The following is a 230,686-nucleotide window of genomic DNA, read 5'->3' on the forward strand; positions in this document are numbered from 1 at the left end:
TGCGTCACGCCGTGACGCACCCTGTGACGCACCGATGACGCACACCCACACCCCCGCGTCACACAAAACCGCAGGTCAACAGCCCGCGTGACGCTCGTGACGCTGTGACGCAGAAATCCCCACCTAGGACAGGCACAGCCGCCCCTCCCCCCAAGGAGTCGCACCGTGGCCCCGAAACGTGCCCCCGAGACCGACCCGCAGACCACGCTCCGCGCCGGCCTCCCCGACCGCTACCTGACCCCCGACGACTTGGTCACGATGTTCGGCCTGCCGAGCGTCGAGACCGTCTACGCATGGCGCCGCAAGAAGCTTGGACCGCCCGCCATCCGCATCGGCAAGTACCTGCGCTATGACCCCGCCGCCGTACAGGCATGGGTGCGCGAGCAGACCGCCTACGACGCCGCCTGACCCGCTCGCCCCCTCAGACACCGAGTCCGGCAGGGATGCGCATCGCCCCCTGAAGCGCCGCTTCTGGCCGCATTCGAAGGGAGACAGGAGCCCCTTTCGGATGCGGCCCACCATCTACGAGAGGTCACAGCCCGCATGGCTGGCTACGTTCAGGACCGTTGGTTCAAGGAAGAGACAACCCCGGACGGCAAGGTCGTTCGCGTCAAGACTGATCGCCACGGCATCGGGATGCGCTATCGCGCGCGCTACTTCGGCCCGGACGGCACCGAGAAGTCGGAGAGCTTCCCGGACCGGCAGAAGGGCCGGGCCGACAAGTGGCTGACGCGCATCGAAGCCGACATGGACGCGGGGAACTACGTCGACCCGAAAGCGGGTCGAGTCACCTTCGGCGAGTACGCCGAGAAGTACCTCGGCGGGTTGACTGCCGACCAGGTCAGTCAGGAGGTCGTGCGCAGGCGTATCCGGCTCCACGCGGTGCCCTACATGCGGACGCGTCCGATGGGATCGTTCAAGCCCGAGCACGTTCGGACGTGGCTAAACAGTCTCCAGTTGGCAGTACCGAACGGCACCTACCGCCGCGCCATCTACGACTCGGTGTCGGCGCTGTTCAACGCTGCGGTGGACGACAAGGTTCTCAAGTCGAACCCGTGTCATGCCCAGTCGGTTAAGGCCCCGGTGCCGGAGGACCGGCTGATCGTGCCTTGGTCCGAGGAGCGCGTGCTGGCAGTTCGCGGGGGGCTGCCCGCGCGTTACGCGGCCACCGTGGACGCGGGCGGGGGCTGTGGGTTGCGTCAGGGGGAGGTCTTCGGGCTCGCCAAGCCCAACATCGACTTCGCGGCGGGGTGGGTGCACGTCCGACAGCAGATCAAGCGTGTCGGCGGAACCCTCGTCTTCGCCCCGCCCAAGCGCGGCAAGCTCCGGGACGCGCCCCTGAGCCCCGTGGTGGGGGCAGGCTTGCGGGACCATATGGACCTGTTCCCGCCCGTGCCCGTCACGCTGCCCTGGAAGACCCCGGACGGGCCGCCGACGACGCTGGAGCTGGTGTTCACCAGCGGTGTGGGCCACGCCATCTGGCGCAGCTACTTTGACGACTTCGTATGGAAGCCAGCCCTTGCCCACGCGGGTGTCATTCCGCCGCGTGAGAGGGGCGAGCGGCGCTACGCCGCCGCACCGGACGACGGCATGCACGCTCTCCGGCACTTCTACGCTTCGGTGGTGCTGGAGGCCGGAGGCAGCATCAAGGCTCTGAGCGTCTACCTGGGGCACTCTGACCCGGGGTTTACGCTGAAGATCTACACCCACCTCCTGCCGAGCAGCGAGGAGAAGGCGCGGGCGGCGGTGTCGTCGGTCTTCCAGCGCATCCGCCCGCTGGGGCTCTCGGAAGCGGCCTGACGAGCAGCTACCGGCCCCCTACCGGCCCACGGCCCCGGACCGGCCCCTGTCTCGCGGCTCCGCCGCTGGTCAGGAGCCCTTCTGCACCTAGGTACCGCAAGACACACCCCATCTTGCCTGACGTCCATCCCCGGACGGAAACCAGTACCGCACGGGCCGCCTCCGCCCCCTCCCCCTCACGCGACGGCCCCGGTAGGGCCCCGCCGTGGCGGGGCCCTACCGGGGCCGTGACCGGTGCGTCACCGGCGGTGCGTTACCGGCGGTGCGTCGGCGCGCGGCCGGGTCGGGCGGGCTCAGTCGCCGGAGGGGCGGTCCTTGCGGCGGCGGAGGACGAAGACCGCGCCGCCGCCGATGACGACCAGGGCGATCGCGATGCCGGCGATGAGCGGGGTGGCGTTGGAGCTGCCGGTCTCGGCGAGGTTGCCCTCGGGGCCGGAGGCGGTGCCGGTGCCGCCGGCGGTGGCGGTCGTGGTGGTGGGCTGCTCGGCGGTCTGGGTGGTGAGGCCGTCGGTGCCGGTCCCGGCGGTCAGGCAGTCCAGGACGCCTTTGAAGGTGCGGGTGAAGCCGTCGGACCCGGTGACCGTGACGTCGTACGCCTGGTCCTCGGCGACCGGGACCGTGACGGTCTCGGTCCGGCCGGGGGCGACGGTGTGCTCGGCGCCGGCCAGCTCGTAGGTGAACGGCTCGTCGCCCGTGTTGCGGGTGGTGACGTCGACGCCGCCCTTGGCGCAGTTCTTCTTCGCCGTGACCGCGGGGACGGCACCCTTTCCGGCCCAGGTGGCGGTGGCGGTCGCGGAGACGGTGGACTCGCTGGAGCCGGCCAGGATCTGTGTCTGGCTCCGGGTGGCCCCGGCGAAGGCGCGGCCGACCGGGACGGAGGTGGTGGCCTGGACGGTCAGCGCGGCGGAGCCGTCGGCGGCCCCGGCCGGCACGTCGAACCAGAGCTGGGTGCCGTCGACCGCCGTGGTGACGGGCTTGCCCTTCTTGTCGGTGATCCGGACGCCGCTGGCGGCGTCCGCCGGCGGGGTCACGCCGACCTGACCGGCGTTGGTGCGCACGGTGACCGGGCCGACGCGCTTCCCGGAGCGGCCGGAGACGGCGACCGGGTCCAGGGCGAGGGAGGCCTTGGGCTCGACGGTGTTGTTCGCCGACTTCTCCAGCCAGTCCGCGAGCTTCTCCGCCTGCTTGTCGGAGGCCCGGACGTCGGCGTCGTCCGAGTAGCGCCAGATGGCGACCTGGGTGCCGGCCGCCGCGGTCCGCTCGGTGAGCGGGCCGGTGCCGGCCTGCTTCGCGAGCGCCTGGAGGTCGTCGATCTGCGGGTAGGAGTGCTCCAGGATCCAGCGGATCTTCCCGGCGTTCCTGTTGGTGCCGAGCGAGGTCTGGTTCCAGGGGGTCTCCAGGTACTTCGCCTGGTCCTGGGTGGGGTTGTGGATGTCGATGCAGTACGTCTTGAGCGTGCCCCCACCGTCGACGGTCATCTCGAAGAGCCCGGCGGGCAGCTTCTGGTTCTTGCCGTTCGTCCGCAGGATCGCGCTGTCGAAGGTCTTCAGTCCGTCGAGGGTGGCCGTCGCGCCGCCCTGGTGCGCGGGCGCCTCGTCGGCGACGGCGCCGCCCGCCCCGGTGAGCGCGCCGGCCACGACCAGACCGGTCGCCACCAGCGTGGCGGCCAGCCGGGTCATGCCCCGTCTCCGCCCGGTGTCGGACGCCGCCGTCGATGACGGACCGGTCGCTGAAGAAGCAGAAAACACAGAATTCCCCTCCGGGCGAGACCCTCACGTCCGGTACGTGTGTGGGGAATGTCCCGCCAGCCGACTCAAGTGCCCTGTGAGTACCGAGGAATCCTAAGGACCGGGCGTAGAACAGTCCCCCGTCATACCGTCCGACAAGCATTCCGAATCGGAATCGTTATCCCGCGCAATGATCCCGACGACCGGCTCCGGACACCGGATCCGGGTCTGCTCGACAGGAATCTTGGCCGGAAATCGCCATTCCTCCGAGGGCCTTCCGTCGGCCCGTCAGGGCGCGGCGGCCAGTTCCCGATCCTTCTTCTGACGTCCCGTCCGCCGCCGGGTGACGGGCCGTTCGCCGCGCGCCCCCGCCCCCTCGTCCCGTTCCGGGCCGTCGGGCGGCACCTGGTCCGCCGACCGATCGTTTTCCGCCGCCCGGACCTGTTCACCGTCCGGCCGCCGCTCGCCGTCCCCCGGTTCCACGCCCGGCCGTTCCCGCACCGCCCATGGGTCCGGTTCCGCTCCACCGCCGCCCCGGGTCACCGCCGTCCGCTCCGAATCGGCCCTCACCGCGCGCCGGAAGGCGGACGTCCCCCGGGTCAGATCGTGGCCGACCGCCGTCGCCTCGATGTCCACGAACGTGCGCCGCTGCCCCTCCCGTTCCTCCTCGCGCACCTTCAGCCTCCCGTGCACCACCAGGGGTTCACCGACGGCGACCGAACCGGAGAGATTCGCGGCCAGGGTGCGCCAGGCCCAGACCGTGTAGAAGCTCGTGTGCCCGTCCGTCCAGAGCTGTTTCTCGCGGTCCCAGCGGCGCGGTGTCACGGCGAACCGGAATCGCGCCATTCCCCCGCTCGCCGTCTCCCGGAACTCCACACCCGTGGCCGCGTTTCCCACCAGCGTCACCAAGGTCTCGTTCATGACTCCGCCTCCCCTTCGGTCCGGATTCCGTGACCGCGCTCATACGCGCCGTCACCGGTTCCATCGTGAAGGGGAGGCGGAATTCCCGCTGAACCCTGTGGACTAACGCCCCGTTGTGGAAAACTCCGTCACCGCCACGAAGCGCTCGCGCACTTCCCGGTACCGCACCAGCTCGGCCGAGACCGGATCGAGCACCTTGGCCCGCCCCAGCGCCGCGGCCGCCTCGCGCAACCGCCGCTCGGCCTCCTGCCCGTACCGCCGGGCCGGTCCCCGGGCCGCCGCCGCACACGACCACTCCACCAATGGACCGCCCACGATCCCGGCCAGCATCAGCAGAGCGGGGGTCAGCAGCCCCGGTTCCAGCACGCCGATGATCTGGCCGGCCAGCCACAGACCGCCGAAGACCTGGAGCAGCGTCATCGCCACCTGGGCGAGCACGGCGGCGGGCCACCATGCGGGCCGGGGCGGCTTCTCGCCCCCACGCCCGGCCTCCCCACGCCCGGCCTCGCCACGTCCGGCCTCGCCCCGGGCCCCGAACCCGGCGGAGACACCGGCACCGGCACCGCCGCGCTCCCCGGCCCCGGAATCCCCGTCGCTCCCCGCCCCAAAGCCCGTCCCCGTCCCGGATCCCGTCCCCGCCCCGGATCCCGCCCCCATGCCCGTGCTCGTGCTCGTCGCCTCGACCCCGGCGGCCCGCCCGGCGAGTGCGTCGAGGGCTTCGGGGAGGTCGCGCGCGCCGTGGACAGCGGCCTCACGGACGGCCTGGGCCCAGGGGCCTGGCAGTCCGGCGGCGGCGTCGTCGGCGACCGTGCGGACGGCCTGTTCGACGCGCTGACGGGCCGTGAGGTGCTCCTCGGGCGGAGCGGTGACGGGGGTGGGGTCGGGGCCGCCGGGGCGGCGGGTCGCCTCGTACCAGCGCCAGAGCCGCAGCCACGGCGTGCCGCAGGCGCGTCCGGCGTTGCGGCGCCAGGCGCGCTCGGCGGCCTGTCCGGCGGCGGCGGCCCCGACCGCGTCGGCGAGCCGGTCGGCGAACTCCTCCCGGGCCCGCTCCCCCAGCCCCGGCCGCCCCTCGGCGACGTACACGGGGCGGAGCCTGGCCGCGGCGGCGTCCACATCGGCGGAGAGCCGGCGGGTCGCCGCCGTACGCTCCTGGACGAACCGGCCCAGCAGGTCGCGCAGTTCGCCCACGCCGTCACCGGTCAGGGCGGACAGGGACAGGACGGTCGCGCCGGGGTCGCCGTGCTCGCCGACGGCCATGCCGTCCTCGTCGAGGAGGCGGCGCAGATCGTCGAGCACCTGGTCGGCGGCGTCACCGGGCAGCCGGTCGATCTGGTTGAGGACCACGAAGGTGACCTCGGCGTGCCCGGCGAGCGGGCGCAGATAGCGCTCGTGCAGGGCGGCGTCCGCGTACTTCTCCGGGTCCACCACCCAGATCACCGCGTCCACCAGCGCCAGCACCCGGTCCACCTGGTCGCGGTGGCCCCGGGCCGCCGAGTCGTGGTCGGGGAGGTCGACCAGGACGAGGCCCTGGAGCGCCTCGTCGGCGGCGGAGCCGGTGGTCTGCGGCCTGCGCCTGAGGCGTCCGGGGACGGCGAGGCGGTCCAGCAGCCCCGCCGCGCCGTCCGTCCAGGAGCAGGCCAGGGGCTGGGAGGTGGTGGGCCTGCGCAGCCCGGTCTCCGAGATCTGGGTGCCGGCGAGGGCGTTGAAGAGGGTCGACTTGCCGCTGCCGCTCGCTCCGGCGATGGCGACGACGGTGTGGCGCGAGGAGAGCCGCTGCCGGGCGGCGGCCTCGTCGAGCACCCGTCCGGCCTCGGCGAGATCGGACCGGTCCAGCCGGGCCCGGGACAGGCCGACGAGTTCGCGCAGGGCGTCCAGCCGGGGGCCTAGCGGGCTGCCGGAGGGTACGTACGCCTCGACCTGGGGCCGCAGCTCGTCCTCCGGCGGGATCGCCGGGTCCTCGGACGGGTCCGTCCCCGCGGCGGCCGAGGCGCGGCGGGCGATGAGCCCGTCGTCCCAGCCCTCGCCGGTGCGCCCGGGGGCCCGCTCGGCATCCGCGCCCGGACCGGGCACGGACGAGGGCGCGGGTTCCCGGGAACCGGCGTCCCCGCCTCGTCCGGGGCCTTCGTCAGTGACGGCAGTCATCGCTGCCACCTCTCCTTCTGCAGTACGGACAGGGCGGCGATCAGTTCGGCCTGCGGCTCCGGGGCCACGTCCATGCGGTCCAGCGGAGCGAGCCGGCGGTCGCGTTCGCCGTCGAGCACCTGGTCGAGGTAGCTGGTGAGCAGTGCCCCGCCCTTGTCGCGCAGGCGCAGGGCGCCCTGGGCTCCGATGCGTTCGGCCAGTTGCTCACCGGCGGTACGGGCCCGGCGTCCGCCGAGCAGGGCGGCGGCGAGCAGGGCGGCGACGGTCTCGGGGGCCGGGGCGGTATGGCGTTCCATCAGCCGCACCTCCTCCTCGGCCAGTTCCTCCAGGACGCGGCGCCAGCGGCGTACGGTCATGGCGATCCGGCCCCGGATGTCCTCGGCCGGTCCCCAGCCGCCGTCCTCACGGCCCGCGGACTCGAAGGCGAAGCCGCCGGAGGCGGGTTCACGGCGCCAGGTGGTGCGGATCTGCTCGTCGGCGGCGGCCACCGCGCACTCCAGGAGCGCGGCCAGGGATTCCACGAGGGCGTCCAGGACCTCGTCGGCGGTGCTGTACAGCGGATAGCCGCGCCAGCGGGTCCGGGCGTCCCCGGCCAGCGCGCCGCCGTTGCGCAGCCGCCGGCGGACGCGGGCGCCCTCGGTGCGGTAGGCGTCCTCGACCAGACCGGTCAGCCGCACGGCCGCCGCGTACTGTGCGGCCACCGCCCCGGCGAGCGCGGGCATCCGGACGTCCAGGGAGTCGATCATCCCGGCCGCCGTGCGGCCGACGGCCTGCTGACGGGCCGCCGGGTCCTGGGCGCGGTGGGCGAGCCAGGCGCGCAGCGGGGCGACGGCGGTGGTGGGCAGCAGTCCGCTACCTCCGCCCGCGGACTCGGGGAGTTCGGGGATGGTGAAGCGGGGCACCTCCCCGAGCCCCGCCTTGGTGAGCAGGGCCCCGTACTGGCGGGACACCTCGGCGATCACCTGGTGCGGGACCCGGTCCAGGACGGTGACGAGCGAGGCGTCGTACTCCTTCGCGGTGCGCAGCAGATGCCAGGGCACGGCGTCGGCGTACCGGGACGCCGTCGTCACCATGACCCAGACGTCGGCGGCGCAGATGAGTTCGGCGGCCAGCACCCGGTTGCGCACGACGAGCGAGTCGATGTCGGGGGCGTCCAGCAGGGCGAGGCCGCGCGGGAGTCCGGTGGCGGTCTCCAGGCGCAGCGCGGTGCCCTCCTCGGCCGCGTTGCCGTCGAGTCCGTCCAGGTCGTCGCACTGCCCCGGGTCGGCGGACTCCTCCGGCGGCAGCCAGACCCGGGTGAGCTGCGGCAGGACCCGGATGCCGGTGAACCAGTGCTGGTCGTCCGGGTGGCAGACGAGGACGGGCGTACGGGTGGTGGGGCGCAGCACCCCTGCCTCGCTGACCCGGCGTCCGACCAGTGAGTTGACGAGCGTCGACTTGCCGGCCCCGGTGGATCCCCCGATGACGGCGAGGAGCGGTGCCTCGGGGTCCTTGAGCCGGGGCAGCAGATAGTCGTCGAGCTGGGCCAGCAGCTCGGTCCTGGTCTGCCGGGCACGTGGTGCGCCCGGGAGCGGGAGGGGCAGACGCACGGCGGCGACACAGTCGCGCAGGGCGGAGAGTGCGTCGATGAGCTGAGGCCGTACGTCCAAGGTCACCACATGCGAAGAATGCCCAATTTTGGAGCCTTTTTGAAGCGTATAACCACCTCTGCGCGCCGGTTCCCCCGTCCGGACAGAGGGGACGAGTGGGGCGCAGGCATAACGAGTGCACAACACCCGGGGCGCGGGGCGTCAAAAGCGATGCATGAATCGCACCTACCTGCGATTATCGTCTCGCTTCACCGAACCTACACATCGTGCCACGCAGGTGAAGCAACCGGGCCGAGCCCAATGGAGCCCTATCCTTGTCCCGGCAAGGTCACGGACCGCCCGGTCCCAGGGCTCCAGGCCGCCGAGGCCCACACCCGGCCCCCGTAGCTCAGTGGATAGAGCAGGTGCCTTCTAAGCACTTGGCCGCAGGTTCGAGTCCTGCCGGGGGCGCACAGAACAGACGACCGCAGGGCCCTCCAGCCGGAGGGCCTTTTCGCTGGTCGGGGGCACGCTACTGGGCCGGGTGTAGCGGGAACGTAAGCACCGGGCCACCTCTCGGCCGCGCACGATCCGCCCCAGCGCCCGGCCACCCGCTCTTCACCGGAACGCGGCCACGCACTTGACTCCATGACACGATTATCGTGTCATGGATGGGTGCTGTACGCGACCCCCTCCCTCGACGCCGACGATCGGCGGGCCCTCGACGAGATCGAGAGCATGCGCCGCGCCCTGCGCCACATGCTCCGGGCCACCCCGCGCTGGACCCGCCAGCTGCGGCGCAATCTCACCGCCCGCGCGATCGCCGGATCGAACACCATCGAGGGGTACGCGGCGACGGTCGACGACGTGGAAGCCCTCATGTCCGGCGAGGAACCGCTGGAGACCGGGGAGAAGACGCGTGCCGAACTGGAGGGCTACCAGCGCGGCATGACCTACATCCAGGCCCTCGCCGACGCCGGGGACGACTTCCGTTACGACGCCGGCCTGTTCAACGGCCTGCACTTCATGCTGCAGGGCCACCACCTCGACAAACGCCCCGGCCGCTGGCGCGACGGGCCCGTCTACGTCACGAGCCCCGACGACCCCCTCGTCCCCGCCTACACCGCACCGGACCAGGCTGATGTCCCCGCCCTCATGGCGGAGTTCATCGACTGGCTCAACGAGGGCGACCTCGACGCGCCCGTCCACGTCCGCGCCTCCATGGCCCACCTCAACCTCGTCAAGATCCACCCGTGGAAGGACGGCAACGGGCGCATGTCCCGCGCTCTGTCCACGCTCGTTTTCTCCCGCGAGGCTCTGATGCCGCCCGAGTTCTCCTCCATCGAGGAATGGCTCGGCCGGGGACAGAACACCTACGCCTACTACCAGATCCTGGAGGACGTGGGCGGCCCCCACTGGAGCCCGAAGCGGGACACCCGGCCCTGGGTCCGGTTCTGCCTGACCGCCCACCACCGCCAGGCCCAGCAGGCGCGGCGCCGCTTCGATGTGATGTCACAGGCCTGGACCCGCCTGGTAGACAGTGTCGAGGCCGCCGGTTTGGACGAGCGAGTCGTCTACGCCCTGCTGCCCGCGTTCTCGGACGCGAAGGTGCGGCGCACCGTCTACCAGCAGGACGCCGATCTCAGCGACCAGCAGGCCATCCGCGACATCCGCGAGCTCGTGGCCCGCGGCTGGCTCGTCCCCCACGGCAAGGCCCGCGCCCGCTACTACGCCCCGGGCCCGCTCATGGATCCGGTCCGGGACGAGGTCCGCCAGTCCACGGAGCCGTACAAGGATCCCTACCGGCGAGAACGATGACCCCCTGCCGGCGACGATGCGGCAAAGGTCCTCATTGACGCCGCCCCCACCCCGCGTCTAGCTTTCCAGCGGCGATTGAATCCTTTCATTCGAGGGGTCGGGAGCACCGCACATGCAGCGTGTCTGTTTTCTGCTGAACGTACGCAAGGACCGGATCGAGGAGTACCGCGCGCGGCACGCCGCCGTGTGGCCGGAGATGCTGGAGGCGTTGTCGGCGGCGGGGTGGGGGAACTACTCGCTCTTCCTGCGGGAGGACGGGCTGCTGGTGGGTTATCTGGAGACGGAGGACTTCGACGCGGCGCGGGAGGCCATGGCGGGGACCGAGGTGAACGGGCGGTGGCAGCGGGAGATGGCGGAGTTCTTCGAGCAGACGGAGGCGGCGGACGAGGCGATGGTGCCGCTCTCCGAGGTGTTCCACCTGGCGTGACCGGGCTCCGTGCTCAGACCGCCAGGGCGGCCAGGACGAACGCGGCCAGGGAGAGCACCGTGCGGATGCGGTGGAGGGCGTTCCAGCGGGGCTCGAAGGCGGTGCGGGCGGCCGTGTCGTCGCCGCCCTCGGAGGCGGCGAGCGCGTTGTTCAGGGGGATGTTGCCGGCGACGGTGACGAGGTGGGAGGCGACCGCGCAGGCCAGGGCCGCGAGGACGAGCGGCCAGCCGTCCTCGCCGTGTTCGGTGAAGGCTGCGACGGCGGGGAAGGCGATCACGCCGAGGAAGAGGAGCAGGAAGACGGGCCCCGGGACCTTCTCGTTGAAACGGCGCATCGCCGCCGTGAAGCCCGGGTCGGGCAGGGCGGCGATGCCGGGCATGATCGCGACGAGGAACGTCAGCAGGAAGCCCGCGTAGAGGCCGGTCGTGATGACGGAGAGGCTGAGGAACAGGGAGTCCATGGGCCCATCATGGCCGGTCGGGTCCGGTCGCACGGGGTGAATTCGCATGCCCGTGCGACCGGTTGGGGACCGTCGGTCCGTCGCGGCCGTGACCACGCGCCGCCCGTGCGACCGGTTGGGGCGCCGGTCCGTCTCGCCTCCGTCCTGCTCCGTCCCGCGCCCTGCCTCTCGACCTCTCACCCCCTCCCCCGGGCTCAGTCCATCTCGCCCTCGTCCGTCCTCGGTTCCGGGCCGCCCCGGCCGCCCTTGAGGCGGTCCGCCTGGCCGATCATCGTGGCGAGGCGGGCCACCGCGTCGTCCTCGGTGCGGGTGGCCAGGTCCTCGGCGTGGGCGGCGAGGGTGGCCAGGGAGGGGGAGCCGGGGAGGGACTCGCCGCGCAGGGCCTCGGCGAAGTAGGCGGCGGTGGCGGTCACCTGGAGGCGGTCGCTGCCGCCGTTCCACAGGGCGCCGCGGACACGGGAGACCTCCACGGAGCCGGTCCGCTCGTGCGGGGCGCGGGTGCGGGGGTCCAGCCAGCGCACGGTCGCGGTGGCGACGTGGCCGGAGGCGCCGTCGCGCAGGAGCACGGCGTAGAGGGCGGTCACGGTGTGGCCGGGGCCGACCTCGCCGCCGTCCACGGCGTCGTTGCGGAAGTCGTCGTCGGCCACCCTGCGGTTCTCGTAGCCGATCAGCTTGAACTTCCGCACGGTCTCCGGGTCGAAGGCGACCTGCGCCTTGGCGTCGCGGGCGGTCAGTTCGACATGGGCGGGGAGCTGGTCGACGAAGACCTTGCGGGCCTGCTCCTCGTCGGAGATGTACGTGGTGTGGCCGTCGCCCTTGTCGGTGAGCCGTTCCATCAGCGCGTCGCCGTAGTCGCTGCCGACACCGACGCCGAAGAGGGTGATGCCGTAGTCGCGGCGGGCCTTGCCGATGCGTTCCAGGATGGCGTCGGCGTCGGTCTCACCGGTGTTGGCCAGGGCGTCGGAGAGCAGGACGACGCGGTTGTTGGCGCCCTCGCGGTGGCCTTCGACGGCTTCCTCGTAACCGCGCCGGACGCCCGCCTCCACGTTGGTGGAATCGGTGGCTTCCATGGAGTCGACGGCGTCGTGGATCCGTTGCCGGTGGTCCCGGATCCGGGTCATCGGCAGGACGGTGCGCGCCTCGTCGCTGAAGGTGACCAGCGCCACCGAGTCGTCGTCGCGCAGTTCGTCGGTGAGGATGCCCAGGGAGGTCTTGACCAGGCCGAGGCGGTCGGACGAGGCCATGGAGCCGGAGATGTCCACGACGAAGGTGAGGGCGGCGGGCGGGCGCTCCGCCGTGCTGGGCGCGGCCTTGGTGGCCAGGCCGACCCGGACCAGGGACCAGTCGCCGCCCTCGCCGCCCGCGCGGGCCCCGTCGACGGAGACGGTGAAGCCGTTGCCCGCCGGGCGCCGGTAGCCCTGGCGGAAGCTGTTCACGAACTCCTCGGGCCGGACGGTCTCCGGTGCGGGCAGCCGGCCGTCCGCCAGGGTGCGGCGGGCGTAGCCGTACGAGGCGGTGTCGACGTCCAGCGCGAAGGTGGAGAGGTAGTCGGGGCGGGCGGTCGCCGTCAGCCCGTCCGGCTTCTTCCGGCCGTCCGCCTCCGCCGCCCGCTGCTGGTCCCCGGCCGTCCCGCCGCCCGGGACCGCCCCGCCGGTCGCGGCCGGGGCGGGCGCCGGTCCGCGCTTGTCGCTCGTCGCGGAGCCGCGGTCGGAGTCCGTCCCCGAGCACCCCGTGAGCAGCACCCCGCCCGCCAGGAGCAGCCCCACCGCTCCCCGGTACATCCGCGTCCTGCGGTCCATCCCCTACCCCCAGTGTCGTCGTGTCACCACTCGTGAATGTGACGCGCGAACCGGTGCGGCGGACCCGCGAGTTGATTGCGGAAGGGTTGCGATGCGGCAACGGCGGGGCGCTCCGCGGCGGAAGGTCGAGATCAGGAAACGATGTCCTTACGACTGAACCCCCGGAAGGCCAGCGCGACCAGGATCAGGGCATAGGTCACTGATACGGCCGCGCCCTTCGCCATGCCGGCCCACTCCGGATCGGGCTGGAGGGCGTCGGCCCAGGCGAACTGCCAGTGGGCGGGCAGGAACTCGCGCCAGGAGCCGAGCGCGGTGACCGCGTCCAGCACATTGCCGACGATGGTCAGCCCGACCGCGCCGCCCACCGCGCCGAGCGGGGCGTCGGTCTTCGTGGAGAGCCAGAACGCCAGTCCGGCGGTGACCAGTTGGGAGACGAAGACGAAGGCGACGACGAGCGCGAGGCGGGGCACGGTGTCGCCGGCGGCGAGTTCGCCGCCGGTGGGCAGTTCCAGCGGGCCCCAGCCGTAGGCGGCCGCACCGGCCGCCAGGGCGACCACCGGCAGCAGCACCATCGCGGCGAGGCTGAAGCCGAGCGCCACCACGAGCTTGCTCCACAGCAGCCGGGCCCGGGGCACGGGCGCGGCCAGCAGATAGCGCAGCGAGGACCAGCTCGCCTCGGAGGCCACGGTGTCGCCGCAGAACAGCGCCACCGGCACCACCAGCAGGAATCCCGCCGAGACGAACAGACAGGTCGCCGCGAAGTTCGCCGCGGACGCGGTCGCGGTGTCCATCAGGGTGATCCGGTCACCGCCCCGGCCGCCGCCGTCGGGGGTGCCCCCGATGGCGAAGGCCGCGATCAGGACGAACGGCAGTGCGGCGAGCACCCCGCCCATGATCAGGGTGCGGCGCCGGCGCAGCTGGCGGACGGCCTCGACGCGCAGCGGCAGGGTCCGCCGGGCCCGGTAGCCGGGGGCCTCCGGGGCCTCGGCAGGGTCGGGGAGAGCGGCTGCGGTACTCATGCGGAGCCTCCGGAGATCAGGGTGAGGAACGCGTCCTCCAGGCGGCGGTGCGGGCCGACACCGGTCAACGGGACGTCGAGGCGCACCAGTTCGCCGACGAGCTGGGGCGTGGTGGCGCCGTCGAGGCGGACGAGCAGCCCGTGGGCGTCGTCGGTGCGCACGGCGGAGCCGATCCCCGGGAGTGCGGCGATCTTCCCGGCGAGCGGTTCGCCGATCTCCTGGGCGGAGGTGACCAGCACCATGTCACCGGAGCCGGTGATCTCGGCGACGGGACCGGCCTGGACGAGCCGTCCGCGGTCCATGACCACGAGGTGGGTGCAGGACTGTTCCACCTCGGACAGCAGATGGCTGGAGACGATGACGGTGCGGCCGCCGGCCGCGTACCGGATCATCACGTCCCGCATCTCGCGGATCTGGGGCGGGTCGAGTCCGTTGGTCGGTTCGTCGAGGATCAGCAGATCGGGCAGGCCGAGCATGGCCTGGGCGATGGCCAGCCGCTGCCGCATGCCCTGGGAGTAGGTGCGCACGGCGCGGGCCAGGGCGTCGCCGAGTCCGGCGATCTCCAGGGCCTCCTCCATGTGCGCGTCCCCGGCGGGCCGTCCGGTGGCCTTCCAGTACAGCTCCAGATTGGCGCGGCCGGACAGGTGCGGCAGGAATCCGGCGCCCTCGACGAAGGAGCCCACGCGGGACAGCACGGGTGCGCCGGGGCGGACGGCCCGTCCGAAGACGCGGATCTCGCCCTCGTCGGGGGTGATGAGCCCCATGAGCATGCGCAGGGTGGTCGTCTTGCCCGCGCCGTTGGGTCCGAGGAGGCCGAGGACCTGCCCCTTCTCGACGCGGAAGGAGAGGTCGCGGACGGCGTACCGGTCGGTGGCCCCGGCGTACTTCTTCGACAGGCCGGTGATCCGCAGCGGCACCTCGGCGAGCGCGGGGTCCGGGGCGGGGGCGGTGGTCCGGCGGCGTGCGGTCAGGAGGAGGACGGCTGCGACGACGATCGCGATGGCCGGCAGGCCCCAGGTCCACCAGGGCAGGGCGGCGGGGGCGGTGGTCAGTCCGGGGGCGGTGGGCAGGGTCAGCGGTCCGTCGAGGGAGGCGGTGTACGCGACCGGCGCGGCCGGGGAGGCGTAGCCGAGGTCGGTGGCGGAGAGCACGAGGCGCAGCCGGTGCCCGGCGTCGAAGGCGTGGTCCACGGCGGGCAGGGTCAGCTCGACCGGCTTGCCCTGCTGTGCGGGGGTGATCCGGTACGGGGCGACGAGCTGGGCGGGCAGTTGCTGCTGCTTGCCGTCCGGGGAGACGTCGTACACCTTGCCGAACAGGACCGCGTCGCCCTTCTCGGCCGTCACGGTGACGCGCACGGCCGGTGCGCCGGTGACGCGGAGCGAGGCGGTGAGCGGGGCGGAGTCGAAGCGGGCGTACTGGCCGGGGAAGTCGAGGGAGAGGCCGACACCGAGGGTGGAGAGCTGGGCGATCCCCCCGCCGAGCCCCGGCACGGCGGAGATGGCGGGCGGGCTCGCCCCGGCCGGGTTGTCGAACCGCTGGGTCCTTCCGCGCAGTTCGACGGCGTGCGGGCCGCTGCCCAGTCCGGGGTACGTGTCCCCGCTCGCGCCCCGGGTCCGGACGGCGCCGTCGGTGGAGTCGATGCCTCCGGTGCGGGTGACGCGGAAGGCGGGCCCGGTGGAGGCGGAGCCGTCCTTCTTGAGGTAGCGGTCGAACCAGGCGCCGACGCGCCGCTGGACCCGGTCGGTCTCGGGGTCTCCGCCGTCGTGGCCGCCGGCGATCCAGTCGACGGCGACGGGGGCGCCGTTGGCCCGGACGGCGCGGGCCATGGCGTCGGCCTGGCCGAGCGGGAAGAGGGAGTCGGTCTGGCCCTGCACGATCAGCGTGGGGACCTTGATCCGGTCGGCGACCGCGCTCGGGGAGCGTGCGGTGAGCAGGTCGCGGGCGGCGGCGTCCGGCTTCCCGGTGACGGCGACCCGCTGGTACATCGCGCAGAGTTGCTTCTCGAACTTCTCGCAGCCGCCGCCGGTGGTGACGAAGATGCCGGCCCAGAGCTTCTTGAACACCCCGTCGGGGAACAGGGCGTCGGCGAGGTTCCAGTACGTGATCGCCGGGGCGATGGCGTCGACGCGCCGGTCGTACCCGGCGGCCAGCAGGGAGACGGCGCCGCCGTAGGAGGCCCCGGTGACGCCGACGCGCGGGTCGCCCGCGCCGTCGAGCAGCACCTCGGGGCGTCCGGCCAGCCAGTCGATCAGCCGGGAGACGTCCCTGACCTCGCGGTCGGGCGCGTTGAGCCCGATCTCCCCTCCCGACTTGCCGAACCCGCGCGCGGACCAGGTCAGCACGGCGTACCCGTCGGCGGCCAGCCGTTCGGCCTGGGCCCGGGTCTCCTCCTTGCTGCCGCCGAAGCCGTGGCCGATGAGGACGGCGGGCCGGCGTCCGCTGCCGCCGGTGGTGAAGTACGAGGTGTCCAGGGACACCCCGTCCACACGCATCATCCGGTCCTGGCGGTGCACAGCCGGCGCGCTGTCGTCGGCCACGGCGGTCCAGGTGCCGGCTCCGGCCAGCACGGCGAGCGCGGCGATGCCCGCGGCCCACCGGCCGCGGGACCGGGGCAGCAGGCGCCGCCACCGGGAGGGTCGCGCAGTAGGGGTCTCCATGCGTCGAGCCTATGCGGCCCGCCGCCCCGCCCACGCGGTCCGCCGGGCGGAACTCCCGGGCCTCCTCAGGGCGTACGGCACCGCCCCGGAGTACTGCGCACGCGGTACGTCGGGAGCACCCGCCGGACGCAGGGGCCGGGCGGAGCCGCCCCGGGAACGGCTCGGCGCAAGAGGCTCGTCCGGCCGGGCGCCGGGCGGGCCGTCCGGGCACGGCTCAGCGCTTGAGGCTCGCCATGAGGTCGCGCATGTCGCTGATCATGGCGGACTGGTAGGCACTCGTCGAGGGTTCGTCGTCGTCGTCGGCGGTGACCCGGGTCTCACCGGGGCCGAGGGACGAGACGAAGTAGGAGGTGAGCCGCAGGGAGAAGACCGCGCCGCCGTCCAGGACCCGCAGCTCCGTCTCCCCTCCCGGCGCGCTCAGCAGATACGCCTTCTCGCCGAGATCCGGAACGATCTCCACCTCGGCCTCGGACTGGAAGCCCAGCACCGAATCGTTGCGCCGGGCCTCGAACTCCTCGCGCGGGTCGGTCCTCTTGTGCAGATCGATCTCGATGCTGACGCTGTAGTGGTCGATGCCGCCCCGGTTCGCCGGGGCGTCCTTCTCACGGAGGCCGATGGAGCAGGAGGCACGGTCGAGCGCGGGATGCCGCAGCACATCGGCGGGCAGGTAGCTCCCCGCCCTCCTCGGCGCGATCGCGGACCCGAGCGCCTTCAGCCCGATCCCGGGGCAGGGGTCCTTGACCAGCCGGTACCCGTGCATGTCCGGTGCCCGGTCCCCCGGCTGGTACACGATCAGCGCGGCGCCCCAGACGGCGGAGGCGGCCACGGCCCCGCCGAGCGCCCAGGCCCACCGCTGCCACGGTCCGCGCGGGCGCCGTTCGCGCACCGGTGGCGGCGGCTCGCCCGGGTCCAGGACCTCGGGCGGGGCCGGAACCCCGAACGTCCCGTCCTCCCCGGCCATTTCCGGTTCGGAGATCATTCCGTCGCCCCCTCGGCCCGTCCGGTGTACGCGCTCCTCCGAGGCATGATCCCACCGGGCGGGCCCGCGTACGCGTGCGCGGCGATATCCGAGGGCTCCGCACCCTTGTGGGAAGCGCACGCCCTGCCCGCCCGAAGACTGTCCGAGCACACCAACTCCCTCTCATGGCAAGCGTGTTGGAATGTTTTATGGTCAATTCCACCGAGGGAACGACGCCCCCGGGTCCCGAGCGTCCCGCGCAGCGCCTCCGTGCCGAGGTCGAGCGGCTGAGGGCCGAGGCGACGCGTCAGCGGAGACTCGCGCACCGCCGGGCGGAGTTCTGGGCCAGAACGGACATCGCCCTCGGATTCCCCGCCGCCCTGCTCGCGGGCACGGCTGGAGTGGCGGGACTGGCCTCGGCGGACGCCCGCGTCGCCGCCGCGCTCGCCGCCCTCGCCTCCGCCGGGTTCGCGGCGGGAGCGGGCTTCCTCCACAGCGACACCAGGCGCCGCGCCAACAAGCGTGCCCGGCTCGCCTGGGCCTCGGCCGAGGCGAGGGCCCTGGTGGCCCTGGCCCACGAGCCCGTGTCCCGCGAGGACCTCGACGAGCTGCTGGAACGCCGGCAGGCCGCACTGGCCGCCTACGACGGCGAGGATCCGCCGCCCGGACCGTCGTGACACATGACGCGTTCGGCCGCCGCCGGCGCCAGTGCCTCGGTCGGCACCGTCTTCCCGACCGGCACCGGCGTCTCGGCCGGCGCCGGGTAGGCCCGCTCCTCCGGGAGCAGCCGGGCCGCCTCGTCGTCCCGGCCCGCCCGCACCAGTCCGTGGATCTCCCGGGCCAGCGGGGTGACATCGCGGATGGAGACCGTCCACTCGTCCGCGTACCGCCGTGACGCCTCCCCCGCCAGCCCGAGCTGGAGCGAGCGGTACGGAAGGCGGTTGAGGCGCAGATCGCGTTCGGGGTCCCACTGGACGCGGGCCGGGGCCGCGCGCAGGTCGCGCTGCCAGCTCGCGCGGTCGGGGTGCACGCCGCGGACGTAGTGGGAGAGTGCGGCGTTCTCCAGGGCCCAGTCGAAGCCCTCGCGGGTGATCTCGACGGCCAGGACGGTCTCCTGGCCCTCCTTCTCCGCCCAGCCGCAGCGGTACATCATCCACAGGAAGCTGGGCTTGATCCAGGTCATGCGGTCCCGCTTCCACGCGGCCGGGAACCGGCCGTCCCGGGCGGCGGGGAGGCCGAGGGCGGGGCGGTAGGCCTGGTAGACGGTGAGGGTGGTGGCGGTGTGCAGGGCCCGGATCCCGTGCTGCGGCGGCTGAACTTCGGTCATGCGCACCATCCCAACACCGGGGGCGGGGCGGAGGCGAACGGGTTTCCGTACGGCCGCGCCGCCCGGCCGGTGTCATCCCCGGCCCCTGACATTCGTCATACGGAGTCCGGTACACGCTTCTCTGCCGGGCGGGCGGGGCCCGCGGACAGGATGGACCCATCGCAGCGGGCGCCGTGAGGGCCCCGCACCACGGGGAGGACACCGAGATGAGCAGCCCGGCCGCCGCAGTCGCCGCACCCGCCGCCCTTCCGTCCGCCGTTCCGGCCGGGGAGGCCCCGCTCTCGCCGCGCGGGGCGCTGCTGGACAGCCTGAAGCCGCTGCTGCTCGATGTGGCGGTGCCGCTCGTCTCGTACTACGCGCTGAAGTCGGCCGGGCTGAGCACCTTCGCGGCGCTGGCCTGGAGCAGTGCGGTGCCGGCGGTGCGCACGGTGTGGGGCGTGGTCCGCGAGCGTCGGCTGAACGCGCTGGCCGCGCTGATGGTGACGGTGAACGTGGTGAGCCTGCTGCTCGGCCTGGTGTCGGGGGACGCGCGGCTGATGCTCCTCAAGGACAGCGGGGTGAGCAGCACCATCGGTCTGGTCGTCCTGCTGAGCGTGGTGCGCGGGCGGCCGATGATGACGGAGGTGATCCGGCCGTGGATCACCCGGGGCGAGGCGGCCAAGTCCGCGGCCTGGGAACGGCTGTCGGCCGGTTCGGCCGCGTTCCGGCGGGCCGAGCGGCGGTTCTCCCTGGTGTGGGGCGCGGCGCTGCTGGCCGAGTGCGCGGTGCGGGCCGCCGGGGCGTACGCCCTGCCCGTCGAGACGATGGTCTGGGCGGGCACCGTGGTCCTCGTCGTGGCGATGCTGCTCGCCTTCGTGGTCTCGGGGCGCCTCGGGGTCGGCCCGATGGAGCGGATGATCGCCGAGGAGACGGCCGCCGGTTCCGGCCGCTGACCGTACGGCACGGCACACCCGACGGGTCCCGGCCGGGGCCCGTCCACGGACCACCGCAGGGCCGCCCCGGGGGAGCGGCCCTGCGGTGTGTCGCGGTGGAGGTGTCAGTGGTTGCGGGGGAAGCCCAGGTCGACGCCGGCCGGGGCGTCGGCCGGGTCGGGCCAGCGGGTGGTGGTGACCTTGCCGCGGGTGTAGAAGTGCACGCCGTCGTTGCCGTAGATGTGGTGGTCGCCGAAGAGGGAGTCCTTCCAGCCGCCGAAGGAGTGGTAGCCGACCGGCACCGGGATCGGGACGTTGACGCCGACCATGCCGGCCTCGATCTCCAGCTGGAAGCGGCGGGCGGCGCCGCCGTCGCGGGTGAAGATCGCGGTGCCGTTGCCGAACGGCGAGGCGTTCATGAGGGCGACGCCCTCCTCGTACGTGTCGACGCGCAGCACGCACAGGACGGGGCCGAAGATCTCGTCCTTGTAGGCGTCGGAGTCGGTGGAGACGTGGTCGAGGAGCGAGAGGCCGATCCAGTGGCCGTTCTCGAAGCCCTCCACGGTGTGGCCGGTGCCGTCGAGGACGACCTCGGCGCCCTGGGCGGCGGCGCCGGTGACGTAGGAGGCGACCTTGTCGCGGTGGGCGGCGGTGATCAGCGGGCCCATCTCGGACGTGGGGTCGTTGCCCGGACCGATCTTGATCTTCTCGGCGCGCTCCTTGATGCGGGCGACCAGGTCGTCGCCGACGGCGCCGACCGCGACGACGGCGGAGATCGCCATGCAGCGCTCGCCGGCCGAGCCGTACGCGGCGGAGACGGCGGCGTCGGCGGCGGCGTCGAGGTCGGCGTCGGGCAGGACCAGCATGTGGTTCTTGGCGCCGCCGAGCGCCTGGACGCGCTTGCCGTTCGCGGAGGCGGTGGTGTGGATGTAGCGGGCGATCGGGGTGGAGCCGACGAAGGAGACGACGGAGACGTCCGGGTGGTTCAGCAGGCCGTCGACGGCGACCTTGTCACCGTGCAGAACGTTCAGCACACCGTCCGGGAGCCCGGCCTCGGAGGCCAGTTCGGCGAGCAGGTTGGCGGCCGAGGGGTCCTTCTCGCTGGGCTTGAGGACGAAGGTGTTGCCGCAGGCGATGGCGAGCGGGAACATCCACATCGGCACCATGGCCGGGAAGTTGAACGGGGTGATGCCCGCGACGACGCCGATCGGCTGGCGGATCGTGGAGACGTCGACCCGGCTGGAGACCTGGGTGGACAGCTCGCCCTTGAGCTGGGTGGTGATGCCGCAGGCCAGCTCGACGATCTCCAGACCGCGGGCGACCTCGCCCAGCGCGTCCGAGTGCACCTTGCCGTGCTCGGCGGTGATCAGGGCGGCGATCTCGTCGCGGTGCGCGTCCAGCAGGGCGCGGTAGCGGAACAGGACCGCGGTGCGGGCGGAGAGCGAGGACGTGCTCCACGTCGCGTACGCCGCCTTCGCGGCCGCCACCGCGGCGTCGACCTCCTCCGGGGAGGCGAGCGCGACCTGCGTGGTGACGGCTCCGGTCGCCGGGTCGGTGACCGGGCCGTAGGTGCCCGACGCGCCCTCGACGGTCTTTCCACCGATCCAGTGGTTGACGGTCTTCATGCTGTGACTCCTTCAGAGGTGGCGGCGTCGGTCGGTGACATGGCGTAGGTACTCTTCCCGGGCTTCTACCGCCGACGGGCGAGTGGCCGTTTCGGCTACGGGCCCATCCCACCACGCCCGTGCGGGAGGGGGGCCCGACACTGTGTCTGCCGTTTCGGTCCCGACGTAGACACAAGAGCGGCGGGTGCGCGGGCCGGTCATGCGGGGTCCTCCGGTGCGGGGAGCGGCAGCCGGGGGTCGGCCGGGGCGTCCGGCCAGGTGTCGCGGATCCAGCGGTGGTCGGGGTGGTCGCGGATCAGCCACTCCCGCTGCTCCCCCGGGCCCGCCATGACGTTGAGGTAGTACAGGGTGCGGCCGGGCGGGGCGATGGAGGGGCCGTGCCAGCCGTCGGGGATCAGCACGGCGTCGCCGGTGCGCACCTCGGCGAGGACGTCCGTGCCGCCGGGGCGGGAGGGCGCGACCCGGTGGTAGCCGAGGCCGTCGCCGGCCACCTCGAAGTAGTAGATCTCCTCCAGGACGGACTCCTCGCCGGGGTGGTGCTCGTCGTGCTTGTGCGGCGGGTAGGAGGACCAGTTGCCGCCCGGGGTGAGGACCTCCACGGCGATCAGCCGGTCGCAGTCGAAGGTGTCGGCGGCGGCGAAGTTGTGGACCTGCCGGGCGCAGGTGCCCGCGCCCCGCAGTTCGACGGGTACCTCCGGCGCGGGGCCGTAGCGAGCGGGGAGTCGTCGCTCGCACTTCGCTCCTGCCAGGGCGAAGCGGCCCCCTGCGCCGGAGGCGATCTGTGCCTGGGCGTCGCGCGGTACGTACGCGAAGTCGGATACCCCGCTGAACACGCTCTTCCGGCCCAGCAGTTCAAAGATCTCATCTGCGGTGTGCACCGTACAGCCACCGGTCAACGGCAGTACGATCCACTCGCTCTCCCCGGTGACGAGTGTGTGAACTCCTCCCGGTTCCAGCTCCAGCACCCGCAGGCTCGACCGCTCCCAGCCGGCCTGCTCCGGGGCGATGTCCAGGGCGTACGGGCCGTGCGCGGCGCTGCCGGCCGGCAGATGGCGGCGCGGGGTGTCCGCGGTGTTCTCGCGCATCGTCAGTTTCCTTCCCCGCCGCTCGGGTCCGGCTGGAGCACCGCCGGAACGGACGCGGTGACGGCTCCGGCGGCGAGGGCGGCGTCGACCTCGTCCGGGAACGGCATGGCGGAGGAGCACGCGAGCCGGGAGGCGACGATCGCACCGGCCGCGTTGGCGTACCGCACGGTGCGGGCGAGGTCCCAGCCGGCGAGGAGGCCGTGGCAGAGCGCTCCGCCGAAGGCGTCGCCCGCACCGAGCCCGTTGACCACGTCGACGGGGAGCGGGGGGACGTCGACGGCGGTGCCGTCGCGGTGGACGGCGAGGACGCCGGCGGGGCCCTGTTTGACGACGGCCAGCTCCACCCCGGCGGCGAGCAGGGCGCGGGCGGCGGCGTACGGTTCGCGCTCCCCGGTCGCGACCGCGCATTCGTCGAGGTTGCCGACGGCGACCGTGGCATGGGCCAGCGCCTCCCGGTAGCGGGCGGAGGCGTCGGGGTGCGGGCCGTCGTCCTCGGGGCCTCCCCAGAACATCGGCCGCCAGTCGAGGTCGAAGACGGTGAGCCCGGCCCGGCCCCGGGCGCGCAGGGCGGCGAGCGTGGCGGAGCGGCTGGGTTCGGCGCACAGTCCGGTGCCGGTCATCCAGAACACCCGGGCGGCGCGGATCGCGTCCAGGTCGAGTTCGCCGGGGCGCAGTTCCAGGTCGGGGGCCTTGGGCAGGCGGTAGAAGTAGAGGGGGAAGTCGTCGGGCGGGAAGATCTCGCAGAAGGTGACGGGGGTGGGGTAGGTGTCGTCGGCCCCCACCCAGCGGCCGTCGACGCCGAACGCGCGCAGCCGGTCGCGCAGATAGGTGCCGAAGGGGTCCCGTCCGGTGCGGGTCACGACGGCGGTGCGCCGCCCGAGCCGGGCCGCGGCGACGGCCACGTTGGCGGGCGAGCCGCCGAGGAACTTCCCGAAGGTCTCGACCCGGGCGAGCGGCACCCCGGTCCGCAGGGGGTAGAGGTCCACCCCGATCCGCCCCATGGTGATCACGTCGTACGGCTCAGACATCCAGGTCCCTTCGACGGCCGGTGCGGCGGCCGGCACCGGGCCCGGCCTCCGTCCGGACTCCTCCCCCGCAACCGTACGAATGATGTGTCCGGACATCCGGACCACTGCTTGACACCCCTCGTCCGGCGCACCGTGAACGCTGGTCCGCGTGTCGACCTCCGCGTCCGCCCGGCCCTGCATCCGCATCCGCATCCGCTCAGCGCCCGGTTCCTGGGGGTGGTTCCCGGAGGTGCCCGCCGGCGTCGTGGCCGAGGGCCTGGCGTTCGGGCCCGCCGCGGCGCGGCAGGGGGCCTGTGCGACCCGGACCCGGGGAGCGACACCGTGACGTGACGGCGGTGCGCGGTGTTGTGCCGGGTGGAGGACGGGGCTCACGCAGCCGCCGTCACCGCACCGCACGCATCCCCCCACAAGGAGCGATCACCGTGATCCGCACGTTTCCCCCCGTCCGCCGCGCGGCCGGCGCCCCGGTCCTGGCCGGGCTCGTCCTGGCCGCCGCCGCCCTGCTCACCGCCCCCGCGACCGCCTCGGCCCCGGCCGCTGACGGCACCAACGTGCCGCCGCCCGGCTCCAGCCCCGTCTGCGCCTTCTACGACGGGGACGCGCCGACCGCCTTCGGCGACCGGGGCGACCGCGTCTCCCAGGTCCAGTGCATCCTCGCCAACCGCCGCTACCTCCCCTGGGACGCCGTCGACGGCGACTTCGGCCCCCGCACCCTCGCCGCCGTCCAGCGCTTCCAGGCCGACCACCCGCCGCTCCTCCCGGACGGCTTGGTGGGCCCGCGCACGTGGTGGGCGCTCTGGCACGCGTGAGTCGGTAACGGGCGCACGGCGCGTCCGCCGCGGCGGGCGGGGGCCGGTCACGTCTCGGCCGTCTCCGCCCGCGGTGCGGTCGTCCGGGTGGGGCGTTCCGCGCGGGGGAGGTTGCGGACGGCGGGGACGAGGAGAAGGGCGACGAAGCTGAGGGTGGCGATGACGACGGAGGTGGTCTGGGCGTTGCGGGCGCCGAGGAGTTCGCTGATCGGGCCGGCGAGGGCCTGGCCGGCGGGGAAGGCGATGAGGGAGCCGGCGACGTCGTAGGCGTAGACGCGGTTGAGGACCTCGCCGGGGACGTGGGACTGGACGCTGGTGGCCCACATGACGCTCCAGAAGGCCCAGGCGGCGCCGCCGGTGACGAAGCAGACGGCGCGGCTCCACAGGGGGAGGTCGAGGGCGTTCGAGAGGGGCATCAGGGCCCAGACGAGCATGGCCGTGGCGCCGGCGGCGAGGGGGCGGGAGGGGCGGAGTTTGACGCCGATGAGGCCGCCGAGGACGTTGCCCGCGCCGAAGGCGGTCCAGACGACACCGAGACCGGTCGCGCCGAAGGAGTCGGTCACCAGGAGGGTGGTGAGGGGGCGGATCGGGCCGAAGGTGGTGAGGCCGTTGATGATCCAGACGCCGATGACCACGCAGAGCCAGGTCCGGGAGCGGAACTCGTGCCAGCCCTCGACGAGGTTGCGCCAGGTCGACTCCTTGCGGGCGGGGCGCGGTACGGGCGCCAGGCGCAGCATCAGCAGGCACAGTCCGCTGATCGCGAAGGTACCGGCGTCCAGGGCGAGCACGGTGGCCACGTCGCCGACGGCCAGCAGCAGCGCGGCCAGGGTCGGGCCGGCCATGGTGGCGATGGCCTCGGCGACGCGGAGGGCGGCGTTGGCCCGCTGGATGTCCGAGGCCACCTGCGGGACGACGCTGGCGACGCCGGGCTGGAAGGCCGCGGTGGCGGTGCCGCTCAGCGCGGCCAGGGCCATCAGCAGGAGGAGCGGCGGATGGCCGAGGGCGAAGGCGGCGGCGGCGCAGCCCTGGACGACCAGCCGGACCGCGTCGGCGCCCATCATCATCCGGCGGGGGGTGAAGCGGTCGGCGAGCACGCCCCCGAAGAGCACGAACACGGCCAGCGGGAGCATCTGCGAGGCGAGCACGTAGCCGACCCCGGAGGCGCCGTAGCCGAGTTGGATCACGCCGTACATCAGGGCGACCGGCAGCATCGCGTCGCCGAACAGGGAGACGAGCCGGGCGGTGAAGTAGTAGCGGAAGTCCCGGGTCCAGAGGGGCACGGCGGTGCTGTCGGTGGTTTTGGGCACGCTGGCGGCCATGCGGGGTCCGTTTCTCGTTCGGCGCGTCGGAGGACGGCGTGCTGCCGGCACCGCCGTGGGGGCGGTGGCCCGGGTGGACGGAGGCCTGGGTGGACGGAGGCCTGGGTGGGCGGGGGTGGGCACCTCGGGGTGGGCGGGCGGCGGTGTGCGCGGGCACCGCAGTCGGCGGGCGGTGGCTGCGCGGCCGGAACGCGCCTCGGCGGGGAGGCCTCGGTGGGAAAGGCGTCTACGGGGAGGCCTCGGCGGGGAGGGGCCGGCCCGGCGTCGTGGGTGACGCGGGATCAGGAGGCCGCCACCAGGCCGAGGCGTACGGCTTCGGCGCCCGCCTGGAACCGGGTGCGGGAGTTGAGCGTGGTGAGCAGCTCGGAGACGTGCCGGCGGCAGGTGCGCAGGGAGATGGAGAGCATCCGGGCGATCGCGTCGTCGGAGTGGCCGGCCGAGAGCAGTTCGAGGATGGTCGCGCGCAGGTCGCCCGCGTCGAGCCGGGGCGCCGCTTCGTCGGCGCGCTGGACGAGGGCGGCCGCGGTGTCCCACATCCGGTCGTGCAGGGTGCCGAGGAAGGAGGTGACCCGGGCGTCGGTGACGACGGTGGCGGGTGCGGGGTGCGCGTGCTCGGCGGGCAGGACGGCGAGTTCGCGGTCGAAGAGGAGCAGGCGGACCGGTACGTCGGCGGTGGTGCGGATCACCGCGCCGGCCTGGTGCAGCCGGTGCAGACCGGAGCGGGCGGCGGGGCTGGACTTGGCGGCGTGCTGGGTGAGGACCCGCAGTTCCACCCCGGCGTCGAGGTCGGCGAGCGCGGTGTCCTCGGCGTCCGTGAGCGCCTCGCCCGGTCCGGCCGTCGCGTCCGCGGGGCGCAGGACCAGCAGTTCCTTGCGGCAGGAGCGGGCGGCCTCACGCATCCGCTGGGCGAGCGAGCCGAGGTCGTCGACCAGGAAGCTGGACCCGGCGGGGGTGTGTCCGTGCAGGAAGTCGACGTAGGTGCCGACGTAGCCGCGGATCCGGTCGCCCACCTCGGCCATCCGCTGCTGGCGTTCCTGGACCTCCAGCTGCCACGGCTCGATGAGGTCGGCGGCGGCGGACTGCGGTGAGGCGGGGGCCAGGACGCCGTTCGCGTCGGCCGGGCGCAGCAGCCTCAGCTCCAGCAGGGCGGCCACCGCCGATTCGGCCTCGGCCTCGGAGAGACCCAACGCCCGGCGTACGGCGTGGACGTCGCAGCCCTCGTTCACCAGGCAGTGCAGGTAGACCGCGCGCGAAAGCTCGTCGGGTCCACCCGCTGTTGGCCTCGGGCCGGGTAACGCTGCCATCCAAGATCCCCCTTATCCAGTGACTGTCCACTTTCGTCCCTGCACTTCCTTGCCATGTGTGCAGCATTGTGGCGAGAAGATCCGCCACTCAAGAATGGCTCGCAGAGCGGTTGGGAGTATAGGTGAGCCACGGATAGCCGGACAAGGGCGTCCCGTTGGCATGCCTGATCCGCACCCTCTTGTCCAAGTGTGCTTTCCCGTGTTCTCGACATGAGAAGAAGGTGCTCGGATGGATGCATTCCCGTTGACCGCCGAACAGCGCAGCATGCTGTTTCTCGACGGGATCTTCGGTCCCGGCATCTTTCACAATGTGAGTTTCGGCGCGGCGGTCCCCGAGGGTGTCGACCGCGAGGCCGTACAGGCCGCTATCGCCGCCCTGACCAGCAGACACGAGGGGCTTCTCAGTCGCTCTGTCGGCCCGTCGCCCTTCCTCCAGACGATTTCCGGCGAGCCGGTTGAGGCAATACCGAGAAAACTGGACGGACATGACGTCGAGGACGAATTCGACCGTCTTCGCAGCGAACTCCACAATGTCCACCTGACTCCCGCGAGGGTCCGATTCGACGTCATCGAGGAGGAGTCAGGCAATCCCCTCCAGGTGCTCGGGACCGTGGCCCACCTCGTCTCCGACGGGTATTCCGGCAGCTTACTCGGGAACGATCTTTCCGCCCTTATCGAGGGCCGGCCACTGGAATCGGCGGGGAGTTTTCCCGATATCGCCCGGAGCCGGGCGGTGAGCGACCGGGAAGCGGCCGCGGAAATAGCACACTGGCAGCGCGCGGCGGACGGGACGAGTCCGCTCACCGGAATCCTGCGGCGTACCGCACCGCGGAGCGCGTGGGTCCGCAATCAGGTGGACCGCGAGGTGCCGGGCGGCGACGACCACCGGCGTCTGCGCGCTCTGGTGCAGGCCTGCGGGGCCACCCCGTTCGCGGTCCTCGCCGCGGTGACCGCGGTCGCGGTGTGGCGGCGTTCCGGGCGCTCGGATTTCCTGCTGCACACGCCCGTGTCCACCCGGCGCGACGCGGTGCAGCGGGCGACGGCCGGCAACTTCGTGATGGACCGTCCGCTCACCTGCCGGGTCGATCCGCCCGAGCCGCTGTCCGCACTGGTCGGGCGGGTGCAGAGCCAGGTGTGGCGGGCGGCCCGGTACGCCAGGCTCGGCGTCCCGGAGCTGCTGTGCGCGGTGCCCGAGTACGGGGCGGCGCTGCTGGAGGACGGCGCGGACTACCTCCAGGTGCACGTGGACGTGCAGAGCGCCGACGCCACCGGGGTGCTCAGCAGCCCCGGGGGTTCGACCGGCGTCCGCACGCTCGGCCCGTTCGCACCGGCGCACGATCTGACGGTGACCACGCTGCGGTTCCGCTTCAGCGAGACCCGGCTGTTCACCCGAACATTCTCCGGAGGTTCACCCGACGCTATCCGGGATGCCGAGGAACTGTGCTCCGAGGCAATGGCGATCTTCCGTGCGATCGGTCAGCACACCGACACGGCAAAGGAACTGGCGGGCCGCGTGGATCGGTCCGGGACTCCGAATCACAGGTGAATTGTCTAGACCACGGAGGATTTTCTTGTAATGAACATCACTCTTGCCGAGGAGTTCGCGCGTTTCCTGCGGCCGTACTGCCGGGAGCTGCCCGCCGACCGCGAACTGACCGACAACACCTCGCTGATGGAGGTCGGCGTCGACTCGCTGCTCGTGGTGGAACTGGTCACCGCGATCGAGGACCACTACGGGATCGAGTTCCCCGAGGAGCTGCTGGAGCCCGGCACCTTCGCCACCCCCGGCACCCTGCGCCGCGCCCTGGAGCCGCTGCTGTGAGCACCACGCTCAGGCTGCGCGGCCCCGACCGGGCGCTGCGCCGCCCGCACCCGCTCGACCTGGGCGAGACCGTCGCCGGACGGGTCCACCGGCAGGCCCTCTCGACCCCGGGGCGCACCGCCGTCCTGGACGGCGGGTCCGCGGTGGGCTACGCCGCGCTCGACGCGGCGGTCCGCCGCCACGGTGCCGCGCTGCGCGCGGCGGGCTGTGCCCCGGGCGAACCCGTGCTGGTCCGGGGCCCGCGCTCGGCCACCGCGATCGCGGTGTTCCTGGCGATGGAGGACCTCGGCTGTGTGCACGTCCCGCTCGACCCCGGCTGGTCCGGGGAGCGCGTCGCGGAGGTGGCCCGCCACAGCGGCGCCACCCGGCTCGTCCGGTACGGCCCGCCGGGTCCGCCGCCGCCCGCTCCGCTGCGGCTCGTCGCGCTCGACGAGGAACCCGGCACCAGCTCCGACGCGCCGGCCCCCCGCGCGCGGGCCGGTGCCGCCGAGCCCCGGTACGCCCTCTACACGGCCGAGTTCACGGGCGGCGCCGAGGGCGCGGTGACCGCCCACGCCGGGATGGTGAACCATCTGTGGGCGAAGGTCACCGACCTCGGTCTCACCGGGGAGGACCGGGTCGCCTACAGCGCCCCGCAGGTGTTCGACACCGCGGTGTGGCAGATGCTCGCACCGCTGCTGACCGGCGGCACGGTGGCGGTGGTCGGCGAGGCCGACACGGCCTTCCCCCGGCGGCTGGCCGGAGCCCTGGACCGTACCGGCACCACCGTGGTCGAGCTGGTGCCCACCGCCATCGGCTGGCTGCTCGACCGCGTCGAGAAGACCTCGGGGCGAGAACCGGGGAGACAAGCCGGGACGGAATCCGCGCCGGGACCCGCGCCGGAGTCCCCGCCGGAATCCGCGCCGGAACCCGTGGGCGCGCTGCGGCTGCTGGTCGCCACCGGCGGCGAGCTGAGCCCCGCGCTGGCCTCCCGGATCGCCGCCGTCCTGCCGGGCGTCACCACGGTGTTCGCCAACGGCCCCGTCGAGTGCTCCGACGACGTGCTGCACCACCGGGTGGGCCCCGGCGACCTGTCGGCGCCACGCGTCCCCCGGGGCCGGCCCATCCCCAACGCGGTGCTCTCCGCCGTACTGCCGGAGCCGGACGGCGCCTGGCGCCACGCCGGACCCGGCGAGATCGGCGAACTCCTCGTCCAGGGCGCGCCGGTGGGCCTCGGGCACCTCCGTGACGGCACCGTCCGCACCGGGGCGTACCTGCGCGACACCACCCCGGACGCGGGCCCCTCCGGGCTGGCCTTCCGCACCGGCGACCTGGTGTCGTTCCACCCCGGGGAGGTCCGCTACCACGGCCGGACCGACCGCCAGCTCCTGTACGGGGGACGGCGGCTGGCCCTGGAGGAGCTGGAGGGCGAGCTGCGCCGCCACCCCGGTGTGCGGCAGTGCGCGGTGCTCGCCGGTGAACGCGACGGCGTCCCCGAACTCACGGTGTTCTACACCGCAGCCGATCCCGGCGCCCCGCCCGACGGACTGGGCCGCGCACCCGGCCACCCGGACCTGCGGCTGCGCTGGACCCGCCGCACCGTACTGCCGCTCACCCGCAAGGGAGAGATCGACCACCGGGCGCTGTCCTGCGCCCCGGACCCCTCATGAGCCCCGTAGCCACGGCAAGGAGACCCATCGTGTTGCGCGTCAACCACCCGTCCTTCCGCTCCGTCCTCGCCGGCTCGGACATCGTCCGCGTCGCCGGGGCGCACCACGCGCTCAGCGGCTACCTGGCCCAGGAGGCCGGTTTCCAGGCGGTCTGGTCGTCCAGCTTCGAGGTGTCGGCGTCCCGCTGCCTGCCCGACGCCAGCATCCTGAGCATGACCGAGTACCTGGAGGCCGCGGCCCACATCCAGAAGGCGCTGAGCATCCCGGTGGTCGCCGACTGCGACACGGGGTACGGCGACAACCTCAACGTGGCGCACATGGTCCACGAGTTCGAGGGCGCCGGGATCACGGCGGTCTGCATCGAGGACAAGCTCTTCCCGAAGATGAACAGCTTCGTCGGCAACGGCCAGGCCCTGCTGGACACGGCCGCCTTCGCCGCCAAGATCCGTACCGCCAAGAACGCCCAGGACAGCTCCGACTTCTTCGTCATCGCCCGCACCGAGGCGCTGATCAGCGGCCTCGACGTGGACCGGGCCCTGGAGCGCTGCCGCGCGTACGCCGACTCCGGCGCGGACGCCGTCCTGGTCCACTCCAAGCAGCGCACCAAGGACCAGGTGACGGCCTTCCTCGACGGCTGGGACGGACGCGTGCCGGTGGTCGTGGTGCCCACCACGTACCCCGACTGGCACATCGACGAGGCACGGGCGGCCGGCGTCTCCGTGGTGATCTACGCCAACCAGGGCCTGCGCGCCTCGGTCTCCTCGCTGCGCGACGCCTACCAGGCGATCTACCGGGACGGCGACACCACCGGCATCGAGGGGTCGATCGCCTCGGTCGGCGACCTGTTCGAGATCCAGCGGCTCACCGAGTGGCAGAAGCTCGGTGTCTGAGCCCCGCTGCCGGCCGGTCGGAACGCCTCCGAGGAAAGGCGGTTGACGTGCCCGTCGTCACCGGTGCCCACGAGCTGCTCGACACCGAGGTCTTCGTGGACCTCTCGGGGCCGCTCGGCGTCAACCTCCATCTGAAGTGCGAGGGGCTCAACTTCGCCGGCTCGGTCAAGATCAGGTCCGCGACCTGGATGGTCGCCGCGGCCGAGCGCTCCGGGCTGATCGGACCGGACACCACCCTGGTCGAGTCCTCGTCCGGAAACCTCGGGGTGGCCATGGCGGTGGTCGCCGCCGCCCGCAACCTCCGCTTCCACTGCGTCACCGACGCCAAGTGCAACCCGTCCACGATCCGGCTGATGCGCGCCCTCGGTGCGACCGTGGAGGTGGTGGAGGAACCCGCCGCGCACGGCGGTCTGCTGGCCGCCCGCAAGGCCAGGGTGCGGGCGCTGTGCGCGCGCAACAGCGGCTATCTGTGGCTCAACCAGTACGAGAACGAGGCGAGCTGGCTCGCCCACTACCACCACACGGGGCCCGGTCTCGCGAAGGAGTTCGGCGCGCTGGACGTGCTGTTCGTCGGCGTCGGCACCGGTGGCACGCTCACCGGCTGCGCCCGCTACTTCCGCGACCACCACCCGGGGGTGCGGCTGATCGCGGTGGACGCCGAGGGTTCGGTGAACTTCGGCGGCCGGCCCGGCCCCCGGCGCATCCCGGGGCTCGGCGCCGCCGAGCCGATGCCGCTGGTCGATGCCGGTCTGGTCGACGAGGTGCTGCGGGTCCCGGAGGCCGACACGGTCCGGATGTGCCGCAGGCTCGCCGCGCGCGGGCTGCTGCTGGGCGGTTCCTCGGGGACCGTCGTCAGCGCCGCCCGTACCTGGCTCGCGGCCGAGGACCCGGACCGGGCCCTCACCGCCGTGGCCATCGCCCCCGACCTCGGCGAGCGCTATCTCGACACCGTCTACGACGACGACTGGGTCACCCGCCACTTCGGCGCGGCCGCCGCCGCGCCCCTCACCAGGGAGCTGCGCGCATGACCACGACGACGCACCGGCCGCCCCCGGCGGCCGCCCTCCCCGAGCTGCCGCTGCTCCCCGGCGCCGCGGCGACGGCCGCCGCGCGGGCGCTGCGCCGGCCCCGGGAGGTCCGGCTCGACCGGCCGGTCCACCGCTATGTGCTGGACACCGCCTCGCGCGACCCCGGGCGGACCGCCGTGACCGACTCGGGCCGGTCCACCGACTACCGCACCCTGGCCCGCCGGGCCGCCGCCCTCGCCACCCGGCTCCGGGCTGACGGTCTGCGGCCCGGCCAGGTGCTCGCCGCCGCCGGGCCGCGCAGCGCCGACACCGTCACGGTCTTCCTGGCCGCCGATCTGCTCGGCGCGGTCTATCTGCCGGTCGATCCCGCCTGGCCGGCCGCCCGCACCGCCGAGGTGCTGCGCCGCTCGGGCGCGGCCCGGCTGCTGGACTACACCGGGGCGCCGGACGGCCCGGCCGCGGCGGCCGCCGCCGGGGCGGACGTGCCGGTGGCCCGCCACCGCGACGCCGAGGAGGACCCGGGGGACCCCGCCGATCCGTGCGGCCCCGCCGATCCGGCGTATCTGATCTTCACCTCGGGCACCACGGGGACGCCGAAGGGCGCGGTGGTGGAACGGCGCGGCATGCTGAACCACCTCTGGGCCAAGCTGGACGACCTCGGCATCACCGAACGGGACACGCTGGCGTTCACCTCTCCCCTGGTGTTCGACATCTCGGTGTGGCAGATGCTCGCACCGCTGCTGGCCGGGGGGACCGTCGCCGTCGTCCGGGACGCCCAGCTCGGCCACCCCAGGCGGCTGGCCGCGGCGCTGCGGCGCGACGGGGCGACGGTCGTGGAGCTGGTGCCGACGATGGCCGGCTGGCTGGCCGACGAGGCCGCCCGGCCCGGCGGCACCCGGCCCGAGCCGCGGATGCTGGTCTCCACCGGCGAGGAGCTGCGTCCCGCCCTGGCCCGGCGGATCGCCGACGCCTTTCCCGGGACCGCGCTGTTCAACGCGTACGGCCCCACCGAGTGCTCGGACGACGTGACGCACCACCGGGTCACGGCCGAGGACCTCGCGCTTCCCCGGCTGCCGGTCGGCCGGCCGATCGCCAACGCCGTGCTGTACGTCCTGGTCGACGGTCCGGACGGGTGGCGGGCCGCCGGGCCCGGGGAGAGCGGGGACCTGTTCGTGGGCGGTCTGCCGGTCGGGCGCGGTTACGTCAACGACCCGGCCACCACCGCCCGGGCCTTCTTCGCGGACCCCTTCGACGCCGGCTCCCCCACCGGGCGGCTGTACCGCACCGGGGACCTGGCCCGGATCGAGGACGGCGTCGTCCACTACCTGGGCCGCGACGACCGGCAGGTCAAGGTGGCCGGGGTGCGGATGGAACTCGACGAGGTCGAACTGATGTTGGGCCGCCATCCCGCGCTCGCCGCCTGCGCGGTCACCGCCGTGGGCGACGACCTCGCCGCGCACTACGTCCCCCTGGTCCCGGTCACGCAGTCCGAACTGCGCGCCTTCCTGAAGGACCTGCTGCCCGCCGGACAGATTCCGCGCAGCTGGCACGAGCACACAAAGCTGCCGCTCACCGCCAACGGAAAGACCGACCACCGCCGCCTCGCCGAGGCCCACAGCCCCAAGGGTGACCGATGACCACTGACGCCCCGCTCCCCGGGACCGACGAACTTCCGTCGCACGCGCGCCTCCTGCTCGCCCTGGCCCGGCTCCATCTGGACGACGGCCACCTCGCCCTGGTCCGCTCCCTGGCCGACCGGCCCGACCTCGACTGGGGCGCGTTCACCGACGCGGCGGCCCGGCACAAGCTGCTGCCGCTGGTCGGCCGCCATGTGCACCGTTACCGGCTGGACCGCAAGGGCCCCGGCACCTTCCCGTACCCGTGGGTGTTCTCCGGGGCGTATCTCGCCAACCGGGAGCGCAACCACGCCCTGTCCGACGAGTTCGGGCGGATCTTCCGGGAGTTCGGCGCGGCCGGGATCCGCTACGCCGTCCGCAAGGGCTTCACGCTCGCCGAGGGCGAGTACGGCGATCCCGCGCTGCGCCGGATGACGGACCTCGATCTGCTGCTGGACCGGGCCGACGCCGCCCGCGCCCGCGAGGTGCTGGAACGGCTCGGCTACCTCCAGGGCAATCTGGCCGCCGACGGCGAGCGGGTCGAACCCTTCAGCCGCGAGACCCAGGTGTTCTGGCGGCTGAACCTGAGCCAGCAGCTGCCGTACCGCAAGAGCGGCCACCGGGCCGCGGTGCCGGAGTTCGACGTCGATCTGACGCACGACATCTTCCAGAAGAAGTCCGGCCGCACCGCGCCCGCCGCCGAACTCCTCGACCGGGCCGTGCCGCGCACCGTGTGCGGGACGGACTCCTGGGTCCCCGACCCGGAGGACCGGCTGCTCGACCTCTGCGCGCATCTGCACAAGGAGGCGACGAGCCTCTTCTTCATCGGCGAGAACATCGATCTGCAGATCGCCAAGTTCCTGGACGTCTCCCTCGTCGTCGCCCGGCTCGACGAGGAGGGCTGGAAGTCCTTCCTCACCCGGGTCGAGCAGTACGACGCGGGCGCCATCGTCTACTACACGCTGCACTTCGTCGACCGGCTCTACCCCGACGCCGTCCCCGCCGCCGTCCTGGACCGGCTGCGCCCGGACGACCTCGGCTACCTCGACGAGTTCGGCGACCTGGACGGACAGCGCGCCCGCTGGTCGCTGCCGTTCCTGCCCCGGCTGTTCCAGTCGTCCCGGGACGGCGAGGCCGGGGAGTCCGCCGTGCCGCTGACCACCGGGGCCGACGCGTGAGCAGTGCGGCGGCACCCGGCCGCACCCCCGAGCTGCTCGTCCTGAAGATCGGCGGCAGCCTGTTCTCCGACAAGCGGGCCGGCGGCGGCACCGACCCGGAGGCGGTCGCGGACTACGCCCGCCAGGTCCGCGATCTGGCCGCCGCGCACCCGGGCCGGGTGGTCCTGGTCACCGGTGGCGGGGCCGCCTGCCACGAGGTCGGCCGGACCGTCGATCCGGCCCGCGACCCCTGGTCCGCGCTCGCCCTGACCGCGCCCGCCTTCGCCGTCCGCTGGGAGTGGACCACGCGACTGCGCCGGCTCGGCGTCCGCGCGGTGCCGCTCCAGCTCACCGGTCTGTACGGGGAGCGGCCCGACGGCGCCGAGGACGCGCACCCGGACGCGGTGCGCCGGCTGCTGGAGGGGCGGGCCCTGCCGGTGCTCTCCAGCGACTGCGTGCTCACCGCCGACGGCACGCTGCGCATCGTCAGCAGCGACGAGGCCCCGGCCCTGCTGCTCGACCGGGACCCGGGCACGGTCCGGATCGTCGCCCTGACCGATGTCCCGGGCGTCCTCACCGGGGCCGACGACAGCAGCCCCGTACTCCCCCGCCTCGACGCCGCCGATCCGTCCGCCGCCGACGAACTGCTGTGGCCCACCGGCTCCTGGGACGCGACCGACGCGATGCGCGGCAAGATCCGGCATCTGGCCGCGCACGCCCGCCGCGGCGCCCAGTGCGTGATCACCCGGGGCGAACGCACCGGCCGCCTCACCCATCTCTTCGCCCCGCTGGAGAGCTGGCCGGCAGGCGAACGCCACACCGAGATCGCCACCGACCGGATCCCGCCCTCGCGCACCGTGCTCCTCAACCCGGGACCGGTCAACGTGCATCCGCTGGTGCGCGCCGCGATCGGCTCACCCGACGAGTGCCACCGGGAGCCGGAGGCCGCGGCCCTGCTGGCCTCGGTCGCCCGCAAGGCCACCGAGGTGGCCGGCGGCGGCGCGGACACCCATGCCACGGTGCTGCTCACCGGGTCCGGGACCGCCGCGCTGGAGGCCGCGGTCGGCTCCGCCGTGCCGCCGGACGGCCGGCTCCTGGTCCTGGACAACGGCCATTACGGCGAGCGGCTGCACGCGATCGCCGCGACCCACCGGATCCCGGCCAAGCGGCTGGAGTTCGGCTGGGCGCGGCCGGTGGACCCGGCGGCGGTCGAGCGCGCCCTGGCCGCCGACCCCGGCCTCACCCATGTCGCGATGGTCCACCACGAGACCAGCACGGGCATGCTCAATCCGGTCGCCGCGATCGGGCGGATCACCACCCGACTCGGCCGCTCCCTGCTGGTCGACGCGATCAGCAGCCTGGGCGTGGAGGCCCTGGACGTGACGGCCGACGGGGTCGACTGGTGCGTGGGGACCGCCAACAAGTGCCTGGAGGGTCTGCCCGGGATCAGCTTCGTCACCGCGCCCCGGGCCCGCTTCGAGGCGCTGGCGGGGCACCCGGCCCGCACCTTCTATCTCGACCTGGACGCGCACTACCGGGCCCAGACCGGCTCCGGGAGCACACAGTTCACCCCGGCCCTCCAGGTGCTGCGCGCCCTGGACGCGGCACTCGACCTCACGCTCGACGAGGGGGTCGAGGCCCGGTACGCCCGGTACGCGGCCCGCGCCGCCGCCGTCCGCACCGGCCTCGCCGAACGCGGCATCCGGCTGCTGCTGCCTCCCGAGCAGCGCGCGGTCTCGCTCACCCATGCCTTCCTCGACGACGGCCTCGGCTACCGGGAGCTGCACGACGGCCTCAAGGAGCGCGGCTACGTCATCTACGCCACCCAGGGCGCCGACGCGCGCGGCTTCCGGATCGCCACCATGGGCCGGATCACCGACCACGACGTCCGCGGCCTGCTCACCGCGCTGGACGAGGTCCGCAAGGAGCACGCCGCCCCGCACCCCGCCCCGTCCCCCCGTCCCCGCCCAGGGAAGGAGAACCGGTGACCGCGCCCCGTTCCACCGGACCCACCCGTCTCGCCGTGGTCGGCGGCGGGCCGACCTGCACCTATGTGCTGGAACGCCTCGCCGCCCTGACCAGCCGCCCGGACGGCCGCACCGAGCTGGAGGTCGTGGTGTACGACCTGTCCGGCGAATTCGGCTCCGGCCAGGTGCACAGTCCCCGGCAGAGCCGCACCAGCTATCTCAACCGGATCGTCGGGCAGGTCGCCTTCGGCGCCGACGAGAGCGTGGTCGACGCGGGTCCGCTGCTGCCCACCGAGGACCGTCCGACGCTGCTCGAATGGTGCCGCGAGCGCTTCGCCGCGACCGGCGACGGGACCTACGACCTGGTCGCCGAGGACTGGCCCAAGCGCTATCTGCACGGCGAGGCGCTCCAGGACAGCTTCCGGCGCTATGTGGACCTGCTGCGCGCCGCCCCCGGTGTCACCCTCGATCTGCGGGCGGCCGAGGTGGTCGACCTGGAGGAGCGCGGCGAGCGTCTGGCGGTGCTCACCGCGGACGGCGCCGAACCGTACACGGCCGATCTGGTGCTGCTGCTGACCGGGCACTCGTCCAACGATCCGGCGCTGTCCCCCCGCACCGCCGAGTGGTCCGCCTTCGCGGCCGGGCACGGCAGCACCCTGATCCCGTCGGCGTATCCGCTGGAGCGCTCGCTGGACGTGCCCGGCACCGGCCCCGGCCACACCGTGGGCTGTCTCGGCATGGGGCTGACCGGCATCGACGTGATCCTCTATCTGACCGAGGGGCGCGGCGGCACCTTCGAGCGGGGCGAGGACGACCGGCTGGTGTACCGGCCGAGCGGGCGGGAGCCGGACGCGGTGGTCCCGTTCAGCCGCAACGGCCTGTTCACCTTCGCCCGGCCGTACAACCAGAAGGAGCGCGACATCGCGTCGCTGGAGTACCGGGGCGCGTTCCTCACGGTCCCGGCGGTGGGCGAGCTGCGCCGCACGGTCGGCCGGCCCAATGTGGTCGGCGGGCGGGAGCAGCTCCAACTCGACTTCGAGGCCCATCTGTTCCCGCTGATCGTGCTGGAGATGGCGCTGATCCAGTACAGCACGCTGTACGGCGCGGAGTTCCGGGCCGCGGCCGTCGAGGCCGCCCGGCCCGGCTACGAGAAGTTCCTCGCCGACGCCGGTGTCTTCGCCGGCCCCCGTGCGGCGGCCGGCGCGCTGACCGCGCCGCTGGACGAGCTGGCCGCCGCCACCGCCGCCGCCGTGGACCGGGTGCTGACCGGGGCGGACGCACTCGACGACGCCCCGGCCGGGCCGGGCGGAGTGCCGGTGGCGCCCGCGGTGCGGAGCTTCCTGGCGGTGGTGTTCGGTGCGGAGACCGCCGGGCGGATGCTGTGCTCGGCCGGTGACCCGGCCGGTTTCGCCGCCGCCGTGGCCGCCGGGACGTCCCCGTACCGGCACTCCGTCCGGGCCGCCGAGCACGTCTTCTCCTGGGAGGCGACCATCGATCCGGTGCCGCGCGGGGGTTACCGCACGGCGGCGGAGTACCGGGAGGCGCTGCTGGACTTCCTGGACCGGGACATCCGCTGGGCCGCGCAGGGCAATCTGGACAATCCGGCGAAGGCGGCGGCGGACGCGGCCTGGCGCGATCTGCGCGGGGTGGTGATCGAGGCGGTCGACTTCGGCGGGCTGCGGGCCGGGTCGCACCGCACCTTCCTTGAGGTGTGGACCGGTCACCACAACCGGCTCTGCCAGGGCGCCTCGCGGGAGGCGATGGAGAAGGTCCGGGCGCTGGTGGAGGCCGGGTTCGTCGATGTCTCGCTCGGCCCGGACACCTCGGTGGAGTGCGACGCCGGCAGCGGCAGGTTCCGGCTGAGCGGCGCGGTGACCGGTGCGGACCGGCTGGTCGACGCCCTGGTCGACGCCCGGGTGCACGGGTTCGACGCGGCCCGCGACGTCCTGCCGATCTACCCCAATCTGCTGCGCCGCGGGCTGGTCCGCAAATGGGCCAATCCGGGCCTGGACGAGCCGGACTTCGTGCCCGGCGGGCTCGACCTGACCCCGGAGTTCCACCCGTACCGCGCCGACGGCCGGGTGGAGCGACGGATCACCGTGCTGGGTCCGCCCAGCGAGGGTGTGATGTACCACCAGATCGGTGCGCTGCGGCCGCACAAGGACCACCATGTCCTGCGGGACATCCTGTGCTGGACCAATGCCTTCCTGCCCCGTCCGGCCGAACCGGGCGGGCGTACCGAGAGGACCGACGCATGACCGAGTTCGACCCCGCCGTGCAGTTCGCCGACATCACCGCCGCCCACCGGGCGCTGCTGGCCGCTGAATTGACGGAGGATCAGGCGCGCGAGGCGATCGCGCTGCCCGGCTGGACCCGCGGGCACGTACTGATCCATCTGGCCGACCTCTCGCAGGCCTTCGCCCGGCAGGCGCGGTACGCCGTCAAGGGCGAGCGGGTCGAGGTGTACGACGGCGGCCGGCCGACCCGTGACCGCCGGATCGAGGAGCTGCACGGGCAGCCCGTCGGCCGGCTGACGGAGCAGATGACCGAGGGGCTGACCGCCCTGGAGGAGTCCTGGGCCGCCCTGTCCGAGGGCGACTGGGAACTTCCCTGCTCCTACCGGAACTCGCCGCTGTGGGCGACCCGGCTGGCCTGGTGGCGGGAGAGCTCGCTGCACCTGGTGGACCTGGACGTGGGCCGCCGCAGCGAGGAATGGAGCGCGGAACTCTCCTCGCACGTGGTCGAGTTCCTCGGGTCGCGGCTGCCGGAGGGGACCCGGCTGGAGGCCACCGACACCGGGCAGGTCTGGGGCGAGGGGCGGACGGTGCGCGGGGAACTGCGCGCGCTGGCGGCCTGGATCTCCGGCCGTCCCGCGGCGGAGCTGCCGCGGGCCGTGGACGGCGGTGAGCTGCCCGAGCTCACCGCCTGGCCGTGAGCCGTCCGATGCCCCTCGATCTCTCCGCCCTTCCGGTCCGCTCCGCCCGGACCGCGGATCTGGGGCTGCTGAGCCTGCGGGTCACCAGCAACCTCGAACACTTCGACGGGCACGCCTACTTCGCCCGCGACGCCGCCGAGGGGACCGAGCCGGACTACCGGGTGGACTGCCTCGACCTCGACCGGGACGCCTTCGACCCGGCCGAGGTGGCGGCGGCGGCCGACGACTCGCTGCGGGCCCGCAGATTCCGCGGCGGGTACTACCTCAGCCACATCCACGGCGAGCCCGCCTATCTGCGCACCGACGGCCGCCGGTCCTACGTCTTCGGCCGGCGGCTGGAGCGGACGGTGTGGCCGTACTTCGTGAAGCGGGTCCTCACCGAGTTCGCGGTGGACCGGGGCTATCTGCATCTGAAGGCGGCCGGGTTCACGCTGGACCAGGGCGGGGGGACCCTGCTGGTCGGGCCGAACGGGGGCGGGAAGACGGTGTTCCTGTCCCAGGCCTGCCTGGCCGGGGCGCGCTTCCTCACCAACACGCACGTGCTGGTGAGGGAGGGCGCCGCCCACGGGGTGCCGACCTCGGTGCGGATCCGCCGGGACGCCCAGTTCGGTCCGCTGATCGACCGCCACGGGCTGACCCCGCATCTGGAGGGCGGGGACTATCTGGCCCCGGCCGAGCTGGTCTTCGGCGGCCGGCCGGTGGACCGGGCGGTGGTGCGCAACGTGGTGGTCGTCGACTACAACCCGGGCGGCCGGACCGGGATGGAGGAGCTGGACCCCGCCGCCGCCGAGGCCTTCCTCTCGCAGTACGCGCACGCCGTGACGACCTACGGGCTGAAGGACGACGTGCTGGCCCATCAGGGCCGTGACGTCGCGGAGTTCAGCCGGGTGCTGATGCGGATGAACCGGCAGCTCACCGGCCTGGTGTGCAGCGCGCGCTGCTTCCGGGTCAACGCCGATCTGCGCGATCCGAAGGTCCGGGACGCGGTGCTGGAGCGCCTGTCCGGCTGACCGCCCGCCCGTTCCCGTATCACCCCATCCGCCCCGGGCACCGCCCGCGGCCCCCTCCGTCGAAGTATTGGACATGCGCATGCCAACTACGTCTCCGGACGCCCGCACGCTCGCCGTCCCCGCCGAGGCGATCCACACCTTCGGTCCCGCCGCCCAGCGCGAGATCGCCGCACGCACCGCCGAACTGGCCGCCGCCTCGGCCGGCCGGCGGATCGACGAACTCGGCACCGGCCTCGGGCCGATGCCCGCCTTCCGCGCGGAGATCGAGGCCACCCGCGACATCATCGACTCCCGGGTCCACTTCATCGTCTACGACCGCGTCGAGGGCGTGGACACCCTGCGCGGCCAGGCCGTCTACGCCTGGCTGCTGGGCAGCGCGCTGGGCCGCCCGATGGTCCAGAACCACCAGGGCTGGCGGTTCATCGAGGTCTACGACCGGGGCAACCAGGGCACCGTCGAGGAGGGGGCCCGCTACCACCAGACCAAACAGGGCTCGCACATGCACAACGACGCGGTCAACGACCCCGAGCCCATCGACTACCTGCTGCTGTCCTGCGGGCAGAGCGCCTATCTGGGCGGCGAGTCGATCCTGGTGGACGCCCGCTCGGTGCACGAGACGCTCCGCTCGTACCCCGAGGTCCTCTCCGTCCTCACCCGTGACTTCTGGTTCGAGAAGCGCGGCATGACCGCCGCCGAGGACGGCTTCTTCCGCTCCCCGGTGATCAGCTACAGCCCGGAGGGCGAGGCCCTGGTCCGCTACTTCCGCACCTATATGGAGGGCGCCCACACCAAGCTCGGCACCCCCATGGACGAGGAGCAGCGCGCCGCCCTCGACTTCTTCGACGCGGTGCTCGACCAGTCCGGCGTGCAGTACCGGATCCGGCTGGAGCGCGGTCAGACCCTGGTCTCCGCCGACGACCGCTTCCTGCACTCCAGGACCGCGTTCGTCGACCGGTTCGAACCCCGGGAGATCGACCTCGACGCCGACCGGCCCGACCGGGTCAACCGGTACATGTTCCGGATGTGGTCCCGGAAGTGACCACCGGCCCGTACCGGGAGATCACCACCGAACGGGAGCTGCGCGAGCTGATCGCCCCGCCGAACCCGGTGGTCCACACCAAGAGCACCGACCGCTTCGGCCCGCTGGAACGCGCCTGGATCGGCCGCTCCCCGTTCTGTGTGCTGGCCACCTCCGGCGCCGACGGCAGCTGCGACGTCTCCCCGCGCGGCGACCCGCCCGGATTCGCGCACGTCCTCGGCGACCGGCTGCTCGCCCTCCCCGACCGGCCCGGCAACCGGCGCGCCGACAGCTGGCGCAACCTGCTCGGCAATCCGCGGGTGGCGCTGATGTTCGTGGTGCCGGGCCGAGGGGACACCCTGCGGGTCAACGGCCGCGGCCGGTTGGTCACCGGTTCCCCGTTCCTCGCCGGCATGGCCCACCGCGGCCATGTCCCGGCGCTGGCGCTGCTGGTCGAGCCCGAGGAGATCTACTTCCACTGCGCCAAGTCCTTCCTGCGCGCCGCCCTGTGGGACCCGGACAGCTGGGACCCGGAGGCGGTCCCCTCCCGGGCCCGGATCGCCCGCGCCACCGAGTGGACCGACGTCCCCCTCGCCGCACTGGAGGAGCGCTACGGCCCGCGCTACGCGCGGCAGCTCTACGGCACCCCGTCCGCCGACCGCACCACCGAACGCGCCACCGACCCGACCAGTGAAGGAAGTTGAGGACCATGTCCGCCACCGCCACCGACACCGACACGGGCGCGGCCCGCGCCCTGCTCGAAGAGCTCGCCGGCCACGGCTTCACGATCGCCACCGGAGTCCCCTGCAGCCTGCTGGCCGGCGCGTTCCACCTGCTGGAGAACGCCGCCTCCGATCCCGCGCTGTCCGGACTGCGGTACGTCCCCGCCCCGCGCGAGGACAGCGCGGTCGGTATCGCCTCCGGGGCGGTGGTGGCCGGCGAGCGCGCCGTGGCCCTGATGCAGAACTCCGGTCTCGGCTACTGCCTGAACGTGCTCACCTCGTTCAACCTGATCTACGACGTCCCGGTGCTGCTGGTGGTCAGCTGGCGCGGGCACGACGGCAACGACGCCGTCGAGCACGACGTGATCGGTGCCGAACTGCTCCGCCTGCTCGACCTGTTCGACCTTCCGCACACCGTGCTCGACCACACCGACGTGGCCGGTTCGGTGGCCGCGGTCCTCGCCCAGATGGAACAGCGCGCCCGCTGCGCCGTCCTCGTCGTCCGGGAAGGCATCTGATGTCCCCGCTCACGCTCTCCGAGATCGCCCTGGAACTGCTGCGCCGTCACCCCGACGCGGTGATCGTCTCCACCTGCGGCTACACCAGCCGCGAACTCTTCAACGCCGCCGACCGGCCGGAGAACTTCTATCTGGTCGGCTCCATGGGCATGGCCGCGCCGATCGCCCTCGGTATCGCCCTGGCCCGCCCCGGCCGCACCGTCGTCGCCCTGGACGGCGACGGCTCGCTGCTGATGAACCTCGGGGTGCTCCCGCTGCTCGCCGCCACCGGCGCGAACCTGCTGCACGTGGTCGCCGACAACGGCATGCACGAGAGCACCGGCGGTCAGCGCACCGTCCAGCGCTCCGACTTCACCGCGCTGGCACGGGCCGCCGGGTATCCGCACACCGTCCTGGTCCGCGACGCCGCCGAACTGCGCGCCGCCGCGCTCGGCCCCGGGCTCACCCTGCTCCACGCCCTGACCGGACCGCGCGGCGACGGGGCGGGCCGCCGGGTCACCCACACCCCGCAGGAACTGGTCCACCGGGTCCGCGGCGCCCTCGCCGGCCCCGCCCGCACCCTCCAGGGAGCCACCGCATGAACACCGCACCCGCCTTCTCGGTCATCCCCGGCAGCCAGGTCCACGACGTCCTCGCCGGCCGGGAGAAGGAGGTCGTCGACGTGGTCGAACGCGCCTACCGGCTGCACGGCGAGGGGAGCACCGTCAACCCCGACTCCTATTTCCTGCGCTTCCCCGACCGGCCGTCCTCGCGCATCATCGCCCTGCCGGCCTCGGTCGGCGGCGAGGTCGGTGTGCACGGCATGAAGTGGATCTCCAGCTTTCCGGAGAACGTCGCCGCCGGGCTGCCCCGGGCCTCCGCGGTGCTGATCCTCAACGACACGGCGACCGGCTATCCGTTCGCCTGCCTGGAGAGCTCCATCATCAGCGCGGCCCGCACGGCCGCCTCCGCCGCGCTCGCCGCCGACCGGCTCGCCCGCGCCCGCGGGGTCCGGCCGGCCCGGATCGGCTTCCTGGGCACCGGGCTGATCGCCCGCTACCTCCACGACCACCTGCGCGCCATCGGCTTCGACCTCTCCCGGGCCGGCGTCCACGACAGCGACCCCGCGCACGCCGAGGGCTTCGCCGCCTATCTGGCCGGCCACGGGGCCACCGCGGAGCTCCACGCCACCTCGGAGGACCTGGTCCGCGCCAGCGATCTCCTGGTGATCGCCACGGTCGCCCCCGCCCCGCACCTCACCGATCCCGCCTGGTTCGGCCACCACCCCCTGGTGCTGAACATCTCGCTGCGCGATCTCGGCCCGGAGGTGATCCTCGGCGCCTACAACGTGCTCGACGACGTCGACCACTGCCTGAAGGCCGACACCTCCCCGCACCTCGCCGAGCAGCTCGTCGGCCACCGCGGCTTCGTGGACGGGACGCTGTACGACCACCTCGCCCGGGAGCGCGAGGTCCCGGCCGACCGCACCGTGGTCTTCTCGCCGTTCGGCCTGGGGGTGCTCGATCTGGCGCTGGCCCGGCACGTCCACGACCGGCTCGCCGCCACCGGCCGGCTCACGTCCGTCCCGGGGTTCTTCCACGACCTGCGCCGGCACGAGGCCCCGCCGGCCGCGGGGTGACGCTCGCACAGGCGCTCCCGACCGCCGTCGTCCTGGCCGCGGGGCTGCTGCACGCGGCCTGGAACACCCTGGCCAAGGCGGCCCGCGACCGGGACGCCGGGCTCACCCTGATCAGCGTCACGAAGACCGTGCTGTGTCTTCCCCTGCTGCCGCTGTTCGCCCTGCCCGCCCCGGCGAGCCTGCCCTATCTGCTCGCCTCCTCGGCGGTGCACGCCGTCTACATGGCCCAGCTGTCCCGGGCCTACCGCCTCGGCGACTTCGGCCAGGTCTACCCGGTCGCCCGCGGCGTCGCCCCCATCGGCGTCGCCGCGGTCGCGGTCGCCCTCCTCGGTGAACGCCTCGGCCCGGTCCAGCTGGCCGGGCTCCTCGCGGTCTGCGGCGGCCTGGCCGTGCTCTCCCTGGGCGGGCTGCCGGGCCGCGGGGTCGGCGGCCCGGCGGTCCGCGCCGCCCTCGCCACCGGCGCGACCATCGCCGCGTACACCCTGATCGACGCGGTCGGCGTACGGCGCTCCGGCTCCGCCTTCGGCTACACGGCATGGATGGCCGCCCTGGAGGGCGTCCTGGTCGCCCTGCTGATGCCCCGGCTGCGCAAGCGCCCGCTGACCGATCTGCTGCGCCCCGACCGCACCCGCTCCGCCGTCGGCGGCCTGGTCGCCGCCCTCTCGTACGGGGCCGTCCTCTGGGCCCAGACCCGCTCCCCGACGTCCGAGGTCGCCGCCCTGCGCGAGACCGGGATCATCTGGGCCGCCGTGATCGGCGCGGTGTTCTTCCACGAACCCCTCGGGCGCCGCCGGATCTGCGCCGGGGCGGTGGTGGTCTTCGGCGTCGTCCTGCTGGGAGCGGCCCATTAGGGCGTGCGCCGGGAGCCCGACGCGCGCGAACGGGCGCACCCTCTCGCATTCATACCCCCTAGGGGTATATAGTCGTGGGTGTGAGGGCGCACCAGCCTTCACCGGAGTCCTCAGGGGCCCCTGCCGTCCCACCCATACTGTGCTCGTCGAAGAGGAGAACACGATGACCGCCGAGACCCAGCTCCCCCAGGCGACCGGCTCCTGCTGCTCGCCCAGCGGTTCCTGCCACGGCGAGGCGAGCACCGAGGCCGCGCCGGGCGGGGTGACCACGGTCTACCAGGTGACCGGCATGACCTGCGGGCACTGCGAGGGCGCGGTCTCCGAGGAGATCTCCGCCATCAAGGGTGTCACCTCCGTGAAGGCCGTGGCGTCCACCGGGCAGGTGACGGTGGTCTCCGAGGCCGCGCTGGACGACGAGGCCGTGCGCGCCGCCGTGGACGAGGCGGGCTACGAGCTCACCGGCCGGGCCTGAACACGCCGCCGGTCCCGTACGACCGCACCACCGCACCACCCCTTGCCGCCGGGCCGGGCCGACCAGCAGATACTGGGAGGGCACGGCCCGGTCGGCGTTTCAGGAGTTCGGACATGCACAGCGCACCAGACGTCCAGGTTCCGGCGGCGGACGGCCCGGAGAGGCCGGAGAGCCCACAGGACCCTCGGCTCTCCCAGTCCTCCGAGGCCGAGCTGACGATCGGCGGGATGACCTGTGCGTCCTGCGCCGCCCGGGTCGAGAAGAAACTGAACCGGATGGACGGGGTCACCGCCACCGTCAATTACGCGACCGAGAAGGCCAAGGTCGCCTACGGCCCCGGGACGGCGCTCGACGATCTGATCGCGACGGTCGAGCGGACGGGGTACACGGCGCGGCCCGTGCCGCCGCCCGCTCCGGAGCCCGTGGCGGACGAGACCCCGGAGACCTCCGGGGAGGCCGGCGGGCCGGAGCCGCCCGAGGAGCCCGACACCGAGACGGCCTCCCTGCGGCAGCGGCTGACCGTGTCGGCGGTGCTCGCGGCGCCCGTCGTGGCGCCGGCGATGATCCCGGTGCTCCAGTTCGACAACTGGCAGTGGCTCTCGCTCACGCTCGCCGCCCCCGTCGTGGTCTGGGGCGGACTGCCCTTCCACCGGGCGACCTGGACCAATCTGCGGCACGGCGCGGCCACGATGGACACCCTGGTGTCGGTCGGGACGCTCGCCGCGTTCGGCTGGTCGCTGTGGGCGCTGTTCCTGGGCGACGCCGGGATGCCGGGGATGCGGCACGGCTTCGACTTCACGGTCTCCCGCGCGGACGCCTCCTCGACCATCTATCTGGAGGTCGCGGCGGGCGTCGTCACCTTCCTCCTGCTGGGCCGCTATCTGGAGGCCCGGTCCAAGCGGAAGGCCGGTTCCGCGCTGCGGGCGCTGATGCATCTGGGCGCCCGGGACGTGGCGGTCCTGCGGAACGGGGCGGAGGTCCGCGTCCCGGTCGGCCGGCTCGCCGTGGGCGACCGCTTCGTCGTCCGCCCCGGCGAGAAGGTCGCCACGGACGGCACGGTGGTGGAGGGCAGCTCGGCGGTCGACGCGTCGATGCTGACCGGTGAGTCCGTGCCGGTCGACGTGCGGGCCGGGGACGCGGTCACCGGCGCCACGGTGAACGTCTCGGGCCGGCTCGTCGTGGAGGCGACCCGGGTCGGCGCCGACACCCAGCTCGCCCGGATGGCCAGGCTCGTCGAGGACGCGCAGAACGGCAAGGCGGACGTCCAGCGGCTGGCCGACCGGATCTCGGCCGTCTTCGTGCCCGTGGTGCTGCTGATCGCCCTGGTGACGCTGGTCGTGTGGCTGCTGGTCACGGACGACGCGACGGCCGCGTTCACGGCGGCGGTCGCCGTCCTGATCATCGCCTGCCCCTGCGCCCTGGGCCTCGCCACCCCGACCGCGCTCATGGTCGGCACCGGACGCGGCGCCCAGCTCGGCATCCTCATCAAGGGCCCCGAAGTCCTGGAGACCACCCGCCGCGTCGACACCATCGTCCTCGACAAGACCGGCACCGTCACCACCGGCCGCATGACCCTCCAGACCGTCCACACCGCCCCCGGCACCACCGAAACCGACGTCCTGCGCCTCGCCGGAGCCCTGGAACACGCCTCCGAACACCCCATCGCCCAGGCCGTCGCCACCGGAGCCACCGAACGCACCGGAGCCCCGCTCCCCACCCCCGAGGACTTCACCAACGTCCCCGGACTCGGCGTGCGGGGCGTCGTCGAGGGACATACGGTCCTCGTCGGCCGGGAACAGCTCCTGGCCGAAGGGGAGATCCGACTGCCGGAGGAACTCGCGCTCCGCAAGGCGGAAGCGGAGAAGGCGGGCCGGACCGCCATCGCGGTCGCCTGGGACGGCGAGGCACGCGCGGTCGTCGAGGTCGCCGACGCCGTCAAGGAGACCAGCGCCGAGGCGGTCGCCGAACTGCGCGCGCTGGGGCTCACACCGATCCTGCTGACCGGGGACAACCGGGCGGTCGCGGAGTCCGTCGCCGCCGAGGTCGGCATCGACGAGGTGTACGCCGAGGTGCTGCCCGAGGAGAAGGCGCACGTCGTCCGGCGCCTCCAGGAGCAGGGCCGCTCCGTGGCGATGGTCGGGGACGGGGTGAACGACGCGGCGGCGCTCGCCACCGCCGACCTGGGGCTGGCCATGGGCACCGGCACGGACGCCGCGATCGAGGCGGGCGATCTGACCCTGGTTCGTGGAGATCTCAAGGTGACGGGTGAGGCGATCCGGCTCTCCCGGCGCACCCTGAGCACCATCAGGGGCAACCTCTTCTGGGCATTCTCCTATAACCTCGCCGCCCTACCCCTTGCGGCATTTGGGCTGCTCAACCCTATGATTGCGGGAGCGGCGATGGCCTTCTCATCGGTCCTCGTCGTGACCAACAGCCTGCGCCTGCGGTCCTTCACGTAATATCCACAATGAGACCCAGATCACACCGGTTTCAGGGTAACCATTCGGTGGGTTCGCGAGTCTAAGAGTGCGATGCCAGAAGGATGTCTTGGGGGACGTCCGGAGGAGGGTCTTGGGGGACGCTCCTGGCAAGCGTTGGCCGGGGCACGTGCACCGGGGAGCTTTGAGCGGCCCTCCCGTACGTACGTACCCCGGCAGACCGCAGCCGCACGAGGAACAGCGCGGTACGCACAACAGCAGCACCGAGGAACACCCAGGAGCTTCGGCTCCCGACGAACGCCCGGCCGGATCCCGTGGGGGGAATCCGCTCCGGGATATGGGAAGCGCCTCGCTGTCGGCCCGTGGGGGGATCGATGGCGGGGCGCTTCTCTCTTTCCACGGGAGCGCTCCCCTCCGCCCGGCGAAGCCACGGGGAAGCCACGGCGAAGCCCCGGGAAAGCAAATCGCCCCGGACACCGCGCTCTGTGCGAAAGCGCGGTGGTCAGGGGCGAAGGCAGCCGGCCGGTGCGGCCGGGGGTGGTGCTACGAAGCTCAGCGGGCCTCGACCGGGACGAAGTCGCGCAGGACCTCGCCGGTGTAGATCTGGCGCGGGCGGCCGATGCGGGAACCCGGCTCCTTGATCATCTCGTGCCACTGGGCGATCCAGCCCGGGAGGCGGCCGAGGGCGAAGAGCACGGTGAACATCTCGGTCGGGAAGCCCATCGCGCGGTAGATGAGGCCCGTGTAGAAGTCCACGTTCGGGTAGAGGTTGCGCGAGACGAAGTACTCGTCGGAGAGCGCGTGCTCCTCCAGCTTGAGCGCGATGTCCAGCAGCTCGTCGGACTTGCCGAGCGCGGACAGCACGTCGTGGGCCGCGGCCTTGATGATCTTGGCGCGGGGGTCGAAGGACTTGTACACCCGGTGGCCGAAGCCCATCAGGCGGACGCCGTCCTCCTTGTTCTTCACCTTGCGGATGAAGGAGTCGACATCGCCGCCGTTGGCCTGGATGCCTTCCAGCATCTCCAGCACGGACTGGTTGGCACCGCCGTGCAGGGGGCCCCACAGCGCCGAGATGCCGGCGGAGATGGAGGCGAACATGTTGGCCTGCGAGGAGCCGACCAGACGCACGGTGGAGGTCGAACAGTTCTGCTCGTGGTCCGCGTGCAGGATGAGCAGCTTGTCCAGGGCGGAGACGACGACCGGGTCCAGCTCGTACTCCTGGGCGGGGACCGAGAAGGTCATCCGCAGGAAGTTCTCGACGTAGCCGAGGTCGTTGCGCGGGTAGACGAACGGGTGACCGATCGACTTCTTGTACGCGTACGCGGCGATCGTCGGGAGCTTGGCGAGCAGCCGGATCGTGGAGAGGTGGCGCTGCTCCTCGTCGAACGGGTTGTGGCTGTCCTGGTAGAACGTGGACAGCGCGCTGACGACCGAGGACAGCATGGCCATCGGGTGGGCGTCGCGCGGGAAGCCGTCGAAGAAGCGCTTGACGTCCTCGTGCAGCAGCGTGTGCTGGGTGATCTCGTTCTTGAAGGTCGCCAGCTCGTCGACCTTGGGAAGCTCACCGTTGATGAGCGTGTACGCCACTTCGAGGAACGTCGAACGCTCGGCGAGCTGCTCGATCGGGTACCCGCGGTAGCGCAGGATGCCCTGCTCGCCGTCGAGGTACGTGATGGCCGATTTATAGGCAGCGGTGTTGCCGTATCCGCTGTCCAGCGTCACCAGGCCGGTGTTCGCCCGGAGCTTCCCGATGTCGAAGCCCTTGTCGCCGACGGTGCTGTCGATCACCGGGTAGGTGTACTCGCCATCGCCGTACCGGAGTACTACAGCGTTGTTGGTGTGCTCGCTCACGTCATCCCTCACCGACGTAGTGCCTCTTCTTCGAGGTTCCCTGACTGTCTCCACCCTCCCCCATTTGGCTCAGGAGAGTGCACTCGGGGTCGTCCATTGGACCTACTCGCGGCACTGAGTGCCGCGAACTTATTCATCCTGCCCCCTTGACTGCGGTTGCGGAAGACCTCCGTGATGTTTCCCACCGATTTGATCGATCATTTTTTCCGAGAGTCCTCCTTCCGGCCCCCCGCGCAGCCGGAAATCGAGCGCGCTGCAGCGTCTGCCTGCGGAAACCGTGCGGACCGCCTGTCCGATCGCCTGCCGCGAGCCGACCAGGACGACGAGCTTCTTGGCCCGGGTGACGGCGGTGTACAGCAGGTTGCGCTGGAGCATCATCCAGGCACTCTTCGTCACCGGAACGACGACCGCCGGATACTCGCTGCCCTGGGAGCGGTGGATCGTCATGGCGTACGCGTGGGACAGCTCGTCCAGCTCGTCGAAGTCGTAGCCGATCTCCTCGTCCTCGTCCGTGAGGACCGTCAGCCGCTGTTCGTCCTGGTCGAGGGCGGTGACGACACCGACCGTCCCGTTGAAGACACCGTTCTCGCCCTTGTCGTAGTTGTTGCGGATCTGGGTGACCTTGTCGCCGACCCGGAAGACCCGGCCGCCGAACCGCTTCTCGGGGAGGCCGGGGCGGCCCGGGGTGATGGCCTGCTGGAGCAGCCCGTTGAGATGGCCCGCCCCGGCCGGCCCCCGGTGCATCGGGGCGAGGACCTGCACATCGCGGCGCGGGTCGAGTCCGAACTTGGCCGGAATCCGGCGGGCCGCCACGTCCACCGCGAGCACCCCCGCGTCCTCCGTCTCGTCGGCGACGAAGAGGAAGAAGTCCTTGAGCCCGTCGGTAACGGGTGGTATGCCCTGGTTGATCCGGTGGGCGTTGGTGACCACACCCGACTTCTGCGCCTGCCGGAAGATGGTGGTCAGCCGGACCGAGGGGACCGGCCCGCCCTCGGCGAGCAGATCCCGCAGCACCTCGCCCGCGCCGACGGACGGCAGCTGGTCCACGTCCCCGACGAGCAGCAGATGGGCACCGGGTGCCACGGCCTTGACGAGTTTGTTGGCGAGCAGCAGATCGAGCATGGACGCCTCGTCCACGACGACGAGGTCCGCGTCGAGCGGGCGGTCCCGGTCGTACGCCGCGTCGCCGCCCGGCTTCAGCTCCAGCAGCCGGTGCACGGTGGAGGCCTCGGCGCCGGTCAGCTCGGAGAGCCGTTTCGCCGCCCGCCCGGTGGGCGCGGCCAGCACCACCTTCGCCTGCTTGGCACGGGCCAGTTCCACGATCGAGCGGACGGTGAACGACTTACCGCAGCCGGGCCCGCCGGTCAGCACCGCCACCTTCCGGGTGAGCGCGAGCCGCACCGCGGCCTCCTGCTCCGGCGCCAGATCGGCCCCGGTCCGCCCGGCCAGCCAGCGCAGCGCCCGGTCCCAGTCCACGTCCGCGAAGGCCGGCATCCGCTCCTCGGGCGTCCGCAGCAGCCGCCGCACCTGCGCGGCCAGCGAGATCTCCGCCCGGTGGAACGGCACCAGATACACCGCCGTCACCGGCTCGCCGCCCTCCGGCGAGGGCACCTTCTCCCGGACGACCCCCTCCGGCTCCTCCGCCAGCTCCGCCAGGCACTCGATGACAAGGCCGGTGTCCACCTGGAGCAGCTTCACCCCGTCCGCGATCAGCCGCTCCTCGGGCAGGAAGCAGTGCCCCTGGTCGCTGGACTGCGACAGCGCGTACTGCAGTCCCGCCTTGACCCGCTCCGGGCTGTCGTGCGGAATCCCGACGGCCTGGGCGATCCGGTCGGCGGTCAGGAAGCCGATGCCCCAGACGTCGGCGGCCAGCCGGTAGGGCTGGTTCTTCACGACGGAGATCGACGCGTCCTCGTACTTCTTGTAGATACGGACGGCGATCGACGTCGACACCCCGACGCTCTGGAGGAAGACCATCACCTCCTTGATCGCCTTCTGCTCCTCCCAGGCGACGGCGATCATCTTCGTCCGCTTCGGCCCGAGCCCCGGGACCTCCACCAGCCGCTTCGGCTCCCGCTCGATGATGTCGAGCGTGTCCACCCCGAAGTGCGTGGTGATCCGGTCCGCCATGACCGGCCCGATGCCCTTGATCAGCCCGGAGCCGAGGTAGCGCCTGATCCCCTGGATCGTCGCCGGAAGGACCGTCACGTAGTTCTCGACGGTGAACTGCTTCCCGTACTGCGGATGCGACCCCCACCGCCCCTCCATCCGCAGCGACTCCCCCGGCTGCGCCCCCAGCAGCGAGCCGACGACGGTCAGCAGATCGCCGCTCCCCCGTCCGGTGTCGACCCGCGCGACCGTGTACCCGTTCTCCTCGTTGGCGTACGTGATGCGTTCGAGCACGCCTTCGAGGACGGCGAGGTGGGGGGAGGCGGACGGCGTGGTGGACGCGGTGGACATGGGGCGACGGTATCGGGCGGGGGTGACATCACGAGAGGTTGCGCGCGAAGAGCCACTGGTACCATGAGTCGTACCAGTGGCTCACCGTGGGAAGAGGTTCGTCATGTCGATAACGGCCAGTGAAGCCCGGAAGCACCTCTTTCCGCTGATCGAGAAGGTGAACGAGGACCACGCCCCTGTCCACATCACCTCTCGCAAGGGGAATGCGGTCCTCATGTCGGAGGAGGACTTCGCCTCCTGGCAGGAGACGATCTACCTGATGCGCTCGCCGGCCAATGCCCGCCGGCTCCTGGAGTCCATCGCAGAGGTCGAAGGAGGCCGGACGGAGCACCACGAACTGGTGGACGTTCCGGACGGCGAGGACGCCGAGGACGCCGGGTGAAGCTCACGTTCAGCTTGCGCGGGTGGGCCGACTACACCTTTTGGTCGGAGAGCGACCGTCGCATGACCCGCCGCATCAACCGGCTCATCACGGACGCCCTGCGCGACCCCTTCGACGGCATCGGGAAGCCCGAGCCCCTGCGTGGCGACCTCAGCGGCTACTGGTCGAGACGCATCGATGACGAGCACCGCTTGGTGTACAAGGCCACCGAGTCCGAACTCGTCGTCGTGCAGGCCCGGTATCACTACAACTGACCGCACGGCACGGCACGCTCAGCCCGCGACCGCCGTCAGGCAGCGGCTGTGCTTCGGGGTTTCGGCCTCGTCGATCAGGGCGACGGCGAGGTCCGCGTACGAGAAGGACTCGGCGTCCGGGAGCAGGGCGTGGCCGCCCGTCCGGTAGTGGCCGGTGCGCTCCGCCTCGTTGTCCAGCATGACCGGCGGCGGGGCGAGCACCAGCCAGTCGATGTCCGTGTCGGAGGCGCGCAGGACGTCCAGTTCGGCCGCGTGGCCGAGGGAGAAGGTACGGGCGTCCGCCGGGAAGCCCGGGGTGTCGTGGAGCATGACGCCCGGCGCCGCCTCCAGCGTCGTCCCGATCCCGACCAGCACCAGCCGGGCCACGCCCGCCCGCTCCAGCCCGGCCAGCAGCGCCTGCGCCGCGCCCACGAAGAACTCCGTCGACGGCATGTCCATCCGGCCCGCCGCCTGGACCGCCGCGTCGTGCCCGGCCGCCACCGCCGCCACGCTGTCCGCGTCGCTGACGTCCCCGGCGACCACGTCCACCCCGTCCCCGCCGAGGCCCGGATACCCGGCCGGGTCCCGCACCACCGCCGTCACCCGGTGCCCCCGCGCCGCCGCCTCCGCGACCGCCCGCCGACCCGCGCGCCCGCCGGCTCCGAACACCACGATCCTGCTCATGGGGTACCCCCTCCACCAGGGCCCGCGCATCCCCGCAGGCCGATGGCGCGACGGTAGGACGGCACCCCATGGTTTCCGCAACGATAGCGACGTCCACCAGGGCGGTTCCGTACGCTCGACGGTGTGAGCGAACCCCTTGACGCCGACATGTTCACCGGCTGCGACCACACCGATTCGCCGTTCCGCCTCGGCGGCAAATGGACCGCGAAGATCGTCCGCTGCCTGGAGGACGGTCCCCGCCGCTTCTCCGAACTCGCGGTCCCGCTGCGCGGCATCACGCCCAAGGTGCTGACGGAGACGCTGCGTTCGATGGAGCGGGACGGCCTGATCGCCCGTACGGTCGGCGACGGCACCCCGCCCCGCGTCGACTACGCCCTCACCCCGCTCGGCCGCTCCCTCCTCGCCCCGATGGCCGCCTGCTGCGCCTGGGCCGCCGCGCACCTCCCCGAGGTCGAGGGCGCCCGCGAGGCGTACGAGGACGCCGCCCCCGGCTCAGCCCTCCACTGACGCCCCCGCCTCGTCCGGCACCACGGCCCCACCCCCCAGCCTCGACCCCCGGCTCTCCGCGACCCGCTTCACATCCGTCAGCGACTCCTTCAACCGGCACGCCAGGAAGTGCAGTTCCGCCTCCGTCACCTTCCGGTCCGCCAGCAGATCCGCCGCATGCCGCAACAGCTCCCCCGCCATCCCGAGCTGTACGCTCTCCACCCCGTCGGCCATCCGCGACACGTACCCGCCGCCGTCCCCCAGCACGTAGCACGGCTTCCCGTCCTGCCCCTCCCACGGCAGCAGCCGCATCTCCTGGCTCTCGTACGTCATGCCCTCGCCCGCTTCCCGTTCGGCCCCCGGAGCGGGGGCGTGCGTTGTGTAGTGAATCCATCACAGAGTGGGGTCGCGCATCGCTACGCTGCCAGGGGGGCGGGGATGACAGCACGGGCGTCAGGGCCGTCGGAACGGGGAGTTGGGCACCATGGGAACGAAGCGAACGCCGCGCAGCCCTCGGCAGAAGTACGGCGAGGAACTACGGCTGCGCCGCATCGCGGCGGGGCTGACGCAGGAGGCGCTGAGCGAGCAGGTGGTGTGCTCGCCCACGTTGATCAGCCACTGGGAGGCGGGGCGGCGGCTTCCCAAGCCGGACGATGCGCAGCGGATTGACCGGGCGTTGGGGACTGACGGGTTCTTTGTCAGGTGGCTGGAGGACCTGGACACGGTGTTCGCGCGATACTTCGCGACCGTCGCGGACTTGGAGTCCGAGGCGACGGAGATCCGCCTGTACGGTGCCGCGCTCATTCCGGGATTGCTCCAGACGAGCGCCTACTCCCTGGCGGTGTTCAAGGCGTACCGACCGAACTACACCGCCGAGGAGCTTGACGAGTTCGTCGTCAGTCGCGGACGACGAGGCCTCATGCTCGACCGGCCGCATGTCCCAACGGCTTGGGTTCTGCTCGATGAGGCCGCTCTCAGGCGGCGCATCGGTGGACCAGCGGTGATGGCGGAGCAACTGCACAAGATCGCGGACATGACGGAGGCGGGACGCCTACGGATGCACGTACTACCTCTGTCGGCCGGAGCGCATGCGCTCCTGGAAGGCATGATCTACCTCCTGACGTTCGCGGACGGTGCTCCCCTTGCCTACGCAGAGGGCCTTCACACCGGAAACCTGATGGATGATCCGGCAACGGTTGCCGCCTGCCACACGTCCTATAACCTCGCCCTCAGCAACGCCGCTTCGCTCGACGAATCGGTAGCACTGGTCAGGGCTATCGCGAAGGAACACGAATCATGCTCAACGCCGGGGACGTCATCGTCGACAGCACCGCGCTGACCGGCTGGTTCAAGTCCAGCTACAGCGGCGGGAACAACGGCGAATGCCTGGAGGTCGCCGCAGGCCACCCCGTCGTCCCCGTCCGCGACAGCAAGGCCGCCCCCGCCGGACCCGTCATCGTGTTCTCCACCACGGGGTGGACGTCGTTCGTCACCGCGCTCAAGGCAGGCCAGCTCACCGACTGACCGAGCACGCCCCCCGCAGAGGAGTACGCGCATGCACCGCACCCTTGGCTCCACCGCTCTGACCGGCTGGTTCAAGTCCAGCTACAGCGGCGCCAACCAGGGCGAATGCCTGGAGGTCGCCGCAGGCCACCCCGTCGTCCCCGTCCGCGACAGCAAGGCCGCCCCCGCCGGACCCGTCATCGTGTTCTCCACCGCAGGGTGGACGTCGTTCGTCACCGCGCTCAAGGCAGGGAGTCAGCCCCGCTTGTAGTGGTAGCTCCCGGCGTCCACGTTGTAGAGGATCCCGCCGCTGTAGAGGGTGAAGTTGGACGGGCTGAAGGTGGTCCAGCAGTAGCCGGGGTTGGGGCCGTCGAGTTCGGGCTTGCTGACGTTGATGCGCTTGCCGTTGTCGGCCGTGGAGGTCACCTTGGCGACGTACGGGCAGGGGGAGGAGACGAGGCCCGTCATGCGGACCGCTCCCGTGGAGGAGATGGTGATCGTGGCGGGCTGATTCCCGTTGTAGACCTCGGCGTTCTGCCATGTGCCGACGAACGAGGACGGCACGGTTCCCCCGCCGCCGCCGGAGGAACCGCCGGAGGAGCCACCCGTGGTGGAACCCCCGGTGGTGGAGCCGCCGGTGGAGCCCGACCCTCCCGTGCTGGTGGTTCCGCCGGTGGCGGTGGTGCCGCCGGAGGAGGACGTGGAGCCGGTCGTGCCGCCGGAGGAGCCGGTGCCGGAGGTGGTCGCGGCGTCGCGGCCGTCGGTGCCGTTGCGGCCGTCCGATCCGTCACTGCCGTCCGTGCCGCCCGCCTTGCCGTCGTCGGCCTTGGGGCTCTTGGTCCGCGGCTTGGGCGAGGCGGTGCCGTTCGGGGACGGGGACGAGGAGGCGGAGGCGGAGGTCCCGGGGGTGACGCTCGCCGTGGCGGAGGGCGGGGCGGCGTGGGCGCCGCTGTCCGTGTCCTGGGAGAACAGTGGGAGGGCGACCATGGTGCCGCCGCCCCCGGCCAGGACGAAGATGACGGGGATGACGACGAGACGGCGGCGGCGGCGCTTCTCCCGGGCCTCCTTCGCGGGCTCCTCCCCGCCCTCGGGGGCGGCCGGAGGTGTCGCGGGCACCGGGGGCTTCTGCGCACGGCCCAGCGGCAGCGTCCCCCGTTCGCCCTCCTCGCGGACCGGTGCCGCCTCGGCGTCGAGGAGGCGGGCCGACTGACGGGCCAAATGGGCGATCACCTCGGAGGGCAGCCACGAGGCCCCGGCGGGGGGTGCGTCCTCCTCTTCCAGGAGCGCCCCGATCTCGGGCCGTTCGGCGACGGGCTTCGCCAGGAGGCGGGTGATCAGGGCGTGCAGCGCCGGATCGTCCACGCCCTTGAGGTCGGGCTCCTCCTCAAGGACCTGGTACATCACCGCGTGGTGGTTGCCCACGCCTTCGGCGAACGGGCGGTGTCCGGTGGCCGCGTACGTGAGGACGCAGCCGAGGGAGAACAGATCGCTCGCCGGGCCGACCTCGCCGCTGCGGATCTGCTCGGGGGACATGAAACCGGGAGTGCCGATCACCATGCCGGAGCTGGTCAGGGAGTTGACGGCCGTCTCGGCGGCGCGGGCGATCCCGAAGTCGATGACCTTGGGGCCGTCGACCGTGACCATCACGTTCGACGGCTTCAGGTCGCGGTGGACGATGCCCGCCGCGTGGATGTCCGCGAGCGCGCGCAGCAGTCCGTCGGCCAGGGTCAGGACAGTGGCGGCGGGGAGGGGGCCGTGGCCCCGGACGATCTGTTCCAGGGAGAGGCCGGGAACGTATCCCGTGGCCACCCAGGGGAACTCCGCGTCTGGTTCGGCGTCCAGGACGGGGGCCGTGTAGCGCTCCCCCACCCGCCGGGCGGCCTCGACCTCGCGCCGGAAGCGGGCGCGGAACTGCGGATCGGCCACGTGCTCCGCGTGGACCACCTTCACGGCGACGGTGCGACCGGCTTCGGAACGGGCGAGGTAGACCCGGCCCATCCCGCCCGAGCCGAGCCGGCCGAGCAGCAGATAGGGGCCGATGCGGGCCGGATCACCGACCGCCAGGGGCTTGATGCCGCCGTCGAGGTTGTCCTCGGCGCCCTGCTGGTCACCGTGGTGCGCGCTGGTCATGGTCGAGCTCTCCCCGTGGGTCCAGCCCTCCGTGCGTACGGAAGAGCATGTGTCGTCCGAACGTGGCTGAATTCAGGGCGACTTGATGCGGCGAATGGCCAGTCTGGTGTACATCGGCCGCCGGGTGGAACCACTTCGGGAGGTCTCCGCACGGCTGATGCGGGGCTGTTACACGTACACCGCTTCAGCCCCGCTTGTAGAAGTACCCGTCTCCGGCGGCGGCGCCTACGTTGTGCTGGATGCCGCTGCCGTTGAGGGTGAAGTAGGACGCTTCGAGGTTGGGCGAGCAGGGGCCGGGGGTGCCGCTCACGAGGTCGGTGGAGCTGACGTTGATCCGGCTGCCGCCGTTGGCCCGGGAGACGACGCGACCGACGTAGACGCAGTCGGTGAAGGAGATCTCCGAGAGGCGGACCGTGCCGTTGGAGGAGATGACGACGGTGGCGGGCTGGTTGATGTTGTAGGTCTCGCCGTACTTCCAGGTGCCGACGAAGGACGCGGGGACGGTGCTGCCGCTGCCGCCCCCGGAGCCGCCGCCCGTGGAGCCGGAGCCGCTGCCGGAGCCGCCGGTGGTCGTGGTGGTGCCGGACCCCGTGGTGCCGCCGCTGGTGGTGGTCGAGCCGGAGGTGCCTCCTCCTCCGCCGGACGTCGTGCCCCCGGACGTCGTACCGCCGGAGGTGGTGCCGCCGGTGGCCGTGGCGGCGGCGTCGCCGTCCTTGCCGTCGCGGCCGTCCTTGCCGTCCTCGGCGCCGGCCTCGGTCGCGTCGGCCTGGGGGCTCTTGTCGCCCTTCGGGGAGGCGGTGCCGGTGGCCGGCGGGGCCGAGGACGGGGTGCCGGGCGTGACGCTCGCCGTGGCGGAGGGCGGGGCCTTACGGGCATCGGCGTCGGCGTCGTGGCTGAAGGGCTGGAGGGCGATCATCGTGCCGCCGCCCCCGCCCAGGACGACGACGACCGGCACGGCGACGAACCAGCGGCGGCGGCGGCGCTTCTCGGCGGCCGGCTTCGGGGTGTCCGGATGCGTCGAGGCGGCGGCGGGCGCGGCCGGGACCGGCTCCGGGACGGCGGCCGGCGCGGCGGTCGGGGCCGGGGCGGCCGTCGGGGCCGGGCGGCCCAGGGGAAGCGTGCCCCGGTCGCCCTCCTCGCGTACGGGCGCGGCCTCGGCGTCGAGGAGGCGGGCGGACTGGCGGGCGAGGTGGCCGACCACCTCGGCGGGGAGCCAGGAGGGCGTGCCCGAGGCGGGTTCCAGTCCGGCCAGCAGGGCGTCCACCGTGGGGCGGGCGGCGGCGGACTTCGTGAGGAGGCGGGTGATGAGCGTACGGAGGGCCGGGTCGTCGATGCCGTCGAGGTCGGGGTCGGCCTCGACGATCTGGTACATCACGGCGTGCTGGTTGCTGACCCCGTTGGCGAACGGGAGGCGTCCGGTGGCCGCGTACGTGAGGACGCAGCCGAGGGTGAAGACGTCGCTGGCCGGGACCGCCTCCTGGCCCCGGATCTGCTCCGGCGCCATGAAGCCGGGGGTGCCGATCACCATGCCCGTACTGGTCAGGGACTCGACGGCCGTCTCGACGGCGCGGGCGATCCCGAAGTCGATGACCTTGGGGCCGTCGACCGTGACCATCACGTTCGACGGCTTCAGGTCGCGGTGCACGATGCCCGCCGCGTGGATGTCGCCCAGGGCGCGCAGCAGCCCGTCCGCGAGGGCGAGGACCGTGGCGGCCGGGAGCGGGCCGTGGCCCCGGACGATCTGTTCGAGGGAGAGGCCGGGGACGTACCCGGTGGCCACCCAGGGGAACTCCTCGTCGGGCGCGGCGTCCAGGACGGGGGCGGTGAAGCGGGCGCCGACCCGGCGGGCCGCCTCGACCTCGCGCCGGAAACGGGCGCGGAACTGCGGATCGGCCACGTGCTCCGCGTGGACGACCTTCACCGCCACCGTGCGCCCGCCCTCGGAGCGTGCGAGGTAGACCCGGCCCATCCCGCCCGCGCCGAGCCGGCCCAGCAGCAGATAGGGGCCGATGCGGACCGGATCGGCGGACGTCAGCGGCTTGATGCCGCCCGGTGCGTCCTCGGCGTCCCCGTTGTCGCCGTGGTCGCCGTCGTGCACGCTGGTCATGGTCGAGCACTCCCCGTGAGTCCGGCCCTCCGAACCCCCGAAGAGCGGTTGCCGTCCGAACGTGACCGGTCTCAGGACGACTTGATGCAACAGTCGATCAGTCTGGTGCACAGGGGTTACCGGGTGGAACCACTTCGGGAAGTCTCCACCCGGCTGATGCCGGGCTGTTACACGTACGCGGGGCGGCCGGAGTGCCCGTTCCGCACGGGGTGGTCGGCGCGCGGGGCGCCCGCTCGGGTGCCGGGCCCGGAGCGTTGTCCTCCGGTCATCGCGCGCCTGTACGGTGTGCGTTCCGTGAAGCCGCCCGAAAGGTGCTGAGTGTGTTCCGCTCCCGTGTCCTCACCGTTCCCCTCCTCGCGCTCGCCGGAGCCGCGTTCGCCCTGACCGGCTGCTCGTCGGACGACGGGGGCGTCGGCCCGGACGCCGCGTCCGACAGCGCGGGCATGGGTGTGGAGAGCGCGTCGCCCGGTGCCGGCAAGGAGGACGCGAAGGACTCCGGTGAGTCGGGGTCGGGCAAGGGCTCCGCGCGTCTCACGTACAGCGGGGGCGCCAGCGGCGAGGCGTCCATCGCGGAGGTGACCTGCGCGGTGCTGGCCGGGAAGCTGACCGCGATCAACGCGCCGGACAACTCCGGGAGCGCCGACCCGGCGAAGCCGTCCTTCACCGCCGTGCTGAGCGAGGGCAAGGCGATGAGCACGCTGGTCACACAGGACGGCAAGACCTATCTGGCCACCTCCGCGCCCGGCGTCACCGGCGAGAAGAAGGGCGACACCTGGGAGGTCACCGTGGCCGGACTGAAGCTGGGACCGACCGACATGAAGGGCGAGGAGATCACCGTCGACGGCAGCATCACCTGCGGCACCGTCGCCGGCATGTAGCCCCGCCGGGCTCCGGCGTCCCCCGCGGCTCGACGGGACCAACTCCCCGTTACCATCCGCCGCATGGGTAGACCGAAGCATTTCATGACCACCTTCGCGATCATCGCGATCTCCGCGGTTCTCCTCGCCGGATGCTCGTCCGACGACGACGCCGAAGCGAACGCGGCGGAGCCGGCGTCCTCGTCGCCCGGCTCCGCCCCCGCCTCCTCTCCCGCACCGCAGACCAGCGCACCCGCCCCCTACGTCCAGCCGGACGCGTGCAAGAGCCTCGGGCTGGCATCGGACGCGAAGCTCGGCGGCAAGGAGCTGGCGGCCTGCGTGAGCGCGGCGTTCGCGGCCTACGGCACGGGGACGGAGTCGCTGCTCGTCGGCAACCGGTCCGGCACCACGCGGTTCCGGATCGGGTCCGGTACGGCGCTGGCGGGGGAGGTCGACGGGGCGGACGGGAAGACCGGCACCAACGCGTACGTCTCGCTCGACGGCGAGGAATGGATCAAGTCCGACGGGGCCTGGGAGAAGAGCGACTCCAAGGAGGCGGTGGACGCCGAACTCGGCAAGAAGTACCGGACCGTCTCCGATCCCGCCGGCATCGCGGAGATCCTCGGCTCCTTCGCCACCTGGAAGGTCGACACCGAGAAGGCCCTGATCTCCCTGGAGAACGGCAAGGACGTCCAGGCGTGGCGCGTCACCAACGCGCTGCACTTCGACCACCAGGGCTCCGAAGTGGTCGAGTACATCGTGTGGCTGGAGGACGACGGCACCCCGGTCGGCGTCCAGAACACCTCGGAGACGGCCGGGCAGTCCGACACCTACGTCCAGCACTTCTACGACCTCGGGCAGCCGGTCACGATCGAGGCGCCGCCCCAGTAGTCCCCTCCCCCGGGACCCGGACCGCACAGCCGGGCCCCGGGGGAACCGCCGTCAGCAGGCGTGCTCGGCGTACCGGGCGGCCACCTCCGCCAGGACCTCCGCGCCGTCACGCGCCCACAGGTCCTCGTTGAAGATCTCCACCTCGATCGGCCCGTCGAAGCCCGCCGCCTCCACCGCCCGGCGGAAGAACCGGAAGTCCACGCTGCCGTCGCCCAGTTGGCCGCGCCCGAGCAGGACGCCCGCCGGGAGCGGGGTGATCCAGTCCGCGAGTTGGAAGGAGTGGATGCGGCCGCCCGCGCCGGCCCGCGCGATCTGGGCGGGGGCCCGGTCGTCCCACCAGAGGTGGTACGTGTCCACGACCACGCCCACCCGCTCGGCCGGGAAGCGCTCGGCGAGGTCCAGGGCCTGGGAGAGCGTCGAGACCACGCAGCGGTCCGAGGCGAACATCGGGTGCAGCGGCTCGATGGCCAGGCGCACCCCGCGCTCGGCCGCGTACGGAGCCAGTTCGGCCAGGGCGTCCGCGATGCGCTCGCGGGCCGCGTACAGGTCCTTGCTCCCCTCCGGCAGGCCGCCGGAGACCAAAACCAGGGTGTCCGTGCCCACGCCCGCCGCCTCGTCGATCGCGGCGCGGTTGTCGTCCAGGGCGGCGGTGCGCGCGGCCGGGTCGGCGGCGGTGAGGAAGCCGCCCCGGCACAGGCTGGTGACGGACAGGCCGTGGTCGGCGAGGAGGGCGGCGGTGCGCTCGACGCCGTACTCCTGGACCGGGGCCCGCCACAGGCCCACCTTGTCGATGCCCGCCTTCGCGCAGCCCTCGGCCAGTTCCGGCAGCGACCACTGCTTGATGGTCTCCTGGTTGATCGAGAGACGGCCGTCGCTCATCGGACGCCCCCGTTCACCGTGAGGAGGGCGCGCATCCGGGACTCGGCCAGCTCCGGATCGGGGAACAGGCCCAGCCGGTCGGCGAGTTCGTACGCCTTCGCCAGATGCGGCAGCGAGCGGGCCGACTGGAGGCCGCCGACCATCGTGAAGTGGTCCTGGTGGCCGGCCAGCCAGGCCAGGAACACCACGCCGGTCTTGTAGTAGCGGGTCGGCGCCTGGAACAGATGGCGCGACAACTCGACCGTGGGGTCCAGGAGTTCACGGAACGCCTTGGTGTCCCCGGTGTCCAGGACCCGCACCGCGTGCGCGGCCAGCGGGCCCAGCGGGTCGAAGATGCCGAGCAGGGCGTGGCTGAAGCCCCGGTCGTCGCCCGCGATCAGCTCGGGGTAGTTGAAGTCGTCGCCCGTGTAGCAGCGGACCCCGGAGGGCAGCCGGCGGCGGACGTCGATCTCGCGCTCCGCGTCCAGCAGCGACATCTTGATGCCGTCCACCTTGTCGGGGTGCTCGGCGATGACCTGGAGGAAGGTGTCGGTGGCCGCGTCCAGGTCGGCGGAGCCCCAGTACCCCTCCAGCGCGGGGTCGAACATCGGGCCGAGCCAGTGCAGGACGACCGGTTCGGAGGCCTGGCGCAGCAGGTGCGCGTACGTCTCCAGATAGTCCTGCGGGCCCCGCGCGGCGGCGGCGAGCGCGCGGGAGGCCATCAGGATGGCCTGGGCCCCGCTCTCCTCGACATGGGCCAGCTGCTCCTCGTACGCGGCGCGGACCTCCGCGAGCGTGGCCGGTCCGGCCGGGAGCTGGTCGGTGCCGACGCCGCAGGCGATCCGGCCGCCGACGGCCCTGGCCTCGGCGGCCGAGCGGCTGATCAGCTCGGCGGCACCGGCCCAGTCCAGGCCCATGCCGCGCTGCGCGGTGTCCATGGCCTCGGCGACGCCCAGGCCGTGCGACCAGAGGTGGCGGCGGAAGGCCAGGGTGGCGTCCCAGTCGACGGCGGCCGGGGAGTCGGGGCTGCGGTCGGCATACGGGTCGGCGACGACATGGGCGGCGGAGAAGACCGTACGGGAGGCGAGCGGTGCCCCGCCGGGGGCCAGGTCGAGCGGGGTGGTGCGGGGCTCGTACGGGCCCTGCGGGAGATGGATGGTCACGGCGAGAGCTCCAGGGGTCCGAGCGGAAGGCGGCCGGTCACAGCGACAGCTCGGGGACGTCCAGGCGGCGGCCCTCCGCGTGGGACTTCAGGCCCAGCTCCGCGAGCTGCACGCCCCGGGCGCCCGCCATCAGGTCCCAGGTGTAGGGCTCGTCGAGCACGACGTGGCGCAGGAACAGCTCCCACTGGGCCTTGAAGCCGTTGTCGAACACCGCGTTGTCGGGGACCTCCTGCCACTGGTCGCGGAAGGACTCGGTGACGGGGAGGTCCGGGTTCCACACCGGCTTGGGGGTCGCCGAGCGGTGCTGGACGCGGCAGTTGCGCAGGCCCGCGACGGCGGAGCCGTGGGTGCCGTCGACCTGGAACTCGACCAGCTCGTCGCGGTTGACCCGCACCGCCCAGGAGGAGTTGATCTGGGCGACCGCGCCGCCCTCCAGCTCGAAGATGCCGTACGCGGCGTCGTCGGCCGTCGCCGCGTAGGGCTTGCCGTGCTCGTCGCGGCGCTCGGGGATGTGGGTCCGGACGTGCGCCTGCACGGTGGTGACCCGGCCGAACAGCTCGTGGAGCACGTACTCCCAGTGCGGGAACATGTCGACGACGATGCCGCCGCCGTCCTCCGCGCGGTAGTTCCACGAGGGGCGCTGGGCCTCCTGCCAGTCGCCCTCGAAGACCCAGTAGCCGAACTCGCCGCGCACGGACAGGATCTCGCCGAAGAAGCCGCCGTCGATCAGCCGCTTCAGCTTCAGCAGGCCCGGCAGGAAGATCTTGTCCTGGACGACGCCGTGCTTGACGCCGGCGTCCCGGGCGAGACGGGCCAGCTCCAGGGCGCCCTCGACGTCCGTGGCGGTGGGCTTCTCGGTGTAGATGTGCTTGCCGGCCGCGATGGCCTTCTTGATCGCCTCGACCCGGGCGGAGGTCACCTGGGCGTCGAAGTAGAGGTCGACGGTGTCGTCCGCGAGGACCGCGTCCAGATCGGTCGACCACTCGGTCAGCCCGTGCTTCGCGGCCAGTTCCTCCAGCGCGTGGGCGCGGCGGCCGACGAGGACCGGCTCGGGCCACAGCACGTTGCCGTCGCCGAGATCGAGGCCCCCCTGCTCGCGGATCGCGAGGACCGAGCGCAGCAGGTGCTGCCGGTAACCCATGCGCCCCGTGACGCCGTTCATGGCGATGCGCACTGTCCTGCGTGTCACGAAAGTTCCTCCATACAGCCGTAGCAAGCGCTTTCTATGCGGTATGACGCTAGCCTGCCGACAGCGGCCCGGACAAGAGGGGGCGCGCTGATCGGTCCGGCCCCGCCCCCTCACCACTCCTCGGAGGAATGCGATGACAGTCACCCTGGCGGACGTGGCGGCCCGCGCCCGGGTGTCCCCCGCCACCGTCTCCCGCGTGCTGAACGGCAACTACCCGGTGGCCGCGTCCACCAGGGAGCGGGTGCTGCGGGCGGTGGACGATCTGGACTACGTGCTCAACGGGCCCGCGAGCTCGCTGGCCGCGTCCACCTCGGATCTGATCGGGATCCTGGTCAACGACATCGCCGACCCGTTCTTCGGGATCATGGCGGGCGCGGCCCAGACGGAGATCGGCGGTCCGGGCGACGGTTCGGGGCGGGCGGGCGGCGAGAAGCTGGCCATCGTCTGCAACACCGGCGGCACCCCGGAGCGCGAGCTCACCTATCTGACCCTGCTCCAGCGCCAGCGCGCCGCCGCCGTCGTCCTCACCGGCGGCGCGATCGAGGACCCGGCCCACCAGGCCGCCGTCTCCGCGAAACTGGCGAAGCTCGCGGACGCGGGGACCCGGGTCGTCCTGTGCGGGCGTCCGCCGCTGCCCGACAACTCCTCGGTGCTGGCCGCGCTGGCCTTCGACAACCGGGGCGGCGGCCGTCGCCTCACCGAGCACCTGCTCTCCCTGGGCCACCGCACGATCGGCTATGTCGCGGGCCCGGCCGAGCGCACCACCACCCGCCACCGCCTGGAGGGCCACCGCGAGGCCCTGGCGGCGGCCGGGCTGTACGGCGACGGCTCGGCGGCCACCGGTCCGGGCGGCGACGGCTCGGCGGGGGACGGGCCTGCGGTGCGGCGGTACGGGGACGGTTCGGCCGGGGACGGGCGTCCGGCGGGCCCGGACGAGGACCGGCTGACCGTGCACGGCTCGTACGACCGGCGCTCCGGCTACGAGGCCACCGTCGAACTCCTGCGCCGCGAACCGGAGATCACCGCCGTCGTCGCCGCCAACGACACCGTGGCGCTCGGCGCGGCGGCGGCCGTCCGCGACCAGGGGCTGCGCATCCCGGAGGACGTCTCCGTGGCCGGCTTCGATGATCTGCCGTTCTCCGTGGACGCGGTCCCCGCCCTGACCACCGTGCGTCTCCCGCTCGTCGAGGCGGGCGCGCGGGCGGGCCGCCTGGCCACGGGCAAGGAGGCCCCGCCGCCGGGCGGCATCGCGACGATCGCGGCCGAACTGATGGTCCGGGGGTCGACGGCGGCGCCCCGGCGGTGAGACGGGGACGGGGTCGTACACGACCAGGCGCCGTCGCAACTGCCCTTGGGCTGCCGCCCGGACCGACGGAAGGAACACGCACGTGAAGCTCGCCTTCTCCACCCTCGGGGTGCCGGGGCTGCCCATCGCCGACGTCGTCCGGCTCGCCGCCGGGCACGGCTACCAGGGAGTGGAGCTGCGCGCCCACCCCGAGGAGGCGGTGCACCCGGGGAGCACGACGGACGAACGGGCCGCCGCGGTGGCCGAGTTCACCCGGGGCGGGGTCGAGATCCTGACGGTGGCGGGATACGCGCGGGTCGCCGCCGAGGGCGAGGACGTCCCCGTGCTGGAGGAGATCGCCGCCCTGGCCCGGCTGGCCCACGACCTCGGCGCGCCCCATGTCCGGGTCTTCCCGGGCGGCGGCGGTCAGGACCCGGCCACCGCCGACGCGACCGCCGTCCGCCGGCTCGCCGCCGCCGCGCCGTACGCGGCCGGGCTGGGGGTGCGCCTGCTGCTGGAGACCCACGACTCGCACCGCGCGGGGGCCGACGCGGCCCGGGTGGCCGGGGCGGTGGGCCATGACGCCGTCGGCGCGCTCTGGGACGTCATGCACACCTGGCTCGCGGGTGAGGACCCGGCGGCCAGCCATGCGGCGCTCGCCCCGTACCTGGGATACGTCCAGGTCAAGGACATCGCCTCGGCCGAGGACACCACCCCGGTGGCGCTCGGCGCGGGGGTGCTGCCGCTGGCGGACTGTCTGGCCACACCGGTCTCGGACGGCTGGGTCTGCTGGGAGTACGAGAAGCGCTGGCACCCGGGGGCGGCGGAGCTGCCGGGGCTGCTGGGCGCGGGGCGTGACCATCTGCTGGGGCTGGTGGCACCCGGGCGGTAGGCGTCCTCAGACAGGGATGGGTTCGGCGGCCGGGTCCGGCACCGCCTTGCGCCGTGTCCCGGGAAGCGAGGTGAGGGCCACCCCGCCGACCAGGAGGGCCGCCGCGCACCAGCGCAGCGGGCTCACCGGCTCACCGAGGAGGAGGGCGGCGGAGGACATGCCGAAGACCGGGACGAGGAGGGTGAACGGGGCGACGGAGGAGGCCGGGTAGCGGCTGAGCAGGAAGCCCCAGGCGCCGAAGCCGAAGACGGTGACGACCCAGGCGACGTACACGATGATGCCGACGCCGCTCCAGTCGAGCGCGGCCAGCGCCGCCCGGTCGCGGCCCCAGCCCTCGAAGAGGAGCGAGAGGCCGAGCAGTGGCAGGACGGGCACGGTCGAGACCCAGACCATGAAGTTCAGCGAGTCGGGCGGAGCGGCCTTGCGGGTCAGTACGTTCGACACGCCCCAGCAGGCCGCGGCGGCGATCACCAGAACGAAGGCGAGCACCGGGCCGCTCGCGCCCTCGTCGACGGCGGCCACCCCGATCCCGGCCACGGCCACCGCCATCCCGGCGAGCTTCACCCGGCCGGGGCGCTCGCCCAGCGCGACGGCGGCGAACAGGGCGGTGAAGACGGCCTGGCCCTGGAGCACGAGCGAGGAGAGCCCGGCGCCCATCCCCCGGTCCATGCCGATGAACAGCAGCCCGAACTTGGCCACCCCGAGAGCCAGTCCGACGCCCACGATCCACTTCCACGCCACCTTGGGCCGGCCGACGAAGAAGACCGCGGGCAGGGCCGCGACCAGGAAGCGCAGGGCGGAGAAGAGCAGCGGCGGGAAGTGGTCGAGGCCGACCTCGATGACGACGAAGTTGACACCCCAGAGGGCGGCCACGAGCGCGGCCAGGGCGATGTGGAGAGGACGCATGCCCCGAGGATCGCCCGGCCCGACCATGTAGCACCAGCGCGGATTCCTTCATGGTGGAATTGAGAGCTGCTAATGAATCGATGGGTCGGTGGTTCCCGGACCCGTGAGGCCTGGAGGTTGTGGTGCTCGATCTCGCCCGGCTGCGCGCCCTGCACGCCGTCTCCGTCCACGGCTCGGTCGCGGGGGCCGCCGCGGCCCTCGGCTACACCCCGTCGGCCGTCTCCCAGCAGATCACCAAGCTGGAGCGGGAGACCCGGACGACCCTGCTGGAGCGGCGCGGCCGGGGGGTGGCGCTGACCGAGGAGGCCGTCCACCTCGCCGCCACCGCCCAGCGGTTGCTGGCCATCGTGGAGCAGGCCGAGACCACGCTGGAGGAGCGCCGGGGGGTGCCGACGGGGCGGCTGTCGATCGGGGCGTTCGCCTCGGCGGCGCGCGGGCTGCTGCCCGGGGTGCTGGCGGAGCTGGCACGGGCCCATCCGGACCTGGACGTGCGGCTGACCGAGGTCGATCCGCATCTCTCGGTGGACCTGGTGGCCAAGGGCGTGGTCGACCTCGCCGTGGCGCACGACTGGGACATCGCGCCGCTGCCCGCGCCGGACGGGGTGGCGCAGGCGGTGATCGGCGACGACCTGTGCGATCTGCTCGTCCCGGCCGGTCACCGGCTGGCGGGCCGGGACGGGGTGCGGCGCGAGGAGCTGGCGCGGGAGCGGTGGATCTGCCAGCCCCCCGGCACGGTCTGCCACGACTGGCTCGTACGGACGCTGCGGGCCGCCGGGTACGAGCCGGACATCCGCCACCAGGCCGAGGAGAACCACACCCAGCTCGCCCTGCTGGCCGCCGGACTCGGGGTCGCCATGATCCCCCGGCTGGGACGCGGTCCCCTCCCCGAGGGCGTCGTGGCCGTCCGCATGGACCCCGTGCCGCAGCGCCGCCTCTACGCCCTGTGGCGCACCGAGGCGGCCCGCCGCCCGGCGATCACGGCGGCGGTCGCCGCGCTCCAGGACCAGGGCTCCGGGGTGGGCCTGCGACCGGCCGGGGCACCCCCTGGCGCCTGAGGCGGCCTAGGAACAGCGGTCCAGGAAGCGCCGGGCGTCCTCGGCGGCGTATCCGCGCAGTACGTACCGCTCCGCGAGGTCCGCGGCCCAGGGGGCGAGGTCGTGCGGCTCCCGCTTCACCTCCGCGAGCCAGTCGAACATCGCACCGGCGATCCACGCGCCGATGCGCACCGTCCATTCCTCGGCGAAGCCGTCCCCGGCCGCCAGGCCCAGCCGTTCGGCCTCCCGGCGCACGTCGGCCATGCGCTCCCGGGTGACGGTGCGCGGGTGCGGCATGAGATCCCGCAGCAGGATCCGCACATCGACCCAGTCCGGACGGGGCTCCGCCTCCTCGTCGTCGTACTCCTGGTCCGGCAGCTCCGGCGGCGGCTCCGGCACGGGCAGTCGCTCCGCCGGCAGCAGCGCCTCCAGAGCGGCGCGGACCGCCGCGACGTCCTCGCGGTCCACCGGGTGCCGGGGCGGCCTGCGGCCGTCCATCCCCCAGGCGTCCGCGAGTTCGCGCACCGCCGGGGGCAGGAGCGGCGTCTCGCCCTCCTGGGGTTCCCGGCCCCGTGCGCGGTTGCGCGGCCGGCGCAGGGCGAGGAGCCGGGAGCGGGCCTCCTGCCGGTCCTCGCGGTCCAGCGATTCATCGGCGACGAGGCGCAGCAGCGCCGCCTCGCCCTCCGGCACGCCCAGCTCGTCCAGGAAACGCATCCCGGGGTGGGCGGGCAGGCCCGCGCGCACCCAGCGCTCGGCCAGCGCGGCGGCGCGCGCGGGGTCGCTCAGCCCGGACACCTCCCGCCGCTCCCCCAGGGATTCCAGCAGCCGCTGGAGCGCGGACGCCACGCGTTCGCGTTCGCGCTCCCGGTCGAAGAGCTCCCGCTGCTCCGCGGTGAGCGGCGGGGGCGGTTCGGGCACCTCGTCACGGAGGTACCCCTCCCACAGCTCGTCCGTCCAGCCCTCCGGCCGGACCCGGGGCACCCGCGCCGCGGCCTCCGCGCGCTCGTACAGGTCCCACAGCTCGTCCGTCCAGCCGGCCGGGGCGGGCCCGTACGCGTCGAGTCCCGCCGCCAGGGCGTCCAGGTCCGACCGCTCACCCATCGCTCCGCCGTCCTCCGTCACGAGACACCCAGGTATTCCATCGCGGTCCTGGGGTCCTTCAGCTTGCCGGTCATGCGTGCCTCGTACTTCTCGCTGTCGCTCTTGGCGTTCCAGGCCTCGTCCATTCTCCTGAGCTGGTCCGGAGTCAGGTCCTGACCCGCGATGCGCGCCCCGACGTCGTTCTTGGCCATCTCGGTCGCCGGGGTGCCCGGGGGCCGCGGCTTGTTCTTGTTGGACGGCTTGTTGAACCCGTCGAAGATCTTGTACCAGCCGTCGAGGCTCTCGACCTCGTAACGGGCCTTCCGGCCGGGCTTCGCCTTCTGCCACTTCCCGAGCCGTTCCACCTGGGCGGGCAGGGACGGGGAGGTCGTGGCGTTGCCGCGGTTCTTCACCTCCACGACGTTCACCGTGCCGTCCTTCCCCCGGTAGACGACGTCGACGTCGTCGATGCCCGCGACGTCGAACGTTCCGCCGTTCCCGTCGGGGACGTCCGTCAGTTTGAACTTGTCGCCGACCGCGGAGTGGACGAGGGTCCCGTCGGCCGCCTCGTCACGGGCGACCCGGCGCACGGTGTTGGACTCGGCCAGGGCCTCGGCCAGCTGGTCGGCGTTCTTGGCGTTGAGGACCTTGGCGCCGAGCTTCTGGCGGCTCAGCCCGTCGACGTTCTTCTGCCGCAGCAGATCCGTGACGTCCTTCAGCGCGTCCGCCGCCGCATCCTTGCCGATCTCCTTCTTCGCCGGGTCCGGATCGTCCTTGGCCCGGTCCAGGAGCCGCTTCAGCTCGTCGTCCTGGAGGCGGACGCCCTCCCCCTTCGCCTGCTTCATCGCCTCGCGCAGCACCGCCTCCTGCGCGTCGAGGGCCTGCTGCCGGGCCTCCCGGGCCGCCTGGACCGCGTCGTCGTCCGGTCCGCACTGACTGGCGTTCGTGAAGACGGCCGGTCCGGTTCCGCCCGTGCGGAGCACGGCCGGTGCGGCGTGCCCGCCCCGGGTGCCGGGGCCGGCCACCGCGCCCGCGGTCCGGGCGACCACGACGCGTCCCGGCGCCATCGCGATGTTCTTGCACGCCTCCTTCTGGCTCTCGCGCGCCTTCTCGGCGGCCTCGTCCGCGTGCTTCCGCGCCTCGTCGGCATGCTTCTGGGCCTCGCCGAGATCGCCGCGCTTCGCCGCCTCGTCGGCCTTGCCGGCCGCTTCGGCCGCGCGTCCCGCGGGGGTGTCCGGGAACTTCGGCTTCTTGATCTTGCCGAGCTTGGTGAACTTCTTGAAGGTCTTGGGCGAGAGGATGCCGACGACGCCGAGCAGCGTGTTCCCGATGGACGCCCCGTAGTTGCCCTTCTTCCAGTTCTCCTTGTCGACGAACATGTCCGTGCCCAGGTCCCACCCGAAGTGCAGGCCCTTCTTGGCACCGTCCCAGACGGCTCCGAGCTTGTCCCCCTTCTTCCACTTCTCGGAGACGCTGCCGCCCTTCTTCTTCCACCAGTCGGTGGTGTAGTCCTTCAGCCCGTTCCAGCTGTCGGTGACCACCTTCTTGGGGTTGGTGACCAGCGCGTACGTGTCGTTCACGAGTCCGGTGAACGGGGCGACGAAGAAGCCGCGGGTGTGGTCCCACCAGCTGCGGTCGTTGCGCTCGTCGGGGATCAGCGGCTCGTCGGGGTCCTCCTTGAAGTCGTCGTTGTCGACCTCACGCCGAAGGGGGCCGGGCGCCACCGGGTGCGTATCGCCGTCCCCGCTCACTACCACGATGTCGCCGGGATCCCCGGAGCCGTCGCCCCCGGAGTCCCCCGTGCCGCCCGAACCACCGCCCACGTCCCCGGACTTCGCCGGATCGCCCGCTTCCGTGTCCGCGCCGCCGCCACCGCCGCCGCAGTCGCCGCCCCCGACGATCCGGCACACCTGGGTGCCGAACTTCCCCGCGATCTCGCCGCCGACGCCCGTGGCCACCAGCGCCGTGACGACGGCCGCGACCACCAGGATCAGGCCCACGTACTCCGTCGCCGTCTGGCCCGTGTCCCGGCGCCACAGGATCATCCGCTCGATACGGAAGCCCCTCGGCCGCTCACGCCGGTCGACGGGCGAGGCGAACCACGCACGGGACTCCGGCGTGCGCAGCAGCACCAGCACCGCGATCGGAAGCGCGGTCTGGGTGAACCCGCGGAAGTCCAGATGCAGCAGCGAGACGAACGACAGCCACAGCAGCCAGCACTGGACGGCCACGAGCCCCCGGGCCACCCATACGCCCCCGCACCTCACCCGCCGCGCCAGCACCACTCCCGCCACGGCCGGCAGGGAGTCGTAGACCAGCACTCCGAGCAGTTCGCCGTTGACGTAGGTGACCATCGACAGCACGGACACCACATAGACCAGGGCCAGCCCCGCCTGGACCCACTGCAGCCCCTGCACCCACAGCAACGGCCTCGGCAACGGCACGCGCCCCGTAACCGGCGCCCCGTCAGTTCCCCCACCCACACCAGTCATATTCGTACGCTAATGCGAATGCCTTGGGCCCCACATAGGCCCCAGGACCCAACTGCGGTCACATGTGGTCGAGTTCACACAGATACCCACGCACCTCGCACCCGCCGAGGCCGGGGACGCGCGGAAACGGCTCGCACTCTTGACCGGAAGTTATTTTCTGGATATCCGTGCTCCTTGGCAGTTTCTTTCACCACCCCCTCGTCACCGAGTACGGCCGAAGGAGCTCACGTGCACGACCGCACCTCCCGACGGACCCTTCTCACCGCCACCGCGGCCACCGCCGTCGCGGCGGCCGCGGGCATGGCGACCGCCCCCGGCGCCCTCGCCGCCCAGAAGTCCGCGCCCACCAGCCACACCTCCGCCGCCACCACCCGGCGGCTGAAGCGGCTCATCTCCCGGATGAGCCTGGAGGAGAAGGTCGGCCAGCTCTTCGTCATGCGGGTCTACGGGCACTCCGCCACGGACCCGGACCAGGCGGACATCGACGCCAACCTCGCGGAGATCGGGGTGCGCGACGCGGCGGAGATGATCGCCAAGTACCACGTGGGCGGAATCATCTACTTCGCCTGGGCGCACAACACCCGCGACCCGCAGCAGATCGCCGAACTCTCCAACGGCATCCAGCGGGCCGGGCTCTCCGGTCCCAGCCGGCTGCCGCTGCTCATCTCCACCGACCAGGAGCACGGCATCGTCTGCCGGGTCGGCGAGCCGGCCACGCTGATGCCGGGCGCGATGGCGCTGGGCGCGGGCGGATCGCGGTCCGACGCCCGCAGGGCGGGCCAGATCGCGGGCGCGGAGCTGGCCGCCATCGGCATCCGCCAGAACTACGCCCCGGACGCGGACGTCAACGTCAACCCGGCCAACCCGGTGATCGGCGTCCGGTCCTTCGGCTCCGACCCGCAGTCCGTGGCGGGGATGGTCGCCGCACAGGTGAAGGGGTACCAGAGCGCCAAGATCGCCTCCACGGCCAAGCACTTCCCCGGCCACGGGGACACCAGCACCGACAGCCACACCGGCCTGCCGGTGATCGGGCACACCCGGGAGCAGTGGGCCGAGCTGGACGCACCGCCGTTCCGGGCGGCCATCGCCGCCGGCATCGACTCGATCATGACCGCGCACATCGTCGTGCCCGCGCTCGACCCGGCCGAGGACCCGGCGACGCTGTCGAAGCCGATCCTCACCGGCATCCTGCGCGAGGAGCTGGGCTACGACGGCGTCGTGGTCACCGACTCGCTCGGCATGGAGGGCGTGCGGACCAAGTACGGGGACGACCGGGTGCCGGTGCTCGCGCTCCAGGCGGGTGTCGACCAGCTGCTCAACCCGCCGAACCTGGACGTGTCCTGGAACGCGCTGCTGGCGGCCGTCAAGAGCGGTGAGGTCAGCGAGGCCCGGCTCGACGAATCGATCCTGCGCATTCTGCGGCTGAAGGCGAAGCTGGGGCTGTTCGACGACCCGTACGTCAGCGCCCGGGGCGTGGACCGCACCGTCGGCACCCCGGCGCACCTCGCCGCCGCCGACCGGATCGCCGAGCGCACCACCACCCTGCTGGCCAACCCGGGCGCGGTGCTGCCCCTGTCGCGGCGCTCGCACAAGAACCTGCTCGTCGTGGGCGCCGACCCGGCCTCCCCCTCGGGAACGACGGGCCCGCCGACGACCACGCTGGCCGAGGCGTTCAACGAGCTGGGCCACACGGCCACGGCGCTGTCCACCGGCACCGCGCCGACCCGGGCGTCCATCGACGCGGCGGTGGCCGCGGCGGCGGGCAAGGACGCGGTCGTGGTGGGGACGTACAACGTCACGGCGAGCAGTTCGCAGCGCACCCTGGTGCGCGAACTGGCCGCGACCGGGGTCCCCGTCATCACGATCGCCATCCGCAACCCGTACGACATCGCCCAGCTGGACGGGACGGGATACGCGGCGAACCTCGCGGCGTACTCCTGGACCGATGTCGAACTGCGCGCGGCGGCCCGGGTGATCTCCGGGCAGGCGAGACCGCAGGGGAAGCTCCCGGTGCCGGTGCAGCGGGCCGACGACCCGTCGAAGGTGCTGTACCCGGTCGGGTACGGGCTCTCGTACTAGGGCGTCCTACGGGGCGGGCTCGGGCTCGCCCCGTACGGAACCGGGGAACGACCGGGCGGGCGGCCGCGTGTGCGACCGCCCGCCCGGTTCCCGGTCGCGCCGTCCCCCGTCGGCACGTCCGGACCTCCCCCCGGCTCCCCCGTTTCCCCCGGTGGTCCCCGTCCCTCCCCGAGGGGGACCACCGCAACCTAACAACGGGGAGCCGGCTTCCGGCCGGTGGCCGCGATCCGGTGGACGCATCGCTCAGAACCCGACGACGCATTGCGCATACGCGCCGGTCAGGCGGCTCCGGAGCGGTCCTGCGGGGCGTCCGTGCCGTTCAGCCGGCGCATCCGGTGCTCCTGGGGCGAGACGCCGTGGGCCGCGCGGAACGCACGGCTGAAATCGGAGGGGCGCGGGATGCCCCAGCGGGCCGCGACGGCGTGCACGGGCAGGGAGCGCAGGGCCGGGTCCTCCAGGTCGAGGCGGGCCCGCTCCAGCCGCTGGGCGCGGATCCAGGCGGCGACGGTCGCGCCGTTCGACTGCCGGCCGAAGACGCGGTGGAGGTAGCTGAGGGAGATGTGGTGCGCCTCGGCGACCACGGCCGGGGTCAGCCCGGGGTCGTGGAGATGGCGCTCGATGAACGCCCGGATGCTCTCCATCAGCTGCCGCAGCCGCGCCTCCTGCGGGGGTTCGGCCGCCGCCTCCACCCTCGGGGCCAGCCAGGCCGCGACCAGGCCGACCGCGGCCGTGCTCAGCCGGGCGGCCTCCGCCGGTCCCAGCGAGGCGGCGCGGCGGTCCACCGACAGCAGGAACTCCCCGAGGATCGCGCCGACACCGTCATCGGCGGAGAAGCCGCGCCCCTGCACCGGGGCCAACTGCTCGGGCGACCAGGGCAGCAGCGACATCGGCAGGTCCAGGCCGATGGCCTCGACGGACCGTTCGTGCGCGGGAACGTTCCGGGAGTCGTACGTCCCGAGTTCCACGGAGACGGAGTCGTCGAGTACATGGAGATCGCCCGGCCGGAAGGTCTGGGTCGGCTCCGATCCGCGGGTCAGGGCCAGGCCGCCCTTGAGGACCAGCGTCAGGTGGTACATGCCCGGGTCCTCCGGGCGGGCCAGGGCCGGTCCGTTGGCGATCCGCACCCCGGAGAAGGACGAGCGCAGCAGCGTCACCCTGCCCATCCTCAGGCTGCGCACGCTGGCCCGGAACGTGTCGGCGCGTTCCGCGCTCACGTCACAGGCGCGGGACTCCCCGATCAGACGTCTCCACGTCTCCAGTCCCCGCGCGGCCCGCATGTCCGCGGTCCGGAACATGGTGCCCCCGCCCTCCGCCGTGCCTGTCCTGTCAACGCCCCCGGCACGTGCGGGCTTCCCGTTCTGCGATGTCACCTCCCTATGATCGATCCTGGCCACGGTGGCTTGTTCACGGGGTCGTTCACGCGAACGCCGGCGGACGCGAGGAGCGTCCGCCGGCGTGTCGGTGCGCTACGGGCGCCGGACGCCGAGCCGGTGATCGGTCGTCAGGTCCTTCTTGTCGAGCCGCGCGTCGAACTTCGCGAGCGGCTTGGCGTTCGCCGGGTCCGCCTGGACGGCGGCCGGGGCGACACCGGCCCAGCGCAGGATGGCCGCGGTGGCCGTGGCGTTCTGCGCCGCGGGCAGCCCGGCGACGTTCGAGCCGTGGTTGCCGCCGGGGACGGTGAAGACGTAGCTGTCACGGGCCCGGTGGCCGGGCCGGAAGCGCTCGGCGCCCCACGGGTCGTTCTCGCCGTAGACGTACAGCATGTTCTCGGCGTGGTTGCGGACCCAGGTGTCGACGTCCCGCATCGCCGAGGGCTGGAACTTCATCGGGATGGAGCGGGGCACGAAGTTGCGCGGCGGCTGGTAGCCGTAGCGGCTGAGCGTGCCGAGCCAGGGCTGCTTGATGTCGGGCGAGCCGAGCTGGGTGCCCGCCTGGTAGTAGTACGGGGTGTAGTTGGCGAGCCCCTGGTCGGCGTAGGCGGAGAAGCCGGAGATGCCGTCGACCGAGTCCCAGATCTCCTGGTCGGTGGCGTTCTTCGCGTCGGCCGGGATCGTGTCGCAGTCCGAGAGCAGGCTGTACTGCCAGTAGGCCCAGACGTAGTCCATGACGACGGCCTCGTAGGCCTTGTCGAGGGTGCCGACGGTGGTGAAGGTGTAGCCGTTGGCGGCGGCGTACTGGGCGTACTTCTCCTCGAGCGGCTCGCGGCGGACCAGGGCCTCGCGCTGGACGCCCTGGAGCCGGTCGCGGCACTCCTTGGTGCCGACGGTGGCGAAGAACCGGTCGTAGGCCGAGTCCTCCTTGTTGACCACGTCGTTGGGCGCGACGTACGCGACGACGCCGTCCATGTCCTTGGGGTAGAAGCGCTCGAAGTAGGTGGCGGTCATGCCGCCCTTCGAACCGCCGGTGGCCAGCCAGTTCTTGGAGTAGATGCGCTTCAGCGCGGTGAAGACGCGGTGCTGGTCGCTGGCGGCCTGCCAGATGTCGAGCTTGGACCAGTCGGCCGGGGCGGGGCGCGACGGGGTGAAGAACCGATACTCCAGGGAGACCTGGTTGCCGTCGACGATGCGGGTCGGCTCGGAGCGGCTGGGGTTGGTGGAGACGTTGTAGCCGCTGGTGTAGAAGACGGTCGGCCGGGAGGTGTCCTTGTGCAGCAGGGTGATCCGCTGCTGGAACGTCCCCTTGGAGGGGTTCCGGTGGTCGACCGGCTGGGTGTAGTTGAGGACGAAGTAGCGGTATCCGGCGTAGGGCTTCTCCTCGATGAGGCTCATTCCCGGGATCGCCAGGATGCGGTCCTTGATGTCCGTGCTGGTTCCGCTGTCCGTGACGGCGGATCCGTTCACGGCCGGTTCGGCGGCGGTGGCCGCCCCGGCCGAGGCACCTGTCGCGCCGACCGTGCCGATCAGCACCGCGAGCGACAGGATCCCTCTGAACGCCTTACGCATGCACCCTCCCCATGATTCACATCAGTTCGACGTGAACCTAGCGGGGCGGCAGCGGTACCACCAGACCCTGCGGCGGGGGCATGCGGGCAGGTCACCCGGTCAGCAGAGAATCCACGGCGTACTGCCGGACTTTCCCGCGATCGTGCCCGAGACCCGCACGCACCGGTTCAGCGCGTGCACGGTCACCGGCCCGGCCTGCCGGGTGAACGAGCCGCTGTCGGTGACCGGGAGCCCGCCGCGCGGCTGTATGCGCACGGCCATCGCCCGGCGCGCCCCGGGCTTGGCGGCGACCGCCGTGGCACAGGCGTAGGCGCGGGTCCGGTAGACGCGCAGTTCCCCCGTCGCGAAGCGGACCGTCTTGGCGGGCCGCCCGGCGCAGACCGATGCGGCGGCGGCCCCGCTCGCCTCCACCCCGCCGACGACGAGCCCCAGGGCGGCCGTCAGGGCCACGGCCAGCAGCCGGCTCGGGCCACCTCTCCCGCGTACGCCCCGGCCGTTCCGCACGGTCCTTCTGATCACAGCAGCCCCATCGCTCCGTCGAACACCAGCGCTCCTGCCCGACACCTGAGCGCACACACGTCCCTGTGCCTACGACGCGCGCCACCCGTCCGGAGGTTGCACCGGGCCGCCCGGGGCGTGCGGGCGCCGGTCAGACGCCCGCCGGCTCGTCCTCCCCGATGAAGGTGCGCCACAGCACGGCGTAGCGCCCGTCCCGGGCGAGCAGTTCGTCGTGCGTCCCGTCCTCGACGACGCGGCCGTGGTCCATCACGACGACCCGGTCGGCGCGGGCGGCGGTGGTGAGGCGGTGGGCGACGACGAGGGTGGTGCGGCGGCCGGCGAGCCGGTCGGTCGCCTGGTTGACCAGGGCCTCGCTGGCCAGGTCGAGGGAGGCGGTCGCCTCGTCGAGCAGCAGGATGTCAGGGTCGACCAGCTCGGCGCGGGCCAGGGCGACCAGCTGGCGCTGGCCGGCCGACAGATTGCGGCCGCGCTCGGCGACCTCGTGGAGGTAGCCGCCCTCCAGCGTGGCGATCATGTCGTGCGCGCCGACCGCGCGGGCCGCCGCCTCCACCTCGGCGTCGGTGGCCTCCGGCCGCCCGTAGGCGATGGCGTCCCGGACCGTGCCCGGGAAGAGGTACGCCTCCTGGGGGACGACGCCGAGGCGGTGCCGGTAGGCGGTCAGACCCAGGTCGCGCAGATCGGTGCCGTCGGCCGTGATCCGGCCGTCGGTCGGGTCGTAGAACCGGGCAACGAGCTTGACCAGGGTCGACTTCCCCGCGCCGGTCTCGCCGACGAAGGCGACCGTCTGCCCGGCCGGGATGCGCAGGTCCACGCCGGTCAGGGCGGGCTCCTCGCCCCCGTACGCGAAGGACACGTCCTCGAACGCGATCTCGCCGCGCAGCGACGGCACGTCCCGGGCACCGGCACGGTCGGTGGTGGAGGCCGGCTCGCGCAGCAGCTCCTGGATCCGGCCGAGCGAGACGGTGGCCTGCTGGTAGCCGTCGAAGACCTGGGAGAGCTGCTGGACCGGGGCGAAGAACAGGTCGATGTAGAGCAGATAGGCGACCAGGGCACCGGCGGTGAGCGTGCCGTCGTCGACCCGGCCCGCACCGACGATCAGCACGGCGGCGGCGGCCGCGGACGACAGCAGCTGGACGAACGGGAAGTAGACCGAGATCAGCCACTGGCCGCGCACCCGGGCCTCGCGGTAGTGGTCGCTGCGGTCGGCGAAGCGCTCGGCGCCGTCCCGCTCGCGGCGGAAGGCCTGGACGATCCGGAGCCCGGAGACGGACTCCTGGAGGTCGGCGTTGACCGCGCCGATGCGCTCCCGGGCCAGTTCGTACGCCTTGACGCTGCGGCGGCGGAACAGGACCGTGCCGATGACGAGGACGGGCAGGGTGGCGAAGACGACCAGGGCCAGTTCCACGTCGAGGACCAGCAGCGCGACCATGATGCCGAGGAAGGTGACCACGGAGACGAACGCCGTGACCAGACCGGTCTGGAGGAACGTGGACAGCGCGTCCACGTCCGTGGTCATCCGGGTCATGATGCGGCCGGTCAGCTCGCGCTCGTAGTAGTCCAGGCCGAGCCGCTGGAGCTGGGCGAAGATCTTCAGCCGCAGCGCGTACAGCACCCGCTCGCCGGTGCGGCCGGTCATCCGGGTCTCGCCGATCTGGGCCGCCCACTGCACGAGGACGACGACCAGGGCGAAGGCGGAGGCGGACCAGACCGCGCCGAGCGCCAGCTGGGTGACGCCCTCGTCGATGCCGTTGCGGATCAGCACCGGCAGCAGCAGCCCGGCCCCGGCGTCGGTGGCCACCAGGAGCAGGCTCACCAGCAGCGGCAGCCCGAAACCGTGCAGCAGCCGGCGCAGCCCGTAGGAGTCCTCGGTGCGCACCGCGCGGGCCTCGTCGACGGCGGGGGTGTCGGTCGCCGGGGGCAGGGCCTCGACCTGGGCGAGCAGCTCGGGCGTGGCGGGCATTCCGGCCGCGCCCGTCTCCCGCTCCTCCTCCTTGCGGACCCACAGCGCGGGCGTGATGCCGCGCTCGGCGTCGAACTGGGCGTCGATCTCCTCCTGGAGCGCCCGGTCCTCGGCCCGCTCCTCGGCACCGGCCACCGGGCGGTGTCCGGGCGAGGTGCCGCCCAGTTCGTCGGGGTCGGTGAGCAGCCGGCGGTAGAGCGGGGAGCGCCGTTCCAGCTCCTCGTGGGTGCCGATGTCGGCGAGCCGGCCGTCCTCCAGGACGGCGATGCGGTCGGCGAGGCCGAGGGTGGAGCGGCGGTGGGCGATCAGCAGGGTGGTGCGGCCGGCCATGACCTGCCGCAGGGCGTCGTGGATCTCGTGCTCGACGCGGGCGTCGACGGCGGAGGTGGCGTCGTCGAGGAGGAGCAGCCGGGGGTCGGTGAGGATGGCGCGGGCGAGGGCGACGCGCTGGCGCTGGCCGCCGGAGAGGGTGAGCCCGTGTTCGCCGACGACGGTGTCGTAGCCGTCGGGCAGCTCCGCGATGAAGCGGTCGGCCTGGGCGGAGCGGGCGGCGGCGCGGATCTGCTCGTCGGTGGCGTCGGGCTGCCCGTAGGCGATGTTGGCGCGGATGGTGTCGGAGAACAGGAAGCTGTCCTCCGGTACGAGTCCGATGGCGGCCCGCAGCGAGTCCCAGGTCAGATCGCGGACGTCGTGGCCGCCGACCCGGACCGCGCCGCGCGAGACGTCGTAGAAGCGGGGCACGAGCAGCGAGACGGTGGACTTGCCGCTGCCGGACGCGCCGACGAGGGCGACGGTCTCGCCGGGTTCGATGGTCAGCGAGAAGCCGTCGAGGACCGGGCGGGCGGGGGCCCCGCCGTCCGCGCGGCCGGGGTCCTCGCCGTCCTGCGGGCCGTAGCCGAAGCGCACGTCGTCGAACTCGACGCCGACGGGGACGCCGGCCGGCAGTGCCCCGGTGCCGTCCTCGATCGCCGGTTCGGTGTCGATCAGCTCCAGGACGCGTTCCACGCCGGCACGGGCCTGCTGGCCGACGGTGAGGACCATGGCGAGCATCCGGACCGGGCCGACGAGCTGGGCGAGGTACGTGGAGAAGGCGACGAAGGTGCCGAGGGTGATCTCGCCCCGGGTGGCGAGCCAGCCGCCGAGGGCCAGCATCGCGACCTGGCCGAGGGCGGGGACGGCCTGGAGGGCGGGGGTGTAGCGGGAGTTCAGCCGGATGGTGCGCAGCCGGCCGGCGAAGAGGCGGCGGCTCACCGCGCGGAGCTTGCCGGTCTCCTGCTCCTCCTGGCCGAAGCCCTTGACGACGCGGACGCCGGAGACGGCCCCGTCGACGACCCCGGCGACGGCGGCGGCCTGCGACTGGGCGTACCAGGTGGCGGGGAAGAGCCGGGAGCGGGAGCGGCGGGCGATGTACCAGAGGGCGGGGGCGACGGCGACCGCGATCAGGGTCAGCGGCGGCGACAGCCAGGCCATGACGACCAGGGAGATCAGGAAGAGCAGGACGTTCCCGATGGTCATCGGGAGCATGAAGAGGAGGCTCTGGATCAGCTGGAGGTCGCTGGTGGCGCGGCCGACGACCTGGCCGGTGGAGAGTTCGTCCTGGCGGCGGCCGTCGAGCCGGGTGATCGTCCCGTACATCTCGGTCCGCAGGTCGTGCTGGACGTCCAGGGCGAGCCGGCCGCCGTAGTAGCGGCGGATGTAGGTGGAGGCGTAGACGAGGACGGCGGCGACGAGCAGCAGTCCGGTCCAGACCGCCAGGGACCGGGTGTGGCCGACGACCACGTCGTCGATGATCACCTTGGTGACGAGCGGGACGAGGGCCATCACGGCCATTCCGGCGAGCGAGGAGCCGAGCGCCAGCAGCACGTTGCGCCGGTAGCGCCACGCGTAACCGCTCAGCCTCCGCGCCCAGCCGCGCGGCTGCGGCCCGCTCCCCTGCGCTCCTGCGTCCGACACCCGGTGCCTCCCGATCGTCCTGCTCTACCGGAAGGCACCAACGCGGCGGGCTGCGGATTTCATCCCCCGTTAACAAAAGACCGGCCGTTGGTCGTAGGACCTGCGGCCGGTCCTCGCGCTACTTCGGTGTCACGGTGAGCATCCGCCCGGCGGGGGCCTCCGGGACCGGCGGGATCGCTTCCTGGAGGGTGTCGGCGGGGACGTCGGCCGGGCGCAGGACGCGGACGGGCGTGGAGTGCAGGATGCGCTTCTGCGGGGCGGCCCCGTTGATGTCCTTGTGCACGGCCCTGGCGACGGCCTGGATGGTGTCGACGCCGTAGGTCATGGTCGCGTTGTCCTGGGTGAGGACCGTGAGGACGTAGTCGTGGCCGTTGCCCTTGAACGTGCCGATGCTGTGGACCCGCCAGCCGTGGGTGGCGCGCTGCAGCCAGCCGTTCTTGACGTGGACCGAGACGGAGGACGGGGCTCCGGCGGGGGTGCCCCAGCGCTGCGAGGAGACGACCTTGGCCATCAGGCCCAGCTCGTAGGCGCGGGAGCTGTCGGTGAGGACGGAGTTCTTCTCGGTGAGCAGGGTCAGCAGCCGCTGCTCGTCCTGGGCGGTGATCTGGGTGAGGCCCCAGTAGCCGCCGGAACCGGGCACCGTGTGGGTCATCCCGGCGGCCTTGAGGAAGGCGCTGACCTTGGCGGCGCCGAGCTGCTTCCACAGGGCGGTGGTGGCGTCGTTGTCCGATTTGGTGATCATGGCGGTGCTGAGGTCCGCCTCGCGCTGGGTGAGGTTCCGGCCCCGCTTGGCGTTGTCCCAGAGCAGGGTGGCCAGCACGGTCGCCTTCACGACGCTGGCGGAGTCGTACTTCGAGGTGGCGCGCAGTGTGCAGGTGGTCTTGGTGGTGCGGTCGTACAGCGCCACGGCGGTCGTCGACGTGCGTCCCTTGAGCGCGGCGGTGATGTCCTTCGTCAGCCGGGCGGCGAGCCCGGAGACGGCGGAGGTGCAGCTGACGGTGGAGGTGGCGGCCGTCGCGGGCGCCGCGCCGGCGGCCACGGGCGCGATCACGCCGACGGCGAGCACGGCGGCGAGCCCGGCGCGGGCGCGCCGGGGTATGTGCGGTGTCTTCATCTGTGTGCGGTCCCGTCCCCTGTGTGGTCCTGCGGGCACGCCCCCCGGCGTGCCCCACAGAGTTGACTCCTGGACCGCGTGAAAGTTGTACGGGTCACTGATGCGTCGGCTCGAACATCTCCAGGACGGCGGGCAGGACGACGACCGAGGGGCCGGGCCGCGCGAGCGCGGCGGCCAGGTCGTCGCCGAGGGTCTCGGGGTCCGTGCGGACGGCGGGGACGCCGAAGGACTCGGCGAGCGCGACGAAGTCCGGGCGGGCCAGCTCCGTCGCGGTGGTGGCGCCGAAGGACGCGTCCATGTACGCGCGCAGGATGCCGTAGCCGCCGTCGTCCACGATCAGCCAGGTGACCGGCAGGTCGTACTGGCGGGCGGTGGCCAGCTCCGCGAGGGAGTACATCGCGCCGCCGTCGCCGGAGACCGCGAGGACGGGGGTGGCGGGGTCGGCGGTGGCCGCGCCGAGCGCCCCGGGGAAGGCGTAGCCGAGGCCGCCGGAGCCCTGGGCGGAGTGCATGGTGTTCGGGCGGCGGGCGTCGAAGGCGGCCCAGGCCCAGTAGGACAGGATCGTCATGTCCCAGAAGCTGGGGGACGTGTCGGGCAGGGCGCGGCGGATCTCGGCGAGGAGGTGCTGCTCCAGGGTGCGGCCCTGGGCGTCGATCCGCTCGCGGACCCGGTCCAGCAGCTCCGCGACGCGGGCGGCGGCGGTGGGGTCGGTGCGCGGGGCGACGGCGTCGAGCAGCTCGGCGAGGGCGTCGCGGGCGTCGGCGTGGATGCCGAGGGCGGGGTGGTTGGCCTCCAGCTTCCCGACGTCGGCCTCGATCTGCACGATCCGGCCGCGCGGGGCGAACGTGTGGTAGTTCGAGGAGAGTTCGCCGAGTCCGGAGCCGACGACGAGCAGGACGTCGGCGTCCTCCAGGAAGTCGGTGGTGTGCCGGTCCTCGATCCAGGACCGGAGCGAGAGCGGGTGGTTCCAGGGGAAGGCGCCCTTGCCTCCGTAGGTGGTGACGACGGGGGCGTCGATCCGTTCGGCGAGGGCACGCAGCTTGCCGGAGGCGTCGGAGCGCACGACACCGCCGCCCGCGACGATCGCCGGGCGGCGGGCGTGGGAGAGCAGATGGGCGGCGACGGCGATCAGCTCGGGCCGGGCGGGCACCTCGCGCGGGGTGGCGTCCGGGGCGGTGACCACCGGCAGCACGGTCTCGGCGGAGAGCACGTCCTCGGGGATCTCGACCCAGACCGGGCCGTGCGGGGCCGTCAGCGCGGACTCCCAGGCGGCGGCGATCGCGGACGGGATCTGCGAGGCGGTGCGCACGAGGTGCACGGACTTCACGATGTCGCGGAACGAGGCCTGCTGGTCGCGCAGTTCGTGCAGATAGCCGTGGCGTCCGCCGCCCAGACCGGCCGCCGGGACCTGGCTGGAGATCGCGAGCACCGGCGCGGAGGCGGCGGCCGCCTCCTGGAGGGCGGCGAGCGAGGTGAGCGCGCCCGGTCCGGTGGACAGCAGCAGCGGGGCGGCCTCGCCGGTGATTCGTCCGTAGGCGTCGGCGGCGAAGCCCGCGTTGTTCTCGACGCGCAGCCCGACGTAGCTCAGCGGCGAGCGGCGCAGCGCGTCGAAGATCCCGAGCGCGTGCTGTCCGGGCAGCCCGAAGACGGTGGTCGCGCCGAGCCCCCGGAGGGTCTCGATCACGAGGTCGCCGCCGGTGCGTCCGGGCGGCGGGTTCAGCGCGGCCTCGATCTGCTCGGGGGTGAGCGGGGGCCGCTCGTCGTGGTCGTGGCTCACTGCGTCCGGGCCTCCGCGATCTGCCGGGCCATGATCGTCGTCAGTTCGTAGGCGGTGTGCGAGGCGGCGACGGAGGTGATCTCCGCGTGGTCGTACGCCGGGGCGACCTCGACCAGGTCGGCGGAGACCAGGTGGCAGGAGGCGAGTCCGCGCACGATCTCCAGCAGCTCGCGGGAGGTGAGGCCGCCGGCCTCGGGGGTGCCGGTGCCCGGGGCGTGCGCCGGGTCGAGCACGTCGATGTCGATGGAGATGTAGAGCGGCCGGTCCCCGATGCGCCGGCGGAGCTGGTCGGTGATCTCGTCGACGCCCCGGCGCATGACGTCGGCGGAGGTGACGATCCCGAAGCCCATCTTCGCGTCGTCGGTGAGGTCCTGCTTGCCGTAGAGCGGACCCCGGGTGCCGACGTGGGAGAGCGCGGAGGTGTCGAGGATGCCCTCCTCGACGGCGCGGCGGAACGGGGTGCCGTGGGTGTAGGCGGCGCCGAAGTAGGTGTCCCAGGTGTCCAGATGGGCGTCGAAGTGGAGCAGCGCGACGGGGCCGTGCTTCCGGGCGACGGACCGCAGCAGCGGCAGCGCGATGGTGTGGTCGCCGCCGAGCGTCATCAGCCGGGCGCCGGTGGCGAGGAGTTCGTCTGCGGCGCCCTCGATCGTCTCGACGGCCTCGTTGATGTCGAAGGGGTTGGCCGCGATGTCACCCGCGTCGGCGACCTGGGCGAGGGCGAACGGCGAGGCGTCCTGCGCCGGGTTGTACGGGCGCAGCAGCCGCGAGGCCTCACGGATCGCGTTGCCGCCGAAGCGGGCGCCGGGCCGGTAGGAGACGCCCGCGTCGAAGGGCACCCCGACGACGGCGACGTCCGCCGTGCCGACCTCGTCCAGCCGGGGCAGCCGCGCGAAGGTCGCGGGCCCCGCGTAGCGCGGGACGCGGGAGGAGTCGACGGGGCCGCGCGGGGTGTCGCTGCTGCTCATGCTGGTGGCCTTCCTTCGGTGACGCGCGGGCCCGGACCGGAGGACGGGCCCCTGCGAGTGTGCCGGATCTCCCGCGCCCACTCGGACAGGGCACGGCTCCACCACGACGCTAGGCGGCCGGAGGACCGTCCTGAAGTGTACGTTTCCTCCACATCGGCCGGCCCTCCGGGACGGTTCGCACAGCCGGGCGGAACCGCCCGCACTCCCTACCAGTCGCGCGGGGCGATCAGCTCCTCCACGTCCACGTCCGTGAATCCGTAGGCCTGGGCTATGCGCCAGAAGTCCTCGGCGATCTCCTCGCGGGCGACGGTCTCGATCTCGCTGCCCGCCTCCTGCAGCTCCTCGTCCAGGGCGTTGAACTCCTCGGTCGCCACCGCGCTCAGCGCGTACAACTCCGGGAGCCCGGCGGGGTTCTCCGCCTCGATCCGCTCGCACAGCCGGACCAGGATCGCCCGGCCCTTGTCCAGGAGGTGGTCCGGGAAGTAGTCGTCCTCGTACAGCAGGGCCAGGAAGGCGTGCTGTGCGAGCTGTTCGTTGGTGACGGCCACGGTGGATTCCCTTTCGTCTCTGTTCCCTCCCGATGCTGCACGACGGCACTGACACCGCCCTCGCGTGTACGTTTCCCACAGCACCACCGCACCGAATGGATGAACCCTCCATGCCCGACGCCCCGGCCGGACCGCCCACCCCGCCCGTCGCCCTGTCCGCGCTGCTCGCCCTGGAGGACCTGGGGCTGCGCCGGATCGCGGGGCCCGCCGACGCCGAGCTGCTGTGGGTGCACACCTCGGAGATGGCGGACCCCTATCCGTATCTGCTCGGCGGGGAGCTGCTGCTGACCGCCGGGGTGCTCCTGACCGACCCGGACGCCTACGCGGCCCGGCTGGTGGAGGCGGGCGCGGCGGCGCTCGGCTTCGGGGTGCGCCCGGTGCACGAGGCGGTGCCGCCGGAACTGGTCGCGGCCTGCGAGCGTCACGGGCTGCCGCTGGTGGAGGTGGGGCCCGGGACCCCGTTCACCGCGATCGCGCGGGCGGTGTGGCGGCTGATGGCCGAGGCCCGGCTGCGCGAGCTGCGCCGGGTGGCCCGCGCCCAGCAGGCGCTGGCGACGGCGGCGGCGCGGCCGGACCCGGTGCCTGCGGTGCTGCACCAGCTGGCGGCCCAGCTGCCCGGGTACGCGGTGCTGCGCGCGGTCGGCGGCGAGGAGCTGCACACGGCGGGCCGGCTCCCCGCGCCCTCGGTCCGCGCCGCCCTGTCCCGCCTCGCGGACGTGGTCGCCCCGGCGGACCGGGGCGCGCCCGCGACGGCCACCGACACGGCGGGCGGCGCGCGGCTGTCCGCGTACGGCCTGGGCGGCGGCCACGGGCTCGTCCTCGCGGTGGCGACCGGCGGCCGGGAAATGGCCGGCCGGGAGGCGGGCGGCCGGGAGGCAGGCAGCCGGGAAACGGGCAACCGGGAAGCCGGCGGCCGGGAGGCAGGTGACCACACCCTCGCCGGGGTCGCGGTCGTCCTGCTCTCCCTGCTGGCGGCCCCGCACCAGAGCGCCGACGCGGCGCACCGTTCGGCGGCGCTGGTACGGCTGCTGCTCGGCGCGGAGCCCGCCGCGGTCGCCCCGCTGCTGGGCGGGGACGGGTCCTGGGCGGTGGTGCACGCGCTGCGCGGCGGTGGCCGCCCGGCGGACCCGCTCGCGGCGGGCGCGCTCGGCGCGGCGCTGGGTTCGGCGCTGGTGGACGCGGGCGCCGGGACGGTCGCGGCGGACGGAGTGGTCAGGGTGCTCGTCCCCGGCGGCGGCACGGTCTCCCCGCAGCCGGGCTGGACGCTGGGTGTCTCGGCGCCCGCGACGGCCGGTGCGCTGGCGGAGGCCGATGCCCAGGCCGCCCGTGCGCTGGGCCGGGCGCGGGCCACCCGCACCCCGCTGGTGCGGCAGGGCGCGGAGACCGGCCGGGGACTGGCCTCACTGGTCGACGCCGGGGCCGCCGACGCGCACGCCCGCGCCCTGCTGGCCCCGCTCACCCCCGTGCTCGCCGAGACCCTGCGCTGCTGGCTGAGCCTGCACGGCGGCTGGGACCGGACCGCCACCGCCCTCGGCGTCCACCGCAACACGGTCCGCCAGCGCGTGGCGCGCTGCGCGGCCCTGCTGGACGCGGACCTGGACGACATGGACGTCCGGACGGAGCTGTGGTTCGCCCTGGGGCGCGAGGCCGCCCGGGGATCTCTTTGAGCCAATTCCGTTCCGGTTCCGGTTCCGGTTCCGCTTCCGGTTCCGGTGGGACGGGTGGACGCGCGGAGGGCCCGCCCCCGCGGCGGAGTGCCGCGGGGGCGGGCCCGGACGGTGAACCGTCAGCACTTCGCGGAGACGGGGAGGTTGCCCCGCTCGTTGCCCTTGAAGTAGATGGCGCTGGAGTAGCCCCACTTGCCGCTGGCCTTGTTCTGCACCTTGAGCCAGATGTTGTTCGTGTAGCCCTCGGCCACGACCTTGTCGCCGTAGGTCCAGCACTGGGCGTAGTGCGGGTTGTCGGCCAGCCCCAGCGTCCCGATCTTCGTGGACGTGGTGTGCGGGCCGGAACGCTGGTTGACCTGCGCCCAGATGTTCACGGTGTAGGTCGCCGCGGCGGCCGACGGCGCGGCGGCGGCCGCCGTACGGCTCGCGCCCGCGGCCGTGTCCCCGGACACCCGGGGCGCCGCCGAAGCGGTCCCCGCGCCGGCGGCGAGCACCCCCGCCAGCAGTGCGCCGCCGACGGCCAGGGCGCGCGAACGTGTCATGACTGCCTTCATGTGATCCCCCGTTGATGATGTGCGTCCCGCCTCGGGCGGGACCCTTGTGGCCCCGGTTGCCGTGGCCACCGGACACCACCCAGCTTGCGCACCGGGCCCCGTCCTTCCCACCCCGTATGGGCGGATGGACCGATTCCTCCGGGGGGAGCGGCCGAAGAGGCACCCTTGCCGTCCCGGACGCGGCGCGCTATGGGCACAGGGGCGCCGCCGCGTGCCGAGCATCACCCTGGACAGCCCGGTGACCCCCGGGTAACTTTTAACCAAGGCTGAGCAAGCGCTTAGCCGAGCCCAGCGAAGCCGACCAGGGAGGCACCCCGTGCGCCGTACGGTATTCAACGAGGACCACGAGGCGTTCCGGGAGACCATCCGCGCCTTCATCGCGGCCGAGGTCGTACCGGTCTACGACGACTGGTTCGCGGCCGGCCAGGCTCCGCGCGACTTCTATCTGAAGCTCGGCGAGCTGGGCGTCTTCGGCATCAACGTCGACGAGGAGTACGACGGCGCGGGCATCGACTCGCACAAGTACGAGGCGGTCATCTACGAGGAGACCGCCCGCGCGGGCGTGTCCTTCGGCGGCTCCGGCGTGCACACGCTGCTCGGCCTGCCGTACATCAAGATGCTCGCCACCGAGGAGCAGAAGAAGCGCTGGCTGCCGAAGTTCGCGACCGGTGAGGAGATGTGGGCCCTCGCGATGACCGAGCCGGGCACCGGCTCCGACGTCGCGGGCATGAAGACCACCGCCAAGCTCTCCGAGGACGGCACGCACTACGTCCTCAACGGCGCCAAGACCTTCATCACCGGCGGTGTGCACGCCGACCGCGTCATCGTCTGCGCCCGCACCTCCGCGCCGCGCGAGGACGACCGCCGCTTCGGCATCTCGCTGTTCGCCGTGGACACCACGTCCGAGGGCTACTCGGTCGGCCGCAAGCTCGACAAGCTGGGCCTGAGGGTCTCCGACACCGCCGAGCTGGCCTTCGTCGACGTCAAGGTCCCCGCCGAGGACCTGCTGGGCGAGGAGAACAAGGGCTTCGGCTACCTCGGCACCAACCTGGCCTCCGAGCGCTGGGGCATCGCCTTCGGCGCGTACGCCCAGGCCGCGGCCGCCGTCCGCTTCGCCAAGGAGTACGTGCAGGACCGCACGGTCTTCGGCAAGACCGTCGCCTCGTTCCAGAACACCAAGTTCGAGCTGGCCGCCTGCCAGGCCGAGGTGGACGCGGCCCAGGCCGTCGCCGACCGCGCGCTGGAGGCGCTGGACGCCGGTGAGCTGTCCGCCGCCGAGGCCGCCTCCGCGAAGCTGTTCTGCACCGAGGTCGCGCACCGCGTGATCGACCGCTGCCTCCAGCTGCACGGCGGCTACGGCTTCATGAACGAGTACCCGATCGCCCGCCTGTACGCGGACAACCGGGTCAACCGCATCTACGGCGGCACCAGCGAGGTCATGAAGTCGATCATCGCCAAGTCCATGGGCCTGTAGAGCGGCTACGTTCCCTCCATGAGCTCAGCACCAGACGCCGCCCTGCTCGATCTGCTGGATCTCCTCGATCTGGAGCAGATCGAGCAGGACATCTTCCGGGGCACCAGCCGTTCGGCGATCGTGCCCCGTGTCTTCGGCGGACAGGTCGCGGCCCAGGCGCTCGTCGCCGCGGGCCGCACCGTCCCCGCGGACCGCACCGCGCACTCCCTGCACTCCTACTTCCTGCGGATGGGCGACCCCGGGGCACCGATCGTCTACAGCGTCGACCGGATCCGCGACGGCCGCTCCTTCACCACCCGCCGGGTCGTCGCCGTCCAGCACGGCCAGCCGATCTTCCACCTCTCGGCGTCCTTCCAGACCTACGAGGACGGCCTGGAGCACCAGGCCGACATGCCGTACGCCCCCGACCCGGAGACGCTGCCCACGGCCGCCGAGCTGCTGCCGCGCTACGCCGACCGGTTCAGCGGCCCCGAGGTCGTCGACAAGCTGATCGAGGCGCGGGCCGCGGTCGATCTGCGGTACGTGGACGCCCCGCCGTTCGGCACCGTCGGCGAGGTGCGCGAGCCCCGCTCGCAGGTGTGGTTCCGCACCAACGGCAAGCTGGCCGACGATCCGCTGCTGCACGTCTGCATGGCCACGTACGTCTCCGACATGACCCTGCTCGACTCGGTGCTGCTCGCCCACGGGCGCGGCGGCTGGGCGGTGGGCGACGTGGTGGGCGCGAGCCTGGACCACGCGATGTGGTTCCACCGGCCCTTCCGCGCCGACGAGTGGCTGCTGTACGACCAGGAGTCGCCGTCCGCGTCCGGCGGGCGCGGGCTCGGCCAGGCCCGGATCTGGACCCGGGACGGCCGGCTGGCGATCACCGTCATCCAGGAGGGCGTGGTCCGCGTCCCCCGGGAGGACTGAACGGGCCGTACCCGTCCGATTCCGGCAGACTCCCCTCCATGAGCGACGCACGCCCCGGAGGGGAATCGGAGACCGGCCCCGAGGCCGCGGGCGGGGGCGGTGGCGGGGAGTCCACGTTCACCGTCGTCGTCGCGGCGGCCGCCAATCTCGGGATCGCCGTGGCGAAGGCCGTCGCCGGGCTGATCAGCGGTTCGAGCGCGATGCTCGCCGAGGCGGCCCATTCGGTCGCCGACACCGTCACCGAGATCCTGCTCCTCACCGCGCTGAAACGCGGCGCGAAGCCCGCCGACGAGGACCACCCCCTCGGCTACGGCCCCGAGCGCTACATCTGGGCGCTGCTCGCCTCCGTCGCCACCTTCGTCGGCGGCGCGGTCTTCTCCGTCTACGACGGCGTCCACACCCTGGTCTCCGGCGAGGAGCTGGGCGACCCGCTCGTCTCGTACGTGGTGCTGGCCGTCGCCTTCCTGCTGGAGGGCTTCTCGCTGCGCACCGGGCTGCGGCAGGTGCGCCGGGAGGCGGTCCGGCTGGACACCCCGGCCCGGCGCTACTTCCGGCTGACCCCGGACACCGCCGTCAAGGCCGTGGTGATGGAGGACTCGGCGGCCCTGGTGGGTCTGGCGCTGGCGGCGGGCGGGCTGCTCGGCGGGCAGCTGACGGGCTCCGGCGTCTGGGACGGCATCGCCTCCGTGCTGATCGGCCTGCTGCTCGTCCACGTCGCCTGGGTGCTCGGCCGGTCCAACGCCCAGCTGCTGATCGGCCGTCCGGTGTCGGCGCGGATGCGCGCCGGGATCCGTGAGGAACTGCTCTCCGTCCCACACATCATCGAGGTGCTGGAGCTGACCACGCTCATCCAGGGACCGGACGAGATCCTGATCGCCGCGAAGATCGACTTCCGGGACGTGGCCAGTGCCGAGCAGGTCGAGTGGGCCTGCGAGGAGGCGGAGGAGCAGCTGCGGGAGCGGTATCCGTCCGTGCGGCGGGTGTATCTGGACCCGACGCCGGGTCTGGAGCAGCGGCGGCGGGCCCGTGCGGCGGACGGGGACCGGCCGCCGGGGGCCTGAGGCCGCCCCGGAGGGCCCGCCCGTTCAGAGCAGCCCCGCCGCGTCCAGCAGGTAGTCCGTCATGGGGTCGTAGAACCGCGGGTCCAGCACATGGTCGTCGAGCGGGACGGCGACCTGGAGGGTGCCCTCGGCCTCGCCGAGGAAGAGCGCCGGGTCGTTGCAGTCCGCGTAGCCGATGGCGTCCAGGCCCCGCTGGGCCGCGCAGCCGGCCCAGCCGTGGTCGGCGACGACCAGGTCGGGCGCGGGCCGGCCCTCGCGCTCCAGTCCGTCCAGGATCGCGGCCATCGGGGCCGGGGAGTGGGTGTGCCAGAGGGTGGCGCCCCGCTCCTGCACGGCGACGTCCGCGAACTGGAAGACCATGCCCTCGTCGGCCATCAGCCCGGAGGGGATGCGGACGATCTCGCAGCCGGCCGCGCGCAGCGCCGCGGCGGTCTGCCGGTGGACGTCCAGCAGCCCGCCCGGGTGCCCGGTGGCGAAGAGCACCCGCTCGCCGCCGTCGGCGGCCTTGCGCAGCCGGGCCGCGGCCCGCTCCAGCGCGTCCACGGTCAGTTCGGGGTCGATGGTGTCCTGCCCGAAGCGGTGCTCCGGGTCGTCGCTGACGCCGCACCGCTCCGCCATCACGGCCAGCACGTCCTGCTCGTCGCGCCAGCGGTCGCCCAGCTCCAGCCCCAGCCAGTAGTGGCGGTCGCCGTTGGCGAGCTTGCGGTAGTGGGAGAGGTTGTTGTCGCGCGGGGTCGCGACGTCCCCGGCGATACGGGTGCGGACCAGGTGTTCGACGAGGGCGGCGCGGCTGGGTATCGGCATGCGCCCATTGTGCCGTGGAGTGTGCGCGGTGTGCCGGTCGAATGACTCTCCGGATATTGAGGGACCGTTCACCCGGCCGTGACCTGGAACTTCTCGTTCCACCCCGGCCGGGCGCATGGAATAGGTCCAGACCACTGACTTCACGCCAACTCGTGTCCTGTTCACCGTGTTGCAACAAGTGGTCTATACCTTTGGCATTAGGCTGGGCCGCCCGATACCGGGACATGCACAGCCGTGGGGGGCTATATGACCGTTCATCACCTGCCGCAACCTCCGTCCGACCGGGAGCTGTACTGGTACTTCGGACCGCAGCGCCGCTGGGTCCTGATCAGCTCCTCCCTCGCCTTCGTCCTCACCGCGGCGACGATGCTCACCTTCGCCCTGCGCACCCCGGCCCTCTGGGCCTTCCTGCTGGTGCTCTCGGTGAACGTCGTCGCCCTCGCGCTCTCCTCGGTGAACAGCCTGCGCCAGCGACGGCTCACCCGGCGCTCGCACGAAGTCCTCGTGCACGCCTGGAATCCGACCGACCCGCCCTCCGTCGACCTCTACCTGCCGACCTGCGGCGAACCGCTCGCCGTCCTGGAGAACGCCTACCGCGCCGTCGCCCTGATCGACTGGCCCGGCGAGTTGACCGTCTGGGTCCTCGACGACGCCGACCGCGCCGAAGTGGCCGCGCTGGCGGGCACGTTCGGCTACCGCTACGTCGTACGTCCCGACCGGGGGCACCTCAAGAAGGCGGGCAACCTCAACCACGCCCTGACCCTGAGCAGCGCCGAGCACATCGCCATCCTGGACGCCGACTTCGCGCCCCGGCCCGACTTCCTGCGCCATCTCGTGCCGTATCTGGCCGACCCCGGCGTCGGCATCGTGCAGAGCCCGCAGTGCTTCGACACCGACGAGACGATGAGCTGGATCCAGCGCGCCGCCGGATCGGCCCAGGAGTGGTTCTTCCGCTGGATCCAGCCGTCCCGGGACGCCAGCGACGCCGCCATCTGCTGCGGCAGCAACGCCGTCTACCGCCGCAGCGCCGTCGACCTGGCCGGCGGCTTCGCCCGGCTCGACCACAGCGAGGACCTGTACACCGGACTCGCCCTGTACGAGAAGGGGTTCCGGACCCTGTACGTCCCGGTGCTGGTCGCCAAGGGCACCTCGCCGGACAACCTCGCCTCCTACCTCAACCAGCAGTACCGCTGGGCGATGGGCAACCTCCATCTGATGGGCACGCCCGTCCTGAAGCGGATGGGCGCCCCCTGGCGGATGCGGCTCTGCTTCTACGAGGGCATCGTCGGCTACCTGACGACCGTGGTGAACACCTTCGCGGCCCCGCTGCCGCCGCTGGTGATGATGTTCTGGTACCCGGACGACATCCGGCCCTGGCACGTCCTGCCGCTGCTCGCGCCGCTCTGGCTCTGGCACGTGCTGCTGCCGCGCATCAGCCGCACCCGCTGGCGGATCGAGGTGATCCGGGCCAACGTCCTGACGAGCGTGGCCGCCGGGGCCGCCTTCCTGCACACCCTGCGCGGCCGCAGCGCGGCCTGGGTGCCCACCGGGGCGGGCGGCGGGAAGCCGGGCACCATGGCGCACCGGGTGGTCCTCGTCTCGCTCGTCTGGCTGGTCTGCTCCACCGGGGCGGCGGCCGCCGGCCTCGCCCTGGCGGTGGCCCGCGGCGGCTGGGAGCCCACCTGGGGGCTCGGCCTCTATCTGCTGGTCCAGCTCCAGATCAACGTCCCGCTGATCAGGGACCTGGTGGCCGGGCTGCGCCCCGAGTCCGCCGGACGCCCCGCCCGGGTCCGCGCCGCCCGGCGCCCCTCGGTGCTGCCCCGGCGCTGGCCCGAAACCCTGGCCGTGACGGCCACGCTCGTCCTCACCGCACTGCTCGCGTCCGGCTGGGTCAACCCCATGCTGCCCTGGCTGAGCTGAAAGGTCACCGTTTCATGCCCACCCTCGCCCCCTCCGGTCGCCCGACCGCAGGCAGCACCGCCGCCCGGCCGCCCTCCGGCGGCCCCGGGTCCGGTGCCACGGGTACCCGCCGGTCCGCCTTCCGCCCCGACATCGAGGGACTGCGCGCCTTCGCCGTCCTCGCGGTCCTCGCCTTCCACGCCTCCGTACCGGGCCTGGCCGGCGGATTCGTCGGCGTGGACGTCTTCTTCGTCGTCTCCGGCTATCTGATCACCGGGCTGCTGGTACGGGAGGCCGTCACCACCGGCCGGATCCGGCTCGGCGAGTTCTTCTCCCGGCGGGCCCGCCGGCTGCTGCCCTCGGCCTCCGTGGTGCTCGTCGCCGTCGCGGCGGCCGGGGCCTGGCTGACCGTACCGCTGCGCCGGACCGACCTGGAGAACGACGTCGTCGCGGCGGCGCTCTCGGTCGCCAACTGGCGCTTCGTACAGCAGCGGACCGACTATCTGGCCGCCGGACAGGACGAGAGCCCGCTGCTGCACTTCTGGTCGCTGGCCGTGGAGGAGCAGTTCTACCTGGTCTGGGCCCCGCTGCTCGCCGCGCTCGCGGTCCTCGCCGCCCGCGCCGCGCGCCGGGGACGCGCCCTGCGGCCGGTGGCCGTGGCCGTCACCGCCGTGCTGACACTCGTCTCCTTCGTCCTCTCGCTGCGCTGGACGGACGACTCCGTCTCCCTGGCGTACCTCGGAACCCCGTCGCGCGTCTGGCAGTTCGGCGTCGGCGCGCTGCTGGCGCTGCTCCCGTGGCATCTGCTGCGCGGGCCCCGAGCGCTGCGGCTGCTGTGCGGCTGGGCGGGGGCGGCGGCCCTGGTGTGGTGTGTGCTGCGGTACGACTCCGGCACGCCGTACCCCGGCGTCGCGGCGCTCGTCCCCACCCTGGCGACGGCCGCGGTCGTCCTGGCCGGGATACCCGGCCGGCACCCGCGCGAACAGGCCCGCTACGGGGTCGGGCGGGTGCTGGGACTGCGCGCGCCCCGCGCGGTCGGCCGGCTCTCCTACACGCTGTACCTCTGGCACTGGCCGGTCCTCGTGCTCGCCGAGGCACGCTTCGGCACCCTGGAGTGGCCGGCCAGGGTCGCCCTGACCCTGGCGTCCGTGCTGCCCGCGCTGGCGACGATGCGCTGGGTGGAACGCCCCCTGCGCTACAGCCGCACGGTCACCGAACTCCCGCGCAGGGGGCTGTCGCTGGGTGTGTTCGCGGTCGTCGTCCCCGTCGTTCTCGCGCTCGTGGTGGGCACGACGACGCTGCGGCTGCTGGGCCCGTCCGCGCCGGTCGACGCGAAGGGGCTCCCGCTCGGCGCGGCCGAGGGGCCCTCGCTGCTGACCGGGACCCCGCCGAAGGACTCCCCGGTGGTGCCGAGCCCGGTCCAGGCGAGGAAGAGCTTCCCGCCGGACGGTGCGTGCGAGGTGGCGCCGACGGTCACGAGCAGCCCGCCCTGCCTGTTCGGGGCGGTGGACAGCCCCGACCGGATCGTCCTGCTCGGCGACTCGCACGCCGGCCAGTGGTTCTCCCCCGTCCTCAGCTTCGCCGCGAAGCGCGGCTGGGCGCTCCAGGAGCTGGTCAAGCAGGGCTGCCCGCTGCCCGAACTCTCCGTGGTGAACCCTCAGTTGGGCCGTACGTACCACGAGTGCGACACCTGGCGCGCGGACAGTCTGGCCAGGCTGGCCAAGGGCCCGAAGCCCCGCATGGTCGTGATCTCCTCCCTCAACCGCTACACGGACGACCGGGACCTGCTGCTCGCCGCGTGGGAGAAGACGCTGAAGCCGCTGCGGGCGCTCGGGGTGCCGATCGTGTACATCGAGGACACCCCGGTGCCGGGCACGGACGTCCCCGCGTGCGTCTCGGGCCATCTCGACGATCCGGAGGCCTGCGCCTTCGACCGCGCGAAGGCCCGGTGGGCCGATCCGCTGGCGGAGCGGGCGGCGGCCGGAGAAGTGCCCGGGGTGCGGACCGTCGGGGTGAACGCGGTGCTCTGCCCGGCCTCCGGGCCGGTCTGCCCGGCGGTCCTGGACCGGGTCCTGCTCTACCGCGACGACGCCCATCTGACCGATGTGGCGGCCGTGGTCCTGGCCCCGAGGATCGAACGGCTCCTCGCGGGGCCCGCCGCCCCGGCCGAGGACGGCTGGACGGAACTGCTGCGCGAGGATTTCGACGGCCCGGCGGGCGCCCGCCCCGCCGCCTCCCGCTGGCTGTACGACCGGGGCACCTGCTATCCGGGCTGCCCGGCCGCCCAGTGGGGCACCGGGGAGATCGAGACGATGACCGACTCGACGGACAACGTCCGGCTGGACGGCCGGGGCGCGCTGGAGATCGTGCCGACGCTCCGTGACGGGCACTGGTACTCGGGCCGCATCGAGTCGAGGCGTTCCGACTTCGCTCCCCCGCCCGGCGGGGTGCTGCGGATCGAGGCGTCGATCGCCCTGCCGGACGTCACGGGCGCGGCGGCCGGCGGCTACTGGCCGGCCTTCTGGACGCTGGGCGCCGGGCTGCGCGACGGCTACACCGGCTGGCCCGGCACCGGCGAGATCGACGTCATGGAGTCGGTCAACGGGCGGGACGCCGTCTTCGGCACCCTGCACTGCGGTACGGCCGACGGCGGCCCCTGCCGGGAGCCGATGGGTCTCTCCTCGCCCCGGCAGGCCTGCCCCGGCTGCCGCGGCGCCTTCCACACGTACGCCGTGGAGCTGGACACCTCGCCCGGCGCCGAGGAGCTGCGCTGGTATCTGGACGGGCGGGTGTACCACCGGGTGCAGGCGTCCGCCATGGACGCGGCCACCTGGGACCGGGCGCTGAAGCGGGGGCAGTTCCTGATCCTGAACGTGGCGATGGGCGGCGCGCTGCCGGCCGCCGACGGCGCCACGGCGGGACCGGCCACGGAGGCCGGCCACGCGATGCGGGTGGACCGGGTCAGGGTGTCCACGCGGGAGGCCGCCGGCCGCTGACCCCGGGGCCCGTCTGGACCCGTGGCCCGCCTGGACCCGTGGCCCGTCTGGACCCCGTCTAGAGCCGTGGTCCCTCAGGACCCGTGGTCACGGTGCCCTCCCGGAGGCCGCCGCCCCGCAGTCCCTCAGGACCCGTCCGGCTCCGTTGCGCCGGACGGGTCCTGTCGCGCTCCCGGTTCCGCCGCCGCGGCGAAGGCGCCCCGGGCCAGCCGGTGCAGCAGGGCGGCGGTCGCGGCGCGGCCGGGCAGAGCGCCGGGGCGTCCGAGGTGCGGGGTCGAGTTGAGCAGGCCGAACACGGCGTGGACGGCCGCGCGCGCCTCGTTCTCCGCGAGGTCCGGGTAGAGGTCGCGGACGGCGGCCACCCACACCTCGACGTACTCGCGCTGGAGCCGGCGGACCCGCTTGCGGTCGGTGTCCCGCAGGCGGTCCAGCTCGCGGTCGTGCAGGGTGATCAGGGGGCGGTCGTCGAGGGCGAAGTCGATGTGGCCCTCGATGAGCGCGTCCAGCAGCGCCTCGGGGGACCGGTCGCCCGAGGCGTCCTCGGAGACCCGGAGCCGTCCGCCGGCCAGCAGCCGCTCACTGATGCCGACGAGCAGTTCGGCGAGCATCGCGTCCTTGCCGGGGAAGTGCCGGTAGAGGCCGGGGCCGCTGATGCCGACGGCGGCGCCTATCTCGTCGACGCCGACTCCGTGGAAGCCGCGCTCGGCGAAGAGGCGGGCCGCTTCCCTGAGGATCTGCTCGCGGCGGGTGGGGGCCGCGACGCGGGCGGCGGCATGGGTGCTCATGACGAGTCATTCTAGACAGGCGCGTTAGCGGTCGTTAACCTGAGAGAGACGTTAACGCTCACTAACAGCCTCCGCCGCCGATCGCGGACGAGGCCGGTCACATCGCGGTACGGGCAAGGGGGCTCGACAGGATGCAGCAGGCACCGGTGCTGGCGAGTGCGGCGGACCCCGCCTCGGAGGCCTGGCAGGCCAACGAGGCGGGACACCACGCGCTCGCCGACGAGCTGCGCAGGCGGCTCGCCACGGCCAGGCTCGGCGGGGGTGAGAGGGCCCGCGCCCGGCATGTGGCGCGCGGCAAGCTGCTGCCCCGGGAGCGGGTGGACACCCTGCTCGACCCGGGCTCCCCGTTCCTGGAGCTGGCCCCGCTGGCGGCCGAGGGGCTGTACGGGGGCGCGGCACCGGCCGCCGGGGTGATCGCCGGGATCGGCCGGGTCAGCGGCCGGGAGTGCGTGATCGTCGCCAACGACGCGACCGTCAAGGGCGGCACGTACTACCCAATGACGGTGAAGAAGCACCTGCGGGCCCAGGAGGTGGCGCTGGAGAACCGGCTCCCCTGTCTGTACCTGGTGGACTCGGGCGGCGCCTTCCTGCCGATGCAGGACGAGGTCTTCCCCGACCGCGAGCACTTCGGCCGGATCTTCTACAACCAGGCCCGGATGTCCGGGGCCGGCATCCCGCAGATCGCGGCGGTGCTGGGCTCCTGCACGGCCGGCGGGGCGTACGTGCCCGCGATGAGCGACGAGGCCGTGATCGTCCGCAACCAGGGCACGATCTTCCTCGGCGGCCCGCCGCTGGTGAAGGCCGCGACCGGCGAGGTCGTCACCGCCGAGGAGCTGGGCGGCGGCGAGGTCCACTCCCGTACGTCGGGCGTCACCGACCATCTCGCGGAGGACGACGCGCACGCGCTGCGCATCGTGCGGACCATCGTCTCCACGCTGCCGGAGCGCGGTGCGCTGCCGTGGTCCGTGCGCCCGGTGGACGAGCCGAAGGTGGACCCCGCCGGGCTCTACGGGGCGGTGCCCGTCGACTCGCGCACGCCCTACGACGTGCGCGAGGTGATCGCCCGTGTGGTGGACGGCTCGCGGTTCGCCGAGTTCAAGGCGGAGTACGGGACGACGCTGGTCACCGGCTTCGCCCATGTCCACGGCCATCCGGTCGGCATCGTCGCCAACAACGGCATCCTGTTCTCCGAGTCCGCCCAGAAGGGCGCGCACTTCATCGAGCTGTGCGACCAGCGCGGCATCCCGCTGGTCTTCCTCCAGAACATCTCCGGCTTCATGGTCGGCCGGGACTACGAGGCCGGCGGCATCGCCAAGCACGGCGCCAAGATGGTCACCGCCGTCGCCTGCGCCCGGGTCCCCAAGCTGACCGTGGTGGTCGGCGGCTCCTACGGGGCGGGCAACTACTCGATGTGCGGCCGGGCCTACAGCCCCCGCTTCCTGTGGATGTGGCCCAACGCGAAGATCTCCGTCATGGGCGGCGAGCAGGCCGCGTCCGTGCTCGCCACCGTCAAGCGCGACCAGCTCGGCGACGACTGGAGCACCGAGGACGAGGAGGCCTTCAAGGCCCCGATCCGCGAGCAGTACGAGACCCAGGGCAACGCGTACTACGCCACCGCCCGGCTCTGGGACGACGGGGTCATCGACCCGCTGGAGACCCGGCAGGTGCTGGGGCTCGCCCTGACCGCGTGCGCCAACGCGCCCTTGGGCGACGCCGGCTTCGGCGTCTTCCGGATGTGAGGCAGAGATGACGATGTTCGACACGGTGCTCGTCGCCAACCGCGGCGAGATCGCGGTCCGGGTGATCCGGACGCTGCGCACCCTGGGGGTGCGCTCGGTCGCCGTCTTCAGCGACGCCGACGCCGACGCCCGGCACGTACGCGAGGCGGACACGGCGGTCCGCATCGGTCCCGCGCCGGCCGCCGAGAGCTATCTGAGCGTGGAGCGGCTGCTGGAGGCGGCGCTGCGCACCGGCGCGCAGGCGGTCCACCCGGGCTACGGATTCCTCGCGGAGAACGCGGCGTTCGCGCGGGCGTGCGCGGAGGCGGGCCTGGCCTTCATCGGCCCGCCCGCCGACGCCATCGCGCTGATGGGCGACAAGATCCGGGCCAAGGAGACCGTGGCCTCGGCCGGTGTCCCGGTGGTGCCGGGCTCCACCGGAGGCGGGCTGACCGATGCCCAACTGGCCGCGGCGGCCGGGGAGATCGGCGTCCCGGTGCTGCTGAAGCCCTCGGCGGGCGGCGGCGGCAAGGGCATGCGCCTGGTCCGGGACGCGGCGCTGCTCGCCGACGAGATCGCGGCGGCCCGGCGCGAGGCACGGGCCTCCTTCGGCGACGACACCCTGCTCGTGGAGCGCTGGATCGACCGGCCGCGCCACATCGAGATCCAGGTCCTGGCCGACGGCCACGGCAACGTGGTGCACCTGGGCGAGCGCGAGTGCTCGCTCCAGCGCCGCCACCAGAAGATCATCGAGGAGGCGCCGTCCGTCCTGCTCGACGAGGGGACCCGGGCGGCGATGGGCGAGGCGGCCGTCCAGGCGGCCCGCTCCTGCGGCTACGTCGGCGCGGGCACCGTGGAGTTCATCGTCCCGGGCAACGACCCGTCCTCGTACTACTTCATGGAGATGAACACCCGCCTCCAGGTCGAGCACCCGGTGACCGAGCTGATCACCGGCCTGGACCTGGTGGAGTGGCAGCTGCGGGTCGCGGCGGGCGAGCCGCTGCCGTACGCCCAGAGCGACATCACCCTCACCGGGCACGCCGTCGAGGCGCGGATCTGCGCCGAGGACCCGGCCCGCGGCTTCCTGCCCTCCGGCGGCACGGTCCTCGCGCTGCGCGAACCGCAGGGCGACGGGGTGCGCACGGACTCCGGGCTCGCCGAGGGCGGCGAGGTCGGCAGCCTCTACGACCCGATGCTCTCCAAGGTGATCGCGTACGGCCCCGACCGGGCCACGGCCCTGCGCCGGCTGCGGACGGCCCTCGCGGACACCGTCGTCCTCGGCGTCCCCACCAACGCGGGCTTCCTGCGCCGGCTGCTGGGCCACCCGGCCGTGGCGGCGGGCGAGCTGGACACCGGTCTGGTGGAGCGCGAGGTGGACGGCCTGGTCCCGGACGGCGTGCCGGAGGAGGTGTACGCGGCAGCGGCACTGCTGCGGCAGCACCCCGACCGGGCCCCTGACCCGGCCGTCTGGGCCGACCCCTTCTCGGCCGGTGACGGCTGGCGGATGGGCGGCGCCCCGGCGCGCACGGTGCGCTCCTTCCACATCCCGGGCCACGATCCCGTCCAGGTGGGGCTGCGTCCGTGCGGGGCGGGCGCGGAGCTGACCTTCGGCCATGTCGGCGAGGGCGCCGCCCCGCCGGCCCCGGCCTCGGGCTCCTGCGGCCCGCTGGGCCCGCTGCCCGGAGGCCCGGAGACGGCCAGGACCCTGTCCGTCGACGGCGGCCGCATCACACTGGAACTGGCCGGGGTCACCCATGTGTTCGCGTACGCGGAGTCCCCGGAGGGCCACTGGCTGGGCCGGGACGGCGACACCTGGCACGTCCGGGACCACGATCCCGTGGAGGCCTCGCTGACCGGGGCCGCCCGCTCCGGCGCCGACACGCTCGCCGCGCCCATGCCCGGGACGGTCACCGTGGTGAAGGTGGCGGTCGGGGACGAGGTCGTGGCCGGGCAGAGCCTGCTGGTGGTGGAGGCGATGAAGATGGAGCACGTCATCTCCGCGCCGCACGCCGGCATCGTGACCGAACTCGACGTGACCGCCGGGACCACGGTGGCCATGGACCAGGTACTGGCGGTCGTGGTCCCCGCGGCCGCCGCCGGGGAGGAAGCATGACGGACACCGGCCGCACCCTGCCCATGACCGTGGCGGAGCCGGGCCTGCCCGCCCGGGTCCGGATCCACGAGGTCGGCGCCCGCGACGGGCTGCAGAACGAGAAGGCGGTCGTGCCGACCGAGGTGAAGGCGGAGTTCATCCGCCGGCTCGCGGTCGCCGGACTGACCACGATCGAGGCGACGAGCTTCGTCCACCCGAAGTGGGTGCCCCAGCTCGCCGACGCCGAGCGGCTGTTCCCGATGCTCGGCGACATCGCGGACGTGGGCGACGTGGAGCTTCCGGTCCTGGTGCCCAACGAGCGCGGGCTCGACCGGGCGCTGTCGCTCGGTGCCCGGTCGATCGCCGTGTTCGGCTCCGCGACGGAGACCTTCGCGGCCCGCAATCTGAACCGCACGGTCGACGAGTCCCTGGCCATGTTCGAGCCGGTCGTGGCGCGCGCCAAGGCGGACGGGGTGCGGGTGCGCGGCTACCTCTCGATGTGCTTCGGCGACCCGTGGGAGGGCCCGGTCCCGGTCCCCCAGGTCGTCCGGGTCGCCAGGGCCCTGCGCGACCTGGGCTGCGACGAGCTGTCGCTGGGCGACACCATCGGCGTGGCCACCCCCGGCCATGTCCGTGCCCTGCTGTCCGCGCTGAACGCGGCGGGCGTGCCCACCGACGTCCTCGGCGTGCACTTCCACGACACCTACGGCCAGGCCCTGTCCAACACCCTCGCCGCGCTCCAGCACGGGGTGACCACCGTGGACGCCTCCGCGGGCGGCCTCGGCGGCTGCCCGTACGCGAAGAGCGCGACGGGGAACCTGGCCACCGAAGACCTGGTCTGGATGCTCGACGGCCTCGGCATCGAGACCGGCGTCGATCTCGGCGAGCTCACCGCCACCAGCGTGTGGCTCGCCGGCCACCTGGGCCGACCCAGCCCGTCCCGCACCGTCCGCGCCCTGTCCCACGAGGAGCAGTGATCCACCGATGTCCCTGGACCACCGGCTGACCGCCGAGCACGAGGAACTGCGACGCACCGTCGAGGAGTTCGCCCACGACGTCGTCGCGCCGAAGATCGGCGACTTCTACGAGCGCCACGAGTTCCCGTACGAGATCGTGCGGGAGATGGGCCGCATGGGCCTGTTCGGGCTGCCGTTCCCCGAGGAGTACGGCGGGATGGGCGGCGACTACCTCGCCCTCGGCATCGCCCTGGAGGAGCTGGCCCGGGTCGACTCCTCGGTGGCGATCACCCTGGAGGCCGGCGTCTCGCTCGGGGCGATGCCGGTGTTCCGCTTCGGCACGGAGGAGCAGAAGCGGCGGTGGCTGCCGAAGCTCTGCTCGGGCGAGGCGCTGGGCGCGTTCGGCCTCACCGAACCGGACGGCGGCTCGGACGCGGGCGGCACCCGTACGACGGCCGTGCGCGACGAGGCCACCGGCGAGTGGGTCATCAACGGCTCCAAGTGCTTCATCACCAACTCCGGCACGGACATCACCGAGCTGGTCACCGTCACCGCCGTGACCGGCCGCAAGGAGAACGGCGCCCCGCGCATCTCCTCGATCATCGTCCCCTCCGGCACCCCCGGCTTCACCGTCGCCGCCCCGTACTCCAAGGTCGGCTGGAACGCCTCCGACACCCGCGAGCTCTCCTTCAGCGACGTCCGCGTCCCCCTGGAGAACCTCCTCGGCGGGGAGGGCCGCGGCTACGCCCAGTTCCTCCGCATCCTCGACGAGGGCCGCGTCGCCATCGCCGCCCTCTCCACGGGCCTGGCCCAGGGCTGCGTCGACGAGTCCGTCAAGTACGCCGCCGAACGCCACGCCTTCGGCCGCCCCATCGGCACCAACCAGGCCATCCAGTTCAAGATCGCCGACATGGAGATGCGCGCCCACATGGCCCGCATCGGCTGGCGCGACGCCGCCTCCCGCCTCGTCGCCGACGAGCCCTTCAAGAAGGAGGCCGCCATCGCCAAGCTGTACTCCTCCACCGTCGCCGTCGACAACGCCCGCGACGCCACCCAGATCCACGGCGGCTACGGCTTCATGAACGAGTACCCGGTCGCCCGCATGTGGCGCGACTCCAAGATCCTCGAAATCGGCGAGGGCACCAGCGAGGTCCAGCGCATGCTCATCGCCCGCGAACTGGGGCTTCCGGCCTGACGAACCCGGCCGGGCGCACCGCAGTGCCGGGGCCACGGGGCCGCGCCACCGGGCCGCCTCGCCCCGGCAAACCGCGGGAGTCCGGCCGTCGGCCACGTCTCTCGTGGCATGATCTGGCCTGTTCAGCCGATGGCGAGGGGGCCGCCTTGCGGGATCAACTACTGGGAAATCGCTACCGGTTGGTGCGGGAGCTCGGCGAGGGCGGCATGGGCGTCGTCTGGGAGGCCCAGGACGAGACGTTGGACAGGCCGGTCGCGGTCAAGGTGATCTCGTTACTCTCCGGCAGCGGAAGCCGCGGAGATGAGGCGCGCGCCCGGTTCCTACGTGAGGCCCGGATCACGGCTCGTCTGCAGCATCCGCACATCGTAGCCATCCATGACCTCGGCGAGAGCGGCCCCGACCGTGGCAACGCGCCGTTCCTGGTGATGGAGCTGGTACGGGGCGAGGGCCTGGACGCCAAGCTGTCCCGGGGCAGCGTCGGCCTGGAAAAAGCAGCCCGGTGGGGTGCGCAGATCTGCGAGGCCTTGGCCGAGGCACACGCGGCGGGCGTGATGCACCGGGACATCAAGCCGTCCAACATCTTTGTCACGCACACCGGGACAGTGAAGGTTCTCGACTTCGGTGTCGCACGGGCCGCCGACCCCTACGCCACCGCCGACCGCTTGACCCAGACCGGGTTCATTGTCGGCACTCCCCCGTACATGGCTCCCGAACAAGCACGCGGCTACCCGGAACCGGGCAGCGACCTCTACGCGCTCGGCTGCCTGCTGTTCGAACTCATCACCGGTCGGCTGCCTTTCCAGGCACCCGACAGCATCGGCTATCTGACAGCCCACCTCAGCCAGGAACCGCCCGCCCCCAGTTCGGTGCGGCCCGGCATCCCTCGCGCATGGAACGATCTCGTGGGAAAGCTCCTGCGAAAGGATCCGAGCGAGCGGTACAGAACCGCCGCTGACGTGTTTCGAGACCTGCGGCGGCTCGAACAAGCGTCGCCCACCGAGGCACTCACACCAGCGGCCTCAACGGCGTCCGCACCCAACGGATCGGACGAGCCAGCCACGCAGACGGCTCATTGGGGACGCAACGCCGCAGCAACTGCTTTTCTTCTGCCAGGACTTGGCGGCATCGCGTTCGGCAGCGGCATGTACATCAACGAAGGGGGCTGTGAATGCGCCTACACCATTGGCACCGCCGGCTCCTTTCTGTCCGCAATACTCCTCGGAATGGCCGTGATGCTCTATCGATGGCGAGAGCAGGACAAACCGCGATTTCGAAACTTCGCCACAGCCTTCCTGTGCGTCTTCATTCCGCTGAGCGTGACGTTTGCGGCTTGGAACACCATACTGCTCAGTTGAGCGCAGACCGCAGCGGCCGAGCCGGCAACCTCCGCCCGGTCGACCAAGATTACCGCCGCATGGAATCGAGATTCAATTGAGCCGGTCGAGAGACATTGAGATTCACTTCGCTCGCAGCGTTGCCGTGGTTGACGTGATCACCGGGCTGGAGCGCGGCGGTTGGCACTTCAGTGAGGGAAGGATTCGATACCTGGTCGACCCCGAGTTCTTCGACTGGGACCAGGCAGACCCTTCCGATCGGCTGTCCGTGATCCTGGCCCTTGAGAATGCATCTCAACGACACGGATGCGGGTTCCAAATGGCCTGGGGAACAGCAGGACAGGAGGCATCATTTCTTCTCCTGGAGTCCGGAAGCACTCTATCCATTAGCCCTTTTGCCGAACTGGCATTCAGAAATGATGTGGGAAACTTCCTCGATCATGACTGGTACCTTTCCAAAGCCCTTCCAACACTTTTCGATCTGGGGGTCACTGGATACAATTTTCAAGATATTCAGGATTAAACGGCCGACAGTCCATTGAATAGCGCATGCCGATCACCCGCGAACTGGGGCCGCCGGCCTGACACCGTCAGCCGGGCGCGCCATGGGCCCGCCCGGCCGAGGGTTCTTCAGTCCTCGCCCTCCGGCACATAGTCGGGGCACAACGAGTGCCCGCACTCGCACGGAGGCCAGCGCAGCGCCGCACCGGGCACGAGGTCGGCTCCTTCCGCCCCCGAGTCGGCCGTGGGGACGACGAGGACACCGTCCGTACCGAACTCGCTCGTCAGTCGGGACAGAACTCGCCGCCCCTTGCTACCGCTTGCCATTCGCCCATCCCTTTCAGCCCGTGACGTACGCACTCCACGAGCACTCCCGTCAGCGGCGCGTACGGCCGAGGCGGAGACTCGGGCATCAGGCGCCGACAGCCCCCGCATGAACGAGACGTGCGGATCGCCCGTACCGGCCGGGCGCACGCCTCCAACTCCTTCACTCATGTATATGAGTGAGTTCCTCAAGGATGCCCAACTCCTATACATGAGTCAAGCGGAGACGCGGCAGGCCCTTCGCGTGCCGCCGTGCATTGACCGCTCGTCAGTCCCCTGCCGGAATGCGGTAGTCGAGTACGAACTGATCCGCCGCCATGACGGTGTCGCACACCTCGACGACGCGGCCCGACTCCGCCTGGGCACTCCGGGTGAGGTGGAGAACCGGCGAACCGGGGCTCAGGCTCAGCGCCACCGTCTCGTCCTTGGTGGCAAGGCGCGCACGCACCGTCTCGGTGAACTCCGTCAACGTGTGACCGTGGTCCTCAAGCCGGGCGTAGATGCCACCGCCGCCAGGGTTCTCCGCCGACAGCTCCGGAATGTCCTTCGCGAGGTCCCACGGCAGATAGGAGGTCGCCACCTCCGTGGGCGTCCCGTCACTGAGATACAGACGACGGCGCGCGAGGACCTGGCTTCCGGCGACCACGCCCAGCCGTTCCGACACATCACCGGGCGCTTCCACCGGGCCGATGAAGAGAACCGCCACCGCAGGGGTCTTGCCCGCCTGCTCGGCTTCGGTCAGGTACGCGGCTCTACCCGCTCTGCGATGTGAACGCCGGAACCGGTCCGAGGACTTGCGAAGTACGGGCGGCCGACCCTTCACGAAGGAGCCCTTGCCGTGATGCGTATCGATCAGGCCCATCGGCCGCAGTTCGGCCACCGCCTTGCGCACCGTTCCCTGCGAAACCGCGTAGCGGGCCATCAACACCGATTCGCTGGGCACCTTGTCCCCCGGCAGCATCGCCCCGGACCTGATCTGCTGTGCCAGATCGTCGGCGATCTGCAGGTAGCGGGGCCTGCCGGAGTCCCGGGGAGCCGTGGTCGCCATGCTGATTCGTTCCCTCCTATGCTCCTCTGCATAAGTACGCTCCCCAGGAAGGTACCCGCATGCCGCTGCACTCGGTCTCCGTGGCCGGCGTCGTCGTACGCGAGGACGGCCGCGTCCTGGTGATCCGCCGGGCCGACAACGGGGCCTGGGAGGCTCCGGGCGGCGTACTGGAGCTCGACGAACGGCCGGAGAACGGCGTCCGCCGCGAGGTGCTGGAGGAGACCGGGGTGAAGGTGGACCCGGTGCGCCTGAGCGGCGTCTACAAGAACATGGAGCGCGCGATCGTGGCGCTGGTCTTCCTGTGCCGTCCGGCCGGAGGCGAGGAACGGGCCTCGGTCGAGGCGTCCGAGGTCCGCTGGTTCACCCGCGAGGAGGTCCGGAGCCGCATGACCGAGGCGTACGCCGTGCGCGTACTCGACGCGCTCGACTGCGCCACACCACCCGTCCGCACGCACGACGGGCAGCGGCTGACATGAAAAGCGGGGCGCGGCACGAACCGCAGCGAGTCGGCGTGCCCACCGCCCAGTCCTGGGCGGACGCCCGACTCCTCTGGGATCACCACCTGATGCACCACGATCCGCGCCCCTGCTCGGTGGCGATCGGCCTGGGCAGCCATGACCTGGGGGTCGCGGACGTGACCGTGCGCCTCTACCGGCGCGGGATGGCGCCCCTCATCGTGTTCACCGGCGCCACCAGCCCCACCACGCGGGAACGCATGCCGCGCGGTGAGGCCGTGCACTATCGCGAGCGGGCACTCGAACTCGGCGTTCCCGAGGGCGCGGTGCTCGTCGAGCCGCGCGCCCGCAACACCGGGGAGAACATCCGCTTCTCCCGGGCGGTCCTCGAAGAGGCGGGCGTCCCGGTCTCGTCCGTCCTGCTCGTCAGCAAGCCGTACGAGGAACGCCGCGCCCACGCCACCGCGCGCAAGCTGTGGCCCGGAGTCACGTTCGTGTGCGCCTCGGCCCCCGTCACGTTCGAGGAGTACCTGACCTCGATCCAGGACGACCGCATGGTCGTCGACATGCTGGTCGGCGCGTTGCAGCGCCTGATGATCTACCCGGCGCGAGGTTTCATGGCCGCCGACCCCGTGCCGGACGACGTGGCTGCCGCATACGAGCGGCTGTGCCGCGCCGGGTTCACGAGCCGGGTCGTCGTGGACGGGACCGGAGCCCCGGCTCGCTGAGGACGCCCCCGCGCCACGCGACCTGACCGATCCGCGAACGCGAACGCCTGCTCGTTCGTTCACGCTTCGGAGTGCTCACCGGAAAGGGCGGCCCTGCCGGGCCGCCCGCTGAGGAAAGGGTCCTGCGTGCACATCGAGGCAAGGCCGGTGGAGACGGCGGGCGGACGGATCGACGTCAGGGAGGCCGGGGAGGGCGTCAACGTCCTGTTCGTGCACGGGCTGATGGTCAATGGGCAGGTGTGGGACCCGCTGGTGAGGGGCTTACGGGGGCGGTGCCGGATGGTGATGCCGGACATGCCGCTGGGCGGGCACCGGACCCCGCTCGCGCCGGACGCGGACTGTTCCCTGGAAGCGCAGGCGGCGCGGGTGCGGGAGATCGCGCGGGGGCTGGAGGGCCCTGTGGTGCTGGTGGGGAACGACACCGGCGGGGCGATCGCGCAGATCGCCGTGGCACGTGAACCGGAGCTGTTCGCCCGGCTGGTGCTGCTGCCGTCGGACGCCTTCGGGAACTGCCCGCCGCGGCCGCTCCTCCCGATGCGCGCGCTGCTCGCGGTGCCGGGCGCCATGCGGGCCGTGGCGCCGCTGCTGCGGCTGGGCCCCGTCCAGCGGGCGGTGATGGCGCTCGTGGCGCGCAGCAGGGTCCCGGTGGACCGGATCGGCGCGATGGTGGGCGAACTGCCCCGGGACCGGGGCGTGCAGCGGGACTTCGTGAAGCTCGTACGGGGTCTGCGGCCGGCGGTCACCCGGGCGGTGGCCGGGGAGCTGGGCCGGTTCGAGCGGCCGGTGCTGATCGTCTGGTCGCGGAAGGACCCGCTGTTCCCGTTCGGCCACGCGGAGAGGCTGGCCGCGTGCTTCCCCGACAGCTCGGTCGTCGTCGCGGAGCGCTCCCGCGCGTTCGTGTCGCTCGACGAACCGGACTGGCTCGCCGAGCGGCTGGCGGAGTTCATCGGACCGGTGGCGCCGGCACACTGATCCCCGGCCACCCGCAATTCGTTCGACACCCCCGGCCCCGCCTCGGCAGAGTCGGTCCATGACGCATCCCGCCTGGCCCCTGTACGGGCTCCGCATCCGCACGCCCCGCCTCGAACTGCGGCTCCCCGACGACGCGTTGCTGAGCGATCTGGCTTCCGTCGCGGCGGACGGGGTGCACGCCCCGGAGGTCATGCCGTTCACCGTGCCGTGGACCGACGGGACGCCCGACGCGCGGCGGCAGGCGGTGTTCCAGCATGTGCTGGGGACGATCGCCGGCTGGCGGGAGTCCGACTGGACGCTGAGCCTCGCGGTGCTGCACGAGGGCCGGGTGGTGGGGCGGCAGGACGTGATGGCGCGGGACTTCGGGGCGGTCCGCGAGGTGTGCACCGGATCCTGGCTGGGCCTCGCCCACCAGGGCCGGGGCATCGGCACCGAGATGCGGGCCGCCGCCCTCCACCTCGCGTTCGCCGGTCTGGGCGCGGACTCGGCGGTCTCCGCGGCGATGACCGACAACCCCCGCTCGCTGGGCGTCTCGCGGCGCCTCGGCTACGTCCCCGACGGGCTGGAGACCGCCTCGCTCCGGGGCGGGCGCGTCACGCTCCAGCGCCTGCGGCTGGACCGGGCCCGCTGGGAGGAAGCGCGCGAGGTCGAGGTGTCGGTCGAAGGACTCGACGAGTGCCGGGAGCTGTTCGGATGAGCCTCCTCGTCCACACCTACGTACGCGGCCGCAGCGGCAAGGACCACTTCCTGGAGGATCCCGAACACGGGCTCACGCTCGCCGGCTTCGAGAGCAGCCGGACCAAGCTCTGGGGTGCGGAGCCGGCGCGGGCGCTCGGGGCACGGTTCCTGCCGCGGCTGGCGGAGACGGATCTGTGCGTGGAGCCGGAGGAGACCGAAGAGTTCCTGGCGGAGTGCGAGCTGCTGCGTCCGCACACGGCGGCCCTCGCCGCGCACGCCGGGTTCCACGAGGACTACGTGGCCGCGCGGCTGGCCAACATCAGGGCGGCGGCCGAACGGGCCCTGGACGTCGGCGGAGGCGTCGTCGTCTGGTGAGTCCGGCACCCGGCACGGAGCGGGCACTCGGCGCGGGACAGGCACCCGGCGTAGAGCTGTTCTGAGGTTAGGCTAACCTTCCCTCAAACGTGTCAACGGCCGGCCCTCCGGCTCGTACGAAAGCGGATCCCGTCATGCGCACTGCCCGAGCCTCCCGTCCCACTCGTCGCGGTCTGCTGGCCATGGGCGGCGCCGTCGGTCTCGGCGCCGTGCTCGCGGCCTGCGGCGACGGCGACACGAAGGACTCCGGGTCCACCGGGGCGAAGAGCGCCGACGCCGGGCCGTGGAGCTTCGAGGACGACCGCGGGAAGACCGCCGAGGCGAAGTCCGTCCCGAAGAACATCGTCGCCTTCACCGGGGTGGCCGCCGCCCTCCACGACTACGGCGTCGAGGTCAAGGCCGTGTTCGGGCCGACGAAGACCACGGACGGCAAGGCCGACGTCCAGGCCGGCGACCTCGACGTGAACAAGGTCGAGATTCTCGGCAACGTCTGGGGCGAGTTCAACGTCGAGAAGTACGCGGCCCTCGGCCCGGATCTGCTCGTCACCGCGATGTGGGAGAAGGACGCGCTCTGGTACGTGCCGGACGCGTCCAAGGACAAGATCCTCAAGCTCGCCCCGAGCGTCGCCCTGTGGGCCGCGCAGACCACGATCCCCAAGGCGATCCAGCGCCACGAGGACCTGGCGGCCTCGCTCGGCGCGGACGTGAAGGCCAAGGCGGTCACCGACGCCAAGGCCCGCTTCGAGAAGGCCGCGGCCCGGCTGCGCGCCGCCGCGAAGTCCAAGCCGGAGATCCGGGTGATGATCGGCTCGGCCAGCCAGGACCTGTTCTACGTCTCGCTCGCCAAGACCTCCGCCGACACCCTGTACTTCCAGGAGCTGGGCGTGAAGTTCGTCGAGCCGAAGGTGAACGCGGCCGGTTTCTTCGAGGAGCTGAGCTGGGAGAACGTCGACAAGTACCAGGCCGACGTGATCATGATGGACAACCGCTCCTCGGCCCTCCAGCCCTCGGCCCTGACCTCCAAGCCGACCTGGGCCCAGCTGCCCGCCGTCGAGGCCGGCCAGGTCGTGCCCCGTACCACCGAGCCGATCTACAGCTACGACAAGTGCGCGCCGATCCTGGAGGACCTGGCCGAGGCCATCGAGAAGGCCAAGAAGGTCGCCTGAGCCGCCGGCGCCCCGGTCTCCGCGCACCGAAGTTCGGAACCATACCTTCCGGTTGATGCCCGGGGGTGCGCGGCGGCCGGTCCGGTGACGGAACCGGCCGCCGGGCACCCCGGACCGGCCGCGTCCGGGCCTCCGGAACATGGCCGCTTGACACACCTCGGCGCGGGATTCCGCGTCGGGGACCGGACAGCCCGAGGGGCGGCCGGGGACATCGCGTCCCCGGCCGCCCCTCGGACCTTTCGTACGGTTCAGTCCTCCGCCGGCTCCGCCGGCCACGGCACCTGCGGTGAGCGGTAGTAGTCGATGCCCATCGCGGTGAACCGCGGTCCCAGCGCCGCCAGCCGCAGCTTGTACGTGTCCCAGTCGTGCGTCTCGGCCGGGGACCAGCCCAGCTCCGCCGCCCCGGGCAGCCTCGGGAACGCCATCGCGTCGATGTCGTCGCTGTCGGTCAGCGTCTCCGCCCAGATCGGCGCCTCGACCCCGAGCACGGAGTCCGCCGGAGCGCCCGTGAGATAGGCCGCCGGGTCCCAGTCGTAGGAGCGCTGCACCTCCACCAGGCCCGCCCACTTCAGCCCGAGCACGGTGTCCGCGGTGTACTTCATGTCGAGGTACACCCGGTCGGCCGGCGACAGCACCAGCCGGGTGCCGTTCTTCGCCGCGTCCACCACCTGCTGCCGGTCCGCGGCACTGGTCTTGTCGTAGCCCCAGTACTGGGCGACCGCGCCCTTGACCGGGGACGCCCCGGTCAGCTGGTGCCAGCCCATCACGGTCTTGCCGTGCCGGCCGACGGCGGCCTGCGCCCGTTCCATGATCCTGGCGTAGTCCTCGTGGCTCGTGGAGTGCGCCTCGTCGCCGCCGATGTGGAGGTAGCGGCCGGGGGTCAGCGCGGCCACCTCCCCGATGACGTCGTCGATGAACCGGTACGTGACGTCCTTGGCCGCGCAGAGCGAGCTGAAGCCGACCTTGATCCCGGTGTAGAGCGGGGGCGCGACACCGTCGCAGTTCAGCTCGGCGTACGAGGCGAGCGCGGCGTTGGTGTGGCCGGGCATGTCGATCTCCGGCACCACCTCCAGATAGCGGGAGGCCGCGTACCGGACGATCTCCTTGTACTGGCTCTTGGTGTAGTAGCCGCCGGGGCCGCCGCCGACCTCGGTCGATCCGCCGTACGTGGCCAGGTTCGGCCAGGAGTCGACGGCGATCCGCCAGCCCTGGTCGTCGGAGAGGTGGATGTGGAAGGTGTTGATCTTGTACAGCGCCACCTGGTCGATGTAGCGCTTGACCTCCGCCACCGAGAAGAAGTGCCGGGAGACGTCCAGCATCACGCCCCGGTAGCCGTAGCGCGGCGCGTCGGTCACCGTGCCGCCCGCGACCTTCCACGGCCCCTTCTGGACGCTGTCGCGCTCGATCCGGTCCGGGAGGAGCTGACGCAGCGTCTGCACGCCGTGGAAGAGCCCTGCGGGCTTGCGGGCGGTGATGGTGACGGAGCCCCGGCCCGACGTCAGGGTGTAGCCCTCCGCACCGAGCGAGGTGTCGGCGGAGCCCAGCCGCAGCCGGATGCCGCCCGGACCGGAGCGGTCGGTGACCGGCAGCGCGTATCCGGTCGAGGGGCGCAGCACGCCCGCCAGGTACTCGCCGATCCTCCGCACCTCGCCCGAGGACCCGTCCACCCGGATGGCGGTGGCGGGGGTGAGGGCGTACGGGGATCCGCCGGGTCTCACCGAGACGGGGGCGGGCACGATCTGGCCGAGCGGCCGGGGCTCCGACGCGGCGGGCGCCCCGCCCGCGGCGGACGCCTCGGGGGCCGCGCAGGCGCTGGAGATTCCGGCCGCGGTGACGAGGAGGAGCGAGCCGAGAAGGCGGGGCAGCGCGCGGGACAGGGCGCCGCGCCTCGCTGTGTGCGGTCTCACAAGCAGTCCCTTTCTAGGGGGTCACACCTGGATCTCTCCTGACCATTCGAACCGTGGCCATGCGTACCGCGTACCTCACGGATGGTCAAGGTGTAGACCACTTCCCCGTACGGGCCCGGATGGAACATGGCCGACAGTCCGGGCGTACTGGCCGAATACGCCCCACCGGCCAGCACAAGCCCGTCACCGACCCCGTCGCCGACCCCTCCACCGGCCCTGTCGCCGACCCGTCACCGGTCCGCGTTCCGACGGGCCCGAGACCGGAAGAATCCCCCAGAACGGAAAAACGGGAGCCGTTCCCTCCCATCCCTGCCCGATATCGGGCAGGATTGTTGCGTCCGAACCCCTTCCACCGCAATATCGACGAGTGCTTGAACGCCGTTCGTCCCATGACGACCTCATCGACCACCTGGTGCGCAGCACCGCGCTCCAGCGCGGGGAAGCCGCCCGGGTGGTCCTCGACGTGCTGGCCTACTTCGACGAGACGACCGACGCGTTCGTCCGCCGCCGCCATCGCGAGCTCCAGTCCGGCGGACTGGTCAACACGGAGATCTTCGAACGGATCTCGGCCGAGCTGCCGCACCGCGCGGTCGCGCCGCCGGAGCTCTCGCTCCGCCAGCTGCGCCGCATCGTCTACGGCTGACCGGTCACCCACGCGCTCATTCAGTCATTACCTGTACGTCGATGGAGGGCAGAGACCTCATGTGCGGAATCGTCGGTTACATCGGAAAGCGTGATGTCGCTCCGCTGCTGCTGGAAGGGCTGCAGCGGCTGGAGTACCGCGGCTACGACTCCGCGGGCATCGTGATCACCGGGAAGCCGGCGGCCGGCAAGCCCGCCGCGCTCAAGATGGTCAAGGCCAAGGGCCGGGTCCGCGATCTGGAGGCCCGCGTCCCCAAGCGCTTCGCCGGCACCACCGGCATCGCGCACACCCGCTGGGCCACCCACGGCGCACCGAGCGACGAGAACGCCCACCCGCACCTGGACGCCGACAACAAGGTCGCCGTCGTCCACAACGGCATCATCGACAACGCGGCCGAGCTGCGTGCCCGGCTGACCGCCGAGGGCGTCGTCTTCCTCTCCGAGACCGACACCGAGGTCCTGGTCCACCTCATCGCCCGCTCGCAGGCGGACACCCTGGAGGGCAAGGTCCGCGAGGCCCTGCGCTCGGTCGAGGGCACGTACGGCATCGCCGTGATGCACGCCGACTTCAACGACCGCATCGTCGTCGCCCGCAACGGCTCCCCGGTCGTCCTCGGCATCGGCGAGAAGGAGATGTTCGTCGCCTCGGACGTCGCCGCGCTCGTCGCCCACACCCGCCAGGTCGTCACCCTCGACGACGGCGAGATGGCCACCCTGAAGGCCGACGACTTCCGTACGTACACCACGGAGGGCTCGACCACGACGGCCACGCCGACCACCGTGGAGTGGGAGGCCGAGTCGTACGACATGGGCGGCCACGACACGTACATGCACAAGGAGATCTCCGAGCAGGCCGACGCCGTCGACCGGGTGCTGCGCGGCCGGATCGACGACCGGTTCGCCACCGTGCACCTGGGCGGCCTCAACCTGGACGCCCGCGAGGCGCGCGGGGTCCGCCGGATCAAGATCCTCGGCTGCGGCACCTCGTACCACGCGGGTCAGATCGGCGCCCAGCTGATCGAGGAGCTGGCCCGCATCCCCGCGGACGCCGAGCCCGCCTCCGAGTTCCGCTACCGCAACCCGGTGGTCGACCCCGACACCCTGTACGTCGCGGTCTCGCAGTCCGGTGAGACGTACGACGTGCTGGCCGCCGTCCAGGAGCTGAAGCGCAAGGGCGCGCGGGTCCTCGGTGTGGTCAACGTGGTCGGTTCCGCGATCGCCCGGGAGGCGGACGGCGGTACGTACGTGCACGCCGGCCCCGAGGTCTGCGTGGTCTCCACCAAGTGCTTCACCAACACCGTGGTCGCCTTCGCGCTGCTCGCCCTGCACCTGGGCCGGATCCGGGACCTCTCGGTCGCCGACGGCAAGCGGATCATCGAGGGCCTGCGCCGGCTGCCCGCCCAGATCAGCGAGATCCTGGAGGGCGAGGACGAGATCAAGAAGCTGGCCGCCGAGTACGCGGACGCCAAGTCGATGATGTTCATCGGCCGGGTGCGCGGCTACCCCGTGGCCCGCGAGGCCTCGCTGAAGCTCAAGGAGGTCTCGTACATCCACGCCGAGGCCTATCCCGCCTCCGAGCTGAAGCACGGCCCCCTCGCCCTGATCGAGCCCGCGATGCCGACCGTGGCGATCGTGCCGGACGACGACCTGCTGGAGAAGAACCGCGCCGCGATGGAGGAGATCAAGGCCCGCAGCGGCCGCATCCTCGCGGTCGCGCACCAGCCGCAGGAGAAGGCCGACCACACCATCGTCGTGCCGAAGAACGAGAACGAGCTGGACCCGATCCTCATGGGCATCCCGCTCCAGCTCTTCGCGTACCACACCGCCCTGGCCATGGGCCGCGACATCGACAAGCCGCGCAACCTCGCGAAGTCCGTCACCGTCGAGTAGTCACCTCCGCTCCCCTCCGGGGGGGCGTACGGCGGGAGCGCCCCGCACCCACGGTCCACCGGGTGCGGGGCGCTCCCGTATACGCGCCCGGCGCACTCCCGGCTCACCTCCCCTGACGTTTATGCACACTTCATAAGCGCACAATCCACATGTACGGGCCGGTAGTCGCATCCCGTTCCCTGTTTCCGTAGACGAGTTGACGCCACGTCGACCTCAACGGATGGAAAAAGACCGGCCGTCGGCCTGGCTCGATCATTGGCTGATCAGAACACCCTCGAAGCAGACCGGTCACGGTCGCGTTTCGCGGCATGCGAGCGCCCCGGCGGGGGCGCGCGAAGGGGCCGGCCGGAGGCGGCAGGAGGAGGGGACGGCGCGGGTACGGAAGAAGGTCCGGAAGGGACGAAGAGGGCCCGGAGGGCTACGGGATGACGACGACCGGGCGCTGCGCCCGGCGGGCGAGCCGCCCCGCGACCGAACCGAAGATCCGGCCCACGATCCCGTGCGTGGAGCCGACGACGATGGCGTCGGCCGAGTACTCCCGGCCGACCTCCTCCAGCTCGTGGCAGATGTCGCCGCCGCGCTCGACCAGCACCCAGGGCACCTCGGAGAGGTAGTCCGCGCAGGCGAGCTCCAGGCCCAGGACCTCGGTGCGGTGATCGGGCACGTCCACGAAGACGGGGGGCTCGCAGCCCGCCCAGACCGTGGTCGGCAGCCGGTTGGCGACGTGGACGATGATCAGCCCTGAGCCCGTTCTCCGGGCCATGCCGATGGCGTACGCGAGGGCCCGCTCACTGGAGGTCGAGCCGTCGAAACCGACGACGACACCGTGCCGGAAGGCGGGATCGCAGGAAGGGCGCGCTTCTTCGGCCGCCTGCTGGTCCGACCGGGGGTCGGCTACCTGCTTGCGGTCCGCGGGTTCGGGGAATTCGTGACCGGCCATCGGTGTCTCGGCGAAGAGAGTCCTCGTGAGGAAAGCGACGTGGGAACTGTCAGCGGGCGGTGTTGCGGTGTCCGGGAATCATCTTCCCAACCCCTTACCCCCAAGGGTACGGCGCCACTCATCCACTGCCCAGACCCGCGCAAAGCGCGTGCGACGTTTCACGGAGCATGCCCGAGACCGCCCCCGTATGGCAATGCCGGATGCGCGGTACACGGACGTCACGGGCCCCCGGAACCCGCCTCCGGGGGCTTCCGGGGACCGTCGCCCGCCGGCGCTCCGGACGCACCGGAGCGCCCCCCGGAACCACCCGCGCCGAACCCCGTCGCATCCGCCCGGTCCGCGTCCGCCGTCCCGCCCGTCCCCCGGCATCCGGAACCACCCGATCGAGGGGGCGCACCGGGGTGACGTTTCCCGGGGGTAGTGCGCCGGTAGAACGACTGATTTCCGCACACGCGACCGTATGTTTTCAGCCAACTTCTGGTGGGGGTGCACCCCTTGTCGAAATGGCCGATCAACCGCCTTGCCAGCAGGCAGGAAGAGACCGAGCGGTACGCTTCCACCCCATGGGGACGGGCCATGAACGCCAGGCGCACTTCCCTGCGCGACTCACGAGTGAAACGCTTCGTGATCGAATGCTTCCCGCCAGGTGGCCTTGTCGACATAAAGCCGGTTGGTGAACTTGTCACGACGGCACCACGGGACGCAGTAGATTCGATCTTGGGTGTCGAAGCCGGGGACTCGTGCACGACCGAGGGGACATGTGCAGGTGCGACAGGCCCGTAAGGACCAGGAAGACGCGAACACCGAGGGGGGCTTAGCGTCATGAGTCAGGACTCCGCCACCGCAACGGAGGCCGTACGGAAGCTGAGCGGGCGCAGGCGCCGCGAGGTGGTCGCCGTACTGCTGTTCAGCGGTGGCCCCATCTTCGAGAGCTCCATCCCGCTCTCCGTGTTCGGGATCGACCGCCAGGACGCGGGGGTTCCGCGCTACCGGTTGCTCGTGTGCAGCGGCGAAGAAGGACCGCTGCGCACCACGGGCGGCCTCGAACTGACCGCACCCTACGGGTTGGAGGCGATCAGCAGGGCCGGCACCGTCGTGGTGCCCGCCTGGCGCTCGATCACCTCGCCGCCGCCCGTGGAGGCGCTCGACGCCCTGCGCCGCGCCCACGAGGAGGGCGCCCGCATCGTCGGTCTGTGCACGGGGGCCTTCGTGCTCGCCGCCGCCGGCCTGCTGGACGGCCGCCCGGCGACGACGCACTGGATGTACGCGCCGACGCTGGCCAAGCGCTATCCGTCGGTGCACGTCGACCCGCGCGAGCTGTTCGTCGACGACGGCGACGTGCTCACCTCCGCCGGAACGGCGGCCGGGATCGACCTCTGTCTGCACATAGTCCGCTCGGACCACGGCACGGAGGCCGCCGGGGCACTGGCCCGCAGGCTCGTCGTGCCGCCCCGGCGCAGTGGCGGTCAGGAGCGCTACCTCGACAGGTCTTTACCGGAGGAGATCGGGTCCGACCCGCTCGCCGAGGTCGTGGCCTGGGCCCTGGAGCATCTGCACGAGCAGTTCGACGTGGAGACGCTGGCCGCGCGCGCCTACATGAGCCGGCGGACCTTCGACCGGAGGTTCCGTTCGCTCACCGGGAGCGCCCCGCTGCAGTGGCTGATCACCCAGCGGGTGCTCCAGGCGCAGCGGCTGCTGGAGACGTCCGACTACTCGGTCGACGAGGTGGCGGGCCGCTGCGGCTTCCGCTCGCCGGTCGCGCTGCGCGGGCACTTCCGGCGCCAGCTGGGCTCCTCCCCCGCGGCGTACCGGGCCGCCTACCGGGCCCGTCGCCCGCAGGGCGGTGCGGAGGCGGTCGCCGTCGCGGCCGAGCCGCTGGTGCCCGCTCAGGGGAGCTCGGCGAGCCGTCGTGGCGCACCGGCCCTCCCGGCGTCCGCGGCGGGGGGTCCACCGGTCCCGCCGGCCGTCGCGGCGGCGGGTGCGGACGGGGTGCGCGGGGAGCACGGGAAACCGGGCCCCGACGCGTTCGCCGCCGGCCGCCCGGCCCTGCCGGGACAGCGGAGCGCCCCGTAGGGTGGGGCGCATGAACGACCGCATGGTGTGGATCGACTGCGAGATGACCGGGCTCTCGTTGACGGAAGACGCACTCATCGAGGTGGCCGCCCTGGTCACCGACTCGGAGTTGAACGTGCTCGGCGAAGGGGTGGACATCGTGATCCGCCCGCCGGACGCGGCGCTGGAGACCATGCCCGAGGTGGTGCGGCAGATGCACACCACCTCGGGTCTGCTCGACGAGCTGGCCGGGGGCACCACCCTGGCCGACGCCGAGGAGAAGGTCATGGACTACATCCGCGCGCACGTGAAGGAGCCCGGCAAGGCCCCGCTCTGCGGGAACTCGGTGGGCACCGACCGCGGCTTCCTGGCCCGCGACATGCCGTCGCTGGAGGGCTACCTCCACTACCGGATCGTCGATGTCTCCTCGGTCAAGGAGCTGGCCCGCCGCTGGTTCCCGAGGGCGTACTTCAACAGCCCGGAGAAGAACGGCAACCACCGCGCCCTCGCGGACATCCGCGACTCCATCACGGAGCTGCGCTACTACCGCGAGGCCGTCTTCGTGCCGCAGCCGGGCCCGGACTCGGAGCGCGCCAGGTCCATCGCGGCGCGGCTCTCCGCCCCCTCCGCGTAGGTCCCCGCGAAGCCGCTGGTCACGGCCCTTCCGGGGGCCTGACCCGGCCGCGGAACAATGAGGGCGCGAGCACCCTCCCGGACCCTGTACACTTTTTCTCGGCCGGTCGGAAACGACCGGACATGGTGGGTATAGCTCAGATGGTAGAGCACCTGGTTGTGGTCCAGGATGTCGCGGGTTCGAGTCCCGTTACTCACCCTGAATGAAGAAGGGCCGGTCCGCTCAGGCGGACCGGCCCTTCTCTCTGTTCGGCCCTTCTCTATGGTCGACGCAGCACACTGTCGACGAGAGGAACGTTCATGCGCGCCCGGACTATCGGCACGGCCGCGGCGGCGGCACTGGCGCTGGTGGCAGCCCGCGACCTCGTACAGAAGAAGCACGCGCTGCTCAGGAACTTCCCGGTGATCGGCCACGCCCGGTATCTGCTGGAGACCATCGGCCCGGAGCTGCGGCAGTACGTCGTGACCTCCAACGAGGAGGAGCGCCCCTTCAGCCGCGACCAGCGCACCTGGATCTACGCCTCCGCGAAGGAGGAGAACAACTACTTCGGCTTCGGCACGGACGTGGACGTGGAACATGTGCAGGGGCACGCGTACGTGAAGCAGCGCACGTTCGCCGGGCCGCTGCCCGACCTCCACGACCCGCAGGCCCCGCTGCCCTCGGCCAAGGTGCTGGGCGGCCCGCGCGGGCGCGCCAAGGCGTTCCGCCCGGCGAGCGTGGTGAACATCTCCGCGATGAGCTTCGGCTCCCTGTCGGGCGCGGCCGTCACCGCCCTGAACAAGGGCGCGGCGCTGGCCGGCGCCCTCCAGAACACCGGCGAGGGCGGCCTCTCCCCGTACCACCGGGGCGGCGGCGACCTCGTCCTCCAGATCGGCACCTCCTACTTCGGCTGCCGCAACGACGACGGCACCTTCAGCCTCGACAAGCTGAAGAAGGTCGTGGCGGGCGCCCCGGTCAAGGCGATCGAGATCAAGCTCTCGCAGGGCGCCAAGCCGGGTCTCGGCGGGCTCCTCCCGGCGGCGAAGGTGACCCCCGAGATCGCGGAGATCCGCGGTATCCCCGCGGGCAAGGACTGCGCCTCCCCCTCCCGTCACACCGCGTTCCACGACGTCGACTCGATGCTCGACTTCGTCGAGCTGCTCGCCGAGGAGACCGGTCTGCCCGTCGGCATCAAGAGCGCCGTCGGCGACATGGCCTTCTGGGAGGAGCTGGCCACCCTCATGGCGCGCGGCGACCGCGGCGTCGACTTCATCACCGTGGACGGCGGCGAGGGCGGCACCGGGGCCGCGCCCCTGATCTTCTCCGACTCGGTCTCCCTGCCCTTCCGCATGGGCTTCTCCCGCGTCTACGGCACCTTCGCCGAACGCGGCCTCACCGACGACATCACCTTCATCGGCTCCGGCAAGCTCGGCCTCCCCGAGAACGCCGTCGTCGCCTTCGCCCTCGGCGTCGACATGATCAACGTCGCCCGCGAGGCCATGCTCTCCATCGGCTGCATCCAGGCCCAGAAGTGCCACACCGACAAGTGCCCCACCGGCATCGCCACCCAGGACCCCTGGCTGGCCCGCGGCATCGACGCCCCCTCCAAGGCCCAGCGCGCCGCCGTCTACCTCCGCACCCTCCGCAAGGAACTCCTCAAGGTCTCCGGCGCCGTCGGCGTCCCCCACCCCGGCCTCATCACCACCGCCGACATCGAGATCATGAACGGCGACTACGACGCCCGCGGCCTCGCGAGCGTCTACGGCTACAAGGACGGCTGGGGCGAGCTCGGCCCGGAGGCGGCCGAGGAGATCACGGCGTTGCTGACTGCCGGCCCGGGGGCCGGTCAGTAGTGGTCGCGGGCCTGGATGATCTCCAGGCCCGCGGAATCGGTGACGCGGTAGACCAGCCGGTGTTCCTGCGTGATGCGGCGGGACCACCAGCCGGACAGGTTTCCTTTCAGCGGCTCGGGCTTGCCCCTGCCCTCGAAAGGGGTCCGCTTGATCTCCTTGATGAGGTCATTGACCCTGCGGAGCGTCTTGCGGTCGGTGTCGGCCCAGTGGGTGTAGTCCTCCCACCCGTCGTCGGAGAACGACGTCTTCACGCGTCCTCCGTGTCGATCAGGTCTCGTACAGTGCCGCCTCCGGCGTCCATCTGCTCGATGGAGCGCATGAGGCGGGCAGCGTTGCGGGGGGAGCGCATCAGGTACATCGTCTCCTCCCAGGCGTTGTAGTCCTCCTCGGACATGATCACGACGGTGCCCGCCTTCGACGTGACGCGTTCCGGCGCGTGGTCCTCAGTGACGCGCCGGATCAGACCGAAGAAGTCCTTCCGCGCCTCGCTTGCGTTGATGGTCATGGGGTCCTCCTGTACATGTCACCAAACCTCACGGGAGCGTACGTAAAACAGTACTGCACATGTACGGAATTCGGTACAGTAAAGCTTGTGACCTGGCGCCTGTTTGCTGCGGGGCGGTCCGCTGCCCGGAGGTCCTTCACGGTCCGCGAGAACGCCTCGGGCAGTTCTCCGGAGCGCCCGAGGACCGTCTCCCGGTCGGCGCGGCGGCACAGTTCGGCCGTGATGTACGCGGCGGGGCGGGCCGGGCGCCAGTCGAGCCGCCACGCGTGGAGCTGCGCCGCGATCTCCTGGGCATCGGCGCCCCGGTCGATCAGCGGACGCAGGGCGAACGCGAGACAGCGCAGCCCTTCCCCCCCTGCGTCCCGCCGACAAGCGGGCGGACCTGCCGGGCGACCGCGATGTCGCGGGCGACCTGGAGGGGTGCCGGCCCGACGGACGGCGGCGGCCCGTGCGCACGTGTGCACACGGCTTGGCGCCCGTGGACGAGACGGGGTTACGGTTCCGACGGCAGCGCCGGACAATGTAGCCGCGGAGGTCGAGACCCGTAACCCGTGGCGGAGAGATGCCGTACGGCTAGGGCTGCCCGACTGGGACTTCTGGCTGTTCGACTCCCACCTCCTGACGCGCTTCGCCTTCGACGAAATCCTGCACGAGTCGTATCCGTTGGGAACAAACGAAGCCCCTCGGAAACACCAGATTGAAATCAATCAAGCGGCTCCGAGGGGCCCGGCTTCACCCGTCGTTCGATAGCCAGACGACCAGAAACGCTACATAACTACGCGGCGTCCCGACATTGGTCGCCTGCCCAATCAGGCAGGGCTGTAGCGCTCGATCATGTGGACACGGCTGAAGGTCCAGCTTGCCTCTGCCCCTTCCCAGCTGTGCAGAGGTTCGTTGAAATACCCAGGCTTTTCAGACTTGGCCGTCCACGTGATCATCTTGACGCCACCCAATTCGTAGCCGTACATGGCCCCGATGTCGTCATAGCCGTCGCCGTTGAAGTCACCTGTGACAATCTTCATGTTCTCCCGCCAGTAGCGTCCTGCTTCACCGCTCCAGGCCTCGTTGCGGTCGCCAAACTTCCCGGAATCGCTACTGAGGTTAAAGCTGATCACAGCATCATGGCCATCACTGTAGTCGTACCAGGTGGCAATGTCGTCGCGACCGTCTCCATTGAAGTCACCGGCATGAATGCTGGCCCGCGAGAAGGTCCAGCCAGTTGAGCTCCACCCATGGATTGGTTCATTGAAGCCCCCTTCGGGCTTGGCAATGAAGGTGATGAGCTTGACTTCACCTGACGCATATCCGTACAGCGCACCGATGTCGTCACGGCCATCTCCGTTGAAGTCGCCGGTGGCGAACTTCATCCGAGATACATTCCATCCGTCGGAACGGGAGAAGGAGGAGAAGGGGTAGTTGAAGCCGCCCTTGATGTTGGCCGTGAAGGTGAAAAGCTTGTCCCTGCCGTCACCGTAGTCGTACCAGGTGGCAATATCATCACGTCCATCTCCGTTGAAGTCACCGGACTGAACATGAATGGCATCGAAGTTCCAGTGACCGGCTGGCACGCTCCAGGAGACGAACGGAGCACTGAAGTTTCCGTCCCCGGTGCCGAGCCAGGTGCGCAGGTTCATTCGGCCGTCGTCGTATCCGTAGAACGCTGCAATATCCCCAATGCCATCGCCGTTGAAGTCACCCGTGGTGCGCTTCATGTGCTCGGCCCAGTAGTTGTCTTTAGCGGTTTTCCAACCATGGATGGGCGCGGAGAACCCTCCGTTGGAAAGTGCGGTAAAGGCATGGATCTCATCGTGGCCGTCACCGTAGTCGTACCACTCTGCAATGTCGCTACGACCGTCGCGGTTGTAGTCATGACGGACAGAGGTGCCACTGGACCAGAGGGCCTGACTCTTGTCGTTGTAGACAACGAGGTCGCCGGAGTCCTTGAGGACAGCGAATCCCATCCCAGGGTTGGTGGCGTTGGTGACCCGTTGGCAGAGCTTGTCCGTGTCGCAGACTGAGATGTTTCCGTTGTTCTCTATGCGTGCGGATGAGTTGGCCGTGCCAACTGTGCTGCTCCACACCGTTGCGCCGGACCTGGTCGTGATGGACAGCTTGCCGTCGAACCCCATGGTCAAGGTCGAGGAGCGACTGGTGACCGAGTGGCCGGGAGCGATCACCGTCTGAGGCGTGAGTCGGATGCCGCCGGTTATGCCGTCGATGATGTATGTGGCGCCAAAACCAGTGAGGTTGGTGGGTGCGCCCTCACCACGCCAGCCGACCATCGTGTTATCGGCTTTGCGCGCCCACAGGTCGGGGATCTGGTCACCATCCGTTACACCGTCACCCGAGCCGTCACCGTCCAGGTCGCCGGAGACGCCCAGCTGAGGGTAGAGGGACTTCGTCAGCCCGCTGCCGATCTTGACCCGGTCCCGTCCCCAGGTGGCGAAGTTCATCTTCGCCGGGTTATTGGGGTCGGCCTCGGCGTACGAGCGAAAGAGGTCGCCTGTGGCATCGTCCCGGAGCAGCAGATCGGGAAGCTTGTCCCCGTTGATGTCGCCCGTGGAAACGATCGTGTACTTGCCCCACTCCGACGCAGTGTCACCGATCGGAGCGACAGCGCCTATTCCGACGCCGATGGTGGCCGCGCGAGCCCCGCGGTAGAACCACAGTTCATTCGCGGTCTTGACGAGAACGTCCGGCCGGGTGTCTCCATCAAAGTCGTCGCCTATGACCTGGTCGGCCTGGGCCCAGTGGTTGTTCGATGCCCTGGTCACCCGGAGGGTCATCGGCCCCTCCTCATCGGCGTTGACGAGTCCGAAACCGTTGTTCTTGTAGACCTGGAGGTCCTTGTCGCCGTTCTGGTTCGCATTGGGAACGAGGGCGAGAAGGTCTCGGTAGCCGTCCTGCTGCCAGTCGTCGACCTCGGATACCTGCTGTCCCGGGAAAGCCACCTCTCCGGACGCAGCGTTCATGGTCGAGAAGGCCTGGTCACCGTGCCCTGTGTAAGCCAGCAGGGTTCCGTTGCTGTCCGGGCTCCAGATGTCTTTGAAACGGTCGCCGTTGATGTCGTGAGGCTCGTCGCGAGCCTGATCCTTATTGGCGTAGTAGAGGTAGGTCGCGGTGTCGGATCTGTTGCCGGCGCCATCGACGCTGTAGGCGTAGATCATGTGCGGGCCGTAGGACGGGATCGACACGAGGCCGGAGTAGCTGCCGCTGACGAGCGTCCCCTCCTTGGCGCCAGGGTCGGTGTCCGTCCACCAGTAGATCTTCTTGATGTCCGTCTCGACCGGCAGGAACGTGAAGGCCACCTTCTGGCGAGCCTTACCGGTCGGGCTCGGCCACCCCGTGTCGCCTGCGGGGAAGAGAGGGCTACCGTCGGGCCCCTTCGGCGAGACGATCACCGGCGGTTGCTTCGGACGCTGGCGGTCCACCTTGAAGGGGCAAGACGCGTTCTTCCACTCTGATGCCGACTTGTCGGAATCTATCGCACGCACGCGCCAGGAGTACGAGACACCGTCTCCTCCCAGGGTCTGCGCCACGGGGATGCCGAGTGTGGCAACCCGACCATTGAGGGCGGGAACGGTCTTGGAGATCACCCGCTTGGAGACACCCGCCTTGTCCTCGTAGAGCTCGAACTCAGCGCTGAGATTGCCCTTGTCCGCGTCCTTGATTGTGGCGTACAGACTGACCGCCACGTTGCCGACGGTCCCTCCGCTCGCACATGGGGTGACGGGACTCGTCCCCAGCTTGCTCGGAAGCTCGGGGGGTGTGTTGTAGACGGTCTCCAGGACCACAGTCTTGGGGTCGAACTTCTTCCAGCCGAACGTGTCGTTCTCATCGGCGTAGAGCCCGAAGGTGACAGTGTCCGCACCTGCCGACGCTTGGTCCTTGACCCAACTGGTGGCGTCGAACTCAAGGCTTCCCGCCGGGCACGTCGAGGATGAGCCGTTCGGGGGAACCCATCCCTTGGACTCGTTGACCGTGTCGAGGGGCAAGGACGTCTTCTTGCCCGGCTGGTTGTTCCAGCTGGTCTTTGAGGTGATTCCACCCGTTGGGTACAGATACACGTTTCTGTCCTGGCAGGACCAGGACCAGGTGTTCTTCACCCGGAAGGTCGCTGCCTTCACCTCAGTGTTCTTGAGGTGGGAGACGTCGATCTGGAAGAAGGAACGGGAGACGCGGTCGGAGCCACCGGTCTCGGCCTCGTAGCCCACGCGGACAGGGTCCTTGGAGTTCCAGAAGGACTGGTCCGGGTACGCCTTGTAGACCCGCGTCCAGTTCCACTTCTGGCGGTCGCCGTAGCCCCAGCTGGGGTCGATGTAGACCGGATAGTTGGTCTCAGCACCGGTGAGGAGATTCTGGTCCGGGGTGATGGTGAGCGTGTCCGACGTCAGTTCAGTGGGCATCACCGCGTCCTGAGCACCCAGACCCGGGTCGAACGCGCTGCCGCCGCCTGCGGCCGCCGTGGTTGCCACCGTGACACCGCGCTGCGCACTCGCTCCGGTCGGCAGGCCCTCAGCAGCCGTGGAATCCCACATCATCGGGGCGGCGCTGGAGAAGACGATCTGGCCGGACGGATCCTTGGCCGTCAGGCTCTTCGTCTCAGGGTCCTTGTCGATCGTCAGGCCGTCGGCGTTGATACCGAACTCCAGCTGTGAGAGCTCGGAGTTCTGTGCGGCCTCGGGGGTCTTGACGATGAAGACCTGCGAGAAACCTTCGACCTCGGCCTTGAGTTGGAGGTCGACACCGGGCAGGACCTCCGCGTACGTGGCGACGTTGCCGTTCAAGGATGGCTTCGGCAGCACGTCCGGCCAGGTCAGTGTCAGAGTCCGGCCGTTCATGGCGCCTTGGATCAAGGGCGCGGTCCCGCCACCAGAGAACTGCACGGCGACGTTTGTGGCCTTGGTGACGACGGACCCGTCCGCCGCGAACTCCAGACCCGGGTCAGCGGCAATCCAGCCTCCATCGCGCCACAGCCGCACGGGAGTTCCGTGTTCGGTGACCTTGAAGCCACCGTCAGGCTGGGCCCAGGTATCGGAACTCTCGCTCCGCCGCGAGACCACTTCGTAGGGCTGCCCCGTCGCGGCAGCCTGCTGCAGCGCGTAGTCCTCTTCGCTGAGCGAGCCATCGGCCACAGGGTCGTCGAGTGCCTCGGCACTCGCAGCCAACGAGGTTGAAGTCCTCGGCGCTACGGCAGCGGCCGGTGAGGCCGCCATGACCGATGCCGTCATAGCGACGGCCAAGGCTCCCCGTATCAGGGAAGCTTCCCGACCACGCCCGGGTCTCCATCTTACTGTCATGAACACGCTGATATTCCTCCCCTTGTCCGCACCCGAATTCGGCATGCCAGCGACTTGAAAACACCCGATATCCAGGAGTGCGACCGACTCTACAGCGGGGATTTACCTTGATTCGCACTGTAAAGAAAAACGGATGGAAGGTGTGTTTGATGCGTAAAGATGAGCAAGTCAGCAACCGCGGACACACTCGCCCCCGAAGGATCAATACCGCCCTGACCTGGGATTCTGCGGGAAGACCGTGAGATGGGGGACCCATCGGGATCTTGTGGTGCCAAACGCACTCAAGGGGCACATGGCTCAAATCCCTCCGGAATCTTCACTGTTAAGATTTCCCGCATTTATAAATTTCAAGGGGTGGGAGCCAGTGAGTAATTTCCGTACGCGAGGGTGGGCCGTGGCTTTGTCCGCGGTCATGGCAGTGGGACTGCTGCCGGCCACCGCCGTCGCGCTCACAGAAGAGGAATCGGGCATCAGCACTTCGCTGCCCGGCCTCAAGCAACCGAAGCCGGTCCCGGTCTCGCCAGTGCGCGCGGGGGGAGTCAAGCGTCCGGACATCGCAACCGCCAAGCGCTCCGTCCGTGCCGCATGGCCCAAGCCGGGTGCGCAGACCATCAGCGTCTCGTCGCAGGCGCCGCGCAGCGAAACCGCCGATGTGGCGAGCGACCTTCCGGTGTCGATGACCGCTGTCACCGGCACAACGAAGAGTGCGCGAGGTGCCATCTCTACGCCTGCGCTGACGCGGGTGAAGGTCTCCGTCGAATCGCGCGACGCGGCCGAGAAGGCAGGCGTCGATGGGCTGCTGTTCACTGTCGGCAGGGCCGACGGGGTCGACGCCGCTGGGCAGGGGCGCGTCACCATCGATTACGCGGCCTTCAAGAACGCCTACGGCGGCGACTGGGCCGCGCGGCTCCACCTGGTGCAGCTTCCGTCCTGCGCACTCACGACCCCTGCGAAGGCTGAGTGTCGTGTGTCGAAGCCGCTCAAGACGGCGAACGACACGAGCAAAAGCACCCTCACGGCAGTGGCGCCGGTACCGGCGGAGGCCCGTACAGCCACATCCGCCACGGCTTCTGGCGCAACTGTTCTGGCCGCGACAGCCGAGGCCGAGGGGTCCAATGGCTCGTTCTCGGCAACCTCGCTGGAACCGTCCGGGTCATGGAGTGCCGGCGGTTCCACGGGAGGCTTCAGCTGGAGCTACCCGGTCGGTGTCCCGAACGTCCCCGGTGGCCTGACGCCGGGTGTCACGCTCGGATACAGCTCGCAGGCTGTCGACGGTCGTACGTCCGCGTCGAACAACCAGGCCGGCTGGATCGGTGACGGCTGGGGTTACGAGCCGGGCTACATCGAGAGACGTTACAAGTCCTGCGAAGACGACAAGGATGCCAACAGCACCAACACGACCAAGGTCGGCGACCAGTGCTGGTACAACAACAACGCCACCCTCTCCCTCGGGGGCAAGACAACCGAACTCGTCCTTGATGCCACCAAGGGCTGGCACCCCACGTCAGACGCCGGCGAGAAGATCGAAAAGCTCAGCGGTGCCGACAACGGTGACGCCGGGACGGGAACCGTCGCAGGAGCGGGCGAATACTGGAAGGTGACGACGCTCGACGGCACCCAGTACTTCTTCGGCAGGCACAAGCTTCCTGGATGGTCCACGGGTAACCCGGTGACCAACTCGACCCTGACTGCCCCGGTCTTCGGCAACCACACGAACGAGCCCTGCGCCGCGTCTTCCTTCTCCACGTCCTGGTGCCAGCAGGCATGGCGCTGGAACCTCGACTACGTGGTGGATCCCCGTGGGAACGCCATGGCCTATTTCTGGAAGAAGGAGACCAACAACTACGGCCGTAACGTCAACACGACCACGGGCGCGTCCACGAAGACCCCCTACGACCGCGGCGCCTACCTCGAGCGCATCGAATACGGTCTCCGCGACAGCGCACCGTACGCAGCCAAGGCCATGGGGAAGGTGACCTTCACCTCCACGCCTCGCTGCGACACAAGCTGCACTTTCGACGTCGCCCATGCGGCCAACTGGCCGGACACTCCGCTTGACCTGTACTGCAAGGACGCGGCGACGGAGTGCAAGGGGCAGTATTCGCCGAGCTTCTGGTCGAGCATGCGTCTCACCGATATCTCGACGCAGGTCCTCACCGGTGGCGCCTACACCAATGTCGACTCCTGGCATCTGACGCAGACCTTTCCTCCGTCGGGAGACGGCATCTCCACCCCGATGTGGCTGCACGGGATCAAGCGGTCGGCTTCGGACGGAACTGCTACCGCTGACGTCCCGATGATCACCTTCGTGCCGGTGCAGAAGCCCAACCGCGTCGACAAGCTCCACGACGGTCTCGCTCCGTTCATCCGCATGCGGATGTCCCAGATCGTCACGGAGTCAGGTGGCACCATCGGCGTCGATTACTACGACCCCGACTGCACGGCAACGGCTCTGCCCCCGACCGACGAGACCAACTCCACTCACTGTTACACCGTCAAGTCGATCATCAACGGTCCCACCGCCGAACACGACTGGTTCAACACCTACCCCGTACAGCGGGTCATCGAGGGTGACAACATCGTCGCCACCCCGGACGTCGTCACCGAGTACGCCTACGTGGGAGGTGCCGAGTGGGCCAAGAGCGAGGACGAGTTCACCAAGGCCGAAAACCGCACCTACTCGCAGCCCCGCGGCTATTCCCTTGTCCAGACACGCACCGGATCCGGCCTCGACAAGAAAACCCTGAGCGAGACCCGGTACTTCCGCGGAATCGACGGCGCCCAGGTAAAGAACTCCGCAGGGGTCGCTGTCACCGACCGCGAGCAGTTCGCCGGCATGGTGCGAGAGAGGACCACGTACAACGGTGACGGTGGACCGATCGTCAGTGCTTCCTCGTACACCCCTTGGCGTTCCACCGCCACGGCGACGCGTGCGCGCACTGGGCTTCCGGCCGTCGAGGCATACCTGACCGGTATGCAGACGGAGGAGACGCGCGTCAAGATCACCGGTGGCGAGCGCACCACACGAACAGTCAAGAGCTTCGACTCGTACGGCCTCGTCAGCACCGTCTCCGAACTGGGTGACATCGCCAAATCCGGTGACGAGAAGTGCACCACCACGACCTACGCGCGGACCGGAAGCTCCGCGATCCTGGACAAGGTCTCCCGCAGCGAGACCGTCGCCGTGGCCTGCGGCGAGACGGTGTCGCGTCCTGCGGACGTGATCGACGACGTCCGTACCTACTACGACGGTCTGGCCCTGCACGCGGCGCCGGCCAAGGGTCTCGTGACCAAGTCCGAGCAGATCAGCGGCACTGGCACCGGGTACGAGGTGACTTCCTCCACTCCGAACGTCTGTGGCACTGGTGGCACTCAGCTCTGCTACGACATCTATGGCCGCCAGTTGGCAGAGGCAGACGCCTACGGAAAGGTGAGCCGCAGCGCCTTCACCCCTGCCACCGGTGAAGTGCCTTTGAGCAGTGCCATCACCAACCCCCTCGGCCACACGGTCACCACCGTGCTGTCGGCACGGCGCGGCCTGCCCACCAAGGTCACCGACGCCAACGGCAAGGTCACCACAACGGTCTACGACCCCCTGGGCCGGGTGACCAAGGTGTGGCTGCCGGCCAGGCCCCAGGCGTCCTACCCCACGGCGCCGAACTTCCAGTTCGACTACCTGCTGCGGAACGACGGACCGGTCGTCGTCACCACGAAGGCGCTCTCGCACGACAACCAGTACCGGACGAGCTACTCGTTCCAGGACGGCCTCCTCAGGACTCTGCAGAGCCAGGAGGAATCGCCGGACCGGGCCGGCCGTCTGATCACCGAGGTGTTCTACAACACCCGCGGTGAAGCGGTCGTCAACTCCGGTACGTACTTCGCCACAGGTAAGCCGGAGCCGCTCCTCGTCACAGGTCAGGAGACGCAGTACCCGTCTTCGACGCAGACCGAGTTCGACGGTCTCGGGCGGCCGACAGCGGTGATCGCCAAGCGGTATACGGACGAGACAAAGCGCACCACGACCACGTACTCCGGTGACACGACCACAGTTGTTCCGCCTGCCGGCGGCATTGCCACGACGACGGTCGTCGACGCGCTGAACCGCACCGTCGAGCTGAAGCAGTACACCGACTCGGCTCGAACCACTTCCCAGTCCACCCACTACACGTACGACAACAAGGGCCAGCTCGCGAAGGTCGTCGACCCCGGTGGCGCCGCGTGGACCTACCAGTACGACACCCGTGGCCGCCAGACCTTGGTCGTCGACCCCGACAAGGGCAAAGCCGTCACGACGTACGACAAGGGCAACCGCCCGACCGATGTCGTCGACGCCCGCCAGGTCACTCTCCACACCGACTACGACGACCTCGGACGACGTACCGCACTGAAGAAGGGCACCAAGCTCCTCGCGGACTGGAGCTACGACCCGGCCGGTGCCAAGGGACAGCCATGGAAGTCCACGCGCTACGACGACTCGGGCAATGCCTGGGTCACCGAGTCCAACGAGTACAACGACTCGTACCTGCCGTCCATCACCAGGTTCACCGTCCCCTCCTCGGAAACCGGCCTCGCCGGCACGTACGAGTGGTACACCTCGTACAACGACAACACCGGTCAGGTTCAGGACATCGAGCACCCGGAGATGGCCGACCTGCCTTACGAGCTGGTCAGCAACAGCTACACCGCGGTCACCGGTCTTCTGGACACGGTCGGCACCATGACCGAAACGAGCACTGCGGCGCTCGTGTCCGACATGACGTACGACCACTACGGCCGTCCGACCCGGACCGAGTTCGGCGAGTTCGGTCGCCACGTATGGACGACCACTCAGTACGACGAACACACCGGACAGGTGACCAACACCTTCACCGACCGGGACGCCACTCCTCAGCGGGTGGAAGACAACGCCTACACCTACGACCCGGTCGGCAACATCACCCGTGTCGCCACCGGCTACGGCCAGGACACGGCTCGCACCACGGACACCCAGTGCCTCAAGCTGGACGCCCTGCGCCGCATCACCGAGGCCTGGACCAATACGGGCACGACCTGTGCCACCGGTCCGTCCGACAGTGTCGTCGGCGGCCAGGACGCCTACTGGACCAGCTACACGTACGACGCCGTGGGCAACCGTGACACCGAGGTCCAGCACAAGACCGCCTCGGGACCGGCCTCCGACATCACCCGCGACTACGCCGCCCCTGACAACGGCACACACAACCTGCCGTCCGTGACCCAGACCGGTGTCGACCCGCGCACGGAGACCTACACCTACGACGCGACCGGCAACACCAAGACCCGGAAGATCGGAAACGCGGATCTGGAGACCCTCGTCTGGGACGACGAAGGCCACCTCAAGTCCACGACCAAGGTCACCGACACCACCAGCTACCTCTACGACGCCGACGGGCAGCGTCTCGTCCGCCGCGACTCCACCGGCACGACCCTCTATCTGCCCGGCGGCAACGAGCTCCACAAGGACAAGGCCGGCAAGGTCACCGGAACCCGCTACTACGGCGGCTACGCCATGTACACGGGAGGCAAGTTCACCTTCCTGCTCGCCGACCACCACGGAACCGGCAGCACTCAGATCACCGACGACGCGGCCCAGGCCGTCACACGCCGCAAAACCACGATCTTCGGCGGCCCACGCGGCACCCAGCCGACGAACTGGATCGGCGACAAGGGCTTCGTCGGCGGCACCCAGGACCCGGACACCTCACTCATCCATCTGGGTGCCCGCGAATACGACCCCGCCATCGGCCGTTTCGTCAGCGTCGATCCGATCCTCGACCTGAACGACCCGCAGCAGTCCCAGGGCTACAGCTACGGCAACAACAACCCCGTCTCCTTCAGCGACCCGGAGGGCCTCCGCCCGGACGGCCCGGTCGGCGGAGCCGACTACAACGACTACTGGTACAAAGACGTAAGAATAGATACCAAATCCAACGGAACCGAGGGCAGCCACTGGTTCCTGGACAACAGCGGCGGATGGAGCTATCGCTCCGTAAAGAGATACGGCAACACCACAGCCACAAAGATACTCTGGTCGAACCGCGCCAGAGCCAAGGGCTCCGGGCTCTCCACACCGACGAAGTTCGTGAAAAGCCCGCCTCACCCGAAAAACTTCTATGAGCGATTCGTCGGCCCAGTCGTCACCGCGGTAGCACTCCCCGTGGACGTCGAAGCATGGGGAGACTGCCTCGGCGACGGCAACCTCACGCAGTGCGGCTGGGCAGCAACGGACATCCCGGTCGCGAAACTGCTCAAGGCCGCCAAAGCCATAAAAGCCATCAAGGCCGGCGAGCGGGCAGAAGAAGCCGCAGAGGACCTACGCAAGGCGTGCAAGGCCCACAGCTTCATCCCTGGCACAAAGGTCCTGCTCGCCGACGGATCGGCGAAGAACATCGAAGACATCACCGAAGGTGACACTGTCCTCGCAACCGACCCGGACACGGGAAAGAGCAAAGCCGAGAAGGTCATTAATATCATCGTCACTCGCGATGACAAGGCCTTCACCGAACTCACCGTGAAGACCAAATCTGGCAACGCCAAGATCGTCGCCACCGACACACACCCCTTCTGGTCGCCCAGCCTGAAGAAGTGGCTGAACGCTGGCGACATCGAGCCTGGCGCAACGCTTCAACAGCCGGGCGGCACGACGACCCAGGTCAACGCAGTCCGGCACTACACGAAGCAGCAGCAGACGCACGATCTGACCGTCAACCGCATCCACACGTACTATGTGCTGGCGGGCTCAACTCCGGTGCTCGTGCATAATTCGGGTGGCCTGTGCGGTGTGAATAATCTCCGCGACGGCGACACGTTCTACCACACTATGTCTACGGACAAGGGTGATGTTGAGATGCTTGCCGGCGTGCATATCGACGGTGCGAAGCTGCATCTTTCAGATGTGGCGGTCTATGGTACAGGCGACATGGCGCGTGGAGCTCTCGATTCATCGGCGGTGCTCAGGGAATTGAGGCAGACAATTGCCCCTGCCGCTGCCCGGCAAGGGTTCACGGAGCTTCGAATAACGGCAGTTAGGTTGAGTGGAAATGTCGGGCATCAAGTAGACATGACCATCAACCTCGCCAGATATGCGCAATGATAGGATCAATAATGACTACGCCTCGCGATCTCGAAGAAGTGGTGAAACGGGAGGGCCCTCTTTTTAATGGCGGAAAGACTATCGACTCCGTCCTAATTGATCTCCGCGCGGATGGCTTCAGTGTAATCGACTGCATCAGGGTAGTTATGGCTTTGCAGTCATGCTCATTGCCGGAAGCCAAGGGAATCGTTCATCAATCCGAGGCGTGGGCAGACTTGAGGGAGACTCATGAAGCTGCTCACCTAGAGCTCGAGGAGCGGGCAAGAGGCGAACTGAGATGATCTTAGAAGTCCCGCCGGAGTGATGCCCGGCGGGACTTCTGGTCCTCTTGACGCCGGGCTCCTGAGAGACCAGGCGTGATGCGTGCTCGCTGAGTGGGATGTTGCGGGTGTGCAGGGCCAGTTGAACGCCGGAGGGCGCGACGCTCCATGATCACGTTGACATCACTCAGCATGATCCAGAAGGCCGCGCCCGCATGCCATCCTGCCCGACGCTGCCCTCCGTGCGCCAACTCGACGTCGATCCCGACACGTTGTGTACCCCCGAACGACTGCCGTCCCTGCTGGATGCGGTCCGGCAGGTGCCGGATCCCCGCACGTCGCACCTGGTCACGCACGCCTGGCCGATGGTCCTCGGCCTGGTCGCCTGCGCCCTGTTGTGCGGAGTTTTCTCCGTGCGCGGTGTGATCCGCTGGGCGTCCGGTCAGGGCGCCGGGGTCCTCGCCGCGCTCGAAGTCCCCGACGGCGATCCGGCCCGGCTGCCGGTGGCCACCACCCTCACCCGCGCCCTGGCCCGCCTGGACGCCGACGCACTCGACGCCGCCGTCGGCGCCTTCATCCAGGCCCACACCGCCGACCCACTGGCGGGCATCGCCGGAGAACCGCCGGTGCTGCAACTGGCCGCGGACGGCAAAACCGTGCGCGGCGCCCGCGACGACGAGGGTCTGCAACTGCACCTGCTCGGCGTCCACCAGGTCGACCCCGGCGTGATGCCCGCCCAGCGCGCCATGCGCCACAAACCGCACGAGACCGTGCACTTCAGCGCCGCCCTGGACCTGATCGCCGACATCACCGGCGCGATCGTCACCGCCGACGCCCTGCACACGGTCGCCGGCCACGCCCGCTACCTGCACCGACGCGGCACCTTCGGGCTCTTCCCGGTCAAAGAGAATCGTGCCACCCTCTTCACCCAGCTCGACGCCCTCGACTGGAACGAGCAGACCAATACCGCGATCAGCGTGGTGCGCACCGAGGAGACGAACTCGGGCCGTCACGAGATCCGCATCGTGCGCGTCCAGCCCCTCACCAACGAGCAGGTGAACTTTCCGTACGCCGCCCAGGCCCTGCTCATCGAGCGGTACACCACCGGCCGCGACGACCGAAAACAGCACGCGATCGCCGAACTGGGCATCACCACCGCCCCACCCGAACACGCCACCCCCACCATCCTCGCCCGCTGCGTGCGCGGCCAATGATCCATCGAGGCCCAGCACTTCGTGCGAGACGTGACCTTCGGCGAGGACGCCTGCCGGGCCCGCACCGGCAGCCTGCCCCGAGCCCTCGCGACCTTCCGCAGCCTGGCGATCAGCCTCGCCCACCTCGCCGGCTGGACCAACAACGCCGCCGCCCACGACCACTACCGCAACCACCCCGCCGACGCCCTACGCGAACTCGGTCTCACCACATGAGCCCGCATCACGCCTGGCCCGCACCACGAGCCGACTGTCCCAACTGGTAGCTTTCACCCGGAGGGTGCCTCTCCCGAACGATGCTCTTGATCTCGACAGTCCAGATCATCGCAGGTGAGAGGCGCCCTTCTGCTGTTGAGACGTCAGATCGCATTCTCGGCTGAATACACGAGGCCAACCGCCGGGAGCGGTCGGCGCTCGGAGTCCGGTTCGAGCGAGTGCGGATCCTTGACGCCCCGCCCACGCCGGGACAGCTGTATCTCCTGGACAACGCCCGGCGGAACACGGCGGTCGGGGAGGACATCCGCACCCTGTCCCGGTCATTCGCCGAAGAACTGCGCCTGCCGGCCGAGGACTTCTGGATCTTCGACAGCCGCGTCGTGGCCCTGCTGGTCTTCGACGACGAGGACCGGATGACCGGGGTCGAGCTGATCACCAATCCGGTGGACGTTCTGCGCTACGCGCAGGTGCGCGAGGCGGCCTGGCACCATGCCGTCCCGTACGACCGGCCGCAGCGGTAGCGTCGGCATGTGAGCACGGACCATCAGCAGGCCAGGGTGTCTCTCGGCGCGCGGCTGCGGGAGCTGCGCGCCGAGGTCACCGGCCGGGAACTCGCGGCCCGGCTGGGCTGGCCGCAGTCCAAGGTGTCGAAGTTGGAGACAGGCCGGCAGACGGCGACCCCGTCGGACCTCAGTCAGTGGGCGGAGGCAACCGGTCATCCGGGCGTCGCGGGGGAGCTCCAGGCCCGGCTGGAAGGCCTGGAGTCCTACACGCGCTCGTGGCGCCGCCAACTGCGTGCCGGTCACAAGCCCGTGCAGGACGCTCTGCTGGTCGAGTACGAGCGGTCCGCCGAGCTCCGTGCGTGGCAGAGCTCCATGGTCGTCGGACTGCTCCAGACACCCGACTACGCCCGTTCGGTGTTCTCCGCTTTCGCCGCGCTGCACCGTTCCCCCCGCGACCTGGAGGAAGCCGTTCGAGCCCGAATGCGTCGGCAGGACCTGCTGTACCAGTCGGGGCGTACGTTCCACATCGTGATGTGGGAAGCGGCGCTGCACGCCGGAGTGTGCCCCCCGGCAGTCCTCGCCGCTCAGCTCGATCGGCTGGTCGGCGTGATCGGTCTGGACACAGTGCGGCTCGGAATCGTTCCGTTCGGCGCCCAGGTCTCGGTGCCGCCCGGACCCGGATTCTGGATCTACGACGATCGTCTGGCCATCGTCGAGGACTGGCACGCGGAGCTGTGGCTGGACGACGAGCCGAGCCTGACGGTGTATCAGCGCGTATGGGACGCGCTCAGGGAGTCGGCGGTGTACGGATCGACGGCCCATCGGCTGATCAGCAGAGCACGGGCCCAGGTCGCGCCCTTCTGAGCATTCTCCGGAATCGCCGGAACCCGCCGGAGAATATCCGCGAATCAAGGGCGAATCGTATGCAGGAGACCTCCTAGCGTGCAGGTCATGGCCCCTCGGACACACCAGCAGGGATCAGCACGGCCGCTGATCCACTCCCCCGCCCCGATGGCAACCCACCGGACCGGGGATCCGAGCCGCCCCGCTCCGTTGCGAGACGGAGTCCCTCGTTGAGCCCTCCACTGCCCGAACCCCTGCCACCCGTGGAGTCGTTGACCTCCCAGCAGTTGCGCGGCACCGCCTGCGTACGGTGCTCCGCCCAGCTGACCGCCACCACGGCCGTCGACCTCGGGGCCCGCCCCGAGCGCGACGGCTCATCCGTACAGATCTTCCCCCGTCGCTGCCGCTCCTGCCCCGAGGAGGCCCCCGTTGACACCCGTACTCCGCATGAGCACACCGCCCCCGCTCAGGGGTGAGGACGCGTACCGGGCATGGGTCGACCATACGTACGCCTGCTGCCGTTGCGTCCCGGGTCCGTGCTCCGACGCCCGGCATCTGGCCCGGCGCTGGAGGCAGGAACGCCGACGGGCGGTGCGGACATGATCTGCGCCGACTGCGACCAGGTGATCACAGGCGCCTACGTGGTGATCGCGGCGGGCGAGTCGATGTCGGCGGCCCGCCAGGACTCCTACGCCCATCCGCCTCGCACACTGGAATGCCGCCCCCGCGACCGGCGCCGACAGCGTCTGCGGCAGCTGCTCGACGGTACGGAACAGCCGAGCAGGGCCGGGACCGCATCCCCGCCGGTGGCGCCGGGCCCGGAGCTCGTCCCGTTCTCCGAGGTGTCCCACCTGTTCCGCGACTTCAAGCACACGGCTTGGCGCCTGGAGACGAGGCGAGGTTACGGTTCCGACCGCGCGAGCAGGAAGTGGCAGCACTGGCTGGCCGGCGAGGACATCGCGGCCGAACCCCTCGACGCGTGGCGGCTCAACGTTCGTGCCGCCACCGACGAGGGGCGGCGATTCGAACGCGTCCGCCTGGTCGACGACCCTCCCACCGCCGGACAGCGCTTCCTGTTGAGCTCCGCGCCGGGCAACGTAGCCGCCGGGGAGGACATCCGTAACCTGTGGCGGAGAGATGCCGTACGACTCGGGCTGCCCGACTGGGACTTCTGGCTCTTCGACTCCCGCCTCCTGATGCGGTTCGTCATCGACGAGCACGACACGACGGTGGGAGTCACCCTGTCCGAGGACCCAGTAGAAGTGCTCGCAGCGTGCCAGGCACGCGATACGGCCTGGCGGTACGCGATCCCTTCCGCCGACTTCACCGCCTCGCCGCACCCCCTCGCCTGAGAGCGGACCTCGGGGATTCCCCCTTCCGTACCGTCCGCGCGCGAGGTCGCGGCCCGGTGCCTGTGCGAAGGCTCCGACAACGCCGGCATCCCACCACGCGTCCGGGTCCCTGACCCGGGACCGAGGCGCCCGAGGCGCCCGAGGCGATCACGGGTGCACCGTCTGCCGAACCGCAACCCGCAAGACGTCCGGCCGGGGCAACTCCCGCCGCACATCCGCCTACACTGCTCAGGGCCTTGGAGCCGGTCGTCGGCCTCCCGGCGCACACGGCAGGAGCGCAGCAGGGGGAACGGTGAAGATACCCACGGAGCTCGTCGGCACCCGTGTCGGGCGCACGGTCTTCGACCACCAGGTCCGGATCAGCTTCACCGATCACACCCCGGACGGCCGCGTCCGCCTCTATGTCGAGCTCGTCATCGAGACATCGTGCGTCTTCACCGATGCCTCGGGCCACCAAGTCCTTCTCTCCCCCGGCACCGGACCGTCGTTGGCTCCGCTGCTCGGCCTGTTCGCCAGGACCGTCACCGAGACCGAGGTCACCGGGTCAGGCGCTCTGTGCCTCGGCTTCGACGACGGCACCCGGCTCAGCGTCGAGCCGCACTCCGACTACGAGTCGTGGAGCCTCACCGGCTCGGGAATCGATCCTGTCCTGGTGGGTCCGGGCGGCGAAACCGACTGGCAGGACTGACCGCCGCGATCGGCCGGGGCAACGGAAAGACGGCAGCCCCCTCACGACGAATCCCGCACCACCAGTTCCGTAGGCAGCACGATCTGCGGGTGGTCCGCCCCCTCGCCGCCGATCTGCTCCAGGAGGACGCGGGTCATGGTGCGGCCCATTTCCTCGATGGGCTGGCGGACGCTGGTGAGGGCGGGGTCCATGTGGCGGGCCACGGCCGAGTCGTCGAAGCCGATGAGGGCCACGTCGTCGGGGATGCGGCGGCCGGCCTCGCGGAGGACCTGGCGGGCGCCGGCGGCCATGAGGTCGGAGGCGGCGAAGACGGCGTCGACGTCGGGGCGGCGGGCGAGGAGTTCGCGCATGGCGTGGACGCCGCCCTCCTCGGAGAAGTCGGCGGGGGCGATGAGGCGTTCGTCGGGTTCGAGGCCGGCGTCCGCGAGGGCCCTGCGGTAGCCGTCGAGGCGGCGCTGGGAGGCGTAGACGTCGAGGCGGCCGGTGATGGTGGCGATGGAGCGGCGGCCCCGGGAGACGAGGTGCTCGACGGCGCCGCGGGCGCCCTCGAAGTTGTCGGAGTCGACCGAGGGGAGGGATTCGGCGGCGGAGCGGCGGCCGTTCATCACGGCGGGCATGCCGAGCTGTTCGAGGAGGTCGGGCAGCGGGTCGTCGGCGTGGACGGAGACCAGGAGGACGCCGTCCACGCGGTGGGCGGTGAGGTACTGGGCGAGCCGGCGGCGCTCGCGGTCGCTGCCGACCAGGGTGAGCAGGAGCTGCATCTCCGTGTCGGCGAGGGCGGCGCCCACCCCGCGGACGATGTCGGAGAAGTACGGCTCGGCGAAGAAGCGGCTCTCCGACTCGGGGACGACGAGCGCGACGGCGTCCGTCCGGTTCCCGGCGAGGGCCCTGGCCGCGCGGTTGGGCACGTAGCCCAGCTCGGCCACGGCCGCCTCGACGGCCTGCCGGGTGTGCGCGCTGACGCGCGGCGAGCCGTTGATGACCCGCGAGGCGGTTCCGCGCCCCACCCCCGCCCGTGCCGCGACCTCTTCGAGCGTGGGCCGGCCCCCGCTCCGTACTCGCGCTGCCGTCATGGCTGCCTCCCGTTCGCGGTCAATTTCTCACAGTCGGATAACCAAACCAAGTCCTGGTGTGGGATCCCTTGACACTCGACGGGACCGGCCCGCCGCTCCCGGGGCCGCATCGTGGGAGCGCTCCCACTCTACGCGCGTGGGCCGGACGGCTCGCAGGTCCCCCGGGTGGGCGGCCGGAGAGAGGTCCGGACACGACTGAGACCCGGCGGTGGGCCGGGTCTCAGAGGGTGTGGCGTGGAAGGTGCGCGTGGTGGGTCAGGAGGCGCTGTCCAGCGGCGGCAGGGCGTGGCGGCGGATCACGTCGGAGTACCAGTGGGCGCTCGCCTTGGGGATGCGGCGCTGCGAGGCGTAGTCGACGTAGACGGTGCCGAAGCGCTTCGAATAGCCGTACGCCCACTCGAAGTTGTCCATCAGCGACCAGAGGAAGTAGCCGCGCACGTCCGCGCCGTCGGCGACCGCGCGCTGCACGGCGTCCAGGTGGCCGTGGAGGTAGGCGATGCGCTCGGGGTCCTCCACCCGGCCCTCGGGCGAGACGTAGTCGTCGAAGGCGGCGCCGTTCTCCGTGACCATCAGGGGCAGGCCGGGGTGGTCGCGGGTGATGTCCATCAGCAGGCTGTGCAGGCCGTTGGGGTCGATGGACCAGTTCATCGCGGTCCGCTCCTTCCCCTCGGCGAGGTGGAAGGCGACGTGCTCGGAACCGGGCCACGGGGAGAAGGCGCTGGCGCCGTGGACATCGTTGCCAGAGCCCGTCTCGCCCTTCTCCGGAAGGGAGACCAGCGTCGGGGTGTAGTAGTTGACGCCGAGGACGTCGACCGGGCTGGAGATCGTCGCCAGGTCGCCGTCCCGGACCAGCGAGGACCAGTCCACCAGGTGCGCGGTGTCGGCGAGCAGGTCCTCCGGGTAGGCGCCGTTCAGCATCGGGCCGGTGAAGACCCGGTTGCCGACGGCGTCGATGCGGCGGGCCGCCTCGGCGTCGGCCGGGCTCGCCGTCAGCGGGCGGACCTGGTGGAGGTTGAGGGTGACCGAGGTCTGCGCACCAGCGGGGAGTTGTCCGCGCAGAACCTCGATCGCCCGGCCATGGGCGAGGTTGAGGTGATGGGCCGCCCGCAGGGCGGAGGCGGGCTCGGTGCGGCCGGGGGCGTGCACGCCCGAGCCGTAGCCGAGGAAGGCCGAGCACCACGGCTCGTTCAGGGTGGTCCAGGTCTGCACCCGGTCGCCGAGGGCGCCCGCCATGATCGCGGCGTAGTCGGCGAACCGGTCGGCGGTCCCCCGCTCCGGCCAGCCGCCGGCGTCCTCCAGCTCCTGGGGCAGGTCCCAGTGGTAGAGGGTGGCGACGGGGGCGATGCCCGCCTCCAGCAGTTCGTCGACGAGCTTGCGGTAGAAGTCCAGACCGCGTTCGACGGCGGGGCCCCGGCCGGTGGGCTGCACCCGCGACCAGGAGACGGAGAAGCGGTACGCCTTCAGCCCCAGCTGCTTCATCAGCGCCACGTCGTCGCGGAAGCGGTGGTAGTGGTCGGCGGCGATGTCGCCGGTGTCCCCGTTGCGGACCTTGCCCGGGGTTCGGCTGAAGGTGTCCCAGATGGAGGGCGTGCGTCCGTCCTCGGCGGCGGCGCCCTCGACCTGGTAGGCGGCGGTGGCCGCCCCCCAGACGAAGCCCGTCGGGAATCTGGTGGCCTCGGGCGCTTGCTTCGGGGCGATGTCAGGTCGTACGGCAGTCATGCGGGAGCGCTCCCAGGAATGGACGGACAGGGGCATGGAGGTGGAACTCCGGAACCCGTACGGCCCGCGGTGCGGGCGGGGCCGTACGGAGTGACCGGGACGGGACGGCGGGTGCGGGGCGTCAGCCCTTGACGGCGCCGGACATGATCCCGCCGACGATCTGCTTGCCGAAGATCACGAACACGATGAGCAGGGGCAGCGTGCTGATCAGGGCGCCGGCCATCACGATGCTCTGGTCGGGGGTGTAGGACGCGCTCAGCTGGCCGAGGGCCACCTGGAGCGTGGGGTTCTCCGCGTTCAGCGAGAGGAAGGGCCAGAAGAAGTCGTTCCACGCCTGGACGAAGGTGAGCATGCCGAGCACCATCATCGCGGGACGGGCCACCGGCAGCACCACGCTGAGCACGATGCGGAAGTTGTTGGCGCCGTCGATCTTGGCCGCCTCGATCAGCTCGTACGGAAGCGCCTCACTGAGGTACTGCCTCATGAAGAACACACCGAACGCGCTGACCAGGGTCGGGAAGATCACCGACTCCAGACTGCCGCTCCAGCCCAGGTCGGACATGAGCATGAAGAGCGGGACCACGCTGAGCTGCGGCGGGATGGTCAGCGTCGCGATGACGCCGGTCATCAGCGCGCCGCGGCCGCGGAAGCGCATCTTGGCGAAGGCGTAGCCGGCCAGGGTGCAGAAGAAGAGGGTCGCGACGGTGATGCAGGCGGAGACGATGAAGCTGTTGACGATCGCCTTGCCCAGGTGGGCCTGGTCCCAGGCGGCCTGGAGGTTGTCCAGGAGCCGCCCGCCCGGCAGGAACGGCGGGGTGGAGGCCAGGACGTCGTCCTGGGTGTGGGACGCGGCGACCAGCGTCCAGTACAGCGGCAGCAGCGAGCCGATGCCGACGACGATCAGCGCGATGTAGGCGAAGGGGCCGCCCTTCAGCTGCTGCCCGGCACCGGGCTTGAAGCGGCTGCGGCGCTTGGGCGCGCGGTGTGCGGTGCGCGCCGGGACGGCGGATCCCTTGACTGGGGAAGGGCTGGTGAGGGTCATGGATATCGCTCCCGGTCAGACCGCGGACTTGCGTACGAAGCGGCCGATGAGCCAGTTGATCCCGGCGATGATCAGCAGGAGGGCGAGCATCGCCCAGGCCACGGCGGCGGCCGGACCGAGATGACCCAGGTTCCAGCCGTAGTTGTAGAGGTAGACGCTGAGCGTCTCGTACTGGTGCTCGGTTCCGCCGCTGGCGCCGATGGTGCCGCCCTCCAGCAGGAGGGGCTCACCGAACAGCTGCATGGAGCCGATGGTCGAGATGACGATCGTGAAGAGGATCGTGGGGCGCAGCGAGGGGATGGTCACCTTGCGGAACTGCTGCCAGCGGCTGGCGCCGTCGAGCGAGGCGGCCTCGTAGAGATCGGACGGCACGGCCTGCATCGCCGCCAGGTAGATCAGGGTGTTGTACCCGGTCCAGCGCCAGATGACGATGACGGAGATGGCGATCTTGGAGGTCCAGGCGCCGTTGGCCCAGTTGGTGTGGCCGAGGCCGACGAACTCCAGCGCCCAGTTCAGCAGACCGCCGTCGGCGCGGAAGACCAGCGCGAAGACCAGGGCCGCGGAGGCCACGGAGGTGGCGTACGGGGTGAGGATGACCGTCCGCCAGAAGGTGCTGGCGCGGAGCTTGTAGTTCAGCAGGTGGGCCAGGCCGAGCGCCACGAGGAGCTGCGGGACCGTCGACATCACACCGATCAGGAAGGTGTTGCTGACGGCCGTCCAGAACTCCGAGTCGTGCAGGATCTTGTCGAAGTTGCCCCAGCCGACCCATTCCATCTGGTCCATGCCGGTCATCTCGACCCGGTGCAGGGCGATCCACCCGGTGTAGAGCAGCGGGTAGAGCCCGAAGGCGCCGAAGATGAGGAAGAACGGGGCTATGTAGGCGTACGGCGACGCCTTGTCGTCGAAACGCCAGAGCCGGCTCCGCCACGTCTGCCGGCGGCTGTCCACGGGCTGCTGGGAGCGCCGGGGTGGCGGGGTGTATGCGTCCCGGGTGGGAGTCGAGGTGGCCACGAGCGGGAGTCCTTCCCTGGATTGCTTGGTTACCCGGGTACGGGGCCTGGCCGTCGGCGAGGGCGCGGGCGGTGGGCTTGCACGGGGCGGCCGGAGTCTTCCGGCCGCCCCGTCCAAGCCCTCCGCGCGGCCGACCCGCGGAGCCCAGTGCCCCTGGAGTGGGACACGCAGGTGCGGGCGGCCCGGGGGCCGCCCGCGCTTGCGGAACGTCAGCCGATCGCCTTGTCGATCGACTCGGTCGCCGCCTTCCAGGCGTCGTCCGGCTTGGTGCCGCGCTGCTCCATGTTGTTGATCTGGGTGGAGATGGTGTCCTTGATGATCCCGTCCTTCGGGCCGAGGATCGTCTCGGGGATGGACTTGGCCTCATCGGCGTAGATCTGGCCGATCGGGGCGTCGTTGAAGTACGGGAGCGTCGCGTTCTTCACGTCGGGCAGGTCGTACGCGCCCTTGTTGGACGGGAAGCTGCCGATCGCCTTGAAGACGGCGGCCTGCTGCTCGGGGGCGGTCAGCCACTTGACGAGCTTGGTGGCCTCGTCGACGTGCTTGCCGGCGGTCGGGACGCCGAGGAAGGAGCCACCCCAGTTGGCGGCGGTGTCGCCGGGGGCGGTGGTGATGTCCCACTTGCCCTTGTTGCCGTCACCGGCGTTCACCGAGATCTGGCCGGCCATCCACGCGGGGCAGGCGACGGTGGCGATGGTGCCCTTGCGGAGGGCGGCCTTCCACGGGTCGTTGAACTGCGCGAGGCCCTGGGTCAGCTTCTTGTCCGCGGCCTCGGCCGCCAGGTTCCAGCCCTGCTTGACGCTGGCGCTGTCCTTGTAGACCGGCTTGCCGCTCTCGTCGTAGTACTGCTCCGCGTTGGAGCTGACGACGGCGTTGTACATGGCGCTGGCGGAGTCCATGAAAAACGTGCCGGAGGGCGCCTTCTTCTTGTACTCCTCACCGAGCTTGAGGTAGTCCTCCCAGCCCCCGGCGACCTTGGCGGCGACCTCCTTGCGGTCGGTCGGCAGACCGGCCTTCTTGAAGAGGTCGGTGTTGTAGCAGAGGGACATCGGGCCGATGTCGGTGCCCGCGCCGATCACCTTGCCGTCGGGCGTGGTGGCCTGCTTCTCCTTCCAGGACACCCACTCGTTGACGTCGATGACCTTGCTCAGGTCGGCGAACTTGTCGGCCTTGGTGTCGACCAGTTCCTTGATGCGGCCGACCTCGATGCCCTGGACGTCCGCCAGGCCGCTGCCCGAGTTCAGCTGCTGGAGCAGCTTGGGGTAGTAGACCTTCTCGTCCGCCGCGGTCGTTTCCTTGACCGTGATGTTCGGGTTCAGCTGGTGGTACTTCTCGAAGAGCCCGGCCTCCTTGTAGCCGAACTGCCCGAAGTCGGCGACGGTCAGCGTGATCTTCCCGCCTGCTTCGCCGGCACTGTCCGAGTCGTCCGAGTCGCTGCCGCAGCCCGTCAGCAGCAGGGCTGCCGCTGTCAGGCCCGTGGTGGTCAGAACCGCGACTCTGCGGCTCCGTCCGGCGACGGTGCGGGTGATACGCATTCCACTACTCCTTGTTCCAGGGTGGGACTGGCTCACTGCGTGGCGTTCCCGCTGGTGGGCGCGGGTGCCGTGGGGTCGGGGGGGAAGACACGGGCAGTGCTGTTCGCCCGGGAAAACCCGGAGCGATGTGGGAGCGCTCCCATGCGTCGATGTCGGAAGGTTGCTGCCTCGGGGGGGTGGGTGTCAAGACTTGAAGACGCTTCCGTTGCGCGAGCGTGTCCTGCAAGTCACGAGACCGTGTCCGGCCGAAGGCTTGCCAAAGCGCCCCGCCCCATCAAGCGGAGCTGGAGATTCCCGAATAACCGCAGGTCGGGGCGGTGTTGGGAGTGGATCTTGGGATCACCGCCGGGAAGCCGTCGCGATCGCGCCGGATTTCCGGCGCGGCCGGTGAACGGCCGCCGTTACCCGCGCTCCCCCCGCCGGAAGGTGAACGGGACCCCGCGCCCGGGGCCCGCCCGGACCCCGTTTCGCGTTCTTTCCCCGAACCCGGGCGCCGGACGGTGGCCGGAACGGCCGGCGGTCCGTTGACCGGATCGTCACCCCATCGACCCATCCGGAGTCCACGATTCCCCTACCGCGAACCGGACATGCCGCCCAGCTCACCCGCTGTTAATTTCTCCCTTATGCACCAGATGATCATGTATGACACCAGGGGCGGGTGAGGCCGGATGGGAGTGGTCCGCGATCATCCCGAACTCGCCCTCTTCCTCTGCCTGTCCCTCGGCTACCTGGTCGGGAAGATCCGCGTCGGCCCGATCACGCTCGGCGGGATCTGCGGCACGCTGATCGTCTCGCTGCTGATCGGCACCCGGCACGTCAGCGTGAACGACGACGTCAAGACGGTCTTCTTCGCGCTGTTCATCTTCTCGCTCGGCTATCTGGCCGGGCCCCAGTTCTTCGCCAACCTGAATCGCAAGAGCCTGCGGTTCTTCGCGCTCTGCCTGATCGAGCTGGTCTGCGTGCTGGGCATCGCCTTCGGTCTGGCCAAGGCCTTCGACCTCGACGTGGGCACCGCCTCCGGCATCCTGGCCGGCGCCGCCACCGAGTCCGCCGTGGTCGGTACGGCCACCGAGGCCATCGGCAAGCTCGACGGGCTGACCTCGGCCCAGATCACCCAGTACCAGGGGCACGTGGCCACCGCCTACACGGTCTGCTACCTCTTCGGCCTGGTCACCATCGTGCTCTACACCAGCCAGATCATGCCGATGCTGATGCGCATCAACCTCCGGGACGCCTCGCGCGACCTCTGGGAGAAGATGCGCGGCGGCGTCCGCGGACTGGAGTCCGACGAACGCGAGGCGCTGCCCGGCACGGTCGGCCGCACCTTCCTCGTCACCCTCGCCGACGGCCGCACCATCGGCGAGCTGGAATCGTCGCTGGGCGGCACCGTCACCGTCGAGGCCGTCAAACGCGGCAGCGTGCTGATGGACCCCGACCCGGATCTCGAACTGACCCTGAGCGACCTGGTCCAGCTGGTCGGCCGCCGGGCCGGGATCATCGAGGCCGGCCGGGAGATCGGACCGGAGACCCCGGCGGTCCCGGGCCTCGACACCCCCCTGGCCACCCGGCAGGTCGCGGTCACCGAGAAGGCCACGGCCGGCTCCAGCATCGCCCAGTTGGAGCAGGACCATCCCGAATTCCGCCGGGACGGGGTGTACATCACCGATGTCCTGCGCAACGACCAGCATCTGCCCGCCTCCGCCGAGACCACGGTCCAGCGCGGCGACGTGCTCACCCTGGTCGGCGCCCGCTCCGGGCTCAACCGGCTCGTGGCGAAGATCGGCGCGGTGGTCAAGAACGACGCGACGGACTTCATCTACCTGGGTGCGGGCATCGTGGCGGGCTCCCTGCTCGGCCAGGTCGTCGTCCGCATCGGCGACATCCCGATGTCGCTCGGCACCGGCGGCGGCTGCCTGGTCTCCGGGCTGCTCTTCGGCTGGTTCCGCTCCCGCAAGCAGACCTTCGGGGCCTTCCCCCCGCAGGCCGCCAACACCCTCAAGGACCTGGGGCTCGCCGTCTTCATCGCCTGCACCGGGCTGACCGCGGGGCCGCAGGCCTGGCCGCTGCTGAAGGAGTACGGGGCGCTGCTCCCGTTCGCCGGGATCGCCATGGTCCTGGTGCCCGCGACCATCTCCCTGTTCGTCGGGCTCAAACTGCTGCACATCGAGAAACCGCTGCTCATCGGCGCGATCGCCGGCCAGCAGTGCTCGACCCCGGCGATCACCTCCATCACCCAGGTGGCGCAGAGCTCCGTCCCGCTGCTCGGCTACACGATCACCTACGCGCTCTCCAACTTCCTGCTGCCACTCACCGGTCCCATCCTCGTCGGCGTCCTGGGGAACTGAATGATCGATTTCCTGAACCGCAACATCTTCGAGCCGCACCCCGAACTGCTGGTCTTCCTCGTCCTCGCGCTCGGCTTCCTTCTGGGCAAGGTCCGCTACCGGGCGATCGCGCTGGGCGCGGTGACGGGCTGCCTGGTCGCCGGGCTGGTGCTCGGCGCGCAGTTCGAGGTCCAGATCGACGGCACGGTGAAGAACCTGTTCTTCATCATGTTCCTGTTCGCGCTCGGCTACCGGGTCGGCCCGCAGTTCTTCCGCGGGCTGCGCAAGGACGGGCTGCCGCAGGTCCTCAACGCGGTCGTGGTCTGTGTGACCGGGCTGCTGGTCTCCTGGCTGTTCGCCGTGCTGCTCGGCTACGGCCCCGGGCTCGGCGCCGGTCTGATGAGCGGCGCGCTCACCCAGTCGGCCGCCATCGGTGTCGCCCAGGACGCCATCGGCACCCTGCCCGGACTCTCCTCCTCGCAGGTGAAGTCCGAACAGAACCTGGTCGCCGTCGGCTACGCGGTCACCTATCCGCTCGGCACCATCCTGTGCGCGATGCTCCTGGCCAACGTACTGCCGCGGCTCTACCGCAGGGACCTCGCCAAGGAGAGCGCGGAGCTGGCCGCCGAACTGGACGCCCCGGACGAGAACCCGGACGAGGGCGAGGGCTACTACGAGACCGTGCTGCGCGCGTACACCGTCGAGCGCCCCGATCTCGTCGGCCGCAGCATCTCCGACTTCGAGGCCCAGCAGCAGGCCCTCGGCCGCCGCGTCTACATCACCGGGGTCCGGCGCGAGGGCGGCGTCCTGCCGCAGGACCAGTCCCTGGTGCTGCGGCAGGGCGACACGGTCGCGGTCAGCGCCCTGCGCCACGACCTGGTGGACTTCGACGCCCGTACGCATGTGGGGTCGGAGGCCGACGACGTGGCGCTGCTCGGGTACCGCACCGAGACCCTGCACGTGGTGGTGTCCGAGAAGGCCGTGCTGGGGCGGAGCGTGGAGGAACTGCGCCGCGAGCCCTTCATGGCCGGGGTCTACATCGAGAAGGTCTACCGGGCCGGGGCGGAGTTCCCCTTCCGGCTCTCCACCCCGGTGGAGCGCGGGGACACGCTGGTGCTCTCCGGTCCGGAGCGGCTGGTCGGTCCGGCCGGGCGGGAGCTGGGCAAACCGGTGCCGACGAGCTTCGCGACCGACATGGTCTGGGTGGGCCTCGGCATCTTCCTCGGCGGCTGCATCGGCATTCCGGCGCTGACCGCGGGCGGGGTGCCGATCTCGCTGTCCACCTCGGGCGGCGGGCTGATCATGGGGCTGGTCTTCGGCTGGATCCGGGGCAAGTACCCGACGTACGGGAACGTGCCGCCGGGCGCCCAGTGGTTCATGGACACGCTGGGCCTGTGCGTGTTCGTCGCGGTGGTCGGCATCAACGCCGGTCCCAGCTTCACCAGCGGGCTCTCGTCGGCGGGCTGGGGGCTGCTGCTCCTGGGCGCGGTCGCCACCGTCGTCCCGCTGATCGTGGGCTTCCTGGTCGGGCACTACGTGCAGAGGATCAGGTTCCCCATCCTCATGGGCGTGCTGGCCGGCGGCCAGACCACCACGGCCGCGATCGGGGCCGTCAACGAGACCTCGAAGTCCCAGATCCCCACGCTCGGCTACACCATCCCGTACGCCGTCGGCAATGTGCTGCTGACCGTGTGGGGCGCCGTCATCGTCATCCTCAACCACTGAACCGGGAGCGCAGTCATGCCCAAGGCCACTCTCAGCCGTGCCGAGATCCGCTCGTTCGCCCAGCTCAGCCCGTTCGAGCTGAAGGACAAGTTCATCAGCATCGCCCAGTCGGCGCAGAGCGACAAGCCCGGCCAGAAGGGGAAGACGACGCGGGTCATGCTCAACGCGGGCCGCGGCAATCCGAACTGGGTCGCCACCGGCCCCCGCGAGGCGTACCACGCGCTGGGCTACTTCGCGATCGAGGAGTCGCGCCGGGTCTGGACGGCGGACAACCTGGGCGGGATGCCGGAGGAGGACGGCTGCGCGGAGCGGTTCGCCCGGTTCGCCCGGACGCATCCGGAGCTGCCCGGCATCGAACTGCTGAAGGCGTGCCTCGATCTGGCGGTGAAGCGCTTCGGCTTCGAGCCCGATGCCTTCGTCCATGAGCTGGCGGACTCCTCGATCGGGGACAACTACCCGGTGCCGGGCCGGATCCTGCCGCACGCCGAGCAGATCGTGCGCGGCTATCTGGCGGACGAGATGTTCGACCACCGGCCGCCGGAGGGGCAGACGCTGAGCCTGTTCGCGACCGAGGGCGGCACCGCCGCGATGTGCTACCTCTTCGATTCGCTGCTGAAGAACGGGATCCTGAAGAAGGGTGACCGGATCGCCCTGATGGTGCCGGTCTTCACCCCGTACCTGGAGATTCCGGAACTGGACACGTACGGCTTCGACGTGGTGCACGTGGAGGCGAACCTGTTCACCGAGACCGGGGTGCGGCAGTGGCGCTATCCGCCGGAGGAGATCGCCAAGCTGGCGGACCCGTCGGTGCGGATGGTGTGCTGCGTCAACCCGAGCAACCCGCCGTCGCTGGCGCTGGCACCCCGGGTGGCCGAGCAGATCGTCGGGATCGTGGAGAAGGACAACCCGGACCTGATCGTGGTGACGGACGACGTCTACGGGACCTTCGTGGAGGGCTTCCGCTCGCTGGCCGCCGACCTGCCGCGCAACACGCTGCTGGTGTACTCGTACTCCAAGCACTACGGGGCGACCGGCTGGCGGCTCGGGGTGATCGGGCTGCACGACGACAACGTCATCGACGACGCGCTGGCCGCGCAGGACCCCGCGGAGAAGGCCCGGCTGGCCAAGCGGTACGGCTCGCTGACCCTGGAGCCGGAGCGGATGCGGTTCATCGACCGGCTGCTGGCGGACTCCCGGCAGGTGGCGCTGAACCACACGGCGGGGCTGTCGCTGCCGCAGCAGGTGATGATGGTGCTCTTCTCGCTCTTCGACATGCTGGACGAGGGGCAGGAGTACAAGGCCCGGATCCGCGCCATCGTGCACCAGCGGCTCGAACTGCTGCTGGAGGGCGCCCACATGAAGATCTCGGAGGACCCCAAGCGGGCGGCGTACTACATCGAGCTGGATCTGCTCGCGGAGGCCGAACGGACCCTGGGCAAGGAGTTCGCCGACTATCTGGAGCAGAACTACGAGCCCGTGGACCCGCTGTTCCGGCTGGCCGAGCAGACCTCCGTGGTGCTGCTCAACGGCGGCGGTTTCGAGGGCCCGGAGTGGTCGGTCCGGGTCTCGCTGGCCAATCTCGACGATCTCGACTACCTGAAGATCGGCCACCAGTTGCGGACCATCTTCGACGAGTACGCGCAGGAGTGGCGGGCCTCGGGGACGGCGGGCGCGGCCTGAGTTCAGGCGGTGCGCAGGCGGTCCAGGGTCCGTTCCAGTTCCGCCTGCGCGGCCCGGCCCGCCGCCTCGGCGTCGCCCGCCACGACGGCCCTGACCAGGGCGTGGTGCTCGGCCTCGCCGTGGTGCGGATCGGCGCGGCGCAGTCCGAGCAGCTCGACGAGATCGATCAGCCCCTGCCGCAGGGCGGGGGCGAACTCGCCGAAGAGATCGGTGAGTACGGGGTTGTGGGCGGCGGCCACGACCGTGCGGTGCAGGGCGATGTCGGCGTCGACGAACGCGGCGTCGGGGCCGGAGCCGGCCGCCCGCCGGGCGGTGAGCGCGGCGTCCAGGGCGGTCAGGTCCTCGTCGGTGCGGCGGCGGGCGGCGAGCCGGGCGGCCTGGACCTCGATCAGCATCCGGACTTCGTAGACATCGGTGACGGCGGCGCGGCGCAGCCGCAGCGGCCACGGTTCGGCGGCCTCGTCGGCGATGACGAAGACGCCGGAGCCCTGGCGGGCGCGGAGCAGTCCGAGCGTGGAGAGCGTGCGCACGGCCTCGCGCACGGTGGAGCGGCCGACGCCCAGGGTGCGGGCGAGGGTGGTCTCACCGGGGATCTTCGTGCCGACCGGCCAGTGGCCCTCGGTGATCTGGGCGCGCAGATGGCGCGTCGCCTGGTCGACCAGGGGGCTGGGGTGGAGGGGGCCGAGCGAGGACACGCGTTCACCTGTCAGGTTGTCTGAGGACTTGTTTTCTGGCTAGTGTACCGATCATGACGTACCGCGGTCTCCTTCTTCTCGGCTGCCGCGGCGGGGCCTGAAGCGATCGGCACCCCGCCGCGGGGTGCCGTGCTGTGCCGGTCGCGTCCGGCGATGCGAGAAGAGACCGTGTTCATGCCCGAGTTCCCTCAGCAGTCCACGCCCGAGCCCCCGGCCGGCGCCCCGTCCCCGATGTTCGCCTTCCCCACCCTCTGCACCCCGCGCGGCCCGGTGCCCGAGGACGCCCCGCGCTGGAATCCGCAGCGCTCCAGCTCGATGCCCTCCCACCGCTACCGCCCGGCCTTCGCGCGCGTGGACGTACCCCTGACCGACCGGAGCTGGCCGTCGGCCCGTACCGAACAGGCCCCGCTCTGGGTCCCGGTCGACCTGCGCGACGGCAACCAGGCCCTGGCCGAGCCGATGGACACCCCGCGCAAGCGCCGGATGTTCGATCTGCTGGTGGCGATGGGCTACAAGGAGATCGAGGTCGGCTACCCGTCCGCGAGCCGCACCGACTTCGACTTCGTCCGCCATCTGGCGACGAGCGGGGCCGTACCCGACGATGTCACCCCGGTGGTGTTCACCCCGGCCAAGGCCGATCTGATCGAGCGGACCTTCGCCTCCGTCGAGGGCCTGGACCGGGCCGTCGTCCACCTCTACATCCCGACCGCCCCGGTCTGGCGCGATGTCGTCCTGGGGCGCGGCCGGGCGGAGCTGCACTCCATGGTGCTGGACGCGGCGCGGCTGATGGACCGGCTGGCGGCGCGGCCCGGGGCGGACATCCGCTTCGAGTTCTCCCCCGAGGTCTTCGTGCTGACCGAGCCGGACTACGTCCTGGAGCTGTGCGACAGCCTCACCCGGCTGTGGGAGGCCTCGCCGGACCGTCCGGTCATCCACAACCTCCCGGCCACGGTGGAGATCGCGACGCCGAACGTCTACGCGGACCAGATCGAGTACATGCACCGCCATCTGGACCGCCGCGACTCGGTGATCCTCTCGGTGCACCCGCACAACGACCGGGGCACCGGGGTGGCCTGCGCGGAGCTGGCCGTGCTGGCGGGCGCGCAGCGGGTGGAGGGCTGCCTGTTCGGCAACGGGGAGCGCACCGGCAACGTCGACCTGGTCACGCTGGCCCTCAACCTCCACGCCCAGGGCGTGGACCCGATGGTGGACTTCTCGGACATCGACGAGATCCGCCGCACCGTCGAGCACTGCAACCGGCTGGCCGTGCCGCCGCGCCATCCGTACGGCGGCGATCTGGTCCACACCGCGTTCTCCGGCACCCACCAGGACGCGATCAGCAAGGGCTTCGCCCACCGCGAGCGGACCGGCCAGGAGCGGTGGGAGGTGCCCTACCTGCCGATCGACCCGGCGGACGTGGGGCGTACGTACGAGGCGGTCATCCGGGTCAACAGCCAGTCGGGCAAGGGCGGCATCGCCCATCTGCTGCGCGCCGGGCACGGGGTGGGCCTGCCGGAGCGGATGCGCGCGGACTTCTCGCGGACGGTGCAGCGGGCGACGGACGACAGCGGGCGGGAGGCGAGTGCCCAGGATCTGTGGGACCTGTTCGCGGCCACGTATCTGGCGCCGGGCGGGGACGAGCGGGTCGTGCTGACCTCGTGGTCGGCGGAGACGACCGGGTCCGGTGAGTGCCGGTTCGTCTGCTCGCTGCGGGTGGACGGGCGCGAGGGCGACTACGAGGGGACGGGCGGCGGCCCGGTCTCGGCGTTCACCCACGCCCTGGAGGCGGCGGGGGTCCCGGTCGCGGTGCTCGATTTCGCGGAGCACGGCGCGGAGGGCGGTGCGGCGCCGGGGACGGTCACGGCGTACGCGGAGTGCCGCTCCGGGGGGACGGTGCGCTGGGGCGCGGGCCGGGCGGACTCGGCGGTGGCGGCCTCGGTGGCCGCGGTCCTCTCGGCGGTGAACCGGATGGACGTCCCGGTCCCGGCCCTCGACTGAGCGACGGGGGAAGAGGCGTGACGCACCCCGGCCGGGGGAAGGGCGGTTCCCCCGGCCGGGGCGGGAAGGGGGCGCACCCCGGCCGGGCGGTGGGGGGTGGGGGGCCGGCCGGGATGCGCGGGGAGAGATGGCTTCTGGTGGATGCCGCCCGGAGGAACCGCTCGCGGGCGCTGCTGCCGGGTGCTACTTGTACGCGCCGAGCGCCTTGGTGAAGGCCAGCGGCTCCTGGGCGATCGAGCTGCACGAGGCGTCCGCGGTGGGCTTGGGGCCGCCGGCGCACTCCTTGTCCCGGGTGCCGGACCACATCGCCAGCCAGGCGAGGCCCTTCTCCTTGGCGAAGGCGGCCAGTTGGGTGGCGTCCTCGACCTTGAAGACCTCGGTGCTGACGTCGTTCACGCCGATCATCGGGGTCACGGCGACGGCCTTCCAGGCGTCCGCGTCGGAGAGCCCGAGGACTCCCTTGATCTGGGCCTGGGTGGCGGTGGCGGCCTGGATGGCGTAGGTGCCCATGTCGCCGCTGTACGAGGCGCCGTAGTCCATCGCCATCACGTTGACGGCCCCGACGTCGACGCCGTTCTTCTTCGCGTCGGCGATCAGGTCGACGCCGGGCTGCGTCAGGCCCTCGGGCATCACCGGCAGGGTGAAGGAGACGTCCAGACCGGGGTGGGACTTCTGGAGCTGGGCGATGGCCTGGGCGCGGCGGGTGTTGGCGGCGGTGTCGGGGAGCGCCCCGCCCTCGATGTCGAAGTCGACCTTGGTGAGCTGGTAGGTGTCGACGACCTTGCCGTACGCGGCGGCCAGGTCGGCGGCCGAGGAGCAGCGCAGGGCCAGTTCGGAGCCGGAGGCCCCGCCGAAGGAGACCCGGACGTCACCGCCGGCCGCGCGCAGGGCACCGATCTGGGAGGCGACATGGTCGTCACCGAGTCCGGTGACGCCGCCCCACAGCGGGGCGCAGCCGCCGCCGGAGGTGATGAAGGCCAGGTTGAACTGCTTCACGCCCGTCTTGGCCGCGGTGTCGAGCAGGTCGTACGCGGGGTAGAGCGAGGTGTCCACGTACGGGGCGAAGCGGGCGCCCCCCGCCGTGCCGCCGCCCCCGGTCTGCGTGGGGGTGGGGGTGGGCGTCGGCGTCGGGCTCGCGGTCGCGGTGGGCTTTCCGGTCGGGGTCGCGGAGGCCGTCGGGGTGGGGGTGGCGGTCTCGCTGGGGCGGCCGCTGGGCTCCGGGGTGGCGCCGGTGTCGACGGAGCACGCGGTGCCGTCGATGCGGCAGCCGGTGGGGTCGGCGGCCGTTGCGTCGGAGGTGGTGACGAAGCCGATAGTGACGGACCGACCCGGCGCCAGCTCCTTGTCCCAGCTCGCGGGCTTCACCGTGACGTGCTGTCCGCTGACGGTGTGTTCGCCGTTCCACAGCGAGCTGATCCGGGTGCCGGCGGGCAGGTCGAACTCCAGGGTCCAGTCGGACCGGGCGCTGCCGGTGTCGTTGGTGACGACGTACTGCCCGGTGTATCCGCCGGTCCAGCCGCTGGTCCGGGTGTACGCGGCACCCACGGCGGCGGCCTGGGCCGTGCCGGTGAGGGCGAAGACGGTGCCGCCGATCACGGCCGCGGCGACGACCGCGCCGATCGCCTTCGTCCGGGTGCTCACGGTGCGCCGGTGCGTGCTGGTGCCCATCGCGTTCCTGCCTCGTCATACGGAAGTGGGGGATCCGGAAGCACGCTAGCGGCCCCGATTCCGGCAAAGCGCCTTATTCGGGCGGCTGTTGGCGTTCTTAGGGCGGACTTAAGGAACGCATCGGCGCGGGTTAAGAACGGGGCGCGGGAGCGCGGCGGGGGGACTGTGGGCCGGTCAGAGGCGGGGGCCCGCGCCGGAGCGCGGGCGGGGGCGCCGGCGCAGCACCCCGCGCCGCTGCCGTCCCACCCGGTGGCCGCGCCCGCGCCCCTGCGGGTCCTGCGGTCCGAGCCCGATCCAGATCCGGACCTCCGCACCGCCCAGCACCGAGCGCCCGATCCGCACATCGCCGCCGGTGGACTCGGCGACCCGGCGCACGATGTCGAGGCCGAGCCCGGTGGAGCCGACCGTGCCCCGCGCTCCCCCGCCGCTGCCGCCGCGCGCCAGCGCCGCCTTCGGGTCGGCGATGCCGCGCCCGGCGTCCGAGACGAGCACGATCACGGCGTCCCCGCTGTGGTGGACGTCGACGGCGAAGGCGGTGCCCTCGGGGGTGTGGCGGAAGACGTTGCCGAGCAGGGCGTCGAGGGCGGCGGCCAGTTCGGGGCGGGCCACCGGGATGCGTACGGTCCGGTCCACCCCGGCCAGCCGTACCTCCCGGCCCTCGTCCTCGGCCAGCGCCGACCAGAAGGCCATCCGCTCGCGGATCACCTCGGAGGCGTCGCAGCCCGCGCCCGGACCGCCGGACTGCCCCTGGGTCTGGGGGCGTTGTTCGCGGGCGGTCCGGATGATGGTGTCGACCTCCCGCTCCAGCTGCTCGACGGCGGCCCGGGTCTGCTCGGCGGCCGGGCCCTCGCCGAGCGAGGCGGCGTTGAGCCGGAGCACGGTGAGCGGGGTGCGCAGCCGGTGCGAGAGGTCGGCGGCCAGTTCCCGCTCGTTGGCGAGGAGCTGGACGACCTGGTCGGCCATGGAGTTGAACGCGACGGCGGCGGAGCGCAGTTCGGTGGGCCCCTCCTCCGGGACGCGGGTGCCGAGCCGCCCCTCCCCCAGGTCCTGGGCGGCGTCCGCCAGCCGCCGGGCCGGTTCCACCATGCGCACCCCGAGCCGGTCGGCCACCGCCACGGAGCCGACGACCAGCGCGATGCCGACGGCCGCGAGCATCAGCCACGCGGTGGTGACCCCGGTGGAGACCTCGTCCTCGGGGACGAAGACCTCGACGACGACGGTGCCGCGCGAGCCCAGCGAGGTCGGCTGGAGCAGCGCGGAGCCGCCGGTCACCTCGGTGATGGCGGCCCGCCCCGACTTCCGTACGGTCTCCAGGTCCGCGCGGGTGGCGCGGCGGGTGCCGATCTCCACGGCGGTGCTCCCGGTCTCGCCGGAGGCCGGGACGTGGACGGCCATCCGGCCCTCGGCGCCCGGCTCGGTGGTGAGGACGGCCTTCTGCAGTTTGTCGCGGTCGGTGGTGATGGAGAGCGTGGGGCCGATCGTGGCGGCCTGCCGCTCGGCGTCGGAGAAGGCCCGGTCGCGGGCCATCTCCTTGACGACCAGGCCGAGCGGGACGGCGAAGGCGACCACGACCATCGCGGTGACGGCCAGACAGACCTTGACCAGGGCCCATCTCATGCGGGCGGCTCCGGGGCGGCGGGCGGCTGGAGCTTCACGCCGACACCGCGCAGGGTGTGCAGATAGCGCGGCCGGGCCGCCGTCTCGCCCAGTTTCCGGCGCAGCCAGGAGAGGTGGACGTCGATGGTCTGGTCGTCCCCGTAGGACTGCTGCCAGACCTCGGCGAGCAGTTCCTTGCGGGCGACCACGACACCGGGCCGGCCCGCCAGGAAGGCGAGCAGGTCGAACTCGCGCCGGGTCAGGTCGAGTGCGGTGCCGTCGAGTTCGGCGCTGCGGCGCAGCGGGTCGATGGAGAGCCCGCCGACCTGGATGACGCGGGGCGGCGCGGTCCGGCCACCGGTGCCCCGGGAGCGGCGCAGCACGGCGGCCATCCGCGCGGACAGGTGCTCCACGGAGAACGGCTTGGTCAGATAGTCGTCGGCGCCGTCGTTGAGCAGCCGGACGATCTCGCTCTCGTCGTCGCGGGCGGTCGCGATGATGACGGGGACGTCGGTGATGCCGCGCAGCATCTTCAGCGCCTCGGCACCGTCGAGATCGGGCAGTCCGAGGTCGAGGATGACCACGTCGAACCGGAAGTGGGCGACCTCGCGCAGCGCTTCGAGCGCGGTGCCGACGCTGCGCACGGTGTGCGAGGCCTCGGTCAGGTGCCGGATGAGGGCGGAACGTACGAACTGGTCGTCCTCGACCACGAGCACACTGGGCATGGGCGGCACCGTACGCCATTCGGGTCCGTTCCGGACACGGTCCGGCCGGGGAGGGGGCGGGGAACGGGCGGGGAGGACACCGCCGGGACACGTGGTGCAGGATGTGCCCCGATGCAACGAGGACTCGTACACACGCTCGCGTGGTCGCTCGCCACCGGCGCCGCGGTCACGCTGACGTGGTGGGGCGTGCACACCGTGATGGCGGGGACGGCGTACGACCCGCCGCGCGCGGTGCCGATCACGACGGACGACCGGGACGCGGCGACGACGCTGGCGTCCTCCACGCACCGCCCGCGCCCGACGCCCTCGGCGGCGCGCACCGCCCCCGGGGCCACGCCGACGCCGTCGGCGGCCCCGTCCCGGGCACCCTCGCACACCCCGGCCGGCTCGCCGAGACCGGCGGCCGCCTCCTCGGGCACGGCGCGCAGTTACGCCACGGACGGCGGCCGGGTCGTCTTCGAGTTCCGCGCGGACGCGGCGACGCTGGTCTCCGCCACCCCGGACCAGGGCTGGTCGGTGCAGGTGTGGACCAACTCCACCTGGATCCGGGTGAACTTCGCCAAGGTCGACGGCACGACGGTGTCGGTCTACTGCACCTGGCACGACCATCCGCCGAAGGTCGACGTGGTGGCCTCCTGACCGCGCGGGGCCGGCCGGTTCAGTCGAAGGCGCCGGGGGGCGGGGCCGGGGAGGCCTTGGCCGCGGCGTCGTGGACGGGGCTCGCACCACCGGTGAAGTCGGCCAGCTCCGGACCGTGGAGCACCCGTCCCGGATGCGGATCGGTCGCCACCCTGCGGGTCAGCTCGGCGGTCCTCGGCGCGGTGTCCGAGGCGAGCAGTACGGCGTTGCCGAAGCGCCGGCCGCGCAGGACGGCCGGATCGGCGGCGAGGGCGAGTTCGGGGAAGAGGGCGGCCGCGGTCGCGATCTGGCCGCGCAGATGGGCGAGCGGCGGGCCGTCCGCGAGGTTGGCCGCGTAGCTCCCGCCGGGCTTCAGGACGCGGCGGACCTCGGTGAGGAATTCGGTGCTGGTGAGATGGGCGGGGGTGCGGGCGCCGCTGAAGACGTCGGCGATGACGAGGTCGGCCCAGCCGTCCTGGATCCTGCCGAGTCCGGCGCGGGCGTCGGTGGCGCGGACCCGGATCCTGGCCTGCGGGTCCAGCGGCAGTTCCCGGCGGACCAGGGCGACGAGCGCCTCGTCCACCTCGATGACCTGCTGGGTGGAGCGGGGCCGGGTGGCGGCGATGTAGCGGGCCAGGGTGAAGGCCCCGCCGCCCAGGTGCAGCACGTGCAGCGGCTGTCCGGCGGGGGCCGCCAGATCCGCGATGTGGCCGATCCGGCGCTGGTAGGAGAAGGAGAGGTACGCCGGGTCGTCGAGGTCCACATGGGACTGCGGGGCGCCGTCGATCGTCAGCGTCCGGGCGCGCGGGCGCTCCCGGTCGGGCACGAGCGCGGCGAGCCCGCCGCCGACCGGTTCGGAGACGGTGGCGGCGGCGCCGGAGCCGCGCGCCGAACGGCGCCCGGTCCCCCGGTCCGCCCGCTGCCTGCGGTCGCCCGTACCGCCGGACGTTCCTCTGCGTGCCACTGCCCCTCGTCCCCGCTCCGTGCCGTTCCCCCCATTATGGGCGGCACCCCGGGACGGACGCTCAGCGGCAGTTGTCGGCCGCCTCGATGAGCCGGGCGGCCTGGTCGAGCGCGGCCCTGAGCACGGCCGGGTCGGTGACGGGGGTGTTCTCGGCGGGCGGCAGCAGCCAGCCGCTTCCGGCGGCCGGGGGGTCGGCGGGGATGCGCAGTCCCCGGCCGTCGGTCCGGGTGCAGGCGCTGCCCGGTACGTCCCAGCCCTGGGCGGTGCCGGGCGGCACCAGGAAGCCGACCGTGGCGCAGGCGCCGTCGTGGATGACCGGGCCGACGGCCTCCTGGGCCGCGCCGCGGCGCAGGATGTCGACCGCCTCCAGGCCCTGCCGCGCGGGGACGGTGACCAGGTCGCAGGGTTCGGGGACCGGGGGCGCGCCGTCCCCGCCGGCGGGCACCTCGGTGCCACTCGTCGCGGTCGCGGCCGTCGTCGTCGCGGGCGTCCGCGCGCCGGTCGCCGTGCCGGGATGCAACAAGGGACCTCTCCTCTCATCGCCGGACGGAGCCGGACTCCGCCACCGCATGGACCAACGCGCGGACCGCGTCAAGGGCTACGGTGCAGCACCGCCGCAAAGGGTGGCAGTTCATGGCGGATCGTGGGCGAGATACCCGTTTTGTCGGGAAACGCTGGGTGTGTGCCTCGTCACGGCAGGTACGTTCTTGCCCGCCGGGAGACCCGGCAACCGGCTTCCGGCTCGCACCAGAGAGGGCCCCGCCATGGTGTCGACAGGGGCAGTTCCCAACCTCGCCTTCCGGCGACTGCGCGGACAGCGGTCCGCCGGGGAGTTCGCCGCCGCGGTACGCAGGTCCGCCCGCGAGATCGGCGAGCAGGTCGCGTGCGACGCCCGTTACATCGGGCGCGTGGAGTCCGGCGAGATCCGCTGCCCCAACTACGCGTACGAACGGGTCTTCCTCCACATGTTCCCCGGGGCGAGCCTCGCGGACCTCGGCTTCTCCCCGCGTGAATCGGTACGCGGCCGGGCGGCCAGGCCCGCGGCGGAATCCCCGCCGTCCCCGACTTCCCCGCTGCTCGTGCTCGGCAGCGACACCGACGAGGAGAGCGACGTGCTGCGTCGCGCATTCATGACGGGCGGCACCACGGTGGCCGCCTCCCTGGGCCTGGGCCTCGGTGGCCCCGCCGTCGCCCTGCCCCTGCAACGCCGGGTCGGCGAGGCGGAGGTGAACGCCGTCGAGAGGGCGGTGCGCCAGATCCGGCTGCTCGACGACCGGCACGGCGGCGACGGCCTCTACCGGCGCGCCTCGCAGCCCCTGCGCACGGCCTACGCCCTGCTCGACTCCGGCGTCGCCGCCCGCCGCTCCACCGCGGACCGGCTGCACGCCGGCGCCGGCGAACTGGCGATCTCCGTGGGGTGGCTGGCCCATGACTCGGGCCGCTTCGCGGACGCCCGCTCGCACTACGCGGAGGCGCTGGCCACCGCGCGGGTGGCCGGGGACGCGGCGCTGGAGGCGCACGCCTTCTGCAACACCTCCTTCCTGGCCCGCGACACCGGCCGCCCCCGCGAGGCCGTCCGCGCGGCCGAGGCCGGGCAGCGCGCCGCCCGGCCGCTGGGCTCGCCCCGACTGGAGGCGCTGCTCTCGCTGCGCGAGGCGGGCGGGCGGGCCGGGCTCGGGGACCGTACCGGCTGCGAACGGGCGCTCGGCCGGGCGCACACCGCGTTCGCCAAGGGCCCGGGGGCCTCGGACCCGGAGTGGATGACGTTCTTCCGCGAGGCGGAGCTGGAGATGCTGGAGGCGCAGTGCTGGTCGGCGCTGGGCGAGTGGGCGCGGGCCGCCCGGCACGCCCGCCGGGCCACCCGGCTCCAGGACCCGCACTTCACCCGGAACCTGGCCCTCTACCGGACCGAGCTGACCATGGACCTGGCCCGCGCCGGTCTCACCGAGGAGGCCGCCGCGACCGGGCACCGGGTGCTGGACCTGCTCGACCAGGTCCAGTCCTCCCGGATCCGCACGATGCTGGCGAACGCGGCGTCGGTGCTGCGGCCGCGGGTCCGCGGCTCGGTGGACGTCAAGGACTTCCTGGACCGCCACGCGACGGCACGGGCCTCCGTGTAGCGCCGCGCCCTACCGCTCCAGGTGCCCGGTGTCGTTCCAGCGCTCGATCGCCGGGGCGTCGTACGCCCAGCCCAGCACGGAGAGCGAGGTCGGGTCCAGCCGGATGCGGGCCGCGAAGGAGGCGTGCTCGCCGAGCCAGCGCGCACCCAGCACCCGCAGGATGTGGCCGTGGCCGAAGACCAGGACGTCGCGGTCGGCCGAGCGCGCCCACTCCACGACCTCGTCGGCACGGGCCGAGACCTCGTCCAGCGTCTCCCCGTCCGGCACCCCGTCGCGCCAGATGAACCAGTCGGGCCGGATCGCCTTGATCTCGGCCGGCGTCATCCCCTCGTACGCGCCGTAGTCCCACTCCAGCAGCGCGTCCCACGGTTCGGCCCGCCCGCCGAAGCCCGCGACGGCGCAGGTCTCCGAGGCCCGTACGAGCGGGCTGGTGCGGACCTCCAGACCGGGCAGATCCGCCCACGGTCCGCTGTGAAGTCGCTCACCGAGCAGCTTGGCCCCCTCGCGCCCCGAGTCGAGCAGCGGAATGTCCGTCCTGCCGGTGTGATTGCCGCGGACGGACCATTCCGTCCGGCCGTGCCGGGCCAGCAGGATGCGCGGTGCCATGTGACGGTTCTCCCTGGAAAACTGAGACCTGAGGTGCGGAGATCTGAGATCTTGGACTTCGACGGGGACGGATCCGTCCGGGATGGAACGGGCGGAGCGGGGGAACGGAACGTCCGGATTTCCATCATCGCGCACCTGTGCGCGAGGCAACCCGCAGGGCCGTCACGGCGTCCCTGTGACCACAGACAGAATGAGCAGCTGTGGGGTGCCCGCCGGCACCCCCGGGGGAATCGCGGCCGACGTGCACCGTACGGTTGAACGCCCGTCGTCGGCCGCATGAACACATGATGGAGAGCTTCCGGATGCCGCTTGCCACCACCGCGCCCGAGCAGCGCCCCAGGCCCCGCTGGTGGACCGAGCTTCCGCTCCTGGCCCTGGTGTACGCGTGCTATTCGGGCGGCCGGCTCCTGGTCCGCGGCGACGTGTCCACGGCCGTGGACCACGGACTGCGGATCCTGGACCTGGAGAAGGCGCTCTACCTCAACGCCGAGCATCCGCTCAACCGGCTCTTCACCGCCCATGCCTCCATAGGCATACCGGCGGACTTCGCCTATGCCTCCCTGCACTACGTGGTCACCCCGGCCGTGCTCATCTGGCTGTTCCGGCGCCACTCCGAGGTCTACCGCCGGGCCCGTACCTGGCTCATGACCTCCACGATGCTCGGTCTGATCGGCTTCACGCTGATGCCGACCTGCCCGCCGCGGCTGCTGGACGCCACGCACGGCTTCGTCGACACGATGGCCCAGTACAGCGCGTACGGCTGGTGGGGCACCGAGGCCAGCGCCCCGCGCGGCATGGGCGGCATGACCAACCAGTACGCGGCGATGCCGAGTCTGCACGTGGGCTGGGCGCTGTGGTGCGGCATCCTGCTCTGGCGCCACGCCAAGCACCCGCTGCTGCGGGCCGCCGGGGTCGCCTACCCGCTGATCACCGTGTTCGTCGTGATGGGCACCGCCAACCACTACTTCCTCGACGCCGTGGCAGGTGCCGCCGTGATGGGGGTCGGGGCGCTGCTGGCCCGGCCCGTCATGCGTCTGGCCGACCGGGTCAAGGCGGCGGTGGGTGCGCGCTTCGCCCGGGTGTCCGCGCCGGTGGGCACCCCGGATGTCAGTGCCGGATGCAAGACTTCCGCGGGTGAGCGAATTCCCGGCCAGCGGACCTCCTCCGCAGACCCCGCCGACAGCGCGGCAACCGGCCCGGCTGCCCCGGCCGACGTCACCGCCGGAGCCGGGCGGGCCACCGGCGGCGACCCTGCGGCGGCGACTCGCTGAGCTGAGGGGGCCGGCGGTCGCGCCGCGTCCGCTGGACGCCCGCGCGCTGGCCGCCCTGGCCGCCAATCCCGGCTGCAGACGGCGCGCGCTGCTGGACGGGGCGGGGGTCGACAAGGGCGCCCTCGCCACCGCCCTCGGCTCCCCGGCCCCGTTCGGCCAGTCCCAGTTCGCCTTCATGCGGGGCAACGCCTTCGAGGCCCGCGTCAAGGCCGACGGGGGTACGGAGCTGATGCGGCTGCTGCACGACCGCTTCGGGGTGCCCGGCGAGCCGCCCCGGGACGTGGCGGTGCCCGATCTGGCGGCGGCCGGCCCCGAGGGGCGCGCGGCCCGCACCGCGCTGGCCCTGCGCGAGGCGACCGGCTCCGGCGGCTGGACGCTGCTCGACCACCCGATGCTGGCCCTGGAGGTGGCGGGCTCCCCCGCCTATCTGGAGCCGGACGCGGTGGTGGTCCATCCCGACGGCACCTGGACGGTCGTCGAGATCAAGTCCTTCCCCATGATCGACGGCTCCGCCGACGCCGCGAAGGTCGGCGCCGCCGCCCGCCAGTCCGCCGTCTACGTCCTGGCGCTGGAGCGGGTCGCGGACGCGACCGGCGGGGCGACGGTGGACCACCGGGTGCTGCTGGTCTGCCCCAAGGACTTCTCCAACCTGCCCACCGCCTCCGTCGTCGACGTCCGCAAGCAGCGCGCGGTCACCCGCCGCCAGCTGACCCGGCTCACCCGGATCGAGGAGATCGCCGACGCCCTCCCCGAGGGCACCACCTTCGACCCCGCGTCCTCGCCCCAGGAGCTGTGCACCGCCGTCGACGCGGTCGCGGCGGCCTATGCGCCGGAGTGCCTGGCCGCCTGCGAGCTGGCCTTCCACTGCCGGTCCCGGGCCCGGGACGCGGGTGCGGTCGAGGCGCTGGGGCGCGGGGTCCGCGGTGAGCTGGGCGGACTGACCACGGTCTCCGGGGTGCTGGCCGCCGCCGCGGGCAAGGAGGGCGATCCGGCGGACCCGACGGTCGCCGCGCTGCGCCGGGCGGCGGCGCTGCGCGCCGAGGCGCTGGAGGGCGGTGCGGCATGTCGCTGATCACCACCCTGGCCCGGCTGGAGGCCGTGGAGAGCGGGCGCGCGCAGCCGACGGCCACGGTCCGCCACCGCCATCTGGTGGAGCGGCCGCTGGTGCTGGTGCCGCTGACCACGGCGGGCGAGGCGGGCGCGCCGCTGGGCGCGCTGGTGGGCACGGACCGGGACGCGCCCCGGCTGCTGACGGTGGCCCAGCCGCGCGACCGGGATCTGCGCTTCTCCTTCCTGGCCGAGCTGGCCGAGGCGGTCCTGCCGGCCGTCGAGGCGTACGCGGACGAGGTCGAGCCCGTCGAGCGGAACGAGACGGATCCCGCGACGGGCAGGCGGACGAAGGTCGAGGCGGAGCTGTGCCTGGACGCGGCGCAGCTGATCGTGCCGAGCCGGGCGGGCATCGAGTTCGTCCGGCTGCTGGGGCGCTCGATGCGGTTCCGGCGCACCGCCGAGGACGATCCGGACACCCCGTATCCGGCGCCCGTCCGGGTGCCGCTGCTGGGCCGCTGGCTGACGCACTACGGGGAGCGGGCCCGGGTGCCGGGCTCCTCGCTGCTGCTGGCCGCCACGGACCTGCTGAACCGGCACTGGGCGACCGGCCAGTCCTCGCTGGAGGACCAGCATCTGGGCGCCCTGCTGGCCTGGATCGATCCGCCGGCGGGCGAGTCGGGGGCCGAGGCCGCGTTCCGCGCCGAGCTGGCCAGGGACGCCGGTGGCCAGTTGCTCTGTCCGCCGGCCGGTCCGGCCACCGATCCGGACTTCGACAACCGGCTGCTGGCCCCGGCGATCGAGCGGTTCGACCGGGCGCGCACGGCGCTGGCCTCGGCCGAGGACGGCCTGGCGGCCGACGCCCGGCTGGCGGAGCTGACGGCGGCCGAGCGGGAGATCCGGGGGCTGCTGGCCGGGGTGATGCGGCCGACCTGGGACGCGGTGTGGCACGCCCTGGACCTGCTGCGGGAGCTGCCGGAGGGGGCCGGGGCGGAGGACCGCTGGACGCGGGACCGCTGGTCGTTCACCAGCCACCGCGACCGGGTGCGGGCCGGTGAGCCGCCGCAGCCGCGCCGGGACGACGCGGTCACGGCCGCCCGCAAGCTGGCCGCGCGCGAGACGGCGCAGGCCCAGCTGGAGGCCCAGGAGGCACTGGACGATCCGCTGGTGCTGGCCGGCCGTCGGCTGGCGGGCGAGGCGTTCCTCGGCGAGGTGGCCGCGGTGGAGATGGCGTACAGCGAGTCCAAGCGGCCCTCGCCGCGCCCGCTGGTGACCGTGCGCACCGACGAGCGGCCCCAGCTCGGCGAGCGCGTGAAGGTCTACCGCACGCTGGACGGCAAGCCGCAGACGGCGGAGTTCGCGGGGTACGGCCCGGCGGACGGCGAGGACGGCGCGCCCGCGCTGGTGCTGCGGATCCTGGACCGGATGGGCCGGGGCAGGGAGCCGGCGCCGGGGTCCGTTCCCGGGCCGGGTGAGCGCATCGCCTGGACCCTGTTCGAGCACGACCAGCGCGGCGGGCCGCGGCTGCCGGACGCGGAGGAGACGCCGTGGACCCACGGCGGCCCGCCCGGCGGCGCCGACACCGCCGAGCGTCCCGACCCCGTGACCCCGGAGGACCTGCTGTGACGGCCGTATTCGACCCGGGCGCGGCGGCGGACCTGGCCACCGCCCGGATCCTGGAGGACACGCTGCACGGGACCGCCCGGGGCATCGTGGTGGACTCCCCGCCGGGGGCCGGCAAGTCGACGCTGGTGGTGCGGGCCGCGCGGGAGCTGGCCGCGGCCGGCCGGCCGCTGATGGTGGTGGCGCAGACCAACGCGCAGGTCGACGACCTGGTGGTACGGCTGGCGGAGAAGGACCCGGGGCTGCCGGTGGGCCGGCTGCACAGCAATGACTCCGACCCGTACGACAAGGTGCTCGACGGCCTGGACAACGTGCGCAAGTCGGCGAAGGCGGCGGATCTGGCGGGGCTCGACGTCGTCATCTCGACGGCGGCGAAGTGGGCCCATGTGAAGAACGTGGAGCCGTGGGGGCACGCGATCGTCGACGAGGCGTACCAGATGCGTTCGGACGCGCTGCTGGCGGTGGCCGGGCTCTTCGAGCGGGCGCTGTTCGTCGGTGATCCGGGCCAGCTGGACCCGTTCTCGATCGTGGGCGCGGACCAGTGGGCGGGGCTGAGCTACGACCCCTCGGCCAGCGCGGTGAGCACGCTGCTCGCGCACAATCCGGAGCTTCCGCAGCACCGGCTCCCGGTGTCCTGGCGGCTGCCGGCCTCGGCCGCGCCGCTGGTGTCGGACGCCTTCTACCCGTACACCCCGTTCCGCAGCGGTACGGACCACGGGGACCGGCGGCTGTCGTTCGGGGTGGCGTCGGACGGTTCGGCGGCGGACCGGGTGCTGGACGAGGCGGCGGAGTCGGGCTGGGGGCTGCTGGAGCTTCCGGCCCGGCACACCCCGCGCACCGATCCGGAGGCGGTCCGGGCGGTGGCCGGGGTGGTGCGCCGGCTGCTCGACCGGGGCGGGGCCGCCGTCAGCGAGCGCTCCGAGGTTCCCGCTCCGGTGACGGCGGACCGGGTGGCTGTCGGCACGGCCCACCGGGACCAGGCGGCGGCGGTGCGGGCGGCCCTCGCCGAGCTGGGGGTGTCCGGCGTCGCGGTGGACACGGCCAACCGGCTCCAGGGCCGCGAGTTCGATGTGACGGTGGTCCTCCATCCGCTGTCGGGGCGCCCGGACGCCACCGCGTTCCATCTGGAGACGGGCCGGCTGTGCGTGCTGGCGTCCCGGCACCGGCACGCGTGCATCGTGGTGTGCCGGGAGGGCGTGGCGGAGCTGCTGGACGAGCATCCGTCCACGGAGCCGGTGCAACTGGGGGTCACGGTCAAGTTCCCCGACGGCTGGGAGGCGAACCACGCGGTGCTGGCACATCTGGCGGAACACCGGGTGGCCTGGCGCCCGTGACCACCGCACCGGCCCCCGGTCCGTCCGGCGCCGAGCGCGTCGCCACCCGACTGACGGACGGAGTCCGGCACGCCGCCGGAGGCGGCCAACGGCTACAGCCCCCGACGGCTGGGAGGCGAACCACGCGGTGCTGGCACATCTGGCGGAACACCGGGTGGCCTGGCGCCCGTGACCACCACACCGACCCCCGGTCCGTCCGGCGCCGAGCGCGTCGCCACCCGACTGACGGACGGAGTCCGGCACGCCGCCGGAGGCGGCCAACGGCTACAGCCCCCGACGGCTGGGAGGCGAACCACGCGGTGCTGGCACATCTGGCGGAACACCGGGTGCGCGCGGGGTGTTGAGTGCGGGGGCGCGGGCGGTCGTGGGCACCCCGGGGCGCCCTTGCGCCCGCCCGGACAATGGAGGGTGGCCGCCCGGCCACCGGAGGAGGACGACACCCATGGCACAACCCGAGCGGAACGAGCAGCAGAGGCTGCGCCCCGCACCGCTGCTCTTCGAGCCGTCGGCGGCGGTCGCCGATCCCGAGCACTTCTTCGACCTGGAGTCGATGGAGGACCCGAAGGAGCTGCTCGGCCGGGCCACCGAGCTGACGCTGGCGTTCCGCGCGGCGACGGACCGGGCCGTGGAGTTCCAGGCGATCGCGGCGGCCCAGCTGGCCGATCCGCGCCGCTTCGACCGGCTGTCGACGGCGGACATCGCCCGGCGGGCGGAGTGGACCGAGGACTACGCGGTGAAGATGGTGGAGTTCGGCCGCAGCCTGCTGAACGAGCGCCGGCCCTGACGCGGTGACCGCGGGGGGGGCGGCACGGGACGCGGAGGTGCCGGCGGCCGGTTCTCCGGGCGTCCGGCGGGGTGCGGCGGGCAGGGCCCCGGAGGGCGTCGCCCGTGCCGCTCCGATGACTCCGCGTAGTCGCGTCGACCCACCTGGCATATGCCAGCCGCGCAAGATACCCCCTGGCACCCCACCCTGTCCCGATTTTCGGCAACTCTCGGAATCCGTGTGATCACTCCGGGTAGACCTGTGCACATGACCGCATGGCTGCCTGACGAAACGACCCTGCATCACGGCGACGGCCCCCGCACCCCCGCCGGGGGCGACGGCGAGGACATCTTCGCCCTCCTGCGCGAGCAGGCCGGGAACCGGACCGCCCAGGTGACCGCGGCCGGCGCCGCCTGGCTGGCCGGGGCCACCGCGTATCCGCGCAGCACCCTGGCCCAGTGGGAGTCGCATCCCTCGGCCCCGGGCGTCCTGCCGTGCGGCTCCGCCTTCGACGTGGTGAACGTGCCGACGCTCTTCGGGCGGCGGATGCTGGAGCATCTGTGGGCGGACGGTCCGGGTTCGGGTCCGGTCGCCTCGCACAGGGGCCGGATGCTGCTCTTCGCCAGCCCCGGCACGGCCCAGCGACTGCCCTCGCTGCTCGACTGGGAGGAGTGGGGCTGCGGCCCGTCCGGGCCCTCCGGGCGGACGGCGGCTGGCCCCGGGGACACCGCCCCGCGGGTGCCTCCGCTGCTCTGCCACGGCGCCGGGGACGCGGTGACGGTCCCGCCCCTGACCTGCGGTCCCGGGTACACCGGACCCCGCTGGCTGGTCGCCCCGGACACCCGCAGTCCCTGGCTCCCGGGGCCGGACGCGCTGCTCTGGGCCTGTGTCCGGGTGGCCCGCGCGGTGCCCGCTCCGCCCCCGCGTATTTCGATTTTTCCTCCCGCCGATCAGGGTGCTAAGGTCTACGACGTCAGCAGGCGCCGCTAGCTCAGTTGGTTAGAGCAGCTGACTCTTAATCAGCGGGTCCGGGGTTCGAGTCCCTGGCGGCGCACCGACGGAAGAAGCCCCTCGCGGAAGCGGGGGGCTTCTTCGTTGTCCGGACACCCTCCGAGGCCGCCTCAGGTGCCGGTGGTGATCCGTACGGTCCACGCGCCCGACGGCGTCCGGTCGGCCACCTCGACCGTGGCGTGCCCGCCGGGCACCGAGTAGGTCTCGCCGACCCGGAGCGGGGCGTCGGCGAGCGGCGGGTAGACGGAGCGGTCCCAGCAGGCGTCGGTGCCGGGGTGGGTGTCGAGGACGTCGACGGGGCCGCCGCCCGAGGGGGTCTCGTTCCGGATCCGGTAGAGGAGCACGCCCTCGGAGCAGGTGGTGCCGTCGTTGCCGGTGGCGCTGCGGGCCTCGATGCCGACGGCGGTGCCCTCGCCGGTCCGGATGACGGCGAGCCGGGTGCCCATGGAGGCGCCGCGGACGGGCACGGAGGACATCGGTTCCAGGGTGAGCACCCGGCTGCTCTGGACGCAGACCACCTGCCGGTCGTCGAGCCAGCCCAGCTTCCACTTGTGCCAGCCGAAGAGGTCGGGGGCGAGGCCGAACTGGCTGCCCATGACGTCCCAGTCGCCGACGTAGGTGTCCCAGTCGCCCTTGCCGTCGGAGGGGCGGTGGTAGAGGTCGGGCAGGTCGAAGACGTGGCCGGTCTCGTGGGCGAGGACGTTGTGGTCCGGCGGGTGGTGCTCGAAGACGGTGACCACGCGCCGGATGTCCGTGCCGTCGGCGCGCAGCGGCCGGTCGAAGTTGACGACCTTGGTGGCGTCGGAGTCGACGCCGGGGGCGTCCGGGTCCGCGACGAGATAGACGATGTCGTACCGGGAGAAGTCGACCCGGGGGTTCGCGGCGTCGATCGCGTCGCGGAGGTAGGCGCTGCGCCGGTCGTCGGCCCAGTCGCGCTGTATGCCGTACGCGGACGAGGGCCGGGGCATCCGGATCCACCGGCGCTCGGGGTGCGGGCGCAGGGTGAACTTGCCGTACGAGGCGCGCTGGAAGAAGCGGGTGGTGGCCGGGAAGTAGTCGGCGGCCAGTTCGGCGGGGGTGGTGAGGGGCCGGGAGTCGGGGAACGAGAGGAAGACCATCACCGCGTCGAGGGCGCGGTCGGGGCGCGGATAGGCGCCGTTCCAGTCGTCCAGGCCGAGGGAGTGGTGGGCGTCGGTGCGGGGCAGGGCGCAGGGTTCGGCCGTGCCGGTGGCGGCGGAGGCGGGGCCGGCCACGAGCGAGGTGGCGGCGACCGCGAGGAGGGAGATCAGTCCGGCGGCGAGCGCGCGCGGGGTGGGTCTCTCCACCCTTCGGGGCCCGTACTGACGCGGCACATCTACCTCCGGTGCGGGTGCGGACTCCAGCGGCCTGGTCACCACCTTGGGGCGGTTCGGGAGGTACGTCCTGTTGGGCTGCCCCACTCGGGTCAGCCACCGGAGTACCCACTATGCTCACGTACAGTCACAATCGATCACCGGAGCAACGCGGAAGAACAGAGCCGCGCAGAAAGAGTCAGTCGCGGACAAAGCGGACGGGTGCCGTCGTGGGCCGTGCGCGGGGGAAGCGGCCCCGGACCGTCGGGGCGCTGGAACGGCCGAGGCACCAGCCTCTATGCTTCACCTCGCTTTCCCGCGCGGTCCGCGCCCCTGACAACGGCGTTCCACGCGGCGGGCCGGTCCGGCCGGAGGCGTCCGGAACAGAACTGCACGGCGGGAGCGAACGGTGAGCGGAACCTCCGAGGGGCCCAGGCCCCCGGCAGGCACGACCCCCTCGTCCCCACCCCCTAAGGTCACGGAACGTGACGAAGCGTGGCGGTGCGCCGGTACGGCCGCCGAGGCGCACGACTACCGGGCGGCCTTCCGGGCCGCGACGCTCCCGATGGCCGTGGTGGACCACGAGGGGCTGATCGTCACCGCCAACGAGGCGCTGGGCGCGCTGGCCGGGACCGGTGCCGCGGCCCTGACCGCGCAGTCGGCCTCGGACCTGGTCGACCTCGGCGCGGACGGCCGCACCTGGCACGCGTACCGCGAGGTGCTGCACGGCCGCCGCTCCCGCTTCCGCTGCACCCGCCGCCTCAAGCACCCCGACGGACGCTCCCTGTGGGCGGAGATCACCGTCGTGCCGATGGCCGCTCCCCCGGACCGGGCGGACGCGGCGGGCCCCGGCCAGGTCCTGATGTCCGTGGCCGACGTCAGCGACCGTCGCGAACTGCGCAAACGATTGCGCCACCTCCAGATGCACGACCCGGTGACCCGGCTGCCCAACCGGACGCTGTTCTTCGAACGGCTCTCGGCGGTCCTGGGGCCGGGCCCGTACCGGGACGACGCCGGCCGGATCGGGCTCTGCTACCTCGATCTGGACGGCTTCAAGGCGGTCAACGACACCCTGGGCCACCGCACCGGCGACCGGCTGCTGGCCGCCGTGGCCGCCCGGCTCACCGACTGCGCCGCCCAGGGCGGGGAGCACGCGCTCGGTCCGCATCTGGTGGCCCGGCTGGGCGGCGACGAGTTCGCCGTCCTGGTCGAGGAGTCGACCGGCACCCGGCAGCTGACCGAACTGGCGCGCACCCTGCTCGGCGCCCTCCAGCAGCCCTTCGACCTGGCCGGCCAGCGGCTCGCGGTCTCCGCCTCGATCGGTGTGGTGGAGCGTCCGGTGGCGGGCACCTCGGCCACCGGGCTGATGCAGGCAGCCGACACCACGCTCTACTGGGCGAAGGCCGACGGCAAGGCCCGCTGGACCCTGTTCGACCCCGAGCGCAACGCCCACCGCATGACCCGCCAGGCGCTCTCCTCCACGCTCCGCCCCGCCGTGGAGCGCGGGGAGTTCACCGTGGAGTACCAGCCGCTGGTCGGGATGGCCGACGGGGTGGTGCGCGGGGTGGAGGCGCTGGTGCGCTGGAACCATCCGCAGTTCGGTCTGCTCGCGCCGAATCGGTTCGTCGCGATCGCCGAGGAGGACGGTTCGATCGTGCAGCTGGGGCGGTGGGTGCTGCGCTCGGCCTGCCGGCAGGCCAGGGCCTGGCAGCTCGCCCACCCGGACGAGCCGCCGCTGTTCATCAGCGTCAACGTCGCCGTACGCCAGGTCTGGGACTCCGACCTGGTCACCGATGTGGCGGAGATCCTCGCCGAGACCGGCCTGGACCCCTCGCTGCTCCAGCTGGAGCTGACCGAGTCGGCGGTGATGGGCTCGGCGGGCCGGCCGCTGCGGGCGCTGCAGTCCCTCAGCGACATGGGGGTGCGGATCGCCATCGACGACTTCGGCACCGGCTACTCCAACCTCGCCTATCTGAGCCGGCTGCCGGTCTCCGCGCTGAAGCTGGACGGCGCCTTCGTCCGGGGCTTCCGCTACGAGGACGGCACGCATCCCACCCCCGCCGACGAGACGATCGTGGAGGCGATGGTGCAGCTGGCCCACCGCCTCGGCCTCACCGTCACCGCGGAGTGCGTGGAGACGGCGGGCCAGGCGGAGCGGCTGCGCCGGATCGGCTGCGACACCGGTCAGGGCTGGCTGTACTCCCGCGCGGTCGCCCCGGAGCGCATCACGGAACTGATCGGCGCGCGGGCCGTGGCCCAGGCCCCGGGCAGCCCGTGACCGTCCCCGGCCCGTGACTGTTCCCGGCCCCGGGCCGTCCGCGGACTCCGGGGCTCAGGCCGCGGGCATCCCGTAGGCGTCGGCGATCAGGCCGTAGCTGCGCAGCCTGGCCTCGCCGCCGTGTGCGTTGGCGGTGATCATCAGCTCGTTCGCGCCGGTCCGCTTGACCAGGTCGTCGAGGCCGGTGCGGACCTCGTCCGGGGTGCCGTGGACGATGTTGACGAGCCAGCTGTCGACGAACTCGCGCTCCATCGGGGAGAAGGCGTACGCCTCCGCCTCCTCGGGCGTCGGGACCAGTCCGGGCCGCCCGGAGCGCAGCCGGAGCATCGACAGGGCGCCGGTCAGCACCTCGCGGCGGGCCTCCGCCTCGTCCTCGGCGGCCAGCGCGGCCACCCCGATCAGGGCGTACGGCTCGTCCAGGACCGCCGACGGCTTGAAGGACTCGCGGTACAGCTCCAGGGCGGGCACGGTGTTCTGCGCCGAGAAGTGGTGGGCGAAGGCGAAGGGCAGCCCGAGCAGTCCGGCCAGCCGGGCGCTGAAACCGGAGGAGCCGAGCAGCCAGAGCGGCGGACGGGCCGGAGACTGGACGCCGCCGTCGGCGGTGGCCTGGACGGGGCCGGGGACGGCGTGGATCCGGGCGTAGGGGTGGCCGTCGGGGAAGTCGTCGTCGAGGAACCGGGTCAGCTCCATGAGCTGCTGCGGGAAGTCGTCCGCGCCCTCGTTCAGCCGGTCGGTGCGGCGCAGCGCGGCGGCCGTGGCGCCGTCGGTGCCGGGCGCGCGGCCGAGGCCGAGGTCGATGCGGCCGGGGGCCATGGCCTCCAGCGTGCCGAACTGCTCGGCGATGACGAGCGGGGCGTGGTTGGGCAGCATGACGCCGCCGGAGCCGAGCCGGATGCGCTCGGTGCGGGCGGCGGTGTGGGCGAGGATCACGGCCGGCGAGGAGGAGGCGACCCCGGGCATGGAGTGGTGCTCGGCGACCCAGTAGCGGTGGTAGCCGCGGGACTCGGCGAGCCGGGCGATCTCCACCCCGGTCCGCAGCGCCTGGCTCGCGGTGCGGCCCTTCCCGACCGTCACCAGGTCCAGTACGGACAGGGGTACGGGCGCCGTCCCCCGCGCCTCGCCACGGATCTCGTCGCCTCGGGTCTCGTCCACGTCCTGGCCTCTCCGGTGGTGCTCGCGTCGTTGCTTCCGGTCCGGAGAAGCCCAACAGGAGGATGACTCCGTTTATTCCGGGCCCCGGTTGTTCCCGGCCCCGGCCGCGCCGCTCCGGGTCAGGGCCGCCGGGTGTGCGCGTACGCCCGGCGCCGGGTGGGGGTCACGGGCGCCGGGGCGGCCTCGCGGCCCGCGAACAGGGCGCCGAGCCGGGGCGCCCAGGCGGGGCGGTCGGCCAGGCGCAGGGCCTCCCGGGCCGCGACCTGGTTGGCCGTGAGGACAGGTTTGCCCAGGGCCTCCTCCAGCGCGGGGAGCGAGCCGACGGTGTGCAGGGCGGTGTCCGGCAGCAGAACCGCGTCGGCCTCCGGGCGGTCCGCCGCCGCGGCCAGTTGCGCCACCCGCTCCGGGCCCCACTCCGCGGCCTCGGCGGCGGACGCCGCGCCCGCCGCGTGCGTGGCGACCACCTCGACGCCCGCCTCGCCGAGGAACGCGGTGAACCGCGCGGCGATCTCCTCGGGGTAGGTGGCGGCGACCGCGACCCGGGCGGCGCCCAGCCTCCGTACGGCGTGGACGAAGCCGATCGAGGTGCTGGAGGCGGGAACGCCCGCCGCTCGGGCCACGGCCATCACCTGGTCGTGGGCGCCCTGCCGCCCGTACAGGAAGCTGCCCGCGTCGCACGCCCAGACGACGGACTGCACCCCGGAGCGCTGGAGCTCCTCGATCCCGGGGAGGAGCAGTCCGGTGGCGCCCAGGGCGCGCAGGGCGTCCTCGCGGTAGGCGTCGTCGGGGCACTCGGTGCGGTGCACGACGAGTCTGATGGTGCTGTCGAGGAGGATCTCCAGGCGCGGGAAGTCGTCCTGTGCGCCCTGGCCCGGGTAGAGGAATCCGACGGTCGTCATGTCCACCCTTCCTGTCCGGTGCGGCACGGCCCGGACGAGACGGGGCGGACCGCGGCGTTCCGGCCGCGTTCCCCGCCTCGGTTCCAGTATTCCTCGCATCCGGTGCGGGGACGCGCCGGTGGAGGTCGCGGCCGGTTGACGGGCCGGGGGGCTGCTGCGAGCGTGGAAGGACCGTCCGTCTCGGCCGACGCGGAGGAACCGCCCGATGCCGGAGCAGCCCGTTCTGCTCGTTCTGGACGCCGATCCGTCACCCCGGCTCGGCGCGCTGACGGGCCGGGTGCGCGTCCGGCGCACCGACGGCGCGGGGCTGGCCGCGGCGCTCGCGGAGGCCGATGCGCTGCTGGTCTGGGACACCGGCTCCGACGCGGTGCGCGGGGCCTGGCCCGGGTCCGGACGGCGTCCGGCCTGGGTGCATGTGGCGGGCCCCGACGTGGACCGGGTGGTCTGCCCGGAGCTGGCGGCGGGCGGGACGGTGCTGACCCGGGCGCGGGGCGTCTTCGAGCGGCCGGTCGCGGAGTACGTGGCCGGGCTGCTGCTGGCCTTCGCCCAGGACTTCCCCGGTTCGCCGGGGAGCCGGCGGGGCCGTACGCCGGTGCTGCTGGCCGGTTCGCGCGCGGTGGTCGTCGGGGCCGGGCCGGTCGGGCGCGAGACGGCCCGGCTGCTGATGGCGCTCGGGGTGGAGGTGGCGCTGGTGGGGCGCACCGCGCGGCGCACGATCCACGGCATGGACGATCTGGACCGGCTGGCCGCGGCCGCGGACCGGGTGGTCGCCGCCCTGCCGCCGACGCCGCTCACCCGGGGCCTGTTCGACCGGCGGTTCTTCGGGCTGATGCAGCCCTCGGCCGTGTTCGTCAACGTGGGCAGCGCGGCCTCGGTGGCCGAGGACGAGCTGGCCGCCGCGGTGCGCGCCCGGTGGATCGCGGGGGCGGCGCTGGACGGACCGGCCGGCGCACCGGCGGAGGTGCCGGGGCTGCTCGTGACGCCCCGCCGGGCCGGGGCGGTCGCGGGCCGGCACGACCGGCTGGCCGAGCAGTTCGTCGCGCTGTACGAACGGTGGGCGGCCGGCGAGGAGTTGCCGCATCCGGTGGACCCGGCGCTCGGCTACACACCGGGTCCGTGACCCCGGCACCGGACACCCGGGATTCGGACACGGGAAGGTCACCCTCCGGCCACCGTTCGATTACATGAGGCGGTTTCCTGCATAGACGTACGGGATCGGGCAGGCGCCAACCCTGTCCGGACTGTGCGACCCCTTCAGGAGATTGCGAACATGGCTGACTTCCCGAACCTGTCCCGCCGGGGCTTTCTCAACCGATCGGCCGCCGTGGGAGGTCTCCTCGTCGTCCCCGGGCTGCTCGCCGCGTGCAGCAAAACCGACTCCGGCTCGGCGGACGGGAAGGGGGCGCTCGACAAGCTCCGCGACCAGGGCTACGTCCGGGTCGCGTACGCCAACGAGGCGCCGTACGGCTACATGGAGGGCAAGGAGCTCAAGGGCGAGGCGCCCGCGCTGCACCGGGAGATCTTCAAGGCCCTCGGGGTCGACGAGCTGAAGCCGACGCTCTCCGACTGGGACGGTCTGATCCCCGGTCTCCAGGCCGGGAAGTACGACGTGGTCAGCGCCGGGATGGCGATCACGCCGGAGCGCTGCGCCAACGCCCTGTTCTCCGAGCCGGAGTTCATCTCCCCCACCGCGATGATGGTGAAGAAGGGCAATCCGGAGAAGATCACCGATCTGGCCTCCGCGAAGGCCGCCGGGATCACCGTCGGCGTCATGGCCGGCGCGGTCGAGGGTTCGTACGCCGAGGGCGCCGGGATATCCAAGGGGAAGATCAAGACCCTCCAGAAGCCGCAGGACGGGGCGGACGCGGTGAAGGGCGGCCGGGTCGACGCCTTCCTGCTGACCGGCATCTCGCTGCGCTGGCTGGCGAAGACCAACCCGGAGACCGAGGTCACCGAGGCCTTCCTGCCGGAGCTGGACGGGGTCAAGCAGTACAGCCCCGGCGGCGCCGTCTTCCGCAAGGGCAACGAGGAGCTGCGGGACGCCTTCAACCGCGAGCTGAAGAAGATCGTCGCGGACAAGTCGCGCTATGTGCAGCTGCTCCAGGACTACGGCTTCGGGGCCACCGAACTCCCGCCGGCCACCCTGAAGACGGCCGACCTCTGCAAGGGCTGACAGGGACGGAACCCACCGCATGAGTGATTTCTTCTCCGCCCTCACCGACGATCTGCCCCAGCTCCGCTCGGGCCTGTGGGTGACCCTGGAGGCCACCGTCCTGGGCGCCCTGACGGCCCTGGTGCTCGCCTTCGCGCTCGGCCTGATGTCGGTCAGCGGGCTGATCGCGGTGCGCGGCGTCTCCCGGGTGGTCGTGGAGTTCTTCCGCGGCACCTCGCTGTACGTCCAGCTGTTCTGGCTCTACTACGCGATGCCGCTGCTGACGGGGTACGAGCTGACGCCGCTGCTCTGCGGGGTCGTCGCGTTCGGGCTCAACTACGGGGCCTACGGCGCCGAGGTGGTGCGCGGCGCGATCAACTCCGTACCGCGCGCGCAGTACGAGGCGGCGGTGGCGCTCAACATGACGCCGCTGCACCGGATGCGCAAGGTGATCCTGCCCCAGGCGTGGGTGCAGATGATCCCGTCCTTCACCAATCTGCTGATCCAGCTGCTGAAGTGCACACCGCTGCTCTGGCTGATCTCGGCGGCCGATCTGATGACCGCGATCGAGCAGCTGCGCAGCCGCACCGGTGAGACGCTCGCCGCCTACGGGACGCTGCTCGTCTGCTACTTCGTGCTGGCGTACGCGCTGACGCTGCTGATGAACCTGCTGGAGCGGTCGGCCAAGCGGCGGCTCGGCCTGGACACCGGCGGGGGCGGCCTGCTGAAGTCCCGCAGCGCCGTGACCGCCCCGGCCTCCGGAGGTGCCCGGTGAACGAGGGATTCGACTGGGGCGCGGCGCGCGACGCGCTGCCGCTGCTCCTCGACGGCTTCGAGGTCACCCTGCTGGCCACCGTCCTCGGGACGCTGGTCGCCGCGGTCCTCGGGCTGGCGATCGCGGTCGCCGGGCGGGCGCCGACGCGCTTCGTGACGGTGCCGGTGAAGGCGGTGACGGAGTTCGTCCGCTCGACCCCGCTGCTGGTGCAGCTGGTCGGCGCGGCGGCGCTGTTCACCTCGGTGGAGCCGCTGACGGTCGGCATCGTGGTGCTCGGCATCCACTACGCCGCGTACACCTCGGAGGTGTACCGGGCGGGGATCGACGCGGTGCCGAAGGGGCAGTGGGAGGCCTGCCGGGCGCTGTCGCTGCCGGCCCGGCGGACCTGGCAGGCGGTGATCCTGCCGCAGGCGGTGCGCAAGGTGCTGCCCGCGCTCGGGAACTACGCGATCTCGATGTTCAAGGAGACCCCGTTCCTGGCCGTGATCACGGTGCAGGAGATGGTCTTCGAGGCCCGGAAGTACGGCGGCGACCACTTCGCCTACACCGAGGTGTTCACCCTCGCCGGCCTGGTCTTCCTGGTCGCGAGCTACCCCACCTCGCTGCTGATGAGAAAACTGGAGAAGCGCCTTGGCCACTGAGCCCCTCCCCCTGCAGAAGACGGCGGCCACGGCCCCCGAGGATGCCCTTGCGGCCCCCGCCCCGGACGCCCCGGCCCAGCCGCTGATCCGTTTCGACAAGGTCGTGAAGCGGTACGGCGACCATGTGGTGCTCGACGAGCTGGACTTCACGGTCGAGCGCGGCGAGCACGTCACCCTGATCGGGCCCAGCGGCTCGGGCAAGACCACGATCCTGCGGCTGCTGATGACGCTGGAGAAGGTCAGCGGCGGGGTGATCCGGATCGGCGGCGAACCGCTCTCGCACATGCGGGCGGCGGACGGCTCGCTGAAGCCCGCCTCGGAGAAGCATCTGCGCGAGGCGCGGAAGAAGATCGGCATGGTCTTCCAGCAGTTCAACCTGTTCCCCAACATGAAGGTGCTCCAGAACATCACGGAGGCGCCGGTCAGCGTGCTGGGCATGGACCGGGACCGGGCGGAGGCCCGCGCCCGGGAGCTGCTGGAGCTGGTGGGGCTGTCGGGGAAGACCGACGCGCACCCCTCGCAGCTCTCCGGAGGCCAGCAGCAGCGGGTGGCGATCGCCCGCGCGCTGGCGATGGAGCCGGAGATCCTGCTCCTGGACGAGGTGACCTCCGCGCTCGACCCGGAGCTGGTGGCCGGGGTGCTGGAGCTGCTGGGCGACATCGCGCGGAACACCGACATCACGATGGTCTGCGTGACGCACGAGATGAACTTCGCACGCGATGTCTCGAAAAAGGTACTGATGTTCGACGCCGGGCGGGTCGTGGAGGCCGGCCCGCCGGAGAAAATCTTCACCGACCCGTCGCACGAACGCACGCGCGAATTCCTCAACGCGGTGCTGTGACCTCGGCATCCACCGCGCGCCGATGACTCTGGCATATGCCAGACGGGTGCGCCCCAGCCAGTGGCGCCGGGGCGCCCCGATCAGTCCCCAACACCCGCCCCCGAACGCCCCCTTGGCGGCTATCGTGGAGCCAGAGCTTGCGGTCACAACCTGGTAGGGGGACACCGTGGCGTTGAAGCCCGAACCGACCGCACCGTTCCACTCGGTGCAGTACGCCCTGCGCGTCCTCGAAACGGTCTCCAAGCACGGCAACGGGGTCACGGACACCCAGATCGCCCGCGAGACCGGTCTGCCGACCGGCCATCTCGCCTCCCTGCTCCTGACCCTGCGCCGCGAGGGCTACGTCGAGCAGATCACCGACGGCGCCTACGTCATCGGCGCCTCGCTGCTGCTCCTGGGCTCCGGCGCCGCCCGTCGACAGGCCCTGGAGGCCAGACTCCAGCAGACCCTCGCCCAGCTGCGCGACTCGGTGGGCGCCGCCGTCTACATCAGCCGGTACGTGGACGGCGAGATCCGCGTCACGCAGTACGCCGACGGCCCGCGCACCCCCGCGGTCAACGAGTGGGTCGACTTCCGCTCCACGGGCCACGCCTCGGCGATCGGCAAGTGCCTGCTGACCCAGCTGGACCAGAACGGGCGGCGCGACCACCTCGCGCGGCACAAGATAGCCCGCCTGACCTCCCGGACCATCACCAGCGAGAAGGTCCTCTTCTCCAAGCTCGACGCCCAGCCGGCCACGGTGCCGGTGCTCGACCTCCAGGAGTACGCGGTGGGCACGGTCTGCGCCGCGGTGCCGCTGACGGCGGGATCGTCGGCCGGCTGCCTCGCGCTCTCCCTCCCGGTCGAGCACGCCCACCGGCTGCGCGCGGCGGCCGAGACCCTGAACCGCCGCGCGGCCCCGGTCCTGCTCTCGCTGGCCCTGTAGGCCCGCTCCCCGGGGCCCGCGGGCACGTGTCATCAGCACCCCCGGGGACCAGGTATTATTTTCGAGTCAGCAGGCGCCGCTAGCTCAGTTGGTTAGAGCAGCTGACTCTTAATCAGCGGGTCCGGGGTTCGAGTCCCTGGCGGCGCACAGACAGCACACGAGGCGGTCTCCGTTCAACGGAGACCGCCTCGTGTGTTTTCCGCTGCCCGCAGAGATGTACGAGCGTTTTATACAGACGTACTAGACAGCTGTTTTAAACAGCCGTATATTCCCTGTCATGACGAAGCCTTCGAGCACCACCGCCAGCCACGGCGTACGCGCCGGCCGTCGGGAGTGGACCGCGTTCGTGGTCCTGCTCCTCCCCCTCCTGCTCGTCTCGATGGACGTCTCCGTCCTCTTCTTCGCGATCCCGTCGATCGACCGGGACCTCGCACCGAGCGCCACCCAGCAGCTCTGGATCTTCGATGTGTACGCGTTCGCGCTGGCGGGGCTGCTGATCACGATGGGGTCGCTCGGCGACCGGATCGGGCGGCGGAAGCTGCTGATGATCGGGGCGGCCGCCTTCAGCACCGCGTCGGTGGGGGCGGCGTACGCCACCAGCCCGGAGATGCTGATCGCGGCGCGTGCGCTGCTGGGGATCGGCGGGGCGACGCTGATGCCGTCGACGATGGGGCTGGTCCGGAACATGTTCCGCGACGAGCGGCAGCGGGGGCAGGCCATCGGCATCTGGTCCGGGGCGATGGCGGGCGGGGTGGCGCTGGGCTCGGTGCTCAGCGGGGTGATGCTCCAGCACTTCTGGTGGGGTTCGGTCTTCCTGGTCAACGTGCCCGCGATGGTGCTGCTGCTGATCCTGGCACCGGTCCTGGTACCCGAGTTCAAGGACCCGCAGCCGGGGCGGTTCGACTTCCTGAGCGTGCCGCTGTCGATGGGGGCCGTGCTGCCGGTGGTCTACGGGATCAAGGAGACCGCCGCCGACGGGATCGAAGCGCGCAATCTGCTGATCGTGGCCGCGGGGCTGCTCGTCGGCTGGGTCTTCGTCCGCCGTCAGCGGGCCCGCTCGGACGCGATGATCAGCCGCGAGCTGTTCCGCGACCGGAACTTCTCCACCGGCATCGGGCTGAACGCGCTGGCCGCCTTCGCCATGATGGGCTCGTCCTTCTTCACCACCCAGTACCTCCAGTCCGTCCTGGGCATGAGCACGCTGGAGGCCGCGCTGTGGTCGCTGGCCCCGTCGCTCGCGGTGGGTGCCGCCGCCCCGGCCGCCACCGCGATCGCCCAGCGCACCGACCGGGCCCGGGTGATCTGCGCCGGGTTCGTCATCGCGGCGGCCGGCTTCGGCGTCCTGGCCCTGGCAGGCACCGACTCGCTCGCGGTGCTCCTCATCGCCGCCGCCGTGATGAGCTGCGGGATCGTCACCGTGATGGCGCTGGTCTCGGACCTGGCCATGTCGACCAGCCCGGAGGAGAAGGCCGGTTCTGCGGCCTCGCTGCTGGAGACCGGGCAGGAGTTCGGCGGGGCGATGGGCATGGCGCTGCTGGGCGCGGTGGCCACCGCCGTCTACACCGCCGACATGCCGTCCTCGGCCCCCGAGGCGGCCCGCAAGACCCTGCCGGGCGCGCTGTCCACCGGGGACGGTTCGCTGATCACGATCGGCCGGGAGGCCTTCGTGCACAGCATGCAGTACGCGGCGGTGGCCGGCGCGCTGCTCCTGCTGCTCGGCGCGGTGCTCGCGGCGACCCGGCTGCGGCGGGCGGGCGCGGCCCGCCCCGAGGCCGCACGGCAGGACGCCTCGCAGTCGACCGCCGTCTCACAGCCCTCCGCCGTGTGACGCGAGCAGACGGTGGCGGCCGTGCTCCTCGTACGCCCGTACCAGCCCGGCGAGGTCCTCCTCGCCGAACGGCCGGTACGGGCCGTCGCCGTTCCACCACAGCCGGCCGCCGGACCAGAAGCCCTCGCGACGCAGTCCCACCCGGTGCACCTTGTTCGTCGCGGTGACCGGCATCGCGTCCACCACGCGCACGAAACGGGGCGCCATCTTCGTCCCGAGATCGGGCTGGGCCCGCAGGAAGGCGGCGAAGGCCCCGGGGTCGAACTCCGCCCCCTCGCGCAGCGCCAGCGCCGCCATCACCTGGTCCCCCGCGACCGGGTCGGGCACGGCGTAGACGGCCACGGCGGCCGCGTCCGCCCAGCGGGCCAGGATGTTCTCGATCATCGCGGCGGCCAGGTTCTCGCTGTCGACGCGCAGCCGGTCCTCGGTGCGGCCGGCGAAGTAGAGGAAGCCGTCGGCGTCACGGAAGAAGAGGTCCCCGGTCCAGTACCAGCCGCCGCGCACCCGGGCCGCGTCCGCCTCCGGATTGCGCCAGTAGCCCTCGAAGGGCGTGCGGCCCCGGTTGACGAGTTCCCCGATGGCGGCCTCCCCGTTGAGCAGCCGGCCGTCGGCGTCGAGCACCGCGGCGACCCGCTCGCGGCCGGTCTCGGGGTCGACCACCGCGAGGTCGTCGCGGTCGGCGGCCCGGCCGATCGCCCCCGGCGGGGTGTCCGGGGTCCGCTGGATCGCCGCCCCGCCCTCGGAGGAGCCGTACCCCTCGACCAGCCGCACCCCGAACCGCTCCCGGAAGCGGGCCGCGTCCACCGCGCCCGCCTCCGTGCCGAAGCCGAGGCGCAGCGTGTGGTCGCGGTCGTCGGGGCGCTCGGGGGTGGCCAGCAGGTACTGCACGGCGCGGCCGACGTAGGTGAAGTACGTGGCGCCGTACGCGCGGACGTCCGGGAGGAAGCCGGAGGCGGAGAAGCGGCGGCGCAGGGCGACGGCGGCCCCGGCGGTCAGGGCGGGCGCCCAGTCGGCGATGACGGCATTGCCGTGGAACATCGGCATGCAGAGGTAGTGGACGTCCTCGCGGCGGACCCCGAAGTGGTCGACGAGCGACCGCCCGGCCGCGGCCAGCCGGCCCTGGGTGCAGAGGGCGGCCTTGGGCGCGCCGGTGGAGCCCGAGGTGAAGTAGAGCAGCATCCGGGTGTCCGGTGCGGGGGTCCGCAGGACGGTGTCGCCGGGATGTGCGTCCGCGTACGGGGCGAGCAGGTCGGCGTACGCGTCGGTGTCGGTGACCAGCACCCGTACGCCGGGCAGCGGAAGTCCGTCGAGCAGCGGCAGATGGGCCCGCTCGGTGATCAGCACCCGGCAGTCGGTGTGCGTGATGTCGCGGGCGAGTTCGGCGCCGCGCCGGGTGGGGTTGATGCCGGCGACGGCGGCCCCGGCCAGGGCCGCCGCGCTCAGCCACAGCGGAAACTCGGGGGTGTTGTCGAGCAGCACCCCGAGGTGCGGTTCGCCGCCCGGAGGCAGCAGATCCGCCAGGAGCGCGGCCCGTGCGGCAGCGCCCGAGGCGACCTGGTGCTGAGTGAGGACGAGGTCCTCATGTCTCAGACCGGGCCGGTGGTCGCCCCATTGGCGCTGTACGAGCTCCGCGACGGTGCCTGCGCTCCCCATGGCGCCGCACGGTAACTGACCAAGCGTCAGAACTGAACATCCGAGCACGCGTAGAACGCGTTGGCGGTGTCCGCGACGTTCCAGACGCTCAGGATGATGTGCTTCCCGGTCTTCTGGGTGGGGATCGTGCCCTGCTGGGTCAGGGTCGCCGGGGGCTGCTTGCCGCCGTACGGCACCGTCATGAAGGGCTGCGGTTCCAGATCGGCCCGGGTCAGCTTCTTGGTCGGGTCCCAGCCGTCCTTGGTGATGTAGTACCTGAAGTCCGACGTGGCGTGCCGGGCGGTGAACTGCCAGCGGAAGCTGAAGCCCTGACCGGCGGTGACCTTGGTGGCGGGCCAGTTGCCGCCGCGCGGGTCGTCGAGCTGGGCGAATTCGCCGTGTCCGGCGGAGCAGATGGAACCGTCGGCCGGGCCGGCGGCCGGGAAGCCCTTGGGGCCCTCGACGCTCTGCGGCTCCCACTGGATGTTGCCGCAGCCGGTCACGGTGCCGTTGGCACAGAGCTTCTGACGGCTGATCGGGTTGTCCGTGTAGCCATGGCTGCTGGCGCCGCCGGTGGCGAACATCGAGACCCCGGCCACCGCCAGGCCGACCAGGGCCACACTTGCCTTCTTACGCATTGCTGTCGCTCCTCGGACATGTGGGGGAAGTTCCATGAGCAGGCTGCGCGCGCGGTGGTGCGGTCGTGCGGTCTAGACCAAAGCCCACCCTAGAGACGGGACATGGACATGTCCAGACCAATGAGGGTGGGCTTCCGGTTTTCCTCCGGGGATACGGAACGATCCCTTCAGGCGCTGTCGCCTCCCCCGCGTCCGGTGTAGAACGCCACCGTCAAGTCCTTGACCAGGGACTTGCGTTCGTAGTCGTCGAGCTCCACGAGGCCCCGGGCGGTCAGCCGGTTCACGGTGTCGTCCACCGCGTCCACCACCGAGGTCAGCACGCTGTCGCGGTGCTGGGCGTCGATCGCCGCGATCCGGCGCCGCTGCATGGCCGCCGCGATCTCGGGGGCGTACTCGATCCCGGTCGGCTGGGCCGAGTACACCTCGATGCCGACCGGTTCGCAGTCCGCCTTGAGCATCAGCGTCAGCGCGTCCCCCACCGCCTCGGCGTTGCGCAGGGTGTGCGCGTCCTCGTGGAAGGCGTCCGCCGGAAGCTGGGACAGCACCCGGGCCATGGCCGACTCGACCTGCTCGCGCAGATACTCCTCGTGGTCCTCGATGCCCAGCACCGCCCGCGCGGTGTCCTTGACCCGCCAGACGACGAGGACGACGACGCGCAGCGCCGTGCCGTTGGCGTCGACCGCGGGAAGCGGCTCGCTGCGCCAGTGCCGCAGCCGGACGTCGACCCGACGGCGCAGCAGCAGCGGGCTGATCCACATCAACCCGGTCCGCCGCACGGTGCCCCGGTACTGACCGAACAGCGTGAGCACCCAGGCCGAGCCGACCCGGCCCCGGCTCAGCCCGCCGAGGGCGAAGAGCACGATGAAGCCGAGCACCGCGAGCGCCGCCCAGACCCCGCCGCCCACTCCGTCGTACGGGCGCGGCCCCACCCCGGCCAGGGCGAGCAGCCGGGCCGGAAGGGCTCCGCTCCACCACAGGACCGCCCCGGCGGCGGCCGTCCCCACGAGGCCGGTGAGCACCGCGGCCCAGCCGGGCAGCGCCGGTCCGGGCCGTTCGAGGAGCCGGGGGTCCGCGACCGGCGCGGGCCGGGTCGAGGGCCGCACCTGCGGGGTCCTCGGCACCGGGGGCCGCCGGATCCCGGCCGGCCGCTCCCCGCCGGGGGCCGTCCCCAGGACGGCGACGGGCAGCGCCGCCGCGTCCGCCGGGGCCTCGGGCTCGTCGCGGAAGAGCAGGTGCACGGGGATGGCGGCGGTCCGCTCCCCCGCGATGACGGCCTGATGCCGTCCGGTGTCGGTCCGCGGATCGCCCCGGTGCTCCAGAGCGGCACCCCGCGCCTCGCCCGCACCCGCCTCCGCCTCCGCCGGAACCGGACCGGCGGCACCCGCGAGAACGAGCACCCCGGCCCCGTCCTCCGGCGCCTGGACGGGAACGGGCACGGCCTCGGCGGCGGGCGCTCCGGTACGCGCACCAACGGGCACGGTCTCCGCAACCGGCGATCCGGAACGCGCCGCGACCGACACCGCCTCCGCGGCCGGCGGCGCCGAACGCACGGCTCCGGGTGCGGTCTCGGCGGCGGGCGCCGGCACCAGGTCCCGCGCACCGCCGGCCGGCCCACCGCCCCCGGCGGCCGGAACGGACACCGAGGCCGAGGTCGCCCCGAACCCGGCCCCCTCCCGCGCGCTCTCCCCGGGCACCAGGTCGAGCACGAGATCGACGACGGAGTCGGGGCCCGGGTCCGTACGCAGGTCCGCGGCCGGTTCCGTACGCGCTTCGGTCCGCGCCTCCCGGCGCAGGTCCGCACCCGGCTCCGCCCGCGATCCCGTCCCCGGCCCCGCTCCCGGTTCCGTACGCGCGTCCGCGCGGAAGCCCGTGCCCGGCACTCCGTCCGGGTCCGCCCCCGGATCCGGGCCGCCCTCGGTCTCGGGGGCCGGGTCCGGGGCGGGGACGCGGCCGGTGTCCGGGGCGGTCGTGGAGGGCGCCGGTCGGTCGTCCCCCTGGAGGGCGGCGTCCGCGGCCGCGGCCCAGGCGTCCGTGACGCTGCCCGCGCCGCCGGGGCCCACCCACTCCCGCACCGGGACCGTCCCGTACCTCTCCTCGCCGTACTCCGGCTCCGTACGGTCCGGGCCCTCCCGGTCCTCGGGGGTCCCTGAGCCGTCCGACACGGTGAATCGCATACCCGTCTCCTTCATCTGCGTCGCGTCACGCGAAGAGTCGCCGCCAGGTCTCGGGCCCCGGATAGCCGTCGGCCTGGGCGCCGCGCCAGCCCTGGGCCTTCTGGAAGGCCTCGACATTGCGCCGGTCCGCCTCGGTCCACCGGGGCCCGGGACCGGACCGGTAGTACTTGCCGTATCCCTTCTTCACCAACTGCCTGCCGAGCCGCTCGACATGGCTGTTGGACCGACCCGGCCGGAAAGAGCCCCTTCCGGGGAAGGCCGGGGCCGCGGCCGTGCCGCCGCGCCCGGTGGTGGATCCGGCCGCGGGGATGTCACGGCCGGTCCCGTTCACCAGCAGCCGCCAGGTGTCGGGGCCGGGGATGCCGTCGGCCTCCTTGCCGCTCCACCCCTGGGCCCGCTGGAAGGCCTGGGTCGCCTGCCGGTCGGCGCTGCCCCAGGCGGGGCCGGGGCCGACCTTGTAGAAGCGCTTGCCGCCGCGCGCGACGAGCATCCGGCCCAGCTCGGTGACGTGGGCGTTGCGCTCGCCGGTGCCGAAGACCCCCGCGCCCGGGAACGAGGTCGTGGCCGAACCGCTGCCGCTCGTGCCGGTCGTCAGGCCCTTGTAGCGGTAGGCGACGTAGCTCGACGAGTGGGACCAGTACGCCATGGGCGTCGTCTGCTTGCGGGCGCGCGGCTTGGTCTGCTCGTACGCCGTGTAGTGGGTGTGCGCGGAGTCGGTCCAGCCGCCGAAGATCGTGACGTGGGAGCCCTTCGCCGGATCGGCCGGATTGTGGAAGAGCAGGATGTCCCCGGGCTGGAGCTCCTCGCGGGAGATCCGCGTGCCGTACGCGGCGAGGCTGCCGGTCCACTCGTTGCCCGGCAGGTTCCAGGCCATCGAGACATAGCCGGAGCAGTCCTGGCGGTAGCCGTCCGACCAGTACGCGGACATGCTGTACGGGACCCGGGCGGAAACCCACTTCTTCGCCCGGTCGATGATCTCGGTCCGGGTGGCCGGGCGCAGGGCCGGAGTGCCGGTCGTGGTGGACGGCGGGCCCGAGGCACCCGTGCCGCGCACCGGACCCGGCACGCCCTGCGGGCTCTCCGGCACCGCGTCGAGCGCGTCGTCCGCCGGATCGGCCAGGGTCTCCGGATCGCCCAGGGTCTCCGGTCCGGCCGCCGCCACCGGGTCCGGCCCCGGAACCGCCCCCGTGTCCGCGAACGGGACCGGATCGATGTCCGGGAGCGGGGCCCGGTCCATGCCCGGAAGCGGAGCCCGGTCGATCCCCGGCAGCGGGTCGGTCACCGGGACCGGGGCGGCCGCCGCGGCGGCGGTCTCCGCCACGCCGCCGCCGAGCACCACTCCGGCGGTGGTGACCAGGACCATCGCCCGGCGCGCGCCGTGCGCGGCCGGATGTCCTCCGTAGCGGGTCGGCAGCCCCGCGGCGGCGGTGCGCCGGCGGGCGGCGCACCCCGGGCAGGTGCAGTCGACGGCGGGTACGTACTCCTCGAAGGCCGGCACAGTCATGCGATTCCCTCCGCACTCGTCAAGATCTTTGGGCGCATCTGCACGGGCGTCAGTGTCTCAACTCTCCTGACATAACGCATTTTGACGGACAGAAGTGAAAAAACGACCATCCGACAGGCCGTGGCGATGGGGAAATGGTCGGGAGCACTCCTGGAGATCGGGTAGAGTTCTCCAGGTCAGCAGGCGCCGCTAGCTCAGTTGGTTAGAGCAGCTGACTCTTAATCAGCGGGTCCGGGGTTCGAGTCCCTGGCGGCGCACGCAGCGTCAAGGCCCCTTCACTTCACGTGAGGGGGCCTTGTTCGTTTTCCGTGCGCACCCCACTCGCAGTTGACGGACGGTCATCGTTCAATTACCCAGTGACACCATATGCTCGTCTTACACCCCTGCGACAGTCCCCGACAAGGGGGACCCAAATCGTGCATACGAGCGGTTACCGTTCCCTTTCACCCTTGCGATCGAGGGCGGTGTCGGCCAACCTGTCTGAGGGCCGCCGGTGCCAATCACACCGGGGGCCCATCTAGTTGGGGGCATATGAGGGGGAGGTTCCGGTTGTGCGCGGGGCGGGGCGGGGGCCTCGTCCGTCAAGCGCGCCGCACCGGCATCATGCAACCGGACGGGCGTCATTCCATGTCCCAGGAAGGGTGACCCGCCACTGAACTGAGCCGTCCGACGCGTTCCAGGGGGGACACGCGACGGACGCAACGACCGAACCGACCACGCAGCCCCGCCTGCGTGCAGGGGGATGACCCATGACGTCGACGCCGCCAGGCGCCCGGCAGGACCACGACCCGACCCGGACCACGCAGCTCCGGATACCCTCACAGCTGCGGAACGGGGGCCAGAGACGGCGGCAGAGAAAGCCGCTGCCCCGCTACGACTACGAGCACTACAGCCGGCTCGCCGGGCCACTGACCCAGCCCGACCCCACGACTCCGTACCGGGTGAAGTACCGCTCGCTCCTGTCCCAGGAACCCCACCGGATACGCGCGGCCCTGCTGCTGGGCGCCGCACCGCTGGTCTCGCTCGGCCTCTTCGTCTGGCTGATGCAGCCCGAGCACTGGACCCAGCGCGATCCGAACCTGAAGAACGACACCCTGCTCGTCCTGGACGTCGTGATGCTCGTCTCGATCGGTCTGATCGAGCTGTTCCGCACGATGAACGTCCTCTCCAACGCCCATGCCACGCTGGTGGCGCGGGACCCGGTCCCGGTCGTGCCGGAGAACGGCACCCGGGTGGCCTTCCTCACCTCCTTCGTCCCGGGCAAGGAGCCCCTGGAGATGGTGACGAAGACCCTGGAGGCCGCGGTGCGCATCCGCCACCGCGGACTCATGCACGTCTGGCTGCTCGACGAGGGCGACGACCCCGCCGTCAAGGAGGTCTGCGCCCGCCTGGGCGTCCACCACTTCTCCCGCAAGGGCGTGGCGCACTGGAACCAGGCCAAGGGCCCGCACCGGGCGAAGACCAAGCACGGCAACTACAACGCCTGGCTCGACGCCCACGGTGACGCGTACGACTTCTTCGCCTCCGTCGACACCGACCACGTACCGCTGCCCAACTACCTGGAGCGGATGCTCGGCTACTTCCGCGACCCGGACGTCGGCTTCGTCATCGGTCCGCAGGTCTACGGCAACTACGACACCTTCGTCACCAAGGCCGCCGAATCGCAGCAGTTCCTCTTCCACGCGCTGATCCAGCGCGCCGGCAACCGCTACGGCGCCCCCATGTTCGTCGGCACCAGCAACGCGGTGCGCATCTCGGCCCTCAAGCAGATCGGCGGTCTCTACGACTCGATCACCGAGGACATGGCGACCGGCTTCGAGATGCACCGCGCCCGCAATCCGCACACCGGCCGCAAGTGGCGCTCCGTGTACACCCCGGACGTGCTGGCCGTGGGCGAGGGCCCGACCGCCTGGACCGACTTCTTCACCCAGCAGCTGCGCTGGTCGCGCGGAACGTACGAGACGATCCTCAAGCAGTACTGGAAGGGCTTCGCCTCGCTGCCCGCGGGCAAGCTCTTCAACTACACGATGATGATCATCTTCTACCCGATGTCCGCGCTGAACTGGATCCTCGCGGCCCTCAGTTGCGCGCTGTTCCTGGGCATGGGCGCCTCGGGCGTGCAGATCGACCCGGTCGTCTGGATGATGCTGTACGGCAACGCCTCGGCGCTCCAGATCGGGCTGTACGTCTGGAACCGCCGGCACAACGTCTCGCCGCACGAGCCCGAGGGCTCCGGCGGTCTCGCGGGCATGATGATGTCCGCGCTCTCCGCGCCGGTCTACGCGCGCTCCCTGATGGACGCCGTGCTGCGCCGCAAGAGCTCCTTCGTGGTGACGCCCAAGGGCGACTCCTCCAGCCCGGACACGCTCTTCGGCACCTTCCGCATCCACCTCTTCTTCATCGCGGTCTTCGCCGGCTCCATCGTGGCCTCGCTGGTCCTCGGCCACAGCCACCCGGCGATGCTCACCTGGGCCTCGCTCGCCCTGCTGATCACCGCCGCGCCGATCTTCGGCTGGCGGTACACGATCCGCGCCGAGAAGAAGAAGCGCCGGGCCGGACCGCCGCCGCCGAGCGGCCCGCCGGCCCCCGCCCCGCAGGACGAGCCGCGGGGGGCGGACAACGAACAGACCATGCAGATCGCCCTTGGGGGACGTAAACGATGAAGTACCGTCCGAGCCGCCGTACCCGCCGCATGGCGATCAGTACGGCGGTGGTTCTCGCGCTCGCGGGAGCGAACGGGCCGTGGCTGTACCGCTTCAGCACCGAGCGCTACCACGATTACAAGATCAACCAGGCGAGCTACAAGGAAGCCAACGGGCACTGGGACTTCCTGGACATCCCCTCCGAGTTCCGGATCAACACCATCCACGCGGCCCTGCTGCACACCGGCAAGGTGCTGCTCGTCGCGGGCTCCGGCAACAACCAGAAGAACTTCGACGCGAAGAGCTTCCGGTCCGTGCTGTGGGACCCGAAGGCCAACACCTTCAAGAACATCCCGACGCCCAAGGACATGTTCTGCGCCGGCCACACCCAGCTGCCGGACGGCAAGCTCCTCATCGCGGGCGGCACCCGCCGCTACGAGAAGCTGAAGGGCGACGTCACCAAGGCCGGCGGCCTGATGATCGTGCACAACGAGGACCCCGACAAGCCGATCACGCTCCCCGCGGGCACCCGCTTCACGGGCAAGGACAACGGCAAGTCCTTCGTCACCAAGGACCCGGTGCTGGTCGAGAAGGCCACCAAGGTCTTCGACAAGGACACCGGCGCCTTCCTGCGCAACGACCCCGGGCTCGGCCGGATCTACGTCGAGGCCGAGAAGTCCGGCTCGGCGTACGAGACCGGCACCGAGGACAACTACCGGATATCCGGCCTCTCCGGGTCCGACACCCGCAACGTGTACGGGATAGCCCAGAAGCTGGCCCTCGACAAGAAGGACTTCCAGGGCATCCGGGAGGCCTTCGAGTTCGATCCGGTGGCGGAGAAGTACATCACCGTCGACCCGATGAACGAGGCCCGCTGGTATCCGACGCTCACCACGCTGGAGGACGGCAAGGTCCTCGCCCTCTCCGGACTCGACGAGATCGGGCAGATCGTCCCCGGCAAGGACGAGATCTACGACCCCGAGACCAAGAAGTGGACGTACACCGGCATCGTCCGGAAGTTCCCCACCTACCCCGCGGTCTTCCTGCTCGACGACGGCAAGCTCTTCTACTCCGGCTCGAACGCGGGCTACGGCCCCGCGAATGTCGGCCGCGACCCGGGCGTCTGGGACCTGGCGACCAACAGGTTCACCAAGATCCCCGGCCTCAGCGACCCGGACAGGATGGAGACCTCCGCGACCGTCCGGCTGCCTCCGGCGCAGGACGAGAAGTTCATGGTGATCGGCGGGGGCGGCGTCGGCGAGTCCGACAAGTCCAGCGAGAAGTCCCGGCTGGTCGACCTCAAGGCCGCCGACCCGAAGTTCAAGGACGGCGCCTCCCTCGACGAGGGCACCCGCTACCCGAGCGCGTCGCTGCTCCCCGACGACTCGCTGCTGGTCACCGGCGGCTCCAACGACTACCGGGGCCGCGGCGGCTCCGACGTCCTCCAGGCCCGGCTGTACGACGCGAAGACGGACACGTACCAGCGGGTCGCGGACCCGGCGGTGGGGCGCAACTACCACTCCGGCTCGGTGCTGCTGCCCGACGGCCGGGTCATGATCTTCGGATCGGACTCGCTCTACTCGGACAAGGCCAACACCCGGCCCGGCGTCTTCGAGCAGCGCATCGAGATCTACACCCCGCCGTACCTGTACCGCGACGGGCGCCCCGAGCTGACCGCCGGGCCGAAGCGGATCGAACGCGGGGCCACGGCGATGTTCACCACCAACCAGGCGGACTCCATCACCTCCGCGAAGCTGATGCGGCCGAGCGCGGTCACCCATGTCACCGACACCGACCAGCGCTCGGTGGCACTGGACCTGAAGAAGACCGACGGCGGGATCTCGGTGACCGTGCCGAAGAACCGGGCCCTGGTGCCCTCCGGCTGGTACATGCTCTTCGTCACCGACGACAAGGGCACCCCGTCCGAGGCCACCTGGGTGGAGATCCCGTAGGGCGTGTCCGTACGGCCACCGGTCCGTTCCGGTGGCCGTACGGCCTGCTCAGCCCTTCGTGCCCCGCGCCAGACCCAGCGCGTACTCCGGCCACCAGTCGCCGGCCTTCGGTCCGCCCTTGCAGTCGCCGTCGGACTCCCCCGGGCGCTTGATCCACAGATACGCGTCCACCAGCGGGTCGTCCGTGCGGGTCGTCGGCGTCCGGCCCAGGGCGCGGCCCGGCGGATTGCACCAGTTCTCCTCGGGGGCGCCGCCGGTGTAGGGGCCGTTGCCGTTGCGGCTGGTGTCGATGACGAACGGCTTGCCGCCGACCTTGGCCGAGAGCTGCTTGCCGAACTCGGTGCTGACCTCGGTGGTCTGGAAGTTCGACACATTGACCGCGAAGCCGTCCGCCCCGTCGATCCCCGCCTGGCGCAGCGGCTGGAACAGCGCGTCCGGGGTGTGCCAGCCGGCGTTGCCCGCGTCCACGTAGACCGTGGTGCCGGACTGGCGCTTCAGCCGCCGCACCGCCCCCTTGAGCAGGTCGTAGCGCTCCTCGTGGAACTCCTGGGGAGTGCAGCCGTCGACCAGGTGCAGCACGGCGTCCGGCTCCAGGATCACGGTCGCGCCGCGGTCACCGATACCGCGGGCGACGGCCTCCACCCACGCCCGGTACGCGTCGCCGTCGGCGGCGCCGCCCTTGGAGAACTGGCCGCAGTCGCGGTGCGGGATGTTGTAGAGGACCAGCAGCGCCCGCCGGCCGGCCCGCTCCGCGGCCTCGGTGTAGCCCTTGGCCTCGGCCTCCGGGCTGTCCGGGCCGATCCACTCGCCGACCGGCTGCGCGGCGATGCGGCGGACGAGCGCGGCGTTCTCCTTCTCGCCGTCCTCGGTGTAGCGGGCGACCTGCCGGGCGGCGTTCCCGTCGGGGTTGACCCAGAACGGGTCGCTCTCCTTGGGCTGCTGGCCGATGGCAGCCGGGTTCTTCCCGTCCTTCGGGGAGTCCCCGTCGCCGGACGAGCATCCCGCGAGCAGCAGCGCGGCGCCCGCGGCGGCCGCGCACATCCCCCGCATGCCGAACCGGCCGTTGTGACTGCCGTACATCCACTCCCCCTCGTACGCGACGGCGGTGCCCTGTCGCATCGCGTCCATCCTGGCACAGGGGCCGGAGGCGGCCCGGACGCTCACGACGTCCCCGGAGAACCGTTACGGCGGGTTCACCCCGCTCCGTCCGGAGTATCCGGGTGCACAGGGTGACCAGTTATCGACGTTCCGTCAGAAACTGTCTGGGCGTGGGCAGTCGGCGCGCCTACAGTGGACAGTGCCGGCAGGGCGCCGTCCGGGCCGCCACCGCCGGCCTCCCGTGTCCGGGCCGGGCCGCGCTCGCTCGCGCAGGGGTCAGCCGGGGCCGGCCGCCACCTCGGTGCGGGGCTCCTTCGACGCCTTCCCCGCCGCCTTCTCACCGGTCAGATAGGCGGAGACGACGACATTGGCGGTGTACGCGCGGGCCTCGCGGTCGTAGGTGCCGCCGCAGGTGATCAGCCGCAGCTCCGCCCGGCCGTCCTTGCGGGGGCCGTACGCCTTCTGGGCGTTGAAGCGCTGACGGGTGAAGACCTGGACGTCGTCGATGGTGAACTCGGCGACGGTGCCGTCGGTCCGGGTGACCTCGATGCGGGCGCCGGGGCGGGCCGCGCTGAGCCCGTAGAAGACCGCCGGTTTGGTCTCGGTGTCGACGTGGCCGACGAAGAGCGCCGGGCCCTCGGCGCCCGGTTCGGTGCCGTCGCCGTACCAGCCGACCGTCTGGGGCGTGGCGAAGGACGGCGGGTCGATGGCGCCGTCGGCGTCCAGGCCGCGGGCGACGACGGGGGCCCGGATGCCGATCGAGGGGATGGCGACGCTCGCGGGGGCGGCGCCGTCGATCGGGTCGTGGGCCGGGGGCAGCGGTACGCCGAGCGGGCGCCCGACCGCGGCGACGTCGCCGGTGGTCGGGGCGGACGTGGCGCCGCTCCCGTCGGTGATCCCGCGCCCCCAGAGCCACAGGCCCAGCAGGAGCACGGCCCAGGCGACTCCGGTGAGCAGCCTGCCGTGCCCCGCCGAGTGGTCCGAGGCGGACATGTCAGTCGCTGGCCGGGCGGCGGCGCCGGACGCTGCGGAGGGCGACGGCGACGGCCGCGACGGCGGCCAGGGCGAGGCCGGTCACCGCGTGCGCGGTTCCGGGTCCGTCCTGCTGGGCGGCCTTGTCGGCGAGCACGGCGGTGCCTCCGCCGCCGGCCCGTACGGGGGCGACGGGCATGGGCCTGCCCCGGTGCACGACGGTCAGCGCGCCGCTGACCTCGGTGTGCGCGGAGTCCTTGCAGACGACCCGGACGTCGTAGTCGCCCGGTTCGGCGTCCGAGCGGATGCGGGCCTCGGCGAAGAGCGCGCCCCGGTCGGCGGCGGGCGAGAAGCGCGCCTCGGTGACGAAGGCGTCGGAGCTGCCCCGGGCCTCCTTGCCCTTGCAGCCCTCGACCCTCAGATCGACCTCCGCGCCGGGAGTGGCGGAGGCGGGGGTGATCGTGAGGGTGGCCCGGGACCGGCCGTCGCCGTGGCCGGCCGGGGAGTCGGCCAGTGTGGCGGACGCGGGCACCAGGGTCGCCGCGGCCACCGCGGCGGCACAGAACGTGAGCGGTATGGAACGCATCGTGAACCTCCTCATCGAAGGTTCACGCCTGGCGCGGCTTTCCGCATCCGCAGGCCCGGGGCGCTGGGCCGGTGGAGTGCGGGGCGGTCCCGTTCCCGGCCGGGTCAGCCGGCGTCGACGAGGCCGACCAGATCGGCGATGGAGTCGACGACGGTGGACGGGCGGAACGGGTACTTGTCGATGTCCGCCACCGTGGTGAGCCCGGTGAGCACCAGGAAGGTCTGCATGCCCGCCTCCAGACCGGCCAGCACATCGGTGTCCATCCGGTCGCCGATCATGGCGCTGGACTCGGAGTGGGCGCCGATCGCGTTGAGCCCGGTGCGCATCATCAGCGGGTTGGGCTTGCCGGCGAAGTAGGGGGCCTTGCCGGTCGCCTTGGTGATGAGGGCGGCGACGGAGCCGGTCGCGGGCAGCGGGCCCTCGGCGGAGGGGCCGGTCTCGTCGGGGTTGGTGCAGATGAACCGGGCCCCGGCGTTGATCAGCCGGATCGCCTTGGTGAGCGCCTCGAAGGAGTACGTCCGGGTCTCGCCGAGGACCACGTAGTCGGGGTCGTGGTCGGTGAGGACGTAGCCGATGTCGTGCAGCGCGGTGGTGAGTCCGGCCTCGCCGATGACGTAGGCGGTGCCGCCGGGGCGCTGGTCGTCCAGGAACTGGGCGGTGGCCAGGGCGGAGGTCCAGATGTTCTCGACGGGCACGTCGAGACCCATGCGGTTGAGCCGCGCGTGCAGGTCCCGGGCGGTGTAGATCGAGTTGTTGGTGAGGACCAGGAAGGGCAGGCCCGAGTCCCGCAGCCGCTTGATGAAGGCGTCGGCACCGGGGATCGGGGTCCCCTCGTGGATGAGGACACCGTCCATGTCGGTGAGCCAGGACGAGATCGGCTTGCGCTCTGCCATGTGGGACTCCAGTCGCCGTACGTCGATGCGGGGACGCCGGCGGCACCGCGTTGTGCAGCGCCGACGTCCCCGATCTTAGGCGGTCGGTCCGGATGGGCCGTACGGGCCGTACGGACGCGGGGTCAGCTGCCGGTGGCCGTCTTCCAGGCGTCCACGTAGGTGTCGAGGTTCGTCCCGATGTCGGCCCAGTCGGGCTGGAAGACCTCGACGCCGTTCATCAGCTTCTTGAGTTCTGCCGCGTTGGCGTCGGTCGCCGTGATGTCGCCGCGGGCGGCGAATCCGCCGCCGACGGCGCTGACGTCCTTCTGGGCCTGCTCGGCGAGCATGAAGTCCAGGAGCTTCTTGCCGTTGGCGGTGTGCGGGGCCTTGTTCACCAGCCCGGCGGCGTAGGGCAGCGCGAAGGTGGTGGGCTTGCCGCCGGACTTCGCGGGGAACCAGATGCCGAGGTTCGGCATGTCCTTGGACTGGGCGTAGTTCATCTGGACGTCGCCGTTGGCGGCGAGGAGTTCGCCCTTGTCGACCTTGGGGGCGAGCTTGCCGGTGGAGGCGGACGGGCCGACGTTGTTGGCCTGGAGCTTCTTCAGGTACGCCATGGCCGGCTCCTGGCCGCCGAAGTCGTGCATGGCCTTGATGAGCACGGCCGTTCCGTCGCCGGCGACGCCCGGGGTGGAGTACTGGATCTTCTCCTCGTACCGGCCGTCGAGCAGTTCCTCCCAGGTGGCGGGCGGGGTGGTCAGCTCCTTGCGGTTGTAGACGAAGCCGAAGTAGTTGTTCACGACGGAGGTCCACTTCCCGTCGGCGGCCTTGTCGGCGGCGGCGACCCGGTCGGAGCCGGCCGGGGCGTACGCCTGGAGCAGGCCCTTGGCGTCGGCCTGCTGGATGAACGGCGGGAGGGTCACCAGCACATCGGCCTGGGTGTTGGTCTTCTCGCGGACGGCGCGCTGCACCATCTCGCCGGAGCCGCCCTCCACGTACTTCACCTTGATGCCGGTCCGCTTCTCGAAGTCCTTGAAGACCTTGTCGTACCAGCCGTCGCCGTTCTCGCCCTTGAGGCCGTCGGCGCTGTAGACGGTGACGACCTTCTCGTCGGAGGCGGCGGAGGAGCCGCCGCAGGCGGAGAGGGTGGCGGCGAGGGCGAGCGCGCCGGTGACGGCGGCGAGGGGCCGGAGGTGGTGGGTGCGCATGGCAGTCGTGTCTCCTGGGGGAACGGGGATCTGCGGAGGGGGAAGGAGGGGGTCAGCGGTAGGAGGCCCGGGTGCGGACGCGGGAGACCGCGAACAGCACGAGGAGCGTCGCCGCCATCAGGACCACCGCGACGGCCGCCCCGGTGAAGAGCGAACCGCGGTCGGTGGCCGCGAAGATCTGCACCGGGAGGGGGGTCCAGTCCGGCGGGTAGAGCATCATCGTGGCGCTGAGTTCGCCCATGGACAGGGCGAAGCAGAGCCCGGCCGCCGCCGTGAGCGACGGCAGCAGGAGCGGCAGCCTGACCCGCCACAGCACGTACGCGGGACGGGCGCCGAGACTGGCCGCCGCCTGCGCGTACATCGGGTCGAGCCGTACGTGCGCCGCCGAGACCGACGTGTACGCGAACGCCATGACCAGAACGGTGTGCGCGAGGATCACGATCCAGCGCGTCCCGTTGAGCAGCACCGGCGGCCTGCTGAAGGCGACGAGGACGGCCAGGCCCACGACGACGGACGGCACGGCGACCGGCAGCACGAACAGCGCGTCGAGGAACCGCTTGCCGCGCCGGCCGAGCGAGGCGGCGGCGAGCGCCGCCCAGGTGCCGACGACGAGCGCGGTGACGCTCGCGGCGGCGGCGGTGACCAGGCTGGTGGTGAGGGCCTGGAGGGACGCGCCCGAGGTGGCGGCCTCGTAGTGGTCGAGGGTCGGGCCGGAGGGCAGCACCCCGGACCAGTGGGTGGCGAGGGACGCGGCGAGGATCACCAGCAGCGGCAGGGCGAAGAGGGGGACGAAGAGCAGCAGGAAGACGGCCCGCACGGCCCACGTCCCGGCCCGGCTATGCACCAGCACGTCGGCTCACCGCCCGGTAGAGGCCGTAGAGGCCCACGGAGAGAACGATGTTGACGACGGCGACGACGCAGGCTCCCGGGTAGTCGGATTCGAGGATCGCCTTGCCGTAGACGAGCATCGGCAGGGTGGTCACGCCCTTGGCCCCGGTGAACAGCACGATGCCGAACTCGTTGAGGCACATCACGAGGACGAGGCTGCCGCCCGCGAGGAGCGCGGGAAGGGCCTCGGGCAGGATCACCTGCCGGATGATCCGGGCGGGCCCGGCACCCAGCGAGGACGCCACCTCCAGTTGCGCGGTGTCCAGTTGGGAGAAGGCGGCGAGCAGCGGGCGCATCACGAACGGGGTGAAGTAGGTGATCTCGGCGAGGAGGACGCCCCAGGGCGTGGTGAGGAAGTGGAAGGGGCCCTCGGCCGCTCCGGTGACGCCGGTCCAGGCGCCGTTGGCCATCCCGGTGCTGCCGTAGACGAACAGCAGGGCGAGCGTGATGAGGAAGGACGGGAAGGAGAGGAAGACGTCGACGAACCGGGCGACGGCCCGGCCGCCGGGGAACGGGACGAACGCGATGACCAGGGCGAGGACGAAGCCGAGGACCAGACAGCCCACCGTCGCACCGGCCGCCAGCCACACCGTGGTGGTAAGCGCCGAGCGGAACGACGCGGAGGCCAGGACCTCGCTGTACGGGGCGAGCGAGGTGCCGCCCTCGTCGGGGCCGAAGGACTGCCGGACGACGAGGAACAGCGGGTAGAGGAAGACGAGCGCGAGCACGGCCACGGGCGGCACGGCCCAGGCGGCGGCGCCCGGCCGGCGGGTCCGGGGCGGGATGGTGGCCGTCGAGCCGCCGGGGAGTCCGGTGGCGGCGACGGTTTCCGGTCGGCGGAGCGGGGCCGTACCGGTGCTAGTCATGGGAGGCCCCCGCTCCGGCGGGCAGCAGCACCGCGTCCTCGGCGGCGAAGTGCACGGTCGCGGGGTCGCCGAGCGCGGGGGTCTCGCGCAGTTCGCGCAGGTCCGCCGTGATCCGGTGGCCGCCGACGTCGAGGTGCAGCCGGTGGGTGGAGCCGCGCCACTGGACCTCGGTGAGGGTGCCGGTCAGCGCGTTGGGGCCGTCCCCGAGGCCGATCAGGTGCGGGCGGACGCAGAGGGTGGCGGTGACCCCGCCGGCCACCTGGCCGGTGGGGACGGCGAGGGGGTGTCCGGCGAAGTCGACGGTGTCGGGGGCCTCGGAGACGGTGACCGGCAGCAGGTTGGCGTTGCCGACGAACGAGGCGGTGAACTCGGTGCGCGGGCGCCGGTACAGCTCCTGCGGGGTGCCGCAGTCGCGGAGCCCGGCCCGGTCCATGACGGCGATCCGGTCCGCGAGGGTCAGTGCCTCGATCTGGTCGTGGGTGACGTACAGGATGGAGACGTCGGGCAGTTCGCGGTGGAGCCGGGCCAGTTCGGCGAGCATGCCGGAGCGCAGCTGGGCGTCGAGCGCGGAGAGCGGTTCGTCGAGCAGCAGGACCCCGGGGCGGACGGCGAGGGCGCGGGCGATGGCGACGCGCTGCTGCTGGCCGCCGGAGAGTTCGCGCGGGTAGCGCCGGGCGTAGTCGCCCATGCCGACGAGGGCCAGTGCCTCGGCGACGCGGCCGGGGATCTCCGCGCGGGGGGTCTTCCGTGCCTTCAGGCCGAAGGCGACGTTCTCCTGGACGCGCAGGTGCGGGAAGAGGGCGTACTGCTGGACGACCATGCCGATGCCGCGCTTGTGCGGCGGCAGGGCGGTCACGTCGCGGTCGCCGAGGAAGACCCGTCCGGCGGACGGCCGGACGAATCCGGCGACGGCGCGCAGGGCGGTCGTCTTGCCGGAGCCGGAGGGTCCGAGCAGGGCCATGACCTCACCGGGTTCGACGGTGAGGTCGAGCCCGTCGAGGGCCACGGTGCCGCCGTAGGCGACGGTGACCCGGTCGAAGCGGATGCCGCCGCGGACGGCTTCGGCCCCGGCGGTCATGCCTCGGCCCGTGCGACGAGGTCGGGCAGTTCGGCGACGGAGCCGAGGACGTGGGTGGCCCCGCCGGCGGTGAGCCGGTCCGCGTCGTGGGCGCCGGTGAGGACGCCCGCGACGATCCCGGCCCCGGCACGCACCCCGCTGAGCATGTCGTACGTGGTGTCGCCCGCGACGACGGTGCGGCGGACGTCGTCGACGGCGCCGGTGCGCAGCAGCGCGCCGAGGACCATGTCGGGGTAGGGGCGGCCGCGGCCGCCCGCGTCGGCGGGGCAGAGGGTGAGCGGGACGAGGTCGCGCCAGCCGAGCGCGTCGAGGATGGCGTCCTGGGTGGTGCGGGCGAAACCGGTGGTCAGGACGACGGTGCGGCCCTCGTCGGTGAGCCGGCCGATGGCCTCGCGGGCGCCGGGGACGGGGGCGATTCCGCCCGCGTCGACGAGGGCGCCGTACGCCTCCTCGAAGGCGGCGTTGGCCCGCTGGGCCAGGGCCTCGTCGCCGAAGAGATGGCGGAAGACGGTGATCTTGGACTCGCCCATGGTGGCGCGGACGTGGTCGAGCATGGCCGCGTGGCCGGCGGAGCCCGGCTCGACGCCGAGGCGGTCCGCGGCGGCGGCGAAGGCCTGTTCGACGAGGCCGCCGTCGGCGACGGTGGTGCCGGCCATGTCGAGGACGATGAGATTCAGCATGCGGTGGTCCGGTGTGTTGTCGGTGCTCTCGGCGGTCGCCGTGGTCGCGATGGACTCGGCAGTCTCGGCGGTCGCGGTGGTCTCGGCAGCCGCGGTGGTCGCGGTGGTCTCGGCAGCCGCGGTGGTCGCGATGGACTCGGTGGTCACGGTGGTCACCAGCCCAGTTCGTCGGCGGTCGTTTCGGCGATGGCGGGCGAGCAGGTCATCCCCCGGCCGCCCGGCCCGGTGACCAGCCAGACGCCGTCGCTCACCTGCTGGCGGTGGACGACGCGGGCGGTGTCGGTGCACTGGGCGTAGACCCCGGCCCAGCGGCGCCGGATCCTCGGCAGCGGGCGGCCGAGGAAGGACTCGACGACCGCGGCGAGGTGCTCGTAGGGCTCCTCGACGGTGTCGAAGGCGAAGGGGTGCTCGTACGCGTGGGTGTCGCCGATGGTCAGTCCGCCGTCGGCGCGCTGGACCATGAGGAGCTGCATCCGGTGGGCGGCGGCGGTGGGGGTCTGGGCCTGGCCGGCGTTGAGGGCGTCGAGGGCCGGGCCCCGGTAGGCGGGGTAGTAGCGGAAGCTGTCGGCGTCGGCGACGGAGGTGGTGAGCGGTTCGCCGAGCGGGTCGGTCTGCATCATCTGGAGGCGGACGCGGCGCACGGGCAGGCCGGGGCCGGCGAGTTCGCGGACGAGGCCGCCGAGCCAGGCGCCGGTGGCGAGGACCACGGCGTCGCCGCGGTGGGTGTCGCCGTGGTCGTCGCGGACGGCGGCGGGGCCGGTGACCTCGCGCACCTCGCGTCCGCCGAGGTAGGTGTAGCGGCCGGAGGCCAGCAGGTCCGCCTTCAGGGCGAGCTGGGCGGTGCGCGGTTCGACGGCGGCGTCGCGCTCGCACCACAGGGCGGCGGTGAACGCGCCGCGCAGGGCGGGGTTCAGGGCGCGGGCCTCGGCGGGGGTGAGCAGCTTGTAGCCGCGGGCGGCCGCGTCGGGCCGGGCGACGGCCGCCTCGGCGACGGCGAGTTCCCGGTCGGTGCGGACCGGGGTGAGCGATCCGCAGGGCCGGAAGCCGAGTCCCGGGACGCGGGTTCCGATCCCCTCCCACAGCTCGCGGGCGCGCAGGGCGGTGTCCAGCTCCTCGCCGCCCGCCCGGCCGCTGACCCATATCTGTCCGAAGTTGCGGAGCGATGCCCCGCGCGCCTCGCTCTCGCGCTCGATCTGTACGACCTCGTGGCCGCGGCTGACTGCGTGCCAGGCGTGCATGGTGCCCACCACGCCGGCTCCTACGACGATGACTCTCACACCGGCCACGCTGCTGGGGACGGATGACCCGCACGGATCGGAGCGGCAACGGGACGGTGAACTGGGCCCCAAGCTTGGACTAGACCCGTTATCTTCTCGTGATCTGCCAGGGCTCTCGTACGGCTCCGAGGCGCGGCGCGGTCCCGCCCGCTCGACCCGGCCCGTACGGCCCTGTCCGGCCCCGTCCGGTCAGCCGCCTCCGCCGAGGCGGGCGGTGAAGGAGAAGCGGTCGCCGCGGAACAGGGTCCGCACCCGCTCCAGCGGCCGGCCGGACGTGTCCCGGGAGATCCGGTGGAGGAGCAGCATGGGCAGGGCGGGCGGGGTGCCGATGAGCAGGGCCTCGCGCGGGGTGGCGAGCACGGTCTCGATCTTCTCGTCGGCGCCCCCGAAGGCGATGCCGAGCCGGTCGCGGAGGTGGGCGTAGAAGGAGGAGTCGGGGTCGAAGGTCTCCGCGAGGTCCGGCACCCGGGCGACGCTGACGTAGGTGCTCTCCAGCCCCACCCGGTCGTCGTCGGCGAGCAGCACCCGCTCCAGGTGCCAGACCGGCTCGCCGGGCTCCGCCCCGACCTCGGGAGCGAGCACCTCGGTGCAGGGGAAGCGGTCCAGCCCGATGAGCCGGCGGCCGGGGGTGCGGCCCTGGCGGCGGACGCCCTCGGTGTAGCTGGCCAGCGAGAGCGGCTGTTCCAGCTTGGGTCCGGCGACGACGGTGCCCCGGCCCTGCCGGGCCAGCCGCCCTTCCAGGAGCAGTTCGCGCAGGGCCTGGCGCACGGTCTCGCGGGAGACCTCGTAGCGCACGGCGAGGTCGCGTTCCGGCGGCAGCATGCCTCCTTCCCCCAGTTCGTCGATGAGGCCGGAGACATGGGCCTTGACCGCGTAGTACTTCGGGATGCGGCCGTGCTCGGGGATGCCGGAACGGATCGGTGCGCCAGGTGTCTGGCCGTGCGGGTAGTCCACGGGCCGATCGTGGCAGACGGACATGAACGGCTAGGGGCGCGGCGGTGCGCGGCGGCCGGAACCCGCCGGTGCCGGTCAGTGGCCGGTGCGGCGGGCCCGGCGGGCGCCCAGGACGACGGCGCCGCCTCCGATCAGGAAGCCCGCGACGGTGAGGGCGGGCAGGGGGACGGGGACCTGGATGCCGGTGCGGGCGAGTTCGGGGACGCCCGCCGGATCGAGGCCGGGGGCGACGGGGTGCCTTCCGGCGGTGCCGTCCCGGCCGGTGCCGGGGACGTCCGTGCCGGGGTCGTCGGCGTCGTCGCGGGACGGGGCCCCGTCGTCGTCGACCACGGTGAAGGGGTAGTCCTCGGACTCGCCGACCCACTCCCCGTCACCGCCGCCGCCCGCGGGGTCGCCGCCGGAGCGGCGCTGGACGATCGCGGCGTTCGCGGTGATCCGCCCGGGGCTGGTGTCGGAGGTGAAGGCCAGCCGGACCTGGACGGTGACGGTGCGGCCGGGCGGCACGGTGAAGCCGGGGAACGAGTCGCCGTCGCCGCCGAAGACCCCGATGTGCTCGTCGCGGTCGGTGGTCTCCCAGTGCACCCGGTGCTCGACGCCGGGGCGGGTGCGCTCGGAGAACTCCAGCTGGATCTGGTCGGCGGTCAGGGTGCGCTCCTCGTCGGTGAGGACGAGGACGGGGTGGATGGCGTGGCAGGGCCGGGTGGTGGTGTTGGTCAGGTCGAGGAACCAGGTGCCGTAGCCGCCGCCGGAGGCGTAGGTGTCGGGGCCGCCGTGGATGCGGGTGTCGATCGGGAAGTCCGGGGCGTTCTCGTCCCCGCACTCCGGCTGCTGGTCGGTCAAGGAGGCCCGGGGCACCGTGGCGTTGCGGTCGGCGGTGCCCCGCTGCGGCGCGGCGGACGCGTGCGCGGTCCCGCCGAGCACCACGCTCGCCGCGGCCAGCCCGAGCGCGAGCCCGTGCCGGGTGCGCCCGGTGGCCGGGGGCGGCGCGGGCGCGGAGGTCTCGGGGTGAGGGTTCGGGGAGGGCGGTGTGGGGGGCATGACGGGCAGCCTTCGCTGGGAGTGGGTCGGCTCGCCCCGGGCCCGGAGTTCACCGGCAGGAACACGGCGACGCTGCCACAGCACCACGCCCCGCCCCCGTCCGACATGCCGCCGGGTCCCCCGGCCGGCGGCGACGAACCGCCCGTTCGGACCGGGGCGGGGCCGCTACACCGGACCGGCGGCCGAGGCGGGGCCCGCGCGGAGGGGCTGCTCCCGCCGGAGGGCTACTCCGCCTCCGTACGCCCGGAGTCCCGCTCCGTACCTCCCGAGTCCCCCGCCACCCTCCCGAAGAGCGGTGCCAGGACGAGCTGGGCGGCCCCCTCGGCGACCGGGCGGTCGCCCCCGGTGGTGGTGGCGACCGGGACCGGGACGCCGAGGGCCCCGTCGCGGCGGGCCCGTTCGTCGAGCACGGCGCGGACGCCCCGGACGTACGCCTCGGGGTCGGCGGCGACCAGCCGGCCGCCCAGCACCACACGTCCGATGTCGAGGAGTCCGACGAGGTTGGCGGCGCCGGTGCCGAGGACCCGGGCGGCCTCCGTCACGTCCCCCCGGGCGACCGCCGCCAGGCAGAGGGCCTCGATGCAGCCGCGTCCGCCGCAGCCGCACACGGGACCGTCCAGCTGCACGGTCTGGTGCCCGAACTCCCCCGCCCCGGTCCGCGCGCCCCGGTGGACCTCCCCGCCGATGACCAGTCCGGCGCCGAGGCCGGTGCCCAGGTGGAGGTAGGCGAAGTCGGCCGGCTCCGGCAGCTGGAGGGCGAGGCCGAGGGCGGCGGCGTTGGTGTCCTTGTCGATGACGACGGGCAGGGCGGTGCGTGCGGCGAGGGCGTCGCGGAGCGGATAGCCGTCCCACTGCGGGAAGCCGGTGACGCGGTGCAGGACGCCGCCGCGGTGGTCGAGGGGCCCCGGCACGGCGGCGCCGAGACCGAGCACGGGACGGGTGCCGTCGCCCCGGACCGCGTCGACCGCGCCGGCGGCGGCCGCGACGACCTCGCCGGGCGGGGCGCCGAGGTCGAGCGGGGCCGTACGGCTCGCGACCACGGTGCCCGCGAGGTCGGCCAGCACGGCGGTGAGTCCGTCGCGGTCCAGGTGCAGCCCCACCGCGTGCCCGGCCTCGGGCACCAGGCGCAGCACGGTGCGCGGCTTGCCGCCGGTGGAGGCGCGGCGGCCGGCCTCGGCGGCCAGGCCCTCGGCGCGCAGCCGGGCGGTGATCTTGCTGACGGCCTGCGGGGTGAGGCCGGTGCGCGCGGCCAGGCCGAGCCTGCTGATGCCGCGCTCGCCCGCCGTACGCAGCAGGTCGAGCACGAGTGCCGTGTTGTGGCTGCGCAGCGCCGGGAGGTTCGCTCCGCTGTTGCTCCTGTTCACCGCCCCATTGTCTCCCCCGCTTGCACTTAGGCAACAGCGTTGCCAAAGTGGAGTGCATGACTGCCCTCACGACTCCCGGGACCTCCGGCGCGCCCCGGCCCCCCTTGCGCGTCGGACTCGTCGGCTACGGCCTGGCGGGTTCCGTCTTCCACGCCCCGCTGATCACCGCGACCGACGGCCTCGTCCTGGACACGGTCGTCACGTCGAACGAGGAGCGCCGGGAGCAGGCCCGTGCCGAGTTCCCCGGGGTGCGGTTCGCCGCCTCGCCGGACGAGCTGTGGCAGCGGGCGGACGCGCTCGACCTGGTCGTGATCGCCTCGCCGAACAAGACGCACGTCCCGCTGGCCACGGCCGCGCTGGAGGCCGGGCTGCCGGTGGTCGTGGACAAGCCGGTGGCGGGCACCGCGGCCGAGGCGCGGGCGCTGTCGGCGCTGGCCGAGGAGCGCGGGCTGCTGCTGTCGGTGTTCCAGAACCGCCGCTGGGACAACGACTTCCTGACCCTGCGCGCCCTGGTCGAGGAGGGCCGGCTGGGCGAGGTGCGGCGCTTCGAGTCCCGCTTCGAGCGCTGGCGCCCGCGGCCCAAGGGCGGCTGGCGCGAGTCGGGCGACCCGGCGGAGATCGGCGGGCTGCTCTACGACCTGGGCAGCCATGTCGTCGACCAGGCGCTCGTCCTGTTCGGCCCGGTGGTGCGGGTGTACGCGGAGGCCGATGTGCGGCGGCCCGGGGCGGCGGCCGACGACGACACCTTCCTCGCGCTCACCCACGCGGGCGGGGTCCGCTCGCATCTGTACGTCAGTGCCACGACGCCGCAGCTCGGTCCGCGTTTCCGGGTGCTCGGCTCGGACGCCGGGTACGTGAAGTACGGCCTCGATCCGCAGGAGGCCGCCCTGCGCGAGGGGGCCCGCCCGGGGACGGACGAACCGTGGGGTGTGGAGGACGAGGAGCTGTGGGGCCGGCTGGGCGCGGGCGAGTCCCCGCTCACGGGCGGCGGCGACCCGGTCGCCACGCTGCCGGGCGACTATCCGGCGTACTACGCGGCCGTCGCCCGCGCCCTGCGCGACGGCGGCGCGCCTCCCGTGACCGGACGGCAGGCCGCCGCGACCCTGGACGTCCTGGAGGCCGCGCGCCGCTCGGCCCGCGAGGGCGTCACGGTCACCCTGTCCGGGGTTCCCGCCGCCGGCTCCGAGGAGCTGCCCGTATGAGCCACACCGCTCCGACCATCTCCGAGCTGATCGCCCAGGAGCGCCGGCTGACGCTGCCGCGCTTCGGGTACGACGACGCGTACGCGCTCGGCGGGCTGCTGGTCGCGCTCGCCCGGGAGCGGCACGCGCCGGTCGCGATCGACATCCGGCGCGGGGCGCAGCAGCTGTTCCACGCCGCGCTGCCCGGGTCGAGCGCGGACAACGACGCGTGGATCGACCGCAAGCGCCGGGTCGTCGAGCGGTACGGCGAGAGTTCGTACCTGGTCGGGACGCGGTTCCGGGCCAAGGGGACGACGTTCGACGAGGCCTCGCGGCTGGACCCGGACGTCTATGCCGCGCACGGCGGCTCGTTCCCCCTCGCGGTCGAGGGCGCGGGGGTCATCGGCTCGGTGACGGTCTCGGGGCTGCCGCAGGCGGAGGACCACGCGCTGGTGGTCGAGGCGCTGGAGCAGTTCGCGACGCGGATCGGCCGCTGACGGATCGCCGGGGTGGCTTCCGACGTCCCCACGGAAGCCACCCCTCCGATCTTTACGCGTCCTTCAGCTCCTGGCGCTGCCGCCCGAGTCCGGCGATCTCCAGCTCCACGACATCACCGGCCCGCAGATACGGCTTCGGGTCGGGCCGGCCCATGGCCACTCCGGCCGGGGTGCCGGTGTTGATGACGTCGCCCGGGTAGAGCGTCATGAAGTGGCTCAGATAGCGCACGACCTCGCCGACCGGGAAGATCTGGTCGGCCGTCGTGCCGTTCTGCTTCAGCTCGCCGTTGACCCAGAGCCGCAGCTCCAGGGCCTGCGGGTCGGGCACCTCGTCGGCGGTCACCAGCCACGGCCCGAGCGGGTTGAACGTCTCGCAGTTCTTGCCCTTGTCCCAGGTGCCGCCGCGCTCGATCTGGAAGGCGCGCTCGGAGACGTCGTGCGCCACCGCGTACCCGGCGACATGGGCCAGGCCCTCCTCCGCGGAGTCCAGATAGCGGGCGGTGCGCCCGATGACGACGGCGAGTTCGACCTCCCAGTCGGTCTTCTCGCTGCCGCGCGGCACGAGGACGGTGTCCTCCGGTCCGACGACGGTGTCCGGTGCCTTGAAGAAGAGGATCGGCTCCTGCGGGATCTGCGCGCCGGTCTCCGTGGCGTGGTCGTGGTAGTTCAGCCCGATGCACACGATCTTGCCGATCCGGCCGAGCGGCGGGCCCACCCGCAGCCCCTCGGCGTCGAGCGCGGGCAGCCCGCCGGGCGCGTCCGCGGCGGCCCGCACCCGGGCCAGCGCGTCCGCGTCGCCGAGCAGCGCGCCGTCGATGTCGGGGACGACTCCCGACAGGTCACGCAGGGTTCCGTCGCCGTCCAGCAGCGCCGGTCGTTCCGCGCCGGCCGTACCCACACGAAGCAGCTTCAACGGTCTTACTCCCCTTGGTCGAGTCGGGCCCGTCGATGGGTGGCGGCCATCGCAGGCTTGTCCGATCCTCCAAGACATCCGATCACTCCGCAAGACCCTGTTCACACACTGGACCGGCGGGCCGGGGCGGGCGTCAGGCGGTGGTGGCGACGGCGGGGCCGGCGGTGGGCTGGTCGCGGTAGAGGAAGGCCCGCTCGACGGCGGTCCAGGTGGTGCTGGTGACCACGTACAGCGCGGCGGCCAGCGGGACGAAGGCGACGGTGAAGAGGGTGAAGAAGGACATCAGCGGCATGACCTTGGTCATCGCGCCCATGCCGGGGACGGGCTGCCCGTCGGGACCGGTGGCGGGGGTGACGGGGTTGGCCGCCATCTGCCGCTTGGTGCGTCCGTAGTTGAACGTGGCGACGGCGGCAACGATCACGAAGAGTCCGGCGTAGACGAGGCCCTGGGTGCCGAGCAGCCCGCCGTCCGCGACCGCGTCGCGCCAGCGTTCGCCGAGCGGGGCGCCGAAGAGCTGGTGGCCGAGGAGTTCGTTGGCGTCGCCGCCGATCCGGGTGCTGGAGAAGAGGTGGTAGAGCAGGAAGAAGGCGGGCATCTGGAGGAGGCTCGGCAGGCAGCCGGAGAGCGGCGAGACCTTCTCCTCGCGGTGCAGTTCCATGAGCGCCTTCTGCATCCGCTCGGGGTTCTTGGCGTGCTTCTTGCGCAGGGCGGCGATCTGCGGCTGGAGCCGGCGCTGCGCCTTCTGGCCGCGGGCGGCGGCACGGGACAGGGGGTGCACGGCGAGGCGGACGAGCGCGGTGAACAGGACGATCGCGGCGGCCGTGGAGGCGTTCTGGAACAGCGGGTGGAGGAGATCGGCGAGCGCGCCGACCAGGCTCGCGAAGGCGGACATGAAAGCGGACATGGGTGAGCCCTCCGGGGGTCTCGTCGTGCCGGGAAGAGAACTGCTGGCGTCGGCATGACGGGTCCGCGCGGGGTCTCCGCGTACGGCACGGGGCGCTGTGCGCGCACCGGACGGGGAGGGGAGAGGGAAAAGCGGTCGTGGTCCCTACGCGGCCGTCAGGAGGGCACGGCCGGGGGCTCGGGGTCGTCGGCGCCCCTTGGCGTCGGGATCGCGCTGCGGCAGGAACGCGGTGCGTTTCTCGCGGTCGCGGATGGCGGTGCGGACCCGGGTGCGGGGCACGGGGGCGGCGCAGCGGGCGCTGATGACCGAGCAGGCGACGAGCGCGGTGCCGGCGGCGGCGGTGGCGGCGAGGGCCACGGCGGCGGAGAGGCTGCCGCCCTCGGCGAGCAGGACCTCGGTGAGGAAGAAAAGCAGGATTCCGGCGGGGCGCAGCACCCGGGCGAGGGCTCCGCGCAGGCGGTTGCGGTCGCGGTGGCGTGTCTCCACGGCCCTCCCCCTTCCGCTCTGCCGCCGCGCGCGGGGCGCGGCGCTTCTCACCCGTTCACCCGTTATACACGATCGGCCTCGATGGGCCGCAGGAGCCGGCGGGGGGTGAGGAAGACGCGGTCGACCGGGTTGTCGGTCTCCGTGTCGAGCCCTTCGCCGGGCCGCATCTCGGTCTCCTCGGGCGGTACGGGCAGGGAGCAGGCCGGGCAGATGCCGTACGCGTCGACCTCCGTGCCGCACTCCGCGTGGACGAACAGCCGCATCGGCAGGGTGCCGGGGAGGTGGTCGAGGCCCCAGCTGCTGAGGGCGCGGACGACGGGCCAGAGGGCCTTGCCGCTCTCGGTGAGGACGTACTCCTCGCGCGGCGGGGCCTGCTGGTAGAGGCGCTTCTCCAGGACCCCGGCCTCGGTGAGGGTCTGGAGGCGGGTGGCGAGGACGGCGCGCGGGATGCCGAGGTGGACGAGGAAGTCGTTGTAGCGGCGCACGCCGTAGAGGGCGTCGCGGACCACCAGGAGGGTCCAGCGCTCACCGACCACCTCCAGGGCGCGGGCCATGGAGCACTGCTGGTTCACGTAGTCCTTGCCGAGGGCCATGGGCCCACTGTACCCAGCCAGAGTTCGGTGACCGAACTTTACCGGGATATGGGTTCGGTGAACGAACTGACCGTGCTAGCGTCAGCGACCCAGAGAGTTCAGTCACCGAACTCACCGATGCGCCGGGTGGTGCGGACGGCCTCCGCACCACCCGGCGACCCCCGGAGCGATGCCATGCCCCAGCCCGTACGCCCCAGACCCCGCACCGCCGCCCCGGCGGCCGCCGCGCCGCACGGCGGCCAGGGCTCCCCCACCCGCCGCCCCGGCGCGACGCTCGCGATCACCTCGGCGGCCACCGCCGTGGCGCTGATGAACTACACCGCCCCCATGGCCACCCTGCCCGGCGTCTCCGCCGCCCTGGCCACCCCGCCCTCCGGCCAGGCCTGGCTGCTGAACGGGGCGCCGCTCGGCCTCGCCGTGGTCCTGCTCGTCGCGGGCAGCCTCGCCGACGACTACGGCCGGCGCCGGCTCTTCCTCGCCGGCACGCTCGCCCTCGGCCTCACCTCCGGGCTCGGCGTCCTGGCCCACGACACCCTCACCTTCACCCTGGCCCGGGTCGCCCAGGGCGCGGCGAGCGCCGCGATCCTGGCCACGAGCCTGGGGCTGCTCGTCGGGGCGTTCCCGGCCGGGCACGAGCGGATCAGGGCGACGGGGGTCTGGGGCGCGTTCGTCAGCGCCGGGATCGCGCTCGGCCCGCTGCTGGCCGGGTGGCTGGGACCGTTCGACTGGCGGCTGCCGTACGCCGTACTGGGCCTGGCCGCCCTGGCGGCGGCGGCCGTCGCCGCCCGGGTCCTCGACGAGTCCCGCTCCCCGCGCGGCGGTCGGCCCGATCTGGCGGGCGCGGCGGTGCTGGGCACGTCGATGACGGCGCTGCTGACCGCGCTGACGCTCGGCCGGGACGGCTGGGCGCGCCCGGCCGTGGTCCTGCCCCTGCTCGCCTCGTTCGCACTGGTTCCGGTCTTCCTCGCGGTGGAGCGGCGGGCGGCGGCCCCGCTGATCGACCCGGCCCTGCTGCGCGGCCGTCCGTTCCTGGCCTCGGCGGCCGGCGGACTGTTCACGGGGCTCTCGGTGATCGGCCTGTTCAGCTATCTGCCGACACTGCTCCAGCGGTCCCTGGGGGTGTCATCGCTCGGCTCGGCATGGCTGCTGCTGATCTGGTCGGGCTCGGCGTTCGCCGTGGCGCTCCAGGCCCGCCGGCTGACGGGCCGGGTGGCCGCCCGCCGCCAGGCCGCCGCCGGATTCGTGCTGCACGCGGCCGGGGCCCTGGTCCTGCTGGGCACCCTGGACCCCGGCGGGCACCTGGGCGGGGAGGAGTGGCTGCGGCTGCTCCCGGCCCTGGTGGTGTCCGGGGCGGGCAGCGGTCTGCTGAACGCCGCGCTCCCCCGGCTGGCCATCGAGTCGGTGCCGCAGGAGCGGGCGGCGATGGGCTCGGGCGCGAACAACACCGCCCGCTACATCGGTTCCTCGGCGGGCGTCGCGGTGACCATCGCCGTCGCCGCGACCGGCTGGGGCGCGGACGGCGCGCTGCTGCTGTCGGTGGGACTGGCCCTGGTGGCGACGGCGGCCCTGCGGCTGCTGCGCGAACGGGGATGAGGGCGGGGCCCGTACGGACCCCGTGCCTCACCCCGCCCCGCCGGCCGCCGCCGGCTCGGCCACCGGTTCCAGCTCGTCGCGGGCCAGCACCTCGTCGTCCGGGCGGTCGTCCCGGTCGCGCGGACCGGCGTACGTGACGGCGAGGGCCACGGCCAGATTCGCCGCGAGCGCGACGATTCCGGCGTTCACGCCCCACACCGGATCGTTCTCCGTGAACACGAACCCGCAGACCACCCCCACCCCCACGACCAGCCCGCTCAACGCCCCGGCCAGGGTCAGCCGCCGCCACATCAGCCCCAGCAGCACCATCGGGAGCAACTGCGCCATTCCCTCGTACGAGATCAGCGAGAGCCGGACGAGGGTGTTGGGGGCGGTGTACGTGAGGAGCAGGGCGAGACTGCCCGCGATCACGACGACCAGTTGGGCGGCGCCCTTCTGGTGGCGCTCCCACCGGGGCACGAGCGAGAGGACGCTGCGCCCCCACATCGTGCCGATGACCAGCATGAACACGGCCATGGGCACGATGGAGGAGAGGGCGGCGGCCACTCCGATGACCCCGACGGACCAGGCGGGCAGGGAGTCCACGACCAGCTTGAACAGGGCGAGGTTGGACTCCGCGCCGACGAGCCCCGGCACGACGAACAGCGCCGCCATGCCGAGCAGCATCGGGACGAAGAGCAGGACGTTGTAGGCGGGGAGCCACATGGCGTTGCGGCGCAGGACGTCGGCGTTCTTGGCCCCGAGGTAGCCCGCGACGGTGGTCGGGAAGATCACGACGGTGAGGGAGTTCAGGAACGACGTGGTGATGAACCAGGCCTGTCCGAGGCCGCTGTCCCCGTGCCCCGGGAAGGTCAGCCACTCGCTCTTCTCGGTGACGAGCCGGTCCAGGAAGGGTCCGTACCCGTCGAAGTAGTGCACGGGCACATAGAGCGCGAGGAAGCCGAGCGTGACGATGACCAGCAGGTCCTTGAGCACGGAGACCCAGGCGCTGCCCCGCAGCCCGCTGACGACGACGAAGCCGGTGGTGACGGCGAAGGCGATGAAGTAGGCCCAGTTCAGGCTGATCGCGCCGTAGGAGATCGTCGAGACGACGACGCCCATGCCGGTGATCTGGAGCTGGATGTACGGCAGCAGGAACACGGTCGCGAGCACGGCGGTGAGCGCGCCCAGCCAGGGCCGCCCGAAGCGGTGCGCCACCATGTCGGTGATCCCGACGAGGCCGTGCCGGCGCGCGTACGCCCAGAGCATCGGCCCGACGACGTAGCCGACGGCGTAGCCGCAGGACATGTACGCGACGACGTACAGAACGGGCGCCCCGTAGTTGTACCCCCAGCCGGCGGCGCCGAGGTAGCTGAAGCTGGTGTAGCCCTCACCGGCCATGAGCACCCAGATGAACACGGTCCCCAGGCTCCGCCCGCCCACCGACCACTCGGCGAGCCCGCCCCCGCCGCCGCGCCGGCCCCGTACGGCGAGCAGGCCGAGGGCCACGGTGGCGACCATGAAGACCCCGAAGACGGAGGTCGCGACGGCGGCGTTCACCGGCGGTCCCCCCGTCGGGTCAGCCACACGGCGACGGGGGTGAGGAGCGTCGCCCCGAGCAGCCAGAAGAAGAGGAACGGCAGCCCGAGCACGACGGGCTCGACCCGGTTCACGAAGGGCAGCGCCCCCAGGTAGAGGACATAGGGGACCAGCAACCACAGCACCTGCGGACGTCGTCTGAGCACGTCGCGGAAGCTTACGGCCTCGTCCTCGTCCGGCGCCGTCAGCGCTCCCGCGCCCCGGTCAGCTTCCCCCACACCACCAGCCGGTACCGCGAGGTGAACTCCGGCGTGCAGGTCGTGAGCGTCACGTACGAACCGGCGGTGCGGTAGCCCGTGTACGGCTTGATGTTGCTGCGCGGCACGGCCGCGATGACCCCGCCGTCGCCGGGCTGGGTGCGGGCGAGGGTCTTGTCGACGGTGTACGTGTACACCGCGTCCCGGGTCTCGACGGTGATCCGGTCGCCGACGCGGAGCCGGTTGATGTAACGGAAGGGCTCGCCATGGGTGTTGCGGTGCCCGGCGAGCGCGAAGTTCCCGGCAGCCCCCGGCTGCGCGGTGCGCGGGTAGTGGCCGACGTACCCCTTGTCCAGCACGCCGTGCTTGCTGATGCCCTGCGCGACGGGGGCGGTCAGCCCGATGCGCGGGATGCGGAGGACGGCGTACGCCTGGGAGGCGCGGGGCGGGGACGCGGCGACCCGGCGCGCCCGGCCACCACCGTCGCCGCCCTCCTCCCCGCCCCCGTCGTCGTCCGTCACGGCGGGGTCGTCGTCGGCGGGCCCCGCAGCCGGGTCCGGGCCGGCGGTCGGCTCCCCGTCGTCCCAGTCCCGTCGGAGGGCGTCCACGGTGTGCGCGGCCTCGGCACGGGCCTGCCGGTTGGTCCACCACAGCTGATGGGCGACGAGGAGCAGCAGGACGACACCGAGGGTCATGACGAGTTCGGCCCCCGTCCACAGCCCGCGCGCGGCCAGCCGCCGCCCGCGCAGGTCCCGCTGCACGACGACGGGAATCCGCCCGCGCCGACGTTGCCGTTCCGGCACCCCTTGCCGCTCTCGATCCCGGCCTCGTTGCCGGTCCCGGTCCCGGAGCCACTCCCGTTCCCGCACCCGCTCCCGCATCCGCATCAGCCCGCGCACGGCCGCACGATAGGCCCGGCCCCGGCAAGTCACCAGACCCACGACGCGGCCCGCCCCCTCCCGCAGGCTCGCGGCCCGTCACCCGGCCCACGGGAAGAAGAACGCGCACGGTCCTTCTCCCGTGGGGGAGGAGAACACCCGCCGTCCCTTTGCCCCCACGCCCCCGTCCGCGCCGCGGCGCCGATCCCCCAGCCGGAACAAGCCTCCGCCGCGCGGAGATACGGCAGTACGGTGTGGGACATGCGCCCCGACACGCCTGCCGACCACACCACCGAAGCCGAGCGCCTGCTGCGCACCGCGGCGCAGTATCCCGAGGACCACGAACCCCTGCTGCTCCAGGCCGCCGCCCATCTGGAACTCGCCGGGGAGCGCGTCCGGGCGACCGCGCTCTACGACACCCTGCTCGACCACCCCGGCACGGAGCACCCGTATCTGGTGAAGGCGCTCAACGCGGCCAACCTGTGGGAGTACGGCCACGAGGCGGAGGCCAGGGCCATCATCGACGGGATCCGGACGGCGGCGCCCCGGGAAGCCGCGCCGTGGGAGATCGCGGCGGAGACCCTGGAGGCGCACGACGAGCTGGAAGCCGCCCACGACTTCTTCTCCGCCGCGCTGACGCTGCTCATCGCCCCCGGCGAGGAGGTCCCGTACGCCACGCAGTCGCTGCTCACCGGCCGCCACCGCGTGCGCAGGCTGATGGGCGCCGGGCACGACGCCTGGGACGAGCTGGCGGACGCCCTCCACACGGCCGCCGTCCCCCTGGACGAACTCCACGACCCCAAGCGGCTCTGGGCCCTCGGCTCCTCGGACCCGGCCGAACTGCGCGCCGAGATCACCCGCCTCCGCGCCGAACTCGGCACCTACCGCAGCGCGTTGTCCCGCCCGTTCCCCGTGGCCGTACTCCACTGGCCGGAGCCGGAACTGCGCGAACTCCTGGCCTCGTACCCGGGCCTGGCCACGGAGTACCCCTCCCACGCCGACCACCTCGCCCGCATCGAAGCGGCCCTCCGCGACCTCCACGCCACCGGCACCCCGAACCTCGGCATCGTCACCGGCACCGTCCCCTCCTACGAGGCCTTCGCCGCCTCCGAGGCCGCCTCCCCCGCCGACCCCGACCTCCTCCCCCAGTACGCCACCACCCTCGCCGCCCGCGGCCGCGCCCTCCCCTGGCCCCCGCCCCGCTCCGCCCCGTGCTGGTGCGGCGCGGACCGGACGTACCGGGAGTGCCACGGGGCGGGGTGACCACGGGCCCGCCCGGACGGGTAGGGGGACCGGCAGCATCGAACACCCCGACGCCGCTGTTCCCCCACCGATATCCCGATGCCGAGGGGCGCGGGTTCCGATATCCCGATGCCGGGGGGCGCGGGTTCCGATATCCCGATGCCGAGGGGCGCGGGTTCCGATATCCCGATGCCGAGGGGCGCGGGCCCCGCGTACCCTCCGCCCATGCCCATGCCCCTCCACACCCCTCGCCCCCGTCTGGAGCGCCTGCGTGCGGACCACGCCCCGGCCCTCCTCGCCTTCGAACGCGAGAACCGCGCCTTCTTCGCGGCCTCGGTGCCCGACCGGGGCGACGCCTACTTCGCGGAGTTCGAGGCCCGCCTCGATTCCCTGCTGGCCGAACAGTCCGCCGGCGTCTGCCACTTCCACGTCCTCGTGGCGGAGGGGACGGGCGAGATCCTGGGCCGCTTCAACATCGTCGACGTCACCGATGGCACGGCGGACCTGGGCTTCCGCCTCGCCGAGAAGGCCACCGGCCGGGGCCTCGCCACCACCGCCGTCCACGACCTCCTCACCCTCTGCACCACCACCTACGCCCTCACCACCCTCCACGCCGCGGCCGCCACCACCAACACCGCCTCCCGCGCCGTCCTGACCCGCACGGGCTTCGTCCCGACGGGCGAGGAAGTGACGCTGAGCGGGAAGCGGGGGTTGGTGTTCGTGCGGGATCTGGCGGAGCCGGTAGAGCGATGATCGCGCAAGGGGTGACCACCACGACGCGCTGCGAGAAGTGCGGCCGTCCCCTCACCCTGGAGCTCGGCGAGTACATCGAGCGCGGCCGGGTGCGGTGGAGCATCACCGGCCAGTGCACCGGCTGCCCCCACGCGTGGTGCGAGCAGGGCGTGTCCGGCCCCACCGCCACCAGAATCCGCGACGCCCTCCTCGCCGAGCACGGCCCGGTGCGCCTCCAGCTGACGAACCCCGAACCGAACCCCGTAGCCGTCCTGCAAGCCCTGCGCGACGCGCTCCACCTCCCCCTGCCCGAGGCACGGGCCCGAGCGACGACCCTCCGCGAGACGGGCCTCGTCGGCACACGGGTGGAGATGGAGTTCCTGGCCGAGGCACTACGCCGACGAGCGATCGCCACCGGGTTCGACGGTCCGCCCGTCAACCCTGGCTGACCCGGTCCCGGCCGGCGGACGGGCGGCGAGGGGTCGTTCGTCACCACCGGTGGGTCCGGATGATTTTCCGGTTGCCGATCACGGGCAAGGCGGAACGTAGGAGACTGAGCAGTGATGAACACCGTCAAACCGTCCTCCCCCGCCGTCTCCGCCCGGATGAGCCGGCAGGCCAGCCGCGACACCACCCCCGAGGTGGCCGTCCGGAAGCTGCTGCATGCGTCCGGTTACCGCTACCGCCTGAACGAGCGGGTTCCCCACATGTCGCGGCGGACCATAGACATCGCCTTCACCAGGGCGAAGGTGGCGGTGTTCCTGGACGGGTGTTTCTGGCACGGATGCCCCGAGCACGCCACGCAACCGAAGTCGAACGCGGAGTGGTGGCGCCAGAAGCTGGACCGGAACATGGCGCGGGACGACGAGACGACGGCACACCTGGTCGCCGAGGGGTGGACGGTGCTGCGTTTCTGGGAGCACCAGGCCCCGACGCAGGTCGCCGAGCAGGTGGCCGCGACGGTGGATCGTGAGAACGCCGAACGACGGACGGGACGGGGGACGGGGCAGGAGTGCGGGGGCTCGTGAGCGGATTGCGGTTCGTGGACGTGTGCGCGGGGGCCGGCGGGTTGGCCCTCGGGTTGGAGCAGGCCGGGTTCGAGCCAGTGCTGTTGCTGGACAGAAAAGCCGTGGCGTGCGAGACGCTGGGGCTCAACCGGCCGCACTGGAAGGTCCTGGAGACGGACCTGCTGGACTTCGTACCGGACGAGCACCCGTACACCTACGACGTCGACCTGCTGTCCGCCGGTCTCCCCCGCCTCCGGTCAAGCGCGACGGCGACGAGGGCGGAGACCGACGAAGAGGAGCTGCTCCTGCGGGCGACGGTCCTCCTCGCTCCTTCGATCCAGCCACGCGCCCTGATCATCGAGAACGTACCGGGGTTGGTCGAAGCCGCGGCGTTCGCGCCCCTCCGCGCCTTCGTCCACGAGGAACTGGAACACCTCGGGTACCGGCTCCACTGGTTCGTGCTGAACGCGGCGGACTTCGGTGTGCCGCAGGTCCGGAAGCAGGGTGTGCTCGTCGCCCTCAAGGAACGGTACGCCGAGCGCTTCCGCCCGCCCTCGCCCACGGTGACCACGCACACCTCGGTGGGTGAGGCGCTGCGGCGCTCGATGGCGGCCCGCGGCTGGAGCGGCGCCGACGCCTGGGCGGACGCGGCGAGCGCCGTCGCGCCGACGCTCGTCGGCGGCTCCGACAATCGGGGCGGCGCCGATCTGGGACCGTCGGGCACGAAGGCGGCCTGGGCCCGGATGGGGGTCAACGGCGGAGCATTGGCCGATATGGTCCCGGGCCCCGAGGACGACGGCCGTTCGGACCTGATCAAGCTCACGGACGCCCAGGCCGCGCTGTTGCAGGACTTCCCGGCCGATTGGCTCTTCGCGGGAAGGAAAACGGCTCGGTACCGCCAGATCGGTCACGCCTCCCCGCCGCCTGTGGGGAAGGCACTGGGCCTTGCCGTCGCGGAGGCCCTGAGTGGGTGAACGCCACGAGGGCGCTCGGATCACGCCGGCCGGCCGGCTAGACTGCCCTACCATGACCGCCCCGCACCACCCCTCGCCCTCCCCTGCGCATTTCCGCATCGTGGATCTCTTCGCAGGTCCGGGCGGCATCGACATCGCTGCCACGATCATGGGGGTGGAGAGCATCGGGGTGGAGTGGGACGACCCGACTCGTGCGACGCGTGCCGCGGCCGGTCTGCGCACCACCACAGAGAAGGACGTCGCCGCGCTGGGGCCGTGCGATCCGGAGGTCGTGGACGCCAACGTCCTCACCGGCGGACCGCCGTGTCAGTCGTTCTCCGTGGCGGGAAAGCGTGAGGGCTACAAGGCTCTGAAGGACGTGGAGCGGCTCGCCGAGTGCCTCACCGCCCCCGAGGACCTCGCCACCTTCCGGAAAGTGTGGAAGGTGGTCAAGGCCGAGACCGACGCCATGTCCGACGCACGTACGGGGTTCGTCCTCCAGCCGCTGCGTTGGATCATGGAGGCGAAGCTCGAACGCCGCCGGCCGTACGAAGTGGTGGTCCTCGAACAGGTCCCCACCGTGCTTCCCGTGTGGAGGTTCTACGCCAAGTTGCTCAAGCGCATCGGCTACGCCGCCGATGCCCACGTACTGCAGGCCGAGCGCTTCGGCGTCCCGCAGACGCGCCGGCGCGCGGTGCTGATCGCCCAGTGGGACCCGGAGAACACGGACAGGGAGCCGGACTTCCCCGAGAAGACCCACCAGCCCTACCGCAAGGGCGGACTGCCTGCCGCGGCCCCGGCACCGCTCCGCGAGGAACCGCCCACCGCACAGCAGGGCCTGTTCGCGTCCCAGGAGTCGGAGCCGGCCCGGGAGCCGAAGTCCCGGAAACCCGAGAAGGACCCCTGGGTGTCGATCGGCGCCACCCTGGCGGCCACCCGGCCCCGCGACTTCGTCCTGGTCTCCAACTACGGTTCCGGCGGCGACCCCAAGAACCGGGGCCGCCGCACCTCGGAGGAACCGGCCGCGACGATCACCGGAAAGTTCCGCCGGAACCGGCTCTTCCTCCTGAAGGAGAACGAGTCGGGCGAGAAGGAGGTCGGCGAGGAACTGGACCGGCTGTCGTTCGAGGAGGGCGGGCTCCTCCAGTCGTTCCCCGCCCGCTATCCGTGGCGGTCCACCGACGTGGCCCAGCAGATCGGCAATGCCGTGCCCCCGCGCCTCTCCCTGCACGTCCTGAGCTTCGCGCTGTTGCGTGAGGCACCGAAGGACGAGTGGTTCACGCGGCTCGCCGAGTGGAAGCCGCCGTCCGCGTCCTCGGAGGACACGGCCGAAGGCCCCTGACGCGGGGCCCCGGGCCCGTCACTCCGCCTCTTCGCCCTCGGCATTCTTCCCGCGTACGGGGGCTCCCGCGAACAGCTCCGCGAAGTGCTCCACGAGAGCGGCCACCGATTCCTCCGGCGCCTTCTCCTCGTCGGGCCCGATCGGAAGGGTCCTGCGCGGTACGGCCATGGCCCATTCGGCGGCGGCAATCCACTCCGCCGACGGCCGGCCGTCGCGTTCCACGTCCGGTGCGAGGACGTCGTACATGAGCGTGGCGGCGGACGCGTTGACCGCTTGGACCAGGGCATTGATCTCGCGCCCGGTACGCACGGTGCCCCGCTCGATCAGTCCGATCAGCGCCCGCGCCGTGGGACGGTGGTCGATCACGGCGAGCCGAAGGGCCGTGTTGAGGACGTCCTGGTGCGTGCAGGCCACCTCGACGGGGCCGTAGTCGGGACCGTTCCTGAACAGTTCCGCCGCCCACCACAGCCGGGCGAACGCCTGGGTGTAGGACGCCCCGCGGAATCGCGTCGCCGCGACCCTCGGCGGTTCTCCCTTGCGGGGCTCCGTGGTGTGCCGCCATACGACATAGTCGGGCGCGACCCCCAGCGCCAGGTAGTTCCAGAGGCCGCGGTCGGACGCCTCGCGGCGCGTGAGCCGCAGGGTCGCGTGGAGACGGGGTGCCAGCCAGGCATCGGCGGCGGTGGGCTTTCCCTCGCCGAACTCGTGCAGGGCGTCGTCGATCAGATCGCGCACCGGCTGGAGTGTGCCCCGAAACGCGTCACCGGGCAGGGGTTCGGCGACCTTGTTGAGCGCGATCGCGGGGACGTCCTCCTTGCCGGTGAGCAGGCCCTCGGTGATGTAACGGGCTGCGTTGAGGTCCGCGAGGTGCGCCAGACGCTCGGGGAGATGACTGGGCTTGCTGGTCACGAGTCGGTCTCCCTGTCGAGTCGGTCGAGGCCGCGGATGGTCGCGGTCAGCACCTTGGGCACATCGGCCCTGCGCGTGGCCGCGTAGTGGATGAGGGGCTGGAGTTCGGTCCATCCGGACGCTCCGGTCCTGCCGGTGTGGACCACGCGGAGCGCGTCCTCCAACGGCCGGCCGGGCACGACGTCGGGGAGCATCTCGCGCAGCACCTCGCCCCGCCAGTCCTGGGGGAAGAGCGGCGTGCCGTCCTCCTCCACCTCCAGATCACCGATGGCGGTGTGGAACACGGCCGTCCACACGTCCGTGCACATCTGCGCGTGGAGGAGGTCCCGGACCAGACTCTCGGTCGCCGTGCCGTGGCCCTCGATCAGATCGGCCATGCCTTCGAAGTCGCTGTTCACATGGACGGTGGGCACCTCTCCGGAGGTGTCGACGGTCCACGGCATGTCCCCGAAGGCGCGCAGCCACTCGGGCCCCTCCCGGAACCCGACCTGGGCGACCTCCAGTTCCCGCTCGCGGAGCGGGACGTCGGACTTCAGATCGACGATCCAGTCCCTGTCCGACGCGGCGATCACGCGTCCCCGCACCCCGCCGACCGTGGCGATCACATGGACGGTCATCGTCGCGCGGTCGAGGTGGTCGTCCCGCCACAGGTCGAGGTGTCCGACCCATTCGCGCCCGCCCTCCGCACCGGGCTCCAGGCACACCGTGGTGCGCGCGTTGGTGGCCCCCTCGGTGAGCACGACCGCCACCCGGATGTCGGTCCACGGCCCGTCGGAGGCGCTCGCGCGTCCGGGAATCACCGCGGTGAGTGTCAGCCGTGCCGTCTCCCAGTCGTTCCGCTCGGCCAACCCCAGGGCCACCACCTGCTCGACGGTGGAGAACGCCCGGGTGTCGAGCGGTTCCCGGATCTCCCCGGGACCGCGCAGTTCCACCGCGGTCACCCGGAAGGTCACCGAGCCGGCCAGCCGCTCGTACGGATATCCCCTCATGCCCGGCCTCCCCGGTCGGTGGCGAGTTCGACGATCAGTCCGGTGAACACGGCGCTCACGGGGTGCGTGGAGACGTCGGTCCTCGCCTTGAACGTCGCCCTTCGCGCGTGCGGGGCGAAGTGCAGCGCCCCGTCCACCACTTCGCAGTTGTGAACGGCGACGAGCTCCGACCAGGCCAGGACCGGACGCGGTCCCGAACGCACGTCGAGCTTGGCCACCGGACTCAGCAGGAAGGAGTCCCCACCGGTGGGAACCTTCACCTCGCCGGTGACGCACCAGGCTCCGTCGGCGTCGACGGTGGCCACGAGATCCTCCAGGGTCGGCAGCACGGCGGGACCGGCGGGGCGGGGTGGCCGCTTGCCGCCGATGGTCAGGTTCTTGCGCAGTTGCCCGGCCCCGCCCGCCCGCTTCTTCCGGGGCACGACGACCAGTTCGCGTACGGCCCGGTTCGCGTCGGCGGTGAGTGCGGTGATCCGTCGCCATGCCGAGGGCGAGTACCGCGTGCGCAGTTCCTCCGTCTGTCCCCACTTGTTGTGCTCGGGCGGCTCGGAGGTCCGGAGGAAGTCCTCCGCCTCGTCGGCGCCTGGGGCATCGTCGCCGGCGGCGTGGCCCGCGAGGAGGACCGCCTGGAAGGGGTTGGTCCCCAGCGGCAGATCCCTCACCCGGGCCGTCCGCACGGTCATGCGGTTGCCCCGCATCATGACCAGATGGTTCGACTTGGTGACGTCGTCCCCCTCCGTCACGAGGAGGACGGCACTGTGCGCGGTCTTCCCCTTCCCCCCGGCGGGGGCGGGCACGTCCAGCGTCACGGTCCTCATGGCCACCTGGCCGGACTCGGTGAGACGCTCCACGGTCGTGCCGTCGAGGAACGCCTGGAGGGCTCGGGTGCGTGCCGGCTGTTCGGTGCGGGCATCGACCCGCTCCTCCGCGATGATCTCGGCACCGTTGCGCAAGGTCCTCACGGACGCCTCCAGGAGAGGGTGCCGCGTCTCGCCGACGGTCATCGCCGCCCAGAAGTTCCGACCCAGCGCCTGGACGAGCCGCTTGTGCATCCGGGTCACGCTGTCGTCGTCCTCGCCGCCGTTCCTCTCGGCGTCGGGGTCGACGAGACTCGCCACGTCGTGGGCGCCCACGATCAGGAACGACGTACCCGGTTCGTCGCTCTCGCGGGTGAGGTGGAGACGCTCGACCTTGTCCTCGTCGGCCCACCACGAACGGGCCACGTTCGAGTCGGTCGCATCCGGATCGGGGCGCCCGAACCAGGCCGGGCCCGCCCAGCGGGCGCCGTCCACTTCGCGCCAGGGAAGCTCCAGCCGGCCGATGAGACGGCGCTGCGTGCGTCCCTCGTGGGGCTCGGAGAGGGTGGAGTTGATGAGGACGAGGCCGAGACGGCTCGTCGCCCAGAGTGTCGCCTTCCCGAGACCGTACGAACCGCCCGCGCCGCTCCCCGACTTGTGGCTGTCGAGCTGCCGACGGACCACGGCCGCGAATCGACCGGTCTCGTAGTCGTCACCGGTCAGACCCGAGGCGTTGTAGTCGTCGACGCGCAGGAGAACGAGGCGGTCGCGCTCGTACATGTCACGCATCCCCGCGGCGATGACGCGACCGACCTTCTGGTCCTGCGCCGCCGCCGCCCGGTAGTGCGGCAGCAGTTCGTCCCAGCGGATCTCCTCGCGGAACCGGGCCAGGGTCTCCCCCGTCAACTCGTGCAGCGTGTAACGCACTCGAACCGGCTGGTCGCGGTCGAGCCGCTCGTCGAGGCTGTTCTGCGTCGCCTCGCGCGCCAGCACCTCGACATCGGCCTCGAAGGCGAACGCGGCCGCGTTGCCGAAGTCGCGGCCACCGTCGGCGTATCCCGGGCGGTGGTACCAGGTGACGGGACGGCCGGACAGGGTGTCCGCGGTGCGGGTGTGAATGGTGCCCAGGTCGGTGCCGAGGGCTTCCGCGATCTTGGCGATGGTCTCCTCGCGGGGCGTGGCCCGTCCGGTGATCCACGCGGACACGGCGGCCCGTGTCATGCCGATGCGTTCGCCGAGATCGGCCTGGCTCAGCCCCGACTGCTTCAGCTGTCGGGCGAGCCAGGGACCGAAGTCCATGCCGCTGTCCAACGTCACCACTCCTCAGTCGCGCTCACAACCATGGGGACCACCGTACAACGAAATTTGACACGCCAAGCAGGGCCGACAACGAAATTTGACACCCGATGGGGACGCTCGGAAGGTCCATCACTTCCATCGATCCAAATGCACCACAAGGTTCAGAAATTCAACCGATGTCCCAGGTCGACCCGCTTCCCCGGTTGGCCCGAATTGCCCCCTTTTGCGAGAGCTCATTCGGCCCTTGCATTCTCCCCCGATCAATGGCAGAGTCGACGCGGAGCCCTACCCGGGCTCGGAAAGCACGCTTGTCCAGGTGCCTTGTTTGCTGTGCCCTGACACCATCACACGTCGGCGTGCACCGGGATTCAAGAAGTTCGCGGAGCCCCTTGCTCTCACCCGAGAAATGCGGTTCTCTTCTCCCACCCCGCTCCTCCGGGACCTCATTCGGGTCCACTCGTCCAAAGAAACCTTTCGCCTGCTGAATTCACACGTCGCATTCCACGCATTCCGTGTGTTCAGCCCTCTGCACGTGCGCCACCGGCATTCCCTGAACCCGGCACCCTTTCACGCCGCACAATTCTCGCAAAAGAGGGCACACATCATCATGAGTTCGAGCGCGAACGACCCCGACGACGACTTCCACCTCGTCGACCGGTACGACTCCATCGAGGACCCGGAGCTGCGGTCCGAGTTCCTCGATGCCATCGGCACGACGCGTGCCCGCATCGAGGCCCTCCGCGCCGCCCGCGCACGGCGGGACGCCGCCCGCACGTCCGGTCCCGGTGAGGAGGAGTCCCCGCGCGGTGGTGACCCGCGCGACCGTCGCCGTCGGTCCTCGCGTTCGCGCCGCCGCCGTGTCCGGGTGTCCTTGACGCACCCGTCGAACCGGAGCGACACCCGGCGTCCGCCCCGGCGCCGCGGGCCCGCTCCCCGTCGTCGCACCATCGTCCTCGTCCTCGTCATCGACCTGGACTGACCGGGCTCCTCGTCGGACGTCCGCCACCTATCGTTGAGTTCGAAGGGCCGGCCGTGCCCCGCAGCGGCCGGCCCCCGCTCCCCCCACGTTCATCTCACGGCCATGAAATGGGATCACCTTGAACCACAGCGATGTGACGGGCACTTCGGGAGCCTCGCCCGTCATTCGGAAGATCCTCGACCAGTCGGCGCGCGTCCTGGAGACGTACCGCGTGGATCCCGGACTGATTCTGGAGCACGCCAACGGCGAGCGAAGGATCACCCAGGGCGGTTACGGAGACCGCCAGTTGTTCGAGCTGGTACAGAATGCCGCGGACGAGATCGCCGCCACGCCCGGCGGGAAGGTCCACGTCGTTCTCACCGATGCGCATCTCTACTGCGCCAACGAGGGAACGCCGGTCACGCCCGAGGGCGCCGAGACCATTCTCCGGATGAGCGTGTCGCGGAAGCGGGGCGGCCAGATCGGTCGGTTCGGGGTCGGCGTGAAATCGATCCTGGCGGTCACGGACACTCCCCAGTTCTTCAGTATCTCAGGGGCGTTCGGCTTCGACCGGGTGTGGTCGTACGAGGAGATCAGGAAGGCGCGAGGCGCCTCCCCCGAGGAGGCCTTCGAGGCACCGGTGCTGCGCATGGCCCGTCCCCTGGACGCCGACAGGGAACGGCTCGCGGACCCCGTCCTGGACACCCTTCTCGGCTGGGCGACCACCGTGGTGCGGCTGCCTCTCCTGCCCGGAGCCGCCGACCGGCTGGGACGCGACATCCACGACACCCCGGCCAGGGCCGGCGAATCACGTGAATTCCCCGTGTTGTTCCAGCTGTTCTCCTCCCATGTCGGCACCGTGGTCCTGGAGGACACCCGAAGCCTTCCGCCGGTCCGCCGCGAGATCACGGCCGACCACGACGGGTTCCTGCACACCGTTCGCGAGACACGCACCGGGCATCCCCAATCCGGTTCCACGTGGAAGGTCTTCACCCACGCCCACCGGCCCTCCGAGGCCGCCCGCGCGAGCGCCGGTGAGATGCACGACCGGGGGACCATCGACATCTCCTGGGCCGTTCCCGAGTACACGGGCGACACGGTGCTCACCACGCCCCGGGGTCGCGGCCAGTTCTGGTCGTTCTTCCCGACGAAGTACCCGATGACCCTGAGCGGTGTTCTCAACGGGGCGTGGAAGACCAACGAGGACCGGCAGAACCTTCTGGATTCCAGCCCGTTCAACCAGGAGATCATCCGCGTCGCCGCAGGTCTCGTGGTCGACTCCCTGCCGCACCTCGCCCCGCGGCGGGACCCGGCCGCCTACCTTCCCCTGCTTCCCGGTCGGATGAAGGAGACGCTGAACTGGGCGGACAGGTATCTGACGGAACAGATCTGGAAACTGACGGCCGAACGACCGTCGCTTCCCGACCAGGACGGCGTGCTGCGCGTCCCCCGTGACCTCCGGGTGCACCCCGCGTCGCACAACAAGGTGCCGCTCAGGCCGGAATGGCTGCGCATGTGGAGCGCCTACCCCGGCCGCCCGTCCGACTGGATCCATCCGTCCATCGAGGACGCCGAGTTCCGCGCGGGCAAGGTCGCCCACATCCTGGAGGAGACCAAGCAACGCCGCGCGACCGTGCGGGAGTGGTTGGAAGCGCTGGTGTCCGACGGGACGGTCGAGGCCTCCGCCGTCGCGATCCGCATCCTCGCCGCGATGATCCGGGACGGCTCCCCCTTCGCCGCCGAGGCGCGCAGCGCCCGGATCGTACTGACCGAGGAGAGCGGATTCGTCGCCCCCGTCGTGGGCAAGGTCTTCCGCCGCACGGTGCAGGACGGACTGCGCGACGGCACCACGTACGTCGACCCGAGGCTCTCGGAGGACGAGTCCCTGATCGGTGACCTGGGCGAGATCGGCATCCGCGAGGCCGACCCCCGCGGGCGCTTCATCGGCGTGCTGGAACAGGGGGTCGAGAACTACGGCCCCCAGGACTGGGCCCGCTTCTGGGACTTGTTCCACAACGCGGGCGGCAGCCGGGTCAGCGGCGAGGTCACCGCCCGGGTGCCCGATCCGCTGGGGACCCTGTCCGTGCGCACGGTGGACGGGCGGTTCCACCGGATGCGGGAGTGCCTGCTGCCCGGCCCCGTCGTGCCCGGCGACGGATCCCGCGACGCCTCCGTGGCGGTGGACCCGTCCTTCCACTCGGACGATCTGCGGACCCTGCGCGAATTCGGCATGCGGGACAGGCCCACGCACGGGCACCGACCGACGAACGAGACGTGGTTCGAGGACTACCGGACCGCGATGTACGACAGCTACTGCCGGACCCTGAGCAGCAAGGCCGCCCGGCCGAGCATCTCCCGGATCAAGCTGGAGGGCTCGCCCGTCGGTGGCCCGTTGCACCTCTTGGAGCTGCTGTCGGACGAGGGCCGCGCGGCGTTCGTCAGGACGCTGCCCGACGACAGCGTCATCGACACCTGGACCCTGCACGTCGGTGTCCAGGCGTCGACCCGCAAGCCGATCTACTCACCGCTGCGCTGGATGCTGCGCCGCCACGGACGGGTGTCCACGTCCCAGGGCGTGGTCCCGCTCACCGACGCCGTGGGCCCGCAGCTGAAGGCGTACGCGGACGTGCTGCCCGTCGCCGACATCAGCGAGGAGAAGGCCCGCAAGCTGCACCTGCCCGTGCTGGTCGACGAGGTCCCGACCAAACAGTGGGACCGCCTTCTCGAACAGCTCCGCACCAGCGACGACGACGCCTTCGTCGGGCGCACCTATGTGATGCTGACCCGTCTGGAGGTGGACTTCCCCGACCAACTCACCCGCTGCCGCGTGGGCACCGAGTGGGCCACCCGTGAGGACCACGAGATCGCCGTGGCGGCGACCGAGGCCGAGTACCGGGCCCTGCGCGCCGAGCAGATCCCCGCCCTGTTCGCAGGTGGGCCGGAGGACGCGGCGCTGTTGGTGAAAACATGGGGAATGCTGCGCCACGCCGATGTCATCAACAAGGAGAACCGCCACGTCGCGGTCGGTGAGCCGGTGCTCCTGACGGACGAGTTCCCGACGCTGCGCCAGCGGCTGGGTCCGACGGTGAACAGCCAGCGACTGTTGCGTTGCTCGGAGCTGGAGGAGGTACTCAGGACACCTCAGGGATCCACCACCACCCCGCTCGACAGCGCGCTGCAGGGCACGACGGTCCTCGTGCTGGAGACCGCGGACCGTCTGGCGACGCTCGTCGCCGCCGACCGCGAACTGCGGTGGGGGCTCAAGGAGTCGGGATGCCGAGCGGTGCTCGACGCGCAGGCCCGACAGGAGGCGGACCAGGAGCTTCAGGCCTCCCTGCGACGGGTCCGGCAGGCGAGCAGCGTCGAGGAGAAGTTGGAACTGCTCATCGGCGCGCCCGCGCTCCGGGCCGGTCTTCCCCCGGGGCTGTTGGAGGGCGAACCGCCGGCGCCCGGCGGTGAGGAGCCGTCCCCGCGGCGCATCGCCCGCCTGGCCTACGACGCCCACGGCGACGGTGTACTCCAGGTGCACGCACGGGACCTGCAGCTCGCCTACCCGAGCCATGCCCCGTCCGGCTTCACCGGGGCGTCGGCGGCCGTGAAGTTCGTCTCCGAGTTCGGCTTCCCCGATTCCTTCGCCGGTGCGCGTACGCCGTCGCCGGCACCCCGGATCGAGGTCGCGGGACCGACGGCCTTCCCCCGTCTCCACGACTACCAGGAACGGCTGGCGGCGAAGGTCTTCGCCATGCTCGACCGGCTCAGCCCGCAGCGCGCCATGCTCTCCCTGCCCACCGGCGCGGGCAAGACGCGGGTGGCGGCCGAGGCCGTCATCCGGTGGGTCAAGCAGATGGGCACGTTGAACGGCCCCATTCTGTGGATCGCCCAGACCGAGGAACTCTGCGAGCAGGCCGTGCAGAGCTGGAGCTTCGTCTGGTCGAAGGTGGGGGCGAACACCCCGTTGACGATCAGCAGGCTGTGGACCACCAACGAGGCGGGACCCGTCACCGGGCGTCCGCACCTGGTCGTCGCCACGGACGCCAAGCTCCGCAACTGTCTCGGTACCGAGAACTACGCGTGGCTGCGCGACGCCTGCCTCGTCATCGTCGACGAGGCCCATGTCGCCATCTCGCCCCAGTACACGGAGATCCTCACGCACCTCGGACTGACCGCGCACGAGACGCGACGCCATCTGCTCGGACTGACCGCCACCCCCTTCCGCAACACGAACGACGCGGAGACCAAGCGTCTCGTCCAGCGGTTCGGCGCCACCCGGCTCGACGACGGGGTGTTCCCCTCCGGCGATCCGTACGCCGAACTGCAGGAACTCGGCATGCTGGCGCGGGTCCGCCACCGGGAGCTGCCGGGCGGCACGATCGAGCTGACCGAGGTCGAGAAGGCGCAGGCCGATCAGTTGAGCCTGCTCGCGAAGTCCGCGGAGCAGCGGCTCGCCGACGACCAGGATCGCAACAGCCGCATCCTGGAGGAGATCGCCGCCATGCCGGACGACTGGCCGGTGCTGGTCTTCGCCACGTCCGTCGCCCATGCCAAGGTCCTGGCCGCGAGGTTGAAGGGCCTCGGCATCACCGCGGCGTCGGTGGACTCCGCCACCTCCACGGGCGAGCGCCGGCGCAGCATCGACGCGTTCCGAGGAGGACGTGTGCGGGTCCTCACGAACTACGGCGTGCTGACACAGGGCTTCGACGCGCCCGCCACCCGGGCGGTCGTCATCACCCGTCCGACGTACAGCCCGAACGTCTACCAACAGATGATCGGGCGCGGGCTCCGCGGCCCCGAGAACGGCGGCAAGGAGGAGTGCCTGATCCTCAACGTCCGGGACAACATCACGAACTACGACAAGGCCCTGGCCTTCACCCAGTTCGAGCACCTGTGGAGGGCCCAGTGACCGACGCGTACCTCGA

Annotated in this window: 187 protein-coding genes, 5 tRNA genes and 2 pseudogenes (1 of these 194 cut by a window edge); 107 read left to right on the forward strand and 87 right to left on the reverse strand. The window is 72.0% G+C overall.

What is annotated here, in order from left to right:
* Positions 1-165: 165 nt before the first annotated feature.
* Together ACFVDM_RS17940 and ACFVDM_RS17945 are read left to right on the forward strand one after the other, a co-directional pair.
* Positions 166-408, forward strand: coding sequence for a helix-turn-helix transcriptional regulator (locus tag ACFVDM_RS17940; protein ID WP_383640157.1), 243 nt, complete (start codon positions 166-168; stop codon positions 406-408).
* Positions 409-543: 135 nt separating this feature from the next.
* Complete coding sequence (locus ACFVDM_RS17945; protein ID WP_383640160.1) at positions 544-1,800, forward strand: tyrosine-type recombinase/integrase; 1,257 nt, start codon at positions 544-546, stop codon at positions 1,798-1,800.
* A gap of 293 nt (positions 1,801-2,093) precedes the next feature.
* Here the strand turns inward: ACFVDM_RS17945 and ACFVDM_RS17950 are convergent, their stop codons facing one another.
* The 4 genes and pseudogenes from ACFVDM_RS17950 to ACFVDM_RS17965 all read right to left on the reverse strand — a co-directional run bounded on the left by ACFVDM_RS17950 (position 2,094) and on the right by ACFVDM_RS17965 (position 8,239).
* Positions 2,094-3,548, reverse strand: coding sequence for a Cys-Gln thioester bond-forming surface protein (locus ACFVDM_RS17950; RefSeq protein WP_383640163.1), 1,455 nt, complete (start codon positions 3,546-3,548; stop codon positions 2,094-2,096).
* 492 nt (positions 3,549-4,040) lie between these two features.
* Positions 4,041-4,448 (reverse strand): annotated as a pseudogene (locus ACFVDM_RS17955) (single-stranded DNA-binding protein); the annotation flags it as partial.
* Positions 4,449-4,550: 102 nt separating this feature from the next.
* On the reverse strand, positions 4,551-6,590 hold the full coding sequence (locus ACFVDM_RS17960; RefSeq protein ID WP_383640167.1) for a GTPase: 2,040 nt from the start codon (positions 6,588-6,590) through the stop codon (positions 4,551-4,553).
* On the reverse strand, positions 6,587-8,239 hold the full coding sequence (locus ACFVDM_RS17965) for a dynamin family protein (protein WP_383640989.1): 1,653 nt from the start codon (positions 8,237-8,239) through the stop codon (positions 6,587-6,589). The genes ACFVDM_RS17960 and ACFVDM_RS17965 overlap by 4 nt, the downstream gene beginning before the upstream one ends.
* A gap of 317 nt (positions 8,240-8,556) precedes the next feature.
* Here ACFVDM_RS17965 and ACFVDM_RS17970 point away from each other — a divergent pair.
* The 3 genes from ACFVDM_RS17970 to ACFVDM_RS17980 all read left to right on the forward strand — a co-directional run bounded on the left by ACFVDM_RS17970 (position 8,557) and on the right by ACFVDM_RS17980 (position 10,403).
* Positions 8,557-8,629 (forward strand) — tRNA-Arg (locus ACFVDM_RS17970).
* 204 nt (positions 8,630-8,833) lie between these two features.
* Positions 8,834-9,976, forward strand: a complete 1,143-nt coding sequence (locus ACFVDM_RS17975; RefSeq protein ID WP_383640170.1) for a Fic family protein — start codon at positions 8,834-8,836, stop codon at positions 9,974-9,976.
* 112 nt (positions 9,977-10,088) lie between these two features.
* Positions 10,089-10,403: an L-rhamnose mutarotase gene (locus tag ACFVDM_RS17980; protein WP_383640173.1), complete on the forward strand. Its 315-nt coding sequence runs from the start codon at positions 10,089-10,091 to the stop codon at positions 10,401-10,403.
* A gap of 13 nt (positions 10,404-10,416) precedes the next feature.
* Here ACFVDM_RS17980 and ACFVDM_RS17985 read toward each other — a convergent pair whose 3' ends face one another.
* From ACFVDM_RS17985 to ACFVDM_RS18005, 5 genes are all read right to left on the reverse strand, one after another.
* Positions 10,417-10,863: a DUF1772 domain-containing protein gene (locus tag ACFVDM_RS17985; RefSeq protein WP_383640176.1), complete on the reverse strand. Its 447-nt coding sequence runs from the start codon at positions 10,861-10,863 to the stop codon at positions 10,417-10,419.
* Positions 10,864-11,057: 194 nt separating this feature from the next.
* Positions 11,058-12,662, reverse strand: coding sequence for a von Willebrand factor type A domain-containing protein (locus ACFVDM_RS17990; protein ID WP_383640178.1), 1,605 nt, complete (start codon positions 12,660-12,662; stop codon positions 11,058-11,060).
* Between the two features lie 131 nt (positions 12,663-12,793).
* Positions 12,794-13,681 carry an ABC transporter permease gene (locus ACFVDM_RS17995; protein ID WP_383640181.1) on the reverse strand — a complete coding sequence of 296 codons (888 nt, stop codon included), beginning with the start codon at positions 13,679-13,681 and terminating at the stop codon, positions 12,794-12,796.
* Positions 13,678-16,338: an alpha/beta fold hydrolase gene (locus tag ACFVDM_RS18000; RefSeq protein WP_383640184.1), complete on the reverse strand. Its 2,661-nt coding sequence runs from the start codon at positions 16,336-16,338 to the stop codon at positions 13,678-13,680. The genes ACFVDM_RS17995 and ACFVDM_RS18000 overlap by 4 nt, the downstream gene beginning before the upstream one ends.
* Positions 16,339-16,552: 214 nt before the next feature.
* A complete protein-coding gene (locus ACFVDM_RS18005) occupies positions 16,553-17,317 on the reverse strand; it encodes a hypothetical protein (RefSeq protein ID WP_383640187.1) in 765 nt (254 codons plus the stop codon).
* 188 nt (positions 17,318-17,505) lie between these two features.
* Between ACFVDM_RS18005 and ACFVDM_RS18010 the strand changes: the two genes are divergently transcribed.
* Entirely contained in the window at positions 17,506-17,973 is a 468-nt protein-coding gene (locus tag ACFVDM_RS18010) for a hypothetical protein (RefSeq protein WP_383640189.1), read from the forward strand.
* On the opposite strand, the gene ACFVDM_RS18015 is transcribed toward ACFVDM_RS18010, so the two are convergent.
* Positions 17,937-18,623, reverse strand: a complete 687-nt coding sequence (locus ACFVDM_RS18015; protein WP_383640192.1) for a DUF4291 domain-containing protein — start codon at positions 18,621-18,623, stop codon at positions 17,937-17,939. The genes ACFVDM_RS18010 and ACFVDM_RS18015 overlap by 37 nt on opposite strands.
* 206 nt (positions 18,624-18,829) lie before the next feature.
* Between ACFVDM_RS18015 and ACFVDM_RS18020 the strand changes: the two genes are divergently transcribed.
* Positions 18,830-19,555 carry a VC0807 family protein gene (locus tag ACFVDM_RS18020; RefSeq protein WP_383640195.1) on the forward strand — a complete coding sequence of 242 codons (726 nt, stop codon included), beginning with the start codon at positions 18,830-18,832 and terminating at the stop codon, positions 19,553-19,555.
* Between the two features lie 104 nt (positions 19,556-19,659).
* Here the strand turns inward: ACFVDM_RS18020 and ACFVDM_RS18025 are convergent, their stop codons facing one another.
* From ACFVDM_RS18025 to iolC, 3 genes are all read right to left on the reverse strand, one after another.
* Complete coding sequence (locus ACFVDM_RS18025) at positions 19,660-21,159, reverse strand: CoA-acylating methylmalonate-semialdehyde dehydrogenase (protein WP_383640198.1); 1,500 nt, start codon at positions 21,157-21,159, stop codon at positions 19,660-19,662.
* Between the two features lie 197 nt (positions 21,160-21,356).
* Positions 21,357-22,244, reverse strand: coding sequence for a 5-deoxy-glucuronate isomerase (gene iolB / locus ACFVDM_RS18030; protein ID WP_383640200.1), 888 nt, complete (start codon positions 22,242-22,244; stop codon positions 21,357-21,359).
* A gap of 2 nt (positions 22,245-22,246) precedes the next feature.
* Positions 22,247-23,272: a 5-dehydro-2-deoxygluconokinase gene (iolC, locus tag ACFVDM_RS18035; RefSeq protein WP_383640203.1), complete on the reverse strand. Its 1,026-nt coding sequence runs from the start codon at positions 23,270-23,272 to the stop codon at positions 22,247-22,249.
* 422 nt (positions 23,273-23,694) lie between these two features.
* On the opposite strand from iolC, the gene ACFVDM_RS18040 reads away from it, so the two are divergent.
* Entirely contained in the window at positions 23,695-24,081 is a 387-nt protein-coding gene (locus tag ACFVDM_RS18040) for a peptidoglycan-binding protein (RefSeq protein WP_383640205.1), read from the forward strand.
* Between the two features lie 47 nt (positions 24,082-24,128).
* Here the strand turns inward: ACFVDM_RS18040 and ACFVDM_RS18045 are convergent, their stop codons facing one another.
* Together ACFVDM_RS18045 and ACFVDM_RS18050 are read right to left on the reverse strand one after the other, a co-directional pair.
* Complete coding sequence (locus ACFVDM_RS18045) at positions 24,129-25,400, reverse strand: MFS transporter (RefSeq protein ID WP_383640208.1); 1,272 nt, start codon at positions 25,398-25,400, stop codon at positions 24,129-24,131.
* A gap of 281 nt (positions 25,401-25,681) precedes the next feature.
* The gene (locus ACFVDM_RS18050; protein WP_383640211.1) at positions 25,682-26,704 is read right to left on the reverse strand and encodes a hypothetical protein; all 1,023 of its coding nucleotides are present in this window, start codon (positions 26,702-26,704) and stop codon (positions 25,682-25,684) included.
* Positions 26,705-26,933: 229 nt separating this feature from the next.
* Here ACFVDM_RS18050 and ACFVDM_RS18055 point away from each other — a divergent pair, with 229 nt between their 5' ends.
* The 19 genes from ACFVDM_RS18055 (at position 26,934) to ACFVDM_RS18145 (ending at position 48,436) form a co-directional block, all read left to right on the forward strand.
* A complete protein-coding gene (locus ACFVDM_RS18055; RefSeq protein ID WP_383640214.1) occupies positions 26,934-28,250 on the forward strand; it encodes a condensation domain-containing protein in 1,317 nt (438 codons plus the stop codon).
* 30 nt (positions 28,251-28,280) lie between these two features.
* A complete protein-coding gene (locus ACFVDM_RS18060) occupies positions 28,281-28,526 on the forward strand; it encodes a phosphopantetheine-binding protein (RefSeq protein WP_383640217.1) in 246 nt (81 codons plus the stop codon).
* The gene (locus ACFVDM_RS18065) at positions 28,523-30,175 is read left to right on the forward strand and encodes an AMP-binding protein (protein ID WP_383640219.1); all 1,653 of its coding nucleotides are present in this window, start codon (positions 28,523-28,525) and stop codon (positions 30,173-30,175) included. The genes ACFVDM_RS18060 and ACFVDM_RS18065 overlap by 4 nt, the downstream gene beginning before the upstream one ends.
* A 29-nt stretch (positions 30,176-30,204) precedes the next feature.
* Positions 30,205-31,065 carry an isocitrate lyase/phosphoenolpyruvate mutase family protein gene (locus ACFVDM_RS18070; RefSeq protein WP_383640222.1) on the forward strand — a complete coding sequence of 287 codons (861 nt, stop codon included), beginning with the start codon at positions 30,205-30,207 and terminating at the stop codon, positions 31,063-31,065.
* Between the two features lie 47 nt (positions 31,066-31,112).
* Positions 31,113-32,093, forward strand: coding sequence for a 2,3-diaminopropionate biosynthesis protein SbnA (gene sbnA / locus ACFVDM_RS18075; RefSeq protein WP_383640224.1), 981 nt, complete (start codon positions 31,113-31,115; stop codon positions 32,091-32,093).
* The gene (locus ACFVDM_RS18080) at positions 32,090-33,730 is read left to right on the forward strand and encodes an amino acid adenylation domain-containing protein (RefSeq protein ID WP_383640227.1); all 1,641 of its coding nucleotides are present in this window, start codon (positions 32,090-32,092) and stop codon (positions 33,728-33,730) included. The genes sbnA and ACFVDM_RS18080 overlap by 4 nt, the downstream gene beginning before the upstream one ends.
* Entirely contained in the window at positions 33,727-34,887 is a 1,161-nt protein-coding gene (locus ACFVDM_RS18085) for a nucleotidyltransferase family protein (protein WP_383640230.1), read from the forward strand. The genes ACFVDM_RS18080 and ACFVDM_RS18085 overlap by 4 nt, the downstream gene beginning before the upstream one ends.
* Positions 34,884-36,854, forward strand: coding sequence for an aminotransferase class V-fold PLP-dependent enzyme (locus tag ACFVDM_RS18090; RefSeq protein WP_383640233.1), 1,971 nt, complete (start codon positions 34,884-34,886; stop codon positions 36,852-36,854). Before ACFVDM_RS18085 ends, ACFVDM_RS18090 begins: the two co-directional genes overlap by 4 nt.
* Positions 36,851-39,091 (forward strand): FAD/NAD(P)-binding protein, encoded by a 2,241-nt coding sequence (locus tag ACFVDM_RS18095; protein ID WP_383640236.1) that lies wholly within the window; start codon positions 36,851-36,853, stop codon positions 39,089-39,091. The genes ACFVDM_RS18090 and ACFVDM_RS18095 overlap by 4 nt, the downstream gene beginning before the upstream one ends.
* Positions 39,088-39,768 carry a maleylpyruvate isomerase family mycothiol-dependent enzyme gene (locus tag ACFVDM_RS18100; protein ID WP_383640239.1) on the forward strand — a complete coding sequence of 227 codons (681 nt, stop codon included), beginning with the start codon at positions 39,088-39,090 and terminating at the stop codon, positions 39,766-39,768. Before ACFVDM_RS18095 ends, ACFVDM_RS18100 begins: the two co-directional genes overlap by 4 nt.
* 8 nt (positions 39,769-39,776) lie before the next feature.
* Positions 39,777-40,778, forward strand: a complete 1,002-nt coding sequence (locus ACFVDM_RS18105) for a FomB family phosphonate monophosphate kinase (RefSeq protein WP_383640992.1) — start codon at positions 39,777-39,779, stop codon at positions 40,776-40,778.
* A gap of 79 nt (positions 40,779-40,857) precedes the next feature.
* Positions 40,858-41,817, forward strand: coding sequence for a TauD/TfdA family dioxygenase (locus tag ACFVDM_RS18110; protein WP_383640242.1), 960 nt, complete (start codon positions 40,858-40,860; stop codon positions 41,815-41,817).
* Positions 41,814-42,500 carry an MSMEG_1061 family FMN-dependent PPOX-type flavoprotein gene (locus ACFVDM_RS18115; protein WP_383640245.1) on the forward strand — a complete coding sequence of 229 codons (687 nt, stop codon included), beginning with the start codon at positions 41,814-41,816 and terminating at the stop codon, positions 42,498-42,500. Before ACFVDM_RS18110 ends, ACFVDM_RS18115 begins: the two co-directional genes overlap by 4 nt.
* Positions 42,501-42,505: 5 nt before the next feature.
* Positions 42,506-43,036 carry a thiamine pyrophosphate-binding protein gene (locus ACFVDM_RS18120; RefSeq protein WP_383640248.1) on the forward strand — a complete coding sequence of 177 codons (531 nt, stop codon included), beginning with the start codon at positions 42,506-42,508 and terminating at the stop codon, positions 43,034-43,036.
* Entirely contained in the window at positions 43,036-43,617 is a 582-nt protein-coding gene (locus tag ACFVDM_RS18125) for a thiamine pyrophosphate-dependent enzyme (RefSeq protein WP_383640250.1), read from the forward strand. Before ACFVDM_RS18120 ends, ACFVDM_RS18125 begins: the two co-directional genes overlap by 1 nt.
* Positions 43,614-44,654 carry a 2,3-diaminopropionate biosynthesis protein SbnB gene (gene sbnB / locus ACFVDM_RS18130; RefSeq protein WP_383640253.1) on the forward strand — a complete coding sequence of 347 codons (1,041 nt, stop codon included), beginning with the start codon at positions 43,614-43,616 and terminating at the stop codon, positions 44,652-44,654. Before ACFVDM_RS18125 ends, sbnB begins: the two co-directional genes overlap by 4 nt.
* Positions 44,651-45,505: an EamA family transporter gene (locus ACFVDM_RS18135; RefSeq protein WP_383640256.1), complete on the forward strand. Its 855-nt coding sequence runs from the start codon at positions 44,651-44,653 to the stop codon at positions 45,503-45,505. Before sbnB ends, ACFVDM_RS18135 begins: the two co-directional genes overlap by 4 nt.
* A gap of 163 nt (positions 45,506-45,668) precedes the next feature.
* The gene (locus ACFVDM_RS18140; RefSeq protein WP_383640259.1) at positions 45,669-45,977 is read left to right on the forward strand and encodes a heavy-metal-associated domain-containing protein; all 309 of its coding nucleotides are present in this window, start codon (positions 45,669-45,671) and stop codon (positions 45,975-45,977) included.
* 113 nt (positions 45,978-46,090) lie between these two features.
* A complete protein-coding gene (locus tag ACFVDM_RS18145; protein ID WP_383640262.1) occupies positions 46,091-48,436 on the forward strand; it encodes a heavy metal translocating P-type ATPase in 2,346 nt (781 codons plus the stop codon).
* A gap of 531 nt (positions 48,437-48,967) precedes the next feature.
* Here the strand turns inward: ACFVDM_RS18145 and ACFVDM_RS18150 are convergent.
* Together ACFVDM_RS18150 and ACFVDM_RS18155 are read right to left on the reverse strand one after the other, a co-directional pair.
* Positions 48,968-50,266: a citrate synthase gene (locus tag ACFVDM_RS18150; RefSeq protein ID WP_383640265.1), complete on the reverse strand. Its 1,299-nt coding sequence runs from the start codon at positions 50,264-50,266 to the stop codon at positions 48,968-48,970.
* Between the two features lie 129 nt (positions 50,267-50,395).
* Complete coding sequence (locus ACFVDM_RS18155; RefSeq protein WP_383640268.1) at positions 50,396-52,726, reverse strand: ATP-dependent RecD-like DNA helicase; 2,331 nt, start codon at positions 52,724-52,726, stop codon at positions 50,396-50,398.
* A gap of 103 nt (positions 52,727-52,829) precedes the next feature.
* Here ACFVDM_RS18155 and ACFVDM_RS18160 point away from each other — a divergent pair, with 103 nt between their 5' ends.
* A complete protein-coding gene (locus ACFVDM_RS18160) occupies positions 52,830-53,108 on the forward strand; it encodes a type II toxin-antitoxin system Phd/YefM family antitoxin (RefSeq protein ID WP_383640271.1) in 279 nt (92 codons plus the stop codon).
* Complete coding sequence (locus tag ACFVDM_RS18165; protein ID WP_383640274.1) at positions 53,105-53,362, forward strand: Txe/YoeB family addiction module toxin; 258 nt, start codon at positions 53,105-53,107, stop codon at positions 53,360-53,362. The genes ACFVDM_RS18160 and ACFVDM_RS18165 overlap by 4 nt, the downstream gene beginning before the upstream one ends.
* An 18-nt stretch (positions 53,363-53,380) precedes the next feature.
* On the opposite strand, the gene ACFVDM_RS18170 is transcribed toward ACFVDM_RS18165, so the two are convergent.
* Positions 53,381-54,025 carry an NAD(P)-dependent oxidoreductase gene (locus ACFVDM_RS18170; RefSeq protein ID WP_383640277.1) on the reverse strand — a complete coding sequence of 215 codons (645 nt, stop codon included), beginning with the start codon at positions 54,023-54,025 and terminating at the stop codon, positions 53,381-53,383.
* Between the two features lie 147 nt (positions 54,026-54,172).
* Here ACFVDM_RS18170 and ACFVDM_RS18175 point away from each other — a divergent pair, with 147 nt between their 5' ends.
* On the forward strand, positions 54,173-54,532 hold the full coding sequence (locus tag ACFVDM_RS18175; RefSeq protein WP_383640996.1) for a winged helix-turn-helix transcriptional regulator: 360 nt from the start codon (positions 54,173-54,175) through the stop codon (positions 54,530-54,532).
* Here the strand turns inward: ACFVDM_RS18175 and ACFVDM_RS18180 are convergent.
* Entirely contained in the window at positions 54,518-54,844 is a 327-nt protein-coding gene (locus tag ACFVDM_RS18180; RefSeq protein WP_383640280.1) for a hypothetical protein, read from the reverse strand. The two genes, ACFVDM_RS18175 and ACFVDM_RS18180, sit on opposite strands and share 15 nt — an antisense overlap.
* Positions 54,845-54,995: 151 nt before the next feature.
* Here ACFVDM_RS18180 and ACFVDM_RS18185 point away from each other — a divergent pair, with 151 nt between their 5' ends.
* The 3 genes from ACFVDM_RS18185 to ACFVDM_RS18195 are packed head-to-tail and all read left to right on the forward strand — an operon-like array spanning position 54,996 to position 56,285.
* Positions 54,996-55,850 carry a Scr1 family TA system antitoxin-like transcriptional regulator gene (locus ACFVDM_RS18185; RefSeq protein WP_383640283.1) on the forward strand — a complete coding sequence of 285 codons (855 nt, stop codon included), beginning with the start codon at positions 54,996-54,998 and terminating at the stop codon, positions 55,848-55,850.
* Positions 55,808-56,035, forward strand: coding sequence for a DUF397 domain-containing protein (locus ACFVDM_RS18190; RefSeq protein WP_383640286.1), 228 nt, complete (start codon positions 55,808-55,810; stop codon positions 56,033-56,035). The genes ACFVDM_RS18185 and ACFVDM_RS18190 overlap by 43 nt, the downstream gene beginning before the upstream one ends.
* Before the next feature lie 31 nt (positions 56,036-56,066).
* On the forward strand, positions 56,067-56,285 hold the full coding sequence (locus ACFVDM_RS18195; RefSeq protein WP_383640289.1) for a DUF397 domain-containing protein: 219 nt from the start codon (positions 56,067-56,069) through the stop codon (positions 56,283-56,285).
* Here ACFVDM_RS18195 and ACFVDM_RS18200 read toward each other — a convergent pair.
* Positions 56,270-58,144 (reverse strand): serine/threonine-protein kinase, encoded by a 1,875-nt coding sequence (locus ACFVDM_RS18200; RefSeq protein WP_383640292.1) that lies wholly within the window; start codon positions 58,142-58,144, stop codon positions 56,270-56,272. The genes ACFVDM_RS18195 and ACFVDM_RS18200 overlap by 16 nt on opposite strands.
* A 184-nt stretch (positions 58,145-58,328) precedes the next feature.
* Positions 58,329-60,251: a serine/threonine-protein kinase gene (locus ACFVDM_RS18205; protein WP_383640295.1), complete on the reverse strand. Its 1,923-nt coding sequence runs from the start codon at positions 60,249-60,251 to the stop codon at positions 58,329-58,331.
* A 320-nt stretch (positions 60,252-60,571) separates the two neighbouring features.
* Here ACFVDM_RS18205 and ACFVDM_RS18210 point away from each other — a divergent pair, with 320 nt between their 5' ends.
* Together ACFVDM_RS18210 and ACFVDM_RS18215 are read left to right on the forward strand one after the other, a co-directional pair.
* Entirely contained in the window at positions 60,572-61,129 is a 558-nt protein-coding gene (locus ACFVDM_RS18210; protein WP_383640298.1) for a hypothetical protein, read from the forward strand.
* A gap of 63 nt (positions 61,130-61,192) precedes the next feature.
* The gene (locus tag ACFVDM_RS18215) at positions 61,193-61,999 is read left to right on the forward strand and encodes a hypothetical protein (RefSeq protein ID WP_383640301.1); all 807 of its coding nucleotides are present in this window, start codon (positions 61,193-61,195) and stop codon (positions 61,997-61,999) included.
* Between the two features lie 51 nt (positions 62,000-62,050).
* Here the strand turns inward: ACFVDM_RS18215 and ACFVDM_RS18220 are convergent, their stop codons facing one another.
* From ACFVDM_RS18220 to ACFVDM_RS18230, 3 genes are read right to left on the reverse strand one after another with little or no spacing between them, the layout of a single operon-like run.
* Complete coding sequence (locus ACFVDM_RS18220) at positions 62,051-62,878, reverse strand: sugar phosphate isomerase/epimerase family protein (protein WP_383640304.1); 828 nt, start codon at positions 62,876-62,878, stop codon at positions 62,051-62,053.
* Entirely contained in the window at positions 62,875-64,020 is a 1,146-nt protein-coding gene (locus ACFVDM_RS18225) for a dihydrodipicolinate synthase family protein (RefSeq protein ID WP_383640306.1), read from the reverse strand. Before ACFVDM_RS18225 ends, ACFVDM_RS18220 begins: the two co-directional genes overlap by 4 nt.
* Before the next feature lie 37 nt (positions 64,021-64,057).
* Positions 64,058-65,209, reverse strand: a complete 1,152-nt coding sequence (locus ACFVDM_RS18230) for a Gfo/Idh/MocA family protein (protein WP_383640309.1) — start codon at positions 65,207-65,209, stop codon at positions 64,058-64,060.
* Positions 65,210-65,342: 133 nt separating this feature from the next.
* On the opposite strand from ACFVDM_RS18230, the gene ACFVDM_RS18235 reads away from it, so the two are divergent.
* Together ACFVDM_RS18235 and ACFVDM_RS18240 are read left to right on the forward strand one after the other, a co-directional pair.
* Positions 65,343-66,515 (forward strand): LacI family DNA-binding transcriptional regulator, encoded by a 1,173-nt coding sequence (locus ACFVDM_RS18235; RefSeq protein WP_383640312.1) that lies wholly within the window; start codon positions 65,343-65,345, stop codon positions 66,513-66,515.
* Positions 66,516-66,597: 82 nt separating this feature from the next.
* Positions 66,598-67,386, forward strand: a complete 789-nt coding sequence (locus tag ACFVDM_RS18240; RefSeq protein WP_383640315.1) for a sugar phosphate isomerase/epimerase family protein — start codon at positions 66,598-66,600, stop codon at positions 67,384-67,386.
* 6 nt (positions 67,387-67,392) lie between these two features.
* Here the strand turns inward: ACFVDM_RS18240 and ACFVDM_RS18245 are convergent, their stop codons facing one another.
* Positions 67,393-68,292, reverse strand: a complete 900-nt coding sequence (locus ACFVDM_RS18245) for an EamA family transporter (protein WP_383640318.1) — start codon at positions 68,290-68,292, stop codon at positions 67,393-67,395.
* A gap of 122 nt (positions 68,293-68,414) precedes the next feature.
* Here ACFVDM_RS18245 and ACFVDM_RS18250 point away from each other — a divergent pair, with 122 nt between their 5' ends.
* On the forward strand, positions 68,415-69,347 hold the full coding sequence (locus ACFVDM_RS18250; protein WP_383640321.1) for a LysR family transcriptional regulator: 933 nt from the start codon (positions 68,415-68,417) through the stop codon (positions 69,345-69,347).
* Between the two features lie 6 nt (positions 69,348-69,353).
* Here the strand turns inward: ACFVDM_RS18250 and ACFVDM_RS18255 are convergent, their stop codons facing one another.
* Both ACFVDM_RS18255 and ACFVDM_RS18260 read right to left on the reverse strand, forming a co-directional pair.
* A complete protein-coding gene (locus ACFVDM_RS18255; RefSeq protein WP_383640324.1) occupies positions 69,354-70,427 on the reverse strand; it encodes a hypothetical protein in 1,074 nt (357 codons plus the stop codon).
* A gap of 17 nt (positions 70,428-70,444) precedes the next feature.
* Positions 70,445-72,850: a hypothetical protein gene (locus ACFVDM_RS18260; RefSeq protein WP_383640326.1), complete on the reverse strand. Its 2,406-nt coding sequence runs from the start codon at positions 72,848-72,850 to the stop codon at positions 70,445-70,447.
* 276 nt (positions 72,851-73,126) lie between these two features.
* Here ACFVDM_RS18260 and ACFVDM_RS18265 point away from each other — a divergent pair, with 276 nt between their 5' ends.
* On the forward strand, positions 73,127-74,977 hold the full coding sequence (locus ACFVDM_RS18265) for a glycoside hydrolase family 3 protein (RefSeq protein ID WP_383640329.1): 1,851 nt from the start codon (positions 73,127-73,129) through the stop codon (positions 74,975-74,977).
* Positions 74,978-75,255: 278 nt separating this feature from the next.
* Here ACFVDM_RS18265 and ACFVDM_RS18270 read toward each other — a convergent pair whose 3' ends face one another.
* The 8 genes from ACFVDM_RS18270 to ACFVDM_RS18305 form a co-directional block, all read right to left on the reverse strand.
* Positions 75,256-76,272, reverse strand: coding sequence for an AraC family transcriptional regulator (locus ACFVDM_RS18270; RefSeq protein WP_383640332.1), 1,017 nt, complete (start codon positions 76,270-76,272; stop codon positions 75,256-75,258).
* 171 nt (positions 76,273-76,443) lie between these two features.
* A complete protein-coding gene (locus tag ACFVDM_RS18275; RefSeq protein WP_383640335.1) occupies positions 76,444-77,919 on the reverse strand; it encodes a S28 family serine protease in 1,476 nt (491 codons plus the stop codon).
* A 99-nt stretch (positions 77,920-78,018) separates the two neighbouring features.
* Positions 78,019-78,438, reverse strand: coding sequence for a hypothetical protein (locus tag ACFVDM_RS18280; protein ID WP_383640338.1), 420 nt, complete (start codon positions 78,436-78,438; stop codon positions 78,019-78,021).
* Positions 78,439-78,568: 130 nt separating this feature from the next.
* Positions 78,569-82,351 (reverse strand): ABC transporter ATP-binding protein, encoded by a 3,783-nt coding sequence (locus tag ACFVDM_RS18285; RefSeq protein ID WP_383640341.1) that lies wholly within the window; start codon positions 82,349-82,351, stop codon positions 78,569-78,571.
* A gap of 118 nt (positions 82,352-82,469) precedes the next feature.
* Positions 82,470-83,465 (reverse strand): serine hydrolase, encoded by a 996-nt coding sequence (locus tag ACFVDM_RS18290; protein WP_383640344.1) that lies wholly within the window; start codon positions 83,463-83,465, stop codon positions 82,470-82,472.
* Positions 83,466-83,559: 94 nt separating this feature from the next.
* Positions 83,560-85,242: a thiamine pyrophosphate-binding protein gene (locus ACFVDM_RS18295; RefSeq protein WP_383640347.1), complete on the reverse strand. Its 1,683-nt coding sequence runs from the start codon at positions 85,240-85,242 to the stop codon at positions 83,560-83,562.
* Positions 85,239-86,207 (reverse strand): agmatinase, encoded by a 969-nt coding sequence (gene speB, locus ACFVDM_RS18300; RefSeq protein ID WP_383640350.1) that lies wholly within the window; start codon positions 86,205-86,207, stop codon positions 85,239-85,241. Before speB ends, ACFVDM_RS18295 begins: the two co-directional genes overlap by 4 nt.
* Before the next feature lie 206 nt (positions 86,208-86,413).
* Positions 86,414-86,755 (reverse strand): DUF5713 family protein, encoded by a 342-nt coding sequence (locus ACFVDM_RS18305; RefSeq protein WP_383640352.1) that lies wholly within the window; start codon positions 86,753-86,755, stop codon positions 86,414-86,416.
* 110 nt (positions 86,756-86,865) lie between these two features.
* Here ACFVDM_RS18305 and ACFVDM_RS18310 point away from each other — a divergent pair, with 110 nt between their 5' ends.
* Positions 86,866-88,422 carry a PucR family transcriptional regulator gene (locus tag ACFVDM_RS18310; protein ID WP_383640355.1) on the forward strand — a complete coding sequence of 519 codons (1,557 nt, stop codon included), beginning with the start codon at positions 86,866-86,868 and terminating at the stop codon, positions 88,420-88,422.
* 119 nt (positions 88,423-88,541) lie between these two features.
* On the opposite strand, the gene ACFVDM_RS18315 is transcribed toward ACFVDM_RS18310, so the two are convergent.
* Positions 88,542-88,964 (reverse strand): SH3 domain-containing protein, encoded by a 423-nt coding sequence (locus ACFVDM_RS18315; RefSeq protein WP_383640358.1) that lies wholly within the window; start codon positions 88,962-88,964, stop codon positions 88,542-88,544.
* 328 nt (positions 88,965-89,292) lie between these two features.
* On the opposite strand from ACFVDM_RS18315, the gene ACFVDM_RS18320 reads away from it, so the two are divergent.
* The 3 genes from ACFVDM_RS18320 to ACFVDM_RS18330 are packed head-to-tail and all read left to right on the forward strand — an operon-like array spanning position 89,293 to position 92,420.
* On the forward strand, positions 89,293-90,450 hold the full coding sequence (locus ACFVDM_RS18320) for an acyl-CoA dehydrogenase family protein (RefSeq protein WP_383640361.1): 1,158 nt from the start codon (positions 89,293-89,295) through the stop codon (positions 90,448-90,450).
* A gap of 18 nt (positions 90,451-90,468) precedes the next feature.
* Positions 90,469-91,359: an acyl-CoA thioesterase II gene (gene tesB / locus ACFVDM_RS18325; RefSeq protein ID WP_383640364.1), complete on the forward strand. Its 891-nt coding sequence runs from the start codon at positions 90,469-90,471 to the stop codon at positions 91,357-91,359.
* A gap of 38 nt (positions 91,360-91,397) precedes the next feature.
* A complete protein-coding gene (locus tag ACFVDM_RS18330; RefSeq protein WP_383640367.1) occupies positions 91,398-92,420 on the forward strand; it encodes a cation diffusion facilitator family transporter in 1,023 nt (340 codons plus the stop codon).
* A 24-nt stretch (positions 92,421-92,444) separates the two neighbouring features.
* Here the strand turns inward: ACFVDM_RS18330 and ACFVDM_RS18335 are convergent, their stop codons facing one another.
* Positions 92,445-93,224 carry a phosphatase gene (locus ACFVDM_RS18335; RefSeq protein WP_383640370.1) on the reverse strand — a complete coding sequence of 260 codons (780 nt, stop codon included), beginning with the start codon at positions 93,222-93,224 and terminating at the stop codon, positions 92,445-92,447.
* 246 nt (positions 93,225-93,470) lie between these two features.
* Between ACFVDM_RS18335 and ACFVDM_RS18340 the strand changes: the two genes are divergently transcribed.
* Entirely contained in the window at positions 93,471-95,144 is a 1,674-nt protein-coding gene (locus tag ACFVDM_RS18340; protein WP_383640373.1) for a glycosyltransferase family 2 protein, read from the forward strand.
* Between the two features lie 14 nt (positions 95,145-95,158).
* The gene (locus tag ACFVDM_RS18345; RefSeq protein ID WP_383640376.1) at positions 95,159-98,119 is read left to right on the forward strand and encodes an acyltransferase family protein; all 2,961 of its coding nucleotides are present in this window, start codon (positions 95,159-95,161) and stop codon (positions 98,117-98,119) included.
* A gap of 125 nt (positions 98,120-98,244) precedes the next feature.
* Here the strand turns inward: ACFVDM_RS18345 and ACFVDM_RS18350 are convergent, their stop codons facing one another.
* Positions 98,245-98,904, reverse strand: coding sequence for a TetR/AcrR family transcriptional regulator (locus ACFVDM_RS18350; RefSeq protein ID WP_383640379.1), 660 nt, complete (start codon positions 98,902-98,904; stop codon positions 98,245-98,247).
* A gap of 131 nt (positions 98,905-99,035) precedes the next feature.
* Here ACFVDM_RS18350 and ACFVDM_RS18355 point away from each other — a divergent pair, with 131 nt between their 5' ends.
* The 6 genes from ACFVDM_RS18355 to ACFVDM_RS18380 all read left to right on the forward strand — a co-directional run bounded on the left by ACFVDM_RS18355 (position 99,036) and on the right by ACFVDM_RS18380 (position 106,722).
* Entirely contained in the window at positions 99,036-100,643 is a 1,608-nt protein-coding gene (locus tag ACFVDM_RS18355; RefSeq protein ID WP_383640382.1) for a carboxyl transferase domain-containing protein, read from the forward strand.
* Between the two features lie 13 nt (positions 100,644-100,656).
* Positions 100,657-102,735, forward strand: coding sequence for an acetyl/propionyl/methylcrotonyl-CoA carboxylase subunit alpha (locus ACFVDM_RS18360; protein WP_383640999.1), 2,079 nt, complete (start codon positions 100,657-100,659; stop codon positions 102,733-102,735).
* The gene (locus ACFVDM_RS18365; RefSeq protein WP_383640385.1) at positions 102,732-103,691 is read left to right on the forward strand and encodes a hydroxymethylglutaryl-CoA lyase; all 960 of its coding nucleotides are present in this window, start codon (positions 102,732-102,734) and stop codon (positions 103,689-103,691) included. Before ACFVDM_RS18360 ends, ACFVDM_RS18365 begins: the two co-directional genes overlap by 4 nt.
* A 7-nt stretch (positions 103,692-103,698) precedes the next feature.
* Positions 103,699-104,865, forward strand: a complete 1,167-nt coding sequence (locus ACFVDM_RS18370) for an acyl-CoA dehydrogenase family protein (RefSeq protein ID WP_383640388.1) — start codon at positions 103,699-103,701, stop codon at positions 104,863-104,865.
* A gap of 146 nt (positions 104,866-105,011) precedes the next feature.
* Positions 105,012-106,220, forward strand: coding sequence for a serine/threonine-protein kinase (locus ACFVDM_RS18375; RefSeq protein WP_383640391.1), 1,209 nt, complete (start codon positions 105,012-105,014; stop codon positions 106,218-106,220).
* A gap of 124 nt (positions 106,221-106,344) precedes the next feature.
* On the forward strand, positions 106,345-106,722 hold the full coding sequence (locus ACFVDM_RS18380) for a hypothetical protein (protein WP_383640394.1): 378 nt from the start codon (positions 106,345-106,347) through the stop codon (positions 106,720-106,722).
* Positions 106,723-106,829: 107 nt separating this feature from the next.
* On the opposite strand, the gene ACFVDM_RS18385 is transcribed toward ACFVDM_RS18380, so the two are convergent.
* On the reverse strand, positions 106,830-107,027 hold the full coding sequence (locus ACFVDM_RS18385; RefSeq protein ID WP_383640397.1) for a hypothetical protein: 198 nt from the start codon (positions 107,025-107,027) through the stop codon (positions 106,830-106,832).
* A gap of 265 nt (positions 107,028-107,292) precedes the next feature.
* Positions 107,293-108,072: a GntR family transcriptional regulator gene (locus ACFVDM_RS18390; protein ID WP_383640400.1), complete on the reverse strand. Its 780-nt coding sequence runs from the start codon at positions 108,070-108,072 to the stop codon at positions 107,293-107,295.
* Between the two features lie 59 nt (positions 108,073-108,131).
* Here ACFVDM_RS18390 and ACFVDM_RS18395 point away from each other — a divergent pair, with 59 nt between their 5' ends.
* From ACFVDM_RS18395 to ACFVDM_RS18420, 6 genes are all read left to right on the forward strand, one after another.
* Positions 108,132-108,548: an NUDIX hydrolase gene (locus ACFVDM_RS18395; RefSeq protein WP_383640403.1), complete on the forward strand. Its 417-nt coding sequence runs from the start codon at positions 108,132-108,134 to the stop codon at positions 108,546-108,548.
* Between the two features lie 35 nt (positions 108,549-108,583).
* Positions 108,584-109,255, forward strand: coding sequence for a YdcF family protein (locus tag ACFVDM_RS18400; protein WP_383640406.1), 672 nt, complete (start codon positions 108,584-108,586; stop codon positions 109,253-109,255).
* 126 nt (positions 109,256-109,381) lie between these two features.
* Positions 109,382-110,227: an alpha/beta fold hydrolase gene (locus tag ACFVDM_RS18405; protein WP_383640409.1), complete on the forward strand. Its 846-nt coding sequence runs from the start codon at positions 109,382-109,384 to the stop codon at positions 110,225-110,227.
* A 58-nt stretch (positions 110,228-110,285) separates the two neighbouring features.
* Positions 110,286-110,924: a GNAT family N-acetyltransferase gene (locus tag ACFVDM_RS18410; RefSeq protein ID WP_383640412.1), complete on the forward strand. Its 639-nt coding sequence runs from the start codon at positions 110,286-110,288 to the stop codon at positions 110,922-110,924.
* Positions 110,921-111,280 carry a hypothetical protein gene (locus ACFVDM_RS18415; RefSeq protein ID WP_383640415.1) on the forward strand — a complete coding sequence of 120 codons (360 nt, stop codon included), beginning with the start codon at positions 110,921-110,923 and terminating at the stop codon, positions 111,278-111,280. Before ACFVDM_RS18410 ends, ACFVDM_RS18415 begins: the two co-directional genes overlap by 4 nt.
* Before the next feature lie 134 nt (positions 111,281-111,414).
* The gene (locus ACFVDM_RS18420; protein ID WP_383640418.1) at positions 111,415-112,446 is read left to right on the forward strand and encodes an ABC transporter substrate-binding protein; all 1,032 of its coding nucleotides are present in this window, start codon (positions 111,415-111,417) and stop codon (positions 112,444-112,446) included.
* A gap of 248 nt (positions 112,447-112,694) precedes the next feature.
* Here the strand turns inward: ACFVDM_RS18420 and ACFVDM_RS18425 are convergent, their stop codons facing one another.
* On the reverse strand, positions 112,695-114,353 hold the full coding sequence (locus tag ACFVDM_RS18425) for a beta-N-acetylhexosaminidase (protein WP_383640421.1): 1,659 nt from the start codon (positions 114,351-114,353) through the stop codon (positions 112,695-112,697).
* Between the two features lie 367 nt (positions 114,354-114,720).
* Between ACFVDM_RS18425 and ACFVDM_RS18430 the strand changes: the two genes are divergently transcribed.
* Together ACFVDM_RS18430 and glmS are read left to right on the forward strand one after the other, a co-directional pair.
* On the forward strand, positions 114,721-114,996 hold the full coding sequence (locus ACFVDM_RS18430) for a hypothetical protein (RefSeq protein WP_383640424.1): 276 nt from the start codon (positions 114,721-114,723) through the stop codon (positions 114,994-114,996).
* 59 nt (positions 114,997-115,055) lie between these two features.
* On the forward strand, positions 115,056-116,885 hold the full coding sequence (glmS, locus tag ACFVDM_RS18435) for a glutamine--fructose-6-phosphate transaminase (isomerizing) (RefSeq protein ID WP_383640427.1): 1,830 nt from the start codon (positions 115,056-115,058) through the stop codon (positions 116,883-116,885).
* Between the two features lie 418 nt (positions 116,886-117,303).
* On the opposite strand, the gene ACFVDM_RS18440 is transcribed toward glmS, so the two are convergent.
* Positions 117,304-117,825, reverse strand: a complete 522-nt coding sequence (locus ACFVDM_RS18440) for a universal stress protein (protein ID WP_383640430.1) — start codon at positions 117,823-117,825, stop codon at positions 117,304-117,306.
* Positions 117,826-118,647: 822 nt separating this feature from the next.
* Here ACFVDM_RS18440 and ACFVDM_RS18445 point away from each other — a divergent pair.
* The 4 genes from ACFVDM_RS18445 (at position 118,648) to ACFVDM_RS18460 (ending at position 122,343) form a co-directional block, all read left to right on the forward strand.
* Positions 118,648-119,898, forward strand: coding sequence for a helix-turn-helix domain-containing protein (locus tag ACFVDM_RS18445; RefSeq protein WP_383640433.1), 1,251 nt, complete (start codon positions 118,648-118,650; stop codon positions 119,896-119,898).
* 10 nt (positions 119,899-119,908) lie between these two features.
* Positions 119,909-120,511 carry an oligoribonuclease gene (gene orn / locus ACFVDM_RS18450; protein WP_383640436.1) on the forward strand — a complete coding sequence of 201 codons (603 nt, stop codon included), beginning with the start codon at positions 119,909-119,911 and terminating at the stop codon, positions 120,509-120,511.
* 125 nt (positions 120,512-120,636) lie between these two features.
* Positions 120,637-120,709, forward strand: a tRNA-His gene (locus ACFVDM_RS18455).
* Positions 120,710-120,810: 101 nt separating this feature from the next.
* On the forward strand, positions 120,811-122,343 hold the full coding sequence (locus tag ACFVDM_RS18460; protein WP_383640439.1) for an FMN-binding glutamate synthase family protein: 1,533 nt from the start codon (positions 120,811-120,813) through the stop codon (positions 122,341-122,343).
* Here the strand turns inward: ACFVDM_RS18460 and ACFVDM_RS18465 are convergent.
* The 3 genes from ACFVDM_RS18465 to ACFVDM_RS18475 form a co-directional block, all read right to left on the reverse strand.
* On the reverse strand, positions 122,337-122,594 hold the full coding sequence (locus ACFVDM_RS18465; RefSeq protein WP_093705890.1) for a Txe/YoeB family addiction module toxin: 258 nt from the start codon (positions 122,592-122,594) through the stop codon (positions 122,337-122,339). The two genes, ACFVDM_RS18460 and ACFVDM_RS18465, sit on opposite strands and share 7 nt — an antisense overlap.
* A complete protein-coding gene (locus ACFVDM_RS18470; protein ID WP_383640442.1) occupies positions 122,591-122,848 on the reverse strand; it encodes a type II toxin-antitoxin system Phd/YefM family antitoxin in 258 nt (85 codons plus the stop codon). The genes ACFVDM_RS18465 and ACFVDM_RS18470 overlap by 4 nt, the downstream gene beginning before the upstream one ends.
* Before the next feature lie 809 nt (positions 122,849-123,657).
* Positions 123,658-128,079 carry an FG-GAP-like repeat-containing protein gene (locus tag ACFVDM_RS18475; RefSeq protein WP_383640445.1) on the reverse strand — a complete coding sequence of 1,474 codons (4,422 nt, stop codon included), beginning with the start codon at positions 128,077-128,079 and terminating at the stop codon, positions 123,658-123,660.
* A 463-nt stretch (positions 128,080-128,542) separates the two neighbouring features.
* Here ACFVDM_RS18475 and ACFVDM_RS18480 point away from each other — a divergent pair, with 463 nt between their 5' ends.
* From ACFVDM_RS18480 to ACFVDM_RS18515, 8 genes and pseudogenes are all read left to right on the forward strand, one after another.
* The gene (locus ACFVDM_RS18480; RefSeq protein ID WP_383640448.1) at positions 128,543-135,259 is read left to right on the forward strand and encodes a polymorphic toxin-type HINT domain-containing protein; all 6,717 of its coding nucleotides are present in this window, start codon (positions 128,543-128,545) and stop codon (positions 135,257-135,259) included.
* 502 nt (positions 135,260-135,761) lie between these two features.
* On the forward strand, positions 135,762-136,733 hold the full coding sequence (locus tag ACFVDM_RS18485) for an ISAs1 family transposase (RefSeq protein ID WP_383640451.1): 972 nt from the start codon (positions 135,762-135,764) through the stop codon (positions 136,731-136,733).
* Between the two features lie 21 nt (positions 136,734-136,754).
* On the forward strand, positions 136,755-136,946 hold the full coding sequence (locus ACFVDM_RS18490) for a hypothetical protein (protein ID WP_383640454.1): 192 nt from the start codon (positions 136,755-136,757) through the stop codon (positions 136,944-136,946).
* A gap of 173 nt (positions 136,947-137,119) precedes the next feature.
* Positions 137,120-137,467, forward strand: a pseudogene (locus ACFVDM_RS18495) (DUF6879 family protein); the annotation flags it as partial.
* Between the two features lie 9 nt (positions 137,468-137,476).
* Positions 137,477-138,313, forward strand: coding sequence for a helix-turn-helix domain-containing protein (locus ACFVDM_RS18500; protein ID WP_383640457.1), 837 nt, complete (start codon positions 137,477-137,479; stop codon positions 138,311-138,313).
* Between the two features lie 242 nt (positions 138,314-138,555).
* The gene (locus ACFVDM_RS18505) at positions 138,556-138,768 is read left to right on the forward strand and encodes a hypothetical protein (protein WP_383640460.1); all 213 of its coding nucleotides are present in this window, start codon (positions 138,556-138,558) and stop codon (positions 138,766-138,768) included.
* Between the two features lie 123 nt (positions 138,769-138,891).
* Complete coding sequence (locus ACFVDM_RS18510; protein ID WP_383640463.1) at positions 138,892-139,644, forward strand: DUF6879 family protein; 753 nt, start codon at positions 138,892-138,894, stop codon at positions 139,642-139,644.
* A gap of 292 nt (positions 139,645-139,936) precedes the next feature.
* Positions 139,937-140,332, forward strand: a complete 396-nt coding sequence (locus tag ACFVDM_RS18515; RefSeq protein ID WP_383640466.1) for a DUF6188 family protein — start codon at positions 139,937-139,939, stop codon at positions 140,330-140,332.
* Between the two features lie 41 nt (positions 140,333-140,373).
* Here ACFVDM_RS18515 and ACFVDM_RS18520 read toward each other — a convergent pair whose 3' ends face one another.
* The 5 genes from ACFVDM_RS18520 to ACFVDM_RS18540 all read right to left on the reverse strand — a co-directional run bounded on the left by ACFVDM_RS18520 (position 140,374) and on the right by ACFVDM_RS18540 (position 146,712).
* A complete protein-coding gene (locus tag ACFVDM_RS18520) occupies positions 140,374-141,405 on the reverse strand; it encodes a LacI family DNA-binding transcriptional regulator (protein WP_383640470.1) in 1,032 nt (343 codons plus the stop codon).
* A gap of 255 nt (positions 141,406-141,660) precedes the next feature.
* On the reverse strand, positions 141,661-143,124 hold the full coding sequence (locus ACFVDM_RS18525; RefSeq protein WP_383640473.1) for a GH1 family beta-glucosidase: 1,464 nt from the start codon (positions 143,122-143,124) through the stop codon (positions 141,661-141,663).
* Between the two features lie 121 nt (positions 143,125-143,245).
* On the reverse strand, positions 143,246-144,166 hold the full coding sequence (locus ACFVDM_RS18530) for a carbohydrate ABC transporter permease (RefSeq protein ID WP_383640476.1): 921 nt from the start codon (positions 144,164-144,166) through the stop codon (positions 143,246-143,248).
* A 15-nt stretch (positions 144,167-144,181) separates the two neighbouring features.
* A complete protein-coding gene (locus ACFVDM_RS18535; RefSeq protein WP_383640479.1) occupies positions 144,182-145,177 on the reverse strand; it encodes a carbohydrate ABC transporter permease in 996 nt (331 codons plus the stop codon).
* A gap of 209 nt (positions 145,178-145,386) precedes the next feature.
* Complete coding sequence (locus tag ACFVDM_RS18540; protein ID WP_383640482.1) at positions 145,387-146,712, reverse strand: ABC transporter substrate-binding protein; 1,326 nt, start codon at positions 146,710-146,712, stop codon at positions 145,387-145,389.
* Positions 146,713-147,380: 668 nt separating this feature from the next.
* Here ACFVDM_RS18540 and aspT (ACFVDM_RS18545) point away from each other — a divergent pair.
* The 3 genes from aspT (ACFVDM_RS18545) to ACFVDM_RS18555 are packed head-to-tail and all read left to right on the forward strand — an operon-like array spanning position 147,381 to position 152,441.
* Positions 147,381-149,057, forward strand: coding sequence for an aspartate-alanine antiporter (gene aspT / locus ACFVDM_RS18545; RefSeq protein ID WP_383640485.1), 1,677 nt, complete (start codon positions 147,381-147,383; stop codon positions 149,055-149,057).
* Complete coding sequence (gene aspT / locus ACFVDM_RS18550; protein WP_383640488.1) at positions 149,058-150,761, forward strand: aspartate-alanine antiporter; 1,704 nt, start codon at positions 149,058-149,060, stop codon at positions 150,759-150,761.
* 15 nt (positions 150,762-150,776) lie between these two features.
* On the forward strand, positions 150,777-152,441 hold the full coding sequence (locus ACFVDM_RS18555) for a bifunctional aspartate transaminase/aspartate 4-decarboxylase (protein WP_383640491.1): 1,665 nt from the start codon (positions 150,777-150,779) through the stop codon (positions 152,439-152,441).
* A 2-nt stretch (positions 152,442-152,443) separates the two neighbouring features.
* On the opposite strand, the gene ACFVDM_RS18560 is transcribed toward ACFVDM_RS18555, so the two are convergent.
* Positions 152,444-153,136, reverse strand: a complete 693-nt coding sequence (locus ACFVDM_RS18560) for a FadR/GntR family transcriptional regulator (RefSeq protein WP_383640494.1) — start codon at positions 153,134-153,136, stop codon at positions 152,444-152,446.
* Positions 153,137-153,367: 231 nt separating this feature from the next.
* On the opposite strand from ACFVDM_RS18560, the gene ACFVDM_RS18565 reads away from it, so the two are divergent.
* Entirely contained in the window at positions 153,368-155,134 is a 1,767-nt protein-coding gene (locus tag ACFVDM_RS18565) for a 2-isopropylmalate synthase (RefSeq protein WP_383641002.1), read from the forward strand.
* A 183-nt stretch (positions 155,135-155,317) separates the two neighbouring features.
* On the opposite strand, the gene ACFVDM_RS18570 is transcribed toward ACFVDM_RS18565, so the two are convergent.
* The 3 genes from ACFVDM_RS18570 to ACFVDM_RS18580 form a co-directional block, all read right to left on the reverse strand.
* Positions 155,318-156,802 (reverse strand): cellulose binding domain-containing protein, encoded by a 1,485-nt coding sequence (locus ACFVDM_RS18570; protein WP_383640497.1) that lies wholly within the window; start codon positions 156,800-156,802, stop codon positions 155,318-155,320.
* Between the two features lie 174 nt (positions 156,803-156,976).
* Complete coding sequence (locus ACFVDM_RS18575) at positions 156,977-158,419, reverse strand: ATP-binding protein (RefSeq protein ID WP_383640499.1); 1,443 nt, start codon at positions 158,417-158,419, stop codon at positions 156,977-156,979.
* On the reverse strand, positions 158,416-159,123 hold the full coding sequence (locus tag ACFVDM_RS18580; protein ID WP_383640503.1) for a response regulator transcription factor: 708 nt from the start codon (positions 159,121-159,123) through the stop codon (positions 158,416-158,418). The genes ACFVDM_RS18575 and ACFVDM_RS18580 overlap by 4 nt, the downstream gene beginning before the upstream one ends.
* 111 nt (positions 159,124-159,234) lie before the next feature.
* Between ACFVDM_RS18580 and ACFVDM_RS18585 the strand changes: the two genes are divergently transcribed.
* Entirely contained in the window at positions 159,235-159,762 is a 528-nt protein-coding gene (locus ACFVDM_RS18585; RefSeq protein WP_383640507.1) for a hypothetical protein, read from the forward strand.
* Between the two features lie 19 nt (positions 159,763-159,781).
* On the opposite strand, the gene ACFVDM_RS18590 is transcribed toward ACFVDM_RS18585, so the two are convergent.
* Both ACFVDM_RS18590 and ACFVDM_RS18595 read right to left on the reverse strand, forming a co-directional pair.
* Complete coding sequence (locus ACFVDM_RS18590; protein ID WP_383640510.1) at positions 159,782-160,705, reverse strand: spermidine synthase; 924 nt, start codon at positions 160,703-160,705, stop codon at positions 159,782-159,784.
* A gap of 61 nt (positions 160,706-160,766) precedes the next feature.
* Complete coding sequence (locus ACFVDM_RS18595) at positions 160,767-161,228, reverse strand: hypothetical protein (RefSeq protein ID WP_383640513.1); 462 nt, start codon at positions 161,226-161,228, stop codon at positions 160,767-160,769.
* Between the two features lie 241 nt (positions 161,229-161,469).
* On the opposite strand from ACFVDM_RS18595, the gene ACFVDM_RS18600 reads away from it, so the two are divergent.
* Complete coding sequence (locus tag ACFVDM_RS18600; RefSeq protein WP_383640516.1) at positions 161,470-162,825, forward strand: tetratricopeptide repeat protein; 1,356 nt, start codon at positions 161,470-161,472, stop codon at positions 162,823-162,825.
* A gap of 9 nt (positions 162,826-162,834) precedes the next feature.
* Here the strand turns inward: ACFVDM_RS18600 and ACFVDM_RS18605 are convergent, their stop codons facing one another.
* Positions 162,835-163,431, reverse strand: coding sequence for a histidine phosphatase family protein (locus tag ACFVDM_RS18605; protein WP_383640519.1), 597 nt, complete (start codon positions 163,429-163,431; stop codon positions 162,835-162,837).
* Positions 163,432-163,733: 302 nt separating this feature from the next.
* On the opposite strand from ACFVDM_RS18605, the gene ACFVDM_RS18610 reads away from it, so the two are divergent.
* The 6 genes from ACFVDM_RS18610 to ACFVDM_RS18635 all read left to right on the forward strand — a co-directional run bounded on the left by ACFVDM_RS18610 (position 163,734) and on the right by ACFVDM_RS18635 (position 170,523).
* Complete coding sequence (locus ACFVDM_RS18610; RefSeq protein ID WP_383640522.1) at positions 163,734-164,702, forward strand: phosphatase PAP2 family protein; 969 nt, start codon at positions 163,734-163,736, stop codon at positions 164,700-164,702.
* A 1,062-nt stretch (positions 164,703-165,764) separates the two neighbouring features.
* Positions 165,765-167,375 (forward strand): hypothetical protein, encoded by a 1,611-nt coding sequence (locus ACFVDM_RS18615; RefSeq protein ID WP_383640525.1) that lies wholly within the window; start codon positions 165,765-165,767, stop codon positions 167,373-167,375.
* Positions 167,372-168,706, forward strand: coding sequence for an AAA family ATPase (locus tag ACFVDM_RS18620; protein ID WP_383640528.1), 1,335 nt, complete (start codon positions 167,372-167,374; stop codon positions 168,704-168,706). Before ACFVDM_RS18615 ends, ACFVDM_RS18620 begins: the two co-directional genes overlap by 4 nt.
* A gap of 442 nt (positions 168,707-169,148) precedes the next feature.
* The gene (locus tag ACFVDM_RS18625; protein ID WP_383640531.1) at positions 169,149-169,490 is read left to right on the forward strand and encodes a hypothetical protein; all 342 of its coding nucleotides are present in this window, start codon (positions 169,149-169,151) and stop codon (positions 169,488-169,490) included.
* Between the two features lie 246 nt (positions 169,491-169,736).
* Positions 169,737-170,459, forward strand: a complete 723-nt coding sequence (locus tag ACFVDM_RS18630; protein ID WP_383640534.1) for a bifunctional DNA primase/polymerase — start codon at positions 169,737-169,739, stop codon at positions 170,457-170,459.
* Positions 170,450-170,523 (forward strand) — tRNA-Lys (locus ACFVDM_RS18635). Before ACFVDM_RS18630 ends, ACFVDM_RS18635 begins: the two co-directional genes overlap by 10 nt.
* A gap of 67 nt (positions 170,524-170,590) precedes the next feature.
* On the opposite strand, the gene ACFVDM_RS18640 is transcribed toward ACFVDM_RS18635, so the two are convergent.
* Complete coding sequence (locus ACFVDM_RS18640; RefSeq protein WP_383640537.1) at positions 170,591-171,805, reverse strand: M6 family metalloprotease domain-containing protein; 1,215 nt, start codon at positions 171,803-171,805, stop codon at positions 170,591-170,593.
* A 415-nt stretch (positions 171,806-172,220) separates the two neighbouring features.
* Here ACFVDM_RS18640 and ACFVDM_RS18645 point away from each other — a divergent pair, with 415 nt between their 5' ends.
* Positions 172,221-174,089, forward strand: coding sequence for a putative bifunctional diguanylate cyclase/phosphodiesterase (locus ACFVDM_RS18645; RefSeq protein ID WP_383640539.1), 1,869 nt, complete (start codon positions 172,221-172,223; stop codon positions 174,087-174,089).
* A 54-nt stretch (positions 174,090-174,143) separates the two neighbouring features.
* On the opposite strand, the gene ACFVDM_RS18650 is transcribed toward ACFVDM_RS18645, so the two are convergent.
* Both ACFVDM_RS18650 and ACFVDM_RS18655 read right to left on the reverse strand, forming a co-directional pair.
* Positions 174,144-175,241 carry an LLM class flavin-dependent oxidoreductase gene (locus ACFVDM_RS18650; protein WP_383640543.1) on the reverse strand — a complete coding sequence of 366 codons (1,098 nt, stop codon included), beginning with the start codon at positions 175,239-175,241 and terminating at the stop codon, positions 174,144-174,146.
* 119 nt (positions 175,242-175,360) lie between these two features.
* Entirely contained in the window at positions 175,361-176,140 is a 780-nt protein-coding gene (locus tag ACFVDM_RS18655) for a decarboxylase (RefSeq protein WP_383640546.1), read from the reverse strand.
* A gap of 205 nt (positions 176,141-176,345) precedes the next feature.
* Between ACFVDM_RS18655 and ACFVDM_RS18660 the strand changes: the two genes are divergently transcribed.
* The 8 genes from ACFVDM_RS18660 (at position 176,346) to ACFVDM_RS18695 (ending at position 183,302) form a co-directional block, all read left to right on the forward strand.
* The gene (locus ACFVDM_RS18660; RefSeq protein ID WP_383640549.1) at positions 176,346-177,260 is read left to right on the forward strand and encodes an NAD(P)-dependent oxidoreductase; all 915 of its coding nucleotides are present in this window, start codon (positions 176,346-176,348) and stop codon (positions 177,258-177,260) included.
* 150 nt (positions 177,261-177,410) lie between these two features.
* Positions 177,411-178,313 carry an ectoine/hydroxyectoine ABC transporter substrate-binding protein EhuB gene (ehuB, locus tag ACFVDM_RS18665; RefSeq protein ID WP_383640552.1) on the forward strand — a complete coding sequence of 301 codons (903 nt, stop codon included), beginning with the start codon at positions 177,411-177,413 and terminating at the stop codon, positions 178,311-178,313.
* Positions 178,314-178,332: 19 nt separating this feature from the next.
* A complete protein-coding gene (gene ehuC / locus ACFVDM_RS18670) occupies positions 178,333-179,067 on the forward strand; it encodes an ectoine/hydroxyectoine ABC transporter permease subunit EhuC (protein ID WP_383640555.1) in 735 nt (244 codons plus the stop codon).
* Entirely contained in the window at positions 179,064-179,708 is a 645-nt protein-coding gene (gene ehuD, locus ACFVDM_RS18675; RefSeq protein ID WP_383640558.1) for an ectoine/hydroxyectoine ABC transporter permease subunit EhuD, read from the forward strand. The genes ehuC and ehuD overlap by 4 nt, the downstream gene beginning before the upstream one ends.
* Positions 179,698-180,549, forward strand: coding sequence for an ectoine/hydroxyectoine ABC transporter ATP-binding protein EhuA (gene ehuA / locus ACFVDM_RS18680; protein ID WP_383640561.1), 852 nt, complete (start codon positions 179,698-179,700; stop codon positions 180,547-180,549). The genes ehuD and ehuA overlap by 11 nt, the downstream gene beginning before the upstream one ends.
* 166 nt (positions 180,550-180,715) lie before the next feature.
* Entirely contained in the window at positions 180,716-181,474 is a 759-nt protein-coding gene (locus tag ACFVDM_RS18685; protein WP_383640564.1) for an IclR family transcriptional regulator, read from the forward strand.
* A gap of 73 nt (positions 181,475-181,547) precedes the next feature.
* Positions 181,548-181,621, forward strand: a tRNA-Lys gene (locus ACFVDM_RS18690).
* Positions 181,622-181,751: 130 nt separating this feature from the next.
* On the forward strand, positions 181,752-183,302 hold the full coding sequence (locus ACFVDM_RS18695) for an MFS transporter (protein ID WP_383640567.1): 1,551 nt from the start codon (positions 181,752-181,754) through the stop codon (positions 183,300-183,302).
* Here ACFVDM_RS18695 and ACFVDM_RS18700 read toward each other — a convergent pair.
* The 4 genes from ACFVDM_RS18700 to ACFVDM_RS18715 all read right to left on the reverse strand — a co-directional run bounded on the left by ACFVDM_RS18700 (position 183,282) and on the right by ACFVDM_RS18715 (position 189,250).
* Positions 183,282-184,955 (reverse strand): AMP-binding protein, encoded by a 1,674-nt coding sequence (locus ACFVDM_RS18700; protein WP_383640570.1) that lies wholly within the window; start codon positions 184,953-184,955, stop codon positions 183,282-183,284. The genes ACFVDM_RS18695 and ACFVDM_RS18700 overlap by 21 nt on opposite strands.
* 26 nt (positions 184,956-184,981) lie before the next feature.
* The gene (locus ACFVDM_RS18705; RefSeq protein WP_383640572.1) at positions 184,982-185,572 is read right to left on the reverse strand and encodes a lytic polysaccharide monooxygenase; all 591 of its coding nucleotides are present in this window, start codon (positions 185,570-185,572) and stop codon (positions 184,982-184,984) included.
* 167 nt (positions 185,573-185,739) lie between these two features.
* A complete protein-coding gene (locus ACFVDM_RS18710) occupies positions 185,740-187,746 on the reverse strand; it encodes an SPFH domain-containing protein (protein ID WP_383640575.1) in 2,007 nt (668 codons plus the stop codon).
* Positions 187,747-187,771: 25 nt separating this feature from the next.
* Positions 187,772-189,250, reverse strand: a complete 1,479-nt coding sequence (locus ACFVDM_RS18715; RefSeq protein WP_383640578.1) for a peptidoglycan-binding protein — start codon at positions 189,248-189,250, stop codon at positions 187,772-187,774.
* 183 nt (positions 189,251-189,433) lie between these two features.
* Between ACFVDM_RS18715 and ACFVDM_RS18720 the strand changes: the two genes are divergently transcribed.
* From ACFVDM_RS18720 to ACFVDM_RS18730, 3 genes are all read left to right on the forward strand, one after another.
* Positions 189,434-189,507: transfer RNA gene (locus ACFVDM_RS18720), tRNA-Lys, on the forward strand.
* A gap of 492 nt (positions 189,508-189,999) precedes the next feature.
* A complete protein-coding gene (locus ACFVDM_RS18725) occupies positions 190,000-191,913 on the forward strand; it encodes a glycosyltransferase family 2 protein (protein WP_383640581.1) in 1,914 nt (637 codons plus the stop codon).
* Positions 191,910-193,844, forward strand: coding sequence for a galactose oxidase-like domain-containing protein (locus tag ACFVDM_RS18730; RefSeq protein ID WP_383640584.1), 1,935 nt, complete (start codon positions 191,910-191,912; stop codon positions 193,842-193,844). The genes ACFVDM_RS18725 and ACFVDM_RS18730 overlap by 4 nt, the downstream gene beginning before the upstream one ends.
* Positions 193,845-193,892: 48 nt before the next feature.
* Here ACFVDM_RS18730 and ACFVDM_RS18735 read toward each other — a convergent pair whose 3' ends face one another.
* The 13 genes from ACFVDM_RS18735 to ACFVDM_RS18795 form a co-directional block, all read right to left on the reverse strand.
* Positions 193,893-194,924 (reverse strand): glycoside hydrolase family 6 protein, encoded by a 1,032-nt coding sequence (locus ACFVDM_RS18735; RefSeq protein WP_383641005.1) that lies wholly within the window; start codon positions 194,922-194,924, stop codon positions 193,893-193,895.
* A gap of 294 nt (positions 194,925-195,218) precedes the next feature.
* Positions 195,219-195,935, reverse strand: coding sequence for a class F sortase (locus ACFVDM_RS18740; protein ID WP_383640587.1), 717 nt, complete (start codon positions 195,933-195,935; stop codon positions 195,219-195,221).
* 1 nt (position 195,936) lies between these two features.
* Positions 195,937-196,500 (reverse strand): hypothetical protein, encoded by a 564-nt coding sequence (locus ACFVDM_RS18745; RefSeq protein ID WP_383640590.1) that lies wholly within the window; start codon positions 196,498-196,500, stop codon positions 195,937-195,939.
* Positions 196,501-196,604: 104 nt separating this feature from the next.
* On the reverse strand, positions 196,605-197,393 hold the full coding sequence (locus ACFVDM_RS18750) for an HAD-IIA family hydrolase (RefSeq protein WP_383640593.1): 789 nt from the start codon (positions 197,391-197,393) through the stop codon (positions 196,605-196,607).
* A 122-nt stretch (positions 197,394-197,515) separates the two neighbouring features.
* Entirely contained in the window at positions 197,516-198,577 is a 1,062-nt protein-coding gene (locus tag ACFVDM_RS18755) for a 2-aminoethylphosphonate ABC transporter substrate-binding protein (RefSeq protein WP_383640596.1), read from the reverse strand.
* Positions 198,578-198,629: 52 nt separating this feature from the next.
* A complete protein-coding gene (locus ACFVDM_RS18760; RefSeq protein ID WP_383640599.1) occupies positions 198,630-199,427 on the reverse strand; it encodes an ABC transporter permease in 798 nt (265 codons plus the stop codon).
* Entirely contained in the window at positions 199,414-200,331 is a 918-nt protein-coding gene (locus ACFVDM_RS18765; RefSeq protein ID WP_383640601.1) for a 2-aminoethylphosphonate ABC transporter permease subunit, read from the reverse strand. Before ACFVDM_RS18765 ends, ACFVDM_RS18760 begins: the two co-directional genes overlap by 14 nt.
* A complete protein-coding gene (locus tag ACFVDM_RS18770) occupies positions 200,324-201,409 on the reverse strand; it encodes an ABC transporter ATP-binding protein (protein ID WP_383640604.1) in 1,086 nt (361 codons plus the stop codon). The genes ACFVDM_RS18765 and ACFVDM_RS18770 overlap by 8 nt, the downstream gene beginning before the upstream one ends.
* Positions 201,406-202,089 (reverse strand): phosphonatase-like hydrolase, encoded by a 684-nt coding sequence (locus tag ACFVDM_RS18775; protein ID WP_383641007.1) that lies wholly within the window; start codon positions 202,087-202,089, stop codon positions 201,406-201,408. The genes ACFVDM_RS18770 and ACFVDM_RS18775 overlap by 4 nt, the downstream gene beginning before the upstream one ends.
* A 152-nt stretch (positions 202,090-202,241) precedes the next feature.
* A complete protein-coding gene (locus ACFVDM_RS18780) occupies positions 202,242-203,366 on the reverse strand; it encodes a TIGR03364 family FAD-dependent oxidoreductase (protein ID WP_383640607.1) in 1,125 nt (374 codons plus the stop codon).
* Positions 203,367-203,555: 189 nt separating this feature from the next.
* Positions 203,556-204,320 carry a GntR family transcriptional regulator gene (locus ACFVDM_RS18785; RefSeq protein WP_383640610.1) on the reverse strand — a complete coding sequence of 255 codons (765 nt, stop codon included), beginning with the start codon at positions 204,318-204,320 and terminating at the stop codon, positions 203,556-203,558.
* Between the two features lie 75 nt (positions 204,321-204,395).
* Positions 204,396-205,358 carry a hypothetical protein gene (locus ACFVDM_RS18790; RefSeq protein ID WP_383640613.1) on the reverse strand — a complete coding sequence of 321 codons (963 nt, stop codon included), beginning with the start codon at positions 205,356-205,358 and terminating at the stop codon, positions 204,396-204,398.
* 224 nt (positions 205,359-205,582) lie between these two features.
* Entirely contained in the window at positions 205,583-206,722 is a 1,140-nt protein-coding gene (locus ACFVDM_RS18795) for an ROK family protein (protein WP_383640616.1), read from the reverse strand.
* Positions 206,723-206,778: 56 nt separating this feature from the next.
* Between ACFVDM_RS18795 and ACFVDM_RS18800 the strand changes: the two genes are divergently transcribed.
* Positions 206,779-207,924, forward strand: a complete 1,146-nt coding sequence (locus tag ACFVDM_RS18800; protein WP_383640619.1) for a Gfo/Idh/MocA family oxidoreductase — start codon at positions 206,779-206,781, stop codon at positions 207,922-207,924.
* On the forward strand, positions 207,921-208,400 hold the full coding sequence (locus ACFVDM_RS18805; RefSeq protein ID WP_383640621.1) for a heme-degrading domain-containing protein: 480 nt from the start codon (positions 207,921-207,923) through the stop codon (positions 208,398-208,400). Before ACFVDM_RS18800 ends, ACFVDM_RS18805 begins: the two co-directional genes overlap by 4 nt.
* Before the next feature lie 52 nt (positions 208,401-208,452).
* Here ACFVDM_RS18805 and ACFVDM_RS18810 read toward each other — a convergent pair whose 3' ends face one another.
* From ACFVDM_RS18810 to ACFVDM_RS18825, 4 genes are all read right to left on the reverse strand, one after another.
* The gene (locus tag ACFVDM_RS18810; protein ID WP_383640624.1) at positions 208,453-209,313 is read right to left on the reverse strand and encodes a fumarylacetoacetate hydrolase family protein; all 861 of its coding nucleotides are present in this window, start codon (positions 209,311-209,313) and stop codon (positions 208,453-208,455) included.
* A 133-nt stretch (positions 209,314-209,446) separates the two neighbouring features.
* A complete protein-coding gene (locus tag ACFVDM_RS18815; RefSeq protein ID WP_383640627.1) occupies positions 209,447-210,217 on the reverse strand; it encodes a YidC/Oxa1 family membrane protein insertase in 771 nt (256 codons plus the stop codon).
* Positions 210,218-210,361: 144 nt separating this feature from the next.
* Positions 210,362-210,703: a DUF6412 domain-containing protein gene (locus tag ACFVDM_RS18820; protein ID WP_383640629.1), complete on the reverse strand. Its 342-nt coding sequence runs from the start codon at positions 210,701-210,703 to the stop codon at positions 210,362-210,364.
* A gap of 62 nt (positions 210,704-210,765) precedes the next feature.
* On the reverse strand, positions 210,766-211,296 hold the full coding sequence (locus ACFVDM_RS18825; protein ID WP_383640632.1) for a winged helix-turn-helix transcriptional regulator: 531 nt from the start codon (positions 211,294-211,296) through the stop codon (positions 210,766-210,768).
* 174 nt (positions 211,297-211,470) lie between these two features.
* Here ACFVDM_RS18825 and ACFVDM_RS18830 point away from each other — a divergent pair, with 174 nt between their 5' ends.
* Positions 211,471-212,889: an MFS transporter gene (locus ACFVDM_RS18830; protein WP_383640635.1), complete on the forward strand. Its 1,419-nt coding sequence runs from the start codon at positions 211,471-211,473 to the stop codon at positions 212,887-212,889.
* Between the two features lie 27 nt (positions 212,890-212,916).
* Here the strand turns inward: ACFVDM_RS18830 and ACFVDM_RS18835 are convergent, their stop codons facing one another.
* From ACFVDM_RS18835 to ACFVDM_RS18845, 3 genes are all read right to left on the reverse strand, one after another.
* Positions 212,917-214,428 carry a sodium:solute symporter gene (locus tag ACFVDM_RS18835; protein ID WP_383640638.1) on the reverse strand — a complete coding sequence of 504 codons (1,512 nt, stop codon included), beginning with the start codon at positions 214,426-214,428 and terminating at the stop codon, positions 212,917-212,919.
* The gene (locus tag ACFVDM_RS18840) at positions 214,425-214,583 is read right to left on the reverse strand and encodes a DUF3311 domain-containing protein (protein WP_359082505.1); all 159 of its coding nucleotides are present in this window, start codon (positions 214,581-214,583) and stop codon (positions 214,425-214,427) included. The genes ACFVDM_RS18835 and ACFVDM_RS18840 overlap by 4 nt, the downstream gene beginning before the upstream one ends.
* Positions 214,584-214,651: 68 nt before the next feature.
* A complete protein-coding gene (locus tag ACFVDM_RS18845; RefSeq protein WP_383641010.1) occupies positions 214,652-215,359 on the reverse strand; it encodes a class E sortase in 708 nt (235 codons plus the stop codon).
* Between the two features lie 444 nt (positions 215,360-215,803).
* On the opposite strand from ACFVDM_RS18845, the gene ACFVDM_RS18850 reads away from it, so the two are divergent.
* From ACFVDM_RS18850 to ACFVDM_RS18875, 6 genes are all read left to right on the forward strand, one after another.
* On the forward strand, positions 215,804-216,805 hold the full coding sequence (locus tag ACFVDM_RS18850; RefSeq protein ID WP_383640641.1) for an SEC-C domain-containing protein: 1,002 nt from the start codon (positions 215,804-215,806) through the stop codon (positions 216,803-216,805).
* A gap of 204 nt (positions 216,806-217,009) precedes the next feature.
* Complete coding sequence (locus ACFVDM_RS18855; RefSeq protein WP_383640644.1) at positions 217,010-217,537, forward strand: GNAT family N-acetyltransferase; 528 nt, start codon at positions 217,010-217,012, stop codon at positions 217,535-217,537.
* An 11-nt stretch (positions 217,538-217,548) separates the two neighbouring features.
* Positions 217,549-217,965, forward strand: coding sequence for a hypothetical protein (locus tag ACFVDM_RS18860; RefSeq protein WP_383640647.1), 417 nt, complete (start codon positions 217,549-217,551; stop codon positions 217,963-217,965).
* A 114-nt stretch (positions 217,966-218,079) separates the two neighbouring features.
* A complete protein-coding gene (locus tag ACFVDM_RS18865; protein WP_383640650.1) occupies positions 218,080-218,544 on the forward strand; it encodes a very short patch repair endonuclease in 465 nt (154 codons plus the stop codon).
* Complete coding sequence (locus ACFVDM_RS18870; protein WP_383640653.1) at positions 218,541-219,497, forward strand: DNA cytosine methyltransferase; 957 nt, start codon at positions 218,541-218,543, stop codon at positions 219,495-219,497. Before ACFVDM_RS18865 ends, ACFVDM_RS18870 begins: the two co-directional genes overlap by 4 nt.
* A 52-nt stretch (positions 219,498-219,549) precedes the next feature.
* Positions 219,550-220,818 (forward strand): DNA cytosine methyltransferase, encoded by a 1,269-nt coding sequence (locus ACFVDM_RS18875; RefSeq protein ID WP_383640656.1) that lies wholly within the window; start codon positions 219,550-219,552, stop codon positions 220,816-220,818.
* An 18-nt stretch (positions 220,819-220,836) separates the two neighbouring features.
* On the opposite strand, the gene ACFVDM_RS18880 is transcribed toward ACFVDM_RS18875, so the two are convergent.
* From ACFVDM_RS18880 to ACFVDM_RS18890, 3 genes are read right to left on the reverse strand one after another with little or no spacing between them, the layout of a single operon-like run.
* A complete protein-coding gene (locus ACFVDM_RS18880) occupies positions 220,837-221,727 on the reverse strand; it encodes a DUF6339 family protein (RefSeq protein ID WP_383640659.1) in 891 nt (296 codons plus the stop codon).
* On the reverse strand, positions 221,724-222,716 hold the full coding sequence (locus tag ACFVDM_RS18885) for a hypothetical protein (protein WP_383640662.1): 993 nt from the start codon (positions 222,714-222,716) through the stop codon (positions 221,724-221,726). Before ACFVDM_RS18885 ends, ACFVDM_RS18880 begins: the two co-directional genes overlap by 4 nt.
* A complete protein-coding gene (locus tag ACFVDM_RS18890) occupies positions 222,713-224,812 on the reverse strand; it encodes a helix-turn-helix domain-containing protein (protein WP_383641013.1) in 2,100 nt (699 codons plus the stop codon). The genes ACFVDM_RS18885 and ACFVDM_RS18890 overlap by 4 nt, the downstream gene beginning before the upstream one ends.
* Before the next feature lie 607 nt (positions 224,813-225,419).
* Between ACFVDM_RS18890 and ACFVDM_RS18895 the strand changes: the two genes are divergently transcribed.
* From ACFVDM_RS18895 to ACFVDM_RS18905, 3 genes are all read left to right on the forward strand, one after another.
* Positions 225,420-225,791, forward strand: coding sequence for a hypothetical protein (locus ACFVDM_RS18895; protein ID WP_383640665.1), 372 nt, complete (start codon positions 225,420-225,422; stop codon positions 225,789-225,791).
* A gap of 118 nt (positions 225,792-225,909) precedes the next feature.
* A complete protein-coding gene (locus tag ACFVDM_RS18900) occupies positions 225,910-230,670 on the forward strand; it encodes a DEAD/DEAH box helicase (protein ID WP_383640668.1) in 4,761 nt (1,586 codons plus the stop codon).
* A protein-coding gene (locus tag ACFVDM_RS18905; RefSeq protein ID WP_383640671.1) for a UvrD-helicase domain-containing protein crosses the window boundary here: on the forward strand, positions 230,667-230,686 show its start. The gene runs 1,894 nt beyond the window's last position; the window shows 20 of its 1,914 coding nt (coding positions 1-20); it begins with the start codon at positions 230,667-230,669; its stop codon lies beyond the right edge, outside the window. Before ACFVDM_RS18900 ends, ACFVDM_RS18905 begins: the two co-directional genes overlap by 4 nt.

The organism is Streptomyces sp. NPDC057682 (genome assembly GCF_042799575.1).
Taxonomy (GTDB): Bacteria; Actinomycetota; Actinomycetes; order Streptomycetales; family Streptomycetaceae; genus Streptomyces.

Bases quoted from the DNA above. Each gene is read 5' to 3' on its own strand.
- ACFVDM_RS17945 (WP_383640160.1), top strand. From the start codon at position 544: ATGGCTGGCTACGTTCAGGACCGTTGGTTCAAGGAAGAGACAACCCCG.
- ACFVDM_RS17960 (WP_383640167.1), bottom strand. From the start codon at position 6,590: ATGACTGCCGTCACTGACGAAGGCCCCGGACGAGGCGGGGACGCCGGT.
- ACFVDM_RS17980 (WP_383640173.1), top strand. From the start codon at position 10,089: ATGCAGCGTGTCTGTTTTCTGCTGAACGTACGCAAGGACCGGATCGAG.
- ACFVDM_RS17985 (WP_383640176.1), bottom strand. From the start codon at position 10,863: ATGGACTCCCTGTTCCTCAGCCTCTCCGTCATCACGACCGGCCTCTAC.
- ACFVDM_RS17990 (WP_383640178.1), bottom strand. From the start codon at position 12,662: ATGGACCGCAGGACGCGGATGTACCGGGGAGCGGTGGGGCTGCTCCTG.
- ACFVDM_RS17995 (WP_383640181.1), bottom strand. From the start codon at position 13,681: ATGAGTACCGCAGCCGCTCTCCCCGACCCTGCCGAGGCCCCGGAGGCC.
- ACFVDM_RS18000 (WP_383640184.1), bottom strand. From the start codon at position 16,338: ATGGAGACCCCTACTGCGCGACCCTCCCGGTGGCGGCGCCTGCTGCCC.
- ACFVDM_RS18005 (WP_383640187.1), bottom strand. From the start codon at position 17,317: ATGATCTCCGAACCGGAAATGGCCGGGGAGGACGGGACGTTCGGGGTT.
- ACFVDM_RS18010 (WP_383640189.1), top strand. From the start codon at position 17,506: ATGGTCAATTCCACCGAGGGAACGACGCCCCCGGGTCCCGAGCGTCCC.
- ACFVDM_RS18015 (WP_383640192.1), bottom strand. From the start codon at position 18,623: ATGACCGAAGTTCAGCCGCCGCAGCACGGGATCCGGGCCCTGCACACC.
- ACFVDM_RS18020 (WP_383640195.1), top strand. From the start codon at position 18,830: ATGAGCAGCCCGGCCGCCGCAGTCGCCGCACCCGCCGCCCTTCCGTCC.
- ACFVDM_RS18025 (WP_383640198.1), bottom strand. From the start codon at position 21,159: ATGAAGACCGTCAACCACTGGATCGGTGGAAAGACCGTCGAGGGCGCG.
- iolB (WP_383640200.1), bottom strand. From the start codon at position 22,244: ATGCGCGAGAACACCGCGGACACCCCGCGCCGCCATCTGCCGGCCGGC.
- iolC (WP_383640203.1), bottom strand. From the start codon at position 23,272: ATGTCTGAGCCGTACGACGTGATCACCATGGGGCGGATCGGGGTGGAC.
- ACFVDM_RS18045 (WP_383640208.1), bottom strand. From the start codon at position 25,400: ATGGCCGCCAGCGTGCCCAAAACCACCGACAGCACCGCCGTGCCCCTC.
- ACFVDM_RS18050 (WP_383640211.1), bottom strand. From the start codon at position 26,704: ATGGCAGCGTTACCCGGCCCGAGGCCAACAGCGGGTGGACCCGACGAG.
- ACFVDM_RS18055 (WP_383640214.1), top strand. From the start codon at position 26,934: ATGGATGCATTCCCGTTGACCGCCGAACAGCGCAGCATGCTGTTTCTC.
- ACFVDM_RS18060 (WP_383640217.1), top strand. From the start codon at position 28,281: ATGAACATCACTCTTGCCGAGGAGTTCGCGCGTTTCCTGCGGCCGTAC.
- ACFVDM_RS18080 (WP_383640227.1), top strand. From the start codon at position 32,090: ATGACCACGACGACGCACCGGCCGCCCCCGGCGGCCGCCCTCCCCGAG.
- ACFVDM_RS18085 (WP_383640230.1), top strand. From the start codon at position 33,727: ATGACCACTGACGCCCCGCTCCCCGGGACCGACGAACTTCCGTCGCAC.
- ACFVDM_RS18100 (WP_383640239.1), top strand. From the start codon at position 39,088: ATGACCGAGTTCGACCCCGCCGTGCAGTTCGCCGACATCACCGCCGCC.
- ACFVDM_RS18105 (WP_383640992.1), top strand. From the start codon at position 39,777: ATGCCCCTCGATCTCTCCGCCCTTCCGGTCCGCTCCGCCCGGACCGCG.
- ACFVDM_RS18110 (WP_383640242.1), top strand. From the start codon at position 40,858: ATGCCAACTACGTCTCCGGACGCCCGCACGCTCGCCGTCCCCGCCGAG.
- ACFVDM_RS18120 (WP_383640248.1), top strand. From the start codon at position 42,506: ATGTCCGCCACCGCCACCGACACCGACACGGGCGCGGCCCGCGCCCTG.
- ACFVDM_RS18125 (WP_383640250.1), top strand. From the start codon at position 43,036: ATGTCCCCGCTCACGCTCTCCGAGATCGCCCTGGAACTGCTGCGCCGT.
- sbnB (WP_383640253.1), top strand. From the start codon at position 43,614: ATGAACACCGCACCCGCCTTCTCGGTCATCCCCGGCAGCCAGGTCCAC.
- ACFVDM_RS18140 (WP_383640259.1), top strand. From the start codon at position 45,669: ATGACCGCCGAGACCCAGCTCCCCCAGGCGACCGGCTCCTGCTGCTCG.
- ACFVDM_RS18145 (WP_383640262.1), top strand. From the start codon at position 46,091: ATGCACAGCGCACCAGACGTCCAGGTTCCGGCGGCGGACGGCCCGGAG.
- ACFVDM_RS18155 (WP_383640268.1), bottom strand. From the start codon at position 52,726: ATGTCCACCGCGTCCACCACGCCGTCCGCCTCCCCCCACCTCGCCGTC.
- ACFVDM_RS18160 (WP_383640271.1), top strand. From the start codon at position 52,830: ATGTCGATAACGGCCAGTGAAGCCCGGAAGCACCTCTTTCCGCTGATC.
- ACFVDM_RS18170 (WP_383640277.1), bottom strand. From the start codon at position 54,025: ATGAGCAGGATCGTGGTGTTCGGAGCCGGCGGGCGCGCGGGTCGGCGG.
- ACFVDM_RS18175 (WP_383640996.1), top strand. From the start codon at position 54,173: ATGTTCACCGGCTGCGACCACACCGATTCGCCGTTCCGCCTCGGCGGC.
- ACFVDM_RS18180 (WP_383640280.1), bottom strand. From the start codon at position 54,844: ATGACGTACGAGAGCCAGGAGATGCGGCTGCTGCCGTGGGAGGGGCAG.
- ACFVDM_RS18185 (WP_383640283.1), top strand. From the start codon at position 54,996: ATGGGAACGAAGCGAACGCCGCGCAGCCCTCGGCAGAAGTACGGCGAG.
- ACFVDM_RS18190 (WP_383640286.1), top strand. From the start codon at position 55,808: ATGCTCAACGCCGGGGACGTCATCGTCGACAGCACCGCGCTGACCGGC.
- ACFVDM_RS18195 (WP_383640289.1), top strand. From the start codon at position 56,067: ATGCACCGCACCCTTGGCTCCACCGCTCTGACCGGCTGGTTCAAGTCC.
- ACFVDM_RS18200 (WP_383640292.1), bottom strand. From the start codon at position 58,144: ATGACCAGCGCGCACCACGGTGACCAGCAGGGCGCCGAGGACAACCTC.
- ACFVDM_RS18205 (WP_383640295.1), bottom strand. From the start codon at position 60,251: ATGACCAGCGTGCACGACGGCGACCACGGCGACAACGGGGACGCCGAG.
- ACFVDM_RS18215 (WP_383640301.1), top strand. From the start codon at position 61,193: ATGGGTAGACCGAAGCATTTCATGACCACCTTCGCGATCATCGCGATC.
- ACFVDM_RS18220 (WP_383640304.1), bottom strand. From the start codon at position 62,878: ATGAGCGACGGCCGTCTCTCGATCAACCAGGAGACCATCAAGCAGTGG.
- ACFVDM_RS18235 (WP_383640312.1), top strand. From the start codon at position 65,343: ATGACAGTCACCCTGGCGGACGTGGCGGCCCGCGCCCGGGTGTCCCCC.
- ACFVDM_RS18245 (WP_383640318.1), bottom strand. From the start codon at position 68,292: ATGCGTCCTCTCCACATCGCCCTGGCCGCGCTCGTGGCCGCCCTCTGG.
- ACFVDM_RS18255 (WP_383640324.1), bottom strand. From the start codon at position 70,427: ATGGGTGAGCGGTCGGACCTGGACGCCCTGGCGGCGGGACTCGACGCG.
- ACFVDM_RS18270 (WP_383640332.1), bottom strand. From the start codon at position 76,272: ATGTTCCGGACCGCGGACATGCGGGCCGCGCGGGGACTGGAGACGTGG.
- ACFVDM_RS18275 (WP_383640335.1), bottom strand. From the start codon at position 77,919: ATGCGTAAGGCGTTCAGAGGGATCCTGTCGCTCGCGGTGCTGATCGGC.
- ACFVDM_RS18290 (WP_383640344.1), bottom strand. From the start codon at position 83,465: ATGAAGACACCGCACATACCCCGGCGCGCCCGCGCCGGGCTCGCCGCC.
- speB (WP_383640350.1), bottom strand. From the start codon at position 86,207: ATGAGCAGCAGCGACACCCCGCGCGGCCCCGTCGACTCCTCCCGCGTC.
- ACFVDM_RS18310 (WP_383640355.1), top strand. From the start codon at position 86,866: ATGCCCGACGCCCCGGCCGGACCGCCCACCCCGCCCGTCGCCCTGTCC.
- ACFVDM_RS18315 (WP_383640358.1), bottom strand. From the start codon at position 88,964: ATGACACGTTCGCGCGCCCTGGCCGTCGGCGGCGCACTGCTGGCGGGG.
- tesB (WP_383640364.1), top strand. From the start codon at position 90,469: ATGAGCTCAGCACCAGACGCCGCCCTGCTCGATCTGCTGGATCTCCTC.
- ACFVDM_RS18330 (WP_383640367.1), top strand. From the start codon at position 91,398: ATGAGCGACGCACGCCCCGGAGGGGAATCGGAGACCGGCCCCGAGGCC.
- ACFVDM_RS18335 (WP_383640370.1), bottom strand. From the start codon at position 93,224: ATGCCGATACCCAGCCGCGCCGCCCTCGTCGAACACCTGGTCCGCACC.
- ACFVDM_RS18340 (WP_383640373.1), top strand. From the start codon at position 93,471: ATGACCGTTCATCACCTGCCGCAACCTCCGTCCGACCGGGAGCTGTAC.
- ACFVDM_RS18345 (WP_383640376.1), top strand. From the start codon at position 95,159: ATGCCCACCCTCGCCCCCTCCGGTCGCCCGACCGCAGGCAGCACCGCC.
- ACFVDM_RS18350 (WP_383640379.1), bottom strand. From the start codon at position 98,904: ATGAGCACCCATGCCGCCGCCCGCGTCGCGGCCCCCACCCGCCGCGAG.
- ACFVDM_RS18355 (WP_383640382.1), top strand. From the start codon at position 99,036: ATGCAGCAGGCACCGGTGCTGGCGAGTGCGGCGGACCCCGCCTCGGAG.
- ACFVDM_RS18360 (WP_383640999.1), top strand. From the start codon at position 100,657: ATGTTCGACACGGTGCTCGTCGCCAACCGCGGCGAGATCGCGGTCCGG.
- ACFVDM_RS18365 (WP_383640385.1), top strand. From the start codon at position 102,732: ATGACGGACACCGGCCGCACCCTGCCCATGACCGTGGCGGAGCCGGGC.
- ACFVDM_RS18370 (WP_383640388.1), top strand. From the start codon at position 103,699: ATGTCCCTGGACCACCGGCTGACCGCCGAGCACGAGGAACTGCGACGC.
- ACFVDM_RS18385 (WP_383640397.1), bottom strand. From the start codon at position 107,027: ATGGCAAGCGGTAGCAAGGGGCGGCGAGTTCTGTCCCGACTGACGAGC.
- ACFVDM_RS18390 (WP_383640400.1), bottom strand. From the start codon at position 108,072: ATGGCGACCACGGCTCCCCGGGACTCCGGCAGGCCCCGCTACCTGCAG.
- ACFVDM_RS18395 (WP_383640403.1), top strand. From the start codon at position 108,132: ATGCCGCTGCACTCGGTCTCCGTGGCCGGCGTCGTCGTACGCGAGGAC.
- ACFVDM_RS18410 (WP_383640412.1), top strand. From the start codon at position 110,286: ATGACGCATCCCGCCTGGCCCCTGTACGGGCTCCGCATCCGCACGCCC.
- ACFVDM_RS18415 (WP_383640415.1), top strand. From the start codon at position 110,921: ATGAGCCTCCTCGTCCACACCTACGTACGCGGCCGCAGCGGCAAGGAC.
- ACFVDM_RS18420 (WP_383640418.1), top strand. From the start codon at position 111,415: ATGCGCACTGCCCGAGCCTCCCGTCCCACTCGTCGCGGTCTGCTGGCC.
- glmS (WP_383640427.1), top strand. From the start codon at position 115,056: ATGTGCGGAATCGTCGGTTACATCGGAAAGCGTGATGTCGCTCCGCTG.
- ACFVDM_RS18440 (WP_383640430.1), bottom strand. From the start codon at position 117,825: ATGGCCGGTCACGAATTCCCCGAACCCGCGGACCGCAAGCAGGTAGCC.
- ACFVDM_RS18445 (WP_383640433.1), top strand. From the start codon at position 118,648: ATGAGTCAGGACTCCGCCACCGCAACGGAGGCCGTACGGAAGCTGAGC.
- orn (WP_383640436.1), top strand. From the start codon at position 119,909: ATGAACGACCGCATGGTGTGGATCGACTGCGAGATGACCGGGCTCTCG.
- ACFVDM_RS18460 (WP_383640439.1), top strand. From the start codon at position 120,811: ATGCGCGCCCGGACTATCGGCACGGCCGCGGCGGCGGCACTGGCGCTG.
- ACFVDM_RS18470 (WP_383640442.1), bottom strand. From the start codon at position 122,848: ATGACCATCAACGCAAGCGAGGCGCGGAAGGACTTCTTCGGTCTGATC.
- ACFVDM_RS18475 (WP_383640445.1), bottom strand. From the start codon at position 128,079: ATGACGGCATCGGTCATGGCGGCCTCACCGGCCGCTGCCGTAGCGCCG.
- ACFVDM_RS18510 (WP_383640463.1), top strand. From the start codon at position 138,892: ATGATCTGCGCCGACTGCGACCAGGTGATCACAGGCGCCTACGTGGTG.
- ACFVDM_RS18520 (WP_383640470.1), bottom strand. From the start codon at position 141,405: ATGACGGCAGCGCGAGTACGGAGCGGGGGCCGGCCCACGCTCGAAGAG.
- ACFVDM_RS18525 (WP_383640473.1), bottom strand. From the start codon at position 143,124: ATGACTGCCGTACGACCTGACATCGCCCCGAAGCAAGCGCCCGAGGCC.
- ACFVDM_RS18530 (WP_383640476.1), bottom strand. From the start codon at position 144,166: ATGACCCTCACCAGCCCTTCCCCAGTCAAGGGATCCGCCGTCCCGGCG.
- ACFVDM_RS18540 (WP_383640482.1), bottom strand. From the start codon at position 146,712: ATGCGTATCACCCGCACCGTCGCCGGACGGAGCCGCAGAGTCGCGGTT.
- aspT (WP_383640485.1), top strand. From the start codon at position 147,381: ATGGGAGTGGTCCGCGATCATCCCGAACTCGCCCTCTTCCTCTGCCTG.
- aspT (WP_383640488.1), top strand. From the start codon at position 149,058: ATGATCGATTTCCTGAACCGCAACATCTTCGAGCCGCACCCCGAACTG.
- ACFVDM_RS18555 (WP_383640491.1), top strand. From the start codon at position 150,777: ATGCCCAAGGCCACTCTCAGCCGTGCCGAGATCCGCTCGTTCGCCCAG.
- ACFVDM_RS18565 (WP_383641002.1), top strand. From the start codon at position 153,368: ATGTTCGCCTTCCCCACCCTCTGCACCCCGCGCGGCCCGGTGCCCGAG.
- ACFVDM_RS18570 (WP_383640497.1), bottom strand. From the start codon at position 156,802: ATGGGCACCAGCACGCACCGGCGCACCGTGAGCACCCGGACGAAGGCG.
- ACFVDM_RS18575 (WP_383640499.1), bottom strand. From the start codon at position 158,419: ATGAGATGGGCCCTGGTCAAGGTCTGTCTGGCCGTCACCGCGATGGTC.
- ACFVDM_RS18580 (WP_383640503.1), bottom strand. From the start codon at position 159,123: ATGCCCAGTGTGCTCGTGGTCGAGGACGACCAGTTCGTACGTTCCGCC.
- ACFVDM_RS18585 (WP_383640507.1), top strand. From the start codon at position 159,235: ATGCAACGAGGACTCGTACACACGCTCGCGTGGTCGCTCGCCACCGGC.
- ACFVDM_RS18600 (WP_383640516.1), top strand. From the start codon at position 161,470: ATGGTGTCGACAGGGGCAGTTCCCAACCTCGCCTTCCGGCGACTGCGC.
- ACFVDM_RS18605 (WP_383640519.1), bottom strand. From the start codon at position 163,431: ATGGCACCGCGCATCCTGCTGGCCCGGCACGGCCGGACGGAATGGTCC.
- ACFVDM_RS18610 (WP_383640522.1), top strand. From the start codon at position 163,734: ATGCCGCTTGCCACCACCGCGCCCGAGCAGCGCCCCAGGCCCCGCTGG.
- ACFVDM_RS18615 (WP_383640525.1), top strand. From the start codon at position 165,765: ATGTCGCTGATCACCACCCTGGCCCGGCTGGAGGCCGTGGAGAGCGGG.
- ACFVDM_RS18625 (WP_383640531.1), top strand. From the start codon at position 169,149: ATGGCACAACCCGAGCGGAACGAGCAGCAGAGGCTGCGCCCCGCACCG.
- ACFVDM_RS18630 (WP_383640534.1), top strand. From the start codon at position 169,737: ATGACCGCATGGCTGCCTGACGAAACGACCCTGCATCACGGCGACGGC.
- ACFVDM_RS18655 (WP_383640546.1), bottom strand. From the start codon at position 176,140: ATGACGACCGTCGGATTCCTCTACCCGGGCCAGGGCGCACAGGACGAC.
- ACFVDM_RS18660 (WP_383640549.1), top strand. From the start codon at position 176,346: ATGCCGGAGCAGCCCGTTCTGCTCGTTCTGGACGCCGATCCGTCACCC.
- ehuB (WP_383640552.1), top strand. From the start codon at position 177,411: ATGGCTGACTTCCCGAACCTGTCCCGCCGGGGCTTTCTCAACCGATCG.
- ehuC (WP_383640555.1), top strand. From the start codon at position 178,333: ATGAGTGATTTCTTCTCCGCCCTCACCGACGATCTGCCCCAGCTCCGC.
- ACFVDM_RS18695 (WP_383640567.1), top strand. From the start codon at position 181,752: ATGACGAAGCCTTCGAGCACCACCGCCAGCCACGGCGTACGCGCCGGC.
- ACFVDM_RS18700 (WP_383640570.1), bottom strand. From the start codon at position 184,955: ATGGGGAGCGCAGGCACCGTCGCGGAGCTCGTACAGCGCCAATGGGGC.
- ACFVDM_RS18705 (WP_383640572.1), bottom strand. From the start codon at position 185,572: ATGCGTAAGAAGGCAAGTGTGGCCCTGGTCGGCCTGGCGGTGGCCGGG.
- ACFVDM_RS18710 (WP_383640575.1), bottom strand. From the start codon at position 187,746: ATGCGATTCACCGTGTCGGACGGCTCAGGGACCCCCGAGGACCGGGAG.
- ACFVDM_RS18715 (WP_383640578.1), bottom strand. From the start codon at position 189,250: ATGACTGTGCCGGCCTTCGAGGAGTACGTACCCGCCGTCGACTGCACC.
- ACFVDM_RS18725 (WP_383640581.1), top strand. From the start codon at position 190,000: ATGACGTCGACGCCGCCAGGCGCCCGGCAGGACCACGACCCGACCCGG.
- ACFVDM_RS18730 (WP_383640584.1), top strand. From the start codon at position 191,910: ATGAAGTACCGTCCGAGCCGCCGTACCCGCCGCATGGCGATCAGTACG.
- ACFVDM_RS18735 (WP_383641005.1), bottom strand. From the start codon at position 194,924: ATGTACGGCAGTCACAACGGCCGGTTCGGCATGCGGGGGATGTGCGCG.
- ACFVDM_RS18740 (WP_383640587.1), bottom strand. From the start codon at position 195,935: ATGTCCGCCTCGGACCACTCGGCGGGGCACGGCAGGCTGCTCACCGGA.
- ACFVDM_RS18745 (WP_383640590.1), bottom strand. From the start codon at position 196,500: ATGCGTTCCATACCGCTCACGTTCTGTGCCGCCGCGGTGGCCGCGGCG.
- ACFVDM_RS18750 (WP_383640593.1), bottom strand. From the start codon at position 197,393: ATGGCAGAGCGCAAGCCGATCTCGTCCTGGCTCACCGACATGGACGGT.
- ACFVDM_RS18755 (WP_383640596.1), bottom strand. From the start codon at position 198,577: ATGCGCACCCACCACCTCCGGCCCCTCGCCGCCGTCACCGGCGCGCTC.
- ACFVDM_RS18765 (WP_383640601.1), bottom strand. From the start codon at position 200,331: ATGACTAGCACCGGTACGGCCCCGCTCCGCCGACCGGAAACCGTCGCC.
- ACFVDM_RS18770 (WP_383640604.1), bottom strand. From the start codon at position 201,409: ATGACCGCCGGGGCCGAAGCCGTCCGCGGCGGCATCCGCTTCGACCGG.
- ACFVDM_RS18775 (WP_383641007.1), bottom strand. From the start codon at position 202,089: ATGCTGAATCTCATCGTCCTCGACATGGCCGGCACCACCGTCGCCGAC.
- ACFVDM_RS18790 (WP_383640613.1), bottom strand. From the start codon at position 205,358: ATGCCCCCCACACCGCCCTCCCCGAACCCTCACCCCGAGACCTCCGCG.
- ACFVDM_RS18800 (WP_383640619.1), top strand. From the start codon at position 206,779: ATGACTGCCCTCACGACTCCCGGGACCTCCGGCGCGCCCCGGCCCCCC.
- ACFVDM_RS18805 (WP_383640621.1), top strand. From the start codon at position 207,921: ATGAGCCACACCGCTCCGACCATCTCCGAGCTGATCGCCCAGGAGCGC.
- ACFVDM_RS18815 (WP_383640627.1), bottom strand. From the start codon at position 210,217: ATGTCCGCTTTCATGTCCGCCTTCGCGAGCCTGGTCGGCGCGCTCGCC.
- ACFVDM_RS18825 (WP_383640632.1), bottom strand. From the start codon at position 211,296: ATGGCCCTCGGCAAGGACTACGTGAACCAGCAGTGCTCCATGGCCCGC.
- ACFVDM_RS18830 (WP_383640635.1), top strand. From the start codon at position 211,471: ATGCCCCAGCCCGTACGCCCCAGACCCCGCACCGCCGCCCCGGCGGCC.
- ACFVDM_RS18845 (WP_383641010.1), bottom strand. From the start codon at position 215,359: ATGACCCTCGGTGTCGTCCTGCTGCTCCTCGTCGCCCATCAGCTGTGG.
- ACFVDM_RS18850 (WP_383640641.1), top strand. From the start codon at position 215,804: ATGCGCCCCGACACGCCTGCCGACCACACCACCGAAGCCGAGCGCCTG.
- ACFVDM_RS18855 (WP_383640644.1), top strand. From the start codon at position 217,010: ATGCCCATGCCCCTCCACACCCCTCGCCCCCGTCTGGAGCGCCTGCGT.
- ACFVDM_RS18865 (WP_383640650.1), top strand. From the start codon at position 218,080: ATGAACACCGTCAAACCGTCCTCCCCCGCCGTCTCCGCCCGGATGAGC.
- ACFVDM_RS18875 (WP_383640656.1), top strand. From the start codon at position 219,550: ATGACCGCCCCGCACCACCCCTCGCCCTCCCCTGCGCATTTCCGCATC.
- ACFVDM_RS18885 (WP_383640662.1), bottom strand. From the start codon at position 222,716: ATGAGGGGATATCCGTACGAGCGGCTGGCCGGCTCGGTGACCTTCCGG.
- ACFVDM_RS18890 (WP_383641013.1), bottom strand. From the start codon at position 224,812: ATGGACTTCGGTCCCTGGCTCGCCCGACAGCTGAAGCAGTCGGGGCTG.
- ACFVDM_RS18895 (WP_383640665.1), top strand. From the start codon at position 225,420: ATGAGTTCGAGCGCGAACGACCCCGACGACGACTTCCACCTCGTCGAC.